Genomic DNA, 222,846 nt, shown 5'->3' with positions numbered 1-222,846 from the left:
GGCGGCCGCAAGCATCCGATCCTCGGCTATGTCCGCATGCACACAGGCGTCGACTGGTCTGCCCCTACCGGCACGCCGATCATCGCATCGGGCAACGGCGTCATCGAAAAGGCCGGCTGGGCCGGCGGCTATGGCAAGCAGACGATCGTCAAGCATACCAATGGCTACGAGACGTCCTACAACCACCAGAGCCGCATCGCGCCTGGCATCGTTCCCGGCGCTCGGGTCCGCCAGGGCCAGGTCATCGGCTATGTCGGCACCACCGGCCTGTCGACCGGTGCGCATCTGCACTACGAACTGATGGTCAACGGCACCAAGGTCGACCCGATGCGCGTGCGACTGCCCACCGGACGCATTCTGAAGGGCGATGAGCTGGTTGCGTTCAAGCGCGAGCGCGAGCGTATCGACGCCTTGCTCAAGGACGAAAACAAGGACGCGCTGAAGGTGGCGAGCACCACCAAGGTCAGCGGCTAGCTTTTTTCTCCCCGCCCCTGCCTCTGCCATGACGGCTGGGTGAGCCAGGCGACCAGGGCCGCAACGAAGCACATCGCAGCAGAGATCGCGGCGATCGCCTCGAAGGCCCGGTTGGTCGCAGCGACCCGCAGCGCTTCGGCGGCGCCGTCGAGCGGCGCACTGGTGTACGCCCCGAATTCCGCGCCTGGTGCCGCAGTTCCCAACACATCTGCAAAGACCACGCCGGCAACCGCACCGAGCGAGGCGACCGCCATCAGGCCGGCGGCGCGGGCGAGCGCGTTGTTGATGCCGGACGCGAGCCCGGTATCTTCCTCGGGCGTTGCCCGCATCACCGCGGCGGAGACCGGCGAGACGACGATCGCCATGCCGAGCCCCTTGAGCAACAGGATCGGGAACGTCACCTCCCACAGCATCATCAGCGGCATGGTAAGCGCCAGCCCGGCATAGGATATGCCGACCAGCACGGCCCCTATCGTCAGCGGCCAACGCGGCCCGATCGCGTCCGCCAATCTGCCCGAAAAGCTCGACAGGGCGGCGATGAACAGCGACAGCGGCAAAAACAGCAGGCTCGCTTCCCATGCCGTCGTGCCCCAGCCCGAAATGACGGTCATCGGCAGGAAGAACAGCACCGCGTTGAAGGCGAAGAACAGGATCAGCGTGTAGAGATTGGCCCCGGTGAAGGCGCGCGAGGCAAATAGCCCGAGCTTGACCATCGGCGCTCGCGCTTGCCCTTCCCACAGGATGAAGCCAGCAAAGATCAGGGCGCCCAAGGCGATCCAAGCCCAAGGCGAGACGCTTCGCATCTCGACCGGCAGGCCGAACGCGGTCAGGCCCCAGGCCATCAGGCCGAGGCCCACTGTCGCGAGCACCGCGCCCGCGATGTCGAGCCGGCGCTTCGACGACGGCCGGTCGCGCGGCACCTTGGCAAAGATCATGCCGAGGGCGACCAACCCGATCGGCACATTGATGGCGAAGATCAGCCGCCACATCCATTCGGCGCCGAAGGACAGCACCATGCCTCCGACGAAAGGTCCCATCGCGGTGGTCAGCGACGAGAACGCCGCCCACCGGCCGATGGCCTGGCCGCGCGTTTCGCTTGGATAGGACTTGGCGATGATGGCGAGACTGCCCGGCACCATCAGCGCCGCACCGATGCCTTGGGCTGCGCGCATGACGATCAGCATTTCGGCATCGACGGCAAGCGCGCACGCTGCCGAGGTGACCATGAACAGTGCAATGCCGGCGGCGAAGATGTTGCGCACGCCAAAGACGTCGCCGGCAGCACCGCCGAGCAGCACGAGTGCCGACAAAAACAGCATGTAGGCATTGCTGATCCACTGGGCGTCGACCAGCGTGGCACCGAGATCCTCACGGATGACCGGCATGGCCAGCGAAACCACCGAACCGTCGATGAAGCCCATGCTCGAAGCCAGGATGGCCGAGACGAGCACATAACGCCTTGCCTCCGGCGGGCAGAAGACGTGGTTGCCATTGATTGTCGGGTGCTGGGCGTCGGGCATATCCATGACGTGAGACTATGTGCGCCGCAAGCTGACCAAAAGCGACCAGCCAAGCGAAATCTGCGAGCCAAGCGGCGGCCTGTCCCCTGGGCCGAGCGGCGCAACCTTGGCGAACGCGGCTGTCATCCAACCCATGAATTTGCCGCGCGAACGTGAGGCCACCGGAATGGCGAAAGTCTTGATCCGGCTCGATCGAGACCTATAACTTAGCTGTAGCTCGAACACGTCCCGGCCAAGCAAGCGCTGGACGGGCAAAAATTGGACTGATTTGTCCCGAAGCGCCGGCCTGGGCGATATTCTCCGAGACACGATCGCCGAGGTCCTACACTCCCAAGAGAGGAGGATGTCGTGCCCACGAATCTCATCTCGCTCGCAATGCAATACCTGACACCCGACTTGATCAGCAGGATCGCTTCTGGGTTCGGCATCGACCGTGGTGTTGCGGAGAAGTTCGCCGCAGCCGCCGTGCCGGCGCTGCTTGGAGGATTTGCCAAGGTGGCCGCCACGCCGGAGGGCGCCCGCAAGCTCTACGACACGGTGACGAAACAACCGCCCGGCATGCTCGACAGCATCGCCGGCGCTATCGGCGGCTCGAGCCAGAAGACCCTGGAAGAGAACGGGCTGAACATCGTTTCGTCGCTCTTCGGCGGCTCGATGACACAGACGCTTGCCTCCACGATCTCGCGCTTTGCCGGCGTGAGCCCGGGCGCGAGTTCGTCCATGCTGGGGCTGCTCGCGCCGCTGGTGACAGGGATGCTGGCCAAGCAGGCCACTGCGGGCAATCTCGACGCAACAGGCCTGTCCCAATTGCTCGGTTCGCAGAAGGCCAACATACAGGCGGCACTTCCGTCGGGCTTTGGCGAACTCCTGAGAGGCTCGGGCCTGTTGGGCGACATTGCCGGCCAGCCTGCCAAGGCCGCGACAGCGGCGACCGCCAGCATGCCCCCCATGCAGACGAGCCGCGGAACGACGGCGACATCGTCCCAGATGAACTGGGCCTATTGGGCGATCCCACTTGCCGTGGTCCTGGCTGCCGGATGGTGGATGCTCGGACACAGGACGAGGCCGCCGACCACCGAGCAGGCCAGGACGGAGAGCCAGGATGTGGCGCCCGATACGACGGCATCGATTCCAGCTGACAATTTGACGGCTCGTGCCGCCCAGGCGCTGACCGCTCTCAGGGCCGTGCCCGGCGGCACCGAGGTTGCAAACGAGACCGCATCGGCGATGGACACGCTGAGCGCCTCCTTGAAGGGCATCACCGATCAGGCGACGGCCCAGACAGCGCTTCCCAAGATCCAGGATGCACTGACCAAGTTCGACAAGGTCAACGGCATGGCCGCACAACTGCCAACGGGTGGGCGCAGCGCGCTCGCCACCCTCGTCACCGCCAGCATGCCGACGATCAACAAGCAACTGGATAAGGTGCTGGCGATACCCGGCGTGGCACCCATCCTGCAAAAACCGATCGATGCGCTGCGCAGTGATTTCGAAAGCATGGCCAAGGCACCGGCCTGAACACGGGGTCGTACCCACCCTGCGGCGCGCGTCCAGCCTGACGCGCGCCGCATGTGTGTGAGATGAACCCGACGTCGGCTGCGTTTGGCCTGATGCCGATGAAGACATAAGCTTCTCCAACGCCACGCCCCGTTTCCGGTCTGGCTATTGTGGTGAGAAAGGTTCGGGAAGCGGGGCGCGAGGCCGTGCCTTCCGATAGTCTTTTGTGTGGCGCGGCGTTCGCGTCCCGCCCGGTTGCTTGCCCCGCTCAGTCGCTTCGGCATTTCCGCCGCCAGCCGCCGCAAGGCCCGGGCTTGGGGGTGAAACACCCAGTGGGAGAACCGACCTCCCACCAGCCCGGCACCGGCGCTTCCCCCCGATGCCCGGTGCGCAGCCGGGGTCCCGTGGAAGATCGCGAGGCCAATGATACGGGAGGTTTTGGGGGCGTGGAAAAACGGGGCGGGATTTCCACGCGGGTTGGTGACAGATGCTGACAGTCTCGAGAGCTGGTTCTGGACCGAAGCGGCAATTCCGCCGTCACGGCATGGATCCCCGGGACGCCGCTCGCGCGCCTGCGACGCCCGAGGATGACGAGGTCATGGGCGGTCACGGCAAATCGCCAAAGTTGGCGCATCCTTCAGAGCCCACAGGTTGGCGACGGCATCCATGCCAGCCGTCATCCTCGGGTCGGAGAGCGAGCGAAGCGAGCAGCGGAGATCCCGGGGATCCATGCCGTGATGGCGAAACTGGCGCTGCGGTGCCGGACACGGGAAATTGCACGCAGCGGCGATCGTCGTCGCAATGGCGGGGCAGCACCGTCGTGATGGCGCCGACGAAAAGTCCGGCGATTGTGGAAACTCATTCCCCGCATTGACGGAGAAAATTTCAGCACCCTACTTCACCATGGACAGTGGGAGAACGCGACCGGTCACCGGAAAAGCCGCGCTCGGCCGGACGGCGAGGTCCTGCCGGGGTGCCTGGCGCGAACAGTTTCCGCACTCGGAAACTTTTTCTTGCCAACATCAAATTCACTCTATAGTTTCCTCTCTCGGAAACTGTTGGAGATATCCCCGCAATGTCGCTGACGCTGTACATGCACCCCCTTGCCTCCTTCTGCCACAAGGTGCTGATCGCACTCTATGAGAACGAGGTAACGTTTCGGCCCGAGACCATCGACCTCGGCGACCCGGGGTCGACGGCGGCGTTGCTGGCGAAATGGCCTGTCGGCAAGATCCCCGTCCTGCATGACGGCGACCGCGAACGCGTCGTGCCCGAAACCAGCGTCATCATCGAATATCTGCAGCAGCACTATTCCGGCCCGGTTCCACTGTTGCCGGAGGATCAAGACGCGCGGCTGGAGGCGCGCCTGTGGGATCGCGTCTTCGACCTTCACGTCAGCGTACCGATGCAGAAGATCGTGACCGACCGCATCAGACCCGAAGGCGGCAACGACCCGTTCGGCGTGGCCGATGCGCGACGAACGCTCGATACAGCCTATGCGATGATCGACACGCAATTGGCCGGCAAACGCTGGGCAACCGGCGATCACTTCACCATCGCCGACTGTGCCGCAGCCCCCGGCCTGTTCTTCGCCTCGATCGTGCATCCATTCGATGGCGGGCAAGCCAATCTGGCTAGCTATTTCGAACGGCTGCTCGACCGGCCGTCGATTGCGCGAACGCTCAGCGAGGCAAGGCCATATTTTTCGATGTTTCCCTACCGCGAAGCCATGCCGGATAGATTCTTGTATGATGGGGTCTCGTGACTAGCGGATCGATGCATGATGCAGGCACAGCAACTGGACCGAATTTTCACCGCCCTGTCCGATGCCGGGCGGCGGCGCATGGTCGAACGGCTGAGCAAAGGCCCGGCAACCGTCAAGCAACTGGCCGAACCGGTGAACATGCGGCTGCCCTCCGCCCTCAAGCACCTCAAGGTGCTCGAGGACGGCGGCATCGTCGTTTCGCACAAGGCCGGACGCACGCGAACCTACAGCATGCAGCCCGACGCCTTCGGCGCGATCGACGACTGGCTGCGCCACAGGAAAACCGCGATGAATGCCGCGTTCGACCGGCTCATCCTGGCCATGAACGAGACCCCGGAGGAGGAAACACAACCATGACCCCATCGCCTGTCGCCCATTCCACCTTCGTGATCGAGCGCGAACTGCCGGCGAGCCCAAGGCACGCCTACCGCTTCTGGTCGGAAGCCGCTCTCAAGCAGCGCTGGAACGACTGCCATCCGGACTGGAAAGTGGTCGAAGACAGCTTCGATTTTCGGGTGGGAGGCATCGAGGCCAAGCGCTGGCGATTGGCCGACGGCAGCGAGCAGACCTTCAGGGCGCTGTATTTCGACATCGTGCCCGAGCAGCGGATCATCTACGGCTTCGACATGAGCTTCCGGGGGCAGAAAGTCTCGGCGTCACTGGCGACGATCGAATTGATACCCGCCGGCAAGCAGACGCGGATGAAATTCACCGAGCAGTTGGCCTTCCTCGGCGAACCGGACGCGATGCGCCAGCGCATCGCCGGCACCGAAGACGGCTTCGACAGGCTGGTCGAGATCGTCACAAGGGATGCCGTCAGCCTGCATTAGAGCCGGCGAGCTTCCCCTAGCCTCCGCTTACCAGGCTGAGGATGAGTTGGTGGACATTGCCGCCGTCGCTGAGTTCGACGCGGTCGAAGTCGCGGCTACGCTGGCGCTGGGCGAGCGACAGTTCCGACAGGCGTTTCGTAAGCTCCGTCCTGATCTTGGCACAGCCGAGATCGTTGGGAACCGTGAGGCCGACGCTCGCGGCCTCGATCGCCTTAACCATGTCCTTGATGTGGTCGCCATGAACCTGCTCGTGCTTGTGCACGCCGGCGGAGAAAGCGTCCCAATTCTTCTGGACGGCCGTGGGCAGCTTTCCTGATGGCTTCGGCAGCTTGTAAGTGATGATCAGCTTGGGCCGCGCCGAAACCAGCGTGCAGGCATCGCCCTTGGGCTGGTAGTCGCGCTGCCAGGTCAGCTTGAAATCGGTGTGGGCGATGGCGCGCACGCCGCCGCCGACCTTGGGGCCGCGCTCGCCGATCGAAGCGTAGAGCTCAGGCCCGGTCTTGCCGGATATGGCATAGGTCTCGACCTTCTCGACCGCCTGCCACTCGGCCCGCGCGGGGATGGCCGCCGCGATGAAGCAGGCCGCGAGCAGCCAAGGTCGAACAACTGTCTTCACGCGAAATCCCCCGCCAAATCGTTGCCGGGCCAATGGCCGAAGTCTGCTTACCAAGGTGAGTGCAACCTGCAAGCCCGGAAATGAGAACAGGCTACCGGCAATGCCTCATGGGATCGACCGCGCCTGCGCTTCACGTTGATAGACCGCAAAGATCGCCTTTCCGATCAACGAGGTTTCGGCCTCCATGCACCGCGCATAGACATTCGCACGCGCAGCCTGGATCTGCCGATCCTGCGGCGAGGCCGCGCCGGCCCACTCGATCAAATGTGCGGCAAGCCGGGTTTGCCCCGCATCGGCAAGCACCGCCGCGCGCTGCGCGAGCATGTCGGCCCCGCCGGCCAGAGCAGCGACTTCAGCCGCCAGTTCAGCCGTCGGGGCAGGTTTGAGGTGAGCGGGATCGCCATCGAACCATCCCGCATAGAGGTGCCAGATGTTGCGGACGACAAACTCCGGATCATCATATCTGGGCCGCAGATAGGGCTTCTCCAGAAGGCCATCCGGAACCCTCACGGCGTGCAGGATGTCGTTCAGCGAGTGCCCCTTGTTCATCAACTCGACGGTTTGCGTCGTCAGGCTTTCCAGCACCTCCGCACCGTCATTCAGTACCTGGGCAGCACGTGCGGCACCGATGACGACCGGACCGTGACCGGGAACGAGCACCTCGGGTTCGAGGCCCTGCATGTGACGGAGCACTGCCGCCCAATCGGGCGCATAGCGCTGAACCTTGCGCGGATTGCCGGCGTTGGGAAACACCCAGATCACGAAGTCGCCGCTGACCAGGATCCGCTTTTCCGGCAGCCAGACGAAGGTGGCGTCATCCGTCTCGCCGCGGCCATGGAAGAGCTCGAGGCGCAGACCGCCGACCGTCAGGCTGAGTGCATCGTCGTAGACCTCGTCCGGCCGTCGATGGTCGCCCGGGAAGGTGTAGCCGGGTTGGTTGAACTGGCGGCCCATCACCAGGCTGTTCAACTCCTTTGTCGCGTCGTAGCGCTGGAAACGCTGCAGGACATTGCGGTGGGCGATGATGCGTGGACGCGCATGCCCCTTCGCATCCGCCTCCTGGTCGAGGAGCCTGGCGCCCCATGTGTGATCGATATGGCCGTGGGTATAGATGACGGTGTGAACCGGGCTGGGATCCCAGCGGCGGATCGCCTGGAGCGTCTCACTCGCCGTTTCTCGACTGCCGCTGTCTACCAACACCAGGCCGCCGGCGGTGCGGATCGCCGTGACGTTGCCGAAGAGGTAGCCGGTGGAGACGACGATGACATCGCCATCGATCTGACGGCTTACGCCCCCGGACACCGATGACGTCCATTCCTCCATCGCAGCCTCGCCGGACCACAGCCGCTCAAACAGATCATCCATCGCCTTCACTCACATTCCATACGATTTCAGCCGAATAAAGCAGGCCTGCTGCCAGCATTCTGTCAGGAGATGGGCAGGGTTCGGTCCGCTTCAAGGGTCGGCCAGCGTCGAGGCGACGCGCCGCAAATCCCGCACCGCGCAAGCGACCGGCAGATTCGTGATGGGTCGATAGCAGCTTCAACTCTGCCTCGTGAAGCGGCTTCGGGCCAGCCAGGCAGCTATCATCGCCTGCCGGCTATCTTCGAGTCGGTTGGTTGCCGGCGCGTCGTGGCTGCGCGGGGCAAGTCGTCAGCCGGGAAAGGCAATGCCGCGCCCGCGACGCGGTTCCGGCCCTCGCCCTTGGCCCGGTAGAGCGCGCGGTCCGCCCGTTCGATCACGGCATCGAGGCTTTCGTCACCCGATGTGCCGGTAACGCCTATGCTGACGGTAATGATATGCGGCGGCGGAATGCCCACATGCAGCCGCATGGTGAACGATTTGCAAATGTCCTCGGCGATGGCACGTCCCTGCCCGAAATTCGTCGCCGGCAGGAAGGCCACGAATTCCTCGCCACCAAGGCGCCCAATGGTGCAATCCAGATCCTTGGCCGCCTCCTGCATCACCTCGGCGAGCCCCTGGATCACCGTGTCGCCGACCCTGTGGCCGAAGGTATCGTTCACGCCCTTGAAGTGATCGATGTCGCAGATGAGCAGGGCGGCCGGCGCGGCCGGAGTGGTATCCCGCATCAATCTCTCGGCCACGGCGAAGAAACCGCGCCGGTTGTAGACGCCCGTCAGGGGATCGGTGAGTGACTGGGCCGCGAGGTCCTTCATCAGGTCCTTTGTCGCCTGGAGCAGGAAAAGAACCGCCATCGCGAACCAGCTCAGCGTCGAGAAGACCCTCAGGCTCACGGACCAGAAGGAGCCCATCACCTCAGCCTCGCTCTGGATCGGTCCTTCATGCAGATATGACACAACGAGGCGACCGATCAGCGTCGCGGCCGTCAGCACGAAGGTCAGCACCACCAGCTGGTCGACCCGGTCGAGGTCTCGTGCCTTCCACACCGTGCCTGCAGCGATCAGGAACATCGCCGCCGCCCCCACGCTCGAGACCGTGCCGCGCCCGATCACGCTCGGCTCGACGAAGCCGAACCACACGCCGCCTACGATCGTGGCGAGATAGATCGGAACCATGATGGCGTCGCCGGACCGGCCCGCATGGCGGAGGGTGGCGCCGCGGACGGCAAAGAAGGCGACGCCGACCAAAAGTGCATTCGCGGTGAACGAGAAGGGCGCCGAGTTCTCCAGGAACAAGCGCGCGACACCGATCGAGGAGCCGAGCACGGCGCAGGCATACATCAGCGACCAGTTCAGCAGATGAACGCTTTGCCTATGGCGGCGCCAAAGAAATAAAAACGTCACTCCCAGTATCGCCGATACGAGAGGAAGAGTTGCCAGCAGTAGATAGGAATTGTCCATGTGCTCTCCCCAAATGCGGTCACAGCACGGCAGGCGCTAATTTCGCGTAAAATATACCGGTCAAATAAATCGCGGGCGGCCGTCGGCCGGGCAGCGCAACGACAGTTGCGATGTCTTGTTGGCTGCCCAGCCTCTGCCTATTCGAGAAACTCGACCGGCACGCCCGACTTGACGATCTTGGCAAGTTCGCGCGCGTCCCAGTTGGTCAGGCGCACGCAGCCATGGCTTTCGGTCTTGCCGATCTTGGAGGGATCGGGTGTGCCGTGGATACCGTAGGTCGGCTTGTCGAGCGCGATCCACACCGAGCCGACCGGGCCGTTCGGGCCCGGCGGGATGGTCAGGACCTTGTCGTTTTCGCCCTGCTTGAAATTGATCTTGGGGTTGTAGGTGTAATTGGGGTCGAGCGCGATGCGCGACACCGCATGGATGCCGGTCGGCGACGGCGTATCGCTCGAGCCGATGGTCGCCGGATAGGCGACGACCAGCCGGCCGGACTCGTCATAGGCGCGAACCTGCTTCTGGAACTTGTCGGCAACGATGCGGGCGACAGGCGTCGTCACCTGCTGGCCAAAATTGGCGACCCTGACGATGGTGCCCGGACGATTGAAATTGGCCTCGGGATTGAGCGCCTTGAGATAGGCCTCGTCCATGTGGAAACGCTCGGCCAGCATTTCGGTGACCGAAGTGAAGCTCATGTGCTCGAGTTGGGCCTTTTCGCTGTAGTCGGCGGGAACCGAGGCGACGAAGGGGCCGGCGGCGTCTTCGGGCGTGATGACATAGCTGGCAAACGCATCGCCACCGCTCTCGGCCAGGGCCTTGGCGATGCCTTCTGCATCGGTGGATCTGAGATTCGTGCCGGTGATCTCGCGATAGGCAGCGAGCGCCTTGTCGACATTGGAGCCGAAGCGGCCGTCGATGACGCCGGGCGACGCACCCGCACGGTCGAGCAGGATCTGCAGGGCGGCGACATTTTCGCGGCCCTTGACGGCGATGGACGGCTCCAGCGGCCTTTCGACGATCGTTGGCCCGCTATCGATCGCCGCCTGGTCGCCGTATTGCGGCTCAGGCAGCGAGCCGCGCGTGATGACGCGCGGCCCCTCCCCTTCGGGATAGACATAGGGATCGCTGTATTGGTCGCTGGAGTAGGGGTCGGACGGTTCGGCGAGCGTATCGTCGGAATAGTAGTCGCCGTCGGCGGGACCCTCGACATAGCCGCCCTGGCGATAATCCCGCTGCAGCTGCTGCCGACGCAGTTCGCGGCGCAGGGCCTGGCGGTTGTAGCGCGTCTCCGGCGGCTGCACGGCAATCACCTTGCCGGTATAGGGATCGACCAGCACGCGGTTGCCGCGGCCGTCGTAGAAGATCTCGACTTCGGTGTTCTGGGCGAGCTGGATGAGCTGTTGCGCGGGAACCCGCGGCTGGCTGCCGCCCTCTTGCGGCATAACCGCGGCCGCGGCCTGCAAGGTGAACATGCCCGTGGCCAGGGCCGAGAGCACAATGGTCTTGCGCAACATGGTCGCCTATTTTCTCCAGCTCGATCGCCACTAGCGCGATCCGGGCAGAGTCAGCCTTCTGCCCTTTAAAATCAACTAACTGCTAACCCTTCCAACATGAACAGGGCATGAAAATGGCTGCACCCTATGCGGGCAGCCCCAGTTGCGCACGCGTTGCCTTGGTAAGCTTGGCTGCGATCAGCCGATGGCTTTCGCCGATGTAGTCGCGCAATCCCTGGTCGTCCATGCTTTCGCCCGAAGTGCGCTGGATCCATTTCATGCCGCGCGAGGCGAGATAGGGCGCCGGGCGAAGTCCCGGCTGTTCCTTGAGGATGTCGAAGGCCATTTCGGAAACCTTGAACGAGACGAAAAGCCCCGTGCCCTCGTTCCAGCCGCCAATGGCAAAAACCTTGCCGCCGACCTTCCAGACATGCGCCCCGCCCCACTGCACGACATGGGTCGCGTGCGGCAGAGAAGCGCAGAAGGCGTTATAGTCATCGAGCGTCATTGTTCACCCTCCCCCTTGTGGGGAGGGTCGGACGGCACAGCCGGTCGGGTGGGAGTCGACTTTTCGAACAGCATTTCAGACACCCCCACCCCGCCTCAATCAATTTGCTTTGCAAATTTCCTTCGTCGACCCTCCCCGCAAGGGGGAGGGTAAAGATCGCGCCTTACGCCGCTTCTTCCGTCACGGTGCTCGGCCTGGAGCGGAAGTTGAGCCGGTCCGAGCCCGCCGTGACCTTGACGGTCGAGCCGTCGAGGATCTCGCCGCCAAGGATCTTTTCGGCGAGCGGGTCCTGCAACTCCTTCTGCATGACGCGCTTGAGCGGGCGCGCGCCATAAGCCGGGTCGTAGCCCTTGTGCGCCAGCCACTCGATCGCGTCGGGGGCGAGGTCGAGCCTGATCTTGCGATCGGCAAGCAGCTTTTCGAGCCGCTTCAGCTGGATCTCGACGATCCTGCCCATGTCCTGCTTGCGCAGGCGATGGAACAGGATGACCTCGTCGATGCGGTTGAGGAACTCGGGCCGGAACCGTGACCTGACCTCGTCCATGACCTGGCCGCGAACGCTGTCGACATCCTCGTTCTCGCCCAGCGCCACCAGATATTCGGAGCCGAGGTTCGACGTCATGATGATCAGCGTGTTGCGGAAATCGACGGTGCGGCCCTGGCCATCGGTCAGTCGGCCGTCGTCGAGAACCTGCAGCAGCACGTTGAAGACGTCAGGATGGGCCTTCTCGATCTCGTCGAACAGGATGACCTGATAGGGCCTGCGCCGGACGGCCTCAGTGAGCGAGCCACCCTCCTCATAGCCGACATAGCCGGGAGGCGCGCCGATCAGCCGGGCGACCGAGTGCTTCTCCATGTATTCGGACATGTCGATGCGGACCATCGCATGCTCGTCGTCGAACAGGTAGTCGGCGAGCGCCTTAGTGAGCTCGGTCTTGCCGACGCCGGTGGGCCCGAGGAACATGAACGAGCCGATCGGCCGGTTCGGATCCTGCAGCCCGGCACGGGCGCGCCGTACCGCCTTGGACACCGCCTGCACCGCCTCGCCCTGGCCGACGACGCGAACGCCGAGCTCGTCTTCCATACGCAAAAGCTTCTCGCGCTCGCCTTCCAGCATCTTGTCGACCGGGATGCCGGTCCAGCGCGAGACGACATGGGCGATATGGTCGGGCGTCACGGTCTCTTCGACCATCGTGCCACGGCTTTCCAGAGCCTCGGCCTCCGCGAGCTTCTTTTCGAGCTCGGGGATGCGGCCATAGGCCAGTTCGCCCGCCTTCTGGAACTCGCCCTTGCGCTGGGCGATAGCCAGTTCGTTGCGCGCCTCTTCGAGCTTGCCCTTGAGGTCTGCGGCGAGGCCTAGCTTTTCCTTTTCGGCCATCCACTGGGCGGTTACCCGGTCGGACTCCTCCTCGAGCCCTGCCAGCTCTTTTTCGAGCCTTTCGAGCCGGTCGCGCGAAGCGTCGTCCGTCTCGAGCTTCAGCGCCTCGCGCTCGATCTTGAGCTGCATGATGCGGCGGTCGATCTCGTCGAGCGCTTCCGGCTTGGAATCGATCTGCATACGCAGCCGCGAACCGGCCTCGTCGACCAGGTCGATCGCCTTGTCGGGCAGGAAGCGGTCGGTGATGTAGCGGTTGGACAAGGTCGCCGCCGAGACCAGTGCGGAGTCCGAGATGCGCACCTTGTGGTGCTGCTCGTACTTCTCCTTGAGACCACGCAGGATCGAGATGGTGTCCTCGACCGTCGGCTCCTCGATGAAGACCGGCTGGAAGCGGCGGGCAAGGGCTGCGTCCTTCTCGACATGCTTGCGATACTCGTCGAGCGTGGTGGCGCCGACACAGTGCAGCTCGCCGCGGGCGAGTGCCGGCTTGAGCAGGTTCGACGCGTCCATGGCGCCATCGGCCTTGCCGGCACCGACGAGCGTGTGCATCTCGTCGATGAACAGGATGATGCCGCCGGCAGCCGCAGTGACTTCCGAAAGCACGGCCTTCAGCCGCTCCTCGAACTCGCCGCGATACTTCGCACCGGCAATCAAAGCGCCCATGTCGAGCGCCATCAACTGCTTGTCCTTGAGCGATTCCGGCACGTCGCCATTGACGATGCGTAGCGCCAAGCCCTCGGCGATGGCCGTCTTGCCGACGCCGGGTTCGCCGATCAGTACCGGGTTGTTCTTGGTGCGGCGCGACAGCACCTGGATGGTGCGCCGAATCTCGTCGTCGCGGCCGATGACCGGATCGAGCTTGCCCGCGCGTGCATCGGCGGTGAGATCGCGGGCATATTTCTTCAAGGCGTCATACCCCTGCTCGGCCGTTGCCGAATCTGCCGTACGGCCCTTGCGGAGCTCGTTGATCGCCGCATTCAGCGCCTGCGGCGTAACGCCGGCCTTGGCGAGAATGTCGGCGGTCTTGGCCGACTTCTCGACGGCAAGTGCCGTGAGCAGGCGCTCGACTGTAACAAAACTGTCGCCGGCCTTCTTGGCCAGCTCCTCGGCGGTGGAAAACACCTTGGCAAGCGGTTGCGACATGTAGAGCTGGCCATTGCCGCCCTCGACCTTCGGCATCGCATCGAGTGCTGCCTCGACACCCAGTCTGACGTCGCGGGCACGGCCGCCGGCACGCTCGACCAGGGACGCGGCAAGGCCTTCCTCGTCGTCGATGAGCACCTTCAGGATGTGCTCGGGCGTGAATTGCTGGTGGTTGCGCGATAGCGCCATCGTCTGGGCAGCCTGGATGAAGCCGCGGACGCGCTCTGAGTACTTTTCGACGTTCATCAAGTGTCTCCACTCCGTACCCGGCCCGCTTTGCGGCACCGGTCTGGTTCAAGGTGACGGGTCCGCCCAAACGGGCCGGACCCAACTGGGCGTGATATGGTGAGTAAGACGATGTCCCTCAAGAAGCATTGATCGAAGTCAACAAACAAAAAAACGGCGGAGGCTTTGCAGCACTCCGCCGTTTTCCAATTCTTGATCTACCGGCTGTTTGTTGCGCCTGACCGGCGCAACGACCGATCAGCTCTCGGCGACGGCCAGGCCAGCATCGGATGCTGGCGCATCCGCTTCGGCTTCCGGCGCGGCGACACGGCGCGGACGACGGCCACGACGCGGTGCGGCGACAACCTCGCCTTCAGCAACCTCGACGGGGGCCGCTTCGACAGGGGCCGCTTCGGCCTGAGGCGCTTCAGCCTGAGGCGCTTCAGCCTGAGGCGCTTCGGCCTGCTGGACCACGGCCTGATCGGGCTGGCGACGTTCCGGACGACGGCCCTCATGGCGCGGGCGACGCTCGCGGCGGCCTTCACGCGGCTGGCCTTCACCGGCTGCTTCAGGGTTGAGGGCTACCTCGGCGGGCATGCCTTCGATGTCAGGCTGCGGGCCCGTGCCATTAACGGCCGGCTGCGGCTGGACCTGCGACTGCGGGGCGTGGCTCTGCTGAGCATGATGACCCTGCTGGACCGACGACTCGGCAGCGATGTTGCCATTGCCGTCGTCATCGCGCTCATCGTCCATGTCGGCGTCGAAGTCGTCGCGGCTCTGCTGCTGCTGCTGGATCGGCATCTGCGCCATGGCGGCGGCAATGATGCGATTGTAGTGCTCGGCGTGCTGCAGGTAGTTCTCGGCCATCACGCGGTCGCCCGAGCTTTGGGCGTCACGCGCCAGCGTCGCGTATTTTTCGGCAATCTGCTGCGCGGAGCCACGGATCTTCACGTCGGGTCCGTTGCTTTCGTAGTTGCGCGTGAGCGGGTTGGGTCCCTTGCGGTTGCTGTTGTTATTGTTGTTATTATTATTGTTGTTGTTATTGCGACCGCGCATGCGCCTATTCTGCTGTTGTGGCCTCATCAGATTCTCTTCGTGTTGAAATCTTGCTCCGAACGGCTGCCCCTCATAGGCGAGCCGGTTCGAGTTCTTCTGCCGATGTTCGCCCGCAATGGTTGCGCTGGCGCCACATGTCGTCCTTTGTCGGTTACTTGTCTGCCGAACGATCCCCGCACGAAGCTAGAGCGTCGTCTACGCAAGAAGGCAGCAAGTTTCCTAGGGGAAACCGAACGTTTACAGTTACTGCCTGCTTCGTCTCATCCGGTCGCCCGGAAACTAGCGGCATTCACTTTCCTTGCCAAGCGGTTTTTTGCGCTGCTGCAAAGGCCTTTTTCAGAGCCCGAATACGAGCACCCGGTCATTGCCGCCCAAATCCTTGTGATGGGCGATCAGTTGGTAGCCGGCCTGCTCGAATATGCCGCTCACGTCGCGCCTTTGGTCATGGCCTATTTCAAGACCGACCCAGCCACCTTCTTCAAGATGGTGCGCAGCACCCGAGGCGATTTTCCTGTATGGCTCAAGACCGTCCGGGCCGCCGTCCAACGCTCGGCGAGGATCGAAGCTGCGGACCTCTTCCTGCAAATCCTCGATCACTTTGGACGGTATATAGGGAGGATTCGAGACGATTAAATGGTAGCGGCCATCAATCTCGTCAAACCAGCTCGATTTTTTTGTCGAAAAGCGCGCCGCGACGCCCAATTGCGCGGCATTGGCCGCTGCGGTCGCCAGCGCATCGTCGGAAACGTCGACGCCGACGGCAATCGCCCGCGGCTCCTGGGTGACGAGGGCGAGCGCAATCGCGCCTGTGCCGGTGCCGAGGTCGAGTATCCGGCAGGTGCCCTCGCGCGCCGCCGTCTCGCGCACGAAGGGTAGAACGGCGTCGACCAGCGTCTCGGTGTCGGGGCGGGGTTCGAGCGTTTCGGCCGACAGAGCGAGCCGCATCCCGTAGAAATCGCGGAAGCCGAGAATGCGATGGACCGGCTCGCCGGCAATACGCCGGTCGAGCGCCTGCTCGATCTCCGACAGCTGGGTGACAATCCTGTCGGGAGTGGAAATGGCGTCGGTGCGGGACGTTCCGGAAAAATGCTCGACGATCAGCCGCGCATCGAGCGCGGCGTCCGCTATGCCGGCTCCGGCAAGGCGCGCGCGCGCATGGCGCAGGAGTTCGCCTAGCGGCCTGCCTACGGCCTCAGCCATCCGAGCCCATGTCGGCAAGCAGCTTGGTCTGGTGATCGGAGATGAGCGCGTCGACGACCTCGTCGAGCTCGCCCATCATCACCCGGTCGAGCTTGTAGAGCGTCAGGTTGATGCGGTGGTCGGTGAGGCGGCCTTGCGGGAAATTGTATGTACGGATGCGCTCGGAGCGGTCGCCCGAGCCGACCTGCGACTTGCGCGACGAGGAACGTTCCTCGTCGGCCCGGCTGCGCTCCATGTCGTAGAGGCGGGCGCGCAGGATCTGCATGGCGCGGGCCCTGTTCTGGTGCTGCGATTTTTCCGCCTGCACCACCATGATGCCGGTCGGCAGGTGGGTGATGCGCACCGCCGAGTCGGTGGTGTTGACGTGCTGACCGCCGGAACCGGAAGCGCGCATGGTGTCGATGCGGATGTCCTCGGCGCGAATCTCGATGTCGACCTCCTCGGCCTCCGGCAACACGGCAACCGTGGCGGCGGAAGTGTGGATGCGGCCGCTGCCCTCGGTCGCCGGCACGCGCTGGACGCGGTGGACGCCGGATTCGAATTTGAGATGGGCAAACACGCCCTTGCCCGAGACGGTTGCGATGATTTCCTTGAAGCCGCCGGCGTCGCCGTCGCTGGCCGACGCCACCTCGAAACGCCAGCCGCGCGAAGCGGCGTAGCGCTCGTACATGCGGTAGAGGTCGCCGGCAAAGAGTGCTGCCTCGTCGCCGCCGGTGCCGGCGCGGATTTCGAGGATGGCGTTGCGTTCGTCGGCCGCGTCCTTGGGCAGAAGCAGGATCTGGATTTCCCGCTGCAACGCCTCGATGCGATCCTCGACCTCGGGTTTGTCCATCTCGGCGAGCGCGCGCATTTCGGCGTCGGTGCCCTTGTCGGACAGCATCGCCTCAAGATCGGCCAGTTCCTGTTCGGCGCCGCGCAGTTCCCTGATCTTGGCGACCAGCTCCTGCAGGTCGGAATATTCGGACGCCAGTTTCACATAGACGTCGGGGGCTGGCCCAGCCGACATCTGCGCTTCGAGCATGTCGAAGCGCTTGACGACTTGGTCCATTCGGTCATTAGGCAGGCTGATCATAGGGGTATGGAACGGTCGTCCGCAAAGGCCTGCAGCAGCGCACGCATCGGCACGCTGGCGGCAGGTCCGGAAAGGTTGTCGTCGAGGAACGACTTGAGTTCCCCAAGCGGGAGTTCGGTGAGCATCGCCTTGACCGGGCCGATGGAGGCCGGGGACATGGAGATCGAACGGTAGCCGAGACCAAGCAGGGCCATGGCCGAGATCGGCTTGCCGGCAAGCTCGCCGCACAAGGTCACGGGCGTATGGTTGCGCAGGCCCGCATCGGCAATCTGCTTGAGCACGCGCATGAACGGCACCGACAGCGGATCGAAGCGGTCGGCGAGCTGGGTGTTGCCCCGATCGGCGGCCATGACGAACTGGAACAGGTCGTTGGAACCGACGGAGACGAAGTCGACCGCCTGCATCAGCTCGTCGAGCTGCCACAGAAGGGCCGGAACCTCGATCATCGCGCCGACCTTGAGGCTGGTCGGCAGGTGATGGGCGAAGCGCGACAGGTGACGGACCTCGCGGTCGATGATCTCGCGCGCCTGGGTGATCTCGCTGAGCTCGGTGACCATCGGCAGCATGACCTTGAGCTCACGGCCGCCGGCAGCCTTGAGCAGCGCGCGGATCTGGGTGCGCAGCAGGCCGGGACGGTCAAGCGTCAGGCGGATGGCGCGCCAGCCAAGAGCAGGGTTTTCCTCCTCCTGCGCCGAGCCCTTGAAATAGGGCAGCACCTTGTCGCCGCCGATGTCGATGGTGCGGAAGGTGACCGGCCGCCCCTTGGCGGTGTCGAGCACGTCACGATAGAGCTTTTCCTGCGCCTCGGCGCGGGGGAAGGTCGAGGCCACCATGAACTGAAGTTCGGTGCGAAACAGACCGATGCCGGCGGCGCCCGCTTCGGCGAGCTGCGGCAGGTCGACGGCAAGGCCGGCATTCATCAAGAGATCGACATGGATGCCGTCCTTGGTCTGCGAAGGCTTCTTGCGCAGTTCGCGATAGAGCTCCTGCCGGCGCGCGCGGAAACGCACCTTCTCGGCATAGGCAGCCTCGAGGTCGGCCTGCGGGCGCAGGTGCATGATGCCTTCATCGCCGTCGACGATGATCGGATCGCCGTTTTCCGACATGGAAACGGCGCCCTTCATCTGCCCGGCGACGGGAATGCCCATGGCACGCGCCACGATGACGACGTGGCTTGTCGGCGCGCCTTCCTCCAGCACCAGCCCGCGCAGCCTGTCGCGCGGATAGTCGAGCAGCTCGGCCGCCCCCATCGAGCGGGCAACGATGATGGCATCCTTGGGCAACGATTCGGCGATAGCCTCGGGGCCGCGCCCCATGAGCTGGCGCAGCAGGCGGTTGGCAAGATCGTCGAAATCGCTCATCCGCTCGCGCAGATAGGGATCGGACATGTGCAGCATGCGCGCGCGCATGTCGCTCTGCACCTTTTCGACCGCCGCCTCCGCCGTCAGGCCGTTGCGGATCGCCTCTTCGAGGCGGCGCACCCAGCCACGATCATTGGCGAACATGCGGTAGGCTTCGAGCACCTCGCGATGCTCGCCCTCGAAGGCGACGTCGCGACGCGACAGCATGTCGTCGATCGACAGGCGCAGCGAACCGAGCGAATCTTCGAGCCGGCGCAGTTCCTCGTCGCTATCTTCGTTGAACAGGTTGGTGACGACGATACGCGGCTCGTGCAGCACGACATGGCCGAGGCCAACGCCTTCGTTGAAAGAACTTCCGGTGAAACTGGCGGGCCTGGTCAGGTCAAGCTCGAGGCCGGGACGGCTGAGACGGCCGATGTCGCCAGAGGCGATCATTTCGGCGATGACCATGGCAGTGGTTTCGAGCGCCTCGACCTCGTCGTCGCGGTAGTGGCGCATGGTCTTGTTCTGGACGACCAGAACGCCGAGAGTACGCCCTGCCCTGAGCACAGGCACGCCAAGGAAGGAGTGGTAGATCTCCTCTCCGGTTTCCGGCAGGTAGGCAAAGGCCGGATGTTCCTGGGCGTTGGACAGGTTGAGCGCGCGCGCGCTCGCCGCGATCGTGCCGACCAGACCCTGGCCGAGCCTGAGCTGGGCGAGATGGACGGCATTGGGGTTCAGACCGACGGTGGCATAGAGCTCGAGCACCGCGTCGGCGCGCAGCACATAGAGCGAGCAGACCTCGGCCACCATATTGGCGGCGATATCGCGCACGATCCTGTCGAGCCGCTCCTGCGGCTCGAGGGGCTCCGCCATCAACTCGCGGAGCCGTTTCAGAAGTACGCGAGGCCCTGCGGCCATGTCACGCATCATTCACCGTCTCCAATGCTTTGGAACCGGCGCGGCACATGCTGCACGCCGGCAACGCGGTGACGCTCGATTCCTTATACTACTGCTTATCGAGACCGTAGACGGAATGCAAAGTCCGAACTGCAAGTTCGGTGTACGGACCGTCGATCAGGATCGAGATCTTGATCTCGGAAGTGGTAATCGCGCGGATATTGATGCCCTTCTCGGCCAGCGCCCGGAAGGCAGTGGCGGCAACACCGGCGTGGCTGCGCATTCCGATGCCGATGACCGAGACCTTGGACATGCCCTCGTCGTGCTGGACCGCGTCATAGCCAATGTCGGGGCGGATGCGTTCGAGCACGGCAAGCGCCTTGTTCACGTCGCCCGACGGCACGGTGAAGGTCATGTCGGTGAACTTGCCGTCCTCGGAAATGTTCTGGACGATCATGTCGACATTGATGTTGGCCTCGGCCAGCGGCCCGAAGATGCCGCCCGCAACACCCGGCCGGTCGGCGACCCGACGCAACGAGATCTGGGCTTCGTCCTTGGCGTAGGCGATTCCGGTGACGACCTGCTGTTCCACGATTTCATCCTCGTCACAAATGAGAGTTCCAGGCGGATTGAGAAAATCGCCCATTCCCGGCGCATCCGGCTCTTCGAAAGAAGAGCGCACGAAGGTGCGCACCCGATGCACCATGGCCAGCTCGACCGAGCGGACCTGCAGCACCTTGGCGCCGAGGGAAGCCATTTCGAGCATTTCCTCGAACGAGATGCGCGACAGGCGGCGCGCCTTGGGCTCCATGCGCGGATCGGTCGTGTAGACGCCGTCGACATCGGTGTAGATGTCGCAGCGGTCAGCCTTGACCGCTGCGGCGATGGCCACAGCACTGGTGTCGGAACCGCCGCGGCCGAGCGTGGCGATGCGGTTGTCCGGGCCAATGCCCTGGAACCCGGCGATAACGGCGACCTGGCCTTCCTGGAAGCGCTTGATCAGGAACGAGCCGTCGATGTCGAGAATGCGCGCAGCGCCATGGGCGTTGTCGGTCTTGATCGGGATCTGCCAGCCCTGCCAGGAGCGGGCGTTGACGCCGATATTCTGCAGGGCGAGCGCCAGGAGGCCGGCGGTCACCTGCTCGCCCGAGGCAACCACGGCGTCGTATTCGCGCGCGTCGTGCATAGGCGAGGCTTCGCGGGTCCAGGCGACCAGTTCGTTGGTCTTGCCGGCCATGGCCGAAACCACCACCGCAACCTCGTGGCCGGCATCAACCTCACGTTTGACATGCCGCGCCACATTGCGAATTCGGGCGAGATCGGCGACGGACGTCCCGCCGAATTTCATCACGATGCGCGCCATTGAAGCGAGTTGCCCTTGCCTAATGCGCCGGCCTGGAAAGAGGCCGGAAAATGAATGGAAACACCGAGCTTTTAGTGCGGTGCCGAATGCGCGGCCTGCATATCCAAAACGGACAGGTTCCGCAAGGCGCTGAAATTGCTGCCTTGACAATCAACGCGCCAACCCCGACTTCCTTTTGCTCGAAGGAGACCACAACAATGCCAGATCCCCGCCCATCGACCATCGATGCCGGAGAAGTCGAGCGGTTCTCGGCGCTCTCAGCCGAATGGTGGAACCCGAACGGCAAGTTCCGCCCGCTGCACAAGTTCAACCCCGTGCGCCTCGGCTATATCCGCGACCAGGTGGCCCAGCGCTTCGGCCGCGACACCCATGCAGCTCGCCCCTTCGAGGGCCTGCGCATTCTCGACATCGGCTGCGGCGGCGGCCTGCTGTGCGAGCCGATGGCCCGGCTGGGCGCCGAAGTGGTAGGTGCCGACGCCTCCGCGACCAACATCGAGGTCGCCAAGATCCATGCGGCGGAAGCCGGCGTCGACGTCGACTATCGCGCCACAACGGCGGAAGACCTGGCCGATGCGGGCGAAAAGTTCGACATCATCCTCAACATGGAAGTGGTCGAGCACGTCGCCGACGTCGATTTGTTCGTCAAGAAGTGCGGCGAGATGGTGAAGCCGGGCGGCATCATGTTCGTCGCCACCATCAACCGCACCTTCAAGGCACTGGGCCTGGCGATCGTAGGGGCCGAATACGTGCTGCGCTGGCTGCCGCGCGGCACCCATCAATATGGCAAGCTGGTCCGCCCCGAGGAGCTCGAAAAGGCGATTGCCGGCGCGGGCCTCGTCACCATCGACCGCACCGGCGTGACCTACAATCCGCTGACGGACCGCTGGCAGAAATCCCGCGACATGGACGTCAACTACATGGTGCTGGCGGAAAAGGCGGCTTGAGGCCGCCTGAGCAGTATTTCTTCAAGATTTTCGCGCCCTTCTTCGGCATAATCCCTCCCGCCCGCCTGCCCTTTGAGCAAGGCTGGCGTGGGGAGATAGTGCGATGAACGCCGACGACGCCCGCCGTTTTGCATTGGCACTGCCCGAGACAATCGAAAAGTCGCATTTTGGCAAGGCGGACTTTCGGGTTCGCAACCGCGTCTACGCGACACTACCGGAAAGCGCCGATGCCGTGGTCAAGCTGACGCCAGACCAGCAGGAATTGCTTGCAAGCAGCGAGCCGGCGATCTTTCAACCGGTGAACGGCGGCTGGGGTCGGCAGGGCTGGACCCGGATATCCCTTGCTGCCGCGGACGAGCCTACACTGAGAAGCGCCCTTGCCATGGCGTGGCGAAACACCGCCCCGGCCACGCTTTGCAAGGCATTCGACCTATCCTCAGCCGGCAGGAGCAAGCCGGTCTGAGCGGACGGCAGGAGAACGCCCTGTCACACAGGGCGTCACCTCTGCGCCATTGTGGTGAGCGTGACGCCGACGAGGATGATCAAGCCGCCGGCCCAGGTCAGTGGACCATAGCTCTCGCCCAGAAACAGCGTGCCCGCAATCAGGCCGACGGCGGCCGCGACATAGCCGATCTGGCTGAGATAGACCGGCCCGCCGACGGCCTGCAGCCGGAAGAAGAAGGCAAACATCGCCGAGGATGCCGCGACCTGGGCGAGCACCAGCAACGGCATGTCGGGCAACAGATGCGCGGACGAGACCTGCCCAGTGGCCATGGACAGCGCAATCAGGATCAGCGCCGAGGCGAGGTGGCTGCCGGCGGCAAGCTCGATCGGCCCGGATTTCTGCGGCCAGTCGAAGGTGCGGTAGATGTTGCCCGCCGCAAGGAAAACCGGGATCAGCAGGCCGACGCCGATCCACAGCAACTCGGCCGGCCGGTCGGCCTGGCCGCGCGTCGAGGCGACAATGAGCGCGCCGACGAAGCCGATGGCGATGCCCAGGACACCCAGCCGGTTCGGCTGGCTGACGCGCAAGACGATCGACATGACCAGCGTGACAACAGGCGACAGCGTGAACATCAGCCCCGTATAGCCGGCGCCGAGATGCGGCATGGCGGTGAACATCAAAAGATTGGGTATGGCGTAGGAAATCGCCGCCGCGATGAAGAAGTAGCGCAAGCGGTGCGCGTCGAGCGCCACGCGCTTGCCCTTGCCGAGCAGCGTCAACAGCAGCACGCTGCCCGCGCCGAAGGAGATGACGAGGGACCACAGCAGCGGAGGAACGCCGGCCTCGACGGCGAGCTTGCCGAAGGGCAGCGTCAGCCCGAGCAGCGCTCCGGTGACGACGAGCAGGCCAATGGCCGAATTCCACACGATGTTCATTCAGGCCCCGATGCGCACTTCCCAGCACAGCAATCGATGCCAGACAACACGGCGCCAGAGAACCGGGGGTCGATTGGGCCAGGCGAAGAGCTTTGTTCCGAGCCGGGTTGGTTGTGGCCAAGTTACGGCATGGATTCCCGACACTCTCCGCTCGTTTCACTCGCTCACGAGGCCGGGAATGACGAGCTTCATCTACGCCTGCACCAATGATCTGTACCAATCATTGGCATTGGTGACGAGAGGAGGCCGCAGACGCAATCCGTCATTCCCGACCTCGTGAGCGACCACAGGGAGCGGAGAGTGTCGGGAATCCATGCCTCAACCGAGTCGTGCGACAAAGCCGGCGTACAAGACCGATGAAGTCGCAAAAGGGCGCTCAGTTGCGATCATCAGGAAAAACGGGCAGCGGCATGAAATCGACGCCGTCTTCGGCCAGCCCCTTGGCCTCGTCGAGGGTCGCGGCGCCATAGATGCCGCGCGCCTCGGCTTCGCCGAAATGGATCTTACGCGCTTCCTCGGCGAACTTGTCGCCGACATTCTCGGCGTTCTTGCGCACGTTCTCGGACATTTCCTTGAGCGCGGCCATGACCTTGCGCTGTTCCTCGCCCATGGCGAGCGCGATCTTGTCCTGCTTGCGCGAGGTCGAGACGGCAGGCGCCATCAGCGCCTTTTCGACCTTTTGCGAGCCGCATTCGGGGCACGAGACGAAGCAGCGCTTGCGCTGCGTCTCGTAGTCGTCATTGCTGCGGAACCAGGCCTCGAATTCGTGTGCGTGGTCGCAGTGGAGGGAAAAGCGGATCAAGATGCTGCGCCTTTCAAGGCCCCCTCGCCTGCTTGACGGAGCGAAACACCGAAGTCGCGCGCGTTCTTGAGGTTGGGGATCTTCTTGCGCGCATCGGCGGAGTGACGGGTGTCGATCTCGGCCACGATGACACCGGGCTCGTCGTGGCCGGCTTCGGCGAGGATGCGGCCCCACGGATCGATGATCAGCGAATGCCCGAAGGTCTCGCGACCGTCCTCATGCTTGCCACCCTGCGCGGCGGCGACGACGAAGGCGCCGTTCTCGATGGCGCGGGCGCGCAACAGCATGTGCCAGTGGGCAAGGCCGGTCTGGCGGGTGAAGGCGGCGGGAACGGTCAGCAATTCGGCGCCGGCAAGCGCCACGGCGCGGAACAGTTGCGGAAAGCGCAGGTCGTAGCAGATGGCGAAGCCGAACTTGCCAAGCGCGGTGTCGGCCACGATGGCCTCCTTGCCCGGCTCGTAGGCCGAGGATTCGCGCCAGCTTTCGCCATTGTCGAGGTCGACGTCGAACATGTGGATCTTGTCGTAGGTGGCGAGCGTCGACCCGTCCGGTCCGAACAGGAAGGCGCGGTTGGCGAGCTTGCCGTCGGGGCGCACGATCGCCGTCGAGCCGACATGCAGGTGGATGCCGAGTTCGGCGGCGAGCCGGCGGCCGGCGGCGACGATCGGGTCGCGCTCCTCGGACGTAAACGCAGCGGCCCGCGCATCCCTGTCGCCGACGATGGCGCCGGTCATCTCGGGCGTCTGCACATAGGCCGCGCCCTGGCCGGCGGCCTCGCGCACCAGCGCCTCGAAATCACGCGCGTTGCGCTCAGGCTCCTTGCCGGAACGCATCTGCACCGCTGCCGCCTTGAAAATTGCCATCACCTATACCCTCAACCAAGCGAACCGGATGCCAGCAGACCGTCGAGCCTGCCCTGCTCTTCGAGCTCATGGAGATCATCGCAGCCACCGACATGCACGTTGCCGACGAAAATCTGCGGGAAAGTCGCGCGGCCGCTGGCACGCGTAATCATTTCCTGCCGAAGTTCAGGCGAGAAGCTAGCGTCATGCTCGGTGAAAGCAACGCCCTTGCGCTCGAGCAGGCGTTTTGCCGCCGTGCAGTAGCCGCACATCATGCGTGTATAGATCGTGACGTCGATCATGGCAGAAACCCGTTATTCTTGGCCGACTATATAGTGGCTGCCTCGTCGGGCCGGAAGTCCCCCGGCAGCACGCGGGCGAAGGTCAGTACGTCGACCGCGCTCGCCCCGCTTTTCTTCAGCGCGCGCGTGACCGCAGCGACAGTGGCGCCGGTCGTGTAGACGTCGTCGACGACGAGTACGCGGCGGCCACGGATCTCGATCTCGGCTTCCGGCGGGACGGCGAAGGCTGCGCGCACGTTGTCCTCGCGTTCGCGCTGGCCGAGCCCGACCTGCTGGCGCGTGCGCTTGACGCGGCGGACGGCAGTCGGCGCAAAGGGCAGCTCGGCAAGTGCTGCAATGGTGCGCGCCAGTTCCGCCGACTGGTTGAACTGGCGCCAGAAGAAGCGGCGCCAGTGCAGCGGCACCGGCACGACGACCTCGGCGTCAGCGACAAGTTCGGCGCCTGCCCTCAGCATCCAGCGCGCCATCCAGGGGGCGAGATCGGTGCGGTCGCGGAACTTGAGGCCCTGGACCATCTGGCGGGCGACGCCGGAATAAGCGACGGCGGCGCGGGCACGCGCGAAGGGTGGCGGGTTGGCGATCGCCTCGGCGGACAGGAAGCCGGCACCGAAATCATGGGCAAAGGGCGTGCCCATCACCTCGCACCAAGGCTTCTCCAAGAAGCGCAACCTGGGCCAGCACGCACCGCAGAGCGCACCGGGCTGCGTGACCAGCCTGCGGCAGCCGGGACAGACCGGCGGAAACAGCATCCGCGCCGGCCAGGCAGCCGCAGCAATGGCGAGGCTCTTGATCTCCGGCATCAGATCGGCCACGACAGGTTAGGGTCGGGCGACCATATCAGAAACCCGGCAAACAAGGACATCTGCCAGTGCAAGCCATTTTCGACGCCAGCCTCGTGATCGCGCGCCGCCGCCGGGCCCTTTCGCAAGCCGTCGCGGGCGCGGATTTCCTGGTGGCCCGCGCCGCCGAAGACCTCGCGGATAGATTGGCCGTCGTGGAGCGCAAATTCGAGCGAGGTGCTGCGATTTTCGGTGTCAGCCCGGCGGCAACGGCGGTGCTGGCGGCCAGCGGCAAGGTCCAGGACGTGGTCCGCATCGAGGCTGATCGGGATTTCCTCGGCGGCGGGCCCGGCATCGTCTCCGATCCGGAAACGATCGCGCTCGAACCCGAGAGCATCGATCTCGCGTTGTCGCTGCTAGCCCTGCAGGAGGCCAACGACGTTCCCGGCCAATTGATCCAGATCAGGCGGGCGCTGCGGCCGGACGGGCTGTTCCTCGGCGTCATGGCCGGTGCGGGCACGCTGGCCGAACTGCGCGAAAGCCTGCTCGCGGCGGAAACCGAACTGACCGGCGGCGCGAGCCCGCGGGTGTTCCCCTTCACCGACGTGCGCGATGCCGGAGCGCTGCTGCAGCGGGCAGGCTTTGCCTTGCCAGTTGCCGATGCGGAAACGGTGACCGTGCGCTACGACACGATGTTCGCGCTGATGGCGGACCTGCGCGCAATGGGCGTGACCAACAGCCTGACCGATCGCTCGCGTATGCCGGCAACGCGGCGGCTGTTCCAGCGCGCGGCCGAAATCTATGCCGAGCGCTTTTCCGACCCGGACGGCCGAGTGCGGGCGAGTTTTTGCTTCGTTTGGCTGTCGGGATGGGCGCCAGCCCCCTCGCAGCAGAAGCCGCTCAAGCCGGGTTCGGCGCAGGTATCGCTCGCCAAGGTGCTCGGCGAGGACGGCAAGAAGTAGCGCTTGCCCTTTTGGAGTGCAGCGCGTCCATTCGGACGCGCAGTGCTATCCTAAGGGTTCAGACCCTTCTGGATTTCGCCATTGTTGTCACCCCAAAGGATCTGGAGCTGGTTGGCCAGTTGCGAGAAGCCGCCAATCATGGCGAGAGCAATCAGGGCAGCAATCAGGCCATACTCGATGGCCGTGGCTCCGTTTTCGTCTTTCAGAAATCGCAAGATCATCGGTCGCATCCACCTGTCTCGTTGCGTAAACCATAGCCGCTACAGATTAAGAAAGGTTAACGACACAGCCTTAACGGGCCATGAAGCGATGCCGGAACATTTTGCCACCAGGGGAAACCATCTGGCAGAATGCACGGGATAGGAGGCTTAGAGCGTCCTCAGCATTGACCGCTGCGCGTACCATTGGCCTGGATGACGCAAATGGACTGTGGCGTTTCCTGCAGCACGCTGCGGCGCAAAGTGTAGTTGTTGTTTCGGCCGATCGAGCCTGTGGTGGTGAAGTCGAGTCCGTCGAACCTCATCTGGCCGAGCTGAAGCCGGCTGTCCCGGTCGAGGAATGACGTCGCAACCAGCGCCAAGGCGACGGCCACGCCGCCGAACAGCAAGGTGACCCGCAGAATTCCCGCGCCGGCCCTGGCGGTTGGGGACTGGCGTTCGGGGCGGATCAGGTTCCACTCCTCATCAGCTTGCATCGGCAATTTCCCTCGCGAAAGACCGTATCGCGCGCCGAGGAAGGCAATCGGCGACAGCTAAACATTTCACGATTGGATAAACTTTGCCTTAACGCTGATCGGCGCAGGCGCGGCTGCCGCTTCTGGTGCGGGGCCGGCTTGTCAGAGCAGATCGATCAAGAACGGGATCAGCGGTTCGTCGGCGGGCGGCATGGGATAGTCGCGCATTTGCTTGGGCCGGACCCATTTGAGCGCCTGGCCTTCCCTCGGCTCGGGCGTACCCCAGAAACGCCGGCAGATATAGAGCGGCATCAGCAAGTGGAAATCATCATAGGTGTGGCTGGCAAACGTCAGCGGCGCAAGACAGGCGATCTTGGTCTCGATGCCGAGCTCCTCGTGCAGCTCGCGCACGATCGTCTGCTCCGGCGTTTCGCCGTGCTCGACCTTGCCGCCGGGAAACTCCCACAGCCCGGCAAGCTGCTTGCCCTCCGGGCGCTGGGCGAGAAGGACGCGGCCGTCGGCATCGACAAGGGCGCAAGCCGCGACCAGCAGCAGACGTTTGGGCTGTTCGGTCACGTCAATCCTCCGGCGGGCGGCGATAGTGGTAGCGATAGACTTCCTTGAAGCCCATCTTGCTGTACAGGCGGATGGCGTCGTGGTTGTCGGCCTCGACCTGAAGCCAGGCCTGACGCGCGCCGCGCAGACGGGCCCATTTCAGCGACGACAGGATCAACCGGCGACCGAAGCCCTTGCCACGCTCGGCCTGGCTGGTGGCGATCTCGAACAGGCCAGCAAGGTCGTTGTCGTGGACGCAGATCGCCGTCGCCACCGGCTTTTCGTCCTGCTGGAGAATGAACAGTCCGGCCTCCGGCTGGATGGCGCCGATGATCTCGGACAGTCCTGCCCTGAGCGAAGGATCGAACCCATGCACCGCCATGGAGGCGCCGACGAAGCGGCCGATGTCCTTGAGCGGGATCTGGTCCATGGCGCCATCGACGAGGCCGTCGTCGAGCGATAGCCGCATCACCAGCGATTCCGAAAAGATGCTCCAGCGCTCGCGGTCGAGATAGGCGGCGACCGCCGATCCCGACAGCGGCGACATGCGGAAGGTCAGCGGCCGGCCATAGGCCTCGAAGCGACGCGCGGCGCGGGCGATGCGGTCTTCGATGTTGCGAATGTCGGCAGGATCGAGCGGATTGACGGAATTGAGCCGCTTGGCCGGATGGCCCGCCGTCAGCCGGACCAGCCAGGTGCCGTCATAGTGGACAGCCGCCGCCGGCCAGGCGCGAAAGCCCGCCGCCTCGTAGCGGCGGACGATCGCGAGTTCATGCGACGGGCGGTTCTGGTTCACGTGGGCTATCAGCTCCGGTAGTCGCCGTTGATGGCGACATATTCCTTGGTCAGGTCGCAGGTCCAAACCGTGGCCTTCCCGCGACCGATGCCGATGTCGGCGCGGATGACGATGCTGTCGCCCTTCATATAGGCCGACGTCGCCTCTTCGGAATAGGTGGGGTCGCGCTCGCCATTGTGGGCGAGGCGGTTATCGCCGAACCAGATCGACAGCAGGTCGCGGTCGGCCGGCTCGCCGGCCTTGCCGACGGCCATGACGACGCGGCCCCAGTTGGCGTCCTCGCCGGCGACCGCCGTCTTGACCAGCGGCGAGTTGGCGATGGAAAGCGCGATGCGCTTGGCCGAACGGGCCGACTTGGCACCGGTGACGGTGACTTCGATCTGCTTGCGCGCGCCCTCGCCGTCGCGAACGACCTGGATGGCGAGCGTCTTCAGCATCTTGTTGAGCGCACGGCGGAAGGCGCCGAGACGCGCATCATTGGCGTCGGTTATCGCGGGCGCGCCGCGCTTTGCGGCGGCACCGGTGGCAAACAGCATCAGCGTATCGGAAGTCGAGGTGTCGCTGTCGACGGTGACGGCGTTGAACGTCTTGGCAGTGCCGCGCGACAGCATGTCCTGCAGCACCTCAGCCGAGATCGGCGCGTCGGTGGCAACGAAAGACAGCATCGTCGCCATGTCGGGCGCGATCATACCCGCCCCCTTGGCGATGCCGTTGATGGTGACGTCGGCGTCGCCGAGCTTGACCGTTGCAGTGACCACCTTGGGATAGGTGTCGGTGGTCATGATGGCCTTGGCGGCCTCGGTCCACTGGTCGGGCTTCGCATCTTTGACCATGCCCGAAAGCAGGTGGCTGAATTTCCCCGCATCGAGCGGCTCACCGATGACACCGGTGGAAGCCAGGAAGACGTCACCCGAGGTGCAGCCGGCGGCCTTGGCCGCGGCCTCGCCGGTCAGCGTGGTGGTTTCGCGGCCCTTCTTGCCGGTGAAGGCATTGGCGTTGCCGGAATTGACCACCAGGATGCGCGCCTTGCCGCCGGCAAGGTTCTGCCGGCAGAAATCGACCGGCGCAGACGGGCACTTGGAACGGGTGAACACGCCGGCGGCCACAGTCCCTTCGTCGAACACCATGGCCAGCACGTCGGTGCGGCCCTTGTACTTGATGCCCGCTTCGGCGGTGGCGATGCGCACGCCTTCGATCGCGGGCATCTTGGGATATTTCTTCGGTGCAAGCGGGGAAACGGCAGTCGACATGTAGAACCTCTGCGGGCTCGGGAAACGGTTGAAGCTGGCCCCGTTTGCCCGATAGCGCGAGGCTTCGCAAGGCGTTTTGCCTCACGAAACCGTGGTCCAGGCCGTCTATGCACCGCCGGATCGAGCAGGCGGCGAAGGTGACTCGGGATGAGCACGGCGCAACACCAACTCCGCCAGTCCGAATGGCCAGCGATGGCGCTTCGGCAAACAAAAAAGGGCGGCGCCGAATGACACCGCCCTTCCTGAATAAAAATGTCGGAACGAATTATTTCTGGGCGTCGATCGCGTCGATGGCCTTCTTGAGCTCCGGATCGGTGACGTCGACCTTGCCCTGGTCACGGATCTGCTTGACCAGCTCGATGTACTTCTCGCGGATGAGGAGCGACTTAACCTGATCCTTGACGGCGTCGAATGCCGGCGGCTGCTGGGCGCGCTTGTCCTCGAGCTTGATGATGTGCCAGCCGAACTGTGTCTGCACCGGCTCCTTGGTGTAGGCGCCAACTTCGAGCGCCATCGCCGCCTTCTCGAACTCCGGCACCATCTGGCCAGGGCCGAAGAAGCCGAGATCGCCGCCGCTGGTCTTGCCGCTCGGATCGGTGGTGTTTTCGTTGGCGAGCTTCTGGAAGTCCTCGCCGCCGTCGAGCTTCTTGATGATGGCGTCGGCCTCTTCCTTGCTCTTGACCAGGATGTGGCGGGCGTGAACCTCGTTGACCGGCGTCTGGGCTGCGATTTCCTTGTCGTAGCGGGCGCGGATCTCGTCGTCGGTGATCTTGCCGGCCACTTCCTTGTCGACCAGTTCACCGTGCAGCGCGCGCTGGTTGAGGAAAGCCATCTGGCGCAGGAATTCAGGATCCTTGTCGAGGCCCTTCTCGACGGCCTGAGCGGCCATCAGCCTGATCTCGATGATGGACGACAGCGCCGCCGCGCGGCGTTGTTCGGGCGGCAGGCGGCCGAACTGGGCGCCGAGTTCCTTTTCGGCGAGGGCGATGTCGGCCTCGGTGACAGGCTGGCCGTTGACGGTAGCCACGACCGCGTTGGGGTCGACGGGCGCAGCTGCGGGGGCCGCAGGCTGGGCCGGCGCGGCGTCCTGTGCCAAGAGCGGCAGCGACGACAGCGCCACGAGGCCTGCGGCAAGCCCGAAGCGGGCAAGCGAAGCGCTACGGAACGAAATAGACATCTAAACTCTCCGGTGGGATGATGACCGTGGTTCCAAATCAACCTGAATGTGGCGGAATTTGGCGTCTCCGGCAGCTTCTCTGCAACGTTGACATAAGTTGTGCCCCCTCTTATCTGTCCATCGTCTTCGCGTCCAGAAGCGTTTTATCCGTGGCGCTTGGAGCGTTGAATCTGCAACCGTCTCACCCCGGCAGGTTCAGCCGGCAGACAGTCGGTATCATTCGAATTGAAAGGACCACTTGATGGTCAGTCTCGGCGGTATCGCCCGTAAGATTTTCGGTTCCTCCAACGACCGCCGCGTCAAGGCGACCCGACCTCGGGTGGAAGCGATCAATGCCCTGGAAAATGAGCTCCAGGCGCTTTCCGACGAACAGCTTCGTGCACGGACCGAGCAGTTCCGTCAGGACCTCGCCAACGGGGCGACGCTCGACGACCTGCTGATCCCGGCATTCGCTACCGTGCGCGAGGGCGCACGGCGCGCACTCGGCCTGAGGCCGTTCGACGTGCAGTTGATCGGCGGCATGGTGCTGCATGGCCGCGGCATCGCCGAAATGCGCACCGGCGAGGGCAAGACGCTGGTCGCCACCCTGCCCGTCTACCTCAACGCGCTGACCGGCAAGGGCGTGCATGTCGTTACCGTCAACGACTACCTCGCCAAGCGCGACGCCGAATGGATGGGGCGTCTCTACAAGTTCCTGGGACTGAGCGTCGGCATCATCGTGCACGGCATGTCCGACGAGGAGCGCCGCGAGGCCTATGCCTGCGACATCACCTACGCCACCAACAACGAACTCGGCTTCGACTATCTGCGCGACAACATGAAGTATGAGCGCGCCCAGATGGTGCAGCGCGGCCACTTCTTCGCCATCGTCGACGAGGTCGACTCGATCCTGGTCGACGAAGCGCGTACGCCGCTGATCATTTCCGGTCCGCTCGAGGACCGCTCGGAGATGTACAACACCGTCGACGCCTTCATGCAGAACCTGGTGCCGTCCGACTACGAGGTCGACGAAAAGCAGAAGACAGCCATCTTCACCGAGGAAGGTACGGAGAAGATGGAGAACATGCTGCGCGCGGCGGGCCTGCTCAAGGGCGAGTCGCTCTACGACATCGAAAACGTCGCCATGGTCCATCACGTCAACAACGCGCTGAAGGCCCATCGCCTGTTCCAGAAGGACAAGGACTACATCGTCAAGGACGGCGAGATCGTCATCATCGACGAATTCACCGGCCGTATGATGCCGGGCCGCCGCTTCTCCGAGGGTCTGCACCAGGCGCTGGAAGCCAAAGAGCACGTGGCGATCCAGCCGGAGAACCAGACGCTGGCTTCTGTCACCTTCCAGAACTATTTCCGCATGTACGAAAAGCTCGCCGGCATGACCGGCACGGCGCTGACGGAAGCGGAAGAGTTCGCCAACATCTACAATCTCGACGTGACTGAGGTTCCGACCAACCTGCCGGTCAGCCGCATCGACGAGGACGACGAGGTCTATCGGACCGTCGAGGAAAAATACAAGGCGATCGTCCGCGAGATCCGCGAGGCCAACGCCAAGGGCCAACCCACGCTCGTCGGCACCACCTCGATCGAAAAGTCGGAGCAACTCGCCGCGCGCCTGCGCCAAGATGGCTTCAAGGACTTCGAAGTGCTGAACGCGCGTCACCACGAGCGTGAAGCCTCGATCGTGGCCCAGGCCGGCAAGCCGGGCGCCATCACGATTGCCACCAACATGGCCGGCCGCGGTACCGACATCCAGCTCGGCGGCAACGCCGACATGCGCATTGCCGAGGAACTGGCCGACATGCCGGCGGGGCCCGAGCGCGACGCCAAGGAAAAGGCGATCCGCGAGGACGTCGCCCGCCTCAAGGAAAAGGCGCTCGCCGCCGGCGGCCTCTACGTGCTTGCCACCGAACGCCACGAAAGCCGCCGCATCGACAACCAGCTGCGCGGCCGTTCGGGTCGCCAGGGCGATCCGGGCCGGTCGAAGTTCTTCCTGTCGCTGCAGGACGACCTGATGCGCATCTTCGGCTCCGAGCGCATGGACGGCATGCTGCAGAAGCTCGGCCTCAAGGAAGACGAGGCCATCATCCATCCCTGGATCAACAAGGCGCTGGAAAAGGCGCAGAAGAAGGTCGAGGCGCGCAACTTCGACATCCGCAAGAACCTTCTCAAATATGACGACGTCCAGAACGACCAGCGCAAGGTGGTGTTCGAACAGCGTATCGAGCTGATGGATGCCGAGAGCCTGTCCGAGACGGTCGCCGAGATGCGCAACGACGTGATCGACGATCTCGTCTCCAAGCACATCCCGGAAAACGCCTATGCCGAACAGTGGGATGTCGCGGGTCTCAAGGAAGGCGTGCTGCAGAGCCTCAATCTCGACCTGCCGGTCGACGAGTGGGCCAAGGAAGAAGGCATCGCCGAGGAGGAGGTGCGCGAGCGCATCACGGCCGAGGCCGACAAGGCAGCCGCCGATCGCGCCGAACGCTTCGGCCCCGACGTGATGACCTATGTCGAACGCTCGGTCGTTCTGCAGACGCTCGACCATCTGTGGCGCGAGCACCTGGTCAACCTCGACCACCTGCGTTCGGTCGTCGGCTTCCGCGGCTATGCCCAGCGCGACCCGCTGAACGAATACAAGGGCGAGGCCTTCGAGCTGTTCCAGGCGATGCTCGGCAATCTGCGCCAGGCAGTGACGTCGCAACTGATGCGCGTCGAACTCGTCCGCCAGGCGGCCGACGCCCCGCCGCCGGAAGCGCCTGAGATGTTCGGTCACCACATCGACGGGACGACCGGCGAAGACGATTTCGGCGATGGTTCGGTGGCGGTCCTGGAGGATGCGCGCGTCGTCGCCGCCGAAGACCGCGACCCCAACGACCCCGCGACCTGGGGTCGGGTCGGCCGCAACGAGGCATGCCCCTGCGGTTCGGGCAAGAAATACAAGCACTGCCACGGCACCTTCGCCTGACAGGCTCCGGCAGCTGAAAACTGAATGCGAAACGGCGGCCCGACGGGGCCGCCGTTTTCGTTTCTAGATATGCCTGCAGGTGCCGAGTTCGGCTTTGACGCCATCCAGCGAGGCGGCTCCGATATTCTTCGTTTCACGCCGGCCCGCCATTCGCCAGCTCGATCAGGTTGCACAAAGCCGCCACGCCGAGGCGGTTGATGTGCCTGCGTCCCAACGCGATGTTCATCCGCATGGCAATCTCTTCCGCGTTGGCGCCGCGCAGATCGGAGAGCTTCTCGATGCCGATTTCCTCGAGATAACGGATCATCGCCGGGCCAATCGAATGGGCTCGCAGCATCGCCTGGCGTTCTTCATCCGAGATCATGTCGCCCTCCCCTCGCCGGTGGAAGTTCATCCAACCGTTTCTTAATCGCTCTCGACTAGACCCTGTCAGCAAGAATTGCGGAAGATGGAGTGTATTGAGTGCGTTTTTCCGCTGCGATGACCGCCGAGCGCCTGTTGCCAGGGCGGCTTGCCCTGCGCGTCATGCCATTGCTGCACCGGATCGACACGTTGTTGTTCAGCGCCGACGAACGCAGCGAGGCCGGCCGCGTGTCGCTCTTTGCCTTCGCCGTCCGCATCGTCAGCGCCGCTATCGCCTTCGTCAGCCAGGTGCTGCTCGCCCGCTGGATGGGCAGCTTCGAATACGGAATTTACGTGCTGGTTTGGGTAACGATGGTGATCGTCGGAAGCCTGTCCTGTTTCGGCGTCCACACCTCCGTCATCCGCTTCATCCCCGAATACCGCGAAAAGGGCCAGCTCGCCGAACTGCGCGGACTGCTGATTGCCAGCCGATTGTTCGTGCTCATCGCTTCGACTGTTATCGCGGCCAGCGGAGCGGCTGGCGTCTGGCTGTTTGCCGACAGAATCGAGAGCTACTACATCGTGCCGTTCTTCCTCGGCATGTTCTGCCTGCCGATGATTGCCCTGACGGACGTGCTGCAGGGGCTGTCACGCGCCAATTCCTGGGCCTTCCCTGCCCTCGTTCCGGCTTACATTACGCGCCCGGTTCTCATCCTGGCTTTCATGGCGATCGCGTATGCGCTGGGTTACGCGCCAACAGCCGAGACCGCGTTGATCGCTTCGATCATGGCATGCTACATAACCACGATCGGCCATTTGGTCAGCGTCACCACACGGCTGAAAAAGCGTTTCCCGGCGGGGCCAAGCACCGTGCGGCTCGGCTACTGGCTGAAGATCTCGCTGCCTATCTTCCTGGTCGAGAGCTTCTTTTTCCTGCTCACCAATGCCGACGTGCTGATGGTCGGCTTCTACCTGGAGCCGGACCAGGTGGCGGTCTATTTCGCCACAGTCAAGACGCTGGCGCTGGTGCATTTCGTCTATTTCGCCGTCAAGGCAGGTGTTGCCCCGCGCTACGCGCAGCTCAGCCATGGCGACCCCGAAAAGCTGGCCAGCTTCGCCCGCGAGACCGTGTCCTGGACCTTCTGGCCGTCGCTGGCGATGGGTCTGTTGGTGCTGGCGCTCGGCAAGCCGCTGCTGATGCTGTTCGGCCCCGAATTCGACGCCGGCTATCCGCTGCTGTTCCTTCTCTCGGCGGCCGTGCTGGCGCGCTCGGCCGTTGGCCCCTGCGAAAGCCTTCTGACCATGAGCGGCAACCAGAACATCTGCGCCGCGGTCTATGCGGCGACGCTGGCGCTGAACGTCGCCCTCAATGTCATACTGCTTCCGACGCTTGGCCTTTGGGGCGCTGCAATCGCCACGTCGGCAGCGATGGTCTTCGAGGCCAGCGCATTGTCCTTCACCGTCTGGCGCAAGCTCGGCATCGTCATGGTGGTGTTCATCCCGCCCAGTTCGAAGACGGGGACAGCGTGATGGCCGCCAAGCCCATTATCGAGGAATCCAGCGGAGGCCCCAGCGGCGCGATGATTGCCGGTATCGCCGGCATTGCCGAAAGCGCTGCAGAAGCGGCCGAGCTCGAACTGATCTGCACTGAGCGCCCATTGCGGCGGCTTGCCGTCTATCCGGCATCGGCCGGCTTCGACCTGGTCGAAGAACTCGACCATCTATGGGCGCGCACCATCGAACCCAATGTCTTCTTCAACCCCCGCTTCCTTGCACCGGCCATGCCGCGGCTGGAAGACCGCGAGGTGCGCCTCGCCGTGATCCGCGACGGAGACGAACATCGCAGCCGGCTCAGGCTGCTGGTGCCGTTCTCGGTCGAAAAGCCGGCGATACCGCTCGCCGTTTCCGTGATGCGAACATGGTCGAACCCGTTCGGGCCGCTCGGCACGCCGCTGCTCGACCGCGACGACCCCGAAGGCGTGATCGCCGATTTCTTCGAAATGCTGGCGCGGCCGCACCTCAAGCTGCCGAAGGTTTTGGTACTGCCGGACATGCGCCTCGACGGTGCGGTGGCGCGCATGCTGAGTGTTGCCGCCGACACGCGCGGACTGCCACTGCTCGTCACAGCCCGTTTCGAGCGGCCGTTTCTCGAAAGCCAACTTGAAGGCGGGGACTACCTCAAGGGTTCGCTCGGCAACCGCCACTATCGCGAGTTCCGCCGACTTGGCCGCAGGCTCGCCGAACAGGGCGTGGTCGAGCACAGGATCGCCCGCAGCCAGGAGGATGTCCGCCACGCGCTCGAGCAGTTCCTGACACTGGAAGCCTCGGGCTGGAAGGGCCGCAGGCGCACCGCCATGGTGATCGACCGCTACCGCGCCGCCTTCGCACGCGAAGCGGTGCATCGCCTCGCTGAGCGCGACTTGTGCCGCATCCACTCGCTGACGCTCGACGGGCGCGCCATTGCAAGCCTCGTCGTCTTCATCGAAGCCGGCATCGCCTACACCTGGAAGATCGCCTATGACGAAACCCTGTCGGCCTTCTCCCCGGGCGTCCAGTTGATGATGGCGGTAACCGCTCAGCACCTCGAAGATCCCAACATCATGGCAACGGACTCCTGCGCCATTCCGGACCACCCGATGCTCGGACGCATGTGGAGCGAAAAAAAAACGATGGGAACCATCATTGTCGGACTGACGCCAGATGCCGACCGCGCCACCCGGCAGGCGGCATCACAACTGCATCTTCATCGCCAGACGCGCAAGCTCGCCGTCAAGCTGCGCGACAGGATGCGCGGCCTGCTTAAGCGGGGTTAAGCGCCTTGGAGCGCCATGCGTCCGAATGGGCGCACAAAGGACGCTCCAAATTATTGAGTCTGCGCATCGTGCTTTCCGAAAATCGATTCCGATTTTCGGGCCGATGCGCTGTCTTCACGCTTCGCCCGTTCGCGGAAAATGCGGCGGATGACCTTGCCGGTCGTGGTCAGCGGCATCGAATCGACGAACTCGACCTCGCGTGGGTACTCATGCGCCGATAGCCGTTCGCGCACCCACAGCCGGATCTCCTCGGCAAGCGCTACGTCGCCCGCCACGCCGTCCTTGAGCACGACATAGGCCTTGACGATCTCGGTGCGCAGCGGATCGGGCTTGCCGACGGCCGCTGCAAGCGCCACAGCCGGATGGCCGGTCAGACAATCCTCGATCTCGCCCGGACCGATACGGAAGCCGGCGGACGTGATGACATCGTCGTCGCGGCCGAAGAAGTGGACATAGCCGTCCTTGTCCTCGATGCCCTGGTCGCCTGTCGTCATCCACTCGCCGACGAACTTCTTCGCCGTCGCCTCGGGGTTCTGCCAATATTCGAGGAACATCACCGGGTTGGGTCGGGCAATGGCAATCTGGCCCGGTTCGCCCGGTGGCAGGCGGCGGCCCTCGCGGTCGATGATGGCGACACGATGGCCGGGAACGGCCTTGCCGATCGCCCCGCCCCTGGTGACGCCGATGCCCGCGCAAGAGGCGAGCACGGCGTTGCATTCGGTCTGGCCGTAGAACTCGTTGACCGTGAGCCCGAGCTCAGTGGCCGCCCAGTCGTAAGTCTCGCGGCCCAGCGCCTCGCCGGCCGAACCGATGCTGCGCAGGTCGAGCCGGAAGCGCTTGGCGATGTCGGGCACGGCCTTGAGCATGCGCAGTGCCGTGGGCGGGATGAAGGCATTGCGCACGCCCATCTTTTCGACCAGGCCGAGAGCCGCCTCGGGGTCGAACTTGTCGAACCGGGCGGCGACTACGGGAAGACCGCAATAGAGGCCGGGCAGCAAAAGGTTGAGCAGGCCGCCGGCCCAGGCCCAGTCGGCCGGCGTCCACATCTGGTCACCGGGCTGCGGCAGGAATTCATGCGCCATCTGGATCCCCGGCAGATGGCCGAGCAAGACGCGATGGCCATGCAGCGCGCCCTTCGGTGGTCCGGTGGTGCCGGAGGTGAAAATCATCATCGCGGGATCGTCGGGATGAGTCGCCTCGGCCTCGAAGGCCGGCGAATGCGAGGCCTGGAGCCGATGGAAATCGTCGGGCCCGCCGCCATCGACCACGATGACGACCTCGAGCTCCGGCAGGCGGCCCTCGATCACGTTCACCTTGGCGAGCCCGGCCGCGTTGGTAACGATCGCCCTGACCCCTGCCGTCTGCAGCCGGTATTCGAGCGCCTCGATGCCGAACAGCAGCGCCAGCGGTACGGCGATGGCGCCGAGCTTGTAGATCGCGACATGGGCGATGGCCGTCTCGAAACACTGCGGCAGGAGCAGCGCCACGCGGTCGCCGCGCCGCACGCCCTTGGCACGCAAGGCATTGGCAAAGGCGTTGGAGCGCCCGGACAGCTCAGCGAAAGTCAGTTCTTCGGCGTCCCCCTCGGCACGATAGCCAAGCAATGCGATGCGATCGGGATCGACGGCCGCCCAACGGTCGGAAACGGCCGTGCCTATGTTGAACCTTTGCGGGATATTCCAACGGAAATCGCGGTAAAGGGCGTGGTAAGTGTCGCGCCGCTCCAGCATGGACGGTCGTCTCCGCTCCTCCGCAAGTGAACCATTGCGCCGGGCACGAAGCCGCCGGTCGCATTGAACCAGTCTGTCGCGTAGCCCTGGCGGCTGAGCGCGTCAAGACGGTTCGGGTCAGCCCCAGCATGGGCCAGGCTTTTTTGCGGCCCCGTCCATGCCCGGCCCGCCTTTGATCCTTGTCAAGGCGCGCCGGCGCCAAAACAGTAGACTCCACCGACAGTTATCCGAAGATGGAGGCACGCTTGAAACTCCTGATCGCAGCGGCCTTGGCAAGCATGACCTGCACTACGGCTTCGGCGCAGCAAATGAGCTATGGGCAGGCGGAATACCTCAACTCCTGCGCGGTCTGCCACGGCACCGAGGGAAAAGGGGACGGACCCTTGCGCGATCTGCTGGTCAAGAAACCGGCCGATCTGACTCATCTTTCGCAAAGGAATGGCGGAAAATTTCCCTATTCACGGGTCTTTGCGACGATTGACGGGCGATATCTGATGCCGGGTCACGGCGAACGCGACATGCCGGTATGGGGCCGGCAGTTCCTCGAAGAGGACGCCAAGCGCTACGGCCCGAGCGGCGGCGAGGTCGTGACCACGGAGCGCATCCACAACTTGACCAGCTACATCCAGACCCTGCAGCGATGAGTTCGCGAAACATCACAGGCAGGTGGAGGGACAGCCCGTCGGCGGGCATCCCGCGCGGCAATCCGAGCTTACGCCGTGGACGGCTGGCATGCGCCGCGTGAGCGACGGCGGCCGCTCTCGAGCGGGTCAGCGGCTGCGTCCGTTGGAGCCGCACAATGCAGACAGACCCCGATGTGCTTTCATGATAGAGTACAAAAGCCCCTCCGGCTCTTTGAAAAGGGGAATGCCATGAAGTCGAAGACCTTGTCGCATGCCGCGCTAGCGGTAGCCCTCGGCCTGACCGGGACGATTACTGCAAACAAGATTATCGGAAACGGCCACCACGACAGTCCACTTTGCAAGGATGGGAAAGCCGCCACCACCACCTGCGACAATGCCCGAACTTCGATACTGGCGCAGACTCCGCCACACCCCCCGGCCAGCCGATGACGGTGCAGTAGCCATCTCGGGAGCAAACCGTGCCGAAGTCCGATTGACCGCGTTCGCCGGTTTTTCGGGTGGGAAATGGTGCCCCTAGCCGGGATCGAACCAGCACTCCTTGCGGAACTCGATTTTGAGTCGAGCGCGTCTACCAATTCCGCCATAGGGGCCTGTCCGAAACGGACAGAACGGTCGCGGACTATACGGTTGGCTGGCCCCTCGTCAACTGGTCGAACGCGTCTTTGTTCAACTTGATGCAGCTATGTGGCCGAAAGGGCAGAGGAAATGCCGCGACCACCGCCGAACGACGGCGCAGCGACCGCCATGGCATCAGGTTGTGCGACAGATTGTGCCGCGTGCCTGCCTTGCCAATTCGCGAAGGGCCCAAGCATTGTGCGGCGGTGCAATTCTTCCTACACAGGCGACGAATATTTCTTGGCGCCTGGCGTCCATTCGGACATGCAAAAGACGCTTTGACAGTTTGAATCTGCGTGGAGCGCTTGCCGGGATCGATTGCGATCCTCGGGGCGCGCGGTGCGCCAAGGGGGCCTGATGCTTCGCCGAATCTACGACTGGACCCTGTCGCTCGCGGCAAGGAAATCCGCCGAATGGTGGCTGGCTTTCATCGCTTTCATCGAAAGCTCGATCTTCCTCGTGCCGGCCGACGTGCTCTACCTGCCGATGGCGCTGTCGCGGCCGGACCGGGCCTATCGCTATGCCATCGTAGCGACGGTGGCCTCGGTGCTGGGCGGCATCGCCGGCTGGTTCCTCGGCCACTACGCCTTCGAGGCGATCGCCCGGCCGGTGCTGGAGTTCTACGGCAAGTACGACGCCTTCGAAGAGCTGAAGATCGCTTCCGGAACCGGCATCATCCTGTTGATGCTGGTGACCTCGGGACTGGCGCATCTGCCGCCGATCAAGGTGGTCACGATCCTCGCCGGCGTCGTCGGCTTCCCACTCGGCTGGTTCATCCTCTCGGCAATCGTCGCACGCGGTGCGCGCTTCCTGGTGCTTGCCTGGCTGCTCAAGACCTATGGCGAGCCGATCCGGCTGTTTATCGAAGAGCGCCTCGGACTGCTGGCCGGCCTTGCCGCCGGAGTCCTGATTTTGATGTATGTTTTCGTCAGATATTTGCACTGACTCGCCAAGCGCCCCCAAGACCAGTTCGGACCCAAAGACATGACTTCGTTCACCACAGGAACCGGCCGCAGCCAGACGCTGACGGCGCTTTTCCTTGCCATTGCCATGGCCGCGGTCGTCGGCACCGCACTCGGCTTCCAGCACATTGGCGGCTACATGCCCTGCAAGCTCTGCCTCGAACAGCGCACGCCCTACTACATCGGCGCACCGCTGATGGCGGTGGCAGCACTCTCCTCGCTCATGCACTGGCCGGCCTGGCTGACGCGCCTTCTTCTGGCCCTCGGCGGTTTGCTGATGCTCTATGGGCTTTATCTCGGCATCTACCACGCCGGCGTCGAATGGCGTTGGTGGCCGGGTCCGACCGATTGCGCTGCAGTCAGCGGCGTGGTCGACACCGGCGGCAAGGGCCTGCTTGATATCCTCAACGACGTCGTGCCGCCGCGCTGCGAGGATGCGGCCCTGCGCGTGCTCGGCCTGTCCTTCGCCGGCTGGAACGTGATCGCCAGCGCGATCCTGGCCGCGGTGGCGTTCCGTGGGGCGTTCAGGAAGGGGTGACAGTCCCAGGCGGGCTGCTTGCCCCCCTCTGTCCTGAGCTTGTCGGCCGGACATCTCCCCCGCAAGGGGGGAGATCAGCCTTCATCAAGGCTCGAGTTCAACATCCCAATAGAGATAATCCATCCAGCTTTCGTGCAGATGGTTGGGCGGAAACAGCCGGCCGTTGTTGTGCAGGTCGTGCACCGTCGGCTGAAAGGGCTTCTGCAGCGGCCACATCTTGGCCTGTGCCGGCATCAGACCGCCTTTTCTCAAATTGCAGGGTGAACAGGCGGCAACGACGTTTTCCCAGGTCGTCGCCCCGCCGCTGTGGCGCGGAACGACGTGGTCGAAGGTGAGATCCTCGGGCGTGCCGCAATATTGGCACTGGAAGCGGTCGCGCAGGAAAACGTTGAAGCGGGTGAAGGCCGGATAGCGCGACGGCTTCACGTAGTTCTTCAGGCTGACGACGCTCGGCAGCTTCATCGAGAAATTCGCCGAGGACACGGCCTGATCGTATTCGGCGACGATGTTGACGCGGTCGAGGAACACCGCCTTGATTGCATCCTGCCAGGACCACAGCGACAAGGGGTAGTAGCTGAGCGGACGATAATCCGCATTCAGCACTAGTGCTGGGAGCCCATCCGGAGACACGGCAACCGTCACTTCGCTTACCTCCTTGGTCTTCGAACCTAACGGTACGAATACTGTAAGCCCGAGGTGACAGGAATGTGAAGCGTCTTGTCGGTCACAAAACCCGTAAAAGGAGCGCGTTTTTACGACTTCAAACGGGATTTCCGGCCGGCGGCGCGCCATCGCGACCCCGGGTTTGCCGATAATACGCCCAGAACAGCCGAGAAGCGACTCCTCTCCATGGCGCCCACGCCTCGGCCAGCCGAATCAGTGCCTTTTCGCCGGGGCGCGGATCGATGCCCAGCGCATGGCCAACGGCACTTTGCAGCGCCACGTCGCGGGCGGGGAAGATGTCGGGGTGGCCGGCCGCAAACAGCAGATAGACCTCGGCAGTCCACGGCCCGATGCCGGGAATTGCAACCATCGCGGCAATCGCCTCATGCGCCTCGAGCCGGCAGAGGTCGTGCAGATCGAGGCCCTCGGCGGCGGCCTGGGCTACCGCCAGCAAGGCGCGCTGCTTGGGCCGCGACAACCCCGCCTCGCGAAACACTTCTTCGCCGGCGCCAAGCAGCGACTCCGGTGTCAGCGGATCAAGAAGGCCGGTCAGCCTGCCGAAGATCGCGCGCGCGCTCGCGGTGGACACTTGCTGGGAGACGATGATCGAGGCGAGGCTGGCAAAGCCCGGCTCCGACAGCCTGAGCGGCACCTCGCCGGCCATGCCACGCACGACCTCGAGCCGTGGATCGATCGCGCAAAGCGCGTCGAGGCCGAAATTGACGTCATCGAGATTGGAGATCCGGCGCATGGCGTCTCTTGTTAGGTTGCGGCCGGCAACGTAGCAATCGGTTGAGCAACCGTTCAATCCGAAACCGCATACGCCATGGCCACTCCTGTCTTCCGCTTCGCACCCAGTCCCAATGGCGAACTCCATCTCGGCCATGCGCTGTCGGCGCTGACCAACCTGCGCATGGCGGCAAACTGCGGGGGAAGATTGCTGCTGCGCATCGAAGACATTGACCTCACCCGCTGCACGCCTGAGTTCGAGGCCGGCATTTTCCGCGACCTCGCATGGCTTGGCATTGGCTGGGAGGAGCCGGTGCGGCGCCAATCCGAGCATTTTGGCGACTACGAAGCAGCACTGGAGCGGCTGCGCCGCGAGGAACTGGTCTATCCCGCCTTCCTGAGCCGCGGCGAGATCCGCAAGGCGATCGTCGAGCACGAGGCGACTGGCCGCAGCTGGCCGCGCGATCCCGACGGCGCGCCGCGCTACCCCGGCACAGACAAGAGCCTGACGTTGGCCGAGCGCCGGCGGCTGATCGATGCGGGTGCGCCATTCGCCTGGCGGCTCGACACAGCGGCTGCAATGGCGCGGCTCAACGGACGGCTCACCTGGCGCGAATGGGGGGACGAGACGATGAGCGGGTCGAGTGAGATCGCGGCAAGCCCGCTAGACTGGGGCGATGTCGTCATCGCCCGGCGCGAGATTCCGACCAGCTACCATCTCTCGGTGGTGGTGGACGACGCGCTGCAGGGCGTGAGCCATGTCGTGCGCGGACGCGACCTCTATTTCGCGACCTCGATGCAGCGGCTGCTACAGGAAATCCTGGGGTTGCCGGCGCCGACCTATTTCCACCATCGCCTGGTGCTCGGCCCGGACGGACGAAAACTGTCGAAGAGCCTGCGCGACACCGGCCTCGCCGCATTGCGCGAGGCCGGCGCGACGGCGGAGGACATCCGGCGGCAACTGGGGTTCTAGAGCAGGAGCTTGATCGTTGCAGTTGGCCGGTCGTGCGTCCTTCGACAAGCTCAGGATGAGGACCTTTGGTGCTGGCGGCAAATCTCGAGCTTAGGGATCGCGGAAAGGGACGCCAGCGCCAAACGTGACCCTTCCTGCAACGGGGGAGGATGCCGGCCCGAAAATTTTCACCAGAGGCACGGCGGGAGGTCAACGCCAAGGTCCCAAATCCTGAGCTTGGTCCCTCATCCTGAGCTTGTCGAAGGACGCACGACCGGCCAACCGCAGTCAGAGCCTCGCGAGGCTGGCCTTGACCAGAGCAAGCACGCTAATGAGAACGAATGCGCCACCGAGCCCCCAGGCAACGGCGAGCCTCAGGTCGCGCAACGCAATTCCAAAACTGTTGGCGACCAGCACCGCGGCAAAGAAGCCGGCTGTGAACAGCAGCATGTTTCCGATCGGGCCGAAGCCGTCCTCCTTCATGATGGCGTCGAGGGCCGCGCCAAAGAAGAACGACAACACGGTGACGAGGGCGACCGCCATCATCATCCAGCCCGGCTCGAGATTCCACAACATCTTCGGTCCTTTCAGAGGCCGACTGTGCAGTTTCTCCCGGGCCGCCACCCGGGCAAGCGCCATCCGGATCGGGTCACCGGAACAGGTGCGACGAATCTATGGATCAATCGTTTCATTTTGCTTGCAGGAATGTTCGGCATTAGAGCGATTAAGCAAAACTCCATCACCGGACGCGGCGTCCGGCCAGACTCGGTGCCCACAATGTCTCCTGCCAAGCGGCTGATCCCGGCCACATTCGTACTTTTGTGGGCGACCGGCTTCATTGGCGCGCGCTATGCCATGCCATGGGCAGAGCCGTTCACCTTCCTCGCCATCCGGTTCTGCCTGGCCTTCGCCATCCTCGGCGCACTGATGCTCGTGCTGGGCGCCCGACGGCTGCCACCGCGCATGGCGATGCATGCGGTGCTGATTGGCATGCTGCTGCACGGCGTCTATCTCGGCGGCGTGTTCTGGGCGATCCACCAGGGCCTGCCGGCAGGACTGTCGGCGCTGATCGCCGGGCTTCAGCCACTGTTGACCGCAGTGCTTGCCGGGGCGCTGCTCCACGAGGAGATCCGCCCGCGCCACTGGATAGGCCTAGCCATAGGCTTCATCGGCGTGGTCATCGTCCTTTGGCCCAAGCTTGGCGCGGCCGGCGGCGGGGTGACCTGGCAGACGCTGACCGCGTCAGTCATTGCCATGGCCGGCATCAGCGCCGGGACGATCTGGCAAAAGCGCACCGGCGCCGGCGGCGACCTGGTCACCGGCACCTTCTGGCAATATGTCGGCGCCACCTTGCTGATGACGCTTGCTTCGCTGCTGTTCGAGACGCGGCAGATCACGGTCAACGGCGAGTTGATCTTCGCGCTGGCCTGGCTGGTGCTGGTACTGTCGATCGGCGCGATCTTCCTTTTGATGGTGATGATCCGCGACGGCGCGATGTCGAAAGTCGCCTCGCTGTTCTACCTGGTGCCGGCGGTGACGGCGGTCATCGCCTGGGCACTGTTCGGCGAGGAACTAACGCCGGTGCAACTGGTCGGCATGGCCATCGCCACCCTGGGGGTCGGCCTGGCTACGGCTCAGCGCGGCACGCGGGAACGGGCTTCCAGATAGCGGCTGATGGCGGCATTGAGCTCGCCGCCGAGGATGAAGATCGCCGAGATGATGTAGAGGAACACCACCGCGATCATGATCGAGGCAAGCCCGGCATAGGTCGTCACGTAGGAGGCGAAGGTGTCGAGATAGGCCGCGAACACCGTCGAGCCGATGAGCCAGGCGATCAGCGTGAAGATGATGCCGGGCACGATGCTGAGGAAGCCGCGGCGGCCGGCAGGCAACCACTTGTGCACCGCAAACAGGCCGAACACGATGACGGCCGACGCAACGGTGAAGCGCCAGACGGTGATGGTGCCCATATAGGGCTGGATCCATTCGAACTTGGCTTCGAGCAGGCGCGCGATGATCGGCGCGAAGACCAGAAGCACGCTGATGGCAACGAAACTGATCGTGGCGATGAGCACGAAGATCAGGCTCTGGGTGCGGCGAAACCAGATCGTGCGCGTTTCGGTAACGCGGTAGGCGCGGTTGAGCGAAGTGCGCAACGCCTCGACGCCGTTTGAGGCGAAAAACCCGGCTAGCAGAACGCCATAGGTCAGAAGATCGGTGCGCTGCACGGTCAGCACGTTGACCACCTCGTCCGCGATGGGCTGGGCGATCTGTTCGGGCCAGGTATCGAAGACGAGATGGACGGCGGTTTCGGCGAACGCGTCGGCGCCAAGAAAGCTGGCCAGCGTGGTGGCAAAGATCAGGAACGGAAACAGCGCCATGAGCGAGGATATTGCGAGATGACTGGCCATGGCCCAGCCGTCGTCGTCATGAAAATGGCCGACTGCGTCGAAGAGCACGCGCTTGATGGCGACGATCTTGCGCATCAGCTCCAGTTTACCGCTCCGTCCGATTGTTTCGTGTGCGCGAATATGGGAAGGGTTTGCCCCAGTTTGCAAGTATCGGCGGTAGCGAAGTGAGCCCGATCAAGGAGTTACGCACGATAATCGTGACCGGCGCGTCGTCCGGCATCGGCGCCCACTGTGCCCGCGCGCTGAAAGCCGAGGGGTGGCGCGTCTTTGCCACCGCCCGCAGGCCCGAGGACATCGCCGCCCTCGAAGCCGACGGAATCGAGGCGCTCTATCTCGACTATACCGAACCGCAGTCGATCGCAGCACTTGTGACGACCGTGCTGGAACGCACCGGCGGTAGGCTCGATGCGCTGTTCAACAACGGCGCATACGCCCAGGCGGGCGCGGTGGAAGACCTGCCGATGGCCGCCTTGCGCGACCAGTTCGAGGCGAATTTTTTCGGATGGCACGATCTGACGCGGCGCATCGTCCCGGTGATGCGGGCCCAGGGCCACGGCCGCATCGTCAACTGTTCGTCGATCCTGGGACTGACGCCGGTACGCTTCCGTGGTGCCTACGCGGCGTCGAAACACGCACTGGAAGGGCTGATGCTGTGCATGCGCCAGGAACTGGCCGGTTCCGGCATCCATGTCTCGATGATCGAGCCGGGGCCGGTGAAGTCGAAGATCGCCACCAACGGCCTGCCCTGGTTCCTGCGCTATATCGACCGCGAAAACTCGCCCCATCACGAAGCCTATCGCGCCCAACTCGAGCGGCTGTCGAGCGGTGGTTCAAAGTCGCGACTGAAGGCAGGGCCGGAAGCGGTGCATGCGGTATTGCGACACGCCCTGCTGTCGCCGAGCCCGCGGCCACATTATGTTGTGACGATCCCGGCGAGAATCGGCGTCGTTCTCAAGAGGCTCCTGCCGGCCTCGCTGCTGTATCGAATTCTGGCTCGGCAAGCCTGACCCGAGCTTCGACCAACTGAACTGGAAACTGAAATGGCAACCGTGTTCCACATCATCGCCGTGCTCTTCATGGTCGCCGTCGTGATCGTCCTGATCCGCGGCCTGATCAACATGCTGAGGGGCGGTTCCGGCAACACGTCGAACAAGCTGATGCAGGCGCGCGTGATGCTGCAGGCGGTGGCGCTGGTCTTCATCCTGCTGACGCTCTACTTCACCCGCGGCGGCTGACGGGAGGGGGGCATGGTCAAGCTCAACAAGATCTACACCCGCACCGGCGACGACGGGACCACCGGGCTCGGCAACGGCGAGCGGCGGCTGAAGTCCGACCTGCGCGTCGAAGCCTATGGCGCCGTCGATGAGGCCAATGCCTGCATTGGCATGGCCCGTGTCCATACCGGCCGCGACCATCCCGAGATCGACACCATGCTGGCGCGCATCCAGAACGACATGTTCGACCTCGGCGCGGACCTCTCAACCCCCGATACCGGCAAGGACCTTGGCTACGAACCATTGCGCATCGTAGCCAGCCAGACCGCCCGCATCGAGACCGACATCGATCGGCTCAACGCCAATCTCGAACCGCTGCGCTCCTTCGTCCTCAACGGCGGTTCGCCGGCGGCGGCGGCCCTCCACCTCGCCCGCACCGTCGCCCGCCGAGCCGAGCGCATCATGGTGGCGCTGGCGCAGGACCCGGCCGAACGCATCAATGGCGAAGGCATCCGTTACATCAACCGGGTCTCGGACCTGCTCTTCGTCGCCGCCCGCGTCGTCAATGACAACGGAAAAAGCGATGTGCTATGGGTGCCGGGCAAGAACCGCTGAGCGGAGCGCCGCGCATCCATACAGGAAGCGATTTTCGGAAAGCACTATACGCAGATTCAGTAGTTTAGAGCGCATGGCGCTCCAAGGCACAGGGCGGACGCCAGACGGATGTTCATTCCGCTTTATGATTCAAACCATTTGCGCCACATCCGGCTGCAATATGTGACCTTTGCGCTGATTGCCGTGAACGTGGTCACTTATTTCGTGACCTCGCTCGGCAGCGAGGAGTTCATGACCGCGACCGTGCTCGGCCTGGGCTACATTCCATCGGTCGTCCATGATCTGGCCGAGCTTTCGCCCGACCTGATCATCATTCCGGCAAATCTGAGCTACTTTACCTATTCGTTCCTGCACGGCGATATCCTGCACCTTGCCGGCAACATGCTGTTCCTGTGGGTGTTCGGCGACAATGTCGAGGATGCGCTCGGCCACTTCCGCTTCCTCGCTTTCTACCTTCTGTGCGCCGCGGCCGGGGCCTTCCTTCACGGACTGATCATCCCCGATTCCGAGGAACCGCTGATCGGCGCGTCAGGGGCGATTGCAGGCATCGTCGTCGCCTACCTGATCCTCTACCCTCGGGTGAAAGTGTGGGTGCTGGCGTTTGGTCGCATCCCGCTGCGCATCCCCGCCTGGATCCCCTTGCTGCTGTGGGTCGGCTTCCAGTTCACGATGATCGCCATTGGCGGTGAAAGCGAAGTAAGCTGGGCCGCCCATGTCGGCGGCATCATCGCCGGCGCCGTGCTGGTCGTGCTGCTGCACCGGCGCGACGTGCCACTGCTGGCACCGGCGGAAGAGCCCCCATCGCCACCAGCGGACGCAGCCGGCCCACCGCCCACCCCCGAGCCTGTGGCGACGCAGGCACCACACAACGAGCCCGCCTCGCCATGGGGGCCGCGATAGCCATGTTGCACTGCACTGTTTTCAACCGATTTGAGGTCCGGCCGGATATTGACGCTACGTTCGCCCGCAACTACGGTCCGGCGCGCTAACGGCAGCCCTCCCGCCACCGAAAGCACGAGATCAAGTCTGTTTTTCCGTCCAACATGTCGGCATTCGGCAGTTGCGTCGGGTCAAGCGCTGCTATAGCGCGCTCAATAACGCTGTTCAGAGAGGTAGCAATCCGATGAAAGTTCTCGTCCCGGTGAAGCGGGTTGTCGATGCGAACGTGAAGGTGCGGGTCAAGGGCGACGGCTCAGGCGTCGAGCTTGCCAACGTCAAGATGGCGATGAATCCGTTCGACGAGATCGCGGTCGAAGAGGCGATCCGGCTCAAGGAAGCCGGCAAGGTCGAGGAGATCGTCGTCGTCTCGATCGGACCTGCCCAGGCGCAGGAGACGCTGCGCACCGCGCTCGCCATGGGTGCTGACCGCGCGATCCTGGTCAAGACCGACGATCAGGTTGAGCCACTCGGTGTCGCCAAGGTGCTGAAGGGCGTGGTCGAGGCTGAACAGCCCGGCCTGGTGCTGCTCGGCAAGCAGGCGATCGACGACGATTCCAACCAGACCGGCCAGATGCTGGCCGCCCTGCTCGGCTGGGCCCAGGGCACCTTTGCCTCGAAGATCGAGCTCGCCGGCGACACGGCCAATGTGACGCGCGAAGTCGATGGCGGCCTGCAGACGGTGGCGCTGAAGATGCCGGCGATCGTGACGGTCGACCTGCGCCTCAACCAGCCGCGCTATGCCTCGCTGCCCAACATCATGAAGGCCAAGAAGAAGCCGCTCGACGAAAAGTCGGCTGCGGATTTCGGCGCCGACATTGCCCCGCGCCTGAAGGTGCTCAAGACCGAAGAGCCGGGTGGCCGCAAGGCGGGCGTCAAGGTCAAGACCGTCGCCGAACTCGTCGATAAACTCAAGAACGAAGCCGGCGTGCTGTAAGCGAAGCGGAAAGGGATCAAAAACATGGCAATTCTCCTCATCGCCGAACACGACAACGCCTCGCTCTCCGACCAGACCGCCAAGGCCCTGTCGGCAGCCCTCAAGATCGGCTCCGACGTCGACGTGCTGGTCGCGGGCTCGGGCGCCAAGGCTGCCGCCGACGCAGCAAGCAAGCTCAAGGGCGTGCGCAAGGTGCTGCTGGCCGAAAGCGCCGAACTGGCCGAGCGCCTGGCCGAGCCGCTTGCGGCAACCGTCGTCGGCCTCGCCGGCAACTACGACACGATCGTTGCGCCTGCGACCTCGGCCGGCAAGAACGTCGCCCCGCGCGTCGCTGCCCTGCTCGACGTCGCCCAGGTCTCGGAGATCATCGAAGTGATCTCGGCCGACACCTTCAAGCGCCCGATCTATGCCGGCAACGCCATCCAGACGGTGCAGGCGACCGACGCCAAGAAGGTCATCACTGTACGCACCGCCTCGTTCCAGGCTGCGCCCGAAGGTGGTGCGGCCGCTGTCGAGACGATTGCGGCAGCCGCCAATCCCGGCCTGTCGACCTTCGTCGAAAACAAGCTGTCGGAAAGCGACCGTCCGGAACTGACCTCGGCCAAGATCATCATCTCGGGCGGCCGCGCGCTCGGTTCGTCGGAGAAGTTCCAGGAAGTCATCCTGCCGGTCGCCGACAAGCTCGGCGCTGCGGTCGGCGCGTCCCGCGCTGCCGTCGACGCCGGCTACGCCCCCAACGACTGGCAGGTCGGCCAGACCGGCAAGGTTGTGGCGCCCGACCTCTACATCGCCTGCGGCATCTCGGGTGCGATCCAGCACCTCGCCGGCATGAAGGACTCCAAGGTCATCGTCGCCATCAACAAGGACGAGGAAGCGCCGATCTTCCAAGTCGCTGACTACGGCATCGTCGGCGACCTGTTCCAGATCCTGCCGGAACTCGAAAAGGCGCTTTGACGCCTCAACGGGTCAAAGATTAAATTGTGATGGCCGGGGTAGACGATACTACCCCGGCCATTTAGTTTGCATTGCACAAAATCTATAAAAAGCCTTGACGGGATAGGTGTGATGATGGGTAAGATCGAAACGATCGGCATTGTCGGCGCGGGTCAGATGGGCGGCGGCATCGCCCATGTCTCCGCACTCGCCGGCTACAGCGTCCTGCTCTATGACGTGTCGCCCGAGCGCATCGAAAAGGGCATCGCCACCATCAATGGCAACCTGGCGCGCCAGGTGGCATCGGGCAAGCTCGAGGATCAGGCCCGCAAGGACGCCATGGCCCGCATCTCGCCCGCCCCTGCAATGGCCGACCTCGCCGGCTCGGACCTGGTGATCGAGGCAGCGACCGAAGACGAGACGATCAAGCGCAAGATCTATGCGCAGCTCTGCCCCCAGCTGAACCCCGAGGCGATCCTCGCCACCAACACTTCGTCGATCTCGATCACGCGCCTCGCCGCCCAGACCGACCGTCCGGAGCGCTTCATCGGCATACATTTCATGAACCCCGTTCCGGTGATGAAGCTGGTCGAGCTGGTGCGCGGCATCGCCACCGAAGACAAGACCTTCGAACTGGCCAAGGACTACGTCCACCATCTCGACAAGACGGCGACCGTGTCGGAGGATTTCCCGGCCTTCATCGTCAACCGCATCCTGCTGCCGATGATCAATGAGGCGATCTACACGCTCTATGAGGGCGTCGGCACGGTGGACGCCATCGACACCGCCATGAGGCTCGGCGCCAACCATCCGATGGGCCCGCTGCAGCTCGCCGACTTCATCGGGCTCGACACCTGCCTGTCGATCATGCAGGTGCTGCACGATGGTCTGTCGGACTCGAAATACCGCCCCTGCCCGCTGCTTGTGAAATATGTCGAGGCCGGATGGCTCGGCCGCAAGACCGGCCGCGGCTTCTACGATTATCGCGGCGAGCACCCGGTACCGACGCGCTGACGCTTCACATGCTCGATGAGGAAGCTGCCGCGTCCTGGCAGCTTCGATGTGGTGCGTCCTTCGACAGGCTCAGGATGAGGGCTGTTCGCGCTGACGCTGGATAGACCTGTCGGCTTCGCTTGAGGCAGTACTGGCCTCAGGCCCGAATACCTCGAATACCTCGAATACCTCGAATACCTCGAATACCTCGAATACCTCGAATACCTCGAATACAATGCGGACATCCCACAGAGAGCGCCAGCACCAACGCCCCTCATCCTGTGCCTGTCGAAGGACGCACGTCCGGGCCACCAACGCCGGCAGCCAGCGCAGACCTAAACTCGCTTTCCGTCGCTGCCGAAGAAATGCAGCTTTTCGCGCCGGACAAACACCGGCAACTGGTCACCCTGCAGGGCGTCGGCCCGGCCAGGCACCCGCACGACAATGCGCCCGCCGGCTGCCTGGCAGTGTAGAAAACTCTCCGCCCCGACCGGCTCGACGCCCTCGACATGCGCCAGGAGCTGCAGCGCGCCGTCCGCGGCGTCGCCGGCCCGCACCTCGCAATCCTCGGGCCGGAAGCCCAGCATCGCGGCGTTGGTCGGAATTGGGGGCTGCCTGAACGCGCCCTCCAGCTGTCCGCTGCCAAGCGGCACGAGGTTCATCGGCGGCGCGCCGATAAAGGAGGCGACAAAGGTCGAGGCAGGCTTCTCGTAGATGTCGAGCGGCGCGCCGAGTTGTTCGACCTGCCCGGCATTCATCACCACCAGCACATCGGCCAGCGTCATCGCCTCCAGCTGGTCGTGGGTGACATAGACCGAGGTGACGCCGAGACTGCGCTGCAGGTTCTTGATCTCGACCCGCATCTGGCCGCGCAGCTTGGCATCGAGGTTGGACAGCGGCTCGTCAAACAGGAAGACCTTCGGGTTGCGGACGATGGCCCGGCCCATGGCCACGCGCTGGCGCTGGCCACCGGAGAGTTCGCGCGGGCGGCGTTCCAGCAGGTGCTCGAGCTCCAGCGTCCTGGCTGTCGAGCGAACGCGCCTATCGACCTCGTCCTTCGGCGTGCCGCGATTGCGCAAGCCGTAGGCCATGTTGTCGTAGACCTTCATATGCGGGTAGAGCGCATAGTTCTGGAACACCATGGCGATGTCGCGTTCGGTCGGGCCAATGGCGTTGACCACCTTGCCGTCGATCGAACAATTGCCGGCCGAAATCGTCTCCAGCCCGGCGATCATGCGCAGAAGGGTCGACTTGCCGCAGCCGGACGGGCCGACCAGCACGCACAGCGCCTTGTCGGGTATGGCGATGGATACGCCCTTCACGGCTTCGACACCGCCAGGATAGACCTTCCTGACGTCCTTGAGATCGACGGTTGCCATTATTTCTCCGTATCGACGAGGCCGCGAACGAACCAGCGCTGCATCAGCACCACGACCAGGATGGGCGGCACGATGGCGAGCATCGAGGTGACCATCACCAGGTGCCATTGGGTGTCGGCATCGGCGAAGGAAATCATTTTCCTCAGCGCGATGACGATGGTGTTCATGTCGTTGCGGTTGGTGACCAGCAGCGGCCACAGATATTGCGTCCAGCCATAGATGAAGAGGATGACGAACAGTGCCGCGATGTTGGTGCGCGACAGCGGCAGCAGGATGTCCTTGAAGAAGCGCCATGGCCCGGCACCGTCGACGCGGGCGGCCTCGACCAGTTCGCCCGGGATGGTCAGGAAAAACTGGCGGAACAGCAGCGTCGCGGTGGCCGAGGCGATCAGCGGGATGATCAGGCCGGCATATGTGTCGATCAGGCCGAAATCGACCATCACCTTGTAGGTCGGCAGGATGCGCACCTCGACCGGCAGCATCAGGGTGATGAAGATCAGCCAGAAGAAGGTCATGCGTCCGGGAAAGCGGAAGAAGACGATGGCATAGGCCGACAGGATCGAAATGATGATCTTTCCCACCGCGATGCCGAGCGCCACCACCGTGGTGTTGAACAGCAGCGTCGCCACGCTGACCCCGCCGATGCGGCCGACGCCGCCGAACAGCGCCTCCGAATAGTTCTCGACGAAGCGGTCGCCGGGCAACAGCGGCAGCGGCGGGCGCAGGATCGTCTGCAGCGAATGGGTCGAGGCGACGAAGGTGTAGTAGATCGGGAACGCCACGATCAGGATGCCGAGGATCAGGATCGCATGCGCGACGTAGCGCGACGTGCGGCTTGCGCCGAGCATGGCTCCCTCCTCGCGCCGCCCCAGGACGGCGGCGGTGGAAGCGTTCGACGGCGCTGCGGCAGATATCTCAGCCATAATGCACCTTCTTCTCGACATAGCGGAACTGGACCGCGGTGAGCGCAATCACGATGACCATCAGGATCACAGACTGCGCTGCCGAATCGCCGAGGATAAGGTTGACGAAGCCGTCGTTGTAGACCTTGTAGACCAGCGTCTCGGTGGCCTTGCCGGGGCCGCCACCGGTAACGGCGTGGATGATGCCGAAGGTGTCGAAGAAGGCGTAGACGGTGTTGACGACGAGCAGGAAGAAGGTCGTCGGCGCGAGCAGCGGAAAGACGATCGTCCAAAAGCGCTTTGTCGGCCTGGCACCGTCGATGGCGGCGGCCTCGATCAGCGTCTTGGGGATCGCCTGCAGGCCGGCGACGAAGAACAGGAAATTGTAGCTGATCTGCTTCCAGGCGGCGGCCGCGACGACCAGCACCATCGCCTGCGAGCCGTCGAGCAACGGATCCCAGTTGATGCCGAGGGCGCGCAGGCCATAGGCGAGGGAGCCGATGGACGGGTTGAACAGGAACAGCCACAGCATGCCGGCAATCGCTGGCGCCACCGCATAGGGCCAGATCAGCAGCGTGCGGTAGATGTTGCGGCCGCGGATGACGCGGTCCGCCATGACGGCGAGCAGCAGGGCCGTGCCCATCGCGACGGCTGCGGTGGCAACCGAAAAGACGATCGTGACCTGGACCGAGTTGAGATAGTTCGGGTCCGACAGCACCTTCTTGAAATTTGCGAACCAGACGAACTTCGACGACAGGCCGAAGGGATCCTCCCGCAGCATCGACTGGCGCAGCGCCTGGCTAGCCGGCCAGTAGAAGAAGATCAGCGTGATCGCCAGCTGCGGTGCGACCAGCAGGTAGGGCAAGAGCTTGTTGGGAAAGACGACGCGTGGGGTCATATGGCCGTTCCAATGGGCGGCAATGACTGAGGCAAGCGCCCTGAGACGCCCCCCTCTGGCCTGCCAGCCAACTCCCCCTCAAGGGGGGAGATCAGCGATTTCAGCGACTGTGCATTTCTTGCAGCAGATGCGATTAGCGAAAGAGACGATGCCAGCCGATCTCCCCCCGCGAGAGGGAGATGGCTGGCAGGCCAGAGGGGGGTGAAATGGATCACGCTCCCGAGCCAGACTTGCGTCAGTTGCCGATCGCTTCCTGGATCGCCTTGTTGCCACGCTCGACGGCGTTGTCGAGCGCCTGCTGGGCGGTCTGCTGGCCGGCGAGCATCTTTTCGAACTCTTCGTTCTGGATGTCGCGGACCTGCGGCAGGTTGACGAGGCGCACGCCCTTCGAGTTTTCGGTCGGCGCCTTGCCCATCATCTGCTGGATCGGAATCTCGCGGGCCGGGTTCTTTTCATAGAAGCCCGAATTCTTGGTCTCCTCGTAAGCAGCGAGCGTAACCGGCAGGTAGCCCGAGACCTGATGCAGGCGGGCCTGGATCGGGGTCTGCGACAGGAAGTTGAAGAAAGCCGCAACGCCCTTGTACTGCTCGTCCGGCAAGCCGGCAAAGACCCACAGCGAAGCGCCGCCAGGGATGGTGTTCTGCGGCGCACCAGCGGCATCCGCCTCGTAAGGCAGCTGACCGGTGCCGTAGTTCATGCCCGACTTGACGATGTCGCCGAGGCCGCCCGAGGATTCAGTGAAGATGCCGCATTCGCCGGCGAGGAAGATCTGCTTGGCCTCGGAAGTGCGGCCGCCATATTTGAAGGTGCCGTCCTTGGCGAGGTCGGCGAGCTCCTGGAAGTGCTTGACGAAGGCCGGGGCGTTGATCTTGAGCTCGACGTCGACGCCGCCGATGCCGTTTTCATTGCTGCCGTAGGAAACGTTGTTCCAGGCGGCGAAATTCTCGGTATGGATCCAGGTCAACCATGTCGAGGTGAAGCCGCAAGGGGCGGCACCGCTCGACTTGATCTTCTTGGCCGCATCCCAGACTTCGGCCCAGGTCTTGGGCGGATTGTCGACGTCGAGGCCGGCCTTCTGGAAGATGTCCTTGTTGTAGTAGAGGATCGGCGAGGACGAGTTGTAGGGGAACGACAGCATCGTGCCGTCGGGCTTCGAATAGTACGAGACGATGCCCGGCAGATACTGGCTCTTGTCGAAGGCCTGACCGCCCATCGACAGGATTTCGGCGACCGGCTTGATGGCGCCCTCGGCACCCATCATCGTGCCGGTGCCGGCGTCGAAGACCTGCATGATCGCCGGCGGCTGCTTGGCGCGGAAGGCGGCGATGCCGGCATTCAGCGTTTCCGGATAGGTGCCCTTGAAAACCGGTACGATCTTGTACTCGGACTGGCTCTCGTTGAATTCCTTCGAAAGCTTTTCGACGACCTCGTTGTTCGCGCCGGTCATGGCGTGCCACCAGGAAATCTCGGTGACGGCAAAGGCGGAGGTGCTGGACAACAGCGTCATCGTGGCGGCAACACCGGCCGCTATGCCTAGGGTCTTCATGTCTCGCTCCCGTTCTGGTTGGCGAAAGGTTTAATTTCGCGGGGAGCAGTATTGTCTGGATATGACAGCCCTACAACAGTTTTGTATCGTTCCGATGAAGCCCACAGAACACACGCCTGTCTCAGCTTATTGTTGAGCCGACAGAATTGCTTTCGCTTCATTTGAAAGCGAAAGCTTCGAGTTAAATTTTAGATTGGGCGCAACTATCGGCAATGCCTGACAACGACAGTCTTCGGTAGCATGCGGCACACAAGAAAGAGCCTTTCGCCTGGAGACCCCGCGAAAGGCTTCGAGCAAGCGCAGCAACCCAAGGGCGCCGCCGCACCACAGCGGCAGCGTCGTGCCAACTATTGGGCCAGCGCGGCTTCGATCAGCTTCTTGGCGTCGGGGCTGGCCCATTCGGCTGGGCCGTTCATGTTGGCAAGCAGGCAGCCGTCGCCGTCGATCAGCAGCGTCACCGGCAGGCCAAGCGCCAGCCCCTGCTTCTTGAGATCGTTGAACAGGGCAAGCGTGTTCTCGCGATAGAAGCCGAGCGACGCGACGCCAGTCTCCTCCAGGAACTTCTTCGGCTTGGTGTCGTCGCCGGTGTCGACATTGACGGCCACGACCTCGAAATTCTCGCCGCCCATCTCGCGTTCGAGCGCGTCGAGCGCCGGCATTTCGGCCCGGCACGGCGCGCACCATGTCGCCCAGAGATTGATGAGCAGCGTGCGGCCGGAATGGTCGGCCACCGTCATCGGCTTGCCATCAGGCCCGTTGAAGGCGAGGCTTTTGAGCGAGCGCGGCGGGTCGGCCGGCAGCATCGCCGCGACATGACCGGTGGCGGCCGCGCCGACGGCCTTGGCGCGGTCGGCCTTGGCAGCGCAGAGCTTGTCGTCGGCGCTGGCGTCTGCGCCCGTGTTGGTCGCAACGCTTGCAGGCGCCGGCGCATTGTTGCCAGAACGGGTGTTGCTGACATATACCGCGACCGCGCCGGCGATCACGCCCGCAACGGCGGCAAGCAGGATATGGCGTGGGGCGGGAAACATTTTTCTGCGGTCCATCTAACCAATTTTCTCCGGAGCCCGGTTATCACGATGAGCGACAAGAAGGCCAGCAACCAGATGTGGGGCGGACGTTTTGCCTCGGGACCGGCCGCGATCATGGAGGCGATCAACGCCTCGATCGGCTTCGACAAGAAGCTTTACGCCCAGGACATCCGCGGTTCCGTCGCCCATTCCGAAATGCTGGCGCAAACCGGCATTATTTCCGCCGACGATCAACAAAAAATTGCTGACGGGCTGAACACGATCCTGCGAGAAATCGAGGATGGCAAGTTCACCTTCTCGACCCGCCTCGAAGACATCCACATGAATGTCGAGGCGCGCCTCGCCGAACTGATCGGCCCGGCGGCGGGACGCCTGCACACCGCGCGCTCGCGCAACGACCAGGTGGCGGTGGACTTCCGGCTCTGGGTCAAGGACGAGTTCCATCGCGTCGCCGAAGCGCTGAAGGGCCTGATCGCGGCCTTCCTCGAACGCGCTGAAGAGCACGCTTCGACCGTCATGCCGGGCTTCACCCATCTCCAGACGGCCCAGCCGGTGACCTTCGGCCACCATTGCATGGCCTATGTCGAGATGTTCGCCCGCGACCTCAGCCGCGTCCGCGACGCCATCGAGCGCATGGACGAAAGCCCGCTCGGGGCTGCAGCACTCGCCGGCACCGGATTCCCCATCGACCGTTTCCAGACCGCCGCAGCGCTCGGCTTCCGCGAACCGACCCGCAACTCGCTCGACAGCGTGTCGGACCGCGACTACGCGCTCGAGTTCCTGTCGGTGGCGGCGATCTGCGCCACCCATATGTCGCGCCTGGCCGAAGAGATCGTCATCTGGTCGACGCCGCAATTCGGCTTCGTGCGCCTGTCCGACAGCTATTCGACGGGCTCGTCGATCATGCCGCAGAAGAAGAACCCCGACGCCGCCGAACTGGTGCGCGCCAAGACCGGCCGCGTCAACGGCCACCTGATCGGCCTCTTGACCGTCATGAAGGGCCTGCCGCTGACCTATTCCAAGGACATGCAGGAAGACAAGGAAGCAGTGTTCGACGCCGCCGAAACGCTCGACCTGATGCTCGCCGCCATGACCGGAATGGTCGGCGACATGACCATCAATGACCAGGCGATGAAGAAGGCAGCCGGCTCGGGCTATTCGACGGCGACCGACCTTGCCGACTGGCTGGTGCGCGAACTCGGCCTGCCCTTCCGAGAGGCACACCACGTCACCGGCCGCGCCGTGGCGCTGGCCGAGAGCAAGAAGCTCGGGCTGGAAAAGCTGGCGCTCGAGGACCTGCAGACGATCCATCCCGGCATCACCTCAGACATCTTCTCGGTGCTGTCGGTACAGAATTCGGTGAAGAGCCGCACCTCGTTCGGCGGCACCGCACCTGCCGAGGTGAAGAAGCAGATCCGTTACTGGAAGAAGCGTCTTACGAAAGCTTGATCGATCCGGGGTGCAAAGGCGACAAAACTCCGCTACAAGCGGCGGGGAAATTTTCTCGGACGGATGGCTCATGACCGCTGGCAGGATTTTGGTGACGCTCGGGCTGATCGCGGCGGTTGGCGCGGTTTCGGCCTGTGGGCGCAAGGGCGACCTCGATACGCCCTATGATGCCGCCGTGCAGGCGCACAAGGACGCGCAGAAGGCCGGCCAGCCTGTCGGGCCGGAGCCGCAGAAACCGGTTGCGGACAAGCCCTTCGTCCTCGATCCGCTGATCTGAGCTGCACCCCGCCTTTCGAAAGCTAACTGCCGTGAACCATTTCGACTACCGTAACGGCGTCCTCCACGCCGAAGACGTGGCGCTGACCGACATCGCCGCTGCAGTCGGCACGCCGTTCTACTGCTACTCAACGGCGACGCTGACGCGCCACTTCGAGGTCTTTGCCAAGGCCTTCGCCGATCTCGACGCGCTCGTCTGCTACGCGCTCAAGGCCAATTCCAACCAGGCGGTGCTGCGCACGCTGGCCCGGCTCGGCGCCGGCGCCGACGTGGTCTCGGAAGGCGAGATGCGACGCGCGCTCGCCGCCGGCATCCCGGCGAAGAAGATCGTATTCTCCGGCGTCGGCAAGACCGCCCGCGAGATGGATTTCGCGCTGCAGGCCGGTATTTTGTGCTTCAACGTCGAATCCGAGCCTGAGCTCGAACTTCTGTCAGCGCGCGCGGTGGCCAATGGCAAGACAGCACCCGTGTCGCTGCGCATCAATCCCGATGTCGATGCCAAGACGCACAAGAAGATCTCGACCGGCCTCGCCGAAAACAAGTTCGGCATTCCGCTCAAGCGGGCGCGCGAGGTCTATGCCCGTGCAGCTGCGCTGCCCGGGCTCAAGGTCGCTGGCATCGACATGCATATCGGCAGCCAGATCACCGAACTGCAGCCCTTCGACGACGCTTTTGCGCTGCTGGTCGAACTGGTCGCCACGCTCAAGGCCGACGGTCATGCCATCGAGCATGTCGATCTCGGTGGCGGGCTCGGCATTCCCTACAAGACCGACAATTCGCCGCCGCCCCTGCCTGACGCCTATGCCCAGATCGTGCACAAGCATGTCGGCAAGCTCGGCCTCAAGGTGATGTTCGAGCCGGGCCGGCTGATCGTCGGCAATGCCGGCATCCTCGTTTCCGAAGTGATCTTCGTGAAAGAAGGCGACGCCAAGAACTTCCTCATCGTCGATGCGGCGATGAACGACCTGATCCGCCCGACGCTCTACGACGCCTTCCACGACATCCGCCCGGTGGTGCAGGCGCCTGCCAACGCCCCGCGCATGACGGTCGACATCGTCGGCCCGGTCTGCGAGACCGGCGACTATCTCGGCCTCGACCGCGACCTGCCGCGCCTTAAAGCGGGCGACCTGATCGCCGTCAGCACCGCAGGCGCCTATGGCGCCGTTCAGGCCGGAACCTACAACACGCGGCCGTTGGTGCCGGAAGTTCTGGTCGACGGCGACCGCTTCCACGTCGTGCGCCAGCGCCAGACCTATGAGGAACTGATCGGGCTGGATTCGGTGCCCGACTGGCTCGCCTGACCCCAGCGCGAGTAAGGTTACGACCGTGCGACAAGCGCTGAAGGCTTCACGATTGTGTGGATCGCCTCGCCTTCGCCGTGATTGATGGTATTCTGCCAAAGGCAGGTGGCCGCATCCCGCGCCGCCCAGCGGAAGGGCCGATGACGGAACGCACCCGAACAGCGCTGCCTCGCGACGTCAACGCCCATCTGGGCAGGACGCGGCTCGCCATCGGCACGGCCATGGTGATCGAGCGCGGCTGGCCGCTGGTGCTGCCGATCCTCGTCGTTGCCGGCCTGTTCCTGAGCCTGTCGTGGCTTGGCCTGTTCCGGCTTCTGCCCGATATGGCACGGCTGGTACTTGCCATCGCCTTCGGGCTGGCCGGGTTGGCTTCGCTCTATCCGCTGCGTTTCTTCCGCCTGCCGACATGGTCCGAGATCGACAGCCGCCTCGAGCAGGCCAACGCGCTCGAGCATACACCGGTGCAGGCGCAGACCGACCGCCCCTCGGGCAAACCAGACAATTTCGCCGACGCGCTGTGGCGCGAGCACCAGAAGCGCATGGCCGCGAGCCTTGGGGCGCTCGGCGGCGACCTTCCGCGCACGGGCGTGCCGGAGCGCGATCCGTGGGCGCTACGCGCCGCCGTGGCCCTGCTATTCGTCTGCGCCTTCACCTTCTCCTTCGGACCGATGGGCGGACGGATCGGCGATGCCTTTCGGGCTCATGCTGCCAAGGACGCCATCCCGCCGCGCATCGACGCCTGGGTGACACCTCCGACCTATACCGGCAAGGCACCGATCTTCCTGACCGCCGATGCCAGCCGCGAAGCACCCGTCATCACCGTGCCCGAGGGCAGCGAATTGTCGCTGCGCGTGACCGGCGGCACCGGCGAGGAAACGCTCGCTTTTGCGGGCGCCGAGGGCGAAGCGCGCGACATTGAGCCGAACAGCGCCGGCGCAGTCAAGCCCGTTTCAACCAGCCCTGCAGTGGCCGTGCGGCAGTTTGCCGACAAGCTGACTACCCCAGGCACGCTGACCTTGAAGTCAGGCGCGGACGATCTGGGCAGTTGGGCTTTCGCCATCGTTCCCGACAACCCTCCGACGATCCGCTTCGTAGGCGAGCCCAAGCGCGCGGCCAACGGCACCCTGGAGCTGAGCTACCAGATCGAGGACGACTATGGCGCGGCCTCCGCCAAGTCCGAATTCGCCCTTGCCGATCAGCAACCACCTGATGCCCGCCCGCTCTATGCCGCTCCGGAGATGCCGCTGGCGTTGCCGCGCCGGGCGGCGGCCGACAAGCCGGTCAAGACAAATCGTGACCTGACCGAGCATGTCTGGGCCGGCGCCCCCGTTGAGCTCACCCTGCATGCGACAGACGACGCTGGGCAGGCAGCCAAGAGCGAGACCAAGACCTTCATCCTGCCCGAACGGCCGTTCACCAATCCGCTCGCGCGGGCGGTGATCGAGCAGCGCCGGCTGCTCGGCCTCGACGCCAACGCCAAGCGTCGCGTGCTCGACCTGATGGATGCGATCACGCTCCGACCCGAGGACACGATCGACAACCTCTCGAACTATCTGGCGCTGATGAGCGCGCGCACACGCCTCCAGATGGCCCGCTCCGACGACCAGTTGCGCGAGGTCGTCTCCTATCTCTGGCAGGTGGCGCTCGGCATCGAGGACGGCAACCTGTCGGTGGCGGAGAAACGCCTGCGCCAGGCCCAGCAGGCGTTGCAGGACGCGCTGGAACGCGGGGCGAGCGACCAGGAAATCGACAAGCTGATGAGCGAGTTGCGCGCCGCGATGGACAACTTCCTGCGCGAGTTCGCCCAGCGCCAGCAAAACCAGCAGAACGCGCAGATGCCTTCCCCTGGCCAGGAGTTGCGCCAGAGCGACCTGCAACGCATGCTCGACCAGATCGAGAACCTGGCGAAATCGGGCAACCGCGACCAGGCGCGCGAGATGCTGTCGCAGTTGCAGGAGATGATGAACAATCTGCAGGCCGGCCGGCAGCAGCAGGGCCAGCAAGGCCAGCAGAATTCCGAACTGCGCCAGCAGATGGACAAGCTCGGCGAGATCATGCGGCGCCAGCAGGAGATGATGAACGAGACCTTCCGCATGGACCAGATGCAGCGTGGGGGGCAGCAGGGCCAGACCGACCCGTTCGGTGAGGATGGCCAACAGGGCCAGCAGCAGCAACCACAGGGCCAGCAGGGCAAGCCGATGACGCCCGAGGAATTCGCCGACGCGCTGAAGCAATTGCAGCAGGGCCAGGGGAAGCTTGAAAAGGACCTCGAAGGGCTGATGAAGGGGCTCGAGGGGCTCGGCATCAAGCCGGGCGAAGGTTTTGGCCAGGCCGGCAAATCGATGAAACAGGCCGAAGGGGCGCTGGGCAAGGGCGAAGGCGACCGCGCCGTCGGCCACCAGGGCCGCGCGCTCGAAGCGCTGCGCAACGGCGCCCAGGACATGATGCAGCAGTTGCAGGCCATGCAGGGCGAAGAGGGCGGCAGCGGCCAGGGCGGCCGCAGCCAGAGCGCCGACCGCGACCCGCTCGGCCGGCCGCGCGCCACGACCGGCCCCGACTTCGGCGATTCCGTCAAGGTTCCCGACGAGATCGACGTCCAGCGCGCGCGCCAGATCCTTGATGCGATCCGCAAGCGGCTCGGCAATGCACTCAGCCCGGATCTCGAGCGCCAGTACCTGGAGCGGCTGCTGAAGCAGCAATAGTTGTAGCGTCTACTATGCGGAGGCGACCCGTTGGGGCTGCCTCAGGCAGGTTTGACCATCCCGGCCTGTCGGGCCAACTCGAAATCCTTCTCGGCGGAGCGCTTGAAGGCGGGCCGGGCGGCGAGCCGCTCGAGGTATTCCGCAAACACCGGCTTGTCGGGAAGAATGCGCAGCACCTTGGCCGCATAGTTCATGCCTCCGCCGATCTGCGTGTCGGCCGCCGTGAAGCGATCACCCGCGATGTAGGGCCGCGACGACAGGGTGCGCTCGAGATTGGCGATCATCTCCGAGAATGAACCGTAGGAATAGCCGCCGCCCATGAACTCGTGGCCGTGGGCCTTGGCGGCGAGCACCGGATCGAAGATCGAATCGGCATAGACCAGCCAGGTCAGATATGGCGCGCGCATCGGCGAGCCGATGGCGGGGGCGAGGCCAGCCTCAGGAAAAGCGTCGCAGAGATAGGAACAGATCGCCGCCCGTTCCGTCACCACCACGCCGTCATGGTCGATTGCCGGCACCTTCTTGTTGGGCTGGATCGAGCGATAGTCCTCCGGCACGCCACCGGCCGCGCGAATGTCGACATGCTCGATCCGGTAGGGCGCGCCGAGTTCTTCCAGAAGCCATAGAATCGTCGACGAGCGCGACCAGGGCGCATGGTAGAAGGTGATCATATTTCCTCTCCGTTTGGCCGTCCTTGAAAGCTATCACGCGGCTCCTGACAGCCCTTTGTCAGGATCAATCGCATGGAAATCAATTGGTCCAGCAATCAGCGCCGCTGATGGAAAGCCTCGCGGATCGCATCGGCCATGACGTCGACCGCCTCGCTGGTGGAACGCGGATTGCGGTGCAGGACGACCCGCGTCGAATCGATCAGTCCAAAGCCGTCCGCCTCGGTGAGTTCTCGGCAATCGGCGGGGATGTTGGAGCGCGCGATGGGTGCTACGGCAAGTCCGGCGTTGACGGCCAGGATGAGGCCGTTGGTGCTTTCGCTCGTGTAGGCGAAACGGTAGTCGATGCCCCGCCGTTCGAGCGAAGCCAGCACATAGTCGCGACACCAGCCATCGCGTCCATAGATCGCGATCGGCAGCGGCCGTTCGTCATGCAGCCTGTGTTGCGTGGAAGTGACCCAGACCGTGGGTTCGTGCGTCAACACTTCGGCGCCGGATGGCTGCTGCCATTCGAAAACCACAGCCATATCAAGCTCTCCCGCGGCAAGCGCTGTAAGCTGCGACACCGAGTAGCCGAACCTGACGGTCACTTCGACCTGGGAATGGCGCTTGGCGAAGGCCCCGAGCGCGCGCGACAGGACGGGCTGCCCATACTCCTCCGGCAGACCGATCCGCACCGGCCCGCCTAGCTGCGGCCCGCGCATCGAAAAGGCCGTTTCATCGAGCAGATCGATGATCTGTCGCGCGTTTTCGACAAGGTCACCGCCACGCCGCGTCAGCTTCACGCCGCGCGGGCAGCGCTCGAAGAGCGCCTCGCCGACCATGTCCTCAAGGCGCCTGATCTGCATGCTGATTGCCGACTGTGTGCGCCCCACCCGCTGGGCCGCGCGGGTGACATTGCCGCTTTCGGCCACCGCCAGGAAGGTTCGCAAAAGGTCGCTGTCGAGACGGACGGTCATGGCCTTCCCCGTAGGGCATCAGAAATTCTGATGCCTGTCATCATTCCTATTCGTTTGCTTCGTGTCAAACTCCAACCGATAGTCCGGTCACCCATTGGAAGGTGGTCGCTTGATGCGGCTACGGACTGGTAATTACCGTCCTTTCTTCACCCGCCGCGAATTCACGGCGGGCTTTTTTTTGGGGCTGCAGCGCCGCGCGTCCCTTTGGACGCGCAAAGGACGCTGTAGCACTTTGAATTTGTGCATGATCCTTTCTGAAAATCGATTCCGATTTTCGGGGTCATGCACTAACGCTGGCCTAGCAGGACCAGAAACCAGGCGCTGTCCGTTTCCGGTCCGGTATTGCAGATCGGTACAGTCAGTACCCGAACCAATCAGACGGCCATGCAAATCACACAGAACAGAACTTTAAGCGGCATCCTTTGCCTGTGCCTGGGCATCGCAGTGTTTTCGCTCCAGGACGCATTGATCAAAGCTGTCGCCGGCACCTACCCGGTGAGCCAGGCCCTGTTGATCCGCGCCGTCGTGTCCCTGCCGATCCTGCTTGTGCTTGTCCATCGTGATGTCGGCCTGCGCGCGCTCGTCTCTACCAACTGGCGCTTCCTGGTCGCCCGTTCGGCGATCCTGTTCGTTTCCTATTGCGCCTACTACCTGGCGATCCCGGCCCTGCCGATCGCCGACGTAGCCGCGCTGTTCTTCATGGCGCCGCTGATCATCCTGACCATGGCCGGACCCTATCTCGGCGAAAGGGTGCCGTGGCAGAGCCTCGCCGCCGGCTCGGTCGGGCTGGTGGGGGTGATCGTCATGGTCAATCCCAGCGCCGGGATCTTCGAATGGGCCGCGTTGCTGGCGCTGGGTTCGGCCTGGCTCTACAGCTTTTCCCAGTTGATGGCGCGCAAGATAGGCGTATCCGAAAGTGCGACGACCATGGCGTTCTACCAGAACGCCGCCTATCTGGTCGGCGCGGTCGCGGTCACCGCCCTGCTTTCAGCGGCCGACTTCCATCATGCCGGCCATCCCAGCCTCGATTTCCTGACGCGGCCCTGGGTGTGGCCTAGCCTGCGCGACTTCCTGATGATGGGCGCTTGCGGCGTCATCGCCGCCGCCGGCATGGTCCTGCTCGGCCAGGCGTATCGGCTGGCGCCCGCCAACAAGGCCGCCACATTCGAATATACGGGGCTGCTATGGGCCCCGCTTTGGGGCTTCCTGTTCTTCGCCGAGGTTCCTGACAGCGGCACGCTGCTTGGCGCGCTGCTGATCGTCGGGGCAGGTATCTTCGCCCTGAATGCCGGCGGGCGCAGGCTTCAAGCTGTGCCGGCGAAAGCCTCGGTCGACTGAACGGAGCGAGCCAGCGCCAGCGAAACCCGGTCGCGTATGTCGGCCAGCGTGAACGGCTTCTGCACGACATCGATGATGATCGCGTCGAGTTCCTCGGCGCGTTCGCGCTGGTCGGCATAACCAGTCATCAAGAGGATCGGCAGTCCCGGATAGGCACGCGCGGCATGCTGCGCCATCTCGATGCCGTCCATCTCCGGCATGCGGATGTCGGAGACGATCAGGTCGTAGATGCCGCTTTCGGCATGGATGACCTCCAAGCCCTCCGCGCCGTCGCAGGCGACATCGACTGTATGGCCGGCGCGCTCGAGCGCGCGGGCTGCAAGGGTACGGACGGACTCGTCGTCCTCAACGATCAGAAGCTTTGCCATGGCGGCGATATTTGCCGCGACTGGTTGACGATTCCTGAAAGCAGAGCCCGGCCGCCATCAAAAAAATATCAGGCCTCGCCCTTGACCACGCCGACGAAGGGCAGTTCGCGGAAGGCGTGCGCGACGTCCATGCCGTAGCCGACGACGAAGGAGTCGGGGCAGTCGAAGCCGACATAGTCGGCATTGAGGTCGGTCTGGCGGCGCATGCGCTTGTCGAGCAGCACGGCGATCGAGCAGCTCTTGGCGCCCCGCGACATCATCAGTTCGCTGGCGAACTTCAGCGTCTTGCCCGATTCGAGGATGTCGTCGATCAGCAACACGTCGCGGCCCTTGACCTCGTTGTCGATGTCGCGCAGCACGCGGACCTCGCCGCTGGTGGTGCCGGCGCCGTAGCTCGAGATGAAGATGAACTCGACTTCCGGCGACAGGCCGACATCGTGCATGGCGCGGATCAGATCTGCGGCGAAGATGAACGAGCCCTTGAGCACGGAGATGACCAGAAGGTCGGTGTAATCATGCGCCGCGATGTCCTTGGCGAGTTCGAGATTGCGCCGCGCGATCGCCGAAGCGGAGAACAGCACCTCGATTTCCTTGTCGCGCACAACTGGCATGGCATTATCCTATTCCGAGAAGACGACCTTGACGGTCTTTATCCCGTTCATAGGCACCTCGAGCCGGCTCGAAAAGGCCCATCTTGCACCGGGCGCGACTTGGCTCGTCGCTGTCCCCAGCCTGTAGCGCATGGTCTTGCCATCGTCGGAGGCGACGAAGATGTCGATTGGACGCAACTCTGCCGCTACGTCACCGTCATTGACCGCGGCTCCATCGACGATCAGCACGGACCTGTGGCCTGAGGCATCGACGCGCGAAGTGATGTCGGCGAGGCGCAGTGAAGACGCCTGCCAGGCCCGTGGAAAGGCTGCCGCGCGCACGATGGCATGGCCGCCCGAAGTCCAAAAGACCATTGCCGCCAAGGAGATGCCGGCGAACCAGAAGATCGGCCCGCCGCGCATGGCAACCGAGGGGCGCTGCGGGGTAATTGCGCGCAGCATGTCCATGCCGCCGGCCGTGGGCTTGTGGCGGGAATGTAGGTTGTGTCCATCGGTTGATTCGCCGCGCGGCCGCGATAGCGCCACGACCTCGAAATCGGCATCGATGACGTCGGCCGGATCCGGCCGCAATGACTGGGCGGATGTGTCGCGGCCCGGCCCCGCCATGATTTCGCCGGAAACCGGGCGTGCTTTCCGAGCGTCAGCCATCGGACCCCTTAGACATTTTGCCGACAGGGGGTAAACGGAAATGGTTAATGCTTCGCCACCGGGGCCTGCGCTTTCCGAAAATCGATTCCGATTTTCGGACCGATGCTGTAGGGCGTTTCTGTGCCTGGATTTGGCTGGCAGCTTAACTGACTGTTAACCATGCGGACCCATGGTCGTTTCGTAGAGACGGGCGACCCGGGTCCGGGTAAATCTCCAGGATCTGAAACCCAAGGTCTGCAGCACGTGATCCGTTTCGAAAATGTCGGCCTCAGATACGGAATGGGACCGGAGATCCTGCGTGACATCTCCTTCCAGATCCCCGAGCGTTCGTTCCAGTTTCTGACCGGGCCGTCGGGCGCCGGCAAGACCACCCTTCTTCGCCTGCTGTTCCTCTCGCTCAAGCCGACCCGCGGGCTGATCAGCGTCTTCGGCAAGGACCGCTCGCGCATCTCCCGCGCAGAACTGCCAATGCTGCGGCGGCGGATCGGTGTCGTGTTCCAGGACTTCCGCCTGCTCGACCACATGACCACCTACGAGAACGTGGCGCTGCCCTTGCGCGTGCGCGGGCGCGAGGAGGCGAGCTACCGCACCGACGTGATCGAACTGCTCAAATGGGTCGGCCTGGGCGAACGCATGCATGTGCTGCCACCGGTGCTATCAGGCGGCGAAAAACAGCGCGCCGCAATTGCCCGCGCGCTGATCGAACAGCCCGAGATCCTGCTCGCGGACGAGCCGACCGGCAATGTCGACCCACCGCTGGCGCGCCGCCTGCTGCGCTTGTTCATCGAGCTCAACCGGCTTGGCACCGCTGTCGTCATCGCCACCCACGACCTTGCCCTGATGGACCAGGTCGACGCCCGGCGCATGATCCTGGCGGGCGGGAGGCTCGACATCTATGACTGACGAACCTGCCGACAGCCACACCCCCGACGACGGTTTCGACGATGCCGCCATGGAGCAGGCACCGCGCGCGCGGCGCAAGGTCACGCCGATCGTGCCGCCGCAGAACGTCGCCGGGCGGGCGCTGGTGCTGGTCATCGCGATCATGACCTTCCTGTCCTGCCTGACGCTCGGCGCGGTCACGCTGGTGCGCGACACCGCCTCGGTCTGGGAGAACCAGATCTCGCGTGAGGCAACGATCCAGGTCAAGCCGGCCGATGGCCTCGACATGGAGGCGGCACTGGCGACGGCCTCGCGCATCGCCAGCGAGTTTGCTGGCGTGCGCGGTACCAAGATCGTAGACCGCGAGGCCACCACCCGCCTGCTCGAGCCGTGGCTGGGTGCGGGCCTGAACATCGATGAGCTGCCGGTGCCGAGACTGGTGATCGTCACCATCGACGAGAACAGTCCGCCCGATTTCGAGGCGATGCGCGCCGCCATCACACCCAAGGTGCCGACAGCGAGCCTCGACGACCACCGCACCTGGGTCGACCGGCTGGTGGCAATGGCCCACACCACCGTCACCATCGGCATGGGCGTTCTGGTGCTGATACTGGCGGCGACCGTGCTTTCGGTGATTTTCGCCACACGCGGTGCGATGGCCGGCAACGGCCATATCATCGAGGTCCTGCACTATGTCGGCGCCGAAGCGCGCTTCATCGCCCGCGAATTCCGCCGCCACTTCCTGCTGACGGGAATGAAAGGCGCGGCCGCCGGCGGTTTGGCCGCGGTGATCGTCTTCATCGCCTTTTCATGGTGGTCGTCGCGCAACCTTGCCACGCCCCAGGCCGACCAGGCGACCGCGCTTTTCGGCAATTTCGCGATCGGTGCAAGCGGCTATCTCGGCGTTGCCATCATCGTGCTGGTGATCGGCGCGCTGACGGCTGCGACCTCGCATTTCACCGTTGTCGCCTATCTCGATGACCTCGATCCGCATCAACCGGACGGGATCTGATCAAGGATGGTATCCAAACGTCATCTAATATGCATAATCCGGCAATGCAAAAGCCGTAATTCATGCCTAACCATAGTGATGTGATGGGACAAAACGCGCTCGCCGCATCGGGGACGGTTTCTGATCCAAGATACTACCCAGCCGGGCATCGCTCGCGCCGGAGACTTGTTTTCTTGCGCCGCACTTTGTTTGTGCTTTTCATATCGGCCTTCGTGTTCGCCGGCGGGTTCGCGCTCTTTGCGGTGCATGTCAGCGGCCTGAGCACACCCGCCAATCCCTCCAGGGCCGACGCGATCATCGTGCTGACCGGGGGCCAGTCGCGGCTCGACGCAGCGCTCAACCTGCTCAAGGCCGGCAAGGGCAAGCGCCTGCTGATCAGCGGCGTCCACCCCTCCGCAACGCGACGCCAGCTTCAGCTCGCCACTCGGGGCGACACGACACTGTTCGATTGCTGTGTCGACATCGACCGCGCCGCGCTCGACACGATCGGCAACGCCGAAGAAAGCGCCAAATGGGTCGAGAGCCACGACTATGAGCGCGTAATCCTGGTCACCAACAACTATCACATGCCGCGCAGCCTGCTGGAAATGGGGCGGCTGTTGCGCCACGCCAGCCTGGAGCCCTATCCGGTCGTCAATTCCAAGCTTGACGATGGCGGCTGGCTGACGAAGCCGAAGGCTCTGCGGGTACTGTTCATCGAGTACAACAAATATCTTCTGGCGCTTGCCCGTGGCATCGTGCCGGTCAAGCCGACAGCGGATGGCGACCTGGTGGTTCAGGCGCAGGCAGCCGAGTAAGGCTTGCCTCCAAGCAGCGCAACAGCGCGGCACACATCCGAATGGGCGTCGCTCGCCATGGCGTTTTCCTTTTTCGCTCGCTTGGTGTAACCAACGGCAACTTCCATCATCAGGCACCCCACAAACGATGCTCTATATCCGGTCGCTGACGTTCAACTTCGTCTTCTATGTCAGCCTAGTCGTGCAGATGATCTTCTGGACGCCCTATTACTTCCTGTCTCCGCGCCACCGGGCCTGGTTCGTGCCGAAATTCTGGGCGCGCTCGAGCCTGTGGCTTCAGGAAAAGATCGCCGGCACGAAAAGCGAAATCAGCGGCATGGAGAACCTGCCGGAAGGTTCGTTCATCCTGGCGCCGAAGCACCAGTCGTTCTGGGATGCGATCGCCTTCTTCCCCTACCTGCGCGACCCGCTGTACATCCTCAAGCGCGAGCTGATGTGGATCCCGGTCTTTGGCTGGTACATCGCCAAGATGAAGATGATCCCGGTCAATCGCGGCAAGCGCTCGGTGGCGCTGAAGGCGGTGGTGGTGGCGACGCGCAAGGAAATGCAGAACGACCGCCAGCTGATCATCTACCCGGAAGGCACGCGCCGCGCGCCCGGCGACGAGCCGGCCTACAAATGGGGCATCGCCGAGCTCTATTCGGCGCTCAACCTGCCGGTGGTGCCGGTCGCCCATGTCGCCGGCCTGTACTGGCCGCGCCGCAAGTTCCTGCGCCATCCCGGCACGATCAAGGCGCGCTTCCTCAAGCCGATCCCGGCCGGGCTCGACAAGGAAGAGTTCATGAAGCGCCTGGTGGCCGAGACCGAGGCAGCCTGCGACGAATTCCTGATCGAGGTCGCACGGTCCGAAAACCCGCCGCCGATGCCCCCCACGGCGGTGAAGCGGCTCAGGGAACTGGGCGTAGAGCCGACGAGCTGACCAGCCGCCTCACCTCCTCCAGCCAGTGGTCGCGGATACCCAGCGCCCGCAAATGCTCGACGGTGCTGGCGACATAGTCCTCGTTGCGGCCCGATTGGCCGGCTGCACCTGAAACGATCTCGGCTGCGTGAGCGGCATCGAGATTGCCGGCATATTGGCGGTGGTTGCGGTCGGCGATGTAGCAGATCGCCTCGGCGACATTGCCATCATCGAGCCTGATCCGCAGCGCCCGCTCGAGATAGACGTTCGTGACCAGTTCGCGCTCGCGCAGATAGGCCAAGACCTCGTCGCGCAGGTCGCCGGGAACGCGGAAGGCGAGGCCGACGCAGGAGCCGCCGCGGTCGAGGCCGAGCACCAGCCCGGGCCGCTGCTCGGTACCGCGATGGACCCAGGAGCGGATGCAGAGCGAACGGCGAAAGCCCATCAGCCGCGCGCGGCGCGTCTCGACATGGGCAAAGCCGGGTCGCCACATCAATGAGCCATAGCCAAAAACCCAAAAATCGCCCATATCGCCAAGCCTGTTGGTGGTTTGCGGGTCTTTGGCGTTACAACATCGGCCCGAAGAGCGGAATCGTTTTTCCGGAAGTATGATGCGTGGTGCCGCCAACGAGCATGTCAAATCTGACACACGGCGCTGTAAAGGGAGTCTGAGCATGACGTCGAGCCAAGCGCCACAACCCTACTCCCGCCGCCGCTTCCTGTGGCTGGCGCTGTTCATCGTATTGCTGTTCGGTGGCTACAGCGCCGGCTGGTTCTGGTTTGCCGGTCGGGCCGAGCAGGAGGTCCAGCAGAGGATCGCGAAGCTGAACCAGAACGGCGTTGCGGCCGATTGCGTCAACCCGACAGTGCGCGGCTTCCCCTTCCGCATCGGCCTGTTCTGCGACCGGGTGGAATATGAGAATTCCAACATGCGCATTTCGGCCAGCGCCGGCAACCTGCGCACTGCGGCCCAAGTCTACCAGCCGATGCGCACAGTGCTCGAACTCGACGGGCCGCTCACCGTCACGGCACCGGATCTGCCGCCTATCCGGTTCAACTGGGACCTCCTGCATGCCAGCGCGCGCCTCGCCAATCCGCTGCCCGAGCGGATTTCGGCGGAAACCCGCAAGCTGACCGGCGAAGCCTCCTTCAGCGACCGTTCGCCGGTTCCCCTCTTCACCGCCGAGGAGACGCAATTGCATCTCCGCCCGAACGGCCAGGACATCGACGTCGCCGGCACCTTCACCGGGCTCGTCATCGACCAGCAGGCGCTTGGCGGCCGCAAGTTGCCGCCGCTCGACGGCAGCGCCGATGCATCGCTGAAGGACGGCGTGAGCGTGGTCAAAGGCGGAGAGCGCAGCCTGCGCGGCCAGTCGGGCACGATCCGTTCGCTGACGCTCACGACCGGCGGCAACACGGGTGCTGCCCTCAGCGGCCCATGGTCAATTGACCAGGACGGGCTGATGGACGCCAATCTCAGGGTGACGGTCCAGAACCCGCGCGAACTGTCGCGGATCCTGTCTGAAGCCATGCCAGAGCAGCGCAGGCAGATCGAGACGGCCATGTCTGGCCTCGCCATTCTCGGCAACGCCCCTAGCCTGCCGCTGCGCATCGTCAAGGGCCGGGCCACGCTTGGCTTCATCCCGCTCGGCATGGTGCCGGCGGTAAGATGAGCGAATAGCGAATAGCGAATAGCGAATAGCGAATAGCGAATAGCGAATAGCGAATAGCGAATAGCGAATAGCGAATAGCGAATAGCGAATAGCGAATAGCGGCTATGCCAGCCTAAGCTGCGGACACAAGCCATTATTTCCTACTCCCTACTCCCTATTCGCTATTCCCTGCTCGCTAGCTTTTCACCGGATGCTCGACGGCCTGGCGACCGAAGTTCGGCGCATCGACTTCCTGGCCCGCATCGATGATCGAGCGCCTGATGGCGCGGGTGCGTGTGAACATCTCGAACAGCTTGTCGCCGTCGCCCCAGCGGATCGCCCGCTGCAGTGAAGCGAGGTCTTCGGAGAAGCGCGCCAGCATTTCGAGGATCGCGTCCTTGTTGTGCAGACACACGTCGCGCCACATGGTCGGGTCCGAGGCGGCGAGACGGGTGAAGTCGCGGAAGCCGGAAGCCGAATATTTAATGACTTCCGACTTGGTCACCGCCTCTAGATCGTCGGCGGTGCCGACGATGTTGTAGGCGATGATGTGCGGCAGGTGCGAAACGATGGCGAGCGTCATGTCGTGATGCTCCGGATCCATCGTGTCGATGTTGGAGCCGCAGCGGCGCCAGAACTCCGACAACTTCTCGAGCGCGGCCGGATCGGTGCCCGGCAGCGGCGTGAAGATGCACCAGCGGTTTTCGAACAGATCGGCGAAGCCCGCGTCGGGGCCCGACTTTTCGGTGCCCGCGAGCGGGTGGCCGGGGATGAAGTGGATGCCTTCGGGCACATGCGGCGCCATCTGGGCAATGACGGAGGCCTTGGTCGAGCCGACATCGGTCAGGATGGCGCCAGGCTTGAGCGCCGACGCTATCTCTTCGGCGACCGCGCCAGACGAGCCGACCGGCACCGAGACGATGACCAGGTCGGCGTCCTTCACCGCAACCTTGGCGTCGGTGGAGTAGCTATCGCCGAGGCCAAGTTCCTCGGCGCGGGCGAGCGTGGCTGCGCTGCGCGTCGAAATGGCGATGTGGCGAGCCAGCCCCTCGCGGCGGATGACCCGCGCGATCGATGAGCCGATCAGGCCGATGCCGATCAGGGCGATCTTGTCAAAAAGCGGTTCAGACATGGTTCAACTTTTCAGGAATTCTGTGAGAGCGGCGGCGACGCCGCGATTGGCCTCTTCGGTGCCGATGGTCATGCGCAGCGCATTGGGGAAGCCGTAGCCGGCCACCCTGCGCAGGATATAACCACGCGCCGAAAGGTAATCGTCAGCTGCGGCAGCAGTGTGTTTGCCATCTTCGGGGAAGTGGACGAGCAGGAAGTTGCCGACACTCGGCGTGACACGCAGGCCAAGCGCCTCGAACTCCTTGACCAGCCATTCCGCCCACTGCGCATTATGCGTCACGGTGCGTTCGACATGGGCGCGGTCCTCCATCGCCGCGACGCCGGCCTCGATGGCGGCCGCGTTGACGTTGAAGGGGCCGCGCATGCGGTCGAGCACCTCGATGACGTGCGCCGGCGCGTAGACCCAGCCGATGCGCATGCCGCCAAGACCGTGGATCTTGGAGAAGGTCCGGGTCATCACCACGTTCGCATTGGCCGCGACCAGTTCGACACCCGACTCGTAGTCGTTGCGGCGGACATATTCGGCATAGGCCGCATCGAGCACCAGAAGAACGTTCTTGGGCAGCGCCGCATGAAGCCGGCGCACCTCCTCGAACGGCAGATAGGTGCCGGTCGGGTTGTTGGGGTTGGCGAGGAAGACGATCTTGGTCTTCGGCGTCAGCGCGGCGATGATGTTGTCGACATCGGCCTTCTCGGCGGTCTCCTTGGCCACGACCGGTGTCGCACCGGCAGCCTGGATGTAGATCTTGTAGACCATGAAGCCGTGCTCGGTGTAGACGGCCTCGTCGCCCGGCGACAGGTAGCTCTGCGAAAGCAGCCCTAGAACCTCGTCGGAACCGTTGAAGCACAGGATATTGGCCGGGTTGAGCCCATGGGTCGCCGCAATCGCCTGTCTCAGGCGTAACGCCGACCCGTCGGGATAATACTCCATCTTCTCGGCAAGCTTCTTCACCGCCTCGATGGCATGGGGCGAGGCGCCCAGCGGATTCTCGTTCGACGACAGCTTATGGACCTTGGCGACGCCTGCAGGGGCTGCGCTCTTGCCGGGGACATAGGCGGCGATGTCCATGATGCCGGCGCGGGGTTCGGGACGAATCTGCTCAGGTGCCTTGGTCATGTCGAAAATCCTGGATTGGCGCCTCGGAATGGAGGCCGCTGCGGGAATACCGCCCAGGGCGTGCAATGTCGAGAAAAACCCGAAATTCGGGCCCTCTGGCCGGGTATTTGGGTCGCTGTTGACGCAATCCGCTGCCAGGCGTATGAGCTAGGCATAGACCCGTGGTGATTTGGCCGGTCGGCTTGCAGCCACGTTAAACAAGTCGCTAAAGGGCCGTTTGCGATCCGTAAACCGGCTTTGCGACTGCAATGCCGGTTTTTTAGTTTTTGGAGTTCGCACAGTGCCGATCAAGATCCCCGATCAGCTTCCCGCCCGCGAAGTGCTGGTCAAAGAAGGCGTCTCCGTCATGGACGAGCAGACCGCCCTGCGTCAGGATATCCGCCCGCTGCAGATCGGCCTGCTCAACCTCATGCCCAACAAGGTGCGGACAGAGACCCAGATCGCTCGCCTGATCGGCGCCAGCCCGCTGCAGGTGGAACTGACATTGGTGCGTATCGGTACGCACAAGGCCAAGAACACGTCCGAAGACCATCTGATCTCCTTCTACCAGACCTGGGATGAGGTAAAGGACCGCAAATTCGACGGCTTCATCATCACTGGTGCGCCGGTGGAACTGCTGCCCTTCGAAGACGTGACCTATTGGGACGAGCTCAAGCAGATCTTCGACTGGACGACGACCAACGTCCATTCGCCGTTCTTCATCTGCTGGGGGGCGATGGCGGCCGCATGGCATTTCCATCGCGTACCCAAGCACACCCTCGATCAAAAGGCGTTCGGCGTATTCCGCCACAACAACAACGCGCCAGCGTCCCCCTATCTCGCCGGCTTCTCGGACGACTTCGCCATCCCGGTGTCACGCTGGACCGAGGTTCGCGCCGCCGACATCCCGGAGGGGTCCGGCCTGGAACTGCTGATGGAATCGGAGGAAACCGGCCCCAGCCTGCTCGCGGAGCAGGCCGGCAACCGGCTCTACATGTTCAACCACATTGAATACGACTCGACCTCGCTGAAGGAAGAGTACGACCGCGATGTGGCTGCCGGCGTGCCGATTGCGGTGCCCCACGAATACTACCCTGACGATGATCCGCAACGCCGGCCGCTCAACCGCTGGCGCTCGCACGCACACCTGCTTTTCGGCAACTGGATCAATCAGGTCTACCAGACCACGGCTTACGACCTGGAGAACATCGGCAAGAAGTAGTAGCCGATCGAGGCTCGCACGGCGCCTGAGACCCGCCGGGTTCAGGTCGCCATGTCGTGCGCCCCGGGCGCCTTGGCCAGATCCTTGATGCGCGGAGGCCTGAGCGTTGGCCCGCGCTTGTCCTTGGTAAGCTGCACCGTGCGGTCGAACAGCACGCCATCACGCCGCGCCGGGCTGAAGTAGATGACGCCCGTCTTGGCCAGTTCGCTCTCGAACATCGCCCGAACCATCCCGTGCGCTGAACTGTCCAGCGTGTCGAACGCCTCGTCGATGATCACCCAGTCGGGTCGGTGCAGCCTGAGGCGGGCAAATGCCACCAGCAACAGATCATCGCTGCTGAGTTCGTCGGCCCAGGACACGGTGCCGTCGAGCGCCGACACCAGCCGTTCAAGCCCCACGGCGCGCAGTGCCGCAGCAAAGTCCGCGTCGCTGAACGGCCGATCGCCGGTGGGATAGGCCAGCGCTTCGCGCAATGTACCGGGCGGCACGTAGGACTGCCGTGGCAGGAAGACGATCTCCTTGCCGGCCGGAATCTCGATGCGGCCGCGCCCCCAGGGCCACAGCCCCGCCAGCGCGCGGAAGAGCAAGGTCTTGCCGGCGCCCGGCTCGCCGACGATCAGCACGCGTTCGCCCGGCTTGACCCGGATTTGCGCCTCCGAAAGCCTGGTACAGCCACTCGGCGAGACAAGCTCGAGCCGATCGAAGGCCAGGCTGCCATCGGGGCTTTCAGCGACTTCGATGCGCCCCTCCTTCCGGTGCAGCACATCGGCCGAAACCAGAACGCTGCGGATGACCGTCACCCGCATCAAGGTCGCCCGCCAGTCGGCAATCGCTCCGACATTGTCAATGAACCAGCGCAGCGAGGCGTGAACCTGATTGAAGGCACCGACGGCCATCATCAGCCCGCCGAAGCTGATGTCACCGGCAAAATAGACAGGTGATGCCACCAGGATGGGCGCTACCACGGTGAGCCAGCCATAGCCGCTCGTCACCCAGCCAAGGTTGATCTGCGTGGCAAAGATCCGGCGCAGCGCATTCAACACACCGGCGAGATCCGTTTCGAGCCTGCGCTTTTCATCGGCTTCGCCGCGCGACAAAGAGATCGCGTCGATGTTCTGGTTGATGCGCACCATCGAGAAGCGCAGTTCGGCCTCGCGCGCATAGCGTTCGGCGTTTTGTACAATCAACGGACGCCCGACGAGCCAACTCAGCAACGACCCCGAACCCGCATAGAGGATCACCGCCCAGACCATGTAGCCGGGAATGCTGAATGTATGACCGCCGATGTGGAAGACGAAGCCGGCCGAAAGGCCCCACAGCACCCCGACAAAGGAGGCAAGCAGGATCGACGCTTGAAGCAGACCAATGCCGAGGTCGGTGGTGAGATCGGCGAGATGGCCGGCATCCTGCTGCATGCGCTGGTCGGGATTGACGCCTACGTCGCCTGCGTTGGCCAGCCGGAAGGCACGGCCCGGGCGCAGCCACTCATTGATCAGGTCGAGTGTCAGACCCTCGCGCAGCTTGAGCCTGATCATCTGGTTGAGCCACTGCTGGGAAACATTGAGCACCAGCAGGCCGCTGGCAATGGCGGCAAAAACCATCAGCTGGTGCAGGAATTCGGGAAGGTCACGCCGCGCCAGCGCATCAAAGAACGGCTTGTTCCAGCGATTGAGCAAGACCTGACCCAGGGCCGTGGCGACGATAACGGCGAAGACCGAAATACCAAGCCAGATCAACATGTTTCGCACCGGAGACGTAGCCAGCGCCTGCTGCGCCATCTTCAGGTGGCCAGCGAAACCGCCGCCGTCGAAGTCGGACGCCATCGGTTCACGATTGCTCTGCTTGTACGATTGGCTGCGCATGAATGCGTTCCTCTGGCCGGGTGGCTGGGCCTCCTGCCATTCTCACGGCATCCGGGGCTCTCAATCTGCGCATGTTCACTGTCGAAAATCGATACCGGTTTTCCGCTTCATGCACTCCCACTTTGCCCGAGTGGGGGAACATTGTGCCACCATCGAACTGCCACGTATCGCAGGGAACCCAAACAAGGTCGTGAACGGGGCCCCGCACGGGGTGGCGCGATCAGCCTTTCGGTGCGAACACGCGCACCGACTTCGGCCGGATGCGGAAATGCGCCGGTGTCCAGGTGACCAGTTCGCCATCGGTGTTGACCGGCCGTGGCCGCTTGGTGCGGATCGTCACCTCCGTGGTCTTGAAGGCGCGGACGTCATCCCACTGCCCCTGCGTGCCCCGTCTCAAGCTGGGCAACAGCCTGAGCAGGCGCCACCAGTGGTCAACCTCGAGGCTGTAGAGATCGAGCCAGCCATCATCGGCGGTGGCCGTTTCCTCCACCGTCATGCCGCCGCCATAGTGGCGACCATTGCCGACCGACACCTGCATGGTGTGGATCTCCTCGGTGGTGCCGTCGTGGTCGACATGGGCGGTGAACAGGCGCGAGCGCATCAGCAGACGCGCGGCAACGATGGCATAGCCCAGTGTGCCCCAGCGTTTCTTGGCGTGCTCCGTCAGTTCTGCCGCCAGTTCCGCGCTGAAACCGATGCTGGCAACGTTGAAGAAGAGGTGGCCGTTGACCTCGCCGAGGTCGACGGTCTTCTGGTGGCCAGCGGCGATGATCTCAGCCGCCTGCACAGGATCGGCCGGGATGCCCATCGTGCGGGCAAAGTCGTTGGCCGTACCCAGTGGCAGCACGCCAAGGGTCAAGCCGGAATAGGCAAGGCCAGCGGCAGCATTGTTGAGCGTGCCGTCGCCGCCGCCGACGATTGCCATATCGAAATGGTCAGCATGGCGCGCAATCAGCTCGGAGGCGTTTTCGTCCTTGCTGGTTGCCATTTCCTCGATGACAAGGCCGGCATCTTCCAGCACCCGCCTGGCAGCGACGATCGAGCCGGTACCGCGGCGCGCGCGCGGATTGACGATCAGCATCGCGCGCTTGTCCTTCGACCGCTGCGCGGTGCGCCTTTCGTGGATGATGACGTCGGTCAGCTGGATGATTCCCAAGATTGTCGCCGTTGCCGGCGGGTCGGCCTCCGCCTAGCCCATTTAGGAATTGAAAGAGGGCATTTGAAGGCCCCGGGCAGGATCATGGCGTCGAAGGCGTCCCTGTCTCGCCCATATCGTCAGGAGACCGGCGCAGCGCCGGGAAACCGCGCGTTGCGCCAGACGGCGACAGGACAGGTACGAAGACGCGACGCGAGGCGCGCTGTGTCACCGGAACACCCTGATAGACGCGCTTCTGTGCCTCGACCACGATCACGCCGGAGAAGATCGGCCAGAACCGGCGGCCGGCGCGTTCGAACAGATGGTCGAAACGCATCATCCATTTGCGCCGCGACGGCGGGAAATGCAGGGCATCCGACCAAGACGCCACGGTGAAATTGGCCTCGCGCAGCAGCTCGTTGAGCTGACCGCTCGAAAATGGCCGGCCAGTGCCGAAGGGCGTGTGCTCGAACCGCGCCCAGACGCCGCGCCGGTTGGGCACGACGATGACGATGCGCCCGGCGGGCGAAAGCACGCGCCAGATCTCCTTCAGCGTCTCGCGCGGGTTTTCGGCATGTTCGAGCGAGTGGACGAGCAGCATCCGGTCGATGGAAGAATCGACCAGCGGCAGTTCCTCGTCGAACACCAAAGCAGTGGAGGACGGCCCCTCGCTCGGCCAGGCAACGGCACCCTGAGTAGCCGGCATGAAGGCAAAGACTCTCTCGGCATCGACACCGAAACGGTCCAGCCACGGCAGGGTGTAACCCAGGCCAACCAGCCGTTCGTTGGGCACGCTGCCCCACACGGACGACAGCGCCATGGCAATGGAGTGCTCGGCGAGACGCCCCAGCGGTGTCGAGTAGAAGGAGCGAAGGTCGACGATATCGGAATTCATGGCTCGAACGGTAGCGCTCGCCGGCAGAGACTTCAACGACCATGCGCACATCCCCTACCAGCGTGACCCAAATGGCGTGACAGGGGGGCGTGCCCGCCCTATCGTCTTTCAGGGAACGGAGATTTTGCGATGCCTGTCGAGATCAAGCTTTTCATGTGCCGCACCGACAATTTCGGCGCGCTGCTGCACGACCGCGACAGCGGCGAGACCGCGATCATCGATGCGCCCGAGGAGGCGCCGATCATCGATGCGATCACCCATAGCGGCTGGACGCCATCGATGCTCCTGATCACGCACCACCATGGCGACCATGTCGAGGCCAATCTGGCGCTCAAACGACGCTACAAGCTGCGCATCATCGGCCCGGAGGCCGAGCGAGACAAGATTCCCGGCATCGACGACACCGTCGAGGAAGGCTCGGTCATTCCCTTTGGCGAGGAACGCATCGAAGTGATCTCCACCCCCGGCCATACCGCCGGCCATGTCTGCTACCATCTGCCGAAGGCCAAGGCGGCCTTCACCGCAGATACGCTGTTTGCCATGGGCTGCGGGCGACTGTTCGAGCGCCCGGCGCCGGTGATGTTCGAATCGCTGAAGAAGCTTGCCGCCCTGCCCGCCGACACGGCGATCTATTGCGGTCACGAATACACGCTCTCCAACGCCCGTTTCGCGCTGACCGTCGATCCGGACAACGCTGCCTTGCAGGCACGTGCAGCAAAGGTCGAGGCCCTGCGCGCCGAGGGCAAGCCGACGCTGCCGACGACGATTGGCGAGGAGCTAGCCACCAACCCGTTCCTGCGCTGGGCCGATCCGGCCATCAGGAAGCATCTCGGCATGGAAAAAGCATCCGATGTCGAGGTCTTCGCCGAGATTCGCAGGCGCAAGGACAATTTCTGAACATGCTGGCCGCGGAAATCATCGCTACGCTTGGCATGATTCGCCACCCCGAGGGGGGATGGTATGCCGAGACCTTCCGCGACAACCCCGAAGGCGGCGCCTTTGGCGAGCGTGGCCATTCGACGGCGATCTACTTCCTGCTCGAGCATGGCGATGTCTCGGCCTGGCACCGCGTCAGGGACGCTGCCGAGATCTGGCATTTCCATGCCGGCGCGCCGATCGAACTCAAATTACATGAACCGGGCGGCGGCATCGTCTCGCAACTGCTCGGCATCGACCTCGCCGCCGGCGAGCGGCCGCAGGTGGTCGTACCGGCTGGCTGGTGGCAGACCGCGCGCAGCCTGGGCGACTGGACGCTGGTCGGCTGCACGGTGTCGCCCGGCTTTGAATTCTCGCAGTTCGAATTGGCGGTGCCCGGCTGGGAGCCGGGTTAGGCTCCTGCCCCGTTGGTCGCGGGCGATGAACGCTTGGCGAAGATCAGCGACTTGGCCGCAAGCACCGCGCCACCGGTGATGAGCACGCAGGCGGCAAGGATGCGCAAGGACGGCTCGGCGAAACCGGCCGCGATGAGTACCAATGTCGACAGTAGCGGCGCGGCATAGCTCGCCGCCCCCAGCACCTGGATGTTGCCGCGCTTGACGCCGATGTCCCAGGCATAGAAGGCCGCACCCACCGGCATCAGGCCGAGGCCGAGCACGGCGAGCCACTGGCCAGAATTGGCCGGCAGGATCGTCTCCTCAAGCGCCAGGTGGCAGACAAGGGAGAGAATCGAAGTCGCCAGGCAGAACCAGGTGACGATTGACGTCGGCACCGATGGGAAGCGCCGCGACAAAAGCGAATAGCCCGACCACAGGAAGGCGCAGACGAAGGCCATGGCATAGCCGAAGCTGTAGCGGGCGTCGAAGGCAAGCCCCCCGCCCTTGGTGACGATCAGGAACGTGCCGGCGAGCCCCATCAGCGCACCCGCAATGTGGTTCCAGCGCAGCCGTTCGCCCGGCATCAGCGCCGATCCGAGCACGATGAACAGCGGCCAGAGATAGGCGATCAGGCTGGCCTCGACGGCCGGCGCGTTGCGCAGTGCGGTGAAGTAAAAGAAATGATAGCCAAACAGGCCGGCGATGCCGATGACCCAGACCTGCGGCGGGATCTTCGCCGGCTTTTCGGCCGCTGGCATGAACAGCCTGGCGACGAGACCGACGCAAGTGCCAATGGCAAAGGTGATGGCCGACATGAGGAACGGCGGCACCGAACCCGATGCATCGGTGAGCAATGCCAGCGTCGCCCACATGGCGACCGCCGAAAAGCCGATCAGTGTTGCGCGCCCCACTTCACTCTCCCGGCGCGCTGGCGCCTCAATTGGTCGCTTCGAAACGCCGCGCCTTGAGGGTGATCGGGCCGATCTCCGTGCCGACGGTGGCATAGATGGGCGCATATACTCCGGTTTCGCCGATTGGCGCAAACGTCACCATGATTCGACTGCGATCCCTGAGGAAGGTGAGCGCCTTCTTGTTGCTGCGATAGCCCGACACCGGCTGGAAACCCATCCGGCAGGTGACCGTCTGGCCCTTGAAGCCCTTGACCGACATCTCGCCGGTAGACACTGGGGTGAGCTTGAGGTTGGCGCGCAACTCGCCATCATACATCTTGATCGTCCGACCGCAGACCTTGTCGAGGCTGGGCGCGCGGATGATCGTCGCGGCGATGGGATCGGCCACGGCGCGGAGGTCGTCGGGGCCGAGCGGTATCCAGGTCTTTCCGCGCTTCTTGGGCTTCGGCACGACCTCGGTATGGGTTACCCGGTCGCCAGAGAATCGGACGTCGACGAGCGAGGCCTTCTTGCCCGAGACATAGTCGGCGCGGAAGGCCTCCGGGCGGGTGCGCCCGTCGGCAAAACTGCCGCGCGAAGAGATCGTCCCCTTGGTGTCGTCAAAGAAGGCGGCAAGTCCAGCGCTCGCTACCTTGCCGTTCACCGAATAGGATTGCCCGTCGTAGCTGCTGTCGAATGTCGCAGTGGCGACCGGGATGCCGAGGAAGGACAGCGAATAGTCGGCGCGGAAAGTTCCTTCAGCCGCCGGTGCCGGCGCAGGCAAGACGGCGAGGGTGAAGGCGAGCAGGACAGGCATATGGCGACGCATTCGTTGCAATACCTCCAATGCAGCAGAGAAACCGGGTTTCAGGCTGGTCGCGTCCCTCGACAGCGGTTATAGAAGCAAATCGGGCCGTTCTGTGGAACTGGGGACAACGCTCTCAAACCACGGTGGCGCTTGACGCGTCTGCGAAATACACCTATGGAACGCCAACTTTTTCCATGAGGCCGCCTGACTGAGACTGCGCGCCATCCTTAATCGGTGCGTAAACAGCCGCTTGGTCCGCCAGAACTGAAGGTAAGTAACATGTCCCGCGCTTGCGAACTCACCGGCAAAGCCGTCATGACCGGCAACAATGTGAGCCACGCCAACAACAAGACCCGTCGTCGCTTCCTGCCGAACCTGGTCAACGTCACGCTGATCTCGGAAGTGCTGAACCAGAACGTTCGCCTGCGCATTTCCGCTGCAGCGCTCCGTTCGGTCGAGCATCGCGGCGGCCTCGACGCCTTCCTGGCCAAGGCCGACGCTGAGGAACTGTCGCAGCGCGCCCGTCTGCTCAAGAAGCAGATCGCCAAGAAGACCGTTGAGCAGGCTGCCGCCTAATCTGCGAATCAGGGCGGGGGACGACCGCCTGGAGCCTCTAGCGACCGCAAGGACGACAGAGGCTCCGCCCAAAAGCCCGGGCACTGCCCGTAAAGCTGGTTCCATCACCCAGGATAAAAAAATGAACTCCGGTTCTCGTTATCTGCCTTTCGTGGCGGCCATGGCGCTTGTCGTCGTCGCCTCCAATATCCTCGTCCAGTTCCCCGTGCAGGGGCAGGTCGGATCTCTGGCACTTGCCGACATCCTCACCTGGGGCGCCTTCACCTACCCCTTCGCCTTCCTGGTCACAGACCTCGCCAACCGCCTGCATGGCCCGAAGATGGCACGGCGAATCGTCTTCGTCGGCTTCATGACCGCGGTCGTCTGCTCCATCGTCATTCCGCCGCTGCTGTTCAGCTACGGCCTGATTCCCTTCGACACGGCAGCATCGCGCCTCGCCCGCATCGCCGTCGCCTCTGGCGCCGCCTTCCTGACCGCGCAGCTGCTCGACGTTACCGTCTTCAACTGGCTGCGCCGGCAAAGCTGGTGGCGCGCGCCGATCTTCGGCACGCTGGTCGGCTCGGTGTTCGACACGATGATTTTCTTCGGCATCGCGTTCTCGGCCACCTTCGCCCTGCTGGGCCCCGACGACGCCTTCGCGCTCGAAGCAGCCCCCCTGTTCGGCATGCTGCCCACGGAAGCCGCACGCTGGGTGTCTTGGGCGCTCGGCGACATGACGATGAAGCTTTTGATCGCCGTCTTCGCGCTGATCCCCTACCGGCTGATCGCTGCCCGTTGGTCGCAGCCGGCCCTGGCTACGAACTGACAGGCCTCTTGCCTACCTGTCGATACGCGTCGACAGGATAATCGACGACAGCGTGCGTTCGACGCCGTCGAGCGCACCGATGCGGTCGATCAACTGGTCGAGGTCTTGCACCGAAGGTGCTTCGACGACAACGATCATGTCGAAATTGCCGCTGACCGAATGCAGCGTCCTGACCTCGGGGATGCGACGCAGGACGGCTTCAACCGCAGCCGACACCTTGGGCTGCGCCGTCACCAGAATGTGCGCCCTGACCAGATTCTTCTCGTAATCCCGCGACAGCCTGACGCTGTAGCCTGATATCACCCCCCGCTGTTCCAGCCGCTCGATGCGGCTTTGCACGGTCGTTCTGGACACGCCGAGTCGGCGCGCCAGCTCGGCGGCCGAGGCCCGCGCGTTCTCGCGCAGCAGGGCGAGCAGGGCCCGGTCGGGATCGTTCGTCATTATGACGCATCCATTCGTCGTTTCGCCAAAAACGGCTCGTCTTTTCGGCAATATCGATACTGCCTTTCGACGAGACGTAGAAGTACAAAATGCCATCATTGCATTTCAAGGGGACAGGCCATGAAGGAAATCATCGTCGTAGGCGCAGGCAAGATCGGCTCGACCATCTCCGGCATGCTGGCCGAGACCGGCGACTACAAGGTGACCGTAGTCGACCGCGCGCAGGCCCAGCTCGACGCGATCGACGTTGCCGGCAATGTCGAGACGAAGAGGGTCGAGATCGGCGAGGCCGGCGCGCTGGACACGGTTCTTGCCGGCAAGTTTGCCGTGCTGTCGGCCGCCCCCTTCCATCTCACCACGCGCATCGCCGAAGCTGCCGCCAAGACCGGCGTGCACTATCTCGACCTGACCGAGGACGTCGCCTCGACCCGAGTCGTCAAGGAACTGGCAGCCAAGGCCAACAGCACCTTCATCCCGCAGTGCGGACTGGCGCCGGGCTTCATCTCGATTGTCGCCAACGATCTTGCCAAGCGATTCGACACGCTGGAAAGCGTGCGCATGCGCGTCGGCGCGCTGCCGCAGTATCCGTCGAATGCGCTCAACTACAACCTGACCTGGAGCACCGACGGCGTCATCAACGAGTATTGCGAGCCCTGCGAAGCAATCGTCGAAGGCCAGCTGATCGAGGTGCCGCCGCTGGAAGAGCGCGAGGAGTTTTCGCTCGACGGCATCACCTATGAGGCCTTCAACACCTCTGGCGGCCTCGGCACGCTCTGCGAAACCTACAAGGGCAAGGTGCGCACGCTGAACTATCGCACCATCCGCTACCCCGGCCACGCCTCGATCATGAAGGCGCTGCTCAACGACCTCGGCCTGCGCCATCGCCGCGAGGTGCTGAAGGACATCCTGGAGAACGCCCTGCCGGCGACGATGCAGGACGTGGTGGTGATCTTCGTCACCGTCAGCGGCCGCAAGGACGGCCGGCTGCTGCAGGAAAGCTACGCCAACAAGATCTACAGCCGCCAGATGGGCTCGACGGTCCGCAGCGCCATCCAGATCACCACGGCGTCCGGCATCTGCTCGGTGCTCGACATGCTGGCCACCGGCGCGCTGCCGCAGAAGGGCTTCGTACGCCAGGAAGACATCGCGCTCGACGCCTTCCTCTCCAACCGCTTCGGCCGCAACTACACGCAGGCTGGCGCAACGACGCTGGCAGCCTGATCGCATTCGACACAAGGGGGAGGACACCCCGAAGGTCACAAGTTACGGGCAGCGAGGGGTTGAAGGACCCCTCGCTTTTTTTGCGTTGTGCGGAGAGTTGCTGGTGCCGACGCGTCGCCAGCCCCCTCGTGGGCAGGGCAATCGCATCTGGAGCCCCTACCCCGCGAGCGGGAGGAGCCAGGGGTGGGGGTGCAAGGTCGGTGAAGCTCCTGAAGGCATCGCCATGCGATAGCCTGTCCCTGAAAGGGTACGGGAACCCGCGGTTCAGTCGTCGTGCAGGATGAATTCCAGGTAGAGATTGCGCTGCAGGATCGAATGGTTGTCGTCGGAGATCAGCGACACCATCAGCGCGCCGTCCTGGCGCTGCCAGACGTCGAGGCCTTCCATGTTGTCGATCTGGTAGCTCATGTTGGCTTCGAACAGGATCGAGCCATCGGCGACCTTGCCCTTGGCGATGCTCTCGCCCTCGATGCGACGCAGCCGCATCTTCACCCCTGAAGCTATCGAGAAGCTGCGCTCCAGCAGCAGCAGGTCGCCATCGGGCAGGAAGGCGCCATCGGTGATGTCGAACGCGCCGTCGCGCACGACGGTGAAGATGCCCTTGCCCGGCCCCTCGATGATGGCGGCAAGGATGTTGCCGGCCGGATCGAGGCTCTTTTCGGAAACCACCACCAGGCTTTGCTTCTGCGCCGAATAGGCGACGGTCTCGAAACCGCGGTTCTGGCGCAGCTCGTTGCGCGGCACCAGAAAGTCGAGTTCGCGGAAGGCCGCTTTCATGTTGCTCGGGTCGATGCGGAACTGGGAGACGCGATGGTCTCGCTCGAAGCCGACGGTTGCGATGCCGTCCTTGACAGCGAGGCCCTCGGCGTCAGCCAGCCACTTCTTGTCGATGGCATGGCCCGAGGCGTCGACCATCTGCACCATGCGGAAATTCTCGATGCCCGCAGGCCGCAGTTCGCCATCGCGGACGATGCTGCCAAAGAACCAGTAGCCGGTGTCGGCGACGCCGATGAAATCGCTGCCCGGCTCGAGGAAACGGAAGGCCGACAGGCCACCGAGATTGCGCGACGACGAGGTGAGTTCAAGTCCGCCAACGAATTCGAGCGGGCCGAACATCTTCTCTGCGCGTCCGATCTGGAACTCGGTGATCGGCCGGGCCGAGATTTCCATCGCTTCGACGGCAGGAACTTCGGCAATGGAAGCACCGGTCAGTGAAGACAGCACCAGCGCCGCCAAAGCCGCGCTGGCAACATGCCGCAATCGGGCAGCGACAGAAGTCATCCGGCGCGCCGGAAGCCGCCGCGGCGCGTCTCACGCGCGCTTTCCTCGCCAAACAGCGAAGCAAGCTGCTCGGTCATCGCACCGGCCAGTTCTTCGGCATCGACGATGGTGACGGCCCGGCGGTAGTAGCGGGTGACGTCATGGCCGATGCCGATGGCAAGCAGTTCGACCGGCGAGCGCGTCTCGATCAGGTCGATGACGGCACGAAGGTGACGCTCCAGATAGTTGCCGGGGTTCACCGACAGCGTCGAGTCGTCAACGGGCGCGCCGTCGGAGATCATCATCAGGATCTTGCGCTGCTCGGGCCGAGCGATCAGGCGCTGGTGCGCCCACAGCAACGCCTCGCCGTCGATGTTTTCCTTGAGCAGGCCCTCGCGCATCATCAGGCCGAGATTGCGGCGCGCACGCCGCCACGGCGCGTCGGCGCTCTTGTAGATGATGTGGCGCAGGTCGTTGAGGCGGCCGGGATTGGCAGGCTTGCCGTCCTTGAGCCACTTCTCGCGCGACTGTCCGCCCTTCCAGGCGCGGGTGGTGAAGCCGAGAATCTCGACCGAGACGCCGCAACGCTCGAGCGTGCGCGCCAGAATGTCGGCGCAGGTGGCGGCAACCGTGATCGGCCGGCCGCGCATCGAGCCGGAATTGTCGAGCACCAACGTGACCACGGTATCGCGGAACTTGGTGTCGCGCTCCTGCTTGAACGACAGCGGCTGCATCGGGTCGATGACGACGCGCACGAGGCGAGCGGGATCGAGATAGCCCTCTTCCAGGTCGAAGTCCCAGGAACGGTTCTGCTGCGCCATCAGGCGGCGCTGCAGGCGATTGGCGAGACGGCCGACCACGCCCTGGAGATTGGAAAGCTGCTTGTCGAGGAAGGCGCGCAGGCGATCAAGCTCGTCCTCGTCGCACAAATCCTCTGCCCCCACCGTCTCGTCGAAGGCGGCGGTGAAGACCTTGTAGTCGATTTCCCTGGGCAGGTTGGCGAAGGGATTGTCCTGGCGGCGCGCCTCTCCAGGCGTTTCCGAATCGACATCGTCGTCGTCGGACATGTCGTCGGAGGTGGCGTCGGACGCCTCCATCTCGCCGCTCGGCTCCTCTTCGGCGGAAGATTCGGCATCGTCGGATTGCGAATCCTCACTGCCGGAATCGTCGTCGCCGCCCTCTTCGCTCTGCTCCTCGCCCTCGGGTTGGTCGTCGTCCTGGTTCTCTTCGTCCTCGGTTTCCTTGTCGTCCCCGAGTTCTTCGGCCATTTCCAGCGAGGCCAGCATTTCGCGCACGACGCGGGCAAAGGCCTGCTGGTCGCCGAGATTCTGCGCCAGATGCGAGAGATCGGCGCCGGCCTTGTCCTCCACCCACTTGCGCCACAGCTCGACCATGCGCTGGCCGCTCTTCGGCACGGGGCGGCCGGTCAGCTTTTCGCGCACGATCAGCGCCAGCGCTTCCTCGAGTGGAGCTTCCGACTGTTCGGTGACTTCGGCTAGATTGGCCTTGGCGTATTTGTCCTCGAGCATCGAGGAAATGTTGTCGGCCACGCCTGTCATGGCGCGGCTGCCGATCGCCTCGACGCGAGCTTGCTCGACGGCGTCATAAACGGCGCGCGCCTGCTTGCCCTCGGGCGCCAATTTGGCATGGGTACGGTTGTCGTGGAGGGCGCGCTTGAGCGCCATCGAATCGCCGAGACCGCGGGTAACAGCGATATCGCCGGCCGAGGCCTTCTTGGGCAGTTCCGGCAAGCGGGCGCGGTTGCCGGCGAGCGCCGGCCGCTCCTTGGCGAAGGCCACCTCTAACTCGTTGTCGCCGGAAATGGCGCGCATGCAGACGGTCATCGCGCGCTTGAAGCTGTCGGCTTCCGAGCCCGTCTTGGATTTGTTGCGCGTGTTGTCGCCTGGCCCCGCCATCTGAGCCTGTTCTTATCCTAGAACGACGTTTGCGGCCGATTCGGGCAGGTCCTCGCCAAAGGCGCGCTGATAGAATTCAGCTACCACCGAGCGCTCGAGTTCGTCGCACTTGTTGAGGAAAGTCAGCCTGAAGGCCATGCCGACATCGTTGAAGATCTCGGCGTTTTCGGCCCAGGTGATGACCGTGCGCGGGCTCATCACCGTCGATAGGTCGCCATTGATGAAGGCCGAACGCGTCATGTCGGCAACGCGGACCATCTTGTTGACGATCTCCTTGCCCTTGGCGTCGCGATAGTGCTTGGCCTTGGCAATGACGATCGCCACCTCGTTGTCGTGCGGCAGGTAGTTCAGCGTCGTCACGATCGACCAGCGGTCCATCTGTGCCTGGTTGATCTGCTGGGTGCCGTGATAGAGGCCGGTGGTGTCGCCGAGGCCGACAGTGTTGGCGGTGGCGAACAGGCGGAAAGCCGGGTGTGGACGGATGACGCGGCTCTGGTCGAGCAATGTCAGGCGGCCCGACGATTCGAGCACGCGCTGGATCACGAACATCACGTCCGGACGGCCGGCATCGTATTCGTCGAAGCACAGCGCGACATTGTGCTGATAGGCCCAGGGGAGGATACCGTCGCGGAATTCGGTGACCTGCATGCCTTCCTTGACGACGATCGCGTCCTTGCCGACGAGGTCGATACGGCTGACATGGCTGTCGAGGTTGACGCGGACCATCGGCCAGTTGAGGCGGGCGGCGACCTGCTCGATATGGGTCGACTTGCCGGTGCCGTGATAGCCCGACACCATGACGCGGCGGTTGTAGGCGAAGCCGGCAAGGATCGCCATCGTGGTGGCCTTGTCGAACAGATAGTCGGGATCGATGTCAGGCACATGCTCGCTGGCGACCGAATAGGCCGGCACGACCATCTTCGAGTCGAAACCGAAAGTGTCTTTCACCGACACCGTCGTGTCAGGCAGGTTGGCAATGTCGCGATCGACCTTGTTCATGACGTCTCCACGCGCGAAGCCTCAGCTACGCCGGCAATCGAAAATTTCTTCGGGGGCGGTCTTAAAGCCTTTTCCAGCAAGAAGAAAGTTGGAAATGGGCCGCGGCCGCGGCTGGCTCAACACAATCCCGCCTGCTTGAGCACGCGATAGGCCTGAAGCACGTCCCTGAAGCGCTCTTCCGAGCCGCGATCGCCGCCATTGGCGTCGGGGTGGTGGCGTTTCACCAGTTCCTTGTAGCGGGCCTTGATGTCGGCTCCGCTGGCCTTCGTATCGAGCCCGAGCGTCTCCAGCGCTTTGGCCTCCAGCGGCTTGGCCTTGCGCTGGCGCGGTGTGCCATGATCGCCGAACATGCTGTGGGGATCGCGCATGCGGTTGTAGTAGCCGGCACGGCCCGAGCGCTGCTGGGCGAAATCGGGCGCCGAGCGGGCCGCGCCATTGGTCCCGATGGTCCAGGTCGGCCGATGTCCGGTCAGCGCTTCCTTCTGGAAGCGGGCGATATCGCCGTCGGCGAGACCGGAAAAATAGTTGAAGCCCTTGTTGTACTCGCGCACGTGGTCGAAGCAGAACCGGAAATATTCGCCCTCGCGCATGCGCCCGACCGGCGCACGGTGCGTGCCGGGTTCCTTGCAGCCGTCCCATTGGCAGATCGGCGCGCGCGACTTGACCTCCGCCTCCGGATCGGGACGGACGCGGATCTTGTCGAAATATTTCGAGTTCGGCTTCATCTGATTACATTTACCGCCTGATGGCGCGGCGAAACAAGAATTGACATTTCCGGGATGTTCGCCCTAACGCCTGATTTGCGGCCCAATTGCGCCCAAGGGCGATGATTGGTTGCGGCGAAGACACATGTGGTGAAAGGCAGAAGCGATGTCCATACATGCGACGATCGAAACGAAGCTGAACCAGGCATTTTCGCCAGAGCGGCTGCTCGTCATCAACGAGAGCCACCTGCATGCCGGCCATCATCATGTCGAGTCTGGCCACCATGTGACATTCGACGGTACCGGCGAGACGCATTTTCGCATCCGCATCGTTTCACCCGCTTTTGCCGGCATGAGCCGCATCGACCGCCACCGCGCCGTCAACGACGCGCTCGCCGCCGAACTGAAGGCAGGGCTGCACGCGCTGGCCATCGAGCCGGCGGCACCGGGCGAAGCGACGCGCTGGTAGGTAGGGCGACACCCTCTATCTGCGGAATCTGCACATCATTATTTCGACGATGTTAGCCCCGGCTGCGGCTCCACCCCTGCCGGCCGGATCCTGATCCGCGCCAGGCGGTTCTTGTCGCGTTTCATGACGATGAAGCGCTTGCCGTGGAAGGTAAACGCCTGCTTTTCCTCGGGGATCGACTGCGCCTCGTGGATGACTAGGCCGGCAATGGTCGTCGCCTCCTCGTCGGGCAGGTGCCAGTCGAGGGCACGATTGAGGTCACGGATCGGTACCGAGCCGTCGACAACCACCGAGCCATCCGCTTCCTGCTTGACGCCCTGGATATCGACGTCGTGCTCGTCGGCGATCTCGCCGACGATCTCCTCGATGATATCTTCGAGCGTCACCAGCCCTTCGACCTCGCCATATTCGTCGACGACGATGGCGAAATGTGCCTTGCGGCGCAGGAAGGCGTTGAGCTGATCCTGCAGCGTCGTCGTGTCGGGCACGAACCAGGGCTTCGAGGCGACCTTGACCACGTCGATCTTCGAGTAGTCGCCCTCGACGTCGTTGAGCGCGCGCAGCAGGTCCTTGGCATGGATGACGCCGACGATGTTGTCGATCGACCCGCGCCACAGCGGCATGCGCGTATAGGGGCTCTGCAGCAATTCGCGCACCAGCGCTTCGGGCGCGATATCGGCATTGAACAGCCGCATGTTGGTGCGATGGACCATGACGTCGGAGACTTCGAGCTCGTGCAGGTCGAGCAGGCCGCCGACCTGGTCGCGGTCCTGTTTGACCACCTGACCGTCGCGGTGCAGCTCGTCGACCGCGCCGCGCAGCTCGTCATGAGCGGAGCGCTGCGGCGTCAAGGCGATCAGTTCATAGCCGAGGACAGCGAGCAGGCGGTCGCGGAACGCCAGCAGCAGCAGGACAAGCCCCGCCAAAACCCCGGCAACGATCCAGCCGGCCGCCATCATCCCGGGTGATTCTCCTTGAGGAAGGTGAGCACTTCCGATGCAGGCACGTCCTTGGCGATGAAGGACTGGCCGATGCCGCGCGTCAGGATGAAAGTCAGCGCACCGCGCGACACCTTCTTGTCCTGGGCGATGTAGCCCAACAGCGCTTCGGCGTCGGGCAGGCTGCCGGGAATGTCGGCCATGCGCCAAGGCAAGCCGACATCGCGCAGATGCGCCTCGACACGAGCCGCATCGTCAGGGCTCGCGAGGTTCAGCCGGGCCGAGAAGCGATGCGCCAGCGCCATGCCGATGGCGACGCCCTCGCCATGCACCAGCCGTGATCCGTCATAGGCGGTTGCCGCTTCGAGCGCGTGACCGAAGGTATGGCCGAGATTGAGCAATGCCCGGTCGCCGGTCTCGAACTCGTCGCGGGCGACCACGTCGGCCTTGGCGCGGCAGGATTGCGCGATCGCCTCGGTGCGCGCCGGTCCCCCTTCGAAAACCTCGCGCCAGTTCTTCTCCAGCCATGCGAAGAACTCCGGCCGGTCGATCAGGCCGTATTTGGCGACCTCGGCATAACCTGCCCGGAACTCGCGCACGGAAAGCGTGTCGAGTGCTGCGGTATCGGCCAGCACCAGCTTCGGCTGATGGAACACACCGATCAGGTTCTTGCCGCGCGGGCTGTTGATGCCGGTCTTGCCGCCGACCGAGGAATCGACCTGGGCGAGCAGCGAGGTCGGCATCTGCACGAAGTTCATGCCACGACGCACGATGCCGGCGGCAAAGCCGGTCAGGTCGCCGATGACGCCGCCGCCGAGCGCGATCACCGCATCGCCGCGTTCGAGTCGGGCTGCAAGGATTTCATCGACCACCGTCTGCAGCGAATCGAAGCTTTTCGTCTTTTCGCCGGCCGGCAACTTGATCACCGCGGGATCATCGCCCGCGGCTTTCAGGCTTTCCACCAGCGGTTCGAGATGGGCTTGCGCGACATTCTCGTCGGTGACGATCGCCGCACGCGCCTTGGGCAGGCGTCGGCGGATCAGTTCCGCACCGCGCGCGATCAGCCCCGGACCGATCAGGATGTCATAGGCGCGGTCGCCGAGCCCGACCTCGACCGTTACATGTGCGCTTTCGTTCATTCGTGATCCTCCGAGACGCGTATCTTGCAGGGCAACCCGAAGTGACTGCACAGTGCTTCGATGACTTCGCCGGCAATCGCTTCCTTGCGGTCATCGCGGGTTTGCACCGTGAGGTCAGCAAGAGCGTAGACCGGGTAGCGCTCGTCCATCAGCTTGGCCAGGACGCCGCGCGGGTCGGCATTCTGCAGCAACGGCCGGTTCTGTTTCTTGGCGACCCGATCCATCAACAGGTCGAGATCGGCCTTGAGCCAGATCGAGATGCCGTGTGCTGCAATCGCCGCGCGCGTCTGCTCGTTCATGAAAGCGCCGCCGCCCGTCGACAGCACCTGCGGACCGCTCTCCAGCACGCGCCCGATGACGCGCTGTTCCAAGGCTCGGAACTCGGCCTCGCCGTAGCGCTCGAACAGTTCGGGGATGGTCATGCGCGACACGCTTTCGATCTCGTGGTCGCTGTCGATGAAGCCGAGGCCGAGCGCCTGGGCGACTTTGCGGCCGATCGCCGTCTTGCCCGCGCCCATCAGTCCGACGAACACGATCGAGCGCGTGCCGAGCCGTTCGAGCAGCGCCGCGCCGGAAGCTTCGGGAGAAGGGTTCTGCAGGATGGGTGTCATGGCTTGCCTTTTGTCGGCGTATCGACATGAAAAGCCCCGTTGCGTCAAGCGCATGGGGCGCTCCCGCCCTTGAAATGGCGCAAACCGCATCCCATAAGGGCACACGACTCACTGATATCGCGATCCAGGGGCAGACGGGCGAACAAATCGATGCCGACGCTTTTCCGGTTCCTTGTCACGCTCGCAGTCCTGGCGGGCATCGCCTACGGCGCCATGTTCGCGCTGGTGATGTTCGTCGAGCCGAAGAAGGCGGAGATCACCGTCCGGGTCCCGCCGGAAAAACTCGCGCCGAAGAAATGAGCAGCGCCGCGCGCATCGAGGCCTTTCTCGAAATGATGAGCGCCGAGCGCGGCGCGGCTGACAATACGCTTTCAAGCTATCGCCGCGACCTCGAGGATGCCTCGGAACATCTAGGCGGCCGCCTTGCCGGCGCCGACGCGGAAGGCATACGCGGCTATCTCGACGATATCGCCAGCCGCGGCTTTGCCGCCACCACGCAGGCGCGCAAGCTCTCGGCGCTGCGCCAGTTCTTCCGATTCCTCTATGCCGAAGGCATGCGCGGCGACGACCCGACCGGCATTCTCGACAGTCCGAGGAAAGACCGGCCGCTGCCCAAGACAATGAGCGAGGCCGAAACCGGGAGCCTGCTCGACCGCGCGGCCGCCGAGGCCGCCGCCCCTGTCGACGGCGACAGGTTGGCTGCAGCGCGGATGCATGCGCTCGTCGAAGTGCTCTACGCCACCGGCCTGCGCGTCTCCGAACTTGTCAGCCTGCCGCTGACGGTGGCGCTGCGCGACGAGCGCTTCTTCATCGTGCGTGGCAAGGGCGACAAGGAGCGCATGGTGCCGCTGTCGGCCAAGGCGCGCGAGGCGATGCGCGTCTGGCTCGCCGAGCGCAACCGCGACGCCAGGCTGGTCGAGAGCCCGTTCCTGTTTCCGGCGGCATCGGAAAGCGGCCATCTGCCCCGCCAGGTTTTCGCCCGCGATCTGAAGGGACTGGCCGCACGCGCTGGCATCGCCTCGGCGAAAATCTCGCCGCACGTGCTGCGCCACGCCTTTGCCAGCCACCTCTTGCAGAACGGCGCCGACCTGCGCGCAGTCCAGCAATTGCTAGGCCATTCCGACATTTCGACCACCCAAATCTACACCCATGTGCTCGAAGAAAGGCTGATGAAACTGGTCAACGAGCATCATCCGCTTGCCGATTAGAGCCCATATCGCTATGTGAGTGCCAAGTTCGACTGGCGCGGGGCCGCATTTTTCGTGCCACCGGTGCCTTCCATTTCAGTGTGGTAATCCGCTCGCCAATGTACAATTACCTCGATTTCGAAAAACCCGTTGCCGACCTCGAAGGCAAGATCCTCGAGCTCAAGAAGCTCGCCGAGAATGGCGAAGCGGTCGACGTCGGAGACGAGATCAAGCGGCTGGAAAAGCGCTCGCGCGATGCGCTCCGCGACGCCTACAAGGCGCTGACGCCATGGCAGAAGGTGCAGGTGGCGCGCCATCCCGACCGCCCCCACTGCCTCGACTACGTCAGGGCGCTGTTCACCGATTTCACCACGCTTGCCGGCGACCGCAACTTCGGCGAGGACGCCGCCATGGTCGGCGGCTTCGCCCGCTTCCGCGGCGAGCCAGTGCTGGTTCTGGGCCAGGAGAAGGGCTCCGACACCAAGAGCCGCCTCAAGCACAATTTCGGTTCGGTGCGCCCCGAAGGCTACCGCAAGGCGGTGCGCCTGATGGAGATGGCCGACCGCTTCAACATTCCGGTGGTGATGCTGGTCGACACGGCCGGCGCCTATCCCGGCGTCGGCGCCGAAGAGCGCGGCCAGGCCGAGGCCATCGCCCGCTCGACCTCGACCTGCCTCGGCCTCAAGGTGCCGTCGATAGCCGTGGTCATCGGCGAAGGCGGTTCGGGCGGCGCCATCGCCATCGCTACCGCCAACCGCGTGTTCATGCTTGAACATGCCATCTATTCGGTGATTTCTCCGGAGGGTGCTGCCTCCATCCTGTGGCGCGACACCACGCGCTCCAAGGATGCCGCCACCAACATGAAGATCACCGCGCAGGACCTGCTCGACCTCAAGATCATCGACCAGATCATCGCCGAGCCGCTCGGCGGCGCGCACCGCAATCCCGAGGCGGTGATTTCGGCCACCGGCGACCTGATTGCCAAGACACTCAGGGAGTTCGGCCAGTCCAATGGCGACTTCCGCGAGCAGCGGCGTGACAAATATCTGGCCATCGGCCGCAGCCTGTGATTGCAGTTCGTGGCCAAATTCGCCCACGACACTTTTTCGCCACAAAAATGCCGCCTCCGCGGGTTCAATGAACTTGCCGTAATTTTTGCGCGTGTGGGACGGGCCGAGGACTGCGGTAAGGATTTATCAAGGTTAACGACCTTAAGGTCGAAGCACTATCAGGACGGGCCAGCCGTCGGCGTGAACGCGCCGCGGCTGCAAATGAGACGACATTAGTACCAATGATCGCCAATATCGCACGCGCCGGATTGCTTATCGCCGCTCTTGCGGTGGCCGGCTGCTCGGAATCTTCCATCAATGACTTCTCGCCCAAGAACAAGGGCCTGCCAGAGAAGATACTGACCGAGATGAAGGCGAAGGGCATGACGCGCGCGTCGCCAATCATGGCGCGCGTCTTCAAGGAAGAAGGCAAGGTCGAGATCTGGAAACAGAAGACCAACGGCCGCTACGACATCATCGCCGCTTACGACATCTGCAAATGGTCGGGCAAGCTGGGTCCGAAATTTGTCGAGGGCGACCGCCAGGCGCCGGAAGGCTTCTATTCGGTCCGGCCCTCGCAGATGAACCCGAACTCCAGCTACCACCTGTCGTTCAACATCGGCTATCCCAACACCTATGACCGCGCCAATGGTCGCACCGGCTCGAACCTGATGGTGCATGGCGCCTGCTCGTCTTCGGGCTGCTATTCGATGACCGACGCGCAGATCGAAGAAATCTATGCCTTCGGCCGCGACGCCTTCCAGGGTGGCCAGACCGAATTCCAGATCCAGGCTTTCCCCTTCCGCATGACCGCCGCCAACATGGCGCGCTATCGCAACGACCCGAACTACCAGTTCTGGGCGATGCTGAAGGAAGGCTACGACCACTTCGAGATCACCAAGGTGCCGCCGAAGGTCGATGTCTGCGAGAAGCGCTATGTGTTCAACCGCATTCCCGAGGGAACAGCGGCGTTCAACGCGACCGGTGCCTGCCCTGCCTTCACGCAGCCGGAGGGCCTCCAGAGCGCCTACCAGGCCTACCAGACCAAGTACGAGGCAGCCTTCGCCAGCGCCTCGAAGAGCAGCGCCGAAGCACCGAAGCCGACGTTTGCCGGCATCAAGGAAGCGGCCATCGTCTCGGAGTGGACCAAGAAGCGCGCTCGCGGCGAGCGCGTGCCTATCGAGCCGCCGTCCCTGAACCATGATGGCACGGTGACCGTCACCGAGCGCATGGGCCGCATCGATTCGCCTGAAGGTCGCCGCATGGCAGCGCTCGAGGCCGAGCAGGCAGCGAAGAAAAAGGCCGCCGAAGAAAAGGCTGCCGCCGTTGCCGCAGCCAAGGCCGCAAAGGCTGCCGCCCAGCTGCCGGTGGTGACCACCGCTGCCGTGCCCACTCCCTCGCCGACCGCCGCCGAGACCCAGGCGGCAGAGGCCGCGCCCGCCGAGCAGGTGGCCGCCGGCTCCGCACTCAAGAAGCGGCTGCTCGGCCTGTTCGGCAGCTGATCTGGTGAACGAGATCGCTGAGACCTACGACCTCAGGGGACTGAACTGCCCCCTGCCCGTGCTCAAGGCCAAGCGCCGCCTCGCCGACATGGCGCCCGGCAGCCTGCTGTGGCTGGAAACCACGGATCCTCTGGCAGTGATCGACATTCCCGCCTTCTGCCAGGAAGCCGGCCACAGGCTGGTCGAGACCCAGCCAGTCGAAGGCGGCCACCGGTTCCTCGTCGAACGCGGCGGCTAAGGGGGTGTGAGCCACTGCGTCCTTCGAGGCTCGCTGCGCTCGCACCTCAGGATGAGGACCGTTGTGACCGGCGCCCCGTGCCAAGGTACCGAGGCAGGGCTGCAATGTTCAAAGCACGGTGATCGATAGCTCAAGAAAACTTGGATACTCAACTCGCAAGCAGGGAGCGCAAGCGGTCCTCATCCTGAGGTGCGAGCGTAGCGAGCCTCGAAGGAGGCACATCAGAACCTACCGCCCGGCGATTGCCAGCGGGTTGTTTTCCATCGCCTCGCGGTCAGGCGTGTCGATGGTTGGCTTGTTGACGAAAGCCGCGAATAGCCGTTCCACATAGTCCCGCGGCAGGTCGATGCCGATCAGCACCAAGCGGGTGCCGCGAACAGCGTCGGGCCATGACGGCAGGCGCGCCGGCGGATGCAGCATCCGTTGCACGCCATGGATGACCAGCGGCCGCGCCGGATCTTCTTTCAGCTCAACGATGCCCTTGATGCGCAGAAGCTTGTCGCCCTGCGTCGAAAGCAGCAGGTCGAGGAACATCTCGACCGTCGTGAACGGCAGCGCGCCATCATGCACAAGCGTGAACGAACCAACGCGGGTATCATGGTGATGATGCGCGCGATCGTGCTCATGATGATCATGGCCGTGATGGTGATGCGCCTGTTCGGACGCCTCGCCCAGCCAGCGGCGGACGTCGGCGGTCTTGGTCGCCGGATCGTAGAGGCCGCATTGCAGAAGCTGTGCTGCCGCAGCACTTTCCACCGCGCGGATTTCGGCCCCGGGATTGATGCGACCGAGGCGTTCCCTGAGCGCGTCGAGCCATTCGGCATCGTCGACCAGATCGGCTTTGGTCAGCACGATGCGGTCGGCGACCGCGGCCTGCTTAACCGCCTCGACATGCGCGTCGAGCGTGGCGGCGCCATTGACGGCGTCGACCACGGTGATGACCCCGTCGAGCCGGAAGGCATGCAGCAGCGCCGGGTGGCCCATAATCGACTGCAGCACCGGCACCGGATCGGCAAGGCCGGTGGTCTCGATCACCACCCGCGCCAGGCGCTGGATACGGCCGGTCTGGAGCCGGTCGACGAGATCGGCGAGCGTGTCGACAAGCTCGCCGCGCACGGTGCAGCACAGGCAGCCGTCGGAAAGCTCGATGATGCCGTCCGACGCCTTCTCGACCAGCAGATGGTCGATGGCGACGTCACCGAATTCGTTGATGATGACGGCCGTGTCGGTGAGTTCGGGATCCTTGAGCAGCCGGTTGAGCAGCGTCGTCTTGCCGGCGCCGAGAAAGCCGGTCAGCACCGACACCGGGATCGGGAATGAGGCCTGCGGGTTCACGAGCGGGCCTTGGCTGCGCCCTGGGCGAGCGGTTCGGCACCGACTGGCGCGGGCATGTCGGGACGCCAGGTCGGCAGCGGCACGTCGGCATATTCGATGACGTCGCGGCCGACCATCGCCTTCGGCACCGGCCCGGTCGCACCGCCGAGGCTGACCGTGACCCAGGTGCGCTGGCGCGTCATCTCGGGAATGATCGACACCTTGTCGGGACCGGCGCCTGCCTCGCTCGGGGCCGGACCGTCGGAAGCGGCGTGCTTGGCCTTCTTGGAGCAGACCTCGCCGCGCATGTTGGTTTCCTGGTCGCGATTGTCGCCATAGGGCGCCAGCGTCGCCACCGTCACGGGGCTCACGCCGGCGCGGATGAAGCCGCTCTGCAGCATCTTGGCGGCGTCCTCGGCGCGCTCGTTGGGCGACGGAGCGCCCAGCACGATCGCCGCCAGCGTCTTGCCGTCGCGGGTCGCCGAAGCGATCAGGTTGAAGCCCGATTCGCAGACGAAGCCCGTCTTCATGCCGTCCGTGCCGGGGAAGCGGCCGACCAGCGGGTTGAAATTCTTGAGCTTCGCCTTGCCGGCGATGATGCCCTCGATGTTGAAGTAGGAGGCATATTGCGGGAACTCGAGGCGGATCGCCCTGACCAGGATCGCGAGGTCGCGGGCCGTTGTATACTGCTCGGGTTCATGCAGCCCGTTGGCGTTGACCCAGTGGCTGCCTGTCATGCCCAGGCGCTGCGCCTCGGCGTTCATACGCACAGCAAAGGCCTCGGTGGAGCCGCCAACATTCTCGCCGATGGCAGCGGCCACGTCATTGGCCGACTTGACCATGATGATCTTGATGGCGTTGTCGAGCGTCAGCACCGAGCCGGGCTGGTAGCCCATCTTGGCCGGCGGAAAAGATGCCGCCTTCTTGGAAATCTTGATCGGCGAATTGAGCGCGAGTTCGCCCGCCTGTACCGCGCGAAACGCGGTGTAGGCCGTCATCAGCTTGGTCAGCGACGCAGGATGCCAGCGCTGGAAGGCGTCCTGGTGCTCGATGATGGCACCGCTGTTGACGTCGAACAGCAAGGTCGGATTGGCCGCGGCCGGCGCAGCACCGAGCGCTGTTGCGGCGGCAAGACCAAGGAGCATGCTTTTGACGTACTGCATCTGCATCATGAAATCCGAAATCGCCTCTTGCCGATCATAGCCGGCCGTCCATAAGATTTCCATAAACCGGGGTGGAGACGGGTGGGATGGTCAAGGACTCATGGCCCCGCGTCGCCGCCGCTGCTAAATAGCCTATGTGACGCGAAGATGGCAGAGCAAACGCGATCACATTTGCGAATCGGGACCTCTGGTCCAGCCAAACGGGAAGCCGAGACAGAACATGCCGATCCTGAACCGAGCCGCAGAAATGCAGCAAGAGATCGCCGGCTGGCGCCGCCACCTGCACCAGAAGCCGGAACTCAACTTCGACGTCTTCGAGACCGCCGATTTTGTTACCGCCAAGCTCAGGGAGTTCGGCTGCGACGAGGTCGCGACCGGCATCGGCAAGACCGGCGTGGTCGGCATTATCAAGGGCCGGCTCGGCGCTGGAGCAGCAATCGGCCTGCGTGCCGACATGGACGCGCTGCCGATCGAGGAAATCACCGGCAAGCCCTATGCCTCGACCGTGCCCGGCAAGATGCATGCCTGCGGCCACGACGGCCATACCGCTATGCTTTTGGGAGCGGCGAAATATCTCGCCGAGACGCGCAATTTCGCCGGCTCCGTCGCCGTCATCTTCCAGCCCGCCGAAGAGGGCGGCGGCGGTGGCAACGAAATGGTCAAGGACGGGATGATGGACCGCTTTGCGATCAAGAAGGTTTTCGGCATGCACAACATGCCGAGCCTGCCGGTCGGCGAGTTCGCCATCCGGCCCGGCGCGATCATGGCTGCGACCGCCGAATTCACCATTACCGTCAAGGGCAAGGGTGGCCATGCGGCGATCCCGCACCGTGCGATCGACCCGATCGTCGCCGGCAGCCAGGTGGTGGCGGCACTTCAGACCATCGCATCGCGCTCAACCGATCCGGCCGAGGCGATCGTCGTCTCGGTGACCAAGTTCAATGCCGGCTCGGCCTACAATGTCATCCCCGAGATTGCGGTGCTGGCCGGCACGGTGCGCACGCTAAAGAAAGACGTGGCCAAGATGGCCGAGGCGCGCATGCGCGCCATCTGCCGCGGCGTGGCCGATGCCACCGGCACCGAGATCGAACTCGACTACGATGCCAACTACCCGGTCACCTTCAACCACCCTGAAGAGACGGTGTTTGCCGGCGATGTCGCGGCGGCCATCGCCGGCGAGCCGCAGGTGCATAGGGCGATCCAGCCGCTGATGGGCGGCGAGGATTTTTCCTACATGCTGGAGGCTCGCCCCGGCGCCTTCATCTTCATCGGCAATGGCGACAGCGCTGGCCTGCACCATCCTGCCTACGACTTCAACGACGAGGTCATTCCACACGGCGTGAGCTACTGGGTGCGGCTGGCGGAGACCGCGTTGGCGGTATAGGCACCGCCTGTTGCCTCCGGAGCGTCGATCGCGAGCCCGCTTGCCGGTCAGGCATCGCACCCAACTCGCCCGAAGGCTGACGATGCAACGCCTGCCAGGACACCGATGGTCGGGACAGTTCTGCCATCACCGACGAGAAGCCCGCCTCGCTTCGCCGGGACGGGCTTTTTTCAGATTTCCTGGTGAGGTATCCGACCGAGACACCAGCTAACTTCTACGGATGGTGCTACTCGTCGCCGCCGTCTCCATCATCGTCATATTGCATGCGATGCCTTTCGACGGCGCCCCTCGCTTCATGCATCACAACCTTCGCCAGGACCATCAACCGCGCCTTCTGCTTGTCGTCGAGCGACTGGTAGAGAGGTTGCCAGGCATCGGCGAGTTGCTTCAATCCGGCGGCGCGCTGGGTCATGTTGTCGGCGCGGTCGCGCATGAGGTCGAAGAAGTCCGGCTCCTGTTCCTGCATCTTTTTCAAGGTCGCAATACGAGCCTGGCGAGCTTCGGCCCTGGCCTTGATCGCCGCCTCGACGGGCGGCCAGAGTTTTTCCTGTTCGGGTGTCAGTTGCAGCGCGGCCTTGACCACGTCGATTCGTGCTTCGGTCAGTGCCTTCCAGTTGATGGATTCCTGGGCCTCCTTCGCCGCCTTGGGAGCGGCGGTCTGGGCATAGGTCAATGTGGGCGCAGAGATACAGAGGGCCGTCAGCCCAATGATTGCTGTCCTTAGCATCTTGATCTCCATTTTGGCTGTCGACGACAGGCAGCGCTCAACGCACGGTCGGGGCTTCCGTTCCGGCCGCAGGCCAAAAGTGATTGCCCGCCTCGCGCAAATGCCTTGCCCGCACCAGCAGCGCGCCAGTCCAAAGCCCGGCAGACATCGTTGGAAAATTGTCCAAAAACCGTTGGCGAAACCGCCTGAAGCCGCTATGTGTGCAGCCGAGTGGTCCCGTAGCTCAGTAGGATAGAGCGGCAGATTCCTAATCTGTAGGTCACAGGTTCGATTCCTGTCGGGATCACCAACTAAATCAAACACTTAGGTTCCGATTTTGGCTGGTGGCATGTTGCATCGTGTTGCAACTGAGTTCCCTTGATTTCCAAGGGTTTCAACTGGTTCACGGCCAATCCACGCGACATGAACGCGACATGGATTGACCCCTGCGTGATTATGCGCACTCTGCCGGAAATGGGAGGGGATCATGGCTTATTGGATCAATGGCGAAGGCGTCTTGAAAGTCGCCGGTACTGAGTTCGGGCATTGCGAATACAAAATACACGTCGGAGCGACCGCGCCGATGGGCGGCTGTGGGCGGATTTAGAGGCTCTCGACGACGAGGCCTTTAGAGCGAGCAACGTGACACTCACTTTGCGTCACGGAAGGGAAGTGGAAATCGTCGTTACGTCGTGGACGCCAGGGCAGGATGCAGTCTTTTCGGTCAACACCCCGTTGCGCTAAGCAGTCGGTGTTCAACCGATGCCCTGGCGCGGCACGAGGTAGTTGAAGACAGACCGATCCAGCGCAGAATGTGCTAGGTGAACACAAACGACAAAAACCCCGCCACCGCCTAAGAGCGGGTAAAGAGGCGCAAAGAAGCCGCTGGGCATGACCAAAAGCCCGCTACCTTTGGCAGCGGGGCCCATTGTAGCTGACGTTGGTCAGACGCGATCCTCAAGGCCTTGGACGCCCTTTTCCTCGGCGCAGTGGGCACAGCAGTAGATCTTGCCGCTCCCCTCCACGCCATGCCCGATGACCCGGCAACTGCAATGGGCGCATATCGGAGCAAGCATTTGGATCGCACATTCGAAGCTATCGAAGGTCCATGTTTGCCCGTCTCTACTGACCTGAAACGTTTTGTCGTAGTCGTTGCCGCACTGGTTGCATTTGGCCATGGGTTCCTCCCGTGTGGCCTGGCTGACTAGTAGCTGGAAGCATAACTGCCACAGCGCGAGACTGGTTCCACCGATTTGCCGAGGAAGTAATCCGCTGTGCGGTGGTGCTACAACCGCTATCGGTTATACCGGGCTGCGGATAACACCTTCCAGCCAAACAGCAGCCCGCCAGCAGTGCTATTCTCCTTGTTGACGATGTTGCCGGCGCAGACTCAGAGGCCCCGTTGGATAGCAGCGGACCTTTCAGGGTGATGTTACATCGCGACGGTCACAGCCGTGACCTTGGGAGCATCACTGTCATCGGTCGTAAATGTGATCTGTGTGCCTGCTGACAAGTCGGCCGGGAGAGCCACATCGGCGGGTACGGTGTAACTCTTGCCGCCCGCTAGCGTGATCACTCGCGTGTCTTGCTTGAATTCCTTCACGATACCGTTGACGGTTGCGGCCCATGACGCGCCAGCCAAGAGAGTAAGGGTCCCCAAGGCGATATGAGCGTTCTCATGTTCGTTCTCCTCGATTACGTCCACTCGCGGCAGGAGCGCGATATTGACGAAATACGAAGGAAAAAGAGGCCAGTCGCGCCGCTGCTGACAGGCCTCAATTGAGCGTGGCTGAAAGGTTAAGACCACGCCTCGTCCCAAAGTACAAAACGCTGAGGTTGGCTGACGGTTCCCACGCCAATGGTTGCTCGAACTGTTCGCGAGGTGTGAGGCGTTTGCGCATGTGAGGCCTCAGCGATCTCGGTGGCGCAAGTCGGAACGTTCTCCTGCCGACCCCGTTTTTATGAAAGTGAACTTGAAGGACACGCCCATGGCCGACACACCCAAAACTGATGCCACCGATGTCCAAAATATGCGTAAGGCGTTCGAGAAGCAGATTTTGGAGTTGCGAAAAGACATAACCAAAATCAGCGATTCCATCGCCGAACGCAGTGCCAGGCTGGCCAGTGAGGCCATAGAGACTGCGTCGGCTCGAGCATCGCGCGCCGCTAAAAAGCTTGGAGCAGAGGCGCACACCGTGTCTGAGATCGCGCGCGAGAACCCTGGAACGACCGCCACAGCACTCAGCGCGGCTGCCTTATTTGGCTTCATCATAGGCGTTGCCGTTGGCATGGCTTCGGGCAGCGCGGTTCGACGCGGTTACTGGACCTAAACCGCCTCGACTCCCGCTGAATCGATCTTGGTTGCATTGCGCCAGTTCGCTTGTCGTTTCACATCCATCGGATAGAGCACCGGCGTCCCGGCCGGAGAGCCTGGCAAGAGAGTGGGACGAGTTTGGGCCTTAGGCGCGGAGCCTTCAAGGGAGTCGTGATGGATCCGGCGCGACGCCTATGAGGAAGTGGAGTGCTATGAAGTCGTTGAATTTGCCGATAAGTACGGCATCAGCACGACTGAGGCTGCCGCGATAATAAGGGTGTCAAAACCGCAGGCCATGTTCGGCCAAAGGATCGCGCATCGATCAACCCAGCCCACCTTTGATCCCTGTCACGGCGCGCCGGCGCCGGAACTGTAGACTCCACCGGCAGTGACCCGTCGATGGAGGCAGACTTGAAACTTCCTCGCGACTACCACACCACGGACAGATGACGGCTAAACGTCGGAATCACATTTTCACGGATAGCTGCACCCGCTACAATGTGGTGCCGTGCTGCATTTGCTATCGTTGTGTTCTCGGCTTGTCTTCTTCTTCTTCTTCGGGCTGAAGCAGTTCGATGAGGGTAGCGACTTGCACCCCCGGAAGAGGTCGGCCATCATTAATCAAGGCATCTTCTTCGCAGATCCAGGCCCAGGCTTCCCTGAGTTCGTCCAAGGTCGCCCCTTGGAGCAGGATTTATGCAACCACGATATCGTCTACTGGTCCGAGCACTGAGTGGATCTCGTCGCGTGTAATGGTTATTGGGCGCATCCCTAAGAATCTAGTGCCGCCCCAATCTGACTGGCAGCGACCGATAAACGAAGGCGCGGTGCGCGATCCATCGAGCATCTGGCGAGCACGCATTGAGTACATTCGCGCTCGCATGCCTCTTCCTCCACCTTCGCAACGCACGTGATCTAGTTCCGGTCAGGCATGAACCAACGATATGGCTATGCCGTCGTCAGTTTTTCCATGGCAAGCTCACCCCTCGATTGCAGCTAAGCGGGCCCTATCTCATGTGCGAAAGGAGAAAAGGGGTCGTGTGATGCGCAATGGAATCACGGACGCCTGGAATCTTGCAAAAGAAAGTGCATTCGCTTTCATCGATGACAACGCCCTGAGCCATGGAGCTGCAATGGCGTTTTATGCGGCGACATCGTTGGCGCCAATCCTTCTCATCGTTGTCGCGATCGCCGGAGTCGCGTTCGGCCAAGAGGCTGCGCAGCTCGCATTATCGGCGCAAGTCTCGGGTCTCATGGGCAACCAAAGCGCCGATCTGCTTCAAGTGACGCTCGAAAGTGCCTCTTCAAAAACTACAGGGACCTGGGCGACGATCGCAGGCCTCATTGCCCTGATTGTGACGGCATCGGGTGTGTTTGGCGAAATGCAGTCTGCACTGAACATCATATGGAAGGTCGAACCGCAGGCCACCTCTGTATCGCGCCTGATGCGGACGCGCGCTGCAAGCCTCGGCCTGGTCGCAGCCCTTGGATTCCTGCTGCTTGTGTCGCTTGTCGCGAGTGCGGCGATCTCCGCGATGAGCGAGATCATCAACGTCCGCCTGCCGTTCGGAACGATCATCCTCAGCACGACTAATTCCGTTGTTTCCTTTGCGCTCGTGAGCGTGATGTTCGCGGCGATCTACAAGATTTTGCCCGATCGCAGTCTTACATGGCGCGATGTGATCACAGGCGCTGTGGTTACAGCAGCGCTTTTCACCGGCGGCAAATCACTGGTCGGCTGGTACATCGGATCCAGCGCAATAGCATCCTCTTATGGTGCCGCGGGCGGGCTGCTGGTTGTGCTGCTCTGGGTCTATTACTCTTCGCAGATATTTCTTTTCGGCGCGGAGCTGGCCCATACCTACTCCATTCGACATGGCAGCAGGTCGCCCCCCGATCCGGTAGCTGAGGCACATGCAGTCGAAGTGACATCCGGCTCGAGACGTCAAATCGGGCCCGGCATCTATTTGCGGGATATCACGTTGATATCGTTGATAGCGGCGTCTTTGACCGCCGGAGCACTTGCTGCGCGACTGCTGCACTCGAGACGTCGTTACTGACTGCCGGCTCGCAAATTGCGAACCACAGCACCCTAGTAGAACTAGGACAATCGAGACGAGCAGCAGCAGTCCAAGACCGCCGCCGCCTTAGTATCTGTCCCACAATGCCGCCTGCCTCCGAGGCCGCTAAAGCCTCCAAGCAGCGCAATAACCAGATGCTTCGGTCTTTCCGATTTCCCATGCTGCGGAGAACAATGATATCGGCTATGCTCACCCCGGAAATGAGGTACTCCTCAGGACCGGGATGAAGTTATGATGATTTCAGCCCCAGATCCAGAATCGGACCTCACATTGTCGGTGCCCCGCGATGGAGATCAGACATCTCTGGATACCGCTTTGATTGAGCCTGCACCCGGGACGGAGATGAGGTTGCCGTCCAATCCGGCAACTTTCTTTCTCGGAGGTCTGTTTGTACTTGCGGTTCTGGCTGCGACCTACATTGCAAGCTCTATCGTCTTGCCCGTTGTACTCGCTTTCGTGCTCAAGCTCCTCCTGCAGCCTACAGTTCGCATCCTGGAGCGCCTGCATATACCCAGGGCAATCGGAGCGCTGTTGTCGATCATACTAGTAATTGGAACGCTGGCTGGCTTCATAGTGGCCTTGTCGGGACCGGCAGAGAACTGGGCGCAGAAGCTACCGCAAGGGATACCTCGGCTTGAGGCTCACTTGATGCCCTTGAACAGTACGATCGAAGTGCTGCGATCCGCCATCCAGCAGGCCGAGCAGATCGTCAACGCCTCAGAACAGAAAGGCTCCACCGTTACGCTCGGCGGTGATCACGGCCTCGCAGGCGCGCTGATCTCCGGCGTCCGATCCATCCTGGACGGGTTATTTACGACAATCTTGGTGCTGTATTTCCTCCTGATGTCGGGCGATAAATTCCTTCGTCGACTCGTCGAAATCCTGCCGAAGTTCAGCGACAAGCGGCAAGCCGTCGAGATATCCCAACAGATCGAGGGGGATATATCTGCCTATCTGGTGACGATTACTGCCATGAATGCCGTAGTCGGCGCGGCAACGGCTGCCATGATGTATCTATGTGGCGTATCCGATCCCTTATTGTGGGGCGCCGCAGCCTTCTTGCTCAACTACATTCCGTTCCTGGGGCCGCTGTTTGGGATCGGCATCTTCCTCCTCGTGGGGATGCTGACCTTCGACAGCTTGTGGTGGGCATTGCTGCCGCCAGCCCTCTACCTCGGCATCCACATGATAGAGGGTGAAACGCTAACGCCGATGCTACTTGCGCGTCGCTTTACGTTGAACCCGGTCCTCGTGGTCCTGTCACTGATATTCTGGTTTTGGATGTGGGGGGCCCCTGGCGCTATTTTGGCCGTCCCCATACTGGCCATGCTGAAAATTGTCTCCGATCGGCTGCAGCCGCTAAAAGCGCTGGGGCACTTTCTCGAAGGATAGCGGAGAAAGGCGCGGCTGCCCCCCACCTTTCAACAGCGGGCTTGTGATGAAAGCGACGCGCAGCAATGGCTCACAGCTTGAGACAAGCTGCTCGAACCCCTCGCGGGGAGGCAAGCGCTTGAGCACCGAATTCCGATAGGTTCGCATCAATGCTAACCTCTTTAGCAAACGGGAGTTCGGCAATGTTTCTGGATGAGCTCGTAAAGCGGTCAGGCGGCAACTTCGCTATTTTTGCCATCTGTGCGTTCGTGCTCTGGATTTGGGCCACGCTGATAAATGGTCTTGCTCAACTCGTGCATCTTTCGACACCTGATAGACTGACAATTGTCGCAACCTCAGTGGCAGAGTCATCCACACTTCAGGCGATCGTCAGTATCTGGCTTCTCACCGCTGCTGTTGCGATCGCCTTTCCAAGCATTTGGCGGCCACTATCCACGACCACAACGTTGATGTTCGACGTCGGCTATGGGGTCCTTGGAGCGCTTACAGGCTTCGGCCTAGCTATCGGCCTTTTCGGCGGCAGCTGGCAAATTTTCATCTGGGCCTTGATCTACAGCGTGATTATTGCCCTCGGTTATGCGCTGGTTCGCTGGCTGCTGCCGCTTTCCGACATGCCGACTTACGGAAAGGGTCGTTGGATTCTGGCCTGCATTCTGTTCGTGGCTTCCCCACTCATTCTTCTGTGGGGATAGGTCAGCCTGTCACCAAATACGGGGGCTCCTCGACGATATCACGGGTTGGTCGGATCGACGATGCCAAGGCCGGAGCCAAACATGCCGCCAATACCGCCCGCAAGGCCGGGCTGACCATATCGCTCATTCTGATAGGCGCCTTAATCGCATCGGTTGCCGCGCTTTTGGGCGGCAACGAGCAGGACGAAAAGGAAGCATTACTGGCCTCGGGACGGCTGCAGTGAAACAGAAGCTCAAGCGGCCATTGCTTTGTGATTGACGCCACCCTCAGCCAAGCGTGTCAATGCTTCATCGGTCTTGGACTCTTCAGTGAGAGTCTGGTCCAAGAGCTTGACCGCATCCTTCAGCCCGAGATCCTTGGCCCATTGTTTCAGCGTGCCGTAGCGAGCAATCTCGTAGTGCTCAACCGCCTGAGCTGCAGAAACCAGCCCAGCGTCCAATGCCGCCGTTCCCTTAAACTCGGCAAGGATTTCGTTGCCTTCCCCCAGAATCCCCTCGATAGCCTCGCAGGTCTTGCCCTGGGCCGGCTTGCCAATGATACCGAACACCTGCTTGAGGCGCTCAACATGACCTTCGGTCTCTTCGCGATGCTTTTCAAAGGCAGCCTTGAGTTCCGGTGACTGTGCGCCCTTAGCCATCTTTGGGAGGGCCTTTAGGATCTTACCCTCGGCGTAGTAGATGTCTTTCAGCGTGTCGTGGAACAGATCGCTCAGTTTCTCGTGTGCCATTGCACTTCTCCTGATTGTGGGGGATATCCCACAATGCCCCGGGCGCCCGATAGTTCCAGAACCGAGGACGTTTTCCCAGCGTCGCGACGGTAGGTGTAGGCGGCGTGACCCATTGGGTGACACGCGCTGTTGAAGTTCGACACCTTAGAGCCCTTGCGGGCTTTGCTCAGTCAGCCTCATCTCTTCATCGTCGCGCAACATGCCGCCATACGCGGCTGCCGCACTGGCAACAAATGCTCCGATTAGCAGCGATAGTGCGCCAACCAAGGCGACCGTTAAGCCTGTTTTCCTTGCCGTGTCAGCGGTCTTTTCTGCATCCGCCTTCGCAGCGGCAACCCGCCTCAGAACCGCATCGACTCTGGCCTGTGCATCGGTTTCCGCTAGTCCGGTCTTTGCCGCGACAAGTCTTGCCAGATAAGCCTTATCTTCGGCAGGCATCTCACCCACTAACGCGGCATTCGCCAGTATGCGAGCCGCTTGCGCAGCAACCGCCTCCGAGCCGTTTAAATCGCTTGGAACACTCGCGCCATTTCCCGGACGAAACAGCGTGTCGATGAAATAGCCGCCATCGCCGGACACCTCTTTTGCAGCACCGGCTGCAACTCCAGCCGAAGCACCTGACGCAGCGCTGGCCGTGGCTTTCACGCCGGTTCCAACCGCCGAACCGATGGCAGAGACCAATATCCCGATGACAAATACGGTCGCCAACGCCCAAGACAAAAAGCCGTGCGCGGTGTCACGAAAGAACACTTCGTCGGTATGAACGCCGACCCACTTAGTCCTGAGGCGCCCCGCCAGATAACCACCGATCGCCGATGAGAGCCATTGCACAACGACGAGCCAAACAGCAGCTGAAGCTGCAAAGGTTGTCAGTGACACACTCTGCGACGGCCAAGGAGAAATGACGCTCAGCCCCAGTCCCGAGCCAAGCAACACCAGAAAAATGCTGGCTGCTGACGCTGCGACGGCCCCACCGAAAATTGGTCCCCATCTTATAGCCGGTGAAGATGATTCCTCAACAGGGGAGGCGCTAGAAGCCGCTTCTAGGTTTTGCATGGTCGCGTCCTAATGCCAAAACAGCAGGATCAGCAGGATGATCGGGATAGGCACCCCGAGTAGCCAAAGCAAAATTCCTCGTCCCATTGCTACCTCCTGTGGGCTTAGCGTTACGGGATCATCTCCTTGATGTGAGAGCCTGCCATAGGTGACGCCAAATCTTCTCCAGTTGTCAGGTGACCAATCAAACTTTCGCCCGATGGATTGGTTCCAGGAACGCCACGGACGTGCACTGCTCGCCTAAAGAAAACCAGTCAGGATCATAGCGGCAGCCGTGAGCGCCATCACCCCTGTGGAGAGCCAGCCGAACGTTCCAAGCAAGCGCCCGATTGTCTCCTTGCCCATGATGCGGGGTTGCGTCGACATCAACATCATCATGGCCATGATCGGAACGGCAACGACGCCGTTGATGACAGCACTCCAATACAAGGCTCTGATTGGATTGATCGGAGTGAAATTAAGCCCCACGCCGATCAGCGTCGCAATCGCAATCGTCGCATAGAAGGCCTTTGCGTGCTTTGGCTTCCGATTTAGTCCCGTCGGCCAACGCAGGGTCTCTCCAACGGCATATGCCGCCGAGCCGGCGAGGACTGGCACCGCCAACAGTCCGGTACCAACGACGCCAAGCGCAAAAATGGTCTCGGCCATGATACCGGCCACGGGCTTGAGCGCTTGTGCTGCTTGGGCAGAGCTTTCGATATCTGTGATGCCGTTGGCATGAAGCGTCGCTGCGGCCGTCACCATGATCGCCAAGGCAACGATGTTGGAAAAGCCCATGCCGACGAAGGTGTCCAGACGGATCCGAGCTTCGGCATCCTCCGCCTGTTTCGGCGCAGTTTTCAACGCCTTCCGTTCAGGAACAGCTTTGATATCCTCCACTTCTTGCGAAGATTGCCAGAAAAAGAGGTAAGGGCTGATTGTAGTGCCGAGGATGGCGACGATGGCAGTCAGGTAGTCTTTGTCGAGTGACAGATGTGGCACAAGGAAGCTCTGTGCCAATGCGGACCAGTCTATTTTGACGAAAAACAGCGTTGCGATGTAGGCGAACAGCGCAAACGTCAGCCACTTCAAGGCGCCAACGTAGCGCTTGTACGAGAGAAAGACCTGCATCAAGACGCAGATGGTGCCGAACAACAGGACATAGACGATCTGCGGACCGCCAATCAGTATGCGCACCGCATCAGCCATAGCTCCGATGTCAGCCCCTAAATTGATGATATTCGCGACCAAAAGCAGTGATACGCAGACATAGACGATTGTATTCGGATAGAACTTCCGGAGATTGCCGGCGATACCGCGGCCTGTCGTACGCCCGAGGCGGGCGCTGATAATTTGAATGGCGACCATAAGCGGATATGAGAACAGGAGTGTCCACGTGGGAACGTATCCGAACTGTGCGCCCGTCTGGGAATAGGTGGCTATTCCGCTGGGGTCATCATCGGAAGCGCCTGTTATCAGGCCAGGGCCGAGGATCCTCAACAAACCTGGCCGGGTTGGCGGATCGCCTGAATGGGACCTATTTGCCATTTTTCCGGCGAGCGCTTTTTTGGACATGGACCAATTCGTGAGTGGCGGAAGTAATGGTTCCCCCATTCCCTCTGGAGCGAGCCGCTAAACCGCCAAAGGCCCGCCACCTTTGAGAAGCGACGAGCCAAGTCTGGCGTGTGACAAACTACTTTCGATCCCAGCGGCCTTCATACTTAAATCCCGGAGCGGCCTTTAGCTGCTCTTTGGTGGCGTCCATGGTCGCCGTCCACTTCTTGTCGTTCTCAACGTAAGTAATTTTCACTGCCTTGGGACTGACAATAACATAGTGCTCGTCCATGCCGAGGAAACCACCCACCGAGACAATGTAGCCTGCAAGGGTATCGTTGGAGAGAACAAGGTCTTTGATCTCGCCCACGGTTTCGTCTGCGCTGTTTTTGATGTCCAGTCCGACGAGATTGTAGCTCAGCACGTCGGTTGGCTGGGCAGTCACAAATTCTTGAGTCGTTGTGGTCTCAGCCGTCTGTGCATGAGCTGCCCCCAAAAAGACGGCAGTGGTTGCGAGTGCGATGAGAGCCCGACGCATGGCGGTTTTCCTTATCTGTTGCCCAGAACGGCAAACTCTGGCGCTCCCAATTCGTTCCAATGTGTCCCAGTTTTCGTGGGATTGTCGCCATGCCACTGATCAGCGTCGTAGCATGGGACTGGGCCAGGCGTTTGAGCATCAACTTGCGGCAGGGAGTGCGAGCAACCCATTGGCGTGACGCGCGTTATTGCGATGGCGCTGGGACGCCGACCATGGAGACACGGTCATGGGCTTATCGGTAATCATCAGCATTCTGATCACGTTTCTCGTCGTGATCCTTGTGCTGTATCTCGTCCAACGCCTTCCGATCGAGGGCCGGATACGGCAGATCATTCAGATCATAGTCATCCTGATCGGCATCATATCGCTGTTGAAATATCTGGCTGTCTTCTAGGTCGCCCAGATCGGAGCGTCCCAACAATTGCCCGATAACAAGCGTCTTTGGTGTGGGGTAATACCGACTACTCGCGCCCGATCGACACCAAGCCAACTCCACCTATGTACGCTCGTGCTAGTAGGGGCCATACCCATAGTAGGGACCGTATCCATAGTAGGGGTAATAGTAGTAGTAGCGGGGGTAGATTGGCACCGCCACACCTGCGGCGAGCCCCAAACCAAAGCCCCATGCGAAGTCGTTGCCATACCATCCATTGTGCCAACCGTGACCGCCATGCCAATGGCCGCAATTCCAGCAGCCGCGCCAGCCATGACCGCCGTGCCAGCCACTATGCCAGCCGTGGCCACCCCAGCCGTGGCCACCATGCATATGCCACCCACCATGACCGCCCCAGCCATGGCCGCCATGCCAGCCGTGACCGCCATGCATGCGCCACCTGCCATGACCAACGAGTTGCACCATGCCATCAAACCCGCCAACTTCCGGGTACACGAGCACAGATTTTTGCGGCTGAAGAGAACCACGCACCTCGCCAACTGCATTGGCAATAGTTGGATTTGGCACCGAGACCGGACCAGCGATTGCCGGCAGCGAGGTGCCGCTCAGCGCGCAGAGAACAAGTAGCCCCGAGCGCGCAACAACAGAGACGTCCGTCGTCATTGCATCCTCCACGGGAGCGGCGTCCGCACAGCAAGGACTGCGCGAGGGCGCACACATACGCAGATATATAAACGCATGGCGAACGCTGACGTTCCAGTTGCCCTGAGAGTCTGCGTCTCCTGTCGGGGGTGATCGCCTCCAATAACAAGCCCCGTCGCTTTTTACAGCCGGACAGACGAGCTTGGTCGTGCGTGGACCCGCACATGGGGCCGCGCCGCTGGCGCCTTTAGCACAACTTTGGTCAAGCGGTCGTCCGCCCCACACTGCGGAGGGCGTCAACCTGGCTGCTTCTTGGGCTGGTATTGGGTGCACTAGGTACTGTTTGGCCGTCGTAGTGATCAGGGCGATTGGGGTGGTCATGCGGTTTGTGATCTCGACCTCGCCGCAGAGCGTGGATCATTTCACCGAGTTCGGCGTTGTGGTACCCGACCAATAGGACGCGTGGCCAAAGCCACGAGGACGCCATGACTTTGTCAGATTGGATCTACTACGCGATGTTCATCGCCACTACGGCGACCATCTTGACGTTCGTGTTTCTATGAGGCTGCCAGTGACCGGCGGCAATGATCCGTTCGATGAAATCGCCAGCCTGATTCAAGAGGCAAGGAAGCCGTTTCCGGTTGCCCTTGTCAGGCGGTTGGTACGGCGTGCCGCCTCACACGTCACGGTCACGCCCGAGCTTACCGATGCTGTCGACCGGCTGAACGCGAGCATCAAGACCCTTTCCGAAGTCACCGATGAGATCGGGGGCGGCGCGTATAACGAGCGCCGGAGTGCGCTCGACGCTCACGCACGCCTGCGCATCCTGTGTCGCGGCTAGCAGTTTCGGCTGTCGATGAAGTCGTCAGTGGCCCGCGTGTGCCTCAGCCACAAGATGACGTGATAGCGGGGATTGGCCTCGTATGGCTGCAATCGATCGCCGCACACCAAGGACGTTGCACACAGGCGAACCGAATGAAACAACGGACAAAAAAGCCCCCCTCAAGTGACGCTCTCCTTGCTGTACTTCAGCGCATGACATTCGATTATTTCCTGCAAGAAGCCAATCCCGCCAACGGCCTTGTTGCCGACCGGTCGAGAAGAAACTCCCCTGCGAGCATCGCGGCGGTTGGTCTGGGGCTCACGGCTTATCCCGTCGGGGTCGCGCGCGGTTTCATAAGTCGCGAACAAGCATGCGCGAGAACGCTCGCCACGCTGCGCTTCTTTTGGAACTGCAAACAGGGGCCTGAGCCCGATGCCACCGGCTACAAAGGGTTCTATTATCATTTCTTGGACATGCACACGGGAAGACGGGTGTGGCGATGTGAATTGTCCACGATCGATACAGCGCTTCTCATGGCCGGTGTTTTGACGGTCGGCGGCTATTTCTGCGAAGATTGCGAAGACGAAGAAGAGATCCGGACATTGTCGGAAGCGCTGTACCGTCGCGTGGAGTGGGATTGGGCACGCAACGGTGGCGCCACCGTCACCCACGGCTGGAGCAGCGAGAACGGCTTCATCGGCTACCGATGGGGGGGCTACGACGAAGCTATTATCCTCTACGTTCTGGGCCTCGGTTCGCCGACGCACGCCCTGTCGCCAGAAAGCTACACGGCCTGGCTTTCGACCTACCAATGGAAGAAGATCTATGGCCGCGAATTCCTCTATGCCGGGCCGCTGTTCATCCACCAGCTTTCGCATGTGTGGCTTGATTTTCGCGGCATCAAGGACGCTTTCATGCAGGACCATGGTAGCGACTATTTCGAGAACAGCCGCCAAGCGACCTACGTGCAGCGGGAATACGCCATCCGCAACCCGCTGGATTTCGCCGGCTATCATGAAAGCAGTTGGGGCATTACAGCAAGCGACGGACCAGGCGACCAGACGCGGATCATCGGCGGTGTCGAGCGGAAATTTTTTGGCTATCTGGCCCGCGGTGTGCCTTACGGCCCCGACGACGGCACACTGTCGCCCTGGGCGACAGCAGCATCATTGCCCTTTGCACCGGAAATCGTGCTGCCCGCGCTGTGTCATTTCCACGACATCGACCTCAATCTCGACAATCCCTACGGCTTCAAGGCCAGCTTCAATCCGACATTGGCAACAGCTGGCGGCAACCCCGCCGGGTGGGTGGCCCCCGACCATCTCGGGCTAAATCAAGGACCGATCGTGCTGATGATCGAAAACTACCGATCCGATTTCCTTTGGGGGCTTACCCGCGCTTGCCCCCACATCCAGCGCGGGTTGCGCAAAGCAGGCTTCAGGGGAGCTTGGCTGTAACTGCGCAGATAGGCAATTTTTCGCGAGTGGCCCTACTGTTTTCAATGCTGAATTCCTGGACGAGAAGCTTCAGGTCGGCTTGCAGGCGATCGCTGCGAGCAGTGTACGTACCTCAACGGGAGCCGCCATCGGTCGTCTCCACTGATGGCTTTCCCGGCGATGGATTGCGCCAGCCACCATCGGCTTCTGCGAGGGCCGCAGCTTCCTCCGGCCCCCAGCTTTGCGGTTCGTATGGCCGGATCGGAACGGTATCGCCAAGAATCAACGCCACAGTACGCCAGGCGGCTTCGATGTTGTCATAGCGGGCAAACAGCGAAGCGTCTCCTTCAAGGGCGTCGCCCAGCAGGCGTTCATAGGGTGTTTCTTCGGCACTCTCATGGCGTTGGGCGACAAGTTCCACGGTTTCGCCAATCATGGCATGACCGGGGATCTTTACCTGTGCGCCCATGGAGATCACGACATCGGGGCTGATCCTAAAACGGAAGTAGCTCGCTGTAGCGAACGGGGAAGTATCGAACACCGCATGGGACAGCGTTTTCAACCTCACTGTGATTTCTGTGGCTGTAACGGTCATTCGCTTGCCGGCGCGAATATAAAAGGGCACGCCCGCCCAACGATCGTTGTCGATATAAAGCCGCAATGCAACGAAGGTCTCGACCTCGGAGGCGGCATTCACGCCTGGCTCGTCGCGGTAGCCCTTGAATTGGCCTCGCACGGTGTCGCCTGGAAAAATTGGACGCATAGCCTTGAATAGCTTGTGTTTCGCGACGCGCAGTGCATCGGATCGATGATCGGCCGGAGCGTCCATCGCCAGCAGCGAAACCACCTGAAGCAAATGGTTCTGCACAACATCGCGGATGGCTCCGATACCCTCGTAGAAGCTTCCGCGCCCCTCCACGCCGAAAGTTTCGGCCATCGTGATCTGGACGCTATCGATATAGGTGCGGTTCCAGATCGGCTCGAGAAACGTATTCGCGAATCGAAAGTAGAGCAAATTCTGAACCGGCTCCTTGCCCAGGTAATGGTCGATGCGAAGAACGTCCGCCTCCGGAAAGAACTTCAGCAGCGTACGGTTGAGTATCTGGGCAGAAGACAGGTCGCGCCCGAACGGCTTTTCAACGATGACGCGCGCGTTCTCGGCGCAACCCGAACTGGAGAGGCCATTGACCACGGTTCCGAACATCTCGGGCGGAATGGCAAGATAATGCAAGGGACGCACAGCCTTGCCCAGCGCTGTGCGGAGTCGCGTGTATGTCGAGTCGTCGCGATAGTCGCCGCTTATATACTGGAGCCGCGCTGCCAGTTGCGCGAAGGCCTGCGCATTATAGCTGCCGTGCCTTTCAATGCTGTCACGGGCGCGGGCAATGAGGTGGTCAACGCTCCAGTCCGATTTGCTCACGCCAATGACAGGCATGTCGAGCAGACCATCTCGCGCCAGCGCCTGTAAAGCCGGGAACACCTGTTTGTAGGCCAGATCACCGGTGATGCCGAAAAGGACGAATGCGTTCGAGCGCGCGGAGGGCATGTCAGTTCGCCGCTTGTCCGGCTTGGCTTCGCATTATAGCAAAACCAGCCTTGGCCCGGCATGTTTCTACATAAATACGTGGGCGGCACCATCGGCTGCCCGAAAGATCAGCCTCGGTTGGGCAGCGCATGGGCGATGATTGAAGCGCCGGCCGGTGATTGACCACTCCCTACTCCGCCGCGCTGGGTTCGGGGTCGATGGGCTCGGCGCCCTCGACATGCCCGCCGAAGCCGGAGCGCATGGCCGAAAGCAGCTTCTCTCCGAAGGTATGCTTTTCCCGCGAGCGGAACCGGGCGAAGAGCGCGGCGCTGAGCACACTCACCGGCACTGCCTCCTCCATGGCTGCATCCACGGTCCAGCGCCCCTCGCCCGAATCTTGGACATAACCGGAGAACTGGGCGAGCTGCGCGTCCCTCGCCAGTGCGGCCGCGCCGAGATCCAGCAGCCACGATGATACCACGCTGCCGCGCCGCCAGACTTCCGCGATATCGGCCACATTCAGCTCGTAGCGTTCGTCTTCCGGCAAGTCGGGTGAATCCTTACCGCGCAATATGTCGAAGCCTTCAGCATAAGCCTGCATCAGCCCGTACTCGATGCCGTTGTGCACCATCTTGACGAAATGCCCGGCACCGCATGGCCCGGCGTGGATATAGCCGTGCTCGGCGCGGGAATCGTGCGCGCCACGTCCCGGTGTGCGCGGGATGTCGCCCAGGCCCGGCGCCAGTGCAGAGAAGATCGGGTCGAGATGGTCCACGGCTGCCTTCGAGCCGCCGATCATCATGCAATAGCCGCGCTCCACGCCCCAGATGCCGCCGGACGTGCCGCAGTCGATATACTGGATGTGCTTGCTCGCCAGCTTCTTGGCGCGCCGGATGTCGTCCTTGTAGAAGGAATTGCCGCCGTCGATGACAATGTCGCCGGCCCCAAGCAGACCGCCCAGCGAAATCACCGCGTCCTCCGTGATCTGGCCGGCTGGCAGCATGAGCCAGACCGCGCGCGGTCTTTCCTGCAGCGCGCTTACCATTTCCACCAGCGAACCGGCGGCTGTCGCCCCTTCCCTCGCCAGCGCTTGGCGCGGCTGGTCGTTGGTATCGAACACCACGCAGCGGTGCCCAGCACGCATAAGGCGACGCGCAATGTTGCCGCCCATGCGGCCAAGTCCCACTATGCCGATCTGCATCCGTTTGGCTCCTCGCAGAACCGTCATCTATTTGAGCGCCGCTTCCATGGCGTGCTCCAGCTCCGCTAGCTCCGCAGCGACATCCTTGAGATGAACGCGTAACGCGCGGCGGCCGCGCTCCACCATCGCCTCCAGGTCACCGCGCGCCTGTGTTGCCTTCACCACGCCGATGTAGCCGTCCCTGCCCCGGGTCTGGTCGTAGACGGGGCGCAGGACATCTGCGCCAGCGCGTATGTCGGCAACCGCCAGATGCTCGTAGATCGCGGAAACGCTGTGGTCGGAATTGGCCGGGAACCGCTTCAGCGAGTAGGCATATTCCTCGGTTTCGCCGATCGCCTTCTCGAAGATGCTGGGGGTCGAGGTAACGCCCTTTAGTCCGTCCTTCTCAATGAGGAACCGCAGCTTGCCCTTGTCGATCAGGCTGCGCCTCAGACAGTCCAGCCAAACCGACTGGCCGTAGGCTTCGAGTTGGATGAGCGGGTTATTCATGGCGTCTGTCTCCTCGGTCCTCCATCTGCTCCCTGGCGGCGGCAAGCACCTCGTCGGGCGTGAAGCCGAATTTCTTGAGCAAGTCCTTCAGCGGCGCCGACGAACCAAAGGTGTGCATGCCAATCTTGGTCCCCGTTTCACCGACATAGCGGTCCCAGCCGATCTTCGAGCCCGCCTCGACCGACACGCGCGCCTTGACATCGGGCGGCAGCACGCTGTCGCGGTAGGCCTGATCCTGCTGCTCGAACAGCTCCCATGACGGCATGCTAACGACGCGCGCCGCAACGCCCTCCTGCCTCAATGTTTCAAAGGCCTGGACACACAGCGCGACCTCGCTGCCCGTGCCCATGAGGATCACCTCCAGCTTGCCCTTCTCGGCGTCGGCCATGACATAGGCGCCGCGCGCCACGCCCTTGGCCGAGGCGTAGCGGGTACGGTCGAATGTCGGCACCGGCTGACGGGTCAGCACGAGGCTGGCGGGCCGATGCCTCTGGCCGATGATGACGCGCCACGCTTCCACGACCTCGTTGGCATCGGCCGGCCGCAGCGTGATCAGGCCGGGAATGCTGCGCAATGCGAGGAGCTGCTCGATCGGCTGATGAGTCGGCCCGTCCTGGCCGACTCCGATCGAGTCATGGGTGAAGATAAAGATCACCGGCAACTGCATGAGCGCGCTGAGGCGGATGGGCGGCTTCATGTAATCGGAAAAGATCAGGAACGTCGAACCGTAGGGACGCAGCTTGCACTGTGCCAGTCCGTTGAGCACTGCGCCCATGACATGCTCGCGAATACCGAAGTGGAAGTTGCGGCCATCACATTCGTGTGCCTGAAAATCTCCCGCCTCCTCAAATCCGAGCAGCGTCTTCGTCGACGGCGCAAGGTCGGCCGAGCCGCCAATCAGCCAGGGATAACGCGGCGCGATCGCATTCAGCGCCTTGCCCGAAGAGTCGCGGGTAGCGAGACCCTTGGCATCGGCCGGAAAGATGGGAGGTTCGGCGTCCCAGCCATCTGGAAGCTTGCGCGTCTGCATCCGGTCGAGCTCGTCGGCAAGCTGCGGATACTGTTCGCGATACGCCTTGAATCTCTTCTGCCAGGCCTTGCGGAGCTCCCGGCCCCGCCTGCCGATGCCAGCACGAAAATGCTCGCGCACGCCGTCGGGCACAAGGAAGTGGGTATCCTCCGGCCAGCCATAGGCTCGTTTGGCGAGGCGTATCTCCTCCACGCCTAGGGGTTCGCCATGGGCCGCGGCGGTGTCCTGCTTGTGCGGGGAACCATAGCCGATATGGCTTTCCAGGATGATCAGGGTGGGAACGTCGTTCGTCTGACGAAATGCTTCGATCGCTTGGGCGATGCGCTCTGTGTCGTTGGCATCGCCCACCCGGCGCACGTTCCAACCATAAGCGAGAAAACGCGCCGCCACGTCTTCGGTGAAGGCGAGGTCGGTGTGACCTTCGATCGTCACCCGGTTACTGTCATAGATCCAACACAGGTTTCCGAGCATCAGGTGCCCGGCCAGCGAAGCGGCCTCACTGGAGACCCCCTCCATCATGTCGCCATCACCGCAGACCGTGTAGACGTTGTAGTCGAAGATGGTGAAGTCGGGCCGGTTGAAACGCTTTGCCAGCCAGTTGCCAGCGATTGCCATGCCCACACTATTGGCGCAGCCCTGTCCCAGCGGGCCCGTCGTGGTCTCGACGCCCGTGGTCAGATGATACTCGGGATGGCCGGGGCACTTGCTGCCGATCTCGCGAAACCGCTGGATGTCCTCGAGCGAAACAGAGGGCCGGCCGAGCTGTTCATATTCCGCATCCACGGCCTTGACGCCGGTAAGGAACAGCATGGAGTAGAGCAGCATCGAGGCATGCCCGTTGGAGAGCACGAAGCGGTCGCGGTTAGGCCAGATCGGATCCAGCGGATCGAAGCGCAGGAAGCGCTGCCACAGCGTGTAAACCAGCGGTGCCAGGGCCATGGGCGTACCAGGGTGACCGGAGTTGGCCTTCTGCACGGCATCCATGGACAAGGTGCGAATGGTATTGATGCAAAGCAGTTCGATGGATCTGGCGTGCGGCTCTGCTTCCATCGCCGGGCTGGAGCTTGCGCCTAACTGACCTCTCTTCGCGCTCGGATGGACTCCACCGGCTTGAGCGAAAATCGGATCCATCCTCGTGACTCCTTCGCCGGGCTGAAGCTTGGATTGGTTGGAGTTTTGTCCAACGTCGGCAGCCAACTGGCTCGCGGTGATGCTCGGATAACTAGGGGAACCACCTGGCGCGGAAAGAGGGTCAGCGCCTGTTATTGCCGGCGATTGAGAACAGAGACAGCCCCTCCTCGAGGCCCGTAGCAAGCGCCGTCGCCCAGCAACGCGGCCGCGCCTCTTGCGTTGCGAGGAATTTGCCGCCCAAACTAGCGAAGGATGGCCGACGCCGTTCTCAGCGCCTGCCGCTAGCCTTCGCCAGCACACTAGTCGCCGTTTCGTGCAACATCGGTAGGTCCGCCGACCTCGCCGGAGCGCCTCGCTTCCTGCTCGGCTTCGCTACGGTGGATGAGCTCATCCGACAACAAGATGACCGGAGCGCTAGACTTCGCGAGCACGCTAGACGCCGTTTCGCCGAACATCAATTCGTCGCCCGATCGCCGCGCCACGCCCATGACAATCATCGACACGTCGCGCGCGGCCTCCTGGATGATCGCCTCGGCCGGCGCACGCCGGGCCCGCACGGATGTTTCGATCGCCGCACCGTAACGCTCCGCAAGCTGCACGATGTCCTTCAGCAGCGCCTCCTCGCGACGGTGCGAGATTGTCTCGGCGCGGTCCCTTTTGGCAGTGCGCGACACGTACAGCACCTTCACCCGCACGCGCTCGGTCCGGGCAATGACCAGTGCCAGCTCCGCCCCCCGGCGGGCGACCTCTGTGCCATTAACCGGCACCAGGATGACTGAGTTAGGCCCCAACTTGGGAGTGCCGCAGCGCGCGGCCTTGACCACGAGGCAGAGCGGGCCGTCGAAGCCGGTCGCGATATCGCTGAGCCTTTTGGTGAACCTTGTCTGGGACGTGAGCGAGTGCGCCAGTCCAAGGATGAGAAGGTCGTACCCCTTGCGGGCTTCTGCCGCGACTGCCGTTCCTGAAGCCGCAACCTCCTGGCGCGCGGTGAGGTGCACTCGCTCGGCCCGCGCACCCTCCTTCTCCTCCACCGCCTCGGCGCTGGCCTTGGCGCCGCGCTCGACCTCGTCCAGATGCCGCCCGGTGCCGCCATTCTTTTGCCCCTTGTGCCCATCGCCGGCATGCATCACCGTGATCGGCATGCCACCGCCGATCAGGCCCGCCAGGTAGGAGGCGAATTTCCCAGTAGCGCTGTCGTCAACTACCACTAGCAACCGCTGCAGCCTCGCTACGAAACCGCGCTGGTCAATCTCCTCACGCTCCAGACGCTCCTTTTCCGCGCTACTCATCGGCAGACGGCCGAGCGCCCAGCGTAGGGTCGGCGGCATCGCCAGCGTGGTGATGACAGCCATGGTTACGATCATCGTGTAGAGCGTTTGCGAAAGCACGCCCATGGAAAGGCCGATGGTGGCGACGATCACTTCGGTGGAGCCGCGCGCATTCATGGCGCAGCCAATGGCGACCGCCTCGCGTTGCGACAGGCCGGCCAACCTGCCGCCGAAGAAGGCCCCGCCGAACTTGCCCAAGCTGGCGATGAGGACGAGCCCGAGTGTGAGCAGCGCCAGGGTTGGATCGGTCAGCACGGTAAGGTCGGCCGACAGACCCGCCATGCCGAAAAAGACCGGCATGAACAACGCCGTGATAATGCCTCGCAACTGGCCTTCTATATGGCCCGACAAGATGGGAGATTCCCCAACCAATATGCCGGCCACGAAGGCGCCCAGCACAGTGTGCACACCGATGAGGTCGGTGATCAACGCCATCACGCCCATCACCACGAGGATGACTGTGATGACGGCGAACTCGCTGCGAAAGGTGTCGTTCGTCCAGCGGATCAGCGTGAACACGATGCGCCGGCCGAGCGTCAGGCTGAACACCATGAAGGCGGCGACCCCCAGCACGATTCCGGCTAGACGCGCCATCTCCAGCCGCCCCTCTTTGGCGATTCCCAGAGTGATGGCGATGATGACCCAGCCGATCGTGTCCTCAATGATCGCCGAGGAGACGATCATCTGCCCGAGGTTGCGGCGCATGAAGCCCATTTCGCGCACCACCATAGCCACGATCTTGACCGACGAGATCGACAGCGTTGTGCCTAAGAATAGCCCCGCCACCACGCGCTGTCCTTGCGAGGGCAGGAGCGTCTCAGGCAGGAACTGCGCCATAACATAGCCTAGCACGAAGGGCAGCAGCACGCCGGATGCGGAGATCGAAAGGCAGGCAGCGCCTATTTTGCGCGCAAGCTTGAGTTCGGTTTCCATGCCGGTCAGCAATAGAAGGAGCAGAATTCCGAGCTGGGACACCGCATCGATCTTGCTCTGCTGGGTTGGGTCGGCCGGAAAAAGTGCGTGCTGCACGAGGGGCGAAATCCAGCCGAATAGCGAGGGACCGAGCAGGATGCCGGCGATCAGCTGGCCCATGATCGCAGGCTGACCCAAGCGCTCGAAAAGCTCGCCAAGCCCGCGCCCGGCCAATAGCAGGCAGATCAGTTGGGCTATGAAGATGACGTCGCCCGAGCCGCCGACTTTGGGATCGGCGGGCCAGGCTACGGTCGCACAAAGGATTGCCGACGTCGCAAGTGCCATTACCGCGCCGCGCTGATGCCGTCCTTGCCGAAAAGAAAAGCTCATGGACCTTTTTGCTCGCCGGTTGGCCAATGCCATAACGACCGGACACGACTTGCGTTGCAAGCAGGCGCTTACCATTGAGAATTGGGAGTACCGCGGCGATGACTATTTCGTGTTGGCCGATGGGCGAACTGCTATCGTTGACGCTGAGACACTCGAAATCGTTATCGCAATTGAGTGATCACTGCGCCGGCCACTAGCTACGCCCCCCTAAAGCGGAAAGATCGCGTGAGGCGACACTGTTTCCTCCGGCTAGACACCCAATATGGAACGAGATGGCATCGATGATCGGAGGCGTTGATGACAGACTCTGCGCTACTCAAGTTGAAGGGCACCGGATATCTCGTTTCAACTGCAAGCGTTCTCCTGCTGGCGATCGTGAGCTGGCCGCACGCCAGCGAAAGTGTAGCCATGACGGTCTGTCTGCTTGGCGGAGCTGCATCCTCCATCTTGGCATGTTCTGCCGCTGGCTTACCTATGAGATCTAGAAGCGCCAGATGAAGCCAAAAGCCCCCTCGCATGACGTCATCGGTGGCCCCAGCGTGGACTGAGCGCCAGCGGTCCGTCATCTGAGGCAGGGTCGGAGATGACGGCGCGCTTCGGAATCCAGGCACGCGTGACTGGAACCGGTGTCGATGAGCATCGTTGACACAGCAGCCTGCTTGTGGCCGGTACGACTTTGGAGGCCATGGATGTGGCAGCTCGCAATCGCCTTCTCCGCCGTCACCCTGATGTGTTCGGACGCGTGCGGGGCCGACTTGACGCCCCAGACGGTAAATACTGCAACCTTCTCGGAGTGGGATCACAGCTGGGCTGGACCCGACCCCTTCGTCATCCGCGTACAGGTGCTGCTCGACCGGGCCCGATTCTCGCCGGGAATAATCGATGGCATCGTCGGCGACAACTTGAAGGAGGCAGTGGGCACCTTCGAAGAACTGAATGGCATGCAAGCGGAGGGTCAGATCGATGGGAGGTTCTGGACCGCCCTTCAACGCGACACGGCTCCCGTGCTAACGACCTATACGATCACCGGGACCGATCAGAACCAGCGCTACGTCCGTAAAATCCCGAAGGACTTCGGGAAAATGGCCAGGATGAAGTGGCTTGGATACAGCGGGCCCCGCGAGATGCTCGCGGAGCGCTTCCACATGGACGAACATCTCCTCGCCAGGCTCAACCCTCGGGCGGACTTCACCAGACCGGGGACGAGAATTGTCGTTGCGGCGGTCGAACGGTCCCCCGAAACAAAGGTCGCCCGGATCGTGGTCGAACGCGCGGCCGCGCGGGTGCTGGCATATGACGAAGGTGGCGAACTCGTGGCCGCCTACCCTGCCACCATAGGCAGCACCGAGACCCCCACGCCCTCCGGAACCTACAAGGTCAAAGGCGTGGCCAAGAAGCCACACTACAGCTACAATCCAAAGAAGAATTTTCAGCAGGGGCATAACACAAAGCCGCTGGAATTGCCGCCCGGCCCCAAGAATCCAGTGGGGCTAGTCTGGATCGATCTGTCCAAGCCGACCTACGGCATCCATGGAACGCCGGATCCTGCCCTGATTGGCAAGACGCAGAGCCACGGCTGTGTTCGGCTCACCAATTGGGACGCGATCGACCTTGCCAGCCTCGTCAAGCCGGGCATGCCGGTCGAGTTCAGGTAAGACGGCATTTGTAAGAGCTACTTACGATGCTGCGTTCGATGGCGGGACGGCTGTTCAAGACGAGGCGGGCCGCAGCGACTTCCATGCTGGCCAGGGCGATCCGCTGGGATAATAAGAGCCTCGTGTTCCATGCCTTTGATCTGCTCGCAATGTTTGGCTCTTTTCGCATCCCTGCTATCGAGGTAAAATTCGATTTAGGAGGCTAGGCGGTGATGCGTCTAGGAGTCCCATTTTTCTGGCAGGACTGGTTCTATTGGGCTGTCATGATCGGCACGATCACGCTGATTATGTGGTACGTGGTTTAGGACGCTGCCGTTCCGAATGGATGTTTTTGCAACTGAGGAGGGGCTCATTTTGCCTTGGAAGCCCCGATAGGACTGGGGACACGCAGAGTTGAAGCCAGATCCGTTCGATGAAGTCGGTAGACTGATCGAAACCGCCAACCGGCCATTCCCGGTGACGCTTGCCCGGCGACAGATCCTGCGTGCCGCCTCGCGTGCCCCGGTCACATCAGAGCTTGCCGACGCCGTCGACCGGCTGAACAGGGCCATTCTCGCTCTGGCCGAAGTCATAGACACGATCCGCACCGACCCGGTCTACGCGCGCCATGACGCGCTCTGTGCCCTCGCCCGCTTGCGCATCCTATGTCGCGGCGGCTAGGCGATTCACTCTCGGCATTAGGCTACAGACCAAACCATCCCAGGCAGTTCGGCAATAAACTCGGCAATCATCGACTGTTCGTGCTGGCCGTTCATCTCCCTATCGAGTTCGGCGCAAGCATAAGCTCAATCAGCTTCGCGTCAGGTGATCCGCCTTGGCGACCCGCTCGGGCTCACACCCCGCCAAGAGCGCCTAATCGGTGTGGTTACGCTCCACTGCCGATATCGTGAGTTGACTTCTTCCGGTCGCGTTCGTGCGAATATGTCGAGCGAGACCGCTACAGGCGTTTCGTGGGGGACTGCTACCGGGCGGACGGGCAGAGTGTCGCCCGCTGGCTGGTCCGCAATGGGCACGCCCTGGACTGGCCGCGCTACAGCAAGGGCCCCTTTGGCAGCGAGCAGGCAAAGGCCAAGGCGGATCGCCGCGGCATGTGGCAAGGCGACTTCCTTGAGCCTTGGGAAGCCAGGCGCCTGAAGGGCAACTGATCAGCGCCCATATTCGCGGAAGAAGCGTGGCAATTCCAGCGGCCCGCTGCGCTCGATTGGCTTCCACTCATCTGTTCTCAGCCAAGCCCGGTTAACTAAGCCTCGTTCCCGGTCCTTGTCCGGATCGAAATGCAGACCCTCGAAATAGGCTGCGAAGGTCTCAGCATCGGCGCGCGTTGCAAAGCAGTAGAGGCGGAAGTCTTCCTCCAACGCCTCGGCCCGTCGATTCACATCGCGCTTCACCGGAACAAGAGCTACGTGTCTACAACAGCCCCGAAAAACCGCCCCGAGCGCGGTTCGCTGCGGTGAAGTCTGCTGCAGGGTGGCAAGCGGAAGCTCGTAACAGCCGTGGGAACGACGACTTAGCGCCAAAAGCGGCCACAGGCCCACGGGCCCTGATCGTCATGCGCCGCGGCCGACGAGATGCGCCGCCGCGCGCCAGGCATGGTGCGCGATCCGGCCGAGCCGTCGGGCGTCGTCTATCCGCGCGAAGGCTTCCGAGGCGGTGAGCTTCCCCTGCGCGGCCAACGCGAGGGTCGCAGCGCGATGGTCTTGTAGCAGGGCGTCGAGTTCCCTCGCTGACAGTTCCACCTTGGCGAGCGCCGCCGCGACCTCGGATGAAACGCTCCAGCCGATGGCGGCGGCCTGCGCGCTGAGGGCGGACTCCGAGGTGATCGAGCCACAAACGACCCGTGCCGCGCGAATGGCCTGTGTGCACAGCTCGGTGGCGCGAAGGTCATCGGGGGCTTCGGCCGCCAGCTCTGGGAACCCGTCTCGCGCCAAAAGGTCCACGAGGCGCGAGGCGTGATCGAGCGCGTGCAGCGTGCTCGTCAAGCGAAACTGCTCGGCCTCCGTCTCCGGCGGCTGCTTCAATTCGGACAGAAAATCCCGCACCGCCTCGAGCGCGGCGGCGGCCGATGCGGCGTCCCGTGCAGCAGGGCCGGAACCCGAAAGCACCGCCGACACCGAGGCTGCGGTTTTAGCCAGGACATCCGCCACGACACGCCGGGCGGTCTCGACCGCGATCACCGGGCTGGCAAGCGTGCTAGGATCGAGCGCACGCTGAAGCGCCGTCTGCTTGGAGGGCACAAGCCGCTCCACTATACGGGTGAACCACTGCGTTGCCGGAAGGAGCACCGCGACCCCAACAACGTTGTAGGCCGTGTGGTAGGCTGCAAGGAGCGTCATTCCGTCGACCGACTCGGCTAGGGCTTTCATCAGTGCCGCAGTGAGCGGAAAGGCCAGGATCGCGATGAGCGCGGCTATGACCTTGAACAGCACATAGGCGAGGGCAAGGCGCTTGGCCGTTGCGCTGGCACCGATGGCTGCCAATGCCGAGCTCGTCGCCGTCCCGATATTCTGGCCGATGATCAGCGCCGCGCCCTGCTCCAGGCTCACTGCCCCGGCGTAGAAAGCCGAAAGGGTGACGGCGATGGCGGCCGTCGAGGACTGCATGACCGCGGTCATCACCAGGCCGACGACGATCAGGGTCAGCAGGCCGACCAGTCCTTCGATCCAGCCAACCCCCGGCGTGCCGAGCACCGCGGGGAGGTCAGACGGATGCAGGCTCTCGGCGAGGCCACCCATGCCCTGCTGGAGTGTCGTCAGCCCGTAGAGCACCAGCGCGAAGCCGGCGAGCGCGCTGCCCGTTGCAGCAATTCGCCCACCCGCCAGCAACTTGGCCAGCGCGCCAGCGAAGATCATCGGCAGCGCGTAGCTCGAAAGCGAGACGCGCACGCCGATCAACGCCACGAGCCAGCCCGTACCCGTCGTGCCGATATTGGCGCCGAATACGAGGCCGAGCCCCTGCGGAAAGGTCAGAAGGCCGGCGCTGACGAGACCGATCGTCGTCATGGTCACCGCGCTCGACGACTGCACGAGCAGCGTGACGATCGCGCCCCAGAAGGCGCCTGAAAGCGGGGTGGCGGCCGCCTTGGCGAGGACGGTGCGCAGGGCGGATCCGGCCAGCGCCTTCAGGCCGTCGGTCATGACGGTCATGCCGAGCAGGAACAGCCCGACGCCGCCGAGGATCGCAATTGCTGTCGACACGTACGTCTCGTCCCGCGTACGATTCCGTCCTTGGTCTTGTTGGACGTCACAGCGCCCGTCGAGCTTAACACGCGGCAGATCACTGACTGCGAAATACCTATAGCACCTACATCTAGCAAACGTTTCTGCTGATCGCTCGTATTCTCAGAATGCTCTCAGGTTCTAAAGGTTGCGAGAGGGAGGGTTCCTTCCCTCCCCCCCATGATCTGAGTCCAAGGAGGGGGGGAGAGCTATGGCCATATCCTGACGGCCCTAGAGGGACACGTATCAGGAAGCAAAAAGCCCCGCCACCTTTCGGCAGCAGGGTGATATGAAACGGTTCCCGAACATTGATCAATCGACTTTGGCCGCATGCCAAAGGCCGCCAATGCCATCGCCCTTCATGTCGCCGGCTTTCTTGTCCTTGGCAGACGTATAGACCGGTTTCTTGTCATAGGCCCACATCTTGCTTCCATCCTTGCGGGGTATGACGGTCCACTCGCCCGCGCCCTTTGCATTTGCATCGGCCTTATAGGCAGGCCAGGTTGCGGCGCAGGCATCCGCTTGCGAGCACCCTTGATGCAAGAAAGATGGCGGCTGGGGCTTTGCCCTTGGTAAGCGAGAGCCGCATTGGTTCTGCTACGAGCACAGATCCGAGGGCGAAAAAATACCTAGGCTGATTGTCGGTGTGGAAGTCCGCAACGGGTAGAAAGCGGAATGACCGCATTCGGGCGGGCATGCAAGAAAGCGGACTTTCGGTCAGCCAACATGACCTACAGCTCTGCACCCAAGTCCGACGTCGAGAGCGGCTTTGCCGTTTCCCCGTAGCAGACATCGCCGGTCGCGAAGTTGACGGTCGAGGTTACATCTAGTGGCGTTGGCGATGCATCTCGCTTATTCAACCGAGTGGACCCAGATTGCATTTAGGTCACCTCAATCAAATGCTGCTGCTTTGCCTTGTCTGACAGCCAGATCCGGGAAACGACTTTTCAGTTCTGGCGGGATTACACCCTCGCCATGCATGTTGACGAGATGAACAGACAGTCCCAGCAACACGTTCTTCTGGTGGTGCCGGCGCTCAAACTGGCGTGCAGAGACCCTGTACAGGTACATGAGCATGCGTTGCCCCTGGGCCATCGTCACAGCAGCCAGAACCGGCTTGAGCACCGCCGGGACAAGGCGGGCTTTGGGTGAGAGGAAGAACAGGCCGACCCTGAGCCGGCTGGCCGGGTCAAGCGTATGAAGCTCGGCAGTCAGTTGGGCGATATCGCCGCGACGATGTACGGCAAGCAAGGCAGTCCCCTTGATGACCAGAAGATAGATATGGAACTGCGATCCGGGCTTGCAGAGCTCGATCGCCCTGTCATAGAGCTCGATCGCGCGTTCGATATCGCCCTGGCTGGCGTGGATTTGCCCCTTCATGGCAAAGGCCGCAGCAAAGGCAGTGCTTGTCAGGAAGGCTTCGTCGGTGAGCCGGCAGGCCAGTTGCAGATGGCCTCGGTCGAGGAAGCGCAGCACTTTTGCGATTCCCATGAGCAGCATGGGCTTGCCCTCGGCTTTCGGCAGCGCCCCCAGCGCCAGCCGTTCGATCTCATCCTCGATGGACAGCCATTCGGCATCCGTTAGGGGTGGTGTCCCCGGCACGAGCGGCGCCAAGACCAATTGTGCATAGCGATTGAGCGCGCGTAGAACGGCAATGGTGGGATCATCGGGATTGGCTGCGTGGGCCGCTTCAAGCCTCGGCGCATTCTGGTGCCAGCTTTCGGAACCGGGCGAGACCAGTCGGGCCGCGTCGTGCAAACGCAAATGCAATGGCCGATCGGTCGGCTCCGGGCGCTCGCCGTCGGGCAAGGCCGCATGGGTCCAGATCGACTGGACCAGTGATTGAGAGAAGGCTTCCAGATCCGCACTTTGCGACGGACCTGGCAAGGTGATCCGGAAGGGCGCAATCAACATGTTGTTTCGGCCATCCCTGAGAACCAGCGCCATATGAACGTGCCCGCCGTCGGACAGCAGGCTCACTTCCAGACTATGGACAACGGTGCCTGCCGCGTCTTGCTCGAAACGCCACTGCGGCATGCATAGGACCTTACGCTCCGCCCCAAGCGCAGATCCAAGATGCTTTGCGAGGCTCTCGACGATCAGCCGGAGCGGGCCCGTGTCCTGTGCGAGACCATAAACAGGACCGATCAGCAGGAAGGCCGAGACGGCTTCGGCCGCGACCGCATCGGCGACCCACAGATAGCCCTCGCCATACTGGGTGGCGATGAAACGAGGAGCGCGGGCATGGTCTCCCAGCCGCTTGCGCAGGCGGTTGATCAGATAGTCGATATTGCGTTCGCCGAGCTCTCCAGCGAGGTCGCCCAGGCCCTCCAGCAATTGCGGCCGGGTAACCAGTTTGTGTGGCTGGCGGCTCAATTGCAGGATCAGGGCCCGCTCCTGCCGGGTCAGCCGCAGGACCGTTCCGTCGTCTCTCGTCGCGAAGAGCATGTCGGGCTGAAACATCAGATCGGCATAGCGCACGAATTGCATGGCTCTCCCGGTGGGTTGGCGGAGCAGATCCTGGCGTGGCGCCGGTTCCTCCGGTTCTGTGACAATCGGCGGTCAGTTCAACTCTAAAGTATATCAAATAATATTCATCACGTATGTCGCAGGAATAAAATCTCCTGAAATTTAGAAGAAAATAAATCACAGAAAACGACATGAAAACACCTCGGTCAAATACTGGTGCGAGAATGTTTTGTTATGGCTGCCTCGGACGGCAAAACGGAGCCTGCGTTTGTTGCAGACCTCCTCAATGCGCGCCGGGGACGAGGGGGACGCGGCATGTTGGGACGATCGACGGCGCAACGCAGCGCGAACCGGCTTTTGAATAGTTGCGGCGATGGCGACCGGGGGGGGCGGATGGGCAATTCATCACATTCCGATGCGCCGGAGGAGCGGGTGGCACTTGTGCGTTCCTTGCGGGCGCTCAGGTCGACGACGGCATGGGTCGGCGTTGCTTTCTCGGTGGTCGCCCTGCCACCGTTGGCGCTGGGAACGCTGCTCCTGGGTGGAGCACCTTCTGCCATCGCCGCCGGAGGCGGCGGCAGCGCGGGCGGATTTGCAGGAGGAGACGACAGTGATACCGGGACCGGTGCCAATGGGACGAAGGGAGATCCCGCAGGTTGGGCCGGCGGCGGAGGCGGTGCTGGCGCGGACGGAGGATCGGGTGGTGCCGGCGGAGCCGGTGCGGCAGGCGGAGCGGGCGGCGATGACCCCGGCGGGTCCGGTCTGTCCGGTGCGGATGACGTAGGTAGTGGCGGCGGTGGAGGCGGAGGTGGCGGCGCCCACGGTTTTGTCGACGCAACGCTTCCCACATCGGACACGACTGGCGGCAACGGTGGAAATGGTGGGAGCAGTCCCTCCTATGACGGAGGCGGCGGCGGCGCGGGTGGCTATGGCGCGGTCGTCACCGGCACAGGCAATCTTGGCCAACTTGACCAAACGCTGAACGGTGGGAATGGTGGCACAGGCGGCAATGCGGGGCCACAAGTCGGTGCATATGCTGGCAATGGGGGGAGCGGCGGAGTCGGCCTGCGCCTGAGTGCCCCCGGCGCCAAGTCGATCACGATCGGCGCCGACATGCGGGGCGGTGCCGGCGGCAATGCGGGCTTGGCAACAACCTCGTCTGACAGAAAGTCCAAGGGCGGCGCGGGCGGCGCCAGTGTCAGCGCAAGCAATGCGACCATTGAGGTCTTGTCGGGCGTTACCGTCAGTGGCGGAAATGGCGGCGACCGCGACCCCAACGACCTGACCGGCAACCCGAACTACGGGCTTGGTGGCGCTGGAATCAGCGGCTCGGACCTTGCGATCATTATCAGTGGCCTGGTTTCCGGCGGGATGAGCGGCAACGGCGTAGTACGGGCCGATGCCATCACCTTCACCGGCGGTGCCAACACGCTGACCTTCGGCACCAGTACGTCGGGCCTTACCGGCAACATCGGCGTCAATGGCGGCGGAACGCTGACATTCGACCAGTCGGGCGTCGATACTGTCGTTGACAGCGCCATTACCGGCACCGGCTCGGTCGCGAAGACCGGCACGGGCACCATTACCCTTTCCGGCGCGAACTCCTATGCCGGGGGAACGACGGTGAGCGAGGGGACGCTACTGAGCAACAACACCTCCGGCAGCGGCACGGGGACGGGCATCGTCTCGGTGTTTGACGGCGCCACTCTCGGCGGCTCGGGCACGGTCGGCGAAACGGTCATCCAGTCCGGCGGCATTCTGGCGCCGGGCAATTCGATCGGCACGCTCAACACGGGGGCGTTGACTTACAAGGCCAATGCCATCCACGACGTCGAACTCGTCCAAGGGGGCAACACTGCCGGCACTCACAACGACCTCACCTTGGCGAGCGGGCTGGTGACCATCGATTCCGGGGCCGTCTTGCATGTCAGGCCGGAGAACGGCACCGATACCGGTCAAACCTACACACCCGGCCTCACCTACACGATCATCACCTCGACCGTCGGCGTTACCGGACAGTTCGGCTCGCTGGTCGATAACTATCTCTTCCTCGATTTCACCGACAGCTACGATGCAAAGAACGTCTATCTCACCAGCCAGCTTGCCGACGTTTCGTTCTGCCTTGCCGGATCGACAGCCAATCAGTGCGCGGCGTCAAAGGCGGTGCAGTCCTCGGCGCCGAGCGCGCTCTTCAGCGCCATCGTCAACCTGACCGACGAAGACGTGGCGCGCGCCGCCTTTGACCAGCTTTCGGGCGAGATGCACGCCTCGGCCAAGGGCATGTTGCTCGACGACAGCCGTTTTGTCCGCGATGCAGTAAACGATCGCCTCCGCTCGGCCTTCGGCGCGCCTTCGGCGGCAGCTCTGCCGATCCTCGCCTATGGCGAAGGCGGGGCCGAACTCGTCGCCGCCGATACCGAGCGCTTCGCCGTCTGGGGCAATGCGTTTGGCTCATGGGGGAACAACGATGGCGACGGCAATGCCGCAGCCTTCGACCGCTCGATCGGCGGCCTGTTGATGGGCGGTGACGCCCTTGTCGGCGATGCCTGGCGCGTGGGCCTGATGACCGGCTTCAGCCGCTCGTCCTTCGATGTCGACGACCGCAATTCGTCCGGCGATGCCACCAGCTACTATCTAGGTGTCTATGGCGGCGGCCAATGGGGGGCACTGTCGCTGCGCACGGGGGCGGCCTACAGCTGGAATAGCCTCGACACCCGCCGCGCGGTGACCTTCCCCGGCCTGTCCGAGCCCCTGTCGGCCGACTATGACGCCGGCACGGCGCAGATATTCGGCGAGGCGGGATACCGCATCGACACGGCAGCGGCTTCCTTCGAGCCCTTCGCCAATCTCGCTTATGTCAATGTCCGCACTGACGCGTTCACCGAGGAGGGCGGGGTGGCGGCACTGTCGCAGGCCAGTTCCAATACCGATGCAACCTTCACCACGCTCGGCGTCCGTGCCTCGGGCGAGTTCGTACTCGGCACCGTTAGTGCCACCGCGCGCGGCATGATCGGCTGGCGCCATGCCTTCGGCGACGTCACCCCACTCTCGACTTTGGCCTTTGCCGGCAGCGACGCCTTCGCCGTCGCTGGCGCACCGATCGCCAGGGATGCGGCGGTGATCGAGGCCGGCCTCGACTTCCACATCGCACCGAAGGCGACACTCGGCGTTTCCTATACGGGGCAGTTCGGTTCGGGCGTGTCAGACAACGGCGCCAAGCTCGACCTTAGCATAAGGTTCTGAGACACACTCACATGTAAAAACTCAAGAAGGCCCCGCCACCCTTCGGCAGCGGGGCGAATGATTGGCTTGAGTGTGACGCGTCGAATTTAACCGACGCGACTAGTATCCGGGATAGCAGGAGCCGTAGTAGCTCGAATAATAGGGATCACAGTAAGAATACCACCCAATCCCGGAGTCCCCTCCGTCGTTAAAGAAGAAGTTATCGTTGCGGAAGCGGTTGAAATGATCGTTGTGGAAGTGACGGCCATGATCAAAGTGTTGACCATGGAAGCCATGATGGAAGCCACCGCGCTGCGGAAATATCATGCCACCGTGACCGCCGCCCATGCCGCCGTGGCCTCCGCCGTGGCTGCCGCCGCCGCCGCGGACGAATTGCACCCCGCCGCCAAGATCACCATTCCATGCGCTTCCGACCGTCGGGGCAATGTCGGAAATGGACCTAGGAATGCTGCCGGCAAAAGCAGGCGCACCGTAGAGCGCTCCAAGGCTCAGCAACCCCGAGCATGCGAGTATGGAGAGATAGCGTCTCATTTGTCTTCTCCAGGGGGAAATGTCCGTGGAGCTCAAGGCCTGCGATGATCGTAGGGGTTGGGCCACTCTCGGACCACGTATATAAACGCTTTAGTAGCAACGATGTTTCCTTCGCTCATCGTTTAGTGATGAGACGTGAAGTCGCTATCCTTTGCGGAATCCTTGTAACTCCGCCTTCAAGGCCGCGCTTTGCCCGAACACCGGGATCCACAACGGGGCGCGAGTCATGAAGACGGAGCGGGCGGGCTAGGTCCGGCCCTCCAGCCATTGACGTCGCGCCCTCGCCTCCTTCGCCCGACGGGCATCAATCAGAATCTCAAGCTCGTGGTTCTCGTCAGGACCGTCTCGAAGTATTCCGGGCTACTGATGGGCGTGCGATAGGTGACGGTTTCCGGGTCCCGCGGCATCCAGCCCCTTGGCGCGAGCAAGATCCTCATTTTGCGCGGCTCCGGTCGTCTACAACCAAGCCCAGGACCGCCTCTTGGCAATATGGCCGACTTGGGGGTGGGGCAATGCCAAATTGCTCGGCGACCTCCTTGAGTTCGGCCCTCTAACGACGACAATGGTGCGGTCTCTGTCCGGCCCTATCTGCGTATCAGAGCCAGACACGTGCGCGGCGAAGACAAGCTTCGCCATGTCACGGTGACCAAGGTCTAGGTTCCTGGCAGCCATTCGGAATAGTCTGAGGCCTATTTCCATCCCCGATTGGCGGAATTGCTGGGTAGCGCGATTGCATGTGATCGTACGGCGGCAGGTGGGGCAGATGCCCAGATGGTTTCACCCTTTCCGTCTCCCGTTCCTCGCGGGCACCTGCACCTGCTTACCTCCGGTGGCGCGCAGGCCGGGTTCTGATGGCAGCCCACGGGTTCTTGATCAAACTGTGGCTAGCTACCATATTGCAAATGCGCCTCTCACTGTTTCGAGAGTGACAGCATTCTGGGTGCCGCCCAAGTTGGGGATTCCACTCCGGCACCACCTCAACATCAGCTGACGCATGTACCGAGTCATTCGCTTAGGCTGACCTCTGATTTGGAGGCATAAATGACTATTGCAACACCTTTCGCGCTGCCAGAAGCAGTACTGACTGAAATCGCAAATGGAACGCCTGCCATTCAGGCATACCGGCAATACTTGGGCTATTCGATTAATGACATCGCGGTGACAAGCGGCCTGACTGCCGAGGAAGTCGACAAGATCGAATCCGGGCACCGCTTCGAGAAGGGATATAGGGACCGCATCGCTCGGGTGCTTGGTCTTCCAGACGGCATATTCGAGGAAGTGTCGAACGTCCCTGGCGCCGCCTGAATACGGCCCCACAGAAATAGGCGGGGCCGCCTCAGCCCCGCCAGTCGGTCACCGTTATTCGGATCGATCAGCCTGCCGATCTCGCCAGGACTGCGCATCCTGTGCCGCCAAGCCGTCAAGCACTGAATCGTGGCCCAAGGTTAGTACAAAAGCGGGCGCTGGACCTGTCACAACGTTTCACCATCTCCGATTTGCGGAATTGCTGGGTAGCCTGCTGTATGCGACCGTTCGCCTGCAGGTGGGGCCCGCCGCAAGCGCCCGGATGGATTCACCCTAGCCGTCTCCCGCCCCCGTGGGCACCTGCGCCTCTTGTTCGATGTGCCACCCACTCAGCCGGGCATAGCGGAGGCGCAGATTGGAACCTGATCCATTCGACAAAATCGGCCAATTGATCGACACCGCTAACAGTCCGTTCCCCGTCATGCTGGTTCGCCAGCTGCTGTTTCGCGCCACCACGCACACCAAGGTCACATCGGATCTTGCCACGGCCATTGGGCGGCTTCACATCACCATCGCTATACTGGAAGAGGTCGTTGCGCTTGATGGGGCAGACACCCAGCCAAAGCGCCAGGACGCGCAAGACGCCCTGGCCAGATTGCGCATTATCTGCCGCCGGGTGCACTGACCCGACACTTGGCTACCCCCCTTGCCGTCTCCGGTCGCCGCGGGTCAGCGCGGCTCATATCCCTATCCGAGCTTCGGAACTTCGGTGAGGTGCGTGCGTTTAAAACACGGAGGAACGAGCGCGGTCAGTTTCTTACCGTGCGCTCGCTGAAGGCTCGATGGATCGCCACCATCGAGCCTTCGATTATCGGGCGCTGGCCAGTCCTGGCGTTCCACATATCGCTTCAAGTTAAGAGAATTCGTTCATTCTGTCTTTCCAGGGAGCCCGCCAATGTCCCGCTGCCTGCGAGCGATGGGTGCGGCGGTTGACTCCATGTCACTGTCGGGTGTGTTTGGCGACTAACCCACCTCTCGGGAAATGAACCGAGACACTCGTCTCCTGGCCCGGATTGAATCAGTCTATCTGGAGTAGACCCGATCTACTGGCGCCAAGACGCGCTCGACGATCTTAGCCGCCTGCGCAACTTGTGCCGCCGGGCTGCCCCGCATTGATTAAAGCGAACGCCGGCAGGCACTGCCCATGGCAGGACTCGTTCTATTGGACCGTCGTGATCGGGCTGGTCGCGATGAGTATGTGGGTTGTGATCTAGGTATCGTCGCGGAGCGTGGATCATGTCTTCGAGTTTGGCGTTGTTATACCCGACCAATAGGACGCGTGGCTAAAGCGCCACGAGGACACCATGACCTTATCAGATTGGATGTACTTCGCGATGTTCATCGCCACTACGGCGACCATCTTGATGTTCGTGTTTATGTAAGGCTGCCAGTGACCGGAGGTAAAGAACCGTTCGATGAACTTGCTCGGCTGATCCAAGAGGCAGGCAAGCCCTTCCCGGTCGTGCTGGTCAAACGGCCTGCGCGCCACCTCACATTCCACGGTCACGCCGGAGCTTGCCGATGCCATCGATCGGCTCAACAAGGCCGTGATCGCGCTGGCAGAGGTCGTCGATGAGGCTGAAGCCGGCGCGTATTACAACCGCACGGACGCGCTCGGCGATCTTGCCCGCCTGCGCATCTTGTGCCGGGGAACCGGGGCGCGGCCAATGTGATCGCCATCATCCCGCAAGATGCTTGGCCAGGGGTGCTCAGAGAGGTTTGTTGACTAGGGGCAGGACTCACCGATCCGAGCCCGAAGATGGATCGTCACAAACGGTCGCTTGACCTACTTGGCGAGGACACCACGCAAACTGCGGACCGGCCCACTACGATTGCGCCCGATGAAACTGAAGCCCTACCCAGATCAGAAAGTCGAATCGAAACGCCAGCAGGCGGCGGCTTCCGAAAGGTATGTGCATGACACATATGCCTCTGAAGGTATGGCCATGGTTGCCACACGACGAAAGAGCCGTTGGGAGCGTCGTGCAGCCTTCGCATCATTGATTGGCGATCGAGGTTCAACGATACTGGGAACGATCCGCTGGGAGCCGCGAGCCATGCGAACACCGGTATCAAACCAGATCACCAAGCGAAAGGCCGTCGCCAAGGCGCTAGGGCGGCACAAGGTTTTCGTCGCCTCGCGGCGCTTCCGGGGCGACGGGCAGCCCATCACGCGCGTGCTGGTCTCCGGCCGCTACTATGATGTCGGCGACAGGCTGCTCCAGCAGCTTCTCAACGGGGCTACGCCGCTCGAACTGGAGCTTGAGCCGGCGCCCGACGACGCCAGCCCGATCTAGGCCGCGTATGGCAGCCGAAAAGCTCCGCACCTACCGCGCCAAGCGCGACTTCACCAGGACGGGCGAGCCCCGCGGCAGCGGACAGGACGGCGGCGGCGATCGCTTCGTCGTCCACAAGCACCACGCTACGGCCAACCACTACGACCTGCGCCTCGAGCTCGACGGCGTGCTCAAATGCTGGGCGGTGCCGCGCGGACCCTCGCTCAATCCTGCGGATAGGCGTCTGGCGGTGGAGACCGAAGACCATCCGCTCGAGTATATCGACTTCGAGGGCGTCATCCCCGAAGGCCAGTATGGGGCCGGACCGATGATCGTCTGGGACACTGGAGTCTGGGCGCCGATGAACGACGCCCATGCCGCCCTCGGCAAGGGGGCCTTCAAGTTCCGGCTCTGGGGCGAAAAGCTCCGGGGCGGCTGGATGCTGACGCGGCTGGAGCCCCGGCGTGGCGAGGACAAGCGCAACTGGCTCCTGATCAAGGAGTACGACCTGGCTGAAAACGACCAGGTCGACATCCTCGCCGCGAGGTCGGAAAGCGTGAAGTCAGGCAGGCCGATCGAGGATCTCGTGCCAGCGCGAAAGCCGCCCGCGAAACCGGAAGACCTCAGGCCTGGAACGCTTGCCGGAGCCGTCCGCTCGGCCATGCCGGCTCGGATCGCGCCGCAACTGGCAACGGCCGTCGAGAGCATTCAAACCGGTCAGGAATGGCTGCACGAGATCAAGTTCGACGGCTACCGCACGATGGCGCATGTGGCCGGTGGCGCGACCCGGTTGATCACCCGCAGCGGGCTCGACTGGACCAGGCGCTACGGCGCGCTGCCGTTGGCCTTCCGCAGCCTGCCCTGCACCGAGGCGATCGTCGACGGCGAGATCGTGGTGGTCGACGACAAGGGCATAAGCCGCTTTTCCGCGCTGCAGGAAGCGCTGGCCAGCGGCCACGACCGGCAACTCGTCTTCTATGCCTTCGACCTGCTCTTTCTCAATGGCTGGGATTTGACCAAGGCCCCGCTGGTGCAGCGCAAGGCGCTGCTGGAAAAGCTGCTCGCCGGCCATGTCGATGCCCGCAGCCCCATCCAGTACAGCGACCATGTCATCGGAAACGGCAAGCAGTTCTACGATCGCGTCAGCGAGATGGGGCTCGAGGGCATCGTCTCCAAGCTGGCAGCCGCGCCCTATGTGTCCGGGCGCACGCGCAGCTGGACCAAGACCAAGGCGCTCCAGCGCGGCGACTTCGTCATCACCGGCTACACCACCTCCAAGGCCACTGGCGGCCTGGGCTCCCTGGCGCTTGGCGAGTGGGCCGACGGCGAGCTCGAATATCGCGGCAAGGTGGGAACCGGCTTTGACGCCGCAACGTTGGATACCCTGCTGCACCGGCTCGAGGCATTGAGAGACGATGCGACTCGGCTGGAGCGAGCCCCCAAGGAGGTGATTCCGGTGCGCCCAGTGCTGACGGCACGTGTCCACTATGCCAACAAGACAGCCGACAATGCCCTGCGGCATGCCGTGTTCAAGGGCCTGCGCGAGGCCGAGTTGAGCGCCAACGGACCGGCAATCGAGCGTAAGCGGCTGATCTCGGACGCGGACCTGGCCGGCATCTCGATCACCAATCCGACGCGCAGGCTGCTCGGCAAGGCGGGGCCGACCAAGCTCGACATCGCCGTCTACTATGCGGCAGTCGGCGACTTCATGCTGCCGCACCTGCTGGGACGCCCGGTCTCCCTGTTCCGCTGCCCGTCGAGCCGGCTGCAGGATTGCTTCTTCCAGCGCCACGCCTTCAGCGGCATGCCCGCCTCCATCGCCTCCTTCGAGACCAAGAATTCGGATGACGAGACCAAGACCTACATCGCCGTCGAGGACGCCAGGGGCTATCTGGCGCTGGCGCAGTTCGGGGTCGTCGAGTTCCATGTCTGGGGCGCGCTCCGCAAGCAGCTGGAGAAACCCGACCGAGTCGTGTTCGACCTCGATCCAGGCGAAGGCATAGGCTGGCGCGAGGTGGTCGAAGCCGCGGTCCACGTCCGCGGCGAACTCGAAGGCATGGGCCTCGTCCCGTTCGTGAAGACTTCCGGCGGTCGTGGCATCCATGTGGTGGTGCCGATGAAGAGGAGGCTTGGCTGGAAGCAGGTTCACCAGGCAAGCGGCGCGATCTCCGCGCGGATCGCCGCATCTGCCCCTGGGACGTTCACGACCGTGATGGGCAAGGAGAACCGCAAGCAGCGCATCTTCATCGATTATCATCGCAACGCGCGAAGTGCTACCGCAGCCGCCCCCTACTCGCTTCGCGCACGACCCCACATGCCGGCTTCGACGCCGCTGGCATGGAGCGACCTCGAATCCATCGACGCTCCGGAGGATTTGAACTATTCTTCGCTTCCCGGCCTTCTGGCCAAGTCGGGCGATCCATGGACGGACATAGAAGACCACGCCCGCGATCTGCCGGCGGAATACGTAAACGGGGGCAAGTCCTAGCAAATGCAGGGCCGCGTCGCGGCGCAGGAGACAAGCATGGCACCCAGGGCATCTTGGAAGGGCTATCTCAAGCTCAGTCTGGTCAGCTGCCCGGTGAGGCTGTATCCGGCGACGAGCACCAGCGAGCGCATCAGCTTCCACCAGTTGCACAAGGACACCCACAACCGGATCAACATCAAGCCGGTCGATCCCGAGCTTGGGCTCGTCGAGCGCTCGGACCTGGTGAAGGGCTACGAATACGAGGACAAGAAATACGTCATCATCGACGAGGCCGACCTCGACAGCGTCCGGATCGAATCCAACCACACGCTGAACATCGAGGCATTTGTCGAGGAAGGCTCGGTCGACGTGATCTACCAGGATGCGCCCTATTACCTGGCGCCGGACGGGGCGATGGCCGAGGAAACCTTCGTCGTGCTCAGGGAGGCGCTGCGCCAGTCGGGCACGCTCGCCATCGCGCGGTTGGTGCTTTCGAGCCGCGAGCGCGTCGTGACCATCGGCGCCCGCGAGACGGGCATGTTCGTCTGCACGCTCAGGAGTCCCAACGAAGTCCGCGGCACGGCGGAGTATTTCGGCACCATTCCGGCCGGCAATCCCGACCCTGAAATGCTCGACCTCGCAAAGGCGCTGATCAAGCAGAAGCTGACGAGCTTTGATCCGAAGAAGTACGAGGATCGCTACGAAATCGCCCTGATGACGATGATCAAGGAGAAGCTGAAGGGGCACAAGCCGATCATCGCGGCAGCACCCGAACGGGGCAATGTAATCAACCTCATGGACGCACTAAAGGCGAGCCTCGGGCAGGCCAAGCCCCCGGCCAGGAGCAAGACCAAGACGGAGACGGCCGCCAAGCCGGCGGAGAAGCTCGCGGCCGCCGCCGGCAAATCCGCGAGCAAGGGCAAGAAGTGACCGACCTCACCGGGATGACATTCGGCCTCGTTGGCGCGCTCGAAGCCTTTCCGCGCCGTCTTGCCGCGCGTGAGGTCAGACGCCTGGGCGGTGATCTCCAGCATGGCGTGACCCGCCGGACGACGCATGTCGTGTTCGGGCGCGGCCTGCTTGCCCGGGAAAGCGACACCCACATCGAGGGCCGGCTCGCGGCTGTCACCAAACGTCCCCTCACCGTCCTCAGCGAAAACGGTTTCCTGCGCATGCTCGGCCTGATGGTGGCGCCCCAAGCTGCCACACTCTCGAGGCGGTCCATCATCGACCAGTCGGGGATCGAGCCCGGGACATTCGCCCTGCTCAGCCTGTTCGACGCCTTCGAACATCAAGCCGTGCTTTATTCCTTCCGCGATCTGATCCTGGCGCGAAAATATGCCGGGTTGCTGGCCGGTGGGGCGACCTGGGGCCGTATCGCCAGGTCCGTCCGCAATTCTGGTCCGATCACCTCGCTGACCGCGCTGACGCTGCATACCGAGGATGGCGAGGCGATCTATGCCCGCTCGGGCTCCGGGCTGACCGAACTGGACGGGCAAGGGCTCTTGCCCCTCGACAAGATCGACGATGCCGAGCCCGATGTCCTTTTCGCCCTCGCCGAAGAGGCCGAGGAGCAAGGCCGCCATATCGAGGCCGCGCACCTCTACCAGCGCTGTCTGGCAGCCGACCCCGGCGACGGCATCGCCGCCTTCAACCGGGCGAATTGCCTGCGTGCCGCCGGGCAGATTGGCGAAGCGACCGGGGCCTACATGCAGGCAATCAAGCTGGACCCCACCCTCGTCGAGGCCTGGTTCAATCTCGGTGGGCTCTGCGCCGGGCAAGGCAAGATCGCCAGCGCGCGCCAGTACTTGCAAACGGCAGTGACGCGCGACCCGTCCTATGCCGATGCAATCTACAACCTGGCCAATCTCGAATACCAGGCGGGCGATCTCATCGCCGCACGCTGCTGGTGGTCGGCCTATCTCGAACTCGACCGCACCTCCGAATGGGCGCGCACCGCAGAAAAGGGCATTCGGTACGCGGATCTTCATCTCGGAAAACGCGCGGCTGGGTGACTTAGTTTTAGATTTTCGTCACTTCACTACCGGCAGCGTGAGCCTAAATTGCGCCGGCGATTGTGAATCCGGCCCACGCCACGCCGCCCCAGATGGCGATCGAGACCAAGACCAACTGCCGCCAAACCGGGCGTGACGACACCGCACCTTCCTCGACCGGCAGGTATTTCTTATAGAGCCCGGGCACGTAGGGATCTGGCTTGATCTCCGGTTCCAGCGCGATGCCCCGACTGGCCTTCATGCGGCGGTCGAACGCATACCCTGCCTCCTGCTGGCTCAGGCCGGAACGGTACTTGGGGTAGAGAGGTGACGCTTCCAGGATTGCCTGGCGCTCCATGTCGGAGATCGGGCCGATCTGGCCGGAGGGCGGAATGATCCGCACCTTCTCGACCAGCGTCGGAACGTTGTCGTTCTCCATGACTGAAATCAGCGCTTCGCCGATTCCCATGGTGGTGATCTCTGCGCGCACGTCGACTGCCCGGTTCGGGCGGAAGGCGTCGGCAGCGGCTTTTACCATGCGCTGCGCCGCCGGCGTGTAGGCGCGCAACGCATGCTGGATCCTGGTACCGAGCTGCGCCAGCACGGTGTCGGGCACATCCTGCGGCGATTGCGTGACGAAAAACACGCCCACTCCCTTCGATCGCACCAGGCGCACCAGCCGCTCGATTTGCTGGGCCAGTGGTTTGGGCGCGTCGTTGAATAGGAGGTGCGCCTCGTCGAAGAAGAAGACGAGCTTCGGCTTGTCCAGGTCGCCGGCCTCCGGCAGGCGGCGAAACAATTCGCTCAGGAGCCACAGCAGGAAGGTGGCGTAGAGCTTAGGCGCCTCCATGAGCTGATCGGCGTGCAGCAGGTTAACGACGCCGCGACCGTCGGCGGCCACGGCCATGAAATCCGTGATCTCGAACGGCGGCTCGCCGAACAGGTGGCTTCCGCCCTGCGCCTCGAGCGCGAGGATGTTGCGCTGAATTGCCGTGATCGAGGAGGCGGTGACGTTGCCGTACTGCTGGCTGACCTCCTCGCGGTTGTCGAGCATGTCGACGAGCGTCCAGCGCAGGTCTTCCAGCGTGAGCATGAATGAACGCTCGTCCTCGGACTTGCGGAAGGCGATTTCCATCGCGCCTTCCTGCGTCGGGTTGAGCCCGAGCATGCGCGAAAGCAGTTGCGCGCCCATCTCCTGCACGCTGGTGCGCACCGGCAGGCCGGCCTTGCCGAAAATATCCCAGAGCGCCACCGGATAGCTGGTCGCAGCCCACTGGCGCCCCAGCGCCGCGGCGCGCTCGGCCGCCTTGCCGTTGGCGTCTCCGGCCGCTGCAATTCCGGAAAGATCGCCCTTCACGTCGGCCGCAAAGACTGGGATGCCGGCGGCGCTGAATTCCTCGGCGAGGCGCTGCAGAGTGACCGTCTTGCCGGTGCCGGTCGCGCCCGTCACGAGGCCGTGCCGATTTGCCACTCGCAATGGAAGTGCGACGGAAGCGCCTTTGGCAGTCTGTCCTATCGAGATCGCGAACATGCAGCTCCCCCCCTCTCCAACTGAGCAGTATTTGCTCAAGAAAGAGTGCCACAAAATGTCGCTTTTCGCAATGAAAACGGACGATTTATAGCTTTAAATACAGAGCGTTAGGCCTATTGCCTACGGTCGCGATTAGACCGTCGACTCCTTGTGCCTGCACAGGTGATCAGGTCAGCTTGATGAACGCTGTAAGGGCGACAACCAGAGCAAGGGAGGCGCTGTCGAGCAAAAGGGCAACCCTGAGCGTCTGTATTTCAAGAGCGGCTTTCAGGTCAGATTTGGTGACAAGTTCGCCCATGATCCAAGCTCCTCGATATCAGGCCGCCTAGGCTAGTGCGCCCAGGGCACCTTGATCAAGTATGCGTGGCGCAACCCGACTTCAGCATGCTGGCGTCCACCCTGGGGATTATCCCCCACCCCGGCGCGGTGCCGGTTGACCAGCTCGTCGGGCTTGCGCCTTTCGGCAAATCGGTCGGGGTGAGCTGGCCCGCGCCTCACGTGCGGCACGGCACGCCCTGCACTCGATGCCAACGCCATGGCCATGCCGTCGCGTGCTTCGGGTGTGCTGGCACTGGCCTTGCCCTGTGCTGGTGTGAGCTGCCTGCCGTGCCCGATGCTGCCCAGCTCGTCGAGACCTGGCCCCGCGTGCCAGCCGCCCGACGATGCGCACCGCCATAGATGACCGACAGCGCGCGCCCCCTGCTGCTGGCCTCCGTGCTCGTCGCGTGGTGCTCGTGCCCTCTGGCGCGCCTGCCTGCCACCGCCACAAAGGCTTTAGGGACCGTATCGAGGAGGCGAGGCCCGCGGGGCGCAGCACCGCGGATAAAAGCTGACCTTATTCTTCTAAGGGCGGTTCTTCCCCTGGGGCGAAATCCGTCAAGCAAAATCGGGCCGGTAGAGGAACTGGGGAAAGAAATTTCGTGATCGGGATTTCGGACAGCAGCCGGACAGGAGCCGGACCAGAGGCGACATTTGGCGAACGGTCGAAAATCGACACAGATTGTTACAATCTGTGAGGTGACGAAAACGGTGCCGAAAAGGCATGTTTTCGCGACCTCCCTCCTATAGCGCTACATCCTGATAAGGCAGAGCCAGGAGGCGGGCCGCGGCAGCGGGCCGCGCCCTACGGGAGACGTCCAGTCCTTCGTATGAAGCCTTAATAGAAAGAGGCTGGTTGCTCATCGAAAGCCAGTTCGCGGCGCCACGGACGTTAATGTTTGATTACGCAACCCTGTGCAGAATCGGCACAAACTTGGCTGACCTGACGCCCATTATCGGCAACACAGAACGGGATCAAAAATGAGAGCGTATGACGCAGCCATGGCCGCCTCCTGGGCGATGCTGCCGGAGGCGGTCGAGCAGGTGCTCGAGGTGGCGGCGCGGGAGAACGACCCAACGCCGGAAGCTCTGGAGGCCTATCGGGCGGCCCGTGCGGACAGTGGCGAGCGCTTGAGCATCCGCGGCAACGTCGGGATCCTCGATGCCAAGGGGCCGATGTTTAAGCGCGCCAATTTGATGACGGCGTTCTCGGGCGCGACATCCTACGAGGTTCTGCGCCGCGACCTGCAGCTGGCGCTCGACGACAAGAACGTCCATGCGATCATGCTGCGGGTTGATAGCCCGGGCGGTGAGGTAAGCGCGTGTGATGAGCTTGCGACGGCCATTTACGAGGCCCGCAAACGGAAACCAATCGCGGCATACATAAGCGGACAGGGTTGCTCGGCCGCCTACTGGCTCGCCTCGGCCACGGACAAGATCACCGTCAGCGACGTCGCCGCCGTCGGCTCAATCGGCGTCGTTTTGGGCGTCACCGACCGACGGAAGGCAGACGAACGCATCGGGGTCACGCGGACCGAGTTCGTTTCGTCGCAGTCTCCAGACAAACGGCCGGATCACGCGACCGACGCTGGCAAGGCCAAGATCCAGAAGCTGGTTGACGACCTCGGAGCCGTGTTCGTCAACGCGGTGGCCAAGCACCGCGGCGTGACCGCGAAATATGTCCTCCAAAAATTTGGAGCAGGCGGCCTCGAAATTGGTGCGAATGCGGTCGCCCTCGGGATGGCCGACGAGGTCGGCCAATTCGAAGCGGCGCTCGCGAAGCTGTCCACCCGCGGGCGACGCATGAAGACTTCGCAGTCGATGCGTTCCTCAGCTCCGACGCAATCGGCGTTGACACCAACAGCTCTCGCAGCGCACGCACCGTCGACTCCGACGGCGGCCGGATCCGTTGGCGTTGCAGCTCCTACCCCCATGCCGGGGAACAGGCGGTCGCATCAATCCGAGAAAGGTACCGCGGCTTCTCGGCTATCGAGGAGCGCTCAGCGCTGCCAGCCTTGCATGAGCATCTGCGTGACCAGACGACGGTATCCGCCAGCGATGCGACCAGGATCCTGAAAGCCGCGACTGACGACATTCAGAAACTCTCGGCCGGCACGGCCGAGGATCCCGAAGTCGCGTATTTGCGAAGGAAGATTGCCGCCTGCGCACTTGGCCTCGAAGGCTATAGGCTCACATAAGCTTGCTGCGTCCAGAAACTGCGGAAGGGCAGCGCCGACGGCGCCTTGCCCGGCGAAGCTGACAGACGAGTTTCGACGTCTTGCAGCTCGTCCTGAGGGACCAAGGGAAAGCGGCCATTGCCGGCCGTGATCCCGAATGCGGTCGTCCAAGTAAGACAGCGTCGGCCTTATCTGAAGCACTTATCTAGTCCATCAATGCCATTGCGAAACTGCGAAAAGTGGCTGGATGGGTGCCTGCCGAACCGCTGGCGGCGGAGTTCATTTTGACGCTACTGACGTGAGCCTCGCGCAACCTCGCGCTAGACCACCGTCCGCACAAACTCGATCCGGACTGCGTCTAATACCCTGTAGATGGTGCTTCCCTCAATTTGGGCCTGCATATCCTCTGCAATATGGATCCCCTGCCGGAAAATCACTTCAGCTTCTTGGCGATATAGTCGGCCCTGGCCCTGATCGCCTTCTCGTCGGCGTTCTTCAGTTGCTGGCGCACCTCCGCGAGATAGCGACGCCCACGTCCGCTTCGCGCAGCCTCGTCGATCAGCGACGTAGCCAGCACGCCATCCTCCACAAGTCTACCGAACGTCTCTGGATCGAGATGATAGTCGACAAACCTGCGCGTCACCGTGTCTCGTAGCCGCCAGCAATTATCCCAATCAAACCAGTTGCTCCAATCCAAACGCGAGGTGACGAACCGTTCGACATCTGTCGGAAGACGGGACTGCTCCAACGCGCGGTACAGTTGCTCATATGCGAACTGGGTCAATTCCGCTTGCGAGCGTGACCTGCGGCCGAGGGCGCGCGACATGAGGAATGCAGCCAGATAGTCTTGATCCGCCTCAGCGACAGGCCCCGAGGCGTGCCGCACTGCGATGATCCAAGGATCCTCGCCATAGTCGTTCGGCACGTCGTCCGGCTCCCCGGCACGCGCGAGGGTGACCACCGTCCAAAGCAGCTTGACCCTGCCGGAGGCGAGCGCCGCGGCAGTTCTGTTTGGGTGGCGGGCCAATGCTTGCAACCAAGCAGGCAAAGCGGAGGCGTCCGCATTGGCGGACTCCAGCGCGGCCACGAGGTCACCCGAATCTGCACGCTCGACGATGAATGGCGCGGGCCCAGTTCTTCCCGCGGCGGCCAGCGCCCATGCGACCCGCGATGCGGCACCGTCCGCAAAGCCGTGGGCCAGATCATCCTGAATGTCGGGTATCCGCCAGAAGTCCGCTGATTCGAGAACATCAGGTCTGAGCCTGACGATCGAGCGTGCTAGGTGGGCGTTACGATCGAGCCCAGCAATGATCTCTGCCATGGACATTCTTGCAAGCGTGTCCGCACAGGCTTGACCTACTACACCATCTTTGGCGATCGCCTCGACGAAGCGCGCTGGCGATCGACGCCAAAATGCGGTTCCGAAGCGAGGTCCAAAAAGGAGTTGCTCGTAGGGGCCGCCCTGCCCAAACGAATCCAAGAGGAAGTCGAAGACCCCATCGTCTACTCGCTCTAGCTCCTCGACCGCTCGCCGGGCGACCAGCATCCGGACCGACCGCGCCTGACGCGGCGCCAGCCCATCAAGGGCGGTAAGTGCCTTGACCGCTCCAGTTAGATCGGGGGGCGAAACCTCGATGAGGGCTGAATGTAGCCGACAAAGGGGTATCATCGCTTTTCGGCCGCCACCCACATCGCCGCCAGCCCGTCGTAGAAAATCACGGATTCGTGTATCGTCGAGGCCCTCAAGGTCCGCGTACAGCGTTTCGAGTACCGGCTCCGGCTTGGTTTCGATGGGCATCGCCGCATTGGAAAACTTCGAACGAGTCTGCCGGTCAGTGGTGCGCACCATCTGGAGGTCGAGCGGCACACCCTTGCCCGAACGGTCCATCCCCGACAACGTGCAGAAGCCGAACGACCGCCGCAGCCGCGGCCATTGCTGCATCCAAATGGCCGTCACTAGTCGCTCGTCTTCGTCTGGCTCGCCGGCCTCGACCAGGATGGTCTGATCGGGTGCCGCGTAGATGGCATTGAGAATCATGCGGTTCCGGCTAGCGAAACCCCGGAAACTCTTGGAGGACGATTCGAGTACCTTGAGCGGGCTGCCATATCCCGGCCTGAGCGACGGCCCCAACGGCCGTTGAAACGCCTCGATCAGGGCATCCGCCGAAGCAAGCGCAGCGAGGTCGGCGTTGTCTATGATGAGAGAATGCGTCCACACGCATCCTGGACGCGGCATCTCGGGTGCGGCCCAGGTGCGCGCCAGAACGTATTGGCCCGTACCTTCTAGCGGATAGCCCGTGAGGTAGCCGGATTGCCCCGGTTTTACGCCAGTCCCAGACAGGTCGCTCATCACCAGCATGATCCGTGCGTCCGTGCTCGTTAGCGGCAGCGAACACGAGATTAGCCTATGACCGTCGCTGTAGCCGTGCAACGCCTGCTGTACGGTCAGCGACATGAGCTGATCAGCCATTCCAGCGGCTGGGTGATATCGGTGCTTGCGGTTTGGCCGTCCACCACCTTAATCCGGTCCGACGGACGATCGAGTTCACGTAGCGCGTCGGTCTCGCGAAAATGCTCCTCCTTTTCGGGATCCTCGTAGAGCCCCCCTTGCGCACTTACGCCCCAGACCCGCCAAGTCCAAGGATCGCGCTGGTTGCGCAAATATTGGTCGAGCAGCGGCAGCTTGCTCGCGAGAAGTTCCTCCGGCTGCAGTTCCTCGCCTTCGACCTTATCCCAGGCGGAGAGCAGGATTGCGAGCCGCCTTGGGCCGATATCGATATCCCCAATCATAAGCATCTGAAGGAGCTCGACGATCCTTACCTGCGTCGGCGCGAGGGCCGCGCTCCAGTCCACAACTTCGGCCGGATTGGCCGGCAACCCAGCCTGCTTTCTGACGGCGTTCCGCTCGACGATCCATGCCGGCAGCTTAATCGTGTCGCCATTGATGATCAGCACAATAGCGGGTGCAGTCAAGGTCTCCCGCATGCCTTGATCAAGCTCGCGCCTCTCCCACATTCGGCTGAAGTCTTCGCCGGGCACATCTGGGAAGGACACCTCCACCGTCTGGCCGTGGTTGTCCTTCAACCGCATAACGACCATCTTCATCCCGCTGGTCTGTGTACGCGATTGGATCTTGCCGGCGCGCCAGCGCTTTGCGAGGGCATTAAGGTGTTCGTAGTTTCCTTGGCTAAGGCTGGCCAACTTCAGCTTGGTGACCGCGCCCGGCTCTCGGACCATGTGCCATAGACTGGCCAGGAGCGTAGTTTTGCCAGACGCGGGTAGCCCGATGATTGAGATGTGCATGTCTTTGGCGGTCACGCGCGCCTCTCCCGATCGCCAGCGAGCAAGTCGATCATGCGCGTAGCAACGCCCGGATTGGTCGCCAATTCAGGTGCTGACGGGGCTGCCGCACGCAGCCAGTATAGAAGAAGCTTGTCCACTCCCTCTCCCCTACACACTTTCGCCGTGTCTTTTGGTGAGGCGGCCACAATGAAGGGCTCGACCTCCGCCACATGATTGCGATGACGCTCAGCTATGGCGGTGACCATCTCGTCGAACTCACGCTGGACACGGTCGGAATTGGCGGACGTCAGCACCGCGTCCTGCTTTGTCAACACAACGGCCAGCCGGGACCCTCGGCGGATCGCTCCACCCTCGACGAGCGCTTCGACTAGCTGCGGCGTAATCGCCTTAACCTCATGACGATGCTCTGAACTCGCAAGATGTTCACCGTTAACTAGCAACGTCACTGTGTCGGCGCGCTTAAGCTCGAAGAATTCGCTTGCGCGCGCGATCTCGTCGGTCACGCTAAGATAGTCCTCCCCAGATCGATCGCCGATAAAAAGCGAGACGAGTTCATCACCCGATGGCCGAAGGTCAAGATGGAAGAAGGTCGCATCGGCGCCGACGCTGGTCCGCTCTGTGTGGGGAACACCGCGCCGCGAGGCTGCGCGCGCGTCGTGGCAGACCTTCTCAAAACCGATAAGAGTCGACGAGCCGGCGAATCCGGCTCCAGCGACCGGGCCGTCCTGCAGACGGTCGTACACGCTCGCGATCAAGCTGGTCTTGCCCGCGTCGTTCGGACCGATGATCGCGATAGCGCGCGAGGTGCGGCGACGTTGCAGTACCGAAGCTTGGGCGCGATCAAGCGCCTCGCCTGAGGCGAGAGCCATAACCCTATCCCCCTCCTGGACGATGGGGGCCTCTTCGACCTCGTCTATGTCTTCGACCGAGATCGGATTGAGGTGTGGGCATTCTTCGAGGGGATACCCCTCAACGCACTTGCCATCCGTTGCGAAGCGGCATTCCGTGTTCGAGCAGCTCCTCACCTGGGACGCCATGGCGTCACTCGCCTACATAGAGGTAGAGGAATTCACGGTAGAACAGCTCGGCGAGCCGTACGGCCGGCATCGGTAGGTCAGCGGCAAGTCCTGTCAGTCCGGTCCACCCCGCCTGCCAAGTGTCAGTTGATCCGAGTTCGGCTCTCTTCTCGAGAGCGAAATGAAGCGGCGTCGTCACCGGCGACACCTGCTTCGAATCCGACGCCTCCTGTGCCCAAGCGATGTCCACTGAATTTACGGCAGCCTGCACTGTCACCTCATCCGTAGTGATTCCGGCGCGAAGAAACATCGCCCCGATCGAGGCTGGTCCCGGCGAGATCATCGTCATTTCGCCGAGTTCTTGGCCCAGGATTAGTGGCCGCAACGGCAGTGTGATGTCCGCGAACGCTCTCCCAGACGGCCTGTTGCACCCGCCAATGAGCCACCAGAGCATCTGCAACTCCTCCTCGTCGAGCGTGATCTGCCGATGGAGTAAGCTGATGACGCGGTTCTGCCCCGTAACAACGGTGTTGATTGCTGCGGCCGCCGCTTCGCGCAGCCGCTCAAGCTCCCCCTTCCAGAGCGCGGGATCCATCGACTGCATGGCTTCGGGCGAGACGGTGAAGCCGACCTTGGGCGCAGTCGACTGCAGCGCCTTCGCTTCGATTCGCGCGTGTTTGCGACCGGACAGGGCGACGAGCGCCTTTTCCGCCATGCCGGCCAGATTCATCGGTAGGTCGGGCTTTCGCGATCCCCCAAAGGACGCCGTGGTGACTGCGATTGCGGCATCCGAAGACCTCGAAAATAGCTGAACCAGCGCGGCGGCAGCCAGCACCTGAAGCTCGCGAGCGGAGCGAACGGGATCAAAAGCAGAGTCGCCACCCGAGATCGTGGCCACCACGGTGCGGTAGGTTTCGCCCAAACCTTCATTCTTCGTTCCGGAAGCCGGAACACCCGAAGGGAAGGCTAGGCGCACGAGGACCTCGACCATTTCGCATCCAGTCTTGCCCGCAACGTCGACTACGCCTTTCCAGCGCATCGCGCGTGTTGCACCTTCGTCCATGAAGGTGTCGGCGTACCAACGGGCGAAATCGGTGCTCATCTCTGGCGCATTGGCCATGGTCAGTTCTCCAGCTTGGCGACAGCGGCCGCAACTTCATTCATGAGATTGCGTTCCCCGGCTCGGATAAGGGCTCTGCCGTAGCGCTCCGGCTCGGGTAATTTCATCTCGCCGGCCTCGAGCAGGCCGAGCCGCTGGATGATCTCCCGTCGCTGGCTGCTTGACAGGTTCCAAAAACGGTAGAGTAGGTCACGTGTATCCACTTCGCCCATCGCAGCCTCCGCATCCTGCACTACGATACGGCCCTCCTCGACGACTGGGGCCACGACTGCGGGTTCGACGATACCGCCGACCGCGGCAGCGGGGATCGCCGCCTCCTCGGGAATAGAGATAGACGTCCGGAAGATGTCCTCGTTCTTCGCCGTCTTGATCGGCACGAAGAGCTCAGGATTGGCCTGAAGCTTGCGCTGATGCAGCTCCACCTTGAGCACGCGGTCAGCACCCTTCCCTGCGACTTCGAGCCTGATTAGGTTGTAGCCTGGATCGTAGGGCTTCTCTTCGCGAGAGGGATTAACGGCGCCGGCACCTAGGCGGACGTAGTTCGCCTCGAGAACCGCACGCTGCTTGTGCTTGTGACCGAAGAGGTGGATCGCCGCGCGTGTCGAAAGGGCATCGTCGACCTCGTCGCCGTCGCTAAGCCAATCTATCGGGTGGTGGACGAGCACCAGGTTCGCTGTGTTGGGCGCCGGATCGAGAACCGTCTGCATCGCACTGAGGAACAGGTCGCCGGGCTTGTCGTTCTTCCCGTTCTGCCCCGAGAACAACGTCGAGGTCAGCCCGTAGATGCGGAGGTTTATGTTATCCCCCAGCGGGATATCTTGGTGCCAAAACGGCTTAGCCGGCCAAATCTGACAGCCGAACGGAGCGGCGAAGTCATTGTACGCCGCGTGCGGCCGGAACAGGCTCTGCCCACTTACAGCGTCTGCAAGCTGCGCCCGGAACCGGTTGTCGCGCCACGTCCTCTCGGTTGTCACGATGGCGTGCTGAACGTTCTGGATAGATACGTTGCTGGCGATCATTCCGCGATCGACGTCGTGGTTCCCCGGCACCACGAAGATGCGCTCCTTCGGGCAGCCAGAAATCTGCGAAAGCTGCTGGATCCACACCCGCGCGGCCTCGTACTCGTCAGGCGCCGCCTTGAAGGCGACGTCACCGCCGATGAGGATGGCGCCGACCTCGCCGAGTGCCTTCACCTGCTCACCGAGATCCCTCATCATTCGGGTGCGGATGGGGGCATGCGGGTCCATCCAAGGATCGAGGCATTCCGGCGACCTGAAATGAATGTCGGAGATATGCAGCATCAACATAGAAATTCGCCCCCCAGACCTTCTAGCCGAGCGTCCGCCGGAAGGTTGTGAACAGCTATATCTCATATGATAAAAGTTCAAGTTCTGACGTGACGAGTATCGAGCCAGGTAGAATTCCTGAGCTCGCAGTGATCGACTCCCGAGCACGCACATCTATCTGCATGCAGTCGCATTCAGCCAGCTGAACCATTCACCATGCGCGTCTTATTCTGCGACCGTCAACCTGTGACTGGCCAACAGCTGGACTAATCCATCCTGGTAGCGGGAGCTTTGTGATCAAATTTGCCGTCTGTCACAGCGGCATAAAGGTCATCTTCAATCGCACAGGAAGCAATCCTGCGTAGATACTCCTCAGGCGTAACTCCGACCTGCTTAGCGCGTTTTGCCAGGATCTTGCGCTGATGGATGGTCAATGACACGGGAACATTGCCGCGCCGACGGCCGCCGGTCTTGTCAATCGGCAGACCCCACTTCTTCCAAAGGGCGCGCACCGTTGCTGAATCCGTGCCATCATTCAGATGCTCGACAATGTCCGTCGATGTACGCCCCTGCCCTGTCATGAAGCCGACAGGCCAGCTTTGGCGTTGGTCCACTTTTCCGCGAACAGCTGAGGGGCGCGGAAGCGTTCCGACGGTCTCCGGTTCACTTTCGTGCATTTGGCGCGTGCTACACTAGGCTGTTCGGTCCGCGCGTCATTCATTGCGGCCATGTCGGGCTCCGTCGATAATATTTTCAGATTAGATTCACCATTTTCAATAAATTCTTCTGATATTCATTGAATGATCCTTAAGGGGAAATCGAATGGCACGCACGCTAGTCGGCCGCCTTCAGCTCGTCGTCGAAGCGATGGGCCTAGGCGAAGCGAAGAAGGTCGGCAACTCCATCCGAGATATCGAAGCGGCCAGCAAGCGGCTGTCATCGACATCATGGGGCGTCAGCTTTCAACGCCAGCTCGAGAAGGTCGGCATCGGTGCCAAAACGATCGATGACGTTCGCAGGTCGTGGGAACGGCTCGAGCGGGATATGTCGTCCCGTGGGCTATCGAAGGCACTCCAGAAAAGCGAGATCGCCGCCTGGAAGACGGCGACCCTCGGACATTTCGCAGGCTTGCGCGCCGGCATGCGTGAGACCGAGGCGGAGGCCAAGCGAATGTCGCGCGGGATCCAAGCTGCCATAAAGCCGGCCTATATGCTGCTGGGCGGCTACACGGGCACCTATGTTGGTAGTATGGCCGGCCGGGAGGCGCTCATCGCGGCGTCGGAAGGACGCCGCGTACAGGCCGAGGCGAAATACTCGGGGCTGTCGGAAGGCGAACGCGGCCGGATCAACAGCCAGTCGGATTACCTCTCCGGCAAGTACCGCCTGTCGAAGTCGCAGATCTACGAGGTGATGAAGGAAGCCTCGCTGTCGATGCCATCGACAGACGCCGCCCTCGCGGTCTCGGAGGATATGGCGCGCGCATTCCTGGTGCTGGCCAACATGAGCGACGGCGAGTCGGCGATCGCCGGCTTACAGCAGTTCAACAAGGCGATGGACAACATCGAGAAGGTCACGCCGAAGGAATATACGACCTACCTCGAGAACTTCATGAAGGCACAGCAGGTCGCCGGCCGGGACATCGACCCGACCGCCTACGCGCAGGCGATCAAATACGCTCGCTCCTCAGGCAAGGTCTATGGCGACGACTTCATGTCGAAGTGGCTGCCGTTCCTCATCGCCGAAACGGGCGGCTCAGACGCCGGTACGCAGATCCGCGCCGCTTTCGACCAGTTCATCGTCGGCCGTGCATCGAAGAAGGCGGTCGATGCCCAGGAGCAATATGGCATACGCGGCGCCGACGGGCAGCTGATTGGCGGGGACAAGGCCTTCACCAGCAACCCTATCAAGTGGGTGAAGGAGCATTTGCTGCCCCAACTCGAGAAATCCGGGCTGGACATGACGGACGAGACGGCCGTCGCCAAGGTGCTCGGCGAGATCACCAACAACCGCCTGTCGTCGGACTTGCTGAGTCGCATCGTCTTCTCCTACGACCAGTATCGCCGTCTGGTCGAAGATCGCATGCCGAATGCCGCCGGCCTCGACGCGGCTGGGCAGGTCCAGGGCGATAACCCGTTCGCAGCCTGGCAGGGTTTCAGGGACAGCCTCAAGAACCTATCCGATGCACTTATGCCCATGGAGCAAATCAGCTCCGGCCTGAATGTCTTTGCCGATACGATCAATCGGTTCCAGCAGGCGGTTCGCGATGGTGATCCGAAGGTTGGCACCGGGCTCGCTGTCGCCGGCGTCGGCGCCGCTGGTTTTGGCGCGTGGAAAGTGGCCTCGGCCATCTGGGGGCTGATCACTGCCGGCACGAACCTCAACATCGCGGCGGCCGCGCTGCAGGCGGCCGCAGTGGCTCAGGGAGGCGCTGGCGTGCTGGACAATGTTGGCGGCGGCAAAGGCAAGAAGCCGGGTGCCGGGTTTGCCGGCTGGCTGGCTTGGGCCGGTAGTCGCGCGCCGCTTTTGTCGACGCTCTTCCTGTCCGGCGACACGCCTGGTGGTGGCACATGGCGCGACGACCCGCGGTCGGCAACGTTCCTCGCCAACCAGCGCATCGCCGCCAGCAAGGCAGGCATTGAGGAGCGCGGCCGCGACAGGAGTCTCCGCGGGTTGGCGGATGACGCTGGCCGTGCCGCGAGCCTCGACGCCTATTTGGGCGGCTACGTCGTTGATGCTGAGAATGCCGGAGAAAAGATCAAGGGCGCCTTGTCGGTGACGGCCACTCCGACTATCGACCTGAACTCGATCGACGCCGCAATTGCCAAGGCTCAGCAGTTGCTTTCGGTGCTGCGCAACGCGGGCGCCGCCGCCGCTTCGACTGCGACAGGCGTCGACAAGGAACTTCGCCGATCTTACTCGGACTATGGAGTTTCCCCATAGTGGTCACCGGCGACGACGCGGCTCACGGCCGGCCGTCGCCACCTAGGGCCAGCGAGCGCAGAATTTCAACTGCGCATTCTTCAATGCGCTCGCGACCATAACCATCACCCGCATAGTCGACCAGAAGTCCCAACTTCTTGTGGACTTCTTCGAGGTCTCGCGGGCGATAGTCCAGGACGGCATGAAACGCGTACCATTCGGCATCGCTGACGCTATCGATCTCCGGCATATCAAAATCGGCATCATCGGCGACTAGTGCAACGAAGCGAGCCTCGAGCATACGATGAGCGGCCCTTGCCGCCCGAAGGGTGGCTCCAAGCTCGTCAATTGGTGACGGGACTGCTGCTACTGCCGCACTTGGCGCAGCGATCACAGCCGCAACCGCGCCAGCGGAAGCTCGCATCAGATTTCGGCGGGAGATGACAGGCATACCTTCGGCGGCTGCCCGAACACGCGTGTTCGGCATTGATTTTCTCCATGTCGGCGTTAACGATAAGTATGCATGTTTTTTGCAATTTAGCTCGACGCATGTCAACATGATTTTTGCAACTTTGAGGAACGACATGATCACACCAGAGCAATGCCGAGCAGCCCGTGCGCTGGTCGACCTCTCGAGAGAAGACTTGGCCGATCTGTCTAAGACAGCTCACCGTACGATAGTGGATTTCGAGCGTGGCGCGCGCCAGCCCCGTGCGGCTACGCTAGAGGCTCTGAGATTGGCGCTTGAACAGGCAGGCGTTATTTTCTTGGCCGACGGCGAGCAGCTTGCGGGGGGCGCCGGCGTCAGGTTGACAGTGTCCAAAGCGCCAAGCACCTAAAGCAGGTGCGGTCTTCTAACCGCTTGCAGTACTCTGGCTATCGGCCGAGCATAGTCGCATGCCTCGCTTCATGACCGACGAACAGCTTCGAGAACATTTCGGGCTCTCCGAGAGAGCGCTCTACCGGCTGCGAGGTCTCCACAATTTCCCGAAAAAGGACGGGCTGATCGGCAAGACGGATAGCAGGTTGGTCGACCTATTCTTCGACAAGAGGGCCGGAATAGCCTCACCTGCCCCAGCCGGTACGAAAACCGCTCGTGGAAAGGAGAATTGGGATGACATCTAACGCGGATGCTTCAATCGCTCACGGCGGCAGCACGCTTTGATGGCAACTGCATCGATCACCGAGAAGGCGCTTGAAAGATGCCTAGATTGCATCGCCGAGGTCATGGTCCAGGCCGGCGACCGCGGGCAGGCTGGCCTGCCGCTGTACCAGTGGCTTGAGCGGGAGCTGCAGGAAAGGCGCGCGTTCACCGATGCGATGTCTCGGGTGCGCGCCCGGGCTAAACGATCGCTGGATCGAAAGGCAGGGCGATCTTGACGAGCTCATCGCGCTGCCAAGCAAGCGCGCCGCCACTCCCGTACTTCGGCCGTTGAATGGTGTGGCCCATCAGGCCGCGGCGCAACTCCTCGTCTAAGCCGCCCTCCTTCATCCGATCCTCGAACGAATGCCGTAGGCTGTAGAACGTGTGCTTAGTGCTGGGCAGGAGCTTGTTCCCGCGCAGGTACTTGTTGATCGCCGTCGTCAGGCTGTTTTCCTTGTCCAAGTAGCGCGGGAACCCGTTGGGGTGCTTCTTGAACACCGCAAGCGCGATGCCGACCAACGGTATCGAGCGGACCGAAGAATCGGTCTTGATCTCGCGAGGATTGCCGGCATCTTCCCTCGGCTCGATCCGAATGTACGGCACCTCGACATCGAGGAAGATCGAACCCCTCGTCAGATTGCACAGCTCACTCGGCCTGGCGCCGGTGTCGATCATGGCAAGAACCACGCCCCGCGCCTGAGCATTCAGGCCGGCCAGCGCCCCGACGCGCATCAGCTTGTCCTCGATCCAGTCGACCGGGATTGGCGGGCGCGAGCGCTTCTTCTTTTCGCTGAAGCTCAGCCCTTCGAATGGGTTCTGTGCCAGCTCTATACCCATGTGCTTGAAATACTCGTCGAACAGCACGCGCATGTTCCCGAGGTCACGATTACCGGACGTCGCCTGGTGCGTCGGTGCGCCCGACTTCGGGGCGATGCGGTCCAGCCAGAAACGGTAAAGCTTCTGCGCGTCGTCTCGGGTCACCTCCAACAGGGCCTTGTCGCCGGCCAGGGCGACAAAATTGTCAACGGCACGCTGCTTCACCTTCTTCCATGATTGGCGTTGGGTGTTGCTCTTCCCTCTAAGCTCATCGTGGACAATCTCGTCGATGTAGATCTTGAATGCGGCAGTTACTGACACGCCGGGGCGTTCGAAAAAGCCCAATATCGCCTGGGCAATACGAGGCGTATGACGATGCGTTTTGAGCCACTGTACACGTCGGAGAACCTCATGCAGATCTTGCTGCGAGACTAGTTCATTCGCTGTCAGGTATTTGAAACCGCAAGCGGCGGCTTGAGCGACGGCCATTTCGAACAGGGTCTCAGCAGTCGCATCTGCGTCTTGCAGTAGCAGGCTTGCCCAGTACGCGTGATTCTCATTGTCGAGGGCGTCGCGCTTGGCTCGCGCCACCTCGATATCGGAGGTTTTCAAAGACACGCGCACATGGGGAACGCGCGGATCGAGATCTGCCACTACCGCCGGCACCCTCCGCCGGTAGTGGTAGATCCCACGACGCACGATCAAATGACGATCAGGATCAAGCTCTTTCGTGCGCACCATCTTGCCTCGTGGGAAGACATGCACCCTGAGCTAGACTTCGCAAGCGGTATGAAAACCGCATCAATTCTCGAGCAAGGGACGCGGCCCAAAGGGCGCACCCCGGGGATGTTACGCGCCTTGCTCAGTACCGAGGGCGGTCCCAAGCTTTACGGCAGCTTTCGCACCGGCGACAGCCGGCCGTTCGACCTGGCCGCTCCGAATGGCCGCCGCGCGTGCCCGTAGCCTGTCGGAAATCAAAGGACGATGAGCGTTTGGCACCGCGGCCGGCGGGGAACCGTCCAGCCTCATGGTCGGGACCTCTGCTGTCAGATTGAACACGCGCGAAAGCGAATGCTCGCTGTCGTAGCTCCGGCCGCTGTCAAACATCTTCGGTGCAGCTTCGTAGATATGCTCGGCAACGATGGCGCGTAGCAGCTCGTCGCGGCTGAAGTGATCTGCATGCCGGCGAGCGTGGTTGGGGACACGTGACCAAGTTCGGGATTCTACGAGTTCCAGCCCCTCCGGAACAATCGCGTAAAACGCCTCCACAGCCGTGCGGAGGACAGCCATCGCCTTTTTGAACTCGGGGGCAACTTGACGATCGATGGCGTCCGCCATGTCTTCATCAATCTTGGCGGCGACCTCCTTCGCCGCCGTGGCTTCCTCGAGTTCAAGCGCGGCGCGGAGATCCTTGAGCTGCTCTTGATATTCCGAGATCTCTTCCGCGGTTGAGCTGGCGTCGCTTTCGGCGGCACCAATCGCATGACGGATCTCGGACGGCACTTCGACTCCTGGATTGTCTCGGATGAAAGCCCGGCGCTTCTCGCGCCCCTTTTCAAGCAGATCGGCGACAACGATCTCGCGTCTCTTCAACTGCTCGAGGCCAGTCTCGAATTTCCCGATCTGATCTTTCAACCTGCCGACCGGGTTCTTTGCGAAAGGATTTTTCATGTGGTTTCTCACGAACGAGGGGAACGGGGCCGGCCAGTCGGGCCGGCCCTCTCACGGTGACCGGTCAGGCGACGCGACGGTTGGCGGAGTGGACAGCCCGCGCCCGCCCCTGGACAGGAGCTTCGCCGCCCACAGCAGCAGGGGACGCATGTCGGTTGGTTGCTGGACGGCCTTGCGCCACCCCGCCGACGCATCGGGTCGATCACGCGTTTCCGGTATGCCGAGACCAACACCAGGTCTGGCAGGCTTGGGCATTGGCACCGGCGCGGCGACCTGGGTTTTCGCCGCGGGCGTCGATCTCATCCGAGGCAACTGCCAGGATCGCGAGCGCCTGCTCGGCCGAGAAATTCGTTTCGACGGCGAGAGTGTTGGCAAGAGCGGGCAGACGTTTCGCCACGTCGGTGCCGGTAATCGCTCGGATGCGCTCGCGTTCGTCTTCTAGTGCGGACATGTTTCTTCCCTTTTCGGGGTTTGTCTTCGGGCCAGCTACATTGACCGGGCTTGCGATGATTTTCCTGACTTCGGACGCCGCCCTTTCGCGAGAAGGGCGGCGTTTCCGTTTCGGGGCCGCAGATCGAAGGCCGTCTGTTTCCGATGCCGGGTGGTCGGCTGGGGCAGGAGTTAAGGCGAGCGCCAGCGGCCCTGCAGGCCGCTGGCCGTCGGCTGCAGCAATATCTGCAAGCGTCCATCCGTCCTTCAGCCAGCGATGTACCGTGGAGCGGCTGCGCCCAATCGCGCGTGCAACACATGCGACACTTTTTGTCAGCTGAGTTTCCGGGGATATATATAGATAGTCTTTATTGCCCTCGGACATTCGACTGACACGAATGTCGATCGTGCCGTCGGCGATCCACCGATAGATCGTCCGTTTGGTCTTGCAGAATTTTGTCGCCAGCGCCTGGATGACGTTCTCCATCTGCCTGGCACGGGGGACGCAACCTGCATTGCGGCGCTGGATCATCTTTCGGATCCGATCCCGATCGCGCCGCTCCTTTGCGCGGCGCTCGATGGCTGCAAGGCGTTCGCTCAGCCCCTCGCCCCGAGCCCCTAGTGTCCAGAGACGACAACGCTCGCGCTGAGCGGGCGTAACCGAGAGCATGCGCCCGATCTCATCCAAACTATGCAGCGGTCGACCTTCTGCATCCGACCACACGTCTTCCAATTCGCTGTCGGAAAATGGAAGCCCTGAGATCGAAACCCAGCCGACCAGATCGTCGAAACCTGCCTTTTCGTGCCGGAAGCACACAGCAGCTATGTCGACAATATCGTCCAGGCTATCGCCATGGATAAAGCCTCGCGCAATAGCTGTACGTAGATGTGTTAGACGAACGCCGGCATGGCTGAGCTTTGTTCCTTTGGGCCTTGCAGATCCAGGCGCCGGATCGGCAACGCGCATATTGAGGGTCAACTTTATACTCATGCGCGCGCCTCCCCCTTCAACAGGAATTGCGGCGGAAGAGTTTTTCTCAGTCCCTCTAGCTGAACAATCCGGGCGTCGATGTATTCGACAGCAAGATCTGCATCGCGCGATGCCACGTCGGCCGGTAGCCCTGCGCCCACATGCCTCAGGAAAATGTAGTCCCGAACATGCTTCTTGCTGGCCTTGCCGACCATCGCCACAATTTTCAATGCTTCGCGGTCAAGCCATACCCGATCGGTGACGATGACGCTGCGCAGGAGGCATACAGTTCCAACCGAGGGCTTCATCTGGGGACGCTCAGCATGCGATTGGCGACGTCGAATGCCTCGTTCACTTGCTGCTCGTTTAACCCGAAGCGTTCCCGAAGGACCTGAGGAGGTGCATCGGGCTCGAAGCCAAGCCAAATGCCGGCGAGCTTGGCGCGCAGGTCGCCAGTCCGAGGATCGAATGCCGGATCTTTTGAACCCTTCGGCCGGAAGGCGGTCGCGAGTTCCACCGGGCGCTCGAGCATGAGCTCGAGCGCTTCGATACCGGCCCGAGCGATCTCAAGCTCATTTGCGCCTGGCTCAGCCTTGCGCACCGCGTCGAAGGAATCTTGCGGTGTCGTCCAGAGATAGGACGGATCCATGAGCTGCTTGACTATCCGATTGTGCACCGCCGCGGTCATGTCGCCCTCGCCTGCCGCAGATTGTTCTCACGAATGGCTTCGATCGCCTGTTCGCGGGTTAGGCCAAACCGCTTGACAAGAGCTGGCACTGCTGCCCCGCCGCGCTCGGCGCGCGGCGTCTCCGCGAGCCAGGCGGCGGCGGCGTTAACCGTACTAGGAACGGCAGTCATGCCGCGGTTTCCAGAAAGAAGCTCAGCAGTTTTCCGCGCTCGGCGACCCAGCGGCCTCCAACCTTCTTTGCCGGCAACTGGCCTGTCTTAAGCATGTGGAACGTCTGTCGGGGTGTCCTCCCTATGAGCTTCGCAATCTCAGCGACCTCCCAAACAAGGTCAATTGTTGCCTCCGTATGCAGCATTTCAAAACTCCTGGTAACTGTGAGTTGCCCAATGTGCGTCATTGGTGCGGCATGAAAATGTGTGTCATACGTGTGGCATGGATGTCAAACAGATTGTGTGTCACTGGTGTGTCATGTCCAGAGAAGATCTACATTTCCGACTTCGAATTCCCGAGGATTTGAAACAGCGCATTGCGGTTGCAGCCTCGGAAAATCACCGCAGCATGACAGCGGAAATCATTGCACGGCTGGAAGCGTCGTTTGCGATGGGGGCCACATCAGACCGTCCTCGTGCGAGCCATTGGGAAATGCCCGAAGGGGTCACTCTTGATGACGTCAGCCGCGCTTACGAAGAAGCCACTCGGCAGGCGATTTCCATGGCCTTGAAGCGGCTTGGGGTCGTAGAGCGCCCGATTGTCGTTGCCGACAAATCACCAGATGAGGCCGACACTTGAGCATCCGCCGGCGCACCTGGACAACGGCCAAGGGCGTGGAAAAGACCGCCTGGATTTGCGACTATACCGACATCCAGGGGAAGCGCCGGCTGAAGACATTCCGCCTCAAGAAGAACGCCGACACCTTTGCAGCAACAGCCAAGATAGAGGTGCGAGACGGAACTCACGTTGCCGACAGCGCCAGCGCCACAGTTAAGGAAGCCGGCGAACTCTGGATCAAGGCCGCGGGGCGCAGGGTTGAGCGCGGTACGCTCGTCCAGTATCAGCAGCACCTCGATCTCCATATCGCCCCGTTCCTTGGAACCACGCTGCTTTCGCGGCTCACGGTTCCGGCTGTCCGCGACTTCGAGGATAAGCTGGTCGACGAGGGCCGCTCGCCGGCCATGGTGCGCAAGGTGGTGGTCAGCCTCGGCTCGCTGTTGGCAGACGCGCAGGAACGCGGGCTTGTGATCCGCAATGCGGTCAGGGAGAAATCTCGCGCCAGGCAGAAGGGCCGCGATAGACGCCAGGAGAAGCGCCAGAAGGGCAAGCTGAAGGTCGGGACAGACATTCCGACCAGAGATGAGGTCAAGGCCATTGTCGGCGCCCTGGAAGGCCGTTGGCGGCCGTTGCTGCTTACGGCGATCTTCACCGGCCTGCGTGCGTCAGAACTGCGAGGCCTCCGGTGGAAAGACGTCGAACTTGAGAAACGCGAGATCCACGTCCATCAGCGGGCCGACCGCTTCAACGACATCGGCAAGCCGAAGTCTGAAGCTGGCGAGCGTACCGTTCCGACGCCCCCCATCGTCATAAACGCCCTGAAGGAATGGCGCCTGGCTTGCCCGCGGCCACGCACCGGCGAGCAGGACGCCGACGGCAATCCGCTAGTCGAGGAGATGCGGCCGGAGCAGCTTGTCTTCCCTAATGGCCAGGGGAAGGTCGAGAGCCTGTCGAACATCATGCAACGCGGTTTCCTGCCGGTCCAGGTTAAGGCCGGCGTGTCTGTCGATACCGGTGACAAGGACAAGAAGGGCCGGCCGATCATGGCCGCCAAGTACACCGGCATCCACTCGCTTCGGCACTTCTATGCAAGCTGGCTGATCAATCGCAAGGAAGACGGCGGGCTCGGGTTGCCGCCGAAGACGGTGCAGGAACGGCTCGGCCATTCGACCATTGCGCTCACCATGGACACCTATTCGCACCTGTTCCCGCGTAACGATGACGCCGACGAGCTATCCGCAGCAGAAAAGGCGCTATTGGGATGAACGAAAGCATCTTTCGGCGAGACCATCGACAGAAGGTAAGCGCGGCTATTGCGCGCGCGAATGCGCTCGGAACCGAGGGGCATGCTGGAGTTCGGGGCAGACTCCGGGAGTTGCTCGTTCACGATATCCTTCGGCCGGTGATGCCGCCCGAGATAAAACTTTGGTAGCGGCCAACTCACCGTCGACGGTTCCTTGTCCGGCGAGGTCGATGTCATCCTCTACTCGCCAGCCATAATGCCACCTGCCCTATTCGACAATACCAACGGCTATTTCCCAATCGAGTCAGCGCTTTATGCCATCGAGGTCAAAAGCCGCATTGATGCAGAGGAGATTAGGAAATCGATATCAGCAGCCAAGGCGATACGTGCACTACCGCATATCGGGACAGTGCACTCTTACCCGACCTTCGATGAACGTATCATAGAATCAAAGGTCGTACCCACGCCGCTCGCTATCAACTCCCTATTTGCGTTCGGGTCAGACCTGAAGCCCGATCCAGAAAGCGAGCTCCAGCGATACCGAAAGTATGACGACAAAGCGGACTCTGCCCCGGCGCTGAAAGTCATTTGCATTGTAGGACGGGGATATTGGCATTTTTCGGAGAGGTGGAAATTTTGTCCGGCTGATGCGAACCACACTGAGGTGATGGCTTGGCTGAGCGGCACAGCAAATACGATGCCAGGCTTTATCGTGGCGAAGGGCAGACCGCGCTTCGGCAACTATCTTTTTTCCGGCGACATGACTGACGCGACATGAACGCGACATAGGTCATAGCAACCCTTGCACTGCAAGGTTCTCAGGAAGCTTCCTAATCTGTAGGTCACAGGTTCGATTCCTGTCGGGATCACCACTTTTGAAACAAGCGTTGACGCCGCGCCTCAGATGTGGAGCGCGTGGCCGAGCGTCCGCAGTGCCGCCTCGAGGAAAGCCTCGCCCTGCGTTGGATGGGCATGGATGGTGCCGGCAATGTCCTCCAGCTGCGCGCCCATCTCGATCGCCAGGCTGAAGGCAGCCGAAAGCTCCGACGCGCCGGTACCAACTGCCTGGATGCCGAGAACCAGATGGTTGTCGGCGCGTGCCACCACCCGGACAAAACCGTCCTCACCCGACAAGGTCATGGCGCGACCGTTGGCCGAGAACGGAAACTGCGCCGACTTGATCTCGATACCGGCAGCCTTGGCCTCATCGGGCGACAGCCCAACAGTAACGATCTCGGGATCGGTGAAGCAGACTGCGGGGATCGACCGCTTGTCCCAGGCTCGCTTGTGGCCGGCAACGATCTCGGCCACCATTTCGCCCTGCGCCATAGCGCGGTGCGCCAACATCGGCTCGCCGGTGACGTCGCCGATGGCATAAATACCGCGCATCGAGGTGCGGCACTGGTCGTCGATGCGGATGAAGGGGCCGTCGCGGTCTAGATCGATCTCCTCCAGCCCCCAGCTCTCGACCTGCGGCTTGCGGCCGACGGTCACCAGCACCTTATCGGCGGCGATTTTCTGCTCGGTGCCATCGGCGGCCTCGAGCAGCAGCGCATCGCCCTTGCCGGAAAGTCCCCTGGCCTTGGCGCCCGTCAAAACCTTGACGCCAAGCGCGTCGAGCCGCTTGGCGACCGGCCGGGTCAACTCGGCATCATATTGCGGCAGAATACGCGACAGGGCCTCGACAACCGCAACCTTGGAACCGAGCTTGGCGAATGCAGTGCCAAGCTCCAGCCCGATATAGCCACCGCCAACGACGACCAGTTCCGGGGGCAACTGCTTGAGAGCGAGCGCTTCGGTGGAGGAAATGACCGGCCCGCCAAAGGGCAAGAACGGCAGCTCGACCGGCGCCGAGCCGGTGGCGATGACGATCGTCTCGGCGCGGATCACCTGCAGGCCGGTCTCTGTGTCGACCTCGACGGTCTTGCCGTCGCGAAACCTCGCCCAGCCGACCACGGCCTTGACCCCGGCCTTCTTCAGCAGGCCGGTGACACCGGCGTTCAGGCGGCCAACGATGCGATCCTTCCACGCGACCGTCTTGGCTAGGTCGATGGCAGGCGTTGAGACGGTAATGCCGAACGGGCTCCTGCCGGAGGCCATCTCGGTCGCCTTGGAATACTCGTCGGCCGCATGGATCATCGCCTTGGAGGGAATGCAGCCGACATTGAGGCAGGTGCCGCCGGCCTTGACCGCTTCGACGATGACCGTATCGATGCCGAGCTGGCCGGCGCGGATGGCGCAGACATAGCCGCCAGGCCCGGCGCCCATGACGAGCAGCTTGCAGGAGATTTCTTTCATTGATTTTGTCCCGCCAGACAATCGGCAAAGCCGCGTTTCTTGCCACCCCCCTCTGGCCTGCCGGCCATCTCCCCCTCAAGGGGGGAGATGGCCGGCAGGCCAGAGGGGGGTGCGAAAGAGTGGAGACCAAGCCGAGAGATCATCGCCTCACCCCTCGACAAAGATCAACGCCGGCGTTTCGAGCAGCGTCTTGAGCCGCTGGACGAACACCGCCGCGTCCCAGCCGTCGATGACGCGATGGTCGAAGCTGGAAGATAGGTTCATCATCTTGCGCGGGACGAACTGACTGCCGTCCCACATTGGCCGGACCATGATCTTGTTGACGCCGACGATCGCGACTTCGGGGTAGTTGATGACGGGCGTGGTGACGACGCCACCCATCGCCCCCAGCGAAGTGATGGTGATGGTCGAGCCGGCCAGTTCCTCGCGCGTCGCCGTGCCCGCCTTGGCGGCATCGGCAAGGCGGTTGACCTCGGCCGCGCAATCCCAGAGGTCACGCGCCTCGGCATGCCTGACCACCGGAACCATCAGGCCAGCAGGCGTCTGCGCCGCGATACCGATATGGGCGCCGGCGTGGCGGTGGATGACGCCGGCTTCGTCGTCATAGAGCGCATTGATCTGCGGCTGCTCGGAAACCGCCTTGACCATGGCGCGCATCAGGAAGGGCAGCAACGTCAGCTTCGGCCGGTCAGCGCGCCTTTCGGCATTGAGCTTGGCCCGCAGGTCCTCGAGGGCGGTGACGTCGATCTCCTCGACATAGGTGATGTGCGCGATGTGCTGCCTGGCCAGCGCCATCTTCTCGGCGATGCGACGGCGCAGGCCGACGACCTTGATCTCCTCGACGCCGGTCCTTTGCTGCAAGCCGGCGACCGGAACGGCGGCACCCCGCACCGAAAATGCGTCGAGGTCCTCATGGGTGATGCGGCCGGCGGGTCCGGTGCCGGGCACCTGGCGCAGGTCGATGCCGGCTTCCCGGGCGCGCAGGCGGACTGCGGGCGAGGCGAGCGGACGCTCGCCTTCGGGGCGCGGCAGGCTGACGGTCGCGGGACGTGCGGCACCCCCACCCCTAGCCCCTCCCCACAAGGGGGAGGGGGACCCGGTTTGCGCTGTTCCATCGGCTGCATCGGCTTTGTGCGCTTCGGTTGTCGCCGCAGAGATCGCCTGTTGTCCCCCTCCCCCTTGTGGGGAGGGGCTAGGGGTGGGGGTAGCCTGCACGACCCGTGCGGAAGGCTTTTCGGCCGCCGCCCCCGCCGCCACGCCCCCCTCGCCCGCAACCGTTATCCGCACGATGGGCGACCCGACAGCCACCACCTCGCCGATCTCGGCGCCCAGCCAGCTGACCTCGCCATCGACCGGAGACGGAATCTCGACGGTCGCCTTGTCGGTCATGACGGCGGCAAGTACTGCGTCCTCGCGCACGAGATCGCCGACCTTGACGTGCCATTCGACGAGTTCGGCCTCGGCCACGCCTTCGCCGACATCGGGCAACTTGATGACATGCTCGCCCATGCTCACGCCCCCATCGTTTCGATCAGCGCTTCGCCGACCCGCTTGGGGCCGGGGAAGTAGTCCCACTCCTGTGCATGCGGATAAGGCGTGTCCCAGCCGGTGACGCGCGCAATCGGCGCTTCGAGCCGGTAGAAGCAATGCTCCTGTACGAGAGCCGCAAGTTCGGCGCCGAAGCCCGATGTAAGCGTCGCCTCATGCACGATAACGCAGCGCCCGGTCTTGTTGACCGAGGCTGTGATTGCGTCGAGATCGAGCGGCAAGAGCGAGCGCAGGTCGATCACCTCGGCGTCGATGCCGGTCTCCTCGGCTGCCGCCTGCGCGACATAGACCATGGTGCCATAGGCAAGCACGGTCAGCGCCGCGCCGGGCCGGCGAATCTCGGCCCTGCCGAGCGGGACGGTATAATGGCCCTCCAGCACCTCGCCCAGCTCGTGCTTCGACCAGGCCGTCACCGGTCGTTCATGGTGGCCGTCGAAGGGGCCGTTGTACAATCGTTTCGGCTCCAGGAAGATCACCGGATCGGGGTCCTCGATCGCGGCGATCAGCAGACCCTTGGCGTCGCGCGGATTGGACGGCACGACGACCTTGAGGCCGGACACATGGGTGAACAGCGCCTCGGGGCTCTGGCTGTGGGTCTGGCCGCCGAAGATGCCGCCGCCCGTCGGCATGCGGATGACGATCGGGCAGGTGAACTCGCCGTTCGAGCGGTAGCGCAATCGTGCCGCCTCCGAAACGATCTGGTCGTAGGCCGGGTAGACATAGTCGGCGAACTGCACTTCGACGCAGGGCTTGAGCCCATAGGCGGCCATGCCGATGGCAGCGCCGACGATGCCAAGCTCGCTGATCGGCGCGTCGAAGCAGCGCGAGCGGCCGTATTTCTGCTGCAGCCCTTGCGTGCAGCGGAAGACGCCGCCGAAATAGCCGACGTCCTCGCCGAAGACGACGACATCGTCGTCGCGCCCCATGGCGACGTCCATGGCGCTGCGGATGGCTTCGATCATGGTCATGCGCGGCATCGGCTATACCCCCGCCTTCTGGCGCTGGCGCCTGAGATGCGGCGGCATCTCGGCATAGACGCCCTCAAACATGTCGCGCGTCGACGGCTTGCCGCCGGCATGCAATGTGCCGTGGCTTTCGGCCTCCTTTTGCGCTGATATCACCGTCTCGAGGATTTCGGCCTCCGCCTGCTTGTGGCGCTCGTCCGACCACAGACCGCGCTTGATCAGGTGGTTCTTCAGCCGGATCACCGGGTCGCCGAGCGGCCAGGCGTCGGACTCCGTCTTGGGCCGGTAGGCCGACGGATCGTCCGAGGTCGAATGCGCGCCGACGCGGTAGGTGACGTATTCGACCAGGGTCGGCCCGAGATTGGACCTCGCCCGCTCGATCGCCCATTTGGCAACCGCATGGACGGCAAGATAGTCGTTGCCGTCGACGCGAAGTGCGGGGATGCCGAAGCCGAGGCCGCGCGCGGCAAATGTGCCGGAACCGCCGCGCGCAATGCCCTGGAAGGTCGAGATCGCCCACTGGTTGTTGACGATGTTGAGCACGACGGGCGCCTTGTAGGTCGAGGCGAACACCAGTGCTGCGTGGAAGTCGCTTTCGGCGGTGGCGCCATCGCCGACCCAGCCGACGGCGATCCTGGTATCGCCCTTGATCGCCGAGGCCATCGCCCAGCCGACGGCCTGGATGTATTGCGTCGTCAGGTTGCCGGAGATCGAGAAGAAGCCGTGTTCCTTCGAGGCATACATGACCGGCAGCTGCCGGCCCTTCAGCGGATCGCGCTCGTTGGAGAAGATCTGGTTCATCATGTCGACCATCGGGTAGCCGCCTGCGATCAGCAGGCCGGCCTGGCGATAGGTCGGGAAATTCATGTCGCCGGGGCTCAGCGCCTTGCGGAAGGCACAGCTGACCGCCTCCTCGCCCATATGCTGCATGTAGAACGAGGTCTTGCCCTGACGCTGGGCCATCAGCATGCGCGCGTCGAAGGCGCGCAGCGTCATCATGTGGCGCAGGCCCTCGAGTTGCTCCGCGTCGGTCAGCGTACCTGCCCACGGCCCGACCGCCTCGCCCTCGCGGTTCAGCACCCGGATGATCGAATAGGCGAGATCGCGGATGGCGCGCGGATCGACATCGACCTCCGGCCGGTCGACCGAGCCCGCCCGGGGGATCGGCACGTTGGAGAAGTCGGGCGTTCCGCCGGGGCGCACTTCCGGCTCGGGCACATGGAATTTCAGCGGCGAGGCATGGTCCGTCACGGATGCTCCTCCTTGCTCGCATGCAGGCCGGATGCTCCTCCCCGGGGACCGCATGCGTCAGACAATTTATGTCAGCAACACTGACCTATTATCCGATCGCGGCCGGAACCGCAATGGGGTCCCGCCGCGACGACTTTGGCATTCTCTCGGCCTCTGTGAAAGGCCGTTGACAGCACGCATGTTCCGCGCTCATCCTAAGGGCTCACCAGGGGGGTCCCGACAAGGGGCTGAGATACTGCTGGCTCGCGCAGCGCAGTGACCCGTTGAACCTGATCCAGTTCACACTGGCGTAGGGACGGTGCGAGGCTTCGCGGGTCGGACCTATCCGACTTCGGGAATCGGGCAAAAGCCCGAAATCCCCCAGGCAAAGACTCACCTCCTCCTTTCCGCACGAACTGGGTCTCCGTTGCAAACGAGCATGGAGGCTCACTATGAATGCCCTGACCCCGACCGTCACAACAGGCGAACTGCCCGCCTCAAAGAAGGTCCACAAGCCCGGCCAGCTTCACCCCGGCATCCGCGTGCCGATGCGCGAGATCTCGGTCCATCCGAGCGCTGGCGAGCCACCCGTCACCGTCTACGATTCCTCCGGGCCCTACACCGACGCCAATGTGAAGATCGATATCGAGGGCGGGCTGCCGCGCCTGCGCGAGCAATGGATCCTGGCACGCGGCGACGTCGAACGCTACGCAGGCCGCGCCATCAAGGACGAGGACAACGGCTTTGTTTCGGCTGAGCGGCTAACGCCGGAATTCCCGGTCCGCAACGCCCCGCTGCGTGCCACCGGCGGTCGCGCCGTCACCCAGCTCGCCTATGCCCGCGCCGGCATCGTGACGCCGGAGATGGAATTCGTCGCCATCCGCGAAAACCTCGGTCGCGAGCAACTCAGGGCGAAGCTCGCCCGCGACGGCGAGAGTTTTGGCGCCGCCATTCCCGACTTCGTTACGCCCGAATTCATCCGCGACGAGGTGGCGCGCGGCCGCGCCATCATCCCTTCCAACATCAACCATCCCGAGAGCGAGCCGATGATCATCGGCCGCAATTTCCTGGTCAAGATCAACGCCAATATCGGCAATTCGGCCGTCACCTCGTCCATGGCCGAGGAAGTCGAGAAGATGGTGTGGGCGACCCGCTGGGGTGCGGACACGGTGATGGACCTGTCCACGGGACGCAACATCCACAACATTCGCGACTGGATCGTCCGCAACTCGCCTGTGCCGATCGGAACGGTGCCACTCTACCAGGCGCTCGAAAAGGTCGGCGGCATCGCCGAAAACCTGACCTGGGAGGTATTCCGCGACACCCTCATCGAGCAGGCCGAACAGGGCGTCGACTACTTCACCATCCATGCCGGCGTGCGCCTGGCCTACATCCACCTGACCGTCGACCGTGTCACCGGCATCGTCTCGCGCGGCGGCTCGATCATGGCCAAGTGGTGCCTGCATCACCACAAGGAGAGCTTCCTCTACGAGCATTTCGAGGAGATCTGCGACATCTGCCGGACCTATGACGTCGCCTTCTCGCTCGGCGACGGCCTGCGCCCCGGCTCGATTGCCGACGCCAATGACGCCGCCCAGTTCGCCGAGTTGGAGACGCTTGGGGAACTCACCCAGATCGCCTGGGCCAAGGACTGCCAGGTGATGATCGAGGGCCCCGGCCATGTGCCGATGCACAAGATCAAGGAGAACATGGACAAGCAGCTCGCCGTCTGCGGCGAGGCGCCCTTCTACACGCTCGGGCCTTTGACCACCGACATCGCCCCCGGGTACGATCACATCACCTCGGGCATCGGCGCGGCGATGATCGGTTGGTTCGGCACGGCCATGCTCTGCTACGTCACGCCGAAGGAGCATCTCGGCCTGCCCGACCGCGACGACGTCAAGGTGGGCGTCATCACCTATAAAATCGCGGCGCATGCCGCCGACCTCGCCAAGGGTCATCCAGCATCCAAGGTCAGGGACGACGCACTGTCGCGGGCGCGCTTCGAGTTCCGCTGGGAGGACCAGTTCAACCTCTCGCTCGATCCCGAGACGGCGCGTGCCTTCCACGACGAGACCCTGCCCAAGGAGGCGCACAAGGTGGCTCATTTCTGCTCCATGTGCGGCCCGAAATTCTGCTCGATGCGGATTTCCCACGACATCCGAGCCGAGGCGCAGAAAGAAGGGCTCGCGGCCATGGCGGCGAAGTACCGGGACGGCGGCGACCTCTACATGCCCGTGAGCGACACGGAGGCGGCGAAACAGCCATGAAGGTGCTGATCCGCGGCGCGGGCGTCGCCGGATTGACGCTCGCGCATGAGCTGGTGACACGCGGCGCCGACGTCACCGTGGCCGAGAGGCGCAGGCAAATAGCCGGCAATGCCTCCTGGCAGGCCGGCGGGATGCTCGCGCCATGGTGCGAGCGCGAGAGTGCGGAAGAAGCGGTGCTCACTCTGGGCAAAGGCGCGGCCGACTGGTGGGACACCGCCCTGCCCGGCCATGTCGTCCGCAACGGCACGCTGGTGCTCGCACCTGCGCGTGATGCCGGCGAGCTCGACCGCTTCGGCCGCCGCACCTCCGGCTTTCGGCAGATCGACGCCGAGGCGATCGCCGCGCGCGAACCGGACCTTGCCGGACGGTTCGGGCGCGGGCTGTTCTTCGCCGAAGAAGCGCACCTCGACCCGCGCAGAGCGCTGATCGGCCTACAGCAAAAGCTGCTCGGGTTAGGCGTGCGCTTCGAGTTCGGCTACGGCGCGGTGCGGATGGAGGGCGCAGCGGACTTCGAGGCCGACTGCACGGGCATCGCCGAGGCGCACGCCGAATTGCGCGGGGTGCGCGGCGAGATGCTGCTTTTGCGCACGCCCGAAATCTCGCTGTCGCGGCCGGTGCGGCTGCTTCACCCGCGCATCCCGATCTATGTCGTGCCGCGCGCGGACAACCTGTTCATGTTCGGCGCCACGATGATCGAAAGCGATGCCGCTGGCCCGATCAGCGCGCGCTCGACGATGGAGCTGCTCAACGCCGCCTATGCACTGCATCCGGCCTTCGGCGGCGCCGAGATCATCGAGACCGGCACCGGCGTGCGCCCAGCCTTTGCCGACAACCTGCCGCGCGTCGAGCGCGACGGCCAACACATCCGCGTCAATGGCCTCTACCGCCACGGCTTCCTGCTTGCACCCGCCATGGCGCGGCAGGCGGCCGACATGATCCTGGGAAATCCGACTGGAGAGGGAACTCGTCCATGAATCTCATCGTCAATGGCGAACGCTACGAAGTCGCGGCCGCCACGCTTGCCGGCCTGCTCGCCGAACTCGACTACGGAGGCAGTTGGCTGGCCACCGCGCTCAACGGCGAGGTCGTGCCGGCCGGGGAACGCGATGCTTGCCCGCTTGCCGAAGGCGACCGCATCGAAATCCTGTCGCCGATGAAGGGAGGGTGAGGCCATGTCGAACCTACCCCCACCCCTAACCCCTCCCCACAAGGGGGAGGGGAATCCTGATCCCCACGCCCCTCGTCATCTGGAACTGACGAGCACTCCAGCAGGCCGGACGCGGCTCAAGTCCCCCTCCCCCTTGTGGGGAGGGGTTAGGGGTGGGGGTACGTCGGCCTCTACCTCCAAACCGACATCGAGGAGGTGACCCCATGCTCGAACTCTACGGCCAACAAGTCTCCTCCCGCCTGCTGCTCGGCACCGCGCTCTACCCCTCGCCGGCCATCATGGCCGATGCCATCAGCGCCTCTGGAGCAGACATCGTCACCGTCTCGCTCCGCCGCGAGTCGTCAGGCGGCAGGACGGGCGAAAAATTCTGGGAACTGATCCGCTCGCTCGGCGTGCGGGTCCTGCCCAATACTGCCGGCTGCCATTCGGCCAGGGAGGCGGTGACGACGGCGAAGATGGCGCGCGAGGTCTTTTCCACCAACTGGATCAAGCTTGAGGTCATCGGCAACCACGACACGCTACAGCCCGACGTCTTCGGGCTGGTCGAGGCCGCCCGTATCCTCGCCGTCGACGGTTTCGAGGTCTTTCCCTACACCACCGACGACCTTGTCGTGGCCGAGCGGCTGCTCGATGCCGGCTGCAGGGTGCTGATGCCGTGGTGCGCGCCGATCGGCTCCGCGCGGGGTCCCCAGAACCTCGATGCCCTGCGTAGCCTGCGCGGTCGTTTCCCAGAGGTGCCCTTGATCGTCGATGCCGGCATCGGCCGTCCGTCGCATGCCGCAACCGTCATGGAACTCGGCTACGACGCCGTGCTGCTCAACACCGCCGTCGCCAAATCAGGCGATCCGGCCGCGATGGCTGGCGCCTTCGCCAAGGCGGTCCAAGCCGGCCGCGAGGCATTCATCGCCGGCATGCTCGAACCGCGTGACATGGCCGTCCCCTCCACCCCCGTCATCGGACTGGCAACTTTCTCATGAAGCTCGACCCGTTCTATCTCATTCTGGATACCGCCGCCTGGATCGAGCGGCTGGTGCCATCGGGCGTCAGGCTGGTGCAGCTACGCATCAAGGATCTGGACGAGCCGGCCTTGCGCCGCGAAATCCGCGCCGCAAAAGCCACCTGCGCACGTCACGGCTGCCAGCTCATCGTCAACGATTATTGGCAGCTAGCCATCGAGGAGGCTTGTGATTTCGTCCATCTCGGCCAGGAGGACCTTGCTGATGCCGATGTTCCGGCCATCCGCCGGGCCGGCATGAAGCTCGGCGTCAGCACCCACGACCACGCCGAACTCGAAGCAGCGCTCGCCGCCTCCCCCGACTATGTCGCGCTTGGCCCTGTTTATCCGACCATCCTGAAAGCGATGAAATGGGCGCCGCAGGGGCTCGACCGCCTCGCCGAGTGGAAGCGCAGGATCGGCAGCCTGCCGCTCGTCGCCATCGGGGGGCTCAATGTCACGCGCATCGACGGCGTGTTCGCGCACGGCGCCGACAGCGCCGCCGTCGTCACCGACATCACCCGGCATGCCGATCCGGAGGGCCGAACGCGCCAATGGCTGGCGGCGACGGCGCAATGGCGATGACACCGCATGTGCTTGTTGTCGCCGGCACCGACTCGAGCGGCGGCGCTGGCCTTTCGCGCGACGTCGAGACCATCGCCGCTTTCGGCCTGCGGACCAGCGTCGCCGTGACGGCAGTCACGGTGCAGACCGACGAGGCCGTCGAGCGGATCGAACAGATGCCGCCCGACCTGATCGCCGCCCAGATGCGGGCAGCGCTCGCCGCCAGCCCGGTAGCCGCGATCAAGATCGGTATGCTGGGTACGACGGCGGCCGTGGAGGCAGTGGCCTCCGTTCTGGCCAGCTACCCACAGGTTCCCTTGGTGCTCGACCCGGTTCTTGCCTCGACTTCGGGCCGAGCGCTTATGGACAGCGACGCAATCGACGCACTCAAGCGGCAGTTGATCCCGCTTTGCAGCCTCGTCACCCCGAATCTGCACGAACTCGCACTGCTCAGCGCTTCGCCGCCTGCGCTCGATGAAGTCGAGATCATCCGTCAGGGACAGGCGCTGATCGACGCCGGCGCCACTGCTGTGCTGGTCAAGGGCGGCCATGCGACGGGCGAAAACTCGGCCGACATCCTGCTGCGACCGGACCGGGCGCCCATGAGGTTCGAAGCACCACGCATCGCAGCCACGATGCGCGGCACCGGCTGCATGCTGGCCAGCGCCATATCAGCCCATCTGGCGTGTGGCGAAACGCTGGAATCCAGCGTTCGCGACGCCAAGCACTACGTCCTCGAGCGGCTCCGAGCCTCGGCACCGCCAAGGCTGGAGCGCTAGGATCCTGCCGCAGGCGTTGCCGTCTTCGGCTCAGCCGAGACGCTCGGCGTGCCATCTCAAATGATCGTCCATGAAGGTCGAGATGAAGTTGTAGGAATGGTCGTAACCATCCTGCATGCGCAGGGTGAGCGGAATGCCGACCTTCTTGCAGGCCTCTTCCAGAAGCCACGGCCGCAGGCCGTCCTGGAGGAAGCCGTCTGAGGTGCCCTGGTCGACGAGGAATCCGGAGAAGCGGTGGCCGTCTTCGATCAGCAGCGTGGCGTCATAGGCGCGCCAGGACTGCTCGTCGGCGCCGAGATATTTTTCGAGCGCCGGCTTCGACCAGCCCGCCGTCGTCGGCTGGGCAATCGGTGCGAAGGCCGAGCAGCTCTTGAAACGGTCGGGGTTCCTGAGCGCGATGGTCAGCGCGCCGTGGCCGCCCATCGAGTGGCCAAAGATCGCTTGGCGCGACATGTCGGCCGGGAAATTTGCGGCAATCAATGCCGGCAGTTCCTCGGTGAGATAGGAATACATGCGGTAATTCCTGGCGAACGGCTCCTGGGTGGCATCGACATAGAAACCGGCGCCCGAGCCGAACTGCCAGTTGTCCTTTTCGTCAGGAACGGTCTCGCCGCGCGGACTGGTGTCGGGACAGACGACGATCAGCCCGAGTTCGGCCGCCATGCGCCGGTACTCACCCTTGTCCATGACATTGGCGTGGGTGCAGGTCAGCCCCGACAGATACCACAGCACCGGCAGCGGTCCGTCCTTGGCCTGCGGCGGCACGAACACGGCGAAGGTCATGTCGCAAGCGCAGGCCTCGGACGCGTGCGAATAGACACCCTGGACACCGCCATGCGACTTGGACGTGGAAACGACTTTCATCTGCTTTGCCTTCTCGCCGAACACTCTCGGTCCGGCATAGCGGCGAGATGCACGGCCCGCAACCTTGCATCGGTCAATGGTGCCGGCACTGCGGCAATGCCGGGTGAAATGAGGCGGCTGCCAGGGTTCCCCCCGGCAAGCCGCAATTTCCCCGCCAGGAGGCAACAATCGCTAGATGAGTTAAAACCGTCGTCTGCAGTTCGGATGACAGTATCGGTTCGATAAAATATTCGCCGTCAGCCATTTACAACGATGACAATCCGGCCCCCGCATCCCCCTGCGAGACCAGACATATGGCTTACCAGCAGCATTCGACACGTCCGGCGACCACACCACATACCTCAAACGGACTACTGGCCTCGCGATCCAGAGAATTGCGCTGCGGCTGGCACGGCCGCCTACAATTGTCGCATGCACGGCCCGCATCAACAGCGGTGCTTGGCGGGTAGTCTGAAGGGCGCGGCGAAATCCCGTCCCGTTTCGCTACTGCTTGGCCGCGGCCTCCAGATAGGCGATGACATTGGCAATGTCGGTGTCGTCCTTGAGGCCGGCGAATGCCATCTTGTTACCCGGCACCTTTTCCTTCGGCGCCTTGACGTAGGCGGCGATATTGGCCTCGTCCCAGACCAGCCCATCGGCCCCGGCCTTTTTCATGGCGTCGGAATACTTGAAGTCCGAATGCGTGCCTGCCGTGCGGCCGATCACCCCGTGCAGTGAAGGTCCGACCTTGTTCTTGTCGGTCGCAGCTTCGTGGCAGGCCATGCATTTGGTGAAGACCTTCTTCCCGGCATCCGCGTCGCCCGCAGCATGGGCCGCGCCGGATACAAGAAAAGAGGTTGCAAGAAGGGCCGATGCGGCCAAGGCCGTCAATCTCATGGCATTCTCCTCCAAGAGGTCGGCGCAAACCGTCGACGCAGACGATACTACCGCTGCGAGCAGCGACGCGCCATATGCCATTCGATTGCAACTTAAGGAGCCAATGTACCGCGGGGCGACAAACCTATGGATGAATAGTATGATTTGAGCTGGTGCAGGTCGCGGTTTGGCGTGACCAGTCATGCTGGACGGCAGCACCGCGAGCCGCGACCGAACCGAACCCGATCTCGGAGGACAGGTCATGGCAAATTTCCATGTCTACGCAGCAGGCACCGGCAGCGGCGTCGAACATCCCAGTATACGCCGCATAGGCGTAGCCGATGTCTTCGACGCGCTTCGGCTGGGATTTGAGGATTTCTGGGAAAAGCCGTCCCACTATGTGTTTTTGGGCCTCATCTATCCCATCGTCGGTGTGTTCCTGATCACCTGGACCTCCGGCGGCAACGCGCTGCAGTTCATCTATCCGCTGTTGACCGGCTTTGCGCTTCTGGGTCCCGTCGCTGCGATCGGCCTCTACGAAATAAGCCGAAGGCGCGAACAGAACATGGATACGTCCTGGTGGCATGCCCTCGACGTTAGGCACTCGCCCGCCATGCCGGCAATCGTCGTCCTCGGCATCATGCTGATGGCGCTATTCGTGGTCTGGCTGATGACCGCGCATGAACTCTATACCCGGCTCTACGGCGATGCGGTGCCGGCATCGTTCGCTGGCTTCGTCAACGACGTCTTGACCACCCAACGCGGCTGGACCCTGATGATCCTCGGCAATCTGATCGGGCTGCTGTTCGCGCTGACGGCACTCAGCACCACCGTCATTGCCTTCCCACTGCTGCTCGACCGCGACGTCGGTGTCTATGCCGCGGTGGAGACGTCGGCCAGGGCAATGATGCTCAACCCCGTTCCGATGCTGCTGTGGGGCCTGATCGTTGCGGTTTGCTTGCTCGTCGGCGCGCTGCCGCTGCTCGTCGGGCTGGCGGTGGTCCTGCCTGTGCTCGGTCACTCGACCTGGCATCTCTACCGCAAGCTGGTCGAGCCGGCTCCCCTCGTGGTAGTCGCCCCAGCACCAGCCAAAGCTCCCGCCAAGGCCAGAACAGCTGCCAAGGCCCCTGCCACGGCCAAATCCAGAACGCCGCGCAAACGCGCCTGATATGTCCGAACCGGCGGCTCAGAGCTGCCGGCGTCGACCGCAAGCGGTGATGTTTCCCGCCCCACGGAGGGGCGGGATACGGGCCAGCTATGCCGGGTGGCTGAAGCGGGCGACTTGCGCGCCCTGCAACAGGTTGCGGAAATCGCCGCCTGTGACATGGACCAGCGTCTTGTGGTCGCCGGCCTCGAAATAGACGTCGCCGTCGGCGCCGAAGCTCTCGTCGAGAATGACGGGAACGTCATAGGCAGCACCCACAGGCGGCACCGCGCCGATGTCGCAGTCGTTGAACAGTTGCCCGACCTCATCTTCAGTGGCGAGGCCGAGGCGCTTGTCGACCACGTCCTGCAGCGTGTTGAGTTCGAGCCGGTGACTGCTCGGGACAACGGCAAGGGCATAGCCCATCTCATGGTGCAGCAGCACCGATTTGGCGAGCCTTCTGCCGGGGATATGCGCTGCCTGTGCCGTCTGGCTGCTGGTCGAAGTCCGGTGATGGGCAACGGTGTCGTAGTGGATGCCCCTGCCGGCCATGTAGTCTTGGAGTTTTCTTGCGATCGTCATCTCGGGCATCCTTCTGTTGGAGGCGCTGACGCGTCGGAGAACGAGAAGCCTCATTCTCCTCCCATCATTTTCCCTGTCAACGAAGAACGCCGCCTACTGTCCGGTACCGAACGAAAGCAGCCGCGTGAGTTCGGTATAGCGCGACTCGACCACCATGATCGCCACGAAGACCAGCAGCACCAGAGGCGGCACGATGATCGCATAGACGAGCGTCAGCCGTTCCCAGGCCATGTGCATGAAGATGGCGACGATCAGCCCCGCCTTGAGCAGCATGAAGGTGACGATCAGGCTCCATCTGAGCAGCCCCTGAAGGCCGAAATAGTCGACCGCGTAGGAGCAGGCACTGAGGATGAACAGCCAGCCCCAGACCACGAGGTAGAGTCTGATCGGATGCTGCTGTCCCTCGCCATGGGCAACGGGCTGCGCGGCGGCCGCAGTGCCATGCAGGGCGGGATCGTGGGTATCTGCCTGTGCCATCGTTGCACCTTACCAGAGATAGAAGAACGCGAAGATGAACACCCACACCAGGTCGACGAAGTGCCAGTAGAGCCCCATGATCTCGACGCTCTCGTAGCGGCCGCGCCGGCTGGTGAAGAAGCCGGGGGCCCCAGTGTCATAATCGCCGCGCAGAACCTTGCGCGCGGTGATCAGCAGGAAGATCACGCCGATCGTCACATGGGTGCCGTGAAATCCGGTGATCATGAAGAAGGCCGAGCCGAACTGCGCCGCCCCCCATGGGTTGCCCCAGGGGCGCACGCCTTCGCTGATCAGCTTGGTCCATTCGAACGCCTGCATGCCGACGAAGGTCGCGCCCAGCAGCGCCGTCGCAAGCATCAGCGCCGCCGTCTTCTTGCGATCGCGGCGGTAGCCGAAATTGACGGCCATCGCCATCGTGCCGCTCGACGAGATCAGCACGAAGGTCATGATGGCGATGAGCAGCAGCGGGACATCCTGGCCGCCGATATGCAATGCAAACACCTCGGCCGGGTTCGGCCACGGAACGGTCGTCGACATGCGCGCGGTCATGTAGGCGAGCAGGAAGCAACCGAAGATGAAGGTGTCGCTGAGCAGGAAGATCCACATCATGGCCTTGCCCCAGGACACGTTCTTGAAGGCTCGCTGGTCCGATGACCAGTCGGCGATGAAGCCGCGCAGGCCCGAAGGCCGCGGTGCGGCCTGGTCGGAATGTGCCAGGGTGGTCTCAGCCATGCGCTTTCCCTCCTAGGTCAACAGCCTCCGGCAGATGTCGATGAAATCGGCCGCCCAGCCCATGAGCACGGCAAACAGCACCAGCCAGACTGCGAGCAGGCCATGCCAGTACATCGCGCAGAGCTCGCTCGACAGCACGAGCTTGTCCGGCCTGGCGCCGCGCCATGCACGAACATTGGTTCGGCCGAGCGCCACCAGCCCGCCAACAATGTGCAGCCCGTGCAGCGCGGTGAGCAGATAGAAGAAACTGGCGGCCGGGTTTTCGGTGGCGAAATAGCCCGTCGCGGCGAAATCCCGCCAAGCCAGCAATTGTCCGCCCAGGAAGGCGACCGACGTCAATGTCCCGGCAAGCAGCGCCAGGCGGAGATTGTCCAGTTGCCCCTTGTGGGCCGCAACCACGGCGCATTGCAGTGCGGTGCTCGCCAGCACCAGCATGCCGGTATTGAGCCAGAGCAGCCGCGGCATGGGTGCGGGCTGCCAGTCGGCGTAGGCCATGCGCATGAAATAGGCGCTGATGAGCAGCGCAAAGAGCGCACCGATCACCGCGAGGAAGACGCCGAGCCCGATCTTAGCCGGATCGGTGACAGGCGATTCCGTATGGGGAAAGGCGGTGACCGGCCCCACCTCCAGCCATGGCTTGGACATCAGCCGCTGGCGCGCCAGCCACCAGCCGCCGGCGGCCATGATCGCAACGAGAAAGATCAGGATCGCGCTCATGCCGGCCCGCCTCGCGTTATCGGGTACGGGTCGTTCTGCGGGATGAAGTCCTGCGGCGCGCCCGGCACCGAATAGTCATAGGCCCAGCGATAGACCACCGGCAGTTCCTTGCCGAAATTGCCGTGCGGCGGCGGCGTCCCCGCCGTCTGCCATTCGAGCGTGGTGGCCCGCCATGGATTGTCGCCGGCTTCCCTGCCGTGCCGGATGCTCCAGATCAGATTGAACAGGAACACCATCTGCGCGGCCCCCACGACCAGTGCCGCAATGGTGATGAACTCGTTCAGCGTGTGCACCGATGGCGGGATGAAGGCGGTCTCGCCGAGTTCGGGATAGCGCCTGGGCACGCCGACCAGCCCGACATAGTGCATCGGGAAGAAGATCAGGTAGGTGCCGACGAAGGTGACCCAGAAATGCAGCCGCCCCATCGTCTCGTTGAGCATCCGGCCGGTGATCTTGGGATACCAGTGGTAGATCGCGCCGAAGATGACGAGAATGGGTGCAACCCCCATCACCATATGGAAATGGGCGACCACGAACATCGTGTCCGACAGCGGCACGTCGACCACCACATTGCCGAGGAACAGGCCGGTCAGCCCGCCATTGACGAAGGTGACGATGAAGGCGAGCGCAAACAGCATCGGAACGGTCAGGTGGATGTCGCCGCGCCACAGCGTCAGGATCCAGTTGTAGACCTTGATTGCGGTGGGAACGGCGATGATCAGCGTGGTGGTGGCAAAGAAGAAGCCGAAATAAGGATGCATGCCGGAGACATACATGTGGTGCGCCCAGACCAGGAAAGACAGCGCGCCGATGATGACGATCGCCCACACCATCATTCGGTAGCCGAAGATGTTCTTGCGCGCATGCGTGCTGATCAGGTCGGAGACGATACCGAAGGCCGGCAGCGCCACGATGTAGACCTCGGGGTGGCCGAAGAACCAGAACAGGTGCTGGAACATGATCGGGCTGCCGCCGTCATGGGGCAGTTGCGTGCCCATCTCGACGATCGCCGGCATGAAGAAGCTCGAGCCGATCAACCGGTCGAACAGCATCATCACGCAGGCGACGAAAAGTGCCGGGAAAGCAAACAGCGCCATCACCGTGGCGGTGAAGATGCCCCACACGGTCAGCGGCAGGCGCATCAGCGTCATGCCGCGCGTGCGGCCCTGCAGCACGGTGACGACATAGTTGAGCCCGCCCATGGTAAAACCGATGATAAACAGAATCAGTGAAACCAGCATCACGATGATGCCCCAGTCCTGCCCGCCCGGCGTGCCCGAGGTGATGGCCTGCGGCGGATAGAGCGTCCAGCCCGCGCCGGTCGGACCGCCGGGCGCGAAGAAGCCGGCCACCAGCACCAGCACGGCGAGCAGATAGATCCAGTAGCTCAGCATGTTGACATAGGGGAACACCATGTCGCGCGCGCCGACCATCAGCGGGATCAGGTAGTTGCCGAAGCCGCCGAGGAACAGCGCGGTGAGCAGGTAGATGACCATTATCATGCCGTGCATGGTCATGAACTGGTAATAGGCGTCGGGTGTGATGAAGGAGAAGGTGTCGGGAAAGCCGAGCTTCAGCCGCATCAGCCAGGACAGCACCAGCGCCACCAGCCCGATCGCCATAGCCGTGCCGGCATATTGGATGGCGATGACCTTGGCGTCCTGCGAGAAGACATATTTCGTCCACCAGCTGTGCGGGTGGTATAGCTCGGCCTCCGCCACTTCGGCCGGCGGAATGAGCTCTGCTCCCTGAGGCGTGATATCGGTCATCCATCCACCCCTTGCTGCTTTTGTTCTTTGCGGTCGGCGCCAGTCGTTTGCCAAGCCCGGCCGCTGGCATCTTTCTATCTCGGCGCCGCACTCGCCGGTTCGACAAGCGCCCCGAGTGTCGCGGGCGCCGTCAGTTGGGCGAAGGTCCGCTGCTGCTGCAGCCAGGCCGTATAGTTCTGCTCGTCATCGACCTTGACCACGCCACGCATGAAGGCGTGGCCGACGCCACAAAGTTCGGCGCACAACACCTCGAAGTCCCCGGTCCGCGTCGGCGTGAACCAGAAATAGGTGACCATGCCGGGCACCATGTCCATCCGGGCACGGAATTCGGGGACGTAGAAATCATGCAGCACGTCGATCGAGCGCAGCAGCATCTTGACCGGCTTGCCAACCGGCAGGTGCAGGTCGGCCGCCTCGACCACGACGTCGTCCTTGCTGTTGGGGTCGTCGGGATTAATGCCCAAGGGATTGTCGGTACTGACCAGCCGGGCGTTCGAGGTGCCGAGCTTGCCGTCGGCGCCAGGCAGGCGGTAGCTCCACTGCCATTGTTGGGCGACGACTTCGACCTCGGTCGCGTCGTTTGGAACGGTGATAAAACGGCTCCAGACGAAAAGCCCCGGCGCCAGCATCGCCGTCACGCCCAGCGCCGTCACCACGGTCAGCCAGGATTCGAGCCTGCGGTTCTCGGGTTCATAGGCAGCCCTTGCCCCTTCCTTGTGGCGGAAGCGATAGACGCAATATGCCATGAACAGGATAACGGCGGTGAAGACCGCGCCGGTGATCCAGAATGTGATGACAAGGGTATTGTCGATATAGCTCCAGTTGGAAGCTATCGGCGTCCACCACCAGGGGCTCAGCACATGAAACAGCACCGAGCCGACGACGATCAGAACGAGCACGAGCGCTAACGCCATCCTCCGTCCCTCCGGCATTCCGGGTACGTTGCCCCGCGAAGCCGGGTGCATCATAGCTTGAAATGCCGGCGAAATACTAGTGGAACGGCAAAGGTGACGCTGCGTCACTTTTGCGAGGCCGATCAGGCCCGCGCGCAACACTTGGCGGTCGCGGCAATCTTCTTAGGCCCGAATGCAATGGGCGATGCGGCGAGCCGGGGCCCGTCGCATCGCCCATAGGGTAGGTGTTGGCCTGCGGCTCAGACAGCCTGCGCGGGATAGCCTGCCGTGTCGAGCGCCTGGGCCACCTTGGCGGCATCGGCCGTGGTCTCGATCGAGACGGTCTGCGACTTGAGGTCGATGTCGACACGCGCGCCGGCGTCGACGCTCTGCACCGCCTTGGTCACCACACCGGCGCAATGGCCACAGGTCATATCGGGAACATTCAGTTTCAGCATTTCAGATCCTCTTTTCCGGTCGGCATTTCACCGTTCCCGCAATGTGGTGTTTCCAGCAACTGGAAGGTCAAACATTTTCCGATCACGGATATGTTACCGCGATTTTGCCCAGCCCATCAAGTGCGCGAGAGGCCGGATATCTGGACTTTTCGCAATCTTTTCAGATGGTTGACCGCAAGATCGAAAAATCGCAAAAATCCTGTTGACCTTCCAGAAGCTGGAAGCCTTAGACCTCGATCCAAAGAATGATGGAATAGAGGTCCATGACCATGAACGCTCCCGTGACCCCGCCCATGGCGGCCGGCGCCATCCGGCAAAGCTTCCCGATCGAAGGCATGACCTGCGCTTCCTGCGTGCGCCGGGTCGAAAAAGCCATCACCGCCGTGCCGGGCGTGAAATCCGCCGCCGTCAACCTTGCCACCGAAAGCGCCGATGTCGCCTTCGCCGGTACCGCCGATGCCGGCGCGGTCATCGCCGCCATCAATAGGGCCGGCTACGAGGTATCAGTCGAAAGGATGGAGATCGAGATCGAGGGCATGACCTGCGCCTCCTGTGTCCGTCGCGTCGAGCTTGCCATCGGCAAGGTGCCCGGCGTCAAGGCGGCCTCCGTCAACCTCGCCACCGAACGCGCCACCGTCGAAACCCTTGCCGGCACGCCGCGCACCGCGATCGACGCCGCCATCCGCAAGGCCGGCTACGAGCCGCGCCGCAGCGAGGCAGCAGCCACGGGCGCTGCCGACAGCCGCGAGGAGGCCCGCAACCGCGAGTTCGCCAATCTCAAGCGCGACCTCGCCATCGCCGCAACGCTGACCCTGCCGATCTTCGTGCTCGAAATGGGCTCGCATGCGTTCCCGTCCCTGCACCACTGGCTGCACATGAACATCGGCCAGCAGCCGCTCTACATCGCCTTCTTCGTACTGGCGACCATTGTCCAGTTCGGCCCCGGCCTGCGCTTCTACAAGAAGGGTGTGCCGGCCTTGCTGCGGTTCGCCCCCGACATGAACTCGCTGGTCGTGCTCGGTTCGAGCGCCGCCTGGGCCTATTCGGTCGTCGCCACCTTCGCCCCCGGCGTTCTGCCTGACGGCACCGCCAACGTCTATTACGAGGCGTCCGCAGTCATCATCACGCTGATCCTGCTCGGCCGCATGCTCGAGGCCAAGGCCAAGGGCCGTACCAGCGAGGCGATCAAGCGGCTGATGGGCCTGCAGGCCAAGTCCGCCCGCGTCGAACGCAACGGGCAGTTTGTCGACGTCGCCCTTGAAGAGGTCGTCGCCGGCGAAGTGATACAGGTGCGCCCCGGCGACAAGGTGCCGGTCGACGGCACAGTGCTTTCCGGTTCCTCCTTCGTCGACGAATCCATGATTTCGGGCGAACCCATCCCGGTCAGCAAGGGCGAAGGTGCGGAGGTCGTCGGCGGCACCATCAACAAGACAGGCAGCTTCACCTACCGCGCCACCAAGGTCGGTGCTGATACGCTGCTGGCCCAGATCATCCGCATGGTCGAGAACGCACAAGGCTCGAAACTGCCGATCCAGGCGCTGGTCGACAAGGTCACGTCATGGTTCGTGCCCGCCGTCATGGCCGCCGCCGCGCTGACCTTCGCGGTCTGGCTGTTCTTCGGCCCCGAGCCGGCCGTCACCTTCGCGCTGGTCAATGCGGTCGCCGTGCTGATTATCGCCTGCCCCTGCGCCATGGGCCTCGCCACGCCGACCTCGATCATGGTCGGCACCGGGCGCGCCGCCGAACTCGGCGTGCTGTTCCGCAATGGCGAAGCACTGCAGTCGCTGAAGGCAATCGAGGTCGTGGCGCTGGACAAGACCGGCACGCTGACCCAGGGCAAGCCGGTGCTGACCGACCTTGAAGTCGCAGAGGGCTTCGACCGCGCCACGGTTCTCACCCTCGTCGCGGCTGTCGAGGCCCAGTCCGAGCATCCCGTCGCCGCGGCCATCGTTGCTGCCGCGAAGGAGGAAGGGCTCGCCGTCAATGAAGCCGGTGCCTTCGAGGCCGTGCCAGGCTTCGGCGTCAGCGCCAGCGTCGGCCAGCACCGCATCGCCGTCGGCGCCGACCGCTACATGGAAAAGCTCGGCATCTCCGTGCAGGCCTTCGCCGAGACGGCAGGTAGCATGGGGCGCGAAGCCAAGACTCCGCTCTATGCCGCCATCGACGGAAAGCTCGCCGCAGCGATTGCCGTATCCGACCCGGTCAAGCCGACGACGCCGCAGGCGATCCGCGCCCTGCACGACATGGGGCTGAAGGTCGCCATGATCACCGGCGACAACCGCCGCACGGCAGAGGCGATCGCCGCCCGGCTCGGCATCGACGAGGTGGTGGCCGAAGTCCTGCCCGACGGCAAGGTCGAGGCGATCAAGCGGCTGCGCGCCGGTGGCCGCGCGGTGACCTTCGTCGGCGACGGCATCAACGATGCGCCCGCGCTCGCCGAGGCCGATGTCGGGGTGGCCATCGGCACCGGCACCGACGTTGCCATCGAAAGTGCCGATGTGGTGCTGATGTCGGGCGACCTTCTCGGCGTAACCAATGCAATCGCGCTGTCGAAGGCGACGATCGCCAACATCAGGCAGAACCTGTTCTGGGCGTTTGCCTACAATGCGGCCCTCATCCCGGTCGCGGCCGGCGTGCTCTACCCGTTCAACGGGACGTTGCTGTCGCCGATGCTGGCCGCCGGTGCCATGTCGCTGTCTAGCGTCTTCGTGCTCGGCAACGCGATGCGGCTCAAGCGTTTCCAGGCACCAGCCCGGGCGACGGCAGCCACCGTTGCGCCGTCGCTGGCCCCGGCCGAGTAACATTTTCGGCCCGCCGTTTCAGGCGGGCCGTTCCCCACAAACCGGCTTGACCTTCCAGCGGGTGGAAGCAGCATAAGATGGCCATGCAGTCGAAGCATCGATTCTTCCCACGCGCTGGCGCGGCATTGCCATTGGGCATGCGGCGTGCCGTGGCGGTGCTTTGCTCGCCGCTTTCCTTTTCGCGTGCAGCCCTGCGCCTGCTGATGCCGGCGCTTTTGATGTTTTTCATCGCATTCGGTCAGGCCGCTTCGGCTCATCCCGCTGGTGGCCAGCATCAGTCTCATGCCAGCCAGGCGCACGCAAACGAAACAGTCCCGCACCATGGCAATGCCGACATCGCCTGCTGCGGCGACATGGGCCAGGACGAAGCCGACAGGGCCTGTCTTGCCCAATGCCTCGCTGCTTGCGGCTATTGCGCGCCTCTGCCGCTGTCGGCGGCCCTTCCGGTCAAGACGGACAGCCATCCTTCACCACACAAATACGCCGTGCTGCATGGAGCGATCGCAGCGCCACATCCCCGACCACCGTCGATCTCCTGAACTGACAAGCGCCGTTTGGCGCCCGATCCGGCTCGCTGGCCGGACCCTTTTCAGTTTTGGAGACCATTGTGATGAAAACTCTTTCACGCCGCCGCTTCATTGCGGCATCCGCGGCCACGCTTTCGCTCGCAGCCGCTCCTTCCTTGCTAATTCCTCGCCCCGCGCGCGCCGACAGCCATAAGGTCATTGCGGCCGGCAAGCGCGTCATCGAGGTCAAGGGCAAGGCCGCCAATGTCTTCGGCCTGACCCAGGCCGACGGCACGTCGGGTCTCGTCATGAATGCCGGCGAGAACTTCCGCGTCAGGCTGAAAAACCTCATCGGCGAACCGACCGTCATCCACTGGCACGGCCTCACCCCGCCATGGCAGCAGGATGGTGTTGACGGCATCTCGCAGGACCCGATCCCCGACGGCGGCAGCCACGACTACGACTTCCCGGTCACACGGCCGGGCACCTTCTGGATGCACTCGCATTTCGGCCTGCAGGAGCAGCTGATGCTCGCCGCCCCGCTGATCGTGCGCGACCCGGCCGAGGCCGGCCAGGACGTGCAGGAGGTGGTGGTGCTGTTCCACGACTTCACCTTCCGCGACCCGCAGGAAATCCTCGCCGAGCTCAAGGGCGGCGGTCACGACATGAGTGCAATGCAGATGCCGGCCTCCGGTCACGCAGGCCATGACATGTCCGGCATGGCGGGTGGCCAGATGGACCACGGCAGCATGGGCCATGGCTCAATGAACATGGGCGGCCAAATGGGTGCAATGGCCCACCTGCAGGACGTGCAATACGACGCCCTGCTCGCCAACGACCGCACGCTCGACGACCCTGAGGTCTTCGCCGTCGAGCCGGGCGGGCGCGTCCGCCTGCGTCTGATCAATGGTGCGGCCAGCACCAACATGTGGGTCGATCTTGGCCAGCTCTCGGGCCAGCTCATTGCCGTCGACGGCATGCCGGTCGAGCCGGTCCAAGGCTCGCGCTTCGAGTTCGCCGCGGCCCAGCGCCTGGACATTATGCTCGACCTGCCAAAAGAAGCCTCCGCCTGGCCCGTCTTCGCCGTGCAGGAAGGCGGACGCATGCGCACCGGCGTGGTGCTTGCCGCCAAGGGCGCGAATGTCGGCAAGTTCGCCGATATGGCCGACGAGGATTTTCCCGCCGTCGGTTTCGATCTGGAGCGAAGGCTGCGGGCGGAAAAGCCGCTCGCCGACAGACAGGCCACGCGCCAGCACACCATGATGCTGGGCGAAGGTCCAAACTACGCCTGGACGCTCGACGACTCTGTTCACGGCTCCGACACGCCGCTGGCGGTGAAGAGCGGCGACCGCTTCGAGCTGACCTTCATGAACCACACCACCATGTCGCACCCCATGCATCTGCACGGCCACCACTTCCAGGTCGTCGCGATCAACGGCCGGCGCTTTGCCGGGGCCATGCGCGACACGGTGGTGGTACCGGCCAACATGGGCATGGTGACCATCGCCTTCGACGCTGACAATGCCGGCAAGTGGGCGCTGCACTGCCACCACCTCTACCACATGGCCGGCGGCATGATGACGTCGATGGCCTACGAGGCGTGATCAGATCAAGGCCGGGACGGCACCAGCCGTCCCGGCGATCACGATTTTCACTAGCGCCCTTGAACTTCCAGTAACTGGAAGCTTTATATGGGGAGAAGTTCGCTCTTGAGCGCCGCGCGCCGAATGGATGCACGCAGGCGAATCGAAGATGCCGAGGAGTGACTGATGAACATTGGAACCGCATCGGAAAAATCGGGCCTGCCAGCCAAGACGATACGTTATTACGAAGACATCGGCCTGCTGAGCCCCGACCGCGCCGGCAATGGCTATCGCGACTATTCGATGTCCGACGTGCACCGCCTGCGCTTTCTGCAGCGCTCGCGCAGCCTCGGCTTCTCGGTCGAGGAATGCCGGCAACTGCTGTCGCTCTATGGCGACAAGGCGCGCGAGAGCGCCGACGTCAAGGCGATCGCCGAGACCAAGCTGGTCGAGATCGACCGCAAGCTCGCTGAGCTTACCGAACTGCGCAACACGCTGCGCCACCTGGTCCATAACTGCCATGGCGACACCCGGCCCGACTGCCCGATCATCGACGGGCTCGCTGGTAAATTGCAGCAGTAAGCAGTTCCCTGATGACCAGCCTTGCCGCCTATGGCGGTCTCTTCGTCGCGGCATTCGCGGCCGCGACGCTTTTGCCAGCGCAGTCGGAAGCGCTGCTCGCCGGGCTGATCCTCAACGGCGGCTATTCACTGGCAATCCTCATCCTTGTCGCCACCGTCGGCAACGTGTTGGGATCGTGGGTCAACTGGCTGCTCGGCCGCCAGGTCGAGCGCTTCAAGGACCGCCGCTGGTTTCCCGCCAACCCGGCCGCGCTTGAGCGCGCCGAAAACTGGTACCGGCGCTACGGCCGCTGGTCGCTGCTGCTGTCCTGGGTGCCGATCATCGGCGACCCGCTGACGCTGATCGCCGGCACGCTGAAGGAGCCGCTGTGGAGCTTTTTGGCACTCGTCGGCTCGGCCAAGCTGGTACGCTACCTGGCCGTTGCGGCGGCAGCACAGAGTTTCGTTTCATAGGGCGAGAATGCGGTCGTGCGTCCTTCGACAAGCTCAGGATGAGGACCGTAAGCGCAATCGCTATCTCTTCGAAACTCGCGATGTGAACGCCAACCGTGCGGACGCCCACGCCCCTCATCCTGAGCTTGTCGAAGGACGCACGACCAAGCAACCTCACCTCAGCAGCGCCCCGCCCCCGATGGCGGCAACCGGATGATAAGCAGCGCGAGCGCCGCGCCCCTACCCCCTGATCAGCACCGGCCCGCGCGCGGCAAAACCGATGCCAACCTCCTGCCCAGGCACGAACGGCGCATCAACATCGGGTGAGACGGCAAACACCTCGCCGAATTCGGTGCCGACCATGAATTCGAGGTCGGACCCGACATAGGTCACCTTGTCGAGCCGGCCGGGAATGGTGCTCGGTGCGCCTGCCGGACGGATCTGGATTCGGCTCGGCCGCACCGCCAGCTTCGCCGCCCCCGGCTTCATGCCGCGCGCGTCGAGCTGTGTCTCGAAACCGCCTAGCCGCACATTGGCCATGCCGCCCGCCACCGACGAAATCTCGCAGTCAAAAATGTTGGCTTCGCCGATGAAGTCGGCGACGAAAGCATCGGCCGGCGCATCGTAAAGCTCGCGCGGCGTGCCGTCCTGCGCGATCACCGCATTGTTCATGACGATGATGCGGTCGGAGACGGCAAGTGCCTCTTCCTGATCGTGAGTGACATAGACGACGGTCAGGCCGAGCTTGGTCTGGATGTCGCGAATTTCCTCGCGCACACGCCGCCTCAGCTTGGCGTCGAGGTTGGACAGCGGCTCGTCGAACAACAGCACCTGCGGCTCGAGCACCAGCGCGCGCGCCACGGCCACGCGCTGCTGCTGGCCGCCGGAAAGCTCGCTCGGCAAGCGATTGCCGTAGCCGGAGAGCCCGACCAGCTCCAGCCCGGCGCGGGCACGCTCACCGATCTCTTTCTTGGCGAAACCGGAGAATTTCAGGCCGTACTCGACGTTTTCGTTGACCGTCATATGCGGAAACAGTGCATAGGACTGGAACACCATCGACACGTCGCGATCCGTCGCCGGCAGGTGCGTGACATCCGCCCCGCCGATCAGGATTCTTCCACGCGTCGCCATTTCCAGCCCGGCGATCATGCGCAGCGTCGTGGTCTTGCCGCAGCCGGAGGGCCCGAGCAGCGTCACCAGCTTGCCCGCCTCGACTGATAGCGAGACGTTGTTGACCGCCGGCACCGGGCTCTTGCCGTAGATCTTGGTGACGTCCTTGAACTCCACCGAAGCAGCGTTACTCTTGATCTCGGCCATCAGCCACCTCCCGAAAATGCCGACTGGCTCACATTCGTGCGCGACTGTGTCAGTCCGCGCCGGCCGATGTTGCGCCGGCCGACCAGGAACTGCATCAGCCCGACCACCGCCAGCATGACGCCGATCAGCACCGTCGAATAAGCGATCGCGATGCCGTATTCGTTGTTCTCGACGCGGCCGACGATGTAGCTGGTCGACATGTCGTAGCGAGCGCTGACCAGGAAGATGATCGCGCTGATCGCGGTCATGGCACGCACGAAGGAATAGACCAGTGCTGCCACGATCGCCGGCCGGAGCAGCGGCAGCACCACCCTGCGAAAGGTCTGCCAGGAATTGGCGCCGAGCGTCAGCGACGACTCGTCCAGGCTCCTGTCGATCTGCGACATCGAGGCCACCCCTGCCCGCACCCCCACCGGCATGTTGCGGAAGATGAAGGACAGAACGAGGATGATGCCGGTGCCGGTCAGCTCGATCGGCGGCACGTTGAAGGCGATGACATAGCTCACGCCGATCACCGTGCCGGGAATGGCAAACGACAGCATCGTGCCGAACTCGAAGGCGTTCTTGCCGGCAAAACTCTGCCGCACCAAGAGATACGCGGTGAGTAGCCCGATCGCCGCCGTCAGCGGCGAGGAAATCAGCGCGATCTTCAGCGTCGTCCAGAATGAACTCCAGGCCGAGCCCTTCCAGTGGATGCCGAACTCGTTCCAGCCGACCGCAAAGGCCTTTACGTAGTGGGCGACGGTCAGGCTGTGGTCGACGCCCCAGAGCTTGACGAAGCTGCCATAGAAGATGGTGGCATAGACGAAGATGGTGAAGGCGACCCAGAAGCCGGCGATGCCGTAGACGGCGCGCCTGAGCCCGACGGGCAGTTGCGGATGCACACCCGCATCGCCCTTGCCCGACAGCGTCGTGTAGGACTTCTTGCCGAGCCAGAAGCGCTGCGCATAGAAGGCGACCAGCGTGAAGGCGAGCAGCACCAGCGCCAGGATCGCGGCCTGCGCCTCGTCATTCTGCGCGCCGACGATGGCGAAGAAGATCTCGGTCGACAGCACGTCGAAATTGCCGCCGAGCACCAGCGGGTTGCCGAAATCGGCCATGCTTTCGATGAAGCCGAGCAGGAAGGCGTTGGCGAGGCCCGGCCGCATCAGCGGCAGCGAGACCGTCCAGAAGGTCTGCCAGCGATTGGCGCGCAGGGTCTGCGCCGCCTCCTCCATCGACGGGCTGACGCCTTCGACGACGCCGATCAGTACCAGAAAGGCGATCGGCGTGAAGGCCAGCAGCTGGGCGATCAGCAGGCCCGGCAAGCCATAGATCCAACGCGTCGGCTGGATGCCGAACAGCTCCGAAAATGTCTGCGTGACCGCGCCCGACAGGCCGAACAGCAAGATGATGGCGAGGCCGATGACGAATGGCGGGGTGATGATCGGCAGCACCGTCAACGCCCGCAAAAGCTTGCCGTGCCGGAAGCCGGTGCGGGTCACCACCAGCGCAAAGACCAGTCCGAGCAGCGTGGTCAGCACGCCCACGAGAACGGCCAGGAACAGTGAATTCCAGGCGACGCCGCAGCGGCTGCCGCCGAAGAGGCAGTCGAGACCCCACAGCCGCGTGCTGAACAGTTTGCCCAGGAAAGCACCGAGGGAATAGCTGCCGTCAGCCATTTGCAAGGCATTGGCCAGCATCTGCAGGATCGGCATGAAGATGAACAGCCCGACCGCCGCCACCACAAAGGCGATGGTCGAGACCACGAAGACGTCGCCGCCGACAGCACCTCGCGCGGCAAGGCCAAGCGAGAACAGGAACAGGAAGGCCAGGCCGACGAGCAATGCGCCATAGCCCATGCCGAACTGGCGGTCGCCGAGATCGCCGAACAAGGCCTGCAGCCAGCCGAACTGCCAGCCGCGAAGGCCGATGGCAAAACCCTGGAACAGTAGCCAGGCGAAGCCTACGGCGCCAATGGCGACGAGCAGTTTGCCGAACAGCGGATCGGATTTCTTCCGCCCCCACAAGAGCAGCGGCGCGGCAAGAAGCAGGCCGAGCGGCGCCAGCCAGAGCTTCTCACCCTTGAGGTTGAGGATCAGCGCGGGCGCGAACTCGCTGTCGAGCGGATAGCCCTCAAACAGCCAGGAAAAGCCGAAGAACCCGTCCTCGACGCCGAACCATGGGAGTACGGCAAAGCCGAACCATCCGACCGCCATCCAAAGAATGACGGTCGGATGCAGGCCGCCGCTGAAGTCGCGGGAGCGCATGATTTACTGCGGCAGTGTCGACACCTCCGTGTCCCACTTTGACAGCAGCCGCTTGCGCTCTTCGCTCGAGCCATACTTCTTGAAGTCGTAGTCGATCAGCTTGATGGTCGACAGATCAGGCGTCAGTTCCGACACCGCAGCCGACTTGTTCGACGGCAGCTGGAACGACTTCACATCCTTGGCCTTGCCCTGCATCTCGGCCGACAGTGCCCAGTCATAGAACTTCTTTGCCGCCTCGGGATTGCGCGACCCCTTGATCAGCGACATCGAGCCGATCTCGTAGCCGGTGCCTTCGCAAGGCGCCACCGTCACGATCGGGAAGCCGGCAGCCGTCTGCGACACCGCGTCATGCATGAAGACGATGCCGACGGTGGTCTCGCCGAGGCCCGCAGCCTTGATCGGCGCCGAACCCGACTTGGTGTACTGGTTGATGTTCTTGTGCAGGGCCTTCATGTACTCGAAGCCCTTGTCCTCACCCATCAGCTGCACCATCGTCGCCAGCGTCGTGTAGGCGGTGCCGGACGAATTCGGATTGGCGATCTGGATCTGGCCCTTGAATTCGGCCTTGGTCAGGTCTTCCCAGCATTTCGGCTCGGGCAGGTTGTTCTTGGCCAGGAGATCCTTGTTGTAGCCGAAGCCGAGCGCGCCGGAATAGACGCCGATCGTCTTGTTGCCGGCCGCTTCGGCCTGCTTGATCGCCCAGTCGTGCAACTCGCCGCGCATCGGCGAAATATATTCCTCGGTCAGGCCTTCCTCTGCCGCCTGCAGATGAGGGTCACCTGTGCCGCCCCACCACACGTCGCCCTTCGGGTTGCTCGCCTCGGCGCGCACCTGGGCGTAGGTCTCGCCCGAGCTCTTGCGCGTCATGTCGACGGTGATGCCGGTCTTTTCCTCGAAGCCGGTCTTGATCTGCTGGCACCAGGCCTCGTCGGCGCTACAATAGAGCGTCAGGCTTTCGGCTTGCGCCGCGCCGCCAGCGATGACAAGTGCGGCCACCGCGGCCGAACGCAAATAGGCAGTCCTCATATTCAAATTCCCTCCACTTATTTTTCGCCGTCTAACGATCTTCTGTCGTCTTGGCCTGTTGCAGAGTGAGTTGTTTTTACGCATTTTGCAATCGTGTTCATGACACTATTTTAGGTGCAATGAAGCTGAACTTGCATAGCATCAGTTGAGATGAGAACAGGCCACGCGGCCATATCGAAACGGAATGACTGGGCGAAATGCCAAAGAAAAAGAAGGCCCTCCGCAAGGCGGAAAAGGGCGAGCGCATCACCCAGGTCGCGGCCATCCCGTTCAGGCTGAATGAGACTGGCGAGCTTGAAGTGATGCTGGTCACCTCGCGTGGTACGCGGCGCTTCATCGTCCCCAAGGGCTGGCCGATGAAGGGTAAGAGTGCGCGCCATGCTGCCCTGATCGAGGCGCGCGAAGAGGCCGGAGTGCTCGGTAAGGCGTTGAAAAAGCCCGCAGGCACCTACTGCTACTGGAAACGTCTGTCGACGGGCTTCATCAACGTCGAAGTCACGGCCTACCTGATCGAGGTCGCTGAAGAACTCGCCGCATGGCAGGAGGCTGGCGCCCGCCAGCGCGCCTGGCTGAGCCCGGCGGATGCGGCAATGCTCATCGATGAGCCGGAACTGTCGACGCTCGTGCGCAACCTGACCGTCGCCGCGTTCGACCAGCCGGAAGAAGCGCTTACCTGAACGGCGGCGCAATGACTCCCGCCGGGCAACGACCGCCACGGCATGCAGCTTCTTGATTGCAGAGCGTGAAATCCAATTGTATCAGAATGCTGCGGCTGCACATTTGTGCAACGCTGGGAATACGGTTCGCCTGATGGTCCAAACTGGAAATGTGCAATGTCCGAACTGAAGCCGGGCAGGTCGTTCGTCAGTGCTCAGCAGGTCGCCGAGCTGGCCGGCGTGTCGCGCTCGGCGGTTTCGCGCACTTTCACCGACGGGGCGAGCGTTTCGCAGACGACGCGCAACAAGGTGCTCGAGGCGGCGGAACGGCTCGGCTACCACGTCAATCACCTCGCCCGCAGCCTGATCCATGAAAACAGCGGCATCGTGTGCCTGATCGGCGCCGACATCAACGCGCCCTACCACTCGCGACTGCTCGACGCGATCACCCGCCGCCTGCAGGCGATCAACCGCATCGCCATGGTCATCAATACTTCGGGCGACAGCGACAGCGTCGAAGCCGCGCTGCGCCAGACGCTGAATTATCGCGCCAACGCCACGGTCGTCTTGTCGGGCGCCCCCCCGGCCTCGCTCATCAACACCTGCGTCAACAGCGGCCAGCACGTCATCCTGATCAACCGCGACGACCAGCTCGTGGGCCCTGAACACATCAGCGTAGACAACGCTGCGGCTGCGCGCGAAGCCTTCCACATGCTCCATCGCGCCGGCTGCCGCAGAATCGCGGTCGTCTCCTCGCAGGCCGGCACGCCCAGCCTGATGGCCCGCGAGCGCGCCTTCGAGCAAGCCGCGCGCGAAGCCGGGCTTGGCGTGGCCATAGCGCGCGCCGGGCCTACCGGCTATGCCGCCGGCTTCGAGGCGGGGCGTCAACTGCTGTCCGGCTCGGGCCGGCCGGAAGCCGCCTTCTGCGTCACCGACCTGCTTGCCTGCGGCTTCATGGACGCGGCGCGCGTCGAGTTCGGCATGGATGTGCCGGCAGACCTTTGCGTGGTCGGCTTCGACGATATCGAGCAGGCCGGCTGGGCCTCCTACCAGTTGACCACTTTCCGCCAGCCGATCGATCTCATCGCCGACCACATTTCCACGTTGCTGGAAAGCGACGATCCCGGCGCCGTCGGCGGCCGGGTGTGTTTTCACGCCGCCCCGGTCTGGCGACGCACTGTGCGGCCCAAATAATCGGCACGCTCGACCGTGCCTGTGGCGAGGTCGACAGAAAAATCGCGCGAAGGCGCACTGTCGAGCCAATCCATCATCATGCGCATGAACGAGGCAAACCGGTCCTGCAGGCAGCCTTCCGGCCATGCGCCCAAGGCAAAGCGCTGCGCCAGCCGACGATAGACAGCGATGCGTTCGGGCTCGATGAAATCGAGCGCGATTTCGCGGCCTTTGCGCAGCCGGTACCAGTCGACGACCATCTCGAAGAACGAAAGCGCGCTCGCGCGCGCCCCTGCTGCGCTGTCCCGCAACATAGCCAGAGCATCCTTGGGCGCAATCGGCGTACCGATGCCCGCCAACCTGTCGAGATCGCCGAGGTCGAGTTGAGTGACGAGGCCAGCCAGATCCTGCGGCCATTCCTTGGGAAGGTAGCGGTGGCGCACCATCTCGGCGAGATGGCGGCTTAGGAAATCCGCATGGCTCGTGGCCTCGGTCACGGCTGCCGAGACACCGTTCCGCACTGCCTCGATCCGATAATATGGAAATGCCACGTCATGTCCCGGCACCTCGGCAACCGTCACCGTCTCGACGTCGAGCCTGTCGCCGTCCATCTCCACGATCTTGTAGGCCGGTGGGAAACCGACCATCGAAGGCACGGCGAGGTTGACGAGGAAATCCTCGCCGTCACGGAAGACTGCCGTGTCGTTGATGTGCAGATGCCCGCTGAAATGCACCTTGATGCCGGTTGCCGCCGCGGCGCGTGCGACCTCAGCCCTCGGCGTGCGCCTGAGGAAGCTGGTGTCGTTCAAAAGCTTGGCCTCGTCGGCGGAGGTCCCGTTGAGCGGATCGATGATCGGATAGTGCGAGAACGCGATCAGCCGCTTGCCGGCCGCCTCGGCTCGCAAGGCGACATCCTTCATCCAGGCAAAAACGAACGGCTTGTTGCGGAGCATCGAGTTCCAGCCGGCGTCGGTGCTGTCGAGATAGCTCTGCTCCAGCGTCGGATCGAGATCGCCATTGCGCGGCTCGAACACATTGGCATCGATCGACAGCAGCCACAGCCCCTCGACCGGTTCGACGAGGAAGGAGGCATCGATGATCTGCCGTTTGGTCAGTCCGTCGGCCGAAGCAATCTCGAACATTCGTGACGCCAGCGCATCGTCGCTTCCGAACGGACACTCCCAATGCAGGTCGCCTTCGCGCCTGTAGAAGCCGTAGGCACCCATCGCGGCGATGGCCGTGTCGTAGCCGCCGCAGTACATCTCGGCGCTGACGATCCGCTCGATGGAGTCGTCCTGCCCAACGCTCGCGTCGCTGGTCACCAGCGTGTGTGAGCCGTCGGCGTTGAGAAAGCGCTTGCTGTGATGACGCCCATGGATGGCATAGAGGTCGTGGTTGCCCGGCGTCGCGACAAAACGCAGGCCGAAACGCCTGGAATAGTCGTCCAGCAGCGCCGTCGCCGCCGCCATGGTCGAAGCCTGGCCATCGTCGGTCAGATCACCGGCAACCACCACCAGCGAAATGCCCTTGCGCACGATGTCGTCGAGCAGAGCACGGGTTGCGTGAAAGCTCTCGTTGAACACCCGCGTCGACGCCGCGGTGTCGGCCAGCGTGCGGATCGCCGCCCCCTCGCCCGACCATCCGCCCTGGCGGTTGGTGATGTCGTGGAAATGCGGGTCGGCGATAACGGCAATCTTCATCTTTTTCTCACTCGTTGATTGCCTCTGCCGTCAGTCGACTGCGGCGAGCGCCCCGACTGCACCATGGCCGCCTGGGAGGGCCGGCAGTCCCTTGTCGATCATGGCGATCCACTGCCGCGCCTTGCTTGCGGCAGCGATCAGCATCGGCTTCGGCGCCTCGAACCATTCGTCGGGCCGAAGTTGGCGCTGGACACGGACATGCTGCAGCGCATCCTCGAGCGTCGGAAACCTGTCGGGCATCTCGACATGCAAAAACAGCGCGACCAGCGTCACCGAACGGCTGCGGCCGCCGCGGCAATTGACCAGCACATTGCCCTTCTCGCGCCGGCGATAGGTGCTGCGCTCGGGCAGCTCCTGGGAGAACGCCCCACGCAGCAGATAAAAGCCCGACAGCATCATCGTCTCGGGATTGCCATGCCCGTCGATCAGGCCGAGCTTGTAGTAGCGGACGGCGCCGACACCGTAGATGGCGTCTGCGTCCTCGCCCTCGTTGAACGGCTCGGTCGCATAGTTGAAGTCGAGATTGACGGCGCAGTTGACCACCGTCGTGATGTTGTTTTGCTTGAGCAGCGCCAGGTCGCCGGCGCCATCCATGCCGCCGACATAGATGTCGACACCATAGCCAGTGATGTTTCGTTCAATCAGGCTGAGCGCCGGACGCTCATATCGTGGGCTGTCGAGTGTCATCGGCGTTCTGTTTTCCGTAATTTTCATGCCTATGGTGAAGGTGCGCTCAGCGTGCCGCCTCAAGCGCGATGCCGGTCGCCTCGCTCATGCCGATCGCCACACCGGGGGCCGCGGCCAAAACCGCGCCGCCCTGCGTCAGCCCGTCCAGTGCCAGGAAAGGGGCGACGACACCGCCGGCTTCCTTGACCATCAGCAGGCCAGCCAGACAGTCCCACGGATGCATGTGCAACTCGGCATAGGCATCGGATCGGCCGTCTGCGACATAAGCGAGACCGAGCGCGCCCGAAGCGCCGCGCCGGACATTGGCGCCACGCTCGAGGATGTTGGAAAGCACCTCGAGATAGCGCGCGTTCGACTTGCGGTTCGACCAACCGAACTCAACGCAGGCGGCGTCGAAATTGCCAGTCCCGGCAACCGACAATTTTTTGCCATTGCGCGTTGCGCCCTGCCCGCGCCGAGCGAAATAGAGTTCATCCAGCACCGGATTGTAGATGGCGCCCAGTTCGATCTCGCCATTGCTGACGAAGGCGATGGCGATGCAGAAATGCGGAATGTCGCGGGCGAAATTGGCGGTGCCGTCGATCGGATCGACCACCCAGATGTCAGACTTGATGACGCCTCCGGTTTCCTCGCCAAGGAAGCCGTCTTCCGGGAACGCTTCAGCGATGCGCGCCTTCAGATGCCGCTCCACTGCGGCATCCGTCTCGGTCAGAAAATCCTGCGGACCTTTCATCCCGAAACCCGCCGCGCGGTTGGTGAAACCGTCGAGTGCCACCGTCCCGGCCGAGCGTGCGATCTGACGGCAGAACACCTCGCGCTGGTCGAGACCGGTTTCGATTGTCGCTTCGGTGGCCGTTGCGTGTACTGTCATTTCAATGCCGCCCGTGGGTCGTTGCTGGCGCCAGATTGCACACGCGTGCAATTTGGTCAACGCCATAGGTTGAACAATGTTTTTCCATCCCGCGCAGTTGCGTGCGCCGGCGCATTTCATACAATTGCACGCGCGCCCCATCGGGTCCGGAGAGCGCATTGCGCTGCGCCTTGCACCCCCTCATGCCGCATCTCTCGCACGCACCGCGTCGCGGCTGTCGGAGATGCCGCGCGCCACGCGCATCAGCGTCGGGTAATCGGCCCCGTCACCAAGCGCGACATAGCCCGGGCACATGAAGTCGCGCCCGCCCTTGTCGACCTTGCCCAGCGTGAGTGCCTCATAGGTGCCGCCTGCCTGCCTGAGGATCAGAATCGCGGCGGCAACATCCCACGCGTTGACGCCGAAGCCGGCGGCAGCATCGACCCAGCCGGCAGCGACATGACATAGGCTGAGGGCCGCACTTCCCGGCCGCCTGAGCGCCGAGAATGTTTCCACCAGCTCGCCGAAGTTCTCGAGTGCACGTTCGCGTCCGTCGAGTCTGAGATCACGCGCCACCGGATAACCGGTGATCAGCGTCGCGCGCTGTTCGTCGGCCTGGGCCTGCGACTTGAGCGGCGCACCGTTCAGCCAGGCGCCAGACAGATCGGCTGAGAACATCATGTCGCCGACGGGATCGTAGACGGCGCCGGCAACGATCTCGCCGTCGATCACCGCGCCAATGGAAACGCACCAGAAGGCGAGACCACGGGCGAAATTCGCCGTGCCGTCGATCGGGTCGACATACCATTGCACCCGGCCCTCGCCACTCGCCCCCTCTTCTTCGCCGAGTACATATGAATCGGGCACTTCGCGCAGGATGAAGGCGCGGATCGCAACTTCCGACTCTTTGTCATGCTTGGTCACCACGTCGTGCAGGTCGACCTTGTAATCGACCGACATGGTCGAACGGAATGCCGCCAGCAATTGTTCGCGCATCAGCTTCGACGCCTGTTCGGCAACGGCGCGCAGATTTCTGGATTCTTCGATGCCGGTCATGCCGCGATTCCACGCATTGCCTGAGTGAACAGGGCAAGCAGCCCGGCCGGATCGGCGACGATGGCATCGGGCTTGAGGTTCAACTTATAGGGAAGATCATAGGTCCCCTTGTCTTCCATCAGGATATTGCCGCCGATGCCGGCACGCTTGCCGCACAGCACGTCGCGATCGAAATTGTCGCCGACATACCAGGCCTCGGCAGGGTCGACACCAAGCGCGCGCGTTGCCTGGAAAATCATCTCGGGATTTGGCTTCCTGACCTTCACCTCGTCGCTATGGATCACCACGGCAAAGCGGTCGGTCAGCCCAAGCGCGTCGAGGAAGTCGATATGGACCTGGCCGCACAGCGCATTGCTGACGATGCCGACCGGCACGTCGGCAGCGTCGGCCGCAGCCAGCAGGTCGAGCATGCCGGTGCGCAAGGCGCGAGCGCTCTTCCAGTTGCCCATCTTGCGACACAGGTCGTAAGCCTCAGCCACCACCACGTCATTCGCGGGCTTGACCCAGTCGCCGGCAACGAAGTCGCCCCAGAACTCCTCATGGCGCAATTCACGCGGCGCAAACGGCCGCGACATCGCATCCTTCCAATGCGAGTCGGCGATGCCGGCAGCCTTGATATCGTCGGTAATCTGCTCGACCGAAAGCTCGGGCGCCGCCACACCAGCCGCGTCGAGCAGGCCGCGCACGTGGCTAGCCAACCTCGCCTGCCAGCCCGGCAGATGCGTCGTCGACACGATGACGCCGCCAAAATCGAGCAGCAGTGCCTTGGGTGCTGCGAGCGTTCGCCCCGAGGTTTTGGACATCAATTGGTCTCCATTGCAATTCCAGGAAAAAGGCGGGACGGAGCCGAAGGAGAAGGGCCCCGTCCCAGTCCACCGGGAAGCTATTTCTTGTAGGCGACGCGCCAGAGGTCCTGCCAATCCTGGCGCGCATCCCAATCCTTGAGCGCGGTCGAAGCGTCGTATTGCTGCAGTCTGTCCAGCACCTTGCCGATGCCCGATGGTTCGTCGGCCGGCAGGCCGATGTCGGGATTGGTCGGCAGCTTGCCGTCCTTGACCTGCGGCGCGATACCCTCGTCGGTCAGGATGTAGTGAATGAACAGCTTGGCGGCGTTCGGGCTTTTGGTTCCCGTCGCGATGAGGCCAAGCTTGACATAGGTCCAGCCTGGCCATGGCTCGAGCCCTTCACACAGCCCGAGCTTGAAGCCCTTGTCGGCGTTGTCACGGAACTTGGCCGAGCTCATCAGGCCGAAGAACGGCTCCTTCTGACCCGGAGCGCCGACCGCTTCCGAGATCGCATCGTCGGCGTCGGCCAGCAATGGCGAGTTGCCGGCAAAAGCCTTGACCCAGGCAGCCGTGGCGCTGTCTTCGCCAGCGTCGATGTCCTTGCCGAAATGCGCCTTGTAGGCAGCCTTCATCTTGTCGTCGTCATGCGTCGCGGTCTGGTTGAACCAGTCTGGGTAAGTGCCCTTCGACAGCGGATCGTAGAAGGCGACCTTGCCCTTCCATTTCGGATCGGTCAGCTCCCAGATGTTCTTCACCGGGCAGGAATCATAGGCCTCGGTGTTGTAGGCCCAGATAGCCGCGTTGGTGGTGATCGCCAGTGGGTCCTGGAATTTGACCGGGATCTTGTCGGCCATATCAGGCGGCAGGTAGCTCTCGACGAACTTCTGCGGCAAAAGCTGCGCCAGCCCTGCCGGCGCGTCGGTGATCAGCACCACGTCTCCCTTGACGTTCTTGGCCTGCCCTTCGCGCACGATCATCTCGAGCTGGGCGCTTGCCGACACCTTGATGCCAGTCGCCTTCACCCCGTACTTCGCGGTGAAGTTTTCGGCCATCTCGACGATCTTGCCGGTGCTGTCATAGATGTTGATCGGCGCTTCCTTCTTCGCTGCCTCGACCAACGCGTTGATGTCGAAGGTCTCGGCACGCGCCAGGGCCGCGCCAAACATCACTGCCGCCAGCATTCCCGCGAGTGCGGTCGACGCCAATGCTCTGCTTGTCTTTCTGCTCATTCCAAACGTGGATGTCATTGCTTCCTCCCGTTCAAAAATCAGACTGCCAGCGCCCGGCTCAGGCCGGGCGCTGCGCTTGCAAGGCGTCTATTTCTTGTAATTGACGCGCCAGAGGTCCTGCCAATCCTGACGCGCATCCCAATCGCTCTGGGCGGTCGCTGAATCGTATGGGAAAATCTGGTCGAGCACCTTGCCGATGCCCGAAGGCTCGTCGTCAGGCAGCTTGGCATCGGTGTTGGTCGACATCTTGCCGTCGTCCGCCTGCGGGGCGATCCCCTCCTCGGTCATCAGATAATGGATGAAAAGCTTCGCGGCGTTGGGGCTGTCGGTGCCCTTGGCGATGAAGCCGAGGCTTGGATACATCCAGCCTGCGAAAGGCTGCAGGTCCTTGCACAGGCCGAGCTTGGTGCCAACATCCTTGTTGTTCCGGAACTTGGCCGAGCTCATCAGGCCGATGAATTGCTCCTTCTGGTCCGGCGCACCCGCTGCCTGGGCCGCGCCCTCGTCGGCATCGGTGAGCAGCGGGCCATTGGCGGCGAGCGCCTTGACCCAGGCGGCAGTCGCACCGGCCTCGTCAGTCACCAAGTCCTTGCCGAAATGCGCCTTGTAGGCGGCGGCAACCTTGTCATCGCCATGGGTGGCAAGCTGGTTGAACCAATCGACATAGGACGCCTTGTTGAGGGGGTCCTGCATGGCGAGCTTGCCCTTCCACTTTTCCTCCGTCAGCTCCCAGATGTTCTTGATCGGGCAGCTTTCGTTGAGCTGGGTGTTGTAGGCAAAGACATTGGCCTCTTGCGAGACGGTCAGCGGGTTCTGGAACTTGGCCGGGATCTTGTCGGCGAGATCAGGCGGAAGCCAGCTGTCGACGAAGCCCTGGGGCACGAGCTGCGCCACGCCGGCCGGCACGTCGCTGATCTGGATCACGTCGCCCTGCACATTCTTGGCCTGGCCTTCCCGGATCACCATTTCGAGCTGCGCTGCGGCATTGGCCTTGGTGCCGGTCGCCTGCACGCCGTACTTCTTGGTGAAGGCTTCGGCCTGCTTCACGATCTTGCCGGTGCTCGAATAGACGCTGAGCGGCGGCTCCTTCTTCGCCGCTTCGATCAAGGCATTGAGGTCGAATTTTTCCTCTGCCTGGGCGGCCGTGGCGAGCAGGCCCGCCGCAAGCGCCAGCGCGGACGCCGACAGAAGCCTTGTTATCCCGGTGTCGAAAAATCTGGTCATGCATTTCCTCCCTTTGTGTCGGGCCGCGTTGCAATCCAAGGCCCGTGTTTTCCCGTGGTTTTGCTACATTCCCGGCGCGTCATCGGTTCCTCCAACCGCGCACCATCTCCTCCTCAGTGTACTTTTGCCGGCCGAAGCAGCTTGTCGGCCGCCTCAAGCCGGTCGCCATTCGCGTCGAAGACGTGCAGCGCCTTGGGATTGGTCCACCAGGTCACGGCCCCGCCCACCTCGATTTCCGGCGACTGGTGCGTGGTCAAAAACAGCTTCTCGCCTGATGCCGTCAGCTCGATGATCCAGCTGCCGCCGGTGGGCAGAATGCCGGTCACTTCCGCATGGCCCGACAGCGCCCCTTCCGCCACGCCACGTTCGGCGTCCGCAAGACGTATCGCTTCCGGCCGGATGCCAACCGAGCCGGCACCTACCAATTCGGCATAGCGTTCGCCGAGGAAGCGTCTGGCGCTGGCCGAAAGCTCCGACTTCGCATTGCCCAGTTCCAGAATGTTGATCGGCGGGTTACCGACGAACTGCGCCACAAAGCGGTTGGCTGGCCGGTCGTAGATGTCGTTGGGCGTGCCGACCTGCTGCAGCTGGCCCTCGCTCATGACAGCGATGGTGGTGGCAAGCGTCATCGCCTCCCACTGGTCGTGGGTGACGAACACGATCGTCGTCTTGAACTCGGCGTGCAGGCGCTTGAGTTCGGCGCGCATTTCGAGCCTGAGTGCCGCGTCGAGGTTGGACAGCGGCTCATCTAGCAGCAGCACCTCTGGATTGACCGCCAGCATGCGGGCAAGCGCCACGCGCTGCTGCTGTCCGCCCGACAGCTGCGAGGGATAGCGGTCTCGGTACTTCTCGATGCCGAGCGTCTTCATCACCCGCTCGACGCGTTCCTCGCGCTCGGCCTTGGGCATCTTGCGCAGCCTGAGCCCGAAGTCGGTGTTGCGCTCGATGGTCAGATGCGGCCACAGCGCATAGCTCTGGAACACAAGGCCCATCTCGCGCTTTTCCGGCGGGATGAACACGCCTTCGGTGACCGAGTCGACGACGCGCGGCCCGACCCTGATCTCGCCGGCGGTCAGATGCTCCAGCCCGGCGATCATGCGTAGCGTCGTGGTCTTGCCGCAGCCGGATGGTCCGAGCAGGCACATGAACTCGCCGTCGCCGATTTCGAGGTCGAGATCGGCCACCGCATTGGCGGCATTGGCCCCATAGTTCTTCTCGACGCCGCGCAGATTGATTTTCGGCATGTCAGTTCCCCAGTCCTTGGGCGAGATTGGTCTTGGTCAGCTTCTGGCCGAGCAGCGCGCCGAAATAGGCAAGGCCCGCGATGATCAGCACGACGGCGTTGGCGGCCTGCGTGTAGTGGTAGTCGACCAGGCGCAGCGAGAACGTGGTCAGCACGTCGGTACTCGGCACGGCCAGCACCACGAACAGGCTGAGCCCCTTGATGCCAGAGATGAACGGCAACAGGATGCCGGTTGCCAGCGACCCCTTCTGGATCGGGATGACGATCGACATCATGCGGCGGAACCAGCCCGCGCCGGCGATCTGTGCAGCCTCCTCAGGGTCCTTGCCGAGTTGCATCATGGCGGCGATGCCGGCGCGCGAGGCATAAGGCATCTGGTCGGCGATCAGCGCCAGCATCAGGATCAGCGTCGTACCGTAGAGTGCGGGGATCGGCCCGCGCGGCACGGCAAACAGCGAAAGATAGGCCGCGGCAAAAGCGATGCCCGGCACCAGATAGGGCAGGAATGTCACCTGCCGCAGGAAGGTGCCCAGCGGCTTGACCGGCGTCCGCACCACGACATAGCCGACCAGCAGGCCGAGCACGCCCGACGTGATCGAAGCAAGGCCGACGATGCGCAGGCTGTTCCATGCAGCATTCCACAGGTCCGGACTGAGCAGGATGCCGGTCTGGAGTGCTACCGTGTTGAGGTTGGAGCCGATCCAGTAGTCGAGCGTGAAGTTGTCGAGATTGAACTGCGCCGGCACCCGCATGATGGTCGACAGAAACAGCGTGGCGATCGGCAGGCCGACGCTGAGCAGGAACATCAGCACGGCAAATCCGGTCGCTGGTAGCCGCATGATGCCAAGCGGGCTCAGCCGGTTCATCGAGCCTTTGGAGCCGATGGTGACGAAGCGGCGTGCTTCCTTCATCAGCTTTGCGTCGATGGTGATGGTGATGATGCCGATCAGCATGATCGAGCCGGCAAGCACGGCACCGACGCCGACCTGGCGCGAGGCGATGTTCTGATAAAGCGAGGTTGCCAGCACGTCGAAATTGACCGGCAGGCCAAGCACGTACGGGACGCCAAATTCGCCGAGGCACTTGGCAAAGATCAGCACCATCGCCGAGATCAGCGAGGGCCGCATCAAGGGCATGATGATCTTGCGGGCAACGGTCAGCCTGTTGGCACCGAGGATGCGAGCGGAGTCTTCCAGTTGCGAGTCGAAGCGGCGCAAGGCGTTGCCGAACAACAAGATGACGAAGGGTGAGTAGTGCAACGCCAGGATGATGGTCACCGGCAGCTGGCCATAGGACAGCCAGTCGGGCGGCGAAAACCCAAGGGATTCCAGCCAGCCGGGCTGGCCGCCGACGGTGCGGTTCTTGAACAGCGTCGTCCAGGCCAACGCAAAGGTCCAGGCCGGGAGCATATAGGGCACGATCAACGCGGTCGAAAACCAGCGCCGGCCGAACATGTCGGTCCGACTGAGCAGCCAGGCAAGCGTGCCGCCAACCAGCATCGACAGCACGATGGCGCCTACCGCGACGCTCAGCGTGTTGACCAGCGGCTCCCAGAACAGGTCGCGTGAAACGCGCGACATGAACACCCGCTCGACATAGTACCAGGTCAGCTCGCCGACATCCTGCTTGATGCGGCGCTCGTCACCGAACTGGACCCGTGCCGCATCCGACAGCATCGAAATGATCGGCACGACGATCAGATAGGTGAAGAGCACGGCGGCCAGGACGCCGATGGTCGTCGTCGGCTCCCTCAAGGCGACCTTGAGCCGGTAGCGCAAGCGCTGGCCGCGCGTCGGCGCAGCTATCGCCGCCAGTCCATCGACCCCTTCCCCCACAGCGTTCGACTTGACCGATGCTTGCGAAGAACTCGTCACGAGCCATTGCCTCCGCACACCAGAAATCCGGCGCGGCAAAGGCACACTGCCCTAAGGCAGGTGAGGCCGATATGCGGGCGCGCAGCACGGCCTTCATGCGATGGCATGAACATGAGTCCTCCTCCCAAAAACGCCGTCGTCCAGAACAGCATCCGCAGCACTCACTGCCGCCGAAGACGCTCCTCACCATTCTGACTTTCCGGCGCGACCACCCTCCTCCGGGCAAGTCGGCACATCGCTGCACCTGATGGCATATTCATTCCACCCGCGGCACAATCATGTCAATCCGAATTCGGTAATTTTTTGCACAGCCGTGCAAAAGAAGGCCAATTGTTTGAAATGCTGTGGTTTTGGCTTCTCTGCGCGCATCCTGCCATTCAAATGGTGGCAATACCGCAAAAATTGTGCACTGCCGTGCAATTCGAGGTCAAGCCTTCGCGCAGGCACAGCAAAACCCAGCGCCATCGAACCGGGTCAGCCCTCGTCCATGAGACGATAGGGCAGCACCAGAAGTACCGCCCAGCCTCACTGGACGATGACGATGCTGGTGTTCGCAGGGCCGAAGATCTGGACCAGCTGATAGAAATCGGCGGCATTGTCCGGGTGCAGGCGCACGCAACCATGCGAGGCGGGCCGGCCGAGCCGGCTGATCTGATTGGTGGCATGCACGGCATAGCCGCCGTTGAAAAACACCGAATGCGGCATCGGCGCGTTGTCGTATTTCTTCGAGTACCACATCTCGTGCATGCGCGTCGGCTTGAACGCCCCTTTCGGCGTCACATAGCCACGTCCGCCCGTCGAGACCTTCCACACGAAGGTCGTGCGGCCATCGACCAGCACATGCATGCGCTGCTCGCCGATAGAGACCCGGGCAACGATCTTGCTGGCCGCTTGCGCCGTCCCGTGGCCGGGCGCGAGCAAGAGCGCCGCCCCCGACATGGCAACGGCCGCGATGTTGATGAGCTTCCTCTCGAATTCCAGGTACATCGTCATCCCCTCAAGCCAACACGGCCAGCTAAAAATATGTTGATCAAGGCGGGCTATCTGCCGCCGCATTGTTTCGTTATGATTTCGTTTGATCGTTCATTTGGTTTCGCAATTGTTTCCAATCAGCCCGACCCGGATGCGACGCAAGACCCAGCCCTTCCCAGCCGGCGCTTCAAGAGAAAGTCGATGATCTCCAGGGTGAAAAATGTCGGGCCCGGCATGGCAACGACGCTGAAACATTCGGATTCATCAAGCGTCACCGGGCGGCATCCTTTCGAAACAACCGAGCTTCAGCTTGGGCCCCGACGAAACGAACGTTGCGAAGATTGGATGGGTAACGGACGACTGGCCTTGAGTTGGCTCCTGCGGGTGGGCGTCGCTACGGCGATTCTGACAGGGGTCGGCATTCTGGCTGGCTCGCACGATGCCATGGCGGCTGAACTGTCGCCCGAGTCGGGCATGGCTCCGGCGACGCGCATCATCCTGCTCCTTGCGGCTGCATCGTTCGTCGCAACTCTGTGCTTCCGCCGGGTCCATGGGCGTGGGCGCCCGGTCTTGTGCCGGGTAGCGGTGCACGGAACCTCGCGCGGCAACCGTGGCGAGGACCAGGTACCCGCGCCGCCTACGGGCAGGTCAGGCGGCGCGGGTGTCTCGGCAGGTTTTGGCAGGCTCGACTGAACTCCCGGAAGGAACGGGGACGACGATGAAAACCAAATTTGCAGCTTCAGTGCTTTCGGCACTGCTTTATGCGCAAGGGCTGCTCGGGTTTGCGGGCGTGATCAGCGTTCTGCTCAAGGACAGGGCGCACGCCGCCGACAGGGTCGTCGTCTCGGCGGCGGCTGCCGCCACCCAGGCGCCGGCGCGTTGACGTCTTGCCCGCGCGCGCGCCGTCACTAGCCTTTGTCGCTGGGATTGGCGGAAGCGCCGTTTCCCGATGCCATCGCCGGCGGGTCGAACCGATAGCCGGAGCCTCGAATCGTGATGATGCTCTCGGTGTCGAGCTTGCGGCGCAGGCGCACGATGCGCGAGTCGATGGAGCGGTCGAAGGCATCGGCACTTTCGGCCGGCGCCGCCGCCATGATGTCATCGCGCGTCAGCACTTTCCTTGGCTGCGACAAGAACAGTTTGAGCAATGCGATCTGCCCGGGCGAAAGCTGCTCTTCGTCGCCCGAGGCATGCATCACCAGCGCCGAGCGCAGGTCGACGGTCGAATTCTCCAGCACCACAAGTTCCTGCGCGCCGCGTCCCCGGCGCATCAGGAGGCCGCCGATGCGCGCGGCGAGCTCCCTCACATTGAGAGGGCTCTCCACGACATCGGCGGCACCCAATTCGAGCGCCAGCACCTTGTCGACCAGCTCCGTCGGCCGGCAGATCAGGATGAAGTCCGGCCCAGCATCGCCGCCGAAGCTGCGCAACAATTCGCGTCCCTGGGCCGGCGTCAATCCGTCGCCGACCACCACGACGTCGATACCCCCAGCCGAAAGCAGCGGCCCGGCCTCCCACGGCCGGTGCGCCATGCGCAAGTCATGGCCGCGCCGGTCGAGATGATCGGCAAGGTCGGAGGCAACCACCTCCGCTATGGCAACGAGCGCTACGACCGATCTTGCAGCCATTTTTCTATCCGCAGGTTCGAAAACAACGCGATCATCGCCTGCCGGGGCGGCCTGGTCGGCGCCTACAGGGGCAAGAAGATGCCGCGAGATGCGCTTGGCCGGGGATGGGTCCCCAGTCCGCGCTCCCAAAGCCTCTAGCCGCCGCCCCTGACAAGGTGCTGTGCCATTAGCAACTGCCCATGCAAAATGATCACTGGACATCATGTTTATACCCAATCTACTTTCCGCCGATAGCGGAGGCGAGACCAAACTGCGCGCTCGGATAGTCATTGTCGAAGATGAGCCCGATTTAAGGGATGCCGTCGCCGAGTATCTCGGCGCGAACGGCTTCGACGTGACTGCACTCGAGAGCGCCGCCGCGCTTCGTGCCCTGATCGAGACCGAACAGTTCCATCTTGCAATCCTGGACATCGCCATGCCCGGCGAAGACGGCCTGTCGCTCGGTCGCTGGCTGCGCTCCAGGATGCCGATCGGCATCATCTACGCCACGGCAGCCGGCACCGCTCTCGACCGTATTGTCGGGCTCGAGATCGGCGCCGACGACTACATGGTCAAGCCCTACGAACTGCGCGAGCTTCTGGCGCGCGTGCGCAGCGTCATCCGGCGCGTTCCGCAGCCGGGGAACCTGAAGCAATCCCCGGTCGCCGGGCAGCCGCAGCGCCGCACCATCGCCTTCGGTGCCTTCCAGGCCGACCTCGACGGCCGCCTCGTCACCAGGGGCGGCGCCGTCGTCGACATGGCCAAGAGCGAATTCGACATGCTCGAGGTTTTCCTGACCCGGCCCAACCGCCTGCTCAGCCGCGCCATCATTTCGGAGGCGATCGGCTTTTCCGAAGAACCCGAATCCTCGCGCGCCGTCGACATCCGCATCATGCGACTGCGGAAGAAGATCGAGGACGACCCGGCGAACCCTAAATTTTTGCGCACCGTGCGCGGAGAAGGCTATATCTTCTCCCTGCCAGGCAGCGAAGGCTAGGGCCTGACCCCGGCAATCGGAAAGGATCATGCACAAATTCAAAGTGCTACAGCGTCCTTTGCGCGTCCTGAACGACGCGCGGCGCTGTAGCGACGCTCCAGCCCTTCAGGAACCGCGATGGCTTTGTTGACCGACCCGCGCACCGACACTGCGTCGGCCACGCACAGTCCCACCGTCGTGGCGGGGCAGATAGTGCGTCGCCTGCGCCATTCCGAGCATTGGCAGCAGGACATCGACGAGATCCTGGAATCCTTTGCCCGTGCGTTCGCCGGTCATCGCACCGTCCTTTTCAGGCTGCGTGACGTCCCCGGCCAGGGTTTTGCGCAATCGATCTCCGCCTATTGGGTGGATCCCAGGATCGACGAGATCGCCGCACCGCCGACGACGATCAACCAGGCGATCGTCGATTCCGATCCGCTGCTCGGACGCCTCGCCGAGGAAGGCCGGCAGGGCAAGATTTTCGTTGGCCGCACGCGCGACCTCAGCGGCTATCTGCGCGCCGATTTCGAGCGTCAGCACATCAAGTCGTTCCTGTCGGTTGCCATCTCGGCGCACGGCCATCTCTGGGGCACGCTCGCCGTCAACGACTGCATCAACGAACGCAACTGGACCGACGACGAGATCGCAGCACTCGAAATCATCGCCTCGGCGCTGGGCGACGCCATCGAGCGGTCGCTGGCGGAACACCATGTCAGCGAAGTCATCCGCCGCACCATGCTGCAGGCGTCGCTGGACGCCATTCTGGTGGTCGACGAGACCGGCTCGATCATCGAGTTCAATCCTGCCGCCGAAAAGATGTTCGGCTGGTCGCGCGAGGATATCCTCGGCAAGGACATGCTCGATACGGTGATCCCGACCTACTACCGCAAGGGCTATTCCAACGGCGCCGAATACATGGCCGGACGTGGTTCGCCGATGATCGGCCACCGGCTGGAGACGGTGACCCAGAATTCGACCGGCGAAATCATTCCGATCGAACTAACCGCCAACGAGATGCGGCTGGCCGACCGGCGGCTCTTCCTCGGCTCGATCCGCGACCTGCGCGAAAAGCATCGCGCCGAAGAAGAGATCAACCGCCAGCGCGAGAAGCTGCACCAGAACGAGAAGATGGCGGCGATGGGCTCGCTGCTGGCCGGCGTGTCGCACGAACTCAACAATCCGCTCGCCGTCGTCGTCGCCCAGTCGACGCTGCTGCATGAATTCGCGCCAGACCCCCAGACCAAGCTCCGCGCCGAAAAGGTGCGGGCGGCGGCCGAACGCTGCGGCCGTATCGTCAAGAGTTTCCTCGGCATGGTCCGCCTCCACCCCACGATGCGGTCCGAGACAGACCTCAACCACGTCGTCCGCGCAGCGCTCGAAGTCACCGCCTATGGCGCGCGATCGACGGGTATCAGCATCGACACCGACTTCGCCGCCGAGCGGCTGATGGTCATGGCCGACGCCGACCATCTGACCCAGGTGGTAGCCAACTTCCTGGTCAACAGCCAGCACGCGCTGGCGAGCGTCAGCGGCGAGCGGCTGATCAAGGTCAGGACCTACCGCAATGCCGACGGCAGCAGCGGCTTCTCGGTGGAGGACAGCGGCCACGGCATCGCCGACAACGTCCGCCACCGCATCTTCGAATCCTATTTCACCACCAAGCCGATTGGCGTCGGCACCGGCATCGGACTGTCCATCTCGAAGTCCATCGTCGACCGCCATGGCGGCAGGATCTGGTTCGAAGCCGTCGAGCCGCGCGGCGCGCGCTTCAATGTCGAGCTGCCGCCCATGAACGATCGCCGGGAATCGGCGACCGAAGCCGCGCCGAAATCAAATGGGCTGCGCCACGCCCTCATCATCGACGACGAACCCGATGTCGCCGGCTCGCTGTCGGACATCCTCGAATTGATGGGGGTGAAGGCGCGCGTCGTCTCCAACTGGACCTCTGCTGCCGCTTCGCTCGGCAAGCAGCCCGTCGACATCGTCTTCTCGGACCTGCGAATGCCCGACCGCAGCGGCATCACCATCTTTCGCGATATCGTTGCCGAGCACCCCGACATGGCGGAACGCTTCGTGCTCGTCACCGGCGACCTGATCGGCGCCAAGGCCGAGATCGAGCAGCTGCCGCGCAATCTCAAGCCGCATATCCTCGAAAAGCCGTTCAGCACCTTCGATGTGCGCAGCGCACTAAGCGCCGTCAGCGAGCGGGTGGCCGGCGAAGATTGAGGCTCAGGCCGCCCAGCGTCGCATCATCGCGTGCCTTTCAGTTCGCGGAAGAAGCTCCGCACGTCTTCGACGAACGGCCCGGGGTGCTCCATGGCAGCAAAGTGCCCGCCTTGCGGCATCTCCGTCCACCTGATCATGTTGGGGTATTGCCTGGTGGTCCAAGACCGCGGGGGACGCACCACTTCCTTCGGATAGCGGGCGTGAGCGGTGGGCACATGGACAACCGGGGCTGGAGTTCCATCGGGGCCGAGCGGCCGCACCGGCCGCCCGAAGCCGGTGAATTCGTAGTAGAGGCGCATCGACGAATTGATGGTCTGGGTCACCCAGTAAATGGTGATGTTGGTCAGCAACTGATCCTTGGTGTAGCTGCGCTCGACATCGCCCTCGCAGTCGGACCAGGTGCGGAACTTTTCGACGATCCACCCCGCCAGCCCGGCGGGCGAGTCGTTGAGCCCATAGGCGGCCGTCTGCGGTTTGCTGGCTTGTATAGCTTGGTAGCCAGATTCCGAGGTCCTGAAGCGCAGGCTCGCGCTGACGTCGTCTTGCTCGGCCGGCGTCAGACCTTTCATGATGTCCGTCGGGTCGGGAGGCGACGTCATCAACGTGCCCATCATCAGGTTGAGATGGATACCGATCAGCTTGTCGGCAGCTTGCGACCCCAGGAACGTTGTAATCACCGCGCCCCAATCGCCCCCCTGAGCCGCATAGCGCTCGTATTCCAGCCGCTCCATGAGTTTCGCAAAGGTCGCCGCCATCTCCTGCGGCCCGAAACCCTTGCGTTGTGTCGGCCCCGAGAAGCCGTATCCAGGCAGCGATGGTGCGATCACATGGAATGCGTCCTTGGGATTTCCGCCGTGGCTGCGCGGGTCGGAGAGCGGCCCCAGCACATCAAGGAACTCGGCCACAGATCCGGGCCAGCCATGCGAGATCAACAGAGGCGTCGCATCCGGCTCGGGTGAGCGTATGTGGTAGAAGTGGAGCCTCTGACCGTCGATTTCAGTCATGTATTGTGGGAAGGCATTGAGCCGCGCCTCCGCCTTTCGCCAGTCGAATTCACTGCGCCAGTATTCGCACAGCTCCCTGAGGTAGCCCGACTCGGTGCCGTATTCCCAACCGGCATCGGGCAGCTGATCCGGCCACCTCGTATTCGCTAGCCGCGCCCGCAGGTCCTTCAGTACCGCTTCGTCCACGTCTACGCGGAACGGTTCGATCGCCGATTGCGAAGTCATCTCTTCCCCTCCCCCTCAACTCCCCCTCCCGAGGGTGGCACCTACTGCGCCGTATAGCCGCCGTCGATAACCAGTTCGCTGCCGGTGACGAAGCTCGACTCGTCCGAGGCCAGGTAGAGTACGCCATAGGCGATGTCGTCGGGCTCGCCGACGCGGCCGAGCGGCGTCAGTTCGATCGCCTTGTTGCCCTGACCGCTGGCCGCCAGCTTGTCGAGCGCGCCCGAAGACATCGGCGTGCGGATCCAGCCGGGGCAAACCGAATTGACGCGAATGCCGTAGCGCTCCTTGGCGCAATGCAGCGCCGCCGACTTGGTGAACAGCTTCACCCCGCCCTTGCTTGCGACATAGGCCGCCGTCGAGGGGCTGCCGACCAGGCCCATGGTCGAGGAGAAGTTGACGATCGAGCCGCCCTTGCCCGTCTTGCGAATTGCCTCGATGCCATACTTGGTGCCGAGAAACACGCCCTCCATGTTGACGGCCATCACCTTGCGCCAGTCGTCGAGGCTGAGATCCTCGACGCTGCCGAAGGGCGCACCGACGCCGGCATTGTTGACCACGATGTGCAGCCCGCCGAATGTTTCCACGGTCTCGGCCATGACGCTCTTCCAGCCGTCTTCGGAGGCCACGTCGTGCCTGACGAACAGACTGCGGCCGCCCGCCGCCGCAATCGCGTCCGCCACGGCCTGCCCCTTTTCAACCTGGAGATCGCTGACGACGACGGCGGCGCCCTCGCGGGCAAGCAGCCGCGCAGTGGCCTCGCCCATGCCCGACGCTGCTCCGGTGACGATGGCGATTTTTCCTGCGACGCGGCCCATGCTGAATTCTCCTTGGCTAGCAGCACAAGGTCGCGCCCGAAATGCCGCAGGGGCATCGTCCCAAGGGACTATCCGTGAAGCTGGACTTCAGACAAAAAAATCCCCGCAGCCGAAGCCGCGGGGCGAATTGCGCGCTGGAGGAATTCGGTGCGCGGCAGGGAACCGTCGGCGTGATGCCTAGAAGATGTTCGGGGTGGTGTGCAGCGGCTCGGCGCTGGCGATCAGCCGCACCTTGGCGCCGCGCATGCCGCTTTCCTTGGCGATGGCCAATAGGCAGGCTTCGTTCTCGGCGCCCCAGGCCTGGCCCTGGCAGGCGATGTCGGTTTCCGACAAGCGGTCGGTCTTTTCGGTGGCGCGGGCGCCTTCGGCCGTGCGCAGCGGCGTGCCCATGGAGGCGAAGGCCGGGCCGCTGGTCGGCACCAGTGCCATCGAGGCAAGCGAGACGAACACGAGCACACTGAACATCGCCATCGGGTGCTCGTTCGCGCGCTGGCGGATTGCGAGGCGCGGGCGGCGATAGACGCGCGGACGCGGCTGGAACTGGCTTTCGAATTCAGTGACCTGCTTGGAGCCGGACATCGGTTGCGCCTTTTTCGAAATAGTTCGTTATTCTGTTAATACGAACCTATCCGCGCTTTGTAACCATCCGATGTTGATCAGCGCAGCCTAATGAAACAAACCGATATCAACATAAACGGTCACCAAACTAGACGACTCTGTCACAAAATACGTATTTTCGGCCATCCAAACGGCAAGGTGCGCCGGAACAGGAGTTACCAGCGATCAGCTCTCGTAACGGTAAGTCTCCCAGCACGCCTTGCGCAGAAAACGAAAAAAACGAAAGTGCCGATGCGGCGTCCAGCATCGGCCCTTCCGCGATTCATGCCTAAGTAGCGCTTGGACGCTCAGGCCTTCAGCACATCAGCCCATTCGGGATGACGGCGAAACTGGGCTGCTGCAAAAGGGCACAGCGGGATGATCTTCTTGCCCGCCGCGCGTGCATCCTCAACCGCGCGGGTCACCAGCCTCAGCCCCGCGCCCTGGCCGCGAAAAGCGTCAGGCACCTCGGTGTGGTCGATGATGAACAGCTTCTCGCTGACATTGCTGTAAGTCATCTCGGCTTCGGCCCCGCCGGGTCCGCGGATCACGTAGCGCCCCTTGGAGCCGTGGTCCTCGATCTCGATTGCTGCCAGTTCTTCGGTCATTTTCCCTGCTCCGTGCCGGCGAAGAAACGCTTCATCGCCTCGATTTCCTGCGGCCGCACCTCGTGGCCGCCCTCATGCCATTCCAGCCTGACGTTGGCGCCGGCATCACGCAAATAGGCGTCGAGCCGGCTCGTCATGTCAGGCGGGCAGATCGGATCGCGCCGGCCCGCCGTGATCAGCACGCGCCGCCCTTCGAGGCTGCCCTTGATGTCGGGCGCGAACGGGATCAGCGGGTGCATCAGCGCCACCGCATCGAACAGGTCCGGCGCAGCAAACAGCACCGAGGCCAAAATGTTGGCGCCATTCGAGTAGCCGAGCGCAAACACCTCGGACGGATTTGCCGCCTCGACCTGTGCCTTGACGAAGCCCGCCATCTTGGCAGTCGCCCGGGCCAGGTCGTCCATGTCGTAGACGCCCTCGCCGGTACGGCGAAAGAAGCGTGCGGAACCCATTTCGGAAACGTCGCCGCGCGGCGCAATGATCGTCGCCCCAGGCACCAGGTCGCGGGCGAAGCCCAGCAGCTGGTTTTCGTCGCCGCCGGTGCCGTGCAGGGCAAAGACCAGCGGGCTGCCCGGCTCCCCGGGCAGCAGCTTATGAATGTAGGCGTCCTTGCTCATTGGTCCTCCTCAGTCGCCCAGCGGCTGCAGGTTCTGTTCGAGATAGCCACGCAGATGCGCGTGCTGTTTCGGCAGCTTCAGCGCCTCACCGAGATGGGCGGTATCCTCGTCGCGGTCGAAGCCGGGTTCGTTGGTCGCCACCTCGAACAGCACGCCCCCCGGCGTGCGGAAATAGATCGCCCAGAAATAGTCGCGATCGATGACCGGTGTCACCTGATAGCCCGTGTCCATCAGCGCCTTGCGCACCTCCAACTGCTTGGCCCGGTTCTCCACCGCAAAGGCGATGTGATGCACCGACCCGGCGCCGAGTCCGGCAAAGGATGCGCCCGGCAGCGTCTCGATGTCGATGTAGTCGGCGCCGTTGCCATCCTTCACCGCCAGCCGCTTGACGTTGCCCGACGTGTCGACTTCCTCATAGCCCATGAACTTCAGCAATTCCTCGGTCGCCCCGCCGTCACGCAGCCGGAGCGAGGCCGAATGAAAGCCGCGGATCGCCTCGTCGGCGGCAACGCCGCCCTTGACCCAGGGCGCACGCGTGTCACCCTTGGCCTCGACCAGCGCAAAGCCATCGGCGTCGGGACCGGCGAAGGAAAGCCGCTTCTCGCCGAACTTCTCGTCACGGGCGAGCCCGCTCACGCCTTGGTCGGCGAAGCGCTTTTCCCAGAAGGCCAGCGTGCCCTCAGGCACCGAAAACACCGTGGTGCCAACCTCGCCGACGCCCGGACGGCCCTTGCCGATATTGGGGAACGGGAAATAGGTCATCACCGAGCCTGGCGTGCCCACTTCGTCAGCGTAGTAGAGGTGATAAACGTCAGGCGCGTCGAAATTGACCGTCTTCTTGACCCGGCGCAGGCCGAGCTTGTGGGTGAAGAACCTGTTGTTCTCAGCCGCATCCCCAGCCATCGACGTGACGTGATGCAGGCCCTTGATCTGATCGAGCATGATCTTGCTCCCTTCTGTCGCCGCGGCCCCTGCCGCTCTGTTGGGGTGAATATGGGCGCATCGATTGTCCGGGCATAGGGGCCGGTCGCAGAATGGTCAGTTCTCATTTAGTGAACAATGAATGCGACGATGTTCACACTTTCTGGCATGGTCGGCATTTCGGCAAAGGCGCTTGCACCGCCCTCCGAATCTGGCTTCCCTGCCGGAAATCACGAATTGGGGGCAAGCGTGGCGAAGAACGGCGGACGACCAAACATCCTGCTCATCACCTGCGACCAGTGGCGCGGCGACAGCCTGTCGGCCGTCGGCCATCCGGCGGTGAAGACGCCGAACACCGACGCGCTCGCCCACGAGGGCGTGCTGTTTGCCCGCCACTATGCCGGGGCAGCCCCGTGCTCGCCGGCGCGGGCGTGCCTGTACACGGGCCTGCACCAGATGAACAACCGCGTCTGCCGCAACGGCACGCCGCTCGACGATCGCCACGACAACATCGCCCGCGCCGCGCGGCGTGTCGGCTACGACCCGACGCTGTTCGGCTATACCGACGTGTCGCCCGATCCGCGCCACCGCGCACCAGGCGATCCGTTCCTGCGAAGCTATGAGGGCGTGCTGCCGGGCTTCACCACCCGCCAACTCCTGCCCGAGCACCAGAAGGCGTGGCTGTCGTGGCTCGCCCAACGCGGCGTCGATTCCAGCGCGGGCTTCCCCGACATCCACCGCCCCGCCGATGCCGATGCTCCAGAGGTGAGCCCGGCCGTGCCTGTCTATTCCAAGGACGAGTCACCGGCCGCCTTCCTCACCGGCGAATTCCTGCGCTGGCTCGGCGAGCAGGACAAGGACGAGCCCTGGTTCGCCCATGTCTCGTTCCTGAGCCCGCACCCGCCCTTCATCGTGCCGGAGCCGTTCAACACGATGTACGACCCGGCGGAAGGCCCGGCCTATGCGCGTGCGGAAAGCTGGGACGCCGAGGCGGCAAGCCATCCCTTCCTCGCTTACCATCTCGCCCACCACCAGAAGAAATCGAGCTTCATCCCGGGTGCTGCTGGCAAGGTGGGCGACTGGAGCGAGGACGAGTTCCGCCGCATCCGCGCGCTTTATTACGGCATGATCTCCGAGGTCGATTCCCAGCTGGGCCGCATCTGGCAAGGCATCAGGGATGCCGGTGCGTGGGACGACACCATCGTCATCCTCACCTCCGACCACGCGGAAATGATGGGCGACCATTTCATGCTCGGCAAGGGCGGCTGGTTCGACGGCAGCTACCACATCCCGCTCGTCATCAAGGCCCCCGGCAACGAGGGCACGGCCGGCCGCACCGTCGAGCATTTCACCCAGGCCGTAGACATCATGCCGACGCTCATCGACCTCATTGGCGCAGCGCCGCAGCCGCATCTCGACGGGCAGTCGCTGAAGCCGTTCCTCGATGGCAACGAACCCCGTGGCTGGCGAGACGCCGCGCATTGGGAATACGACTTCCGCTCGGTGACGGAGGGCGAAGCCGAGCATCATTTTGGCCTCGACTCTCGATCCTTGAACCTCTCGGTCGTCCGCACCGAGACGGTCAAATATGTCCATTTCGGCGGCGGCCTGCCGCCGCTGCTTTACGACCTCGTCAACGACCCCGGCGAGACACGCAACCTGGCCAACGATCCCGCTTGGTTGCCGGTCAGGCTCGAGTTTGCTGAGCGGCTTCTCGCCTGGCGCGCCCGGCATCTCGACCAGTCGCTCGCCCTGTCCGAACTGGGCGACGGCGGCGCTGCCGGCCATTTCGCCCGCCTGCCATAAACGAAAAGGGCCCACGGTCGTCGCGGGCCCTTCAATGTGGCAAGCTGCCAAATCTAGCGGACGATGATAAGCCGCTGTTCATCGCGCTTTGCGCCCCAGCTGCCTGCGTCATAGGCCGGCTGCTCCTTGAGCTGTTCCTTGGTGAAATTGGTGTAGAGATACCTGTTGCCCTCGGCGTCGATCATGAAAGCAAGATTGTCGCCGCCGACAGCCACCTTTTTCACGCCCATGCCGAGGAAGCCGCCGACGTCGACCACATAGGCGTCGACCTTACCGTCGGCAGTCAGGAGAATGTCGCCAATCTTGCCGATATCGGAATCGTCGGCGCCATAGACCTTGGTGCCAATCATGTCCTCAGCGCGCAGTTCGGCGCCCGGCAGCGCCTTGAGCGTTGATTTGTCGATTGCCCCGGTCGTGGTCTTGTCGGTGGTCATGCTGTCGGGTGTCGCCGGAGCTTGCGCCGTCTGATCAGACGATGGCGTCAACGCCTTGGTTGCTGCAGTCGTAGCGGGCGCTGGATCGTAGGCACGGCGGTCGAATTCGGGCAACGCCTGCAATTGCTCCTTGGTCATCGCCATCACCAGCCAGCGGTCACCGTTCTTCTCGGCCAGGTCCAGATCCTCGTAGGGCAGCGCGACGTTCTTCTCGCCGATACCAAGGAAGCCGCCGAGCCCGATGACCAGCTGATCTACGGTGCCGTCGGAGGCAAGCACGATGTCGTTGACGATGCCGATATTCTCGGCGTCATCCGCCGTGCCGTTGTAGACTTTCTTGCCGATGATGCTGGTGGCGAGGAATCCATCGGCATGGGGGATGACCTCGGGTGCGACCGGCGTGACTTCGGCTGGCGAAGCAGCCGGCGCGGGAGCGGTCGTGTTCTGGGCGTAAGCGGTGGCCGTCATCAGCAGCGCAGCAACGGCGGTCGTAGCCAAGAGATTACGGGTCATGATCAACTCTCCTCATGCGTGTTTTCATGCATGCCGCGCCCGGACCGGTCGTCTTCAGGAAAGGTCCGGTGCGGCCTTCCACGGGGTCACAACGTCGTAATCCGGTCATGGTT

At 63.1% G+C, this 222,846-nt stretch carries 218 protein-coding genes, 2 tRNA genes, 1 pseudogene and 2 riboswitches (1 of these 223 running past the window's edge); of the genes and pseudogenes, 92 read left to right on the top strand and 129 right to left on the bottom strand.

The genetic code is table 11. The features are described from left to right. On the top strand, positions 1-474 hold the final stretch of the coding sequence (locus tag ABSY17_RS06955) for a M23 family metallopeptidase (protein WP_378948417.1). Its footprint begins 1,491 nt before the window's first position; only the last 474 of its 1,965 coding nucleotides appear in the window; its start codon lies off the left edge, out of view; the stop codon is at positions 472-474. Here ABSY17_RS06955 and ABSY17_RS06950 read toward each other — a convergent pair. After that, the gene (locus ABSY17_RS06950) at positions 471-2,000 is read right to left on the bottom strand and encodes an MFS transporter (protein WP_378948414.1); all 1,530 of its coding nucleotides are present in this window, start codon (positions 1,998-2,000) and stop codon (positions 471-473) included. The genes ABSY17_RS06955 and ABSY17_RS06950 overlap by 4 nt on opposite strands. Before the next feature lie 342 nt (positions 2,001-2,342). Between ABSY17_RS06950 and ABSY17_RS06945 the strand changes: the two genes are divergently transcribed. The 4 genes from ABSY17_RS06945 to ABSY17_RS06930 all read left to right on the top strand — a co-directional run bounded on the left by ABSY17_RS06945 (position 2,343) and on the right by ABSY17_RS06930 (position 6,086). Continuing rightward, entirely contained in the window at positions 2,343-3,512 is a 1,170-nt protein-coding gene (locus ABSY17_RS06945; RefSeq protein ID WP_378948411.1) for a DUF937 domain-containing protein, read from the top strand. A gap of 1,054 nt (positions 3,513-4,566) precedes the next feature. Further along, positions 4,567-5,256, top strand: a complete 690-nt coding sequence (locus ABSY17_RS06940; protein WP_378948409.1) for a glutathione S-transferase family protein — start codon at positions 4,567-4,569, stop codon at positions 5,254-5,256. A 15-nt stretch (positions 5,257-5,271) separates the two neighbouring features. Next, on the top strand, positions 5,272-5,613 hold the full coding sequence (locus ABSY17_RS06935) for an ArsR/SmtB family transcription factor (protein ID WP_378948406.1): 342 nt from the start codon (positions 5,272-5,274) through the stop codon (positions 5,611-5,613). Continuing rightward, entirely contained in the window at positions 5,610-6,086 is a 477-nt protein-coding gene (locus ABSY17_RS06930) for an SRPBCC family protein (protein ID WP_378948403.1), read from the top strand. The genes ABSY17_RS06935 and ABSY17_RS06930 overlap by 4 nt, the downstream gene beginning before the upstream one ends. A gap of 16 nt (positions 6,087-6,102) precedes the next feature. Here ABSY17_RS06930 and ABSY17_RS06925 read toward each other — a convergent pair whose 3' ends face one another. The 11 genes from ABSY17_RS06925 to ABSY17_RS06875 form a co-directional block, all read right to left on the bottom strand. Next, on the bottom strand, positions 6,103-6,702 hold the full coding sequence (locus ABSY17_RS06925; protein WP_378948400.1) for a DUF922 domain-containing Zn-dependent protease: 600 nt from the start codon (positions 6,700-6,702) through the stop codon (positions 6,103-6,105). A 105-nt stretch (positions 6,703-6,807) separates the two neighbouring features. Continuing rightward, positions 6,808-8,067 carry an alkyl sulfatase dimerization domain-containing protein gene (locus ABSY17_RS06920; protein ID WP_378948397.1) on the bottom strand — a complete coding sequence of 420 codons (1,260 nt, stop codon included), beginning with the start codon at positions 8,065-8,067 and terminating at the stop codon, positions 6,808-6,810. Positions 8,068-8,288: 221 nt separating this feature from the next. Then, positions 8,289-9,524: a diguanylate cyclase gene (locus tag ABSY17_RS06915; RefSeq protein WP_378948394.1), complete on the bottom strand. Its 1,236-nt coding sequence runs from the start codon at positions 9,522-9,524 to the stop codon at positions 8,289-8,291. 137 nt (positions 9,525-9,661) lie between these two features. Further along, positions 9,662-11,038 carry a L,D-transpeptidase family protein gene (locus tag ABSY17_RS06910; RefSeq protein ID WP_378948391.1) on the bottom strand — a complete coding sequence of 459 codons (1,377 nt, stop codon included), beginning with the start codon at positions 11,036-11,038 and terminating at the stop codon, positions 9,662-9,664. Between the two features lie 124 nt (positions 11,039-11,162). Beyond that, positions 11,163-11,525, bottom strand: a complete 363-nt coding sequence (locus ABSY17_RS06905) for an MmcQ/YjbR family DNA-binding protein (RefSeq protein ID WP_378948388.1) — start codon at positions 11,523-11,525, stop codon at positions 11,163-11,165. Positions 11,526-11,688: 163 nt separating this feature from the next. Then, on the bottom strand, positions 11,689-14,292 hold the full coding sequence (gene clpB / locus ABSY17_RS06900; RefSeq protein ID WP_378948385.1) for an ATP-dependent chaperone ClpB: 2,604 nt from the start codon (positions 14,290-14,292) through the stop codon (positions 11,689-11,691). A 237-nt stretch (positions 14,293-14,529) separates the two neighbouring features. Continuing rightward, entirely contained in the window at positions 14,530-15,354 is an 825-nt protein-coding gene (locus tag ABSY17_RS06895) for a DUF4167 domain-containing protein (protein ID WP_378948382.1), read from the bottom strand. A 309-nt stretch (positions 15,355-15,663) separates the two neighbouring features. Next, on the bottom strand, positions 15,664-16,527 hold the full coding sequence (prmC, locus tag ABSY17_RS06890; RefSeq protein ID WP_378948379.1) for a peptide chain release factor N(5)-glutamine methyltransferase: 864 nt from the start codon (positions 16,525-16,527) through the stop codon (positions 15,664-15,666). Further along, positions 16,520-17,599 carry a peptide chain release factor 1 gene (prfA, locus tag ABSY17_RS06885; RefSeq protein WP_378948377.1) on the bottom strand — a complete coding sequence of 360 codons (1,080 nt, stop codon included), beginning with the start codon at positions 17,597-17,599 and terminating at the stop codon, positions 16,520-16,522. Before prfA ends, prmC begins: the two co-directional genes overlap by 8 nt. Further along, the gene (gene ptsP, locus ABSY17_RS06880) at positions 17,596-19,869 is read right to left on the bottom strand and encodes a phosphoenolpyruvate--protein phosphotransferase (RefSeq protein WP_378952495.1); all 2,274 of its coding nucleotides are present in this window, start codon (positions 19,867-19,869) and stop codon (positions 17,596-17,598) included. Before ptsP ends, prfA begins: the two co-directional genes overlap by 4 nt. Positions 19,870-19,948: 79 nt before the next feature. Further along, positions 19,949-21,202: an aspartate kinase gene (locus ABSY17_RS06875; RefSeq protein WP_378948374.1), complete on the bottom strand. Its 1,254-nt coding sequence runs from the start codon at positions 21,200-21,202 to the stop codon at positions 19,949-19,951. 197 nt (positions 21,203-21,399) lie between these two features. On the opposite strand from ABSY17_RS06875, the gene ubiG reads away from it, so the two are divergent. Continuing rightward, complete coding sequence (gene ubiG, locus ABSY17_RS06870; protein WP_378948371.1) at positions 21,400-22,146, top strand: bifunctional 2-polyprenyl-6-hydroxyphenol methylase/3-demethylubiquinol 3-O-methyltransferase UbiG; 747 nt, start codon at positions 21,400-21,402, stop codon at positions 22,144-22,146. Positions 22,147-22,249: 103 nt separating this feature from the next. Next, the gene (locus ABSY17_RS06865; RefSeq protein ID WP_378948368.1) at positions 22,250-22,609 is read left to right on the top strand and encodes an MmcQ/YjbR family DNA-binding protein; all 360 of its coding nucleotides are present in this window, start codon (positions 22,250-22,252) and stop codon (positions 22,607-22,609) included. 35 nt (positions 22,610-22,644) lie between these two features. Here ABSY17_RS06865 and ABSY17_RS06860 read toward each other — a convergent pair whose 3' ends face one another. From ABSY17_RS06860 to ABSY17_RS06840, 5 genes are all read right to left on the bottom strand, one after another. Next, positions 22,645-23,526, bottom strand: a complete 882-nt coding sequence (locus ABSY17_RS06860) for a DMT family transporter (protein ID WP_378948365.1) — start codon at positions 23,524-23,526, stop codon at positions 22,645-22,647. Between the two features lie 376 nt (positions 23,527-23,902). Continuing rightward, entirely contained in the window at positions 23,903-24,328 is a 426-nt protein-coding gene (locus tag ABSY17_RS06855) for a DUF1178 family protein (RefSeq protein WP_378948363.1), read from the bottom strand. Continuing rightward, a complete protein-coding gene (locus ABSY17_RS06850) occupies positions 24,325-25,191 on the bottom strand; it encodes a carbon-nitrogen hydrolase family protein (protein WP_378948360.1) in 867 nt (288 codons plus the stop codon). The genes ABSY17_RS06855 and ABSY17_RS06850 overlap by 4 nt, the downstream gene beginning before the upstream one ends. A gap of 11 nt (positions 25,192-25,202) precedes the next feature. Continuing rightward, positions 25,203-25,472 (bottom strand): glutaredoxin 3, encoded by a 270-nt coding sequence (grxC, locus tag ABSY17_RS06845; protein WP_378948357.1) that lies wholly within the window; start codon positions 25,470-25,472, stop codon positions 25,203-25,205. 26 nt (positions 25,473-25,498) lie between these two features. Then, positions 25,499-26,284, bottom strand: a complete 786-nt coding sequence (locus ABSY17_RS06840) for a ComF family protein (RefSeq protein ID WP_378948354.1) — start codon at positions 26,282-26,284, stop codon at positions 25,499-25,501. A 56-nt stretch (positions 26,285-26,340) separates the two neighbouring features. On the opposite strand from ABSY17_RS06840, the gene ABSY17_RS06835 reads away from it, so the two are divergent. Beyond that, the gene (locus ABSY17_RS06835; RefSeq protein WP_378948351.1) at positions 26,341-27,213 is read left to right on the top strand and encodes a methyltransferase domain-containing protein; all 873 of its coding nucleotides are present in this window, start codon (positions 26,341-26,343) and stop codon (positions 27,211-27,213) included. A gap of 50 nt (positions 27,214-27,263) precedes the next feature. Here ABSY17_RS06835 and ABSY17_RS06830 read toward each other — a convergent pair whose 3' ends face one another. From ABSY17_RS06830 to ABSY17_RS06805, 6 genes are all read right to left on the bottom strand, one after another. Continuing rightward, complete coding sequence (locus tag ABSY17_RS06830; RefSeq protein WP_378948348.1) at positions 27,264-27,434, bottom strand: Flp family type IVb pilin; 171 nt, start codon at positions 27,432-27,434, stop codon at positions 27,264-27,266. Between the two features lie 158 nt (positions 27,435-27,592). After that, a complete protein-coding gene (locus tag ABSY17_RS06825; RefSeq protein ID WP_378948345.1) occupies positions 27,593-27,907 on the bottom strand; it encodes a hypothetical protein in 315 nt (104 codons plus the stop codon). Positions 27,908-28,048: 141 nt separating this feature from the next. Beyond that, positions 28,049-28,462 (bottom strand): (deoxy)nucleoside triphosphate pyrophosphohydrolase, encoded by a 414-nt coding sequence (locus ABSY17_RS06820; protein WP_378948343.1) that lies wholly within the window; start codon positions 28,460-28,462, stop codon positions 28,049-28,051. 1 nt (position 28,463) lies between these two features. Next, positions 28,464-29,237, bottom strand: a complete 774-nt coding sequence (locus ABSY17_RS06815) for a GNAT family N-acetyltransferase (protein WP_378948340.1) — start codon at positions 29,235-29,237, stop codon at positions 28,464-28,466. A gap of 8 nt (positions 29,238-29,245) precedes the next feature. Beyond that, complete coding sequence (gene argJ / locus ABSY17_RS06810; protein ID WP_378948337.1) at positions 29,246-30,487, bottom strand: bifunctional glutamate N-acetyltransferase/amino-acid acetyltransferase ArgJ; 1,242 nt, start codon at positions 30,485-30,487, stop codon at positions 29,246-29,248. A gap of 265 nt (positions 30,488-30,752) precedes the next feature. Further along, complete coding sequence (locus tag ABSY17_RS06805; RefSeq protein ID WP_378948334.1) at positions 30,753-31,664, bottom strand: peptidylprolyl isomerase; 912 nt, start codon at positions 31,662-31,664, stop codon at positions 30,753-30,755. A 241-nt stretch (positions 31,665-31,905) separates the two neighbouring features. On the opposite strand from ABSY17_RS06805, the gene secA reads away from it, so the two are divergent. Further along, positions 31,906-34,629, top strand: coding sequence for a preprotein translocase subunit SecA (gene secA, locus ABSY17_RS06800; protein WP_378948331.1), 2,724 nt, complete (start codon positions 31,906-31,908; stop codon positions 34,627-34,629). Between the two features lie 133 nt (positions 34,630-34,762). Here the strand turns inward: secA and ABSY17_RS06795 are convergent, their stop codons facing one another. Continuing rightward, positions 34,763-34,993: a hypothetical protein gene (locus tag ABSY17_RS06795; protein ID WP_378948328.1), complete on the bottom strand. Its 231-nt coding sequence runs from the start codon at positions 34,991-34,993 to the stop codon at positions 34,763-34,765. 98 nt (positions 34,994-35,091) lie between these two features. Between ABSY17_RS06795 and ABSY17_RS06790 the strand changes: the two genes are divergently transcribed. Beyond that, entirely contained in the window at positions 35,092-36,501 is a 1,410-nt protein-coding gene (locus tag ABSY17_RS06790; RefSeq protein ID WP_378948325.1) for an oligosaccharide flippase family protein, read from the top strand. Then, positions 36,501-37,784, top strand: coding sequence for a GNAT family N-acetyltransferase (locus tag ABSY17_RS06785; protein WP_378948323.1), 1,284 nt, complete (start codon positions 36,501-36,503; stop codon positions 37,782-37,784). The genes ABSY17_RS06790 and ABSY17_RS06785 overlap by 1 nt, the downstream gene beginning before the upstream one ends. A 50-nt stretch (positions 37,785-37,834) precedes the next feature. Here ABSY17_RS06785 and ABSY17_RS06780 read toward each other — a convergent pair whose 3' ends face one another. After that, on the bottom strand, positions 37,835-39,514 hold the full coding sequence (locus ABSY17_RS06780) for an AMP-binding protein (RefSeq protein ID WP_378948321.1): 1,680 nt from the start codon (positions 39,512-39,514) through the stop codon (positions 37,835-37,837). A gap of 245 nt (positions 39,515-39,759) precedes the next feature. On the opposite strand from ABSY17_RS06780, the gene ABSY17_RS06775 reads away from it, so the two are divergent. After that, on the top strand, positions 39,760-40,158 hold the full coding sequence (locus ABSY17_RS06775; RefSeq protein WP_378948319.1) for a c-type cytochrome: 399 nt from the start codon (positions 39,760-39,762) through the stop codon (positions 40,156-40,158). 505 nt (positions 40,159-40,663) lie between these two features. On the opposite strand, the gene ABSY17_RS06770 is transcribed toward ABSY17_RS06775, so the two are convergent. Then, positions 40,664-40,748 (bottom strand) — tRNA-Leu (locus ABSY17_RS06770). 382 nt (positions 40,749-41,130) lie between these two features. Between ABSY17_RS06770 and ABSY17_RS06765 the strand changes: the two genes are divergently transcribed. Together ABSY17_RS06765 and ABSY17_RS06760 are read left to right on the top strand one after the other, a co-directional pair. Then, the gene (locus tag ABSY17_RS06765) at positions 41,131-41,718 is read left to right on the top strand and encodes a YqaA family protein (protein ID WP_378948317.1); all 588 of its coding nucleotides are present in this window, start codon (positions 41,131-41,133) and stop codon (positions 41,716-41,718) included. 39 nt (positions 41,719-41,757) lie between these two features. Next, on the top strand, positions 41,758-42,273 hold the full coding sequence (locus ABSY17_RS06760) for a disulfide bond formation protein B (protein ID WP_378948315.1): 516 nt from the start codon (positions 41,758-41,760) through the stop codon (positions 42,271-42,273). A gap of 84 nt (positions 42,274-42,357) precedes the next feature. On the opposite strand, the gene ABSY17_RS06755 is transcribed toward ABSY17_RS06760, so the two are convergent. Together ABSY17_RS06755 and ABSY17_RS06750 are read right to left on the bottom strand one after the other, a co-directional pair. Beyond that, a complete protein-coding gene (locus ABSY17_RS06755; protein ID WP_378948314.1) occupies positions 42,358-42,915 on the bottom strand; it encodes an HNH endonuclease in 558 nt (185 codons plus the stop codon). Between the two features lie 118 nt (positions 42,916-43,033). Then, the gene (locus ABSY17_RS06750) at positions 43,034-43,687 is read right to left on the bottom strand and encodes a DNA-3-methyladenine glycosylase family protein (RefSeq protein WP_378948312.1); all 654 of its coding nucleotides are present in this window, start codon (positions 43,685-43,687) and stop codon (positions 43,034-43,036) included. 75 nt (positions 43,688-43,762) lie between these two features. Here ABSY17_RS06750 and gluQRS point away from each other — a divergent pair, with 75 nt between their 5' ends. Beyond that, the gene (gene gluQRS / locus ABSY17_RS06745; protein WP_378948310.1) at positions 43,763-44,638 is read left to right on the top strand and encodes a tRNA glutamyl-Q(34) synthetase GluQRS; all 876 of its coding nucleotides are present in this window, start codon (positions 43,763-43,765) and stop codon (positions 44,636-44,638) included. Between the two features lie 267 nt (positions 44,639-44,905). On the opposite strand, the gene ABSY17_RS06740 is transcribed toward gluQRS, so the two are convergent. Then, positions 44,906-45,193, bottom strand: coding sequence for a hypothetical protein (locus ABSY17_RS06740; RefSeq protein ID WP_378948308.1), 288 nt, complete (start codon positions 45,191-45,193; stop codon positions 44,906-44,908). Between the two features lie 201 nt (positions 45,194-45,394). Here ABSY17_RS06740 and ABSY17_RS06735 point away from each other — a divergent pair, with 201 nt between their 5' ends. Then, positions 45,395-46,285 carry a DMT family transporter gene (locus tag ABSY17_RS06735; RefSeq protein WP_378948306.1) on the top strand — a complete coding sequence of 297 codons (891 nt, stop codon included), beginning with the start codon at positions 45,395-45,397 and terminating at the stop codon, positions 46,283-46,285. On the opposite strand, the gene ABSY17_RS06730 is transcribed toward ABSY17_RS06735, so the two are convergent. Beyond that, the gene (locus ABSY17_RS06730) at positions 46,252-47,103 is read right to left on the bottom strand and encodes a YihY/virulence factor BrkB family protein (protein WP_378948304.1); all 852 of its coding nucleotides are present in this window, start codon (positions 47,101-47,103) and stop codon (positions 46,252-46,254) included. The two genes, ABSY17_RS06735 and ABSY17_RS06730, sit on opposite strands and share 34 nt — an antisense overlap. Positions 47,104-47,192: 89 nt before the next feature. Between ABSY17_RS06730 and ABSY17_RS06725 the strand changes: the two genes are divergently transcribed. From ABSY17_RS06725 to ABSY17_RS06695, 7 genes are all read left to right on the top strand, one after another. Next, a complete protein-coding gene (locus ABSY17_RS06725) occupies positions 47,193-48,035 on the top strand; it encodes an SDR family oxidoreductase (protein ID WP_378948302.1) in 843 nt (280 codons plus the stop codon). Positions 48,036-48,068: 33 nt separating this feature from the next. Further along, entirely contained in the window at positions 48,069-48,263 is a 195-nt protein-coding gene (locus tag ABSY17_RS06720) for a twin transmembrane helix small protein (protein ID WP_378948301.1), read from the top strand. Positions 48,264-48,275: 12 nt separating this feature from the next. Then, complete coding sequence (locus ABSY17_RS06715; protein WP_378948299.1) at positions 48,276-48,857, top strand: cob(I)yrinic acid a,c-diamide adenosyltransferase; 582 nt, start codon at positions 48,276-48,278, stop codon at positions 48,855-48,857. A gap of 108 nt (positions 48,858-48,965) precedes the next feature. Continuing rightward, complete coding sequence (locus ABSY17_RS06710) at positions 48,966-49,757, top strand: rhomboid family intramembrane serine protease (RefSeq protein ID WP_378948297.1); 792 nt, start codon at positions 48,966-48,968, stop codon at positions 49,755-49,757. Between the two features lie 223 nt (positions 49,758-49,980). Next, positions 49,981-50,730, top strand: a complete 750-nt coding sequence (locus ABSY17_RS06705; protein WP_378948295.1) for an electron transfer flavoprotein subunit beta/FixA family protein — start codon at positions 49,981-49,983, stop codon at positions 50,728-50,730. 24 nt (positions 50,731-50,754) lie between these two features. After that, positions 50,755-51,684 (top strand): electron transfer flavoprotein subunit alpha/FixB family protein, encoded by a 930-nt coding sequence (locus ABSY17_RS06700; RefSeq protein WP_378948293.1) that lies wholly within the window; start codon positions 50,755-50,757, stop codon positions 51,682-51,684. A gap of 114 nt (positions 51,685-51,798) precedes the next feature. Further along, positions 51,799-52,677, top strand: a complete 879-nt coding sequence (locus ABSY17_RS06695) for a 3-hydroxybutyryl-CoA dehydrogenase (RefSeq protein ID WP_378952492.1) — start codon at positions 51,799-51,801, stop codon at positions 52,675-52,677. A 314-nt stretch (positions 52,678-52,991) separates the two neighbouring features. On the opposite strand, the gene ugpC is transcribed toward ABSY17_RS06695, so the two are convergent. The 5 genes from ugpC to ABSY17_RS06670 form a co-directional block, all read right to left on the bottom strand. Continuing rightward, a complete protein-coding gene (ugpC, locus tag ABSY17_RS06690; RefSeq protein ID WP_378948291.1) occupies positions 52,992-54,035 on the bottom strand; it encodes a sn-glycerol-3-phosphate ABC transporter ATP-binding protein UgpC in 1,044 nt (347 codons plus the stop codon). After that, positions 54,035-54,883 carry a sn-glycerol-3-phosphate ABC transporter permease UgpE gene (gene ugpE, locus ABSY17_RS06685; RefSeq protein ID WP_378952489.1) on the bottom strand — a complete coding sequence of 283 codons (849 nt, stop codon included), beginning with the start codon at positions 54,881-54,883 and terminating at the stop codon, positions 54,035-54,037. Before ugpE ends, ugpC begins: the two co-directional genes overlap by 1 nt. A gap of 67 nt (positions 54,884-54,950) precedes the next feature. After that, entirely contained in the window at positions 54,951-55,835 is an 885-nt protein-coding gene (gene ugpA, locus ABSY17_RS06680; protein ID WP_378948289.1) for a sn-glycerol-3-phosphate ABC transporter permease UgpA, read from the bottom strand. A 235-nt stretch (positions 55,836-56,070) separates the two neighbouring features. Further along, a complete protein-coding gene (gene ugpB / locus ABSY17_RS06675) occupies positions 56,071-57,381 on the bottom strand; it encodes a sn-glycerol-3-phosphate ABC transporter substrate-binding protein UgpB (protein ID WP_378948287.1) in 1,311 nt (436 codons plus the stop codon). A gap of 347 nt (positions 57,382-57,728) precedes the next feature. After that, positions 57,729-58,424, bottom strand: a complete 696-nt coding sequence (locus ABSY17_RS06670; protein ID WP_378948285.1) for a TlpA family protein disulfide reductase — start codon at positions 58,422-58,424, stop codon at positions 57,729-57,731. Positions 58,425-58,457: 33 nt separating this feature from the next. On the opposite strand from ABSY17_RS06670, the gene argH reads away from it, so the two are divergent. The 4 genes from argH (at position 58,458) to ABSY17_RS06650 (ending at position 64,137) form a co-directional block, all read left to right on the top strand. Beyond that, on the top strand, positions 58,458-59,858 hold the full coding sequence (gene argH, locus ABSY17_RS06665) for an argininosuccinate lyase (RefSeq protein WP_378948283.1): 1,401 nt from the start codon (positions 58,458-58,460) through the stop codon (positions 59,856-59,858). 70 nt (positions 59,859-59,928) lie between these two features. Further along, positions 59,929-60,135, top strand: coding sequence for a lipoprotein (locus tag ABSY17_RS06660; protein WP_378948281.1), 207 nt, complete (start codon positions 59,929-59,931; stop codon positions 60,133-60,135). Between the two features lie 31 nt (positions 60,136-60,166). After that, positions 60,167-61,435, top strand: a complete 1,269-nt coding sequence (gene lysA, locus ABSY17_RS06655) for a diaminopimelate decarboxylase (RefSeq protein ID WP_378948279.1) — start codon at positions 60,167-60,169, stop codon at positions 61,433-61,435. Positions 61,436-61,575: 140 nt separating this feature from the next. Beyond that, on the top strand, positions 61,576-64,137 hold the full coding sequence (locus ABSY17_RS06650) for a TIGR02302 family protein (RefSeq protein ID WP_378948277.1): 2,562 nt from the start codon (positions 61,576-61,578) through the stop codon (positions 64,135-64,137). A gap of 41 nt (positions 64,138-64,178) precedes the next feature. Here ABSY17_RS06650 and ABSY17_RS06645 read toward each other — a convergent pair whose 3' ends face one another. Both ABSY17_RS06645 and ABSY17_RS06640 read right to left on the bottom strand, forming a co-directional pair. Continuing rightward, entirely contained in the window at positions 64,179-64,808 is a 630-nt protein-coding gene (locus tag ABSY17_RS06645) for a glutathione S-transferase family protein (protein WP_378948275.1), read from the bottom strand. A 95-nt stretch (positions 64,809-64,903) separates the two neighbouring features. Continuing rightward, positions 64,904-65,764 carry a LysR family transcriptional regulator gene (locus ABSY17_RS06640; protein WP_378948273.1) on the bottom strand — a complete coding sequence of 287 codons (861 nt, stop codon included), beginning with the start codon at positions 65,762-65,764 and terminating at the stop codon, positions 64,904-64,906. Positions 65,765-66,148: 384 nt separating this feature from the next. Here ABSY17_RS06640 and ABSY17_RS06635 point away from each other — a divergent pair, with 384 nt between their 5' ends. Then, positions 66,149-67,102: a DMT family transporter gene (locus ABSY17_RS06635; protein ID WP_378948271.1), complete on the top strand. Its 954-nt coding sequence runs from the start codon at positions 66,149-66,151 to the stop codon at positions 67,100-67,102. On the opposite strand, the gene ABSY17_RS06630 is transcribed toward ABSY17_RS06635, so the two are convergent. From ABSY17_RS06630 to ABSY17_RS06620, 3 genes are all read right to left on the bottom strand, one after another. Further along, complete coding sequence (locus tag ABSY17_RS06630; RefSeq protein WP_378948269.1) at positions 67,069-67,470, bottom strand: response regulator; 402 nt, start codon at positions 67,468-67,470, stop codon at positions 67,069-67,071. The genes ABSY17_RS06635 and ABSY17_RS06630 overlap by 34 nt on opposite strands. Before the next feature lie 68 nt (positions 67,471-67,538). After that, a complete protein-coding gene (gene hpt / locus ABSY17_RS06625; RefSeq protein ID WP_378948267.1) occupies positions 67,539-68,081 on the bottom strand; it encodes a hypoxanthine phosphoribosyltransferase in 543 nt (180 codons plus the stop codon). A gap of 9 nt (positions 68,082-68,090) precedes the next feature. Further along, the gene (locus ABSY17_RS06620; protein ID WP_378948264.1) at positions 68,091-68,729 is read right to left on the bottom strand and encodes a hypothetical protein; all 639 of its coding nucleotides are present in this window, start codon (positions 68,727-68,729) and stop codon (positions 68,091-68,093) included. A gap of 243 nt (positions 68,730-68,972) precedes the next feature. Here ABSY17_RS06620 and ftsE point away from each other — a divergent pair, with 243 nt between their 5' ends. The 3 genes from ftsE (at position 68,973) to ABSY17_RS06605 (ending at position 71,420) form a co-directional block, all read left to right on the top strand. Then, positions 68,973-69,632: a cell division ATP-binding protein FtsE gene (gene ftsE / locus ABSY17_RS06615; protein ID WP_378948261.1), complete on the top strand. Its 660-nt coding sequence runs from the start codon at positions 68,973-68,975 to the stop codon at positions 69,630-69,632. Next, positions 69,625-70,623 (top strand): cell division protein FtsX, encoded by a 999-nt coding sequence (locus ABSY17_RS06610; protein ID WP_378948258.1) that lies wholly within the window; start codon positions 69,625-69,627, stop codon positions 70,621-70,623. The genes ftsE and ABSY17_RS06610 overlap by 8 nt, the downstream gene beginning before the upstream one ends. 83 nt (positions 70,624-70,706) lie before the next feature. Continuing rightward, a complete protein-coding gene (locus tag ABSY17_RS06605) occupies positions 70,707-71,420 on the top strand; it encodes a YdcF family protein (RefSeq protein WP_378952486.1) in 714 nt (237 codons plus the stop codon). Here the strand turns inward: ABSY17_RS06605 and ABSY17_RS06600 are convergent. Next, entirely contained in the window at positions 71,399-71,530 is a 132-nt protein-coding gene (locus tag ABSY17_RS06600) for a hypothetical protein (protein WP_378948256.1), read from the bottom strand. The two genes, ABSY17_RS06605 and ABSY17_RS06600, sit on opposite strands and share 22 nt — an antisense overlap. Positions 71,531-71,547: 17 nt before the next feature. On the opposite strand from ABSY17_RS06600, the gene ABSY17_RS06595 reads away from it, so the two are divergent. After that, positions 71,548-72,339 (top strand): lysophospholipid acyltransferase family protein, encoded by a 792-nt coding sequence (locus tag ABSY17_RS06595; protein WP_378948253.1) that lies wholly within the window; start codon positions 71,548-71,550, stop codon positions 72,337-72,339. On the opposite strand, the gene ABSY17_RS06590 is transcribed toward ABSY17_RS06595, so the two are convergent. Then, positions 72,308-72,847: a gamma-glutamylcyclotransferase gene (locus tag ABSY17_RS06590; RefSeq protein WP_378948250.1), complete on the bottom strand. Its 540-nt coding sequence runs from the start codon at positions 72,845-72,847 to the stop codon at positions 72,308-72,310. The two genes, ABSY17_RS06595 and ABSY17_RS06590, sit on opposite strands and share 32 nt — an antisense overlap. 145 nt (positions 72,848-72,992) lie before the next feature. On the opposite strand from ABSY17_RS06590, the gene ABSY17_RS06585 reads away from it, so the two are divergent. Beyond that, positions 72,993-73,991 carry a DUF2125 domain-containing protein gene (locus ABSY17_RS06585; RefSeq protein ID WP_378948247.1) on the top strand — a complete coding sequence of 333 codons (999 nt, stop codon included), beginning with the start codon at positions 72,993-72,995 and terminating at the stop codon, positions 73,989-73,991. A 175-nt stretch (positions 73,992-74,166) separates the two neighbouring features. Here the strand turns inward: ABSY17_RS06585 and ABSY17_RS06580 are convergent, their stop codons facing one another. Then, on the bottom strand, positions 74,167-75,102 hold the full coding sequence (locus tag ABSY17_RS06580) for a prephenate/arogenate dehydrogenase family protein (protein ID WP_378948245.1): 936 nt from the start codon (positions 75,100-75,102) through the stop codon (positions 74,167-74,169). Between the two features lie 3 nt (positions 75,103-75,105). Next, the gene (hisC, locus tag ABSY17_RS06575; RefSeq protein ID WP_378948242.1) at positions 75,106-76,218 is read right to left on the bottom strand and encodes a histidinol-phosphate transaminase; all 1,113 of its coding nucleotides are present in this window, start codon (positions 76,216-76,218) and stop codon (positions 75,106-75,108) included. A gap of 151 nt (positions 76,219-76,369) precedes the next feature. Beyond that, positions 76,370-76,447, top strand: a riboswitch (SAM riboswitch). Between the two features lie 51 nt (positions 76,448-76,498). Between hisC and metA the strand changes: the two genes are divergently transcribed. Further along, on the top strand, positions 76,499-77,419 hold the full coding sequence (metA, locus tag ABSY17_RS06570; protein WP_378948239.1) for a homoserine O-succinyltransferase: 921 nt from the start codon (positions 76,499-76,501) through the stop codon (positions 77,417-77,419). Positions 77,420-77,460: 41 nt separating this feature from the next. On the opposite strand, the gene ABSY17_RS06565 is transcribed toward metA, so the two are convergent. The 3 genes from ABSY17_RS06565 to ABSY17_RS06555 form a co-directional block, all read right to left on the bottom strand. After that, positions 77,461-79,281 carry an ABC transporter ATP-binding protein/permease gene (locus ABSY17_RS06565; protein WP_378948236.1) on the bottom strand — a complete coding sequence of 607 codons (1,821 nt, stop codon included), beginning with the start codon at positions 79,279-79,281 and terminating at the stop codon, positions 77,461-77,463. A gap of 220 nt (positions 79,282-79,501) precedes the next feature. Further along, a complete protein-coding gene (locus ABSY17_RS06560; RefSeq protein ID WP_378952483.1) occupies positions 79,502-80,362 on the bottom strand; it encodes a lipid kinase in 861 nt (286 codons plus the stop codon). A 157-nt stretch (positions 80,363-80,519) separates the two neighbouring features. Next, on the bottom strand, positions 80,520-81,311 hold the full coding sequence (locus ABSY17_RS06555; RefSeq protein WP_378948233.1) for a class I SAM-dependent methyltransferase: 792 nt from the start codon (positions 81,309-81,311) through the stop codon (positions 80,520-80,522). A 129-nt stretch (positions 81,312-81,440) separates the two neighbouring features. Here ABSY17_RS06555 and gloB point away from each other — a divergent pair, with 129 nt between their 5' ends. Further along, positions 81,441-82,208 carry a hydroxyacylglutathione hydrolase gene (gene gloB / locus ABSY17_RS06550; protein WP_378948230.1) on the top strand — a complete coding sequence of 256 codons (768 nt, stop codon included), beginning with the start codon at positions 81,441-81,443 and terminating at the stop codon, positions 82,206-82,208. Between the two features lie 2 nt (positions 82,209-82,210). Continuing rightward, positions 82,211-82,642 (top strand): cupin domain-containing protein, encoded by a 432-nt coding sequence (locus ABSY17_RS06545; protein WP_378948228.1) that lies wholly within the window; start codon positions 82,211-82,213, stop codon positions 82,640-82,642. Here the strand turns inward: ABSY17_RS06545 and ABSY17_RS06540 are convergent. Both ABSY17_RS06540 and ABSY17_RS06535 read right to left on the bottom strand, forming a co-directional pair. Beyond that, on the bottom strand, positions 82,639-83,535 hold the full coding sequence (locus ABSY17_RS06540) for a DMT family transporter (protein ID WP_378948225.1): 897 nt from the start codon (positions 83,533-83,535) through the stop codon (positions 82,639-82,641). The genes ABSY17_RS06545 and ABSY17_RS06540 overlap by 4 nt on opposite strands. Before the next feature lie 25 nt (positions 83,536-83,560). Further along, positions 83,561-84,343, bottom strand: a complete 783-nt coding sequence (locus tag ABSY17_RS06535; RefSeq protein WP_378948222.1) for a DUF3108 domain-containing protein — start codon at positions 84,341-84,343, stop codon at positions 83,561-83,563. A 258-nt stretch (positions 84,344-84,601) separates the two neighbouring features. Here ABSY17_RS06535 and rpmB point away from each other — a divergent pair, with 258 nt between their 5' ends. Both rpmB and ABSY17_RS06525 read left to right on the top strand, forming a co-directional pair. Then, complete coding sequence (gene rpmB / locus ABSY17_RS06530) at positions 84,602-84,898, top strand: 50S ribosomal protein L28 (protein ID WP_378948219.1); 297 nt, start codon at positions 84,602-84,604, stop codon at positions 84,896-84,898. A gap of 121 nt (positions 84,899-85,019) precedes the next feature. After that, positions 85,020-85,703, top strand: coding sequence for a queuosine precursor transporter (locus ABSY17_RS06525; protein WP_378948217.1), 684 nt, complete (start codon positions 85,020-85,022; stop codon positions 85,701-85,703). Between the two features lie 12 nt (positions 85,704-85,715). Here ABSY17_RS06525 and ABSY17_RS06520 read toward each other — a convergent pair whose 3' ends face one another. Next, on the bottom strand, positions 85,716-86,144 hold the full coding sequence (locus ABSY17_RS06520) for an Lrp/AsnC family transcriptional regulator (protein ID WP_378948215.1): 429 nt from the start codon (positions 86,142-86,144) through the stop codon (positions 85,716-85,718). A 120-nt stretch (positions 86,145-86,264) separates the two neighbouring features. Between ABSY17_RS06520 and ABSY17_RS06515 the strand changes: the two genes are divergently transcribed. Next, positions 86,265-87,365, top strand: a complete 1,101-nt coding sequence (locus ABSY17_RS06515; protein WP_378948213.1) for a saccharopine dehydrogenase C-terminal domain-containing protein — start codon at positions 86,265-86,267, stop codon at positions 87,363-87,365. Positions 87,366-87,629: 264 nt separating this feature from the next. On the opposite strand, the gene ABSY17_RS06510 is transcribed toward ABSY17_RS06515, so the two are convergent. The 4 genes from ABSY17_RS06510 to ABSY17_RS06495 all read right to left on the bottom strand — a co-directional run bounded on the left by ABSY17_RS06510 (position 87,630) and on the right by ABSY17_RS06495 (position 92,265). After that, entirely contained in the window at positions 87,630-88,646 is a 1,017-nt protein-coding gene (locus ABSY17_RS06510) for an esterase-like activity of phytase family protein (RefSeq protein WP_378948210.1), read from the bottom strand. Continuing rightward, positions 88,643-90,541, bottom strand: coding sequence for a cobaltochelatase subunit CobT (gene cobT, locus ABSY17_RS06505; protein ID WP_378948207.1), 1,899 nt, complete (start codon positions 90,539-90,541; stop codon positions 88,643-88,645). Before cobT ends, ABSY17_RS06510 begins: the two co-directional genes overlap by 4 nt. Before the next feature lie 12 nt (positions 90,542-90,553). Beyond that, complete coding sequence (cobS, locus tag ABSY17_RS06500; protein ID WP_378948204.1) at positions 90,554-91,540, bottom strand: cobaltochelatase subunit CobS; 987 nt, start codon at positions 91,538-91,540, stop codon at positions 90,554-90,556. 116 nt (positions 91,541-91,656) lie between these two features. Next, positions 91,657-92,265, bottom strand: coding sequence for a J domain-containing protein (locus ABSY17_RS06495; protein WP_378948201.1), 609 nt, complete (start codon positions 92,263-92,265; stop codon positions 91,657-91,659). A gap of 145 nt (positions 92,266-92,410) precedes the next feature. Between ABSY17_RS06495 and ABSY17_RS06490 the strand changes: the two genes are divergently transcribed. Continuing rightward, on the top strand, positions 92,411-92,713 hold the full coding sequence (locus ABSY17_RS06490) for a BolA family protein (RefSeq protein ID WP_378948199.1): 303 nt from the start codon (positions 92,411-92,413) through the stop codon (positions 92,711-92,713). A 38-nt stretch (positions 92,714-92,751) separates the two neighbouring features. Here the strand turns inward: ABSY17_RS06490 and ABSY17_RS06485 are convergent, their stop codons facing one another. The 3 genes from ABSY17_RS06485 to ABSY17_RS06475 are packed head-to-tail and all read right to left on the bottom strand — an operon-like array spanning position 92,752 to position 95,401. Then, positions 92,752-93,669 (bottom strand): HlyC/CorC family transporter, encoded by a 918-nt coding sequence (locus tag ABSY17_RS06485; RefSeq protein WP_378952480.1) that lies wholly within the window; start codon positions 93,667-93,669, stop codon positions 92,752-92,754. Further along, on the bottom strand, positions 93,669-94,790 hold the full coding sequence (aroB, locus tag ABSY17_RS06480) for a 3-dehydroquinate synthase (protein WP_378948196.1): 1,122 nt from the start codon (positions 94,788-94,790) through the stop codon (positions 93,669-93,671). The genes ABSY17_RS06485 and aroB overlap by 1 nt, the downstream gene beginning before the upstream one ends. Next, the gene (locus ABSY17_RS06475) at positions 94,787-95,401 is read right to left on the bottom strand and encodes a shikimate kinase (protein ID WP_378948193.1); all 615 of its coding nucleotides are present in this window, start codon (positions 95,399-95,401) and stop codon (positions 94,787-94,789) included. Before ABSY17_RS06475 ends, aroB begins: the two co-directional genes overlap by 4 nt. 150 nt (positions 95,402-95,551) lie before the next feature. Between ABSY17_RS06475 and ABSY17_RS06470 the strand changes: the two genes are divergently transcribed. The 5 genes from ABSY17_RS06470 (at position 95,552) to ABSY17_RS06450 (ending at position 99,377) form a co-directional block, all read left to right on the top strand. Continuing rightward, the gene (locus ABSY17_RS06470; RefSeq protein ID WP_378948191.1) at positions 95,552-95,701 is read left to right on the top strand and encodes a histidine kinase; all 150 of its coding nucleotides are present in this window, start codon (positions 95,552-95,554) and stop codon (positions 95,699-95,701) included. After that, a complete protein-coding gene (locus ABSY17_RS06465; protein ID WP_378948188.1) occupies positions 95,698-96,609 on the top strand; it encodes a site-specific tyrosine recombinase XerD in 912 nt (303 codons plus the stop codon). Before ABSY17_RS06470 ends, ABSY17_RS06465 begins: the two co-directional genes overlap by 4 nt. 98 nt (positions 96,610-96,707) lie before the next feature. Further along, complete coding sequence (locus tag ABSY17_RS06460) at positions 96,708-97,658, top strand: acetyl-CoA carboxylase carboxyltransferase subunit alpha (protein ID WP_378948185.1); 951 nt, start codon at positions 96,708-96,710, stop codon at positions 97,656-97,658. Positions 97,659-97,879: 221 nt separating this feature from the next. Beyond that, positions 97,880-99,139: a L,D-transpeptidase family protein gene (locus tag ABSY17_RS06455; protein ID WP_378948182.1), complete on the top strand. Its 1,260-nt coding sequence runs from the start codon at positions 97,880-97,882 to the stop codon at positions 99,137-99,139. A gap of 1 nt (position 99,140) precedes the next feature. Further along, a complete protein-coding gene (locus ABSY17_RS06450) occupies positions 99,141-99,377 on the top strand; it encodes a sulfurtransferase TusA family protein (protein ID WP_378952477.1) in 237 nt (78 codons plus the stop codon). Between the two features lie 228 nt (positions 99,378-99,605). Here the strand turns inward: ABSY17_RS06450 and ABSY17_RS06445 are convergent, their stop codons facing one another. Then, a complete protein-coding gene (locus ABSY17_RS06445) occupies positions 99,606-100,712 on the bottom strand; it encodes a CobW family GTP-binding protein (RefSeq protein WP_378948179.1) in 1,107 nt (368 codons plus the stop codon). Beyond that, positions 100,709-101,863 carry a D-alanyl-D-alanine carboxypeptidase family protein gene (locus tag ABSY17_RS06440; RefSeq protein WP_378948176.1) on the bottom strand — a complete coding sequence of 385 codons (1,155 nt, stop codon included), beginning with the start codon at positions 101,861-101,863 and terminating at the stop codon, positions 100,709-100,711. The genes ABSY17_RS06445 and ABSY17_RS06440 overlap by 4 nt, the downstream gene beginning before the upstream one ends. A gap of 211 nt (positions 101,864-102,074) precedes the next feature. On the opposite strand from ABSY17_RS06440, the gene ABSY17_RS06435 reads away from it, so the two are divergent. Beyond that, positions 102,075-103,238, top strand: coding sequence for a M20 aminoacylase family protein (locus ABSY17_RS06435; RefSeq protein WP_378948173.1), 1,164 nt, complete (start codon positions 102,075-102,077; stop codon positions 103,236-103,238). 226 nt (positions 103,239-103,464) lie between these two features. Here the strand turns inward: ABSY17_RS06435 and ABSY17_RS06430 are convergent, their stop codons facing one another. Continuing rightward, the gene (locus ABSY17_RS06430; RefSeq protein WP_378948170.1) at positions 103,465-103,965 is read right to left on the bottom strand and encodes a Spy/CpxP family protein refolding chaperone; all 501 of its coding nucleotides are present in this window, start codon (positions 103,963-103,965) and stop codon (positions 103,465-103,467) included. Positions 103,966-104,177: 212 nt separating this feature from the next. On the opposite strand from ABSY17_RS06430, the gene ABSY17_RS06425 reads away from it, so the two are divergent. Continuing rightward, positions 104,178-104,254, top strand: a tRNA-Arg gene (locus tag ABSY17_RS06425). Between the two features lie 634 nt (positions 104,255-104,888). Here the strand turns inward: ABSY17_RS06425 and ABSY17_RS06420 are convergent. Continuing rightward, a complete protein-coding gene (locus ABSY17_RS06420; protein WP_378948167.1) occupies positions 104,889-105,122 on the bottom strand; it encodes a hypothetical protein in 234 nt (77 codons plus the stop codon). 67 nt (positions 105,123-105,189) lie between these two features. Here ABSY17_RS06420 and ABSY17_RS06415 point away from each other — a divergent pair. Then, positions 105,190-105,315, top strand: a pseudogene (locus tag ABSY17_RS06415) (BA14K family protein); the annotation flags it as partial. Positions 105,316-105,376: 61 nt separating this feature from the next. Here the strand turns inward: ABSY17_RS06415 and ABSY17_RS06410 are convergent. After that, positions 105,377-105,751, bottom strand: a complete 375-nt coding sequence (locus ABSY17_RS06410) for a hypothetical protein (RefSeq protein WP_378948164.1) — start codon at positions 105,749-105,751, stop codon at positions 105,377-105,379. A 181-nt stretch (positions 105,752-105,932) separates the two neighbouring features. On the opposite strand from ABSY17_RS06410, the gene ABSY17_RS06405 reads away from it, so the two are divergent. Further along, positions 105,933-106,274 (top strand): hypothetical protein, encoded by a 342-nt coding sequence (locus ABSY17_RS06405; RefSeq protein ID WP_378948162.1) that lies wholly within the window; start codon positions 105,933-105,935, stop codon positions 106,272-106,274. A 504-nt stretch (positions 106,275-106,778) separates the two neighbouring features. On the opposite strand, the gene ABSY17_RS06400 is transcribed toward ABSY17_RS06405, so the two are convergent. Further along, a complete protein-coding gene (locus ABSY17_RS06400) occupies positions 106,779-106,931 on the bottom strand; it encodes a hypothetical protein (protein ID WP_378948159.1) in 153 nt (50 codons plus the stop codon). Positions 106,932-107,301: 370 nt separating this feature from the next. Here ABSY17_RS06400 and ABSY17_RS06395 point away from each other — a divergent pair, with 370 nt between their 5' ends. The 4 genes from ABSY17_RS06395 (at position 107,302) to ABSY17_RS06380 (ending at position 110,647) form a co-directional block, all read left to right on the top strand. Continuing rightward, positions 107,302-108,318 (top strand): YihY/virulence factor BrkB family protein, encoded by a 1,017-nt coding sequence (locus ABSY17_RS06395; protein WP_378948157.1) that lies wholly within the window; start codon positions 107,302-107,304, stop codon positions 108,316-108,318. Positions 108,319-108,570: 252 nt separating this feature from the next. Next, on the top strand, positions 108,571-109,731 hold the full coding sequence (locus ABSY17_RS06390) for an AI-2E family transporter (RefSeq protein WP_378948154.1): 1,161 nt from the start codon (positions 108,571-108,573) through the stop codon (positions 109,729-109,731). Positions 109,732-109,913: 182 nt separating this feature from the next. Beyond that, positions 109,914-110,423: a hypothetical protein gene (locus ABSY17_RS06385; protein ID WP_378948152.1), complete on the top strand. Its 510-nt coding sequence runs from the start codon at positions 109,914-109,916 to the stop codon at positions 110,421-110,423. After that, on the top strand, positions 110,366-110,647 hold the full coding sequence (locus ABSY17_RS06380) for a hypothetical protein (RefSeq protein WP_378948149.1): 282 nt from the start codon (positions 110,366-110,368) through the stop codon (positions 110,645-110,647). Before ABSY17_RS06385 ends, ABSY17_RS06380 begins: the two co-directional genes overlap by 58 nt. A gap of 9 nt (positions 110,648-110,656) precedes the next feature. On the opposite strand, the gene ABSY17_RS06375 is transcribed toward ABSY17_RS06380, so the two are convergent. The 4 genes from ABSY17_RS06375 to ABSY17_RS06360 all read right to left on the bottom strand — a co-directional run bounded on the left by ABSY17_RS06375 (position 110,657) and on the right by ABSY17_RS06360 (position 114,278). Further along, positions 110,657-111,151, bottom strand: a complete 495-nt coding sequence (locus ABSY17_RS06375; protein WP_378948146.1) for a ferritin-like domain-containing protein — start codon at positions 111,149-111,151, stop codon at positions 110,657-110,659. A 144-nt stretch (positions 111,152-111,295) separates the two neighbouring features. After that, positions 111,296-112,207: a hypothetical protein gene (locus ABSY17_RS06370; protein ID WP_378948143.1), complete on the bottom strand. Its 912-nt coding sequence runs from the start codon at positions 112,205-112,207 to the stop codon at positions 111,296-111,298. A 240-nt stretch (positions 112,208-112,447) separates the two neighbouring features. Next, positions 112,448-113,761 carry an Nramp family divalent metal transporter gene (locus ABSY17_RS06365; RefSeq protein ID WP_378948140.1) on the bottom strand — a complete coding sequence of 438 codons (1,314 nt, stop codon included), beginning with the start codon at positions 113,759-113,761 and terminating at the stop codon, positions 112,448-112,450. 118 nt (positions 113,762-113,879) lie between these two features. After that, positions 113,880-114,278, bottom strand: a complete 399-nt coding sequence (locus ABSY17_RS06360) for a PRC-barrel domain-containing protein (RefSeq protein ID WP_378948138.1) — start codon at positions 114,276-114,278, stop codon at positions 113,880-113,882. 226 nt (positions 114,279-114,504) lie between these two features. Between ABSY17_RS06360 and ABSY17_RS06355 the strand changes: the two genes are divergently transcribed. Further along, positions 114,505-114,672: a Thivi_2564 family membrane protein gene (locus tag ABSY17_RS06355; RefSeq protein ID WP_378948135.1), complete on the top strand. Its 168-nt coding sequence runs from the start codon at positions 114,505-114,507 to the stop codon at positions 114,670-114,672. Between the two features lie 117 nt (positions 114,673-114,789). Here the strand turns inward: ABSY17_RS06355 and ABSY17_RS06350 are convergent, their stop codons facing one another. Continuing rightward, positions 114,790-115,335, bottom strand: a complete 546-nt coding sequence (locus tag ABSY17_RS06350) for a hypothetical protein (protein ID WP_378948133.1) — start codon at positions 115,333-115,335, stop codon at positions 114,790-114,792. Between the two features lie 550 nt (positions 115,336-115,885). Here ABSY17_RS06350 and ABSY17_RS06345 point away from each other — a divergent pair. Both ABSY17_RS06345 and ABSY17_RS06340 read left to right on the top strand, forming a co-directional pair. Further along, a complete protein-coding gene (locus ABSY17_RS06345) occupies positions 115,886-116,155 on the top strand; it encodes a hypothetical protein (protein WP_378948131.1) in 270 nt (89 codons plus the stop codon). A gap of 134 nt (positions 116,156-116,289) precedes the next feature. Further along, positions 116,290-117,594 carry a glucoamylase family protein gene (locus ABSY17_RS06340; RefSeq protein ID WP_378948129.1) on the top strand — a complete coding sequence of 435 codons (1,305 nt, stop codon included), beginning with the start codon at positions 116,290-116,292 and terminating at the stop codon, positions 117,592-117,594. Positions 117,595-117,706: 112 nt separating this feature from the next. Here ABSY17_RS06340 and zwf read toward each other — a convergent pair whose 3' ends face one another. From zwf to ABSY17_RS06315, 5 genes are all read right to left on the bottom strand, one after another. Next, positions 117,707-119,119, bottom strand: coding sequence for a glucose-6-phosphate dehydrogenase (gene zwf, locus ABSY17_RS06335; RefSeq protein ID WP_378948126.1), 1,413 nt, complete (start codon positions 119,117-119,119; stop codon positions 117,707-117,709). A gap of 169 nt (positions 119,120-119,288) precedes the next feature. Then, positions 119,289-120,299 (bottom strand): phosphogluconate dehydrogenase (NAD(+)-dependent, decarboxylating), encoded by a 1,011-nt coding sequence (gnd, locus tag ABSY17_RS06330; protein WP_378948123.1) that lies wholly within the window; start codon positions 120,297-120,299, stop codon positions 119,289-119,291. A 27-nt stretch (positions 120,300-120,326) separates the two neighbouring features. Next, a complete protein-coding gene (locus ABSY17_RS06325; RefSeq protein ID WP_378948120.1) occupies positions 120,327-120,788 on the bottom strand; it encodes a transaldolase family protein in 462 nt (153 codons plus the stop codon). Next, positions 120,781-122,868, bottom strand: a complete 2,088-nt coding sequence (gene tkt / locus ABSY17_RS06320; RefSeq protein ID WP_378952474.1) for a transketolase — start codon at positions 122,866-122,868, stop codon at positions 120,781-120,783. The genes ABSY17_RS06325 and tkt overlap by 8 nt, the downstream gene beginning before the upstream one ends. Positions 122,869-123,248: 380 nt before the next feature. Continuing rightward, on the bottom strand, positions 123,249-125,534 hold the full coding sequence (locus ABSY17_RS06315; RefSeq protein ID WP_378952471.1) for a cation:proton antiporter: 2,286 nt from the start codon (positions 125,532-125,534) through the stop codon (positions 123,249-123,251). Positions 125,535-126,268: 734 nt separating this feature from the next. Between ABSY17_RS06315 and ABSY17_RS06310 the strand changes: the two genes are divergently transcribed. The 4 genes from ABSY17_RS06310 (at position 126,269) to ABSY17_RS06295 (ending at position 128,379) form a co-directional block, all read left to right on the top strand. Beyond that, on the top strand, positions 126,269-127,234 hold the full coding sequence (locus tag ABSY17_RS06310; RefSeq protein WP_378948117.1) for a L,D-transpeptidase family protein: 966 nt from the start codon (positions 126,269-126,271) through the stop codon (positions 127,232-127,234). A 26-nt stretch (positions 127,235-127,260) separates the two neighbouring features. Further along, entirely contained in the window at positions 127,261-127,440 is a 180-nt protein-coding gene (locus ABSY17_RS06305) for a hypothetical protein (protein ID WP_378948114.1), read from the top strand. A 187-nt stretch (positions 127,441-127,627) separates the two neighbouring features. Further along, positions 127,628-127,894 carry a hypothetical protein gene (locus tag ABSY17_RS06300; RefSeq protein WP_378948111.1) on the top strand — a complete coding sequence of 89 codons (267 nt, stop codon included), beginning with the start codon at positions 127,628-127,630 and terminating at the stop codon, positions 127,892-127,894. Between the two features lie 290 nt (positions 127,895-128,184). Continuing rightward, a complete protein-coding gene (locus tag ABSY17_RS06295; RefSeq protein ID WP_378948108.1) occupies positions 128,185-128,379 on the top strand; it encodes a thermonuclease family protein in 195 nt (64 codons plus the stop codon). Here the strand turns inward: ABSY17_RS06295 and ABSY17_RS06290 are convergent, their stop codons facing one another. From ABSY17_RS06290 to ABSY17_RS06275, 4 genes are all read right to left on the bottom strand, one after another. After that, positions 128,380-128,622, bottom strand: a complete 243-nt coding sequence (locus ABSY17_RS06290) for a hypothetical protein (protein WP_378948105.1) — start codon at positions 128,620-128,622, stop codon at positions 128,380-128,382. A 159-nt stretch (positions 128,623-128,781) separates the two neighbouring features. Next, entirely contained in the window at positions 128,782-130,428 is a 1,647-nt protein-coding gene (locus tag ABSY17_RS06285; protein ID WP_378948102.1) for a Na/Pi cotransporter family protein, read from the bottom strand. 333 nt (positions 130,429-130,761) lie between these two features. Continuing rightward, entirely contained in the window at positions 130,762-130,872 is a 111-nt protein-coding gene (locus ABSY17_RS06280; protein ID WP_378948100.1) for a hypothetical protein, read from the bottom strand. Between the two features lie 468 nt (positions 130,873-131,340). Continuing rightward, on the bottom strand, positions 131,341-132,939 hold the full coding sequence (locus tag ABSY17_RS06275; protein WP_378948098.1) for a winged helix-turn-helix domain-containing protein: 1,599 nt from the start codon (positions 132,937-132,939) through the stop codon (positions 131,341-131,343). Positions 132,940-133,311: 372 nt separating this feature from the next. Between ABSY17_RS06275 and ABSY17_RS06270 the strand changes: the two genes are divergently transcribed. Beyond that, complete coding sequence (locus ABSY17_RS06270; RefSeq protein WP_378948095.1) at positions 133,312-136,161, top strand: autotransporter domain-containing protein; 2,850 nt, start codon at positions 133,312-133,314, stop codon at positions 136,159-136,161. Between the two features lie 99 nt (positions 136,162-136,260). On the opposite strand, the gene ABSY17_RS06265 is transcribed toward ABSY17_RS06270, so the two are convergent. After that, positions 136,261-136,692 carry a hypothetical protein gene (locus ABSY17_RS06265; protein ID WP_378948092.1) on the bottom strand — a complete coding sequence of 144 codons (432 nt, stop codon included), beginning with the start codon at positions 136,690-136,692 and terminating at the stop codon, positions 136,261-136,263. A 1,041-nt stretch (positions 136,693-137,733) separates the two neighbouring features. On the opposite strand from ABSY17_RS06265, the gene ABSY17_RS06260 reads away from it, so the two are divergent. Then, positions 137,734-137,997: a helix-turn-helix domain-containing protein gene (locus ABSY17_RS06260; protein WP_378948090.1), complete on the top strand. Its 264-nt coding sequence runs from the start codon at positions 137,734-137,736 to the stop codon at positions 137,995-137,997. Positions 137,998-138,352: 355 nt separating this feature from the next. Beyond that, positions 138,353-138,622, top strand: a complete 270-nt coding sequence (locus tag ABSY17_RS06255; protein ID WP_378948087.1) for a hypothetical protein — start codon at positions 138,353-138,355, stop codon at positions 138,620-138,622. Between the two features lie 609 nt (positions 138,623-139,231). On the opposite strand, the gene ABSY17_RS06250 is transcribed toward ABSY17_RS06255, so the two are convergent. Further along, entirely contained in the window at positions 139,232-139,525 is a 294-nt protein-coding gene (locus ABSY17_RS06250) for a hypothetical protein (protein WP_378948085.1), read from the bottom strand. Positions 139,526-140,054: 529 nt separating this feature from the next. Here ABSY17_RS06250 and ABSY17_RS06245 point away from each other — a divergent pair. From ABSY17_RS06245 to ABSY17_RS06230, 4 genes are read left to right on the top strand one after another with little or no spacing between them, the layout of a single operon-like run. Next, positions 140,055-140,294: a hypothetical protein gene (locus ABSY17_RS06245; RefSeq protein ID WP_378948082.1), complete on the top strand. Its 240-nt coding sequence runs from the start codon at positions 140,055-140,057 to the stop codon at positions 140,292-140,294. A 7-nt stretch (positions 140,295-140,301) separates the two neighbouring features. Beyond that, positions 140,302-142,761 (top strand): DNA ligase D, encoded by a 2,460-nt coding sequence (gene ligD / locus ABSY17_RS06240; RefSeq protein ID WP_378948079.1) that lies wholly within the window; start codon positions 140,302-140,304, stop codon positions 142,759-142,761. Positions 142,762-142,797: 36 nt separating this feature from the next. Beyond that, a complete protein-coding gene (locus tag ABSY17_RS06235) occupies positions 142,798-143,670 on the top strand; it encodes a Ku protein (protein WP_378948076.1) in 873 nt (290 codons plus the stop codon). Positions 143,671-143,684: 14 nt separating this feature from the next. Next, the gene (locus ABSY17_RS06230; RefSeq protein ID WP_378952468.1) at positions 143,685-144,755 is read left to right on the top strand and encodes a tetratricopeptide repeat protein; all 1,071 of its coding nucleotides are present in this window, start codon (positions 143,685-143,687) and stop codon (positions 144,753-144,755) included. A 43-nt stretch (positions 144,756-144,798) separates the two neighbouring features. On the opposite strand, the gene ABSY17_RS06225 is transcribed toward ABSY17_RS06230, so the two are convergent. Continuing rightward, positions 144,799-146,265: a helicase HerA-like domain-containing protein gene (locus ABSY17_RS06225; RefSeq protein ID WP_378948073.1), complete on the bottom strand. Its 1,467-nt coding sequence runs from the start codon at positions 146,263-146,265 to the stop codon at positions 144,799-144,801. Between the two features lie 166 nt (positions 146,266-146,431). Further along, complete coding sequence (locus ABSY17_RS06220; protein ID WP_378948070.1) at positions 146,432-146,563, bottom strand: hypothetical protein; 132 nt, start codon at positions 146,561-146,563, stop codon at positions 146,432-146,434. A gap of 1,022 nt (positions 146,564-147,585) precedes the next feature. On the opposite strand from ABSY17_RS06220, the gene ABSY17_RS06215 reads away from it, so the two are divergent. After that, positions 147,586-148,659, top strand: coding sequence for a S49 family peptidase (locus tag ABSY17_RS06215; protein WP_378948067.1), 1,074 nt, complete (start codon positions 147,586-147,588; stop codon positions 148,657-148,659). Positions 148,660-149,193: 534 nt separating this feature from the next. Here the strand turns inward: ABSY17_RS06215 and ABSY17_RS06210 are convergent. The 6 genes from ABSY17_RS06210 to ABSY17_RS06185 all read right to left on the bottom strand — a co-directional run bounded on the left by ABSY17_RS06210 (position 149,194) and on the right by ABSY17_RS06185 (position 156,162). Then, positions 149,194-151,215 (bottom strand): hypothetical protein, encoded by a 2,022-nt coding sequence (locus ABSY17_RS06210; protein ID WP_378952465.1) that lies wholly within the window; start codon positions 151,213-151,215, stop codon positions 149,194-149,196. Continuing rightward, the gene (locus tag ABSY17_RS06205) at positions 151,206-152,078 is read right to left on the bottom strand and encodes a hypothetical protein (RefSeq protein ID WP_378948064.1); all 873 of its coding nucleotides are present in this window, start codon (positions 152,076-152,078) and stop codon (positions 151,206-151,208) included. The genes ABSY17_RS06210 and ABSY17_RS06205 overlap by 10 nt, the downstream gene beginning before the upstream one ends. Next, entirely contained in the window at positions 152,075-153,100 is a 1,026-nt protein-coding gene (locus ABSY17_RS06200; protein ID WP_378948061.1) for a hypothetical protein, read from the bottom strand. Before ABSY17_RS06200 ends, ABSY17_RS06205 begins: the two co-directional genes overlap by 4 nt. Before the next feature lie 4 nt (positions 153,101-153,104). Beyond that, the gene (locus ABSY17_RS06195; RefSeq protein WP_378948059.1) at positions 153,105-154,199 is read right to left on the bottom strand and encodes a GTPase-associated system all-helical protein GASH; all 1,095 of its coding nucleotides are present in this window, start codon (positions 154,197-154,199) and stop codon (positions 153,105-153,107) included. A gap of 2 nt (positions 154,200-154,201) precedes the next feature. Next, positions 154,202-155,506 (bottom strand): metallophosphoesterase, encoded by a 1,305-nt coding sequence (locus ABSY17_RS06190; RefSeq protein ID WP_378948056.1) that lies wholly within the window; start codon positions 155,504-155,506, stop codon positions 154,202-154,204. 245 nt (positions 155,507-155,751) lie between these two features. Beyond that, complete coding sequence (locus ABSY17_RS06185) at positions 155,752-156,162, bottom strand: hypothetical protein (RefSeq protein ID WP_378948053.1); 411 nt, start codon at positions 156,160-156,162, stop codon at positions 155,752-155,754. A 145-nt stretch (positions 156,163-156,307) separates the two neighbouring features. On the opposite strand from ABSY17_RS06185, the gene ABSY17_RS06180 reads away from it, so the two are divergent. After that, positions 156,308-158,425, top strand: a complete 2,118-nt coding sequence (locus ABSY17_RS06180) for a hypothetical protein (protein ID WP_378948051.1) — start codon at positions 156,308-156,310, stop codon at positions 158,423-158,425. Between the two features lie 22 nt (positions 158,426-158,447). On the opposite strand, the gene ABSY17_RS06175 is transcribed toward ABSY17_RS06180, so the two are convergent. After that, positions 158,448-158,990 (bottom strand): hypothetical protein, encoded by a 543-nt coding sequence (locus tag ABSY17_RS06175; RefSeq protein ID WP_378953029.1) that lies wholly within the window; start codon positions 158,988-158,990, stop codon positions 158,448-158,450. Here ABSY17_RS06175 and ABSY17_RS06170 point away from each other — a divergent pair. Continuing rightward, entirely contained in the window at positions 158,962-159,243 is a 282-nt protein-coding gene (locus ABSY17_RS06170) for a helix-turn-helix domain-containing protein (protein WP_378952462.1), read from the top strand. The genes ABSY17_RS06175 and ABSY17_RS06170 overlap by 29 nt on opposite strands. 503 nt (positions 159,244-159,746) lie before the next feature. Here the strand turns inward: ABSY17_RS06170 and ABSY17_RS06165 are convergent. From ABSY17_RS06165 to ABSY17_RS06135, 7 genes are all read right to left on the bottom strand, one after another. Next, complete coding sequence (locus tag ABSY17_RS06165; protein ID WP_378948048.1) at positions 159,747-161,105, bottom strand: DUF6538 domain-containing protein; 1,359 nt, start codon at positions 161,103-161,105, stop codon at positions 159,747-159,749. A gap of 108 nt (positions 161,106-161,213) precedes the next feature. Further along, positions 161,214-162,035: a hypothetical protein gene (locus tag ABSY17_RS06160; RefSeq protein WP_378948045.1), complete on the bottom strand. Its 822-nt coding sequence runs from the start codon at positions 162,033-162,035 to the stop codon at positions 161,214-161,216. 202 nt (positions 162,036-162,237) lie between these two features. Beyond that, positions 162,238-163,455, bottom strand: coding sequence for a hypothetical protein (locus tag ABSY17_RS06155; RefSeq protein ID WP_378948042.1), 1,218 nt, complete (start codon positions 163,453-163,455; stop codon positions 162,238-162,240). Then, entirely contained in the window at positions 163,452-163,742 is a 291-nt protein-coding gene (locus ABSY17_RS06150) for a hypothetical protein (protein ID WP_378948039.1), read from the bottom strand. Before ABSY17_RS06150 ends, ABSY17_RS06155 begins: the two co-directional genes overlap by 4 nt. Continuing rightward, complete coding sequence (locus tag ABSY17_RS06145) at positions 163,739-164,122, bottom strand: hypothetical protein (protein ID WP_378948036.1); 384 nt, start codon at positions 164,120-164,122, stop codon at positions 163,739-163,741. Before ABSY17_RS06145 ends, ABSY17_RS06150 begins: the two co-directional genes overlap by 4 nt. Then, complete coding sequence (locus tag ABSY17_RS06140; protein ID WP_378948034.1) at positions 164,119-164,292, bottom strand: hypothetical protein; 174 nt, start codon at positions 164,290-164,292, stop codon at positions 164,119-164,121. The genes ABSY17_RS06145 and ABSY17_RS06140 overlap by 4 nt, the downstream gene beginning before the upstream one ends. After that, positions 164,289-164,477, bottom strand: a complete 189-nt coding sequence (locus ABSY17_RS06135) for a DNA-binding protein (RefSeq protein ID WP_378948031.1) — start codon at positions 164,475-164,477, stop codon at positions 164,289-164,291. The genes ABSY17_RS06140 and ABSY17_RS06135 overlap by 4 nt, the downstream gene beginning before the upstream one ends. Positions 164,478-164,590: 113 nt before the next feature. Between ABSY17_RS06135 and ABSY17_RS06130 the strand changes: the two genes are divergently transcribed. From ABSY17_RS06130 to ABSY17_RS06120, 3 genes are all read left to right on the top strand, one after another. Then, positions 164,591-164,911, top strand: a complete 321-nt coding sequence (locus tag ABSY17_RS06130; protein WP_378948028.1) for an Arc family DNA-binding protein — start codon at positions 164,591-164,593, stop codon at positions 164,909-164,911. Next, entirely contained in the window at positions 164,908-166,155 is a 1,248-nt protein-coding gene (locus ABSY17_RS06125; RefSeq protein ID WP_378948025.1) for a tyrosine-type recombinase/integrase, read from the top strand. Before ABSY17_RS06130 ends, ABSY17_RS06125 begins: the two co-directional genes overlap by 4 nt. A gap of 192 nt (positions 166,156-166,347) precedes the next feature. Further along, positions 166,348-166,911: a DUF6602 domain-containing protein gene (locus ABSY17_RS06120; RefSeq protein ID WP_378948022.1), complete on the top strand. Its 564-nt coding sequence runs from the start codon at positions 166,348-166,350 to the stop codon at positions 166,909-166,911. Between the two features lie 122 nt (positions 166,912-167,033). On the opposite strand, the gene lpdA is transcribed toward ABSY17_RS06120, so the two are convergent. The 4 genes from lpdA to ABSY17_RS06100 form a co-directional block, all read right to left on the bottom strand. Then, positions 167,034-168,431, bottom strand: a complete 1,398-nt coding sequence (lpdA, locus tag ABSY17_RS06115; protein WP_378948019.1) for a dihydrolipoyl dehydrogenase — start codon at positions 168,429-168,431, stop codon at positions 167,034-167,036. 147 nt (positions 168,432-168,578) lie between these two features. Further along, positions 168,579-169,940 carry a dihydrolipoamide acetyltransferase family protein gene (locus ABSY17_RS06110; RefSeq protein ID WP_378948017.1) on the bottom strand — a complete coding sequence of 454 codons (1,362 nt, stop codon included), beginning with the start codon at positions 169,938-169,940 and terminating at the stop codon, positions 168,579-168,581. A gap of 2 nt (positions 169,941-169,942) precedes the next feature. Further along, positions 169,943-170,956 carry an alpha-ketoacid dehydrogenase subunit beta gene (locus ABSY17_RS06105; protein WP_378948014.1) on the bottom strand — a complete coding sequence of 338 codons (1,014 nt, stop codon included), beginning with the start codon at positions 170,954-170,956 and terminating at the stop codon, positions 169,943-169,945. 3 nt (positions 170,957-170,959) lie between these two features. Further along, on the bottom strand, positions 170,960-172,195 hold the full coding sequence (locus tag ABSY17_RS06100) for a 3-methyl-2-oxobutanoate dehydrogenase (2-methylpropanoyl-transferring) subunit alpha (protein WP_378948011.1): 1,236 nt from the start codon (positions 172,193-172,195) through the stop codon (positions 170,960-170,962). Between the two features lie 197 nt (positions 172,196-172,392). Continuing rightward, positions 172,393-172,509: riboswitch (TPP riboswitch) on the top strand. A gap of 117 nt (positions 172,510-172,626) precedes the next feature. Here ABSY17_RS06100 and thiC point away from each other — a divergent pair. The 6 genes from thiC to thiD all read left to right on the top strand — a co-directional run bounded on the left by thiC (position 172,627) and on the right by thiD (position 177,949). After that, on the top strand, positions 172,627-174,444 hold the full coding sequence (gene thiC, locus ABSY17_RS06095; RefSeq protein WP_378948008.1) for a phosphomethylpyrimidine synthase ThiC: 1,818 nt from the start codon (positions 172,627-172,629) through the stop codon (positions 174,442-174,444). After that, positions 174,441-175,418, top strand: a complete 978-nt coding sequence (locus ABSY17_RS06090; protein WP_378948005.1) for an FAD-dependent oxidoreductase — start codon at positions 174,441-174,443, stop codon at positions 175,416-175,418. The genes thiC and ABSY17_RS06090 overlap by 4 nt, the downstream gene beginning before the upstream one ends. Beyond that, entirely contained in the window at positions 175,415-175,612 is a 198-nt protein-coding gene (gene thiS / locus ABSY17_RS06085; protein ID WP_378948002.1) for a sulfur carrier protein ThiS, read from the top strand. Before ABSY17_RS06090 ends, thiS begins: the two co-directional genes overlap by 4 nt. A 203-nt stretch (positions 175,613-175,815) precedes the next feature. Further along, positions 175,816-176,589 carry a thiazole synthase gene (locus tag ABSY17_RS06080; RefSeq protein ID WP_378947999.1) on the top strand — a complete coding sequence of 258 codons (774 nt, stop codon included), beginning with the start codon at positions 175,816-175,818 and terminating at the stop codon, positions 176,587-176,589. After that, a complete protein-coding gene (locus ABSY17_RS06075) occupies positions 176,586-177,191 on the top strand; it encodes a thiamine phosphate synthase (protein WP_378947996.1) in 606 nt (201 codons plus the stop codon). The genes ABSY17_RS06080 and ABSY17_RS06075 overlap by 4 nt, the downstream gene beginning before the upstream one ends. Beyond that, the gene (gene thiD, locus ABSY17_RS06070) at positions 177,182-177,949 is read left to right on the top strand and encodes a bifunctional hydroxymethylpyrimidine kinase/phosphomethylpyrimidine kinase (RefSeq protein ID WP_378947993.1); all 768 of its coding nucleotides are present in this window, start codon (positions 177,182-177,184) and stop codon (positions 177,947-177,949) included. Before ABSY17_RS06075 ends, thiD begins: the two co-directional genes overlap by 10 nt. Positions 177,950-177,979: 30 nt before the next feature. Here the strand turns inward: thiD and fghA are convergent, their stop codons facing one another. Together fghA and ABSY17_RS06060 are read right to left on the bottom strand one after the other, a co-directional pair. Beyond that, positions 177,980-178,813, bottom strand: coding sequence for an S-formylglutathione hydrolase (gene fghA, locus ABSY17_RS06065; RefSeq protein WP_378947990.1), 834 nt, complete (start codon positions 178,811-178,813; stop codon positions 177,980-177,982). A 483-nt stretch (positions 178,814-179,296) separates the two neighbouring features. Beyond that, entirely contained in the window at positions 179,297-179,689 is a 393-nt protein-coding gene (locus tag ABSY17_RS06060; RefSeq protein ID WP_378947987.1) for a c-type cytochrome, read from the bottom strand. A gap of 241 nt (positions 179,690-179,930) precedes the next feature. Here ABSY17_RS06060 and ABSY17_RS06055 point away from each other — a divergent pair, with 241 nt between their 5' ends. Continuing rightward, on the top strand, positions 179,931-180,836 hold the full coding sequence (locus ABSY17_RS06055) for a DUF2189 domain-containing protein (RefSeq protein ID WP_378947985.1): 906 nt from the start codon (positions 179,931-179,933) through the stop codon (positions 180,834-180,836). An 87-nt stretch (positions 180,837-180,923) separates the two neighbouring features. Here the strand turns inward: ABSY17_RS06055 and ABSY17_RS06050 are convergent, their stop codons facing one another. The 7 genes from ABSY17_RS06050 to ABSY17_RS06020 form a co-directional block, all read right to left on the bottom strand. After that, positions 180,924-181,394 carry an aminoacyl-tRNA deacylase gene (locus tag ABSY17_RS06050; protein ID WP_378947983.1) on the bottom strand — a complete coding sequence of 157 codons (471 nt, stop codon included), beginning with the start codon at positions 181,392-181,394 and terminating at the stop codon, positions 180,924-180,926. A 93-nt stretch (positions 181,395-181,487) separates the two neighbouring features. Continuing rightward, positions 181,488-181,871 carry a cytochrome C oxidase subunit IV family protein gene (locus tag ABSY17_RS06045; RefSeq protein ID WP_378947981.1) on the bottom strand — a complete coding sequence of 128 codons (384 nt, stop codon included), beginning with the start codon at positions 181,869-181,871 and terminating at the stop codon, positions 181,488-181,490. Positions 181,872-181,880: 9 nt separating this feature from the next. Continuing rightward, positions 181,881-182,603: a heme-copper oxidase subunit III family protein gene (locus ABSY17_RS06040; protein ID WP_378947978.1), complete on the bottom strand. Its 723-nt coding sequence runs from the start codon at positions 182,601-182,603 to the stop codon at positions 181,881-181,883. A 12-nt stretch (positions 182,604-182,615) separates the two neighbouring features. Continuing rightward, entirely contained in the window at positions 182,616-183,320 is a 705-nt protein-coding gene (locus ABSY17_RS06035) for a cytochrome c oxidase subunit 3 (RefSeq protein WP_378947976.1), read from the bottom strand. Continuing rightward, on the bottom strand, positions 183,317-185,089 hold the full coding sequence (gene ctaD, locus ABSY17_RS06030; RefSeq protein WP_378947974.1) for a cytochrome c oxidase subunit I: 1,773 nt from the start codon (positions 185,087-185,089) through the stop codon (positions 183,317-183,319). Before ctaD ends, ABSY17_RS06035 begins: the two co-directional genes overlap by 4 nt. A 74-nt stretch (positions 185,090-185,163) precedes the next feature. Further along, positions 185,164-186,003 (bottom strand): cytochrome c oxidase subunit II, encoded by an 840-nt coding sequence (locus tag ABSY17_RS06025; protein ID WP_378947972.1) that lies wholly within the window; start codon positions 186,001-186,003, stop codon positions 185,164-185,166. A gap of 239 nt (positions 186,004-186,242) precedes the next feature. Beyond that, positions 186,243-186,440, bottom strand: coding sequence for a heavy-metal-associated domain-containing protein (locus ABSY17_RS06020; protein ID WP_378947970.1), 198 nt, complete (start codon positions 186,438-186,440; stop codon positions 186,243-186,245). Between the two features lie 269 nt (positions 186,441-186,709). On the opposite strand from ABSY17_RS06020, the gene ABSY17_RS06015 reads away from it, so the two are divergent. From ABSY17_RS06015 to ABSY17_RS05995, 5 genes are all read left to right on the top strand, one after another. After that, on the top strand, positions 186,710-189,241 hold the full coding sequence (locus ABSY17_RS06015) for a heavy metal translocating P-type ATPase (RefSeq protein ID WP_378952459.1): 2,532 nt from the start codon (positions 186,710-186,712) through the stop codon (positions 189,239-189,241). A 77-nt stretch (positions 189,242-189,318) separates the two neighbouring features. Then, on the top strand, positions 189,319-189,780 hold the full coding sequence (locus tag ABSY17_RS06010; protein ID WP_378947968.1) for a hypothetical protein: 462 nt from the start codon (positions 189,319-189,321) through the stop codon (positions 189,778-189,780). 71 nt (positions 189,781-189,851) lie between these two features. After that, positions 189,852-191,351 carry a multicopper oxidase family protein gene (locus ABSY17_RS06005; protein WP_378947965.1) on the top strand — a complete coding sequence of 500 codons (1,500 nt, stop codon included), beginning with the start codon at positions 189,852-189,854 and terminating at the stop codon, positions 191,349-191,351. Between the two features lie 165 nt (positions 191,352-191,516). Further along, positions 191,517-191,912: a Cu(I)-responsive transcriptional regulator gene (cueR, locus tag ABSY17_RS06000; protein ID WP_378947962.1), complete on the top strand. Its 396-nt coding sequence runs from the start codon at positions 191,517-191,519 to the stop codon at positions 191,910-191,912. 11 nt (positions 191,913-191,923) lie between these two features. Then, on the top strand, positions 191,924-192,364 hold the full coding sequence (locus ABSY17_RS05995) for a YqaA family protein (RefSeq protein ID WP_378947959.1): 441 nt from the start codon (positions 191,924-191,926) through the stop codon (positions 192,362-192,364). Between the two features lie 219 nt (positions 192,365-192,583). Here ABSY17_RS05995 and ABSY17_RS05990 read toward each other — a convergent pair whose 3' ends face one another. Genes ABSY17_RS05990 through ABSY17_RS05980 form a run of 3 tightly spaced genes read right to left on the bottom strand, consistent with a single transcriptional unit; the run spans position 192,584 to position 196,935 of the window. Further along, positions 192,584-193,660: an ABC transporter ATP-binding protein gene (locus ABSY17_RS05990; protein WP_378947956.1), complete on the bottom strand. Its 1,077-nt coding sequence runs from the start codon at positions 193,658-193,660 to the stop codon at positions 192,584-192,586. Then, the gene (locus tag ABSY17_RS05985) at positions 193,660-195,909 is read right to left on the bottom strand and encodes an ABC transporter permease (protein ID WP_378947953.1); all 2,250 of its coding nucleotides are present in this window, start codon (positions 195,907-195,909) and stop codon (positions 193,660-193,662) included. The genes ABSY17_RS05990 and ABSY17_RS05985 overlap by 1 nt, the downstream gene beginning before the upstream one ends. Before the next feature lie 3 nt (positions 195,910-195,912). Beyond that, a complete protein-coding gene (locus tag ABSY17_RS05980; protein ID WP_378947950.1) occupies positions 195,913-196,935 on the bottom strand; it encodes an ABC transporter substrate-binding protein in 1,023 nt (340 codons plus the stop codon). A 197-nt stretch (positions 196,936-197,132) separates the two neighbouring features. On the opposite strand from ABSY17_RS05980, the gene ABSY17_RS05975 reads away from it, so the two are divergent. Together ABSY17_RS05975 and ABSY17_RS05970 are read left to right on the top strand one after the other, a co-directional pair. After that, positions 197,133-197,612: an NUDIX hydrolase gene (locus tag ABSY17_RS05975; RefSeq protein ID WP_378947947.1), complete on the top strand. Its 480-nt coding sequence runs from the start codon at positions 197,133-197,135 to the stop codon at positions 197,610-197,612. Positions 197,613-197,768: 156 nt separating this feature from the next. Next, on the top strand, positions 197,769-198,785 hold the full coding sequence (locus tag ABSY17_RS05970; RefSeq protein ID WP_378947945.1) for a substrate-binding domain-containing protein: 1,017 nt from the start codon (positions 197,769-197,771) through the stop codon (positions 198,783-198,785). On the opposite strand, the gene ABSY17_RS05965 is transcribed toward ABSY17_RS05970, so the two are convergent. From ABSY17_RS05965 to ABSY17_RS05920, 10 genes are all read right to left on the bottom strand, one after another. Continuing rightward, positions 198,743-200,464: a metallophosphoesterase family protein gene (locus ABSY17_RS05965; protein WP_378947942.1), complete on the bottom strand. Its 1,722-nt coding sequence runs from the start codon at positions 200,462-200,464 to the stop codon at positions 198,743-198,745. The genes ABSY17_RS05970 and ABSY17_RS05965 overlap by 43 nt on opposite strands. Before the next feature lie 30 nt (positions 200,465-200,494). Beyond that, a complete protein-coding gene (locus ABSY17_RS05960) occupies positions 200,495-201,151 on the bottom strand; it encodes a dual specificity protein phosphatase family protein (RefSeq protein ID WP_378947939.1) in 657 nt (218 codons plus the stop codon). A gap of 46 nt (positions 201,152-201,197) precedes the next feature. Further along, a complete protein-coding gene (locus ABSY17_RS05955) occupies positions 201,198-202,022 on the bottom strand; it encodes an inositol monophosphatase family protein (protein ID WP_378947936.1) in 825 nt (274 codons plus the stop codon). A gap of 180 nt (positions 202,023-202,202) precedes the next feature. Then, positions 202,203-203,057, bottom strand: coding sequence for an inositol monophosphatase family protein (locus tag ABSY17_RS05950; protein WP_378947933.1), 855 nt, complete (start codon positions 203,055-203,057; stop codon positions 202,203-202,205). After that, positions 203,054-203,860, bottom strand: coding sequence for an HAD family hydrolase (locus tag ABSY17_RS05945; RefSeq protein ID WP_378947931.1), 807 nt, complete (start codon positions 203,858-203,860; stop codon positions 203,054-203,056). Before ABSY17_RS05945 ends, ABSY17_RS05950 begins: the two co-directional genes overlap by 4 nt. A gap of 80 nt (positions 203,861-203,940) precedes the next feature. After that, positions 203,941-205,071: an ABC transporter substrate-binding protein gene (locus tag ABSY17_RS05940; protein ID WP_378952456.1), complete on the bottom strand. Its 1,131-nt coding sequence runs from the start codon at positions 205,069-205,071 to the stop codon at positions 203,941-203,943. Between the two features lie 87 nt (positions 205,072-205,158). Beyond that, positions 205,159-206,295 carry an ABC transporter substrate-binding protein gene (locus ABSY17_RS05935; protein WP_378947928.1) on the bottom strand — a complete coding sequence of 379 codons (1,137 nt, stop codon included), beginning with the start codon at positions 206,293-206,295 and terminating at the stop codon, positions 205,159-205,161. A gap of 113 nt (positions 206,296-206,408) precedes the next feature. After that, positions 206,409-207,539 carry an ABC transporter ATP-binding protein gene (locus ABSY17_RS05930; protein ID WP_378947925.1) on the bottom strand — a complete coding sequence of 377 codons (1,131 nt, stop codon included), beginning with the start codon at positions 207,537-207,539 and terminating at the stop codon, positions 206,409-206,411. Position 207,540: 1 nt separating this feature from the next. After that, entirely contained in the window at positions 207,541-209,373 is a 1,833-nt protein-coding gene (locus ABSY17_RS05925; RefSeq protein WP_378952453.1) for an ABC transporter permease, read from the bottom strand. Between the two features lie 564 nt (positions 209,374-209,937). After that, a complete protein-coding gene (locus ABSY17_RS05920) occupies positions 209,938-210,399 on the bottom strand; it encodes a L,D-transpeptidase (protein WP_378947922.1) in 462 nt (153 codons plus the stop codon). Between the two features lie 36 nt (positions 210,400-210,435). Here ABSY17_RS05920 and ABSY17_RS05915 point away from each other — a divergent pair, with 36 nt between their 5' ends. Together ABSY17_RS05915 and ABSY17_RS05910 are read left to right on the top strand one after the other, a co-directional pair. Beyond that, positions 210,436-211,077 carry a hypothetical protein gene (locus ABSY17_RS05915; RefSeq protein ID WP_378947920.1) on the top strand — a complete coding sequence of 214 codons (642 nt, stop codon included), beginning with the start codon at positions 210,436-210,438 and terminating at the stop codon, positions 211,075-211,077. Positions 211,078-211,102: 25 nt separating this feature from the next. Then, positions 211,103-211,267: a hypothetical protein gene (locus ABSY17_RS05910; protein WP_378947917.1), complete on the top strand. Its 165-nt coding sequence runs from the start codon at positions 211,103-211,105 to the stop codon at positions 211,265-211,267. Positions 211,268-211,292: 25 nt separating this feature from the next. Here ABSY17_RS05910 and ABSY17_RS05905 read toward each other — a convergent pair whose 3' ends face one another. After that, positions 211,293-212,012, bottom strand: coding sequence for a winged helix-turn-helix domain-containing protein (locus tag ABSY17_RS05905; protein ID WP_378947915.1), 720 nt, complete (start codon positions 212,010-212,012; stop codon positions 211,293-211,295). Positions 212,013-212,214: 202 nt separating this feature from the next. Here ABSY17_RS05905 and ABSY17_RS05900 point away from each other — a divergent pair, with 202 nt between their 5' ends. Together ABSY17_RS05900 and ABSY17_RS05895 are read left to right on the top strand one after the other, a co-directional pair. Next, positions 212,215-212,988, top strand: a complete 774-nt coding sequence (locus ABSY17_RS05900) for a response regulator (protein ID WP_378947912.1) — start codon at positions 212,215-212,217, stop codon at positions 212,986-212,988. Positions 212,989-213,105: 117 nt separating this feature from the next. After that, entirely contained in the window at positions 213,106-215,193 is a 2,088-nt protein-coding gene (locus tag ABSY17_RS05895) for a PAS domain S-box protein (protein ID WP_378947909.1), read from the top strand. Positions 215,194-215,216: 23 nt separating this feature from the next. Here the strand turns inward: ABSY17_RS05895 and ABSY17_RS05890 are convergent, their stop codons facing one another. From ABSY17_RS05890 to ABSY17_RS05865, 6 genes are all read right to left on the bottom strand, one after another. After that, complete coding sequence (locus tag ABSY17_RS05890) at positions 215,217-216,422, bottom strand: epoxide hydrolase family protein (RefSeq protein ID WP_378947906.1); 1,206 nt, start codon at positions 216,420-216,422, stop codon at positions 215,217-215,219. A gap of 41 nt (positions 216,423-216,463) precedes the next feature. Continuing rightward, positions 216,464-217,237, bottom strand: a complete 774-nt coding sequence (locus tag ABSY17_RS05885) for a glucose 1-dehydrogenase (protein WP_378947904.1) — start codon at positions 217,235-217,237, stop codon at positions 216,464-216,466. 177 nt (positions 217,238-217,414) lie between these two features. Continuing rightward, positions 217,415-217,816 (bottom strand): hypothetical protein, encoded by a 402-nt coding sequence (locus ABSY17_RS05880; RefSeq protein ID WP_378947901.1) that lies wholly within the window; start codon positions 217,814-217,816, stop codon positions 217,415-217,417. Positions 217,817-218,142: 326 nt separating this feature from the next. Further along, on the bottom strand, positions 218,143-218,442 hold the full coding sequence (locus ABSY17_RS05875) for a GNAT family N-acetyltransferase (RefSeq protein ID WP_378947898.1): 300 nt from the start codon (positions 218,440-218,442) through the stop codon (positions 218,143-218,145). Continuing rightward, complete coding sequence (locus ABSY17_RS05870; RefSeq protein ID WP_378947895.1) at positions 218,439-219,059, bottom strand: alpha/beta hydrolase; 621 nt, start codon at positions 219,057-219,059, stop codon at positions 218,439-218,441. Before ABSY17_RS05870 ends, ABSY17_RS05875 begins: the two co-directional genes overlap by 4 nt. Before the next feature lie 9 nt (positions 219,060-219,068). Continuing rightward, on the bottom strand, positions 219,069-220,001 hold the full coding sequence (locus ABSY17_RS05865; RefSeq protein ID WP_378947892.1) for a VOC family protein: 933 nt from the start codon (positions 219,999-220,001) through the stop codon (positions 219,069-219,071). Between the two features lie 228 nt (positions 220,002-220,229). Here ABSY17_RS05865 and ABSY17_RS05860 point away from each other — a divergent pair, with 228 nt between their 5' ends. Continuing rightward, the gene (locus tag ABSY17_RS05860) at positions 220,230-221,786 is read left to right on the top strand and encodes an alkaline phosphatase family protein (protein WP_378952450.1); all 1,557 of its coding nucleotides are present in this window, start codon (positions 220,230-220,232) and stop codon (positions 221,784-221,786) included. A gap of 53 nt (positions 221,787-221,839) precedes the next feature. Here ABSY17_RS05860 and ABSY17_RS05855 read toward each other — a convergent pair whose 3' ends face one another. Further along, entirely contained in the window at positions 221,840-222,733 is an 894-nt protein-coding gene (locus ABSY17_RS05855; protein WP_378947890.1) for a PRC-barrel domain-containing protein, read from the bottom strand. Positions 222,734-222,846 lie beyond the last annotated feature (113 nt).

This window comes from Mesorhizobium sp. ANAO-SY3R2, assembly GCF_042466635.1.
Classification (GTDB): Bacteria; Pseudomonadota; Alphaproteobacteria; order Rhizobiales; family Rhizobiaceae; genus Aminobacter.
This window is presented reverse-complemented; position numbering and strand designations above follow the sequence as displayed.

What these genes read in the sequence shown, in the direction of transcription:
- ABSY17_RS06950 (WP_378948414.1), bottom strand. Translation starts at nt 2,000, where the DNA reads ATGGATATGCCCGACGCCCAGCACCCGACAATCAATGGCAACCACGTC.
- ABSY17_RS06940 (WP_378948409.1), top strand. Translation starts at nt 4,567, where the DNA reads ATGTCGCTGACGCTGTACATGCACCCCCTTGCCTCCTTCTGCCACAAG.
- ABSY17_RS06935 (WP_378948406.1), top strand. Translation starts at nt 5,272, where the DNA reads ATGATGCAGGCACAGCAACTGGACCGAATTTTCACCGCCCTGTCCGAT.
- ABSY17_RS06930 (WP_378948403.1), top strand. Translation starts at nt 5,610, where the DNA reads ATGACCCCATCGCCTGTCGCCCATTCCACCTTCGTGATCGAGCGCGAA.
- ABSY17_RS06920 (WP_378948397.1), bottom strand. Translation starts at nt 8,067, where the DNA reads ATGGATGATCTGTTTGAGCGGCTGTGGTCCGGCGAGGCTGCGATGGAG.
- ABSY17_RS06915 (WP_378948394.1), bottom strand. Translation starts at nt 9,524, where the DNA reads ATGGACAATTCCTATCTACTGCTGGCAACTCTTCCTCTCGTATCGGCG.
- ABSY17_RS06910 (WP_378948391.1), bottom strand. Translation starts at nt 11,038, where the DNA reads ATGTTGCGCAAGACCATTGTGCTCTCGGCCCTGGCCACGGGCATGTTC.
- ABSY17_RS06905 (WP_378948388.1), bottom strand. Translation starts at nt 11,525, where the DNA reads ATGACGCTCGATGACTATAACGCCTTCTGCGCTTCTCTGCCGCACGCG.
- clpB (WP_378948385.1), bottom strand. Translation starts at nt 14,292, where the DNA reads ATGAACGTCGAAAAGTACTCAGAGCGCGTCCGCGGCTTCATCCAGGCT.
- ABSY17_RS06895 (WP_378948382.1), bottom strand. Translation starts at nt 15,354, where the DNA reads ATGAGGCCACAACAGCAGAATAGGCGCATGCGCGGTCGCAATAACAAC.
- prmC (WP_378948379.1), bottom strand. Translation starts at nt 16,527, where the DNA reads ATGGCTGAGGCCGTAGGCAGGCCGCTAGGCGAACTCCTGCGCCATGCG.
- prfA (WP_378948377.1), bottom strand. Translation starts at nt 17,599, where the DNA reads ATGATCAGCCTGCCTAATGACCGAATGGACCAAGTCGTCAAGCGCTTC.
- ptsP (WP_378952495.1), bottom strand. Translation starts at nt 19,869, where the DNA reads ATGCGTGACATGGCCGCAGGGCCTCGCGTACTTCTGAAACGGCTCCGC.
- ABSY17_RS06875 (WP_378948374.1), bottom strand. Translation starts at nt 21,202, where the DNA reads ATGGCGCGCATCGTGATGAAATTCGGCGGGACGTCCGTCGCCGATCTC.
- ubiG (WP_378948371.1), top strand. Translation starts at nt 21,400, where the DNA reads ATGCCAGATCCCCGCCCATCGACCATCGATGCCGGAGAAGTCGAGCGG.
- ABSY17_RS06865 (WP_378948368.1), top strand. Translation starts at nt 22,250, where the DNA reads ATGAACGCCGACGACGCCCGCCGTTTTGCATTGGCACTGCCCGAGACA.
- ABSY17_RS06860 (WP_378948365.1), bottom strand. Translation starts at nt 23,526, where the DNA reads ATGAACATCGTGTGGAATTCGGCCATTGGCCTGCTCGTCGTCACCGGA.
- ABSY17_RS06850 (WP_378948360.1), bottom strand. Translation starts at nt 25,191, where the DNA reads ATGGCAATTTTCAAGGCGGCAGCGGTGCAGATGCGTTCCGGCAAGGAG.
- grxC (WP_378948357.1), bottom strand. Translation starts at nt 25,472, where the DNA reads ATGATCGACGTCACGATCTATACACGCATGATGTGCGGCTACTGCACG.
- ABSY17_RS06830 (WP_378948348.1), bottom strand. Translation starts at nt 27,434, where the DNA reads ATGATCTTGCGATTTCTGAAAGACGAAAACGGAGCCACGGCCATCGAG.
- ABSY17_RS06825 (WP_378948345.1), bottom strand. Translation starts at nt 27,907, where the DNA reads ATGCAAGCTGATGAGGAGTGGAACCTGATCCGCCCCGAACGCCAGTCC.
- argJ (WP_378948337.1), bottom strand. Translation starts at nt 30,487, where the DNA reads ATGTCGACTGCCGTTTCCCCGCTTGCACCGAAGAAATATCCCAAGATG.
- ABSY17_RS06805 (WP_378948334.1), bottom strand. Translation starts at nt 31,664, where the DNA reads ATGTCTATTTCGTTCCGTAGCGCTTCGCTTGCCCGCTTCGGGCTTGCC.
- secA (WP_378948331.1), top strand. Translation starts at nt 31,906, where the DNA reads ATGGTCAGTCTCGGCGGTATCGCCCGTAAGATTTTCGGTTCCTCCAAC.
- ABSY17_RS06795 (WP_378948328.1), bottom strand. Translation starts at nt 34,993, where the DNA reads ATGATCTCGGATGAAGAACGCCAGGCGATGCTGCGAGCCCATTCGATT.
- ABSY17_RS06785 (WP_378948323.1), top strand. Translation starts at nt 36,501, where the DNA reads ATGGCCGCCAAGCCCATTATCGAGGAATCCAGCGGAGGCCCCAGCGGC.
- ABSY17_RS06780 (WP_378948321.1), bottom strand. Translation starts at nt 39,514, where the DNA reads ATGCTGGAGCGGCGCGACACTTACCACGCCCTTTACCGCGATTTCCGT.
- ABSY17_RS06765 (WP_378948317.1), top strand. Translation starts at nt 41,131, where the DNA reads ATGCTTCGCCGAATCTACGACTGGACCCTGTCGCTCGCGGCAAGGAAA.
- ABSY17_RS06760 (WP_378948315.1), top strand. Translation starts at nt 41,758, where the DNA reads ATGACTTCGTTCACCACAGGAACCGGCCGCAGCCAGACGCTGACGGCG.
- ABSY17_RS06750 (WP_378948312.1), bottom strand. Translation starts at nt 43,687, where the DNA reads ATGCGCCGGATCTCCAATCTCGATGACGTCAATTTCGGCCTCGACGCG.
- gluQRS (WP_378948310.1), top strand. Translation starts at nt 43,763, where the DNA reads ATGGCCACTCCTGTCTTCCGCTTCGCACCCAGTCCCAATGGCGAACTC.
- ABSY17_RS06740 (WP_378948308.1), bottom strand. Translation starts at nt 45,193, where the DNA reads ATGTTGTGGAATCTCGAGCCGGGCTGGATGATGATGGCGGTCGCCCTC.
- ABSY17_RS06735 (WP_378948306.1), top strand. Translation starts at nt 45,395, where the DNA reads ATGTCTCCTGCCAAGCGGCTGATCCCGGCCACATTCGTACTTTTGTGG.
- ABSY17_RS06730 (WP_378948304.1), bottom strand. Translation starts at nt 47,103, where the DNA reads ATGCGCAAGATCGTCGCCATCAAGCGCGTGCTCTTCGACGCAGTCGGC.
- ABSY17_RS06720 (WP_378948301.1), top strand. Translation starts at nt 48,069, where the DNA reads ATGGCAACCGTGTTCCACATCATCGCCGTGCTCTTCATGGTCGCCGTC.
- ABSY17_RS06715 (WP_378948299.1), top strand. Translation starts at nt 48,276, where the DNA reads ATGGTCAAGCTCAACAAGATCTACACCCGCACCGGCGACGACGGGACC.
- ABSY17_RS06710 (WP_378948297.1), top strand. Translation starts at nt 48,966, where the DNA reads ATGTTCATTCCGCTTTATGATTCAAACCATTTGCGCCACATCCGGCTG.
- ABSY17_RS06705 (WP_378948295.1), top strand. Translation starts at nt 49,981, where the DNA reads ATGAAAGTTCTCGTCCCGGTGAAGCGGGTTGTCGATGCGAACGTGAAG.
- ABSY17_RS06700 (WP_378948293.1), top strand. Translation starts at nt 50,755, where the DNA reads ATGGCAATTCTCCTCATCGCCGAACACGACAACGCCTCGCTCTCCGAC.
- ABSY17_RS06695 (WP_378952492.1), top strand. Translation starts at nt 51,799, where the DNA reads ATGGGTAAGATCGAAACGATCGGCATTGTCGGCGCGGGTCAGATGGGC.
- ugpC (WP_378948291.1), bottom strand. Translation starts at nt 54,035, where the DNA reads ATGGCAACCGTCGATCTCAAGGACGTCAGGAAGGTCTATCCTGGCGGT.
- ugpE (WP_378952489.1), bottom strand. Translation starts at nt 54,883, where the DNA reads ATGCTCGGCGCAAGCCGCACGTCGCGCTACGTCGCGCATGCGATCCTG.
- ugpA (WP_378948289.1), bottom strand. Translation starts at nt 55,835, where the DNA reads ATGACCCCACGCGTCGTCTTTCCCAACAAGCTCTTGCCCTACCTGCTG.
- ugpB (WP_378948287.1), bottom strand. Translation starts at nt 57,381, where the DNA reads ATGAAGACCCTAGGCATAGCGGCCGGTGTTGCCGCCACGATGACGCTG.
- ABSY17_RS06670 (WP_378948285.1), bottom strand. Translation starts at nt 58,424, where the DNA reads ATGGACCGCAGAAAAATGTTTCCCGCCCCACGCCATATCCTGCTTGCC.
- argH (WP_378948283.1), top strand. Translation starts at nt 58,458, where the DNA reads ATGAGCGACAAGAAGGCCAGCAACCAGATGTGGGGCGGACGTTTTGCC.
- ABSY17_RS06660 (WP_378948281.1), top strand. Translation starts at nt 59,929, where the DNA reads ATGACCGCTGGCAGGATTTTGGTGACGCTCGGGCTGATCGCGGCGGTT.
- ABSY17_RS06650 (WP_378948277.1), top strand. Translation starts at nt 61,576, where the DNA reads ATGACGGAACGCACCCGAACAGCGCTGCCTCGCGACGTCAACGCCCAT.
- ABSY17_RS06645 (WP_378948275.1), bottom strand. Translation starts at nt 64,808, where the DNA reads ATGATCACCTTCTACCATGCGCCCTGGTCGCGCTCGTCGACGATTCTA.
- ABSY17_RS06640 (WP_378948273.1), bottom strand. Translation starts at nt 65,764, where the DNA reads ATGACCGTCCGTCTCGACAGCGACCTTTTGCGAACCTTCCTGGCGGTG.
- ABSY17_RS06635 (WP_378948271.1), top strand. Translation starts at nt 66,149, where the DNA reads ATGCAAATCACACAGAACAGAACTTTAAGCGGCATCCTTTGCCTGTGC.
- ABSY17_RS06630 (WP_378948269.1), bottom strand. Translation starts at nt 67,470, where the DNA reads ATGGCAAAGCTTCTGATCGTTGAGGACGACGAGTCCGTCCGTACCCTT.
- hpt (WP_378948267.1), bottom strand. Translation starts at nt 68,081, where the DNA reads ATGCCAGTTGTGCGCGACAAGGAAATCGAGGTGCTGTTCTCCGCTTCG.
- ABSY17_RS06620 (WP_378948264.1), bottom strand. Translation starts at nt 68,729, where the DNA reads ATGGCTGACGCTCGGAAAGCACGCCCGGTTTCCGGCGAAATCATGGCG.
- ABSY17_RS06610 (WP_378948258.1), top strand. Translation starts at nt 69,625, where the DNA reads ATGACTGACGAACCTGCCGACAGCCACACCCCCGACGACGGTTTCGAC.
- ABSY17_RS06605 (WP_378952486.1), top strand. Translation starts at nt 70,707, where the DNA reads ATGGGACAAAACGCGCTCGCCGCATCGGGGACGGTTTCTGATCCAAGA.
- ABSY17_RS06600 (WP_378948256.1), bottom strand. Translation starts at nt 71,530, where the DNA reads ATGATGGAAGTTGCCGTTGGTTACACCAAGCGAGCGAAAAAGGAAAAC.
- ABSY17_RS06595 (WP_378948253.1), top strand. Translation starts at nt 71,548, where the DNA reads ATGCTCTATATCCGGTCGCTGACGTTCAACTTCGTCTTCTATGTCAGC.
- ABSY17_RS06590 (WP_378948250.1), bottom strand. Translation starts at nt 72,847, where the DNA reads ATGGGCGATTTTTGGGTTTTTGGCTATGGCTCATTGATGTGGCGACCC.
- ABSY17_RS06585 (WP_378948247.1), top strand. Translation starts at nt 72,993, where the DNA reads ATGACGTCGAGCCAAGCGCCACAACCCTACTCCCGCCGCCGCTTCCTG.
- ABSY17_RS06580 (WP_378948245.1), bottom strand. Translation starts at nt 75,102, where the DNA reads ATGTCTGAACCGCTTTTTGACAAGATCGCCCTGATCGGCATCGGCCTG.
- hisC (WP_378948242.1), bottom strand. Translation starts at nt 76,218, where the DNA reads ATGACCAAGGCACCTGAGCAGATTCGTCCCGAACCCCGCGCCGGCATC.
- ABSY17_RS06565 (WP_378948236.1), bottom strand. Translation starts at nt 79,281, where the DNA reads ATGCGCAGCCAATCGTACAAGCAGAGCAATCGTGAACCGATGGCGTCC.
- ABSY17_RS06560 (WP_378952483.1), bottom strand. Translation starts at nt 80,362, where the DNA reads ATGCTGATCGTCAATCCGCGCGCGCGCCGCGGTACCGGCTCGATCGTC.
- ABSY17_RS06555 (WP_378948233.1), bottom strand. Translation starts at nt 81,311, where the DNA reads ATGAATTCCGATATCGTCGACCTTCGCTCCTTCTACTCGACACCGCTG.
- gloB (WP_378948230.1), top strand. Translation starts at nt 81,441, where the DNA reads ATGCCTGTCGAGATCAAGCTTTTCATGTGCCGCACCGACAATTTCGGC.
- ABSY17_RS06545 (WP_378948228.1), top strand. Translation starts at nt 82,211, where the DNA reads ATGCTGGCCGCGGAAATCATCGCTACGCTTGGCATGATTCGCCACCCC.
- ABSY17_RS06535 (WP_378948222.1), bottom strand. Translation starts at nt 84,343, where the DNA reads ATGCGTCGCCATATGCCTGTCCTGCTCGCCTTCACCCTCGCCGTCTTG.
- rpmB (WP_378948219.1), top strand. Translation starts at nt 84,602, where the DNA reads ATGTCCCGCGCTTGCGAACTCACCGGCAAAGCCGTCATGACCGGCAAC.
- ABSY17_RS06525 (WP_378948217.1), top strand. Translation starts at nt 85,020, where the DNA reads ATGAACTCCGGTTCTCGTTATCTGCCTTTCGTGGCGGCCATGGCGCTT.
- ABSY17_RS06520 (WP_378948215.1), bottom strand. Translation starts at nt 86,144, where the DNA reads ATGACGAACGATCCCGACCGGGCCCTGCTCGCCCTGCTGCGCGAGAAC.
- ABSY17_RS06515 (WP_378948213.1), top strand. Translation starts at nt 86,265, where the DNA reads ATGAAGGAAATCATCGTCGTAGGCGCAGGCAAGATCGGCTCGACCATC.
- ABSY17_RS06510 (WP_378948210.1), bottom strand. Translation starts at nt 88,646, where the DNA reads ATGACTTCTGTCGCTGCCCGATTGCGGCATGTTGCCAGCGCGGCTTTG.
- cobT (WP_378948207.1), bottom strand. Translation starts at nt 90,541, where the DNA reads ATGGCGGGGCCAGGCGACAACACGCGCAACAAATCCAAGACGGGCTCG.
- cobS (WP_378948204.1), bottom strand. Translation starts at nt 91,540, where the DNA reads ATGAACAAGGTCGATCGCGACATTGCCAACCTGCCTGACACGACGGTG.
- ABSY17_RS06495 (WP_378948201.1), bottom strand. Translation starts at nt 92,265, where the DNA reads ATGAAGCCGAACTCGAAATATTTCGACAAGATCCGCGTCCGTCCCGAT.
- ABSY17_RS06490 (WP_378948199.1), top strand. Translation starts at nt 92,411, where the DNA reads ATGTCCATACATGCGACGATCGAAACGAAGCTGAACCAGGCATTTTCG.
- ABSY17_RS06485 (WP_378952480.1), bottom strand. Translation starts at nt 93,669, where the DNA reads ATGGCGGCCGGCTGGATCGTTGCCGGGGTTTTGGCGGGGCTTGTCCTG.
- aroB (WP_378948196.1), bottom strand. Translation starts at nt 94,790, where the DNA reads ATGAACGAAAGCGCACATGTAACGGTCGAGGTCGGGCTCGGCGACCGC.
- ABSY17_RS06475 (WP_378948193.1), bottom strand. Translation starts at nt 95,401, where the DNA reads ATGACACCCATCCTGCAGAACCCTTCTCCCGAAGCTTCCGGCGCGGCG.
- ABSY17_RS06470 (WP_378948191.1), top strand. Translation starts at nt 95,552, where the DNA reads ATGCCGACGCTTTTCCGGTTCCTTGTCACGCTCGCAGTCCTGGCGGGC.
- ABSY17_RS06465 (WP_378948188.1), top strand. Translation starts at nt 95,698, where the DNA reads ATGAGCAGCGCCGCGCGCATCGAGGCCTTTCTCGAAATGATGAGCGCC.
- ABSY17_RS06460 (WP_378948185.1), top strand. Translation starts at nt 96,708, where the DNA reads ATGTACAATTACCTCGATTTCGAAAAACCCGTTGCCGACCTCGAAGGC.
- ABSY17_RS06455 (WP_378948182.1), top strand. Translation starts at nt 97,880, where the DNA reads ATGATCGCCAATATCGCACGCGCCGGATTGCTTATCGCCGCTCTTGCG.
- ABSY17_RS06440 (WP_378948176.1), bottom strand. Translation starts at nt 101,863, where the DNA reads ATGATGCAGATGCAGTACGTCAAAAGCATGCTCCTTGGTCTTGCCGCC.
- ABSY17_RS06435 (WP_378948173.1), top strand. Translation starts at nt 102,075, where the DNA reads ATGCCGATCCTGAACCGAGCCGCAGAAATGCAGCAAGAGATCGCCGGC.
- ABSY17_RS06430 (WP_378948170.1), bottom strand. Translation starts at nt 103,965, where the DNA reads ATGCTAAGGACAGCAATCATTGGGCTGACGGCCCTCTGTATCTCTGCG.
- ABSY17_RS06420 (WP_378948167.1), bottom strand. Translation starts at nt 105,122, where the DNA reads ATGGCCAAATGCAACCAGTGCGGCAACGACTACGACAAAACGTTTCAG.
- ABSY17_RS06405 (WP_378948162.1), top strand. Translation starts at nt 105,933, where the DNA reads ATGGCCGACACACCCAAAACTGATGCCACCGATGTCCAAAATATGCGT.
- ABSY17_RS06395 (WP_378948157.1), top strand. Translation starts at nt 107,302, where the DNA reads ATGCGCAATGGAATCACGGACGCCTGGAATCTTGCAAAAGAAAGTGCA.
- ABSY17_RS06390 (WP_378948154.1), top strand. Translation starts at nt 108,571, where the DNA reads ATGATGATTTCAGCCCCAGATCCAGAATCGGACCTCACATTGTCGGTG.
- ABSY17_RS06385 (WP_378948152.1), top strand. Translation starts at nt 109,914, where the DNA reads ATGTTTCTGGATGAGCTCGTAAAGCGGTCAGGCGGCAACTTCGCTATT.
- ABSY17_RS06375 (WP_378948146.1), bottom strand. Translation starts at nt 111,151, where the DNA reads ATGGCACACGAGAAACTGAGCGATCTGTTCCACGACACGCTGAAAGAC.
- ABSY17_RS06370 (WP_378948143.1), bottom strand. Translation starts at nt 112,207, where the DNA reads ATGCAAAACCTAGAAGCGGCTTCTAGCGCCTCCCCTGTTGAGGAATCA.
- ABSY17_RS06365 (WP_378948140.1), bottom strand. Translation starts at nt 113,761, where the DNA reads ATGTCCAAAAAAGCGCTCGCCGGAAAAATGGCAAATAGGTCCCATTCA.
- ABSY17_RS06360 (WP_378948138.1), bottom strand. Translation starts at nt 114,278, where the DNA reads ATGCGTCGGGCTCTCATCGCACTCGCAACCACTGCCGTCTTTTTGGGG.
- ABSY17_RS06355 (WP_378948135.1), top strand. Translation starts at nt 114,505, where the DNA reads ATGGGCTTATCGGTAATCATCAGCATTCTGATCACGTTTCTCGTCGTG.
- ABSY17_RS06350 (WP_378948133.1), bottom strand. Translation starts at nt 115,335, where the DNA reads ATGACGACGGACGTCTCTGTTGTTGCGCGCTCGGGGCTACTTGTTCTC.
- ABSY17_RS06340 (WP_378948129.1), top strand. Translation starts at nt 116,290, where the DNA reads ATGAAACAACGGACAAAAAAGCCCCCCTCAAGTGACGCTCTCCTTGCT.
- zwf (WP_378948126.1), bottom strand. Translation starts at nt 119,119, where the DNA reads ATGCCCTCCGCGCGCTCGAACGCATTCGTCCTTTTCGGCATCACCGGT.
- gnd (WP_378948123.1), bottom strand. Translation starts at nt 120,299, where the DNA reads ATGCAGATCGGCATAGTGGGACTTGGCCGCATGGGCGGCAACATTGCG.
- ABSY17_RS06325 (WP_378948120.1), bottom strand. Translation starts at nt 120,788, where the DNA reads ATGAATAACCCGCTCATCCAACTCGAAGCCTACGGCCAGTCGGTTTGG.
- tkt (WP_378952474.1), bottom strand. Translation starts at nt 122,868, where the DNA reads ATGGAAGCAGAGCCGCACGCCAGATCCATCGAACTGCTTTGCATCAAT.
- ABSY17_RS06315 (WP_378952471.1), bottom strand. Translation starts at nt 125,534, where the DNA reads ATGGCACTTGCGACGTCGGCAATCCTTTGTGCGACCGTAGCCTGGCCC.
- ABSY17_RS06310 (WP_378948117.1), top strand. Translation starts at nt 126,269, where the DNA reads ATGTGGCAGCTCGCAATCGCCTTCTCCGCCGTCACCCTGATGTGTTCG.
- ABSY17_RS06305 (WP_378948114.1), top strand. Translation starts at nt 127,261, where the DNA reads ATGCTGCGTTCGATGGCGGGACGGCTGTTCAAGACGAGGCGGGCCGCA.
- ABSY17_RS06280 (WP_378948100.1), bottom strand. Translation starts at nt 130,872, where the DNA reads ATGTGGGCCTATGACAAGAAACCGGTCTATACGTCTGCCAAGGACAAG.
- ABSY17_RS06275 (WP_378948098.1), bottom strand. Translation starts at nt 132,939, where the DNA reads ATGCAATTCGTGCGCTATGCCGATCTGATGTTTCAGCCCGACATGCTC.
- ABSY17_RS06270 (WP_378948095.1), top strand. Translation starts at nt 133,312, where the DNA reads ATGGGCAATTCATCACATTCCGATGCGCCGGAGGAGCGGGTGGCACTT.
- ABSY17_RS06265 (WP_378948092.1), bottom strand. Translation starts at nt 136,692, where the DNA reads ATGAGACGCTATCTCTCCATACTCGCATGCTCGGGGTTGCTGAGCCTT.
- ABSY17_RS06260 (WP_378948090.1), top strand. Translation starts at nt 137,734, where the DNA reads ATGACTATTGCAACACCTTTCGCGCTGCCAGAAGCAGTACTGACTGAA.
- ABSY17_RS06250 (WP_378948085.1), bottom strand. Translation starts at nt 139,525, where the DNA reads ATGGCATCGGCAAGCTCCGGCGTGACCGTGGAATGTGAGGTGGCGCGC.
- ABSY17_RS06245 (WP_378948082.1), top strand. Translation starts at nt 140,055, where the DNA reads ATGCGAACACCGGTATCAAACCAGATCACCAAGCGAAAGGCCGTCGCC.
- ligD (WP_378948079.1), top strand. Translation starts at nt 140,302, where the DNA reads ATGGCAGCCGAAAAGCTCCGCACCTACCGCGCCAAGCGCGACTTCACC.
- ABSY17_RS06235 (WP_378948076.1), top strand. Translation starts at nt 142,798, where the DNA reads ATGGCACCCAGGGCATCTTGGAAGGGCTATCTCAAGCTCAGTCTGGTC.
- ABSY17_RS06230 (WP_378952468.1), top strand. Translation starts at nt 143,685, where the DNA reads ATGACATTCGGCCTCGTTGGCGCGCTCGAAGCCTTTCCGCGCCGTCTT.
- ABSY17_RS06225 (WP_378948073.1), bottom strand. Translation starts at nt 146,265, where the DNA reads ATGTTCGCGATCTCGATAGGACAGACTGCCAAAGGCGCTTCCGTCGCA.
- ABSY17_RS06220 (WP_378948070.1), bottom strand. Translation starts at nt 146,563, where the DNA reads ATGGGCGAACTTGTCACCAAATCTGACCTGAAAGCCGCTCTTGAAATA.
- ABSY17_RS06215 (WP_378948067.1), top strand. Translation starts at nt 147,586, where the DNA reads ATGGCCGCCTCCTGGGCGATGCTGCCGGAGGCGGTCGAGCAGGTGCTC.
- ABSY17_RS06210 (WP_378952465.1), bottom strand. Translation starts at nt 151,215, where the DNA reads ATGTCGCTGACCGTACAGCAGGCGTTGCACGGCTACAGCGACGGTCAT.
- ABSY17_RS06200 (WP_378948061.1), bottom strand. Translation starts at nt 153,100, where the DNA reads ATGGCGTCCCAGGTGAGGAGCTGCTCGAACACGGAATGCCGCTTCGCA.
- ABSY17_RS06195 (WP_378948059.1), bottom strand. Translation starts at nt 154,199, where the DNA reads ATGGCCAATGCGCCAGAGATGAGCACCGATTTCGCCCGTTGGTACGCC.
- ABSY17_RS06190 (WP_378948056.1), bottom strand. Translation starts at nt 155,506, where the DNA reads ATGTTGATGCTGCATATCTCCGACATTCATTTCAGGTCGCCGGAATGC.
- ABSY17_RS06185 (WP_378948053.1), bottom strand. Translation starts at nt 156,162, where the DNA reads ATGCACGAAAGTGAACCGGAGACCGTCGGAACGCTTCCGCGCCCCTCA.
- ABSY17_RS06180 (WP_378948051.1), top strand. Translation starts at nt 156,308, where the DNA reads ATGGCACGCACGCTAGTCGGCCGCCTTCAGCTCGTCGTCGAAGCGATG.
- ABSY17_RS06170 (WP_378952462.1), top strand. Translation starts at nt 158,962, where the DNA reads ATGATTTTTGCAACTTTGAGGAACGACATGATCACACCAGAGCAATGC.
- ABSY17_RS06175 (WP_378953029.1), bottom strand. Translation starts at nt 158,990, where the DNA reads ATGTCGTTCCTCAAAGTTGCAAAAATCATGTTGACATGCGTCGAGCTA.
- ABSY17_RS06165 (WP_378948048.1), bottom strand. Translation starts at nt 161,105, where the DNA reads ATGGTGCGCACGAAAGAGCTTGATCCTGATCGTCATTTGATCGTGCGT.
- ABSY17_RS06160 (WP_378948045.1), bottom strand. Translation starts at nt 162,035, where the DNA reads ATGAAAAATCCTTTCGCAAAGAACCCGGTCGGCAGGTTGAAAGATCAG.
- ABSY17_RS06155 (WP_378948042.1), bottom strand. Translation starts at nt 163,455, where the DNA reads ATGAGTATAAAGTTGACCCTCAATATGCGCGTTGCCGATCCGGCGCCT.
- ABSY17_RS06150 (WP_378948039.1), bottom strand. Translation starts at nt 163,742, where the DNA reads ATGAAGCCCTCGGTTGGAACTGTATGCCTCCTGCGCAGCGTCATCGTC.
- ABSY17_RS06145 (WP_378948036.1), bottom strand. Translation starts at nt 164,122, where the DNA reads ATGACCGCGGCGGTGCACAATCGGATAGTCAAGCAGCTCATGGATCCG.
- ABSY17_RS06140 (WP_378948034.1), bottom strand. Translation starts at nt 164,292, where the DNA reads ATGACTGCCGTTCCTAGTACGGTTAACGCCGCCGCCGCCTGGCTCGCG.
- ABSY17_RS06135 (WP_378948031.1), bottom strand. Translation starts at nt 164,477, where the DNA reads ATGCTGCATACGGAGGCAACAATTGACCTTGTTTGGGAGGTCGCTGAG.
- ABSY17_RS06130 (WP_378948028.1), top strand. Translation starts at nt 164,591, where the DNA reads ATGTCCAGAGAAGATCTACATTTCCGACTTCGAATTCCCGAGGATTTG.
- lpdA (WP_378948019.1), bottom strand. Translation starts at nt 168,431, where the DNA reads ATGAAAGAAATCTCCTGCAAGCTGCTCGTCATGGGCGCCGGGCCTGGC.
- ABSY17_RS06110 (WP_378948017.1), bottom strand. Translation starts at nt 169,940, where the DNA reads ATGGGCGAGCATGTCATCAAGTTGCCCGATGTCGGCGAAGGCGTGGCC.
- ABSY17_RS06105 (WP_378948014.1), bottom strand. Translation starts at nt 170,956, where the DNA reads ATGCCGCGCATGACCATGATCGAAGCCATCCGCAGCGCCATGGACGTC.
- thiC (WP_378948008.1), top strand. Translation starts at nt 172,627, where the DNA reads ATGAATGCCCTGACCCCGACCGTCACAACAGGCGAACTGCCCGCCTCA.
- ABSY17_RS06090 (WP_378948005.1), top strand. Translation starts at nt 174,441, where the DNA reads ATGAAGGTGCTGATCCGCGGCGCGGGCGTCGCCGGATTGACGCTCGCG.
- thiS (WP_378948002.1), top strand. Translation starts at nt 175,415, where the DNA reads ATGAATCTCATCGTCAATGGCGAACGCTACGAAGTCGCGGCCGCCACG.
- ABSY17_RS06080 (WP_378947999.1), top strand. Translation starts at nt 175,816, where the DNA reads ATGCTCGAACTCTACGGCCAACAAGTCTCCTCCCGCCTGCTGCTCGGC.
- ABSY17_RS06075 (WP_378947996.1), top strand. Translation starts at nt 176,586, where the DNA reads ATGAAGCTCGACCCGTTCTATCTCATTCTGGATACCGCCGCCTGGATC.
- thiD (WP_378947993.1), top strand. Translation starts at nt 177,182, where the DNA reads ATGGCGATGACACCGCATGTGCTTGTTGTCGCCGGCACCGACTCGAGC.
- fghA (WP_378947990.1), bottom strand. Translation starts at nt 178,813, where the DNA reads ATGAAAGTCGTTTCCACGTCCAAGTCGCATGGCGGTGTCCAGGGTGTC.
- ABSY17_RS06060 (WP_378947987.1), bottom strand. Translation starts at nt 179,689, where the DNA reads ATGAGATTGACGGCCTTGGCCGCATCGGCCCTTCTTGCAACCTCTTTT.
- ABSY17_RS06055 (WP_378947985.1), top strand. Translation starts at nt 179,931, where the DNA reads ATGGCAAATTTCCATGTCTACGCAGCAGGCACCGGCAGCGGCGTCGAA.
- ABSY17_RS06050 (WP_378947983.1), bottom strand. Translation starts at nt 181,394, where the DNA reads ATGACGATCGCAAGAAAACTCCAAGACTACATGGCCGGCAGGGGCATC.
- ABSY17_RS06045 (WP_378947981.1), bottom strand. Translation starts at nt 181,871, where the DNA reads ATGGCACAGGCAGATACCCACGATCCCGCCCTGCATGGCACTGCGGCC.
- ABSY17_RS06040 (WP_378947978.1), bottom strand. Translation starts at nt 182,603, where the DNA reads ATGGCTGAGACCACCCTGGCACATTCCGACCAGGCCGCACCGCGGCCT.
- ABSY17_RS06035 (WP_378947976.1), bottom strand. Translation starts at nt 183,320, where the DNA reads ATGAGCGCGATCCTGATCTTTCTCGTTGCGATCATGGCCGCCGGCGGC.
- ctaD (WP_378947974.1), bottom strand. Translation starts at nt 185,089, where the DNA reads ATGACCGATATCACGCCTCAGGGAGCAGAGCTCATTCCGCCGGCCGAA.
- ABSY17_RS06025 (WP_378947972.1), bottom strand. Translation starts at nt 186,003, where the DNA reads ATGGCGTTAGCGCTCGTGCTCGTTCTGATCGTCGTCGGCTCGGTGCTG.
- ABSY17_RS06020 (WP_378947970.1), bottom strand. Translation starts at nt 186,440, where the DNA reads ATGCTGAAACTGAATGTTCCCGATATGACCTGTGGCCATTGCGCCGGT.
- ABSY17_RS06015 (WP_378952459.1), top strand. Translation starts at nt 186,710, where the DNA reads ATGAACGCTCCCGTGACCCCGCCCATGGCGGCCGGCGCCATCCGGCAA.
- ABSY17_RS06010 (WP_378947968.1), top strand. Translation starts at nt 189,319, where the DNA reads ATGGCCATGCAGTCGAAGCATCGATTCTTCCCACGCGCTGGCGCGGCA.
- ABSY17_RS06005 (WP_378947965.1), top strand. Translation starts at nt 189,852, where the DNA reads ATGAAAACTCTTTCACGCCGCCGCTTCATTGCGGCATCCGCGGCCACG.
- cueR (WP_378947962.1), top strand. Translation starts at nt 191,517, where the DNA reads ATGAACATTGGAACCGCATCGGAAAAATCGGGCCTGCCAGCCAAGACG.
- ABSY17_RS05995 (WP_378947959.1), top strand. Translation starts at nt 191,924, where the DNA reads ATGACCAGCCTTGCCGCCTATGGCGGTCTCTTCGTCGCGGCATTCGCG.
- ABSY17_RS05990 (WP_378947956.1), bottom strand. Translation starts at nt 193,660, where the DNA reads ATGGCCGAGATCAAGAGTAACGCTGCTTCGGTGGAGTTCAAGGACGTC.
- ABSY17_RS05985 (WP_378947953.1), bottom strand. Translation starts at nt 195,909, where the DNA reads ATGCGCTCCCGCGACTTCAGCGGCGGCCTGCATCCGACCGTCATTCTT.
- ABSY17_RS05980 (WP_378947950.1), bottom strand. Translation starts at nt 196,935, where the DNA reads ATGAGGACTGCCTATTTGCGTTCGGCCGCGGTGGCCGCACTTGTCATC.
- ABSY17_RS05975 (WP_378947947.1), top strand. Translation starts at nt 197,133, where the DNA reads ATGCCAAAGAAAAAGAAGGCCCTCCGCAAGGCGGAAAAGGGCGAGCGC.
- ABSY17_RS05970 (WP_378947945.1), top strand. Translation starts at nt 197,769, where the DNA reads ATGTCCGAACTGAAGCCGGGCAGGTCGTTCGTCAGTGCTCAGCAGGTC.
- ABSY17_RS05965 (WP_378947942.1), bottom strand. Translation starts at nt 200,464, where the DNA reads ATGAAGATTGCCGTTATCGCCGACCCGCATTTCCACGACATCACCAAC.
- ABSY17_RS05960 (WP_378947939.1), bottom strand. Translation starts at nt 201,151, where the DNA reads ATGACACTCGACAGCCCACGATATGAGCGTCCGGCGCTCAGCCTGATT.
- ABSY17_RS05955 (WP_378947936.1), bottom strand. Translation starts at nt 202,022, where the DNA reads ATGACAGTACACGCAACGGCCACCGAAGCGACAATCGAAACCGGTCTC.
- ABSY17_RS05950 (WP_378947933.1), bottom strand. Translation starts at nt 203,057, where the DNA reads ATGACCGGCATCGAAGAATCCAGAAATCTGCGCGCCGTTGCCGAACAG.
- ABSY17_RS05945 (WP_378947931.1), bottom strand. Translation starts at nt 203,860, where the DNA reads ATGTCCAAAACCTCGGGGCGAACGCTCGCAGCACCCAAGGCACTGCTG.
- ABSY17_RS05940 (WP_378952456.1), bottom strand. Translation starts at nt 205,071, where the DNA reads ATGAGCAGAAAGACAAGCAGAGCATTGGCGTCGACCGCACTCGCGGGA.
- ABSY17_RS05935 (WP_378947928.1), bottom strand. Translation starts at nt 206,295, where the DNA reads ATGACCAGATTTTTCGACACCGGGATAACAAGGCTTCTGTCGGCGTCC.
- ABSY17_RS05930 (WP_378947925.1), bottom strand. Translation starts at nt 207,539, where the DNA reads ATGCCGAAAATCAATCTGCGCGGCGTCGAGAAGAACTATGGGGCCAAT.
- ABSY17_RS05920 (WP_378947922.1), bottom strand. Translation starts at nt 210,399, where the DNA reads ATGTACCTGGAATTCGAGAGGAAGCTCATCAACATCGCGGCCGTTGCC.
- ABSY17_RS05915 (WP_378947920.1), top strand. Translation starts at nt 210,436, where the DNA reads ATGTTGATCAAGGCGGGCTATCTGCCGCCGCATTGTTTCGTTATGATT.
- ABSY17_RS05910 (WP_378947917.1), top strand. Translation starts at nt 211,103, where the DNA reads ATGAAAACCAAATTTGCAGCTTCAGTGCTTTCGGCACTGCTTTATGCG.
- ABSY17_RS05905 (WP_378947915.1), bottom strand. Translation starts at nt 212,012, where the DNA reads ATGGCTGCAAGATCGGTCGTAGCGCTCGTTGCCATAGCGGAGGTGGTT.
- ABSY17_RS05900 (WP_378947912.1), top strand. Translation starts at nt 212,215, where the DNA reads ATGTTTATACCCAATCTACTTTCCGCCGATAGCGGAGGCGAGACCAAA.
- ABSY17_RS05895 (WP_378947909.1), top strand. Translation starts at nt 213,106, where the DNA reads ATGGCTTTGTTGACCGACCCGCGCACCGACACTGCGTCGGCCACGCAC.
- ABSY17_RS05890 (WP_378947906.1), bottom strand. Translation starts at nt 216,422, where the DNA reads ATGACTTCGCAATCGGCGATCGAACCGTTCCGCGTAGACGTGGACGAA.
- ABSY17_RS05885 (WP_378947904.1), bottom strand. Translation starts at nt 217,237, where the DNA reads ATGGGCCGCGTCGCAGGAAAAATCGCCATCGTCACCGGAGCAGCGTCG.
- ABSY17_RS05880 (WP_378947901.1), bottom strand. Translation starts at nt 217,816, where the DNA reads ATGTCCGGCTCCAAGCAGGTCACTGAATTCGAAAGCCAGTTCCAGCCG.
- ABSY17_RS05875 (WP_378947898.1), bottom strand. Translation starts at nt 218,442, where the DNA reads ATGACCGAAGAACTGGCAGCAATCGAGATCGAGGACCACGGCTCCAAG.
- ABSY17_RS05870 (WP_378947895.1), bottom strand. Translation starts at nt 219,059, where the DNA reads ATGAGCAAGGACGCCTACATTCATAAGCTGCTGCCCGGGGAGCCGGGC.
- ABSY17_RS05865 (WP_378947892.1), bottom strand. Translation starts at nt 220,001, where the DNA reads ATGCTCGATCAGATCAAGGGCCTGCATCACGTCACGTCGATGGCTGGG.
- ABSY17_RS05855 (WP_378947890.1), bottom strand. Translation starts at nt 222,733, where the DNA reads ATGACCCGTAATCTCTTGGCTACGACCGCCGTTGCTGCGCTGCTGATG.